Source organism: Gottfriedia sp. OAE603 (genome assembly GCF_040543965.1).
Classification (GTDB): domain Bacteria; phylum Bacillota; class Bacilli; order Bacillales; family Bacillaceae_G; genus Gottfriedia; species Gottfriedia solisilvae.
Map to the genome: position 1 here is coordinate 757,095 of NZ_JBEUNN010000001.1, position 230,686 is coordinate 987,780.

The following is a 230,686-nucleotide window of genomic DNA, read 5'->3' on the forward strand; positions in this document are numbered from 1 at the left end:
TAATTCAAGAATGATATAATAATTGTTAATTAAGAAATTTGAAATATATATTTAATAGAATTATTTAATAGAATCAGTCGATCTATTAGTTAATCAATTTATATGTTAATCATGTATATATAAAAGGGGTAATTATGAAAATTAAAGCGTTATTATTTTACTCGGCACCATTTCTTTTAAGTGTATTACTTATACTATATAACGGAATACCCACAATACTATCATTCGTTGTAGGTTGGTTATTCATTTCTATTTTTTGGTTTGGTGTTCCAATGTTAGTTTTTTGCTTACCTTACTGGTTTTATTTTAAATTCTTTGGAAAATACTATGCAAAAACACGTAAGCACTCTATTCTAGCTTTTTTTGGAACAATAATTTTGTTAGTGGTGTTTTTAATTGGTTCAGCTAAAATTTACAGACCAATCGAGAATAAAATTTATTTTACAAATGAGACAAAGAAGAGTTTAACTAAACGTTCACTAACTCTTTATGAAGAAAGAATGAATAGAAAAGGAATAGTAAAAGAAATTAACAAAACGAGTAAGATGGAAGGCTGGGATGATGTTGAAGTTAGTGGTCTCGTAGAAGGTAGAAAACTTCAAATCGTTATTATGCCAAAAAATAAAGAAGTACAATGGACGACTTATTTTAATTATCTATACAAAGATGGCAAATGGTCACTAGTAAGTACAAATGTATCTTCAAACTAAAAACCATTTATTTTAAATATAAATATACGAGTCACTAGGAAATTTAGCATGTAACTATGAATAGTTGTATAGATGCAGCTTTTTTTATTTTCTTATTGAACTAACTGGCGCATTAGTTTTAAAAGTAATACTTAAATTACGGTATATTCTTACTAGTCATTAATGTAAGATGATTTATTTTACAGAGGTCCTATCCCGTAAATAGAAACTATATTATAATTTAGTCTTCTTACAAGACGTCTTTTTTTTATTTGGAGGTACATATTATGTCAGAAACATTAGAACTTAAAATAGAAAGTATTATAAATAGCTTTGAACATAGAGTTACTACACTTCATGAGGAATATAAAAAGGAGCTACAGTTTGAAATAGAAACGAACTTAAATTTGGTGGACTTAACTGTATTTAGTTGGCAGGGAATTTATGCCTTAGAGATAACTGCATTTTATGAAGTAAAAGAATTTAACATAAACGAAATTGAAGTGATAGAACATAAAATTGTCGAAAATACAATGTTCAATAAATCTTCTAATTTAAAAAGGATAAGAAATTTGGCTAAACAAGTTGCAATCATAATAAAAGAGAATCACGGTTTCGAATGTGATATTGATGAATTTATTAATTAATTGATCCTATAACAGTAAAGTGTCTTCTTCTAGGATCAATTAAACTAACTGGCGCGTTAGTTCAACAAAAAGAGTACTATAGTGGCTCATTTTTTTTGGGAAAAACTTTCAGGTTAGTGCAGAAAGAAGGTGCTGAAACCATTCCTGCCGAATAAAGGTCATATACACAAAAAATAAGATTTAATGTGGTAGAAAAATAGGTTTTTCAATTGAAATTCTTTTATAATACCGAGTTAAATGAATTGGTGTAAATAGATTTCAATGAGGGATTTTATTCAATACTTTTATGATAAAGAGGGTTATGTTTTATGAATGTAATGGAGCACATTGCTTTTTATTCTCCACTTTCTTTAGAGGAATTTGGTAATAAGCTTCAGAATTTATTACCTTTAGATTTTATTAAAAATGATTTTGAGAATGAAACAGAATGGTTGATTTATCATTATAATAATAGTTATGAAGTAAATATTACCCGCCCATATGAAGAAGGTACTCTTCAAGAGTGGGATGATACTGTTCCACCAAAATGTAATTTCGGGTTTACCATAATTGGTATAAACGAAAATAGTATTTGTAATTGTGAATTTGTTCTTGATATCATACTTCCAATGTTCATTAATGCTATAGAGAAAATTATTAATGGAAAAGCATATTATCATCGAGGTATTATCATGAATAAAAATATTAAAAGTTAACTAACTGGCGCGTTAGTTGTACTTCTAAAAGTAGCCAATGGCTACTTTTTTTGTTGATTTAATTGGTAGATTTGTTCAATTAGGCAAAAGATATTATGTTATAATTTTGATAATAAATACAGTGTACTGAGGTTAACATCATGAAAAAACTTTTGATAGTAATACTTTTAGGAATAATAGGAATAGGGTGTTTTTTCCTATTTTCGGGACATGAAGGGTTTAACATTAAAATTAAAAACCAGACGAACAAAAATATCTCAGGGTTAATACTTACTACCCCAAAAGGAGATATCAAAATACCCACAATATTACAAGGTGAAGAATATAAATTAAATGTAAAGCCAAATGGTAAAGGTTCTATAACTCTACATTATAAAATTGAAGGCGAAACAGGATCAATTGGTGTTATTGGCCAATTAAAAAAGGAATATTATGGTGAGGCAGAAGTGATTTTTAAGTTAATCGGCAAAAGTGGATTGATACAGGTAGAAAGTTCTCACGAAATAAACAATTATAAATTATTCAACTAACTGGCGCGTTAGTTGAAGATCACAAGCTGCTTAGAAGCAGCTTTTTTTGTATAATCATAAAAAAGAGGTGATTTCATTTTGGAGTGCGTTCCGAATGTACGAGAAATATTACTCGATGAAGAAATGGATGAACAGGAGTTTGTTAATATATTCAATAGGTTCTACAAGCAAGGATGTTATATTTACGCAATTATACCCGAGTGCGAACAAGAACTATTAAAGAAATTATCTAGTGACTTTAATGAACTAAATAAATTTCCTTTACCACGAGTTTTTCCAAGGGAAATAGGTCATTTAGGATATTTAAAAGACAGTCTGAATAAATTTATTTACGAATTTTATTTACGGTCTACCACAATAGACAATCTTGTTTTTTCCGAAACCGATGTAACAGAGCTATTAAAAAATATAAATAAGAAGAATGTTCACATTTGCAAATTGTTTGAATTAAATAAAATTCCACATATTACAATAGGTCCTGATGGTCAATGGCTTAATGTATTTGAGTATTAAGTTTAATCCTTAAGCAACTAACTGGCGCGTTAGTTGTACATCATGATCGACTTTTTAGTCGATTTTTTATTATGCAAAACTGCAAATTAGATTGAATAAGTAAGGTGTTATTTACTAAACGTATGGAAATAACTCATCACCATTTGGAAGAAAATTTTTATAAAACCTAGAATTAACATACTTAGAAGTGATCACCATGGGAGGTAAGTCAGTGATACATCATAAAAAAAGGATAGCCGTTATGTTATTGTTGTGTGTAGCTATTATCTGGTACATATTCTTTAAACCTACTTTTCTAATGAATGGAAACGATAAAAAAAATATCGTAGAAACTATTCAAGCTTTAAACGAGCAGCAACAATCAATTGAAATTATAAAAATTTTTGATTTGAAAAAAGATCGATATGTAGCGTATTTGCATGATAATATCCCTGCAAATATACACTTTGAAAAAAACAGTCTTGGAAATTATAAATTTATCGATGCTGATTATGGATACACCAACCTCGAAAATAAAACAGAAGAAAACCTTCAAGTTTTCCCTTTATTTAGGGGATTTAAAGATGGAAAGCCTTTGCCTTTGAACCTACTTGTAATAACAAATTACGAAAATACTGTCGCTAAATTGGGTGTTCGCGTTGTGAATGCTACTGGTAGCACAGAGAAAAATGAAATTAACGTGGGTAAACCAAGCGCTAGTATTCTTACAATGTATAAAGCATCTGAAGCATTTAGTTTGGAATATAAATATTTTGATAAAAATGGAAAACTAGTTAAGTAATTAACGCATGCGTTAATTGAATAGGTTGTGGACGAGGAATTCTTGCTGGATAAATGTGATTTTTATTTAAACGAGGTGTATTATGAAATTTATTTCAGGAGGATATTATATTGTTGCTCCTACTATGAGACAAGAATATATGTATAAAGAAATAATACCAGAGAAAGTAATCTCAGTAAGTGAGTGCATTTGTGATATCCATCCCGAAATCAATGTATTTTGGAGTGGTTCGAAGGAAAATAAACTAAAGTACATTAAAGAAGTTAATATTTCAGAAGACAAATATAAAGAGATGGAAAAATGGATTCAAGATCACTTTGACTTGAAGGAATTCGAATATCCACAAATATTCCCATCATTAAATTTAGCAAAAGAATTTTATTGTACATTTTTAAATCATATACAAGATTTACGAATCATAGGTTTTGGATTACCAAGCAATTATTTAGAAAGTTTTTTTGATGAGGAAGGCACATTAAACAAAACCACGGAAGATAGAACAGGTCTCGAGAATATATTGATGAAGAAAGATTTTATTGATGATGTAACTTCAATAAAAGGTTTTGAGATTTTAGGTTATGAAACTAATATCTTCCATTCGTATTTGTGCAACGGATTAGAGAAAGATTTTAAAAATCAATTTGATTTTTCATTAAATGAAAATGGATTTGTAAGTTCACTAGAGGAAGCAGAAAAATGTTGTGACATTGCAAATGATGAAGAACTAGGAACTGAAGATGTTTTTTGGCTTCCTTGGGCTATTTTTGAATATGAACCTTATTGAACTAACTGGCGCGTTAGTTAAACAAGATCACGAGTCGCTACGCGGCTTTTTTTATTGTAGTAACTGGCAGTTTAGTTGAAGAAGGTTGAGAAATAAACGGGATAATTTACCATAGAAATTTTAAGGGAATAATCGTTAAAATTGAGTAACACAACTAAACAAAGCCAGAACGGTGCAATTCTATAATATTTTTTACGGAGGAGTAAGGTGGGAACAACAAATAAAAAATCTATTTTAGGATTAACATTAGGTATATTATCAATAATCCTTCCTATAATTGGATTAATCCTTGGGATTATTGGGAATTCATTATCAAAGAAAAGCATTGTTGAAATTGATAATTCAAATGAAAAAGGAAAAGGTTTAGCTAAATCAGGTAGGATTTGTAGTATCATCGGAATATGGATCCAGAGTATTTTGATTTTATTAATGGCATTTATGGCGTATATATATTACATGTTAATAACAGGTGGTAAGTAGCATTAACTTCGATTAGCTCATATTTTATTCCCTGAATTTGATTGTAGTGAAAAAGATTGATAGAAACCAATATAAAAAAATTCGTATTGAACTAACTGGCGCGTTAGTTGTATATCATCGAGTTGCTACGGCAGCTCTTTTTTCTTATTCAAATAACGGCAAGTTTAGTTAAATTAGGAATGTTATAATAAAGTTAATTAATAATAGTGAGGTTTATCTTAATGAAAAACTATTTTATCAGATTGATTTTTGGACTGTTAACTTTTGCGTTCATTGTAGTTTTATCAAAAATTTTTAAAATTGAAATATTCAATTCGAATCACCCTAGTAATCATTTTATTACTTTGCTTCTAGTACTAGCTGGAGGTTGGGGTGGATGGTTTTTCTACAAATTAAAAAAAGAGCAAAAGTAAATTTCTTGTTCAACTAACTAGCGCGTTAGTTGTATTAGAACACAAGGATAAATGTGGCAATTAGATAAGTATGCAAAACCCTTCAGGAGATGAATTATTTTGTTTGAAACAGAGCGATGTTTTATTAATTCTTTTCAAAAATTGGATTATGATGATGTCAAAAAATTATACATAAATAAAAAAGTAAGAAATTTTCTCGGTGGAATACCTGAAGAAGATTCAATTAGAGTAGTCTTAGACGAAATGCTTAATTCAAATGAAGATTCTTATTATTGGATTGTAAGAGAAATACAAACAGATACTTTTATAGGGTTAGTTTCTCTTACGCCACATCACGATGGACTATTTCTCGAAATTTCATATCAATTTTTACCTAATTGGTGGGGATCAGGTTATGCAACTGAAGTTGTTCAAGTGATAATAAAATATGCTTTAAATGAATTGAAACTAACCAAAGTGGTTGCAGAAACGCAAATAGCTAATACTCCTTCTTGTAAACTTTTAGAGAAGTTAGGTATGGAACTTGAAAAGAAAATTATAAGATTCGGAGCCGAGCAAGCAATTTATTCCATTGAATCCTTAGTGCAGTAGTGTATTTGTTTTTAAAACTTGAACATCCTAACCCAACTAATGCACAGCATTAGTTGAAGAAAACGAGTTACTTATAGCTCGTTTTTTTATTGAAATAAATGGCAGTCTAGTTGCACAAGGGATTGTTCTAACCTTGAGAAAGAATGTTTTTAATGTTTTATGGGATCTAACTTTCTACAACAGATAGTGCAATTGGTTCTGTAAGTGGAGACATTATAAACTGCATTGCTCAAATGGCTGAACAAAGTTTAGGTGGATATTCTAAGTAAATAAAAGAGGACTTATTTCTGTTTTGTAAACATTTATCGATATAAACACTCATATTTAAATTGCGGTACAAAACAAACAATTCCAAAAGAAAATTAATAGCCTTAACCCTTTAAAATACAAGGCTAAGGCTGCTTAATAAATACTTTTTATTTTACTATCTACTTAACTAATCTTTCTTTATATGATTAACATAGTCTTTTAATTAGTCAAAATATGTTTTTTATATTATTAATCTCTTGCATCAATAACAGTACAACGCATTGCACCTCTTCTTATTGCACGTTCTGCTTCTTCTAATGAAATTCGTACAAAGACAGCTTGATCAATATCATTTTCTACATCAAAAAGAGCAAATGCCTGACGGTTAGTTATAAAGATACACTTGAATTCTGCCGTTACGCCATCTTCATTTCTAGGAGCAGTGTTTCTTATTTCACAAAAATCAAGTCCTGCATTTTTAAGTCTTTTTGCTGTTTCCATATTAATACGAATGATAACAAATACCTCTAAATCGATTCCAGGAACTTCTGATTCTATTTCAACAACTGCAAAAAAACGGTTCCCTACCCTTAGAAGACAATTGGCACCTATTTCAAAAATTTCTTCTTCATTCATATATCCACGACCTTTTTTAAAGTTTTAGCTAGTTCTTATAACTGATGAGAGGAGTAACTAGGTAACTAGTCTCTTTTCATCATATTCATAAGTGGATAGTAGGTTACGGATAGACAAACTGTGATATTACCCAATTTTATACAAGTAATAATAACCATTAGTGCGAATGGTTGAGGACGAGTGCTTCTTAACTCAAGATGATCATTGAGTACCTCAACATAGATATACTTTATTAATTGGAAATGAAATGAAGGGATCAGTTTCAAATATTATTTTTAACGGCTGATTTTTTGCTCACTACTTGTTTTTAATCACTAACATTTTTTATCTTAAAAGTATAGGGAAGTCATAATAAAACAAAGAGAGCACTCTTATAAAAGAGTGCTCTTATACGTTCTAATAGGAAATATTTATCGTGACATTACTTACAGTGTATTTACCATTTTTATAATAACCTTTTGTATTTGCATCTTTAATAAATTTTAGAGTAAATTGTGGTCCAGTTTCATAGGTGTCTCCATATAAGTAAGAAACGTTCGTATCAACTAATCTTGTAATTGTTATTGTAGTTTCATATTCTCCGAAAATATTAGATGAATCACGAATAGTAGTGTAATAAGGTGTTGTAATTAGAGTTTTTGTTGATGTTACAGTTTTTGTACTACTATTATAGATATCTCCTGAAGTTAAATAACTTACCTTTACATTATTAGCGGTATATGAAGATAATGTTCCATACACGGCATTTGTGGAATCTACAACAAAAACACCACGTTCTCCGTACACTTTCCCTGTCGTGCCATTAAGAGATAACGCTGTGTTTTCATCGATTCCATACCCGACCTTTAGATTTAAATCACGTTCTGCTAATAAAATACGACCAATTCGCCCTCGAGCATCAAAATGTGTATCAATTGCTGCATTTACAAAACCAAATCCTGTTGTGTAGGCACCGTTGTCGGGATGTGTAGAATCCGCTAAAGAAACATCACTAATCTTCTTAGATGCTAACCCGTTAAAATATAAGTATCCGTAACTTATTCCTTCACCATAAGTTTTAGGACTTTGTACTGCAGTACCTGCACTAGTACCAGATATTATTGCACCAGCTGATGCTCTTTGTTGAATTGCCGAAAATAACGGAGTTGGGGTTCCATCATCTTTTAAAAGGCTGCGAACATGACGTGACTGATCTCCACCATTAAAGAAGATTACGTCTGCCGAGTTAATCAAATCAATATTACTTTGTTTGTAAGCTTCAGTTATATAATTATCAACGGCTACAGGAATAAAAACAGGTGTGAATCCGTAACTAGTGAACAGATTTTTATATGATAGGTGACCTGGAATATCATTTGTGTAAGCGTCAAATGCTGTAGCATAGTCTGCTGCTGCACTACATACTACTGCAACGACAGGGTTTGTTTTTCCAGTCGCTGTTTTTAAAGCATTATAAATTTCTGAATTATTATCAGCGATAGCCCCACCCATTAAAAATACTTTTGGAGCTGTTGCTGCATTTGCATTTTTTTTAGTTGGTAAGAAAAATGAACCAAAAACAAGGGAGACTACTAAAACAAAGGATAATACGAAAGAATTATATATTTTCAGTTTCATATTTTACTCTTCCTCCATTTTTAATTGTTTATTCAAATGTTCCTTTTACAATTGGTATACTATTTTCAACCATGATTTTTCCGTGAGCAATTACTGTTTCAATATTTAATGTTTCTTGATTTATTAGGACAATATCTGCGTCATTGTCAACTTTGATATTGCCTTTGCTTTGCAATTTTAGTACTTGTGCTGGATTAGATGTGATAACTTGTAATGCAATTTCTAATGGAATATCTTCATCTATAACTGCATCTCTAACTTCTTGATAAAGGGATGAAATCTTTCCTATTTGGAGCCCCATATATTCACCGTTCTGATCAAAGTATGGAAGGCTTGCTTGACCGTCAGATGAGAAAGTTATGTTTTGAATATCTACACCTTCTTCAAGCATAACACGAAGTCCCTTGCTGCATTTCACTTCGCCTTGTTCTAGAAATAGTGGTATTGTGCTTGTTGTGAAGTCCACATAACCACCTCGAAGTGCATATTGTACACCTGCTTTAAATAATTCCTCGTTTCTGTTTATATGAGTTGGATGAAAATGCCGAATAGGAATATTTGTCATATCTACAAGTTCATGAAGTATCGAGAGTTTTTCTTCACCATCTCCAACATGAATTTCTAAAATACCGGCTTTACCTGATAAAATTCCACCGTTTCGAGCAGCAGAAGCAATCTTTGCTATTTCCTCTAAAGTAGGTTCAGATGAACGATGATCAGAAATAGCAATCTCACCAACACCAATTATTTTATCAATTAAAATAATGTCACTTTGTATAGTACCAGTTATTGTTTTTACAGGTATTTGATATGACCCAGTATGAATATAACAAGTCACACCTTCTTCTTCTAATCCGCGTGCTTTAGCAAGCAAACTTTCTATATTTCTTGTGGTTCCGTCTGTACCAAGTACACCAACCAAAGTAGTAACTCCAGCAGTAGTTATATCAGTTAATTTAAGTTCAGGAGTACGAGTCTTAAATCCGCCTTCACCACCTCCACCTATAATATGGACATGTGAATCAATAAATCCTGGTACCACAAACGAGTTTGATGCGTCAATAACGTTGCAGGAGAAGAGGGCGGGTGGGATTTCAATTTGATCGGAAATCATTTCAATTTTACCACCCGCTATTAGTATGTCTTTTTTGCCGATATAGTGTGGTGTGTATACTTGACCATTTTTTATTAAAGTTAACAACGTATTTCCCCCTAAATCTTTGGATGACTTTACTTTTTTAGAATGGACCGTAGTTAATTAAATGTGCTACCACTACGGCAACTAAACCGATTAAATATTGGATGAATACTAATGGGAAAATCCATTTTGCCCATTTAGTCCAAGGGACACCTGCAATTGCTAAACCTGCCATTAAAGTACCGGCCGTTGGGAAAATAATATTTCCAATTCCATCCGCAAAAGAGAAAGATAATACAGCAGTTTGGCGAGTTATATCTAAGAGGTCAGCCAATGGCGCCATAATTGGCATTGTTAACATTGCATGACCGCTACCTGAAGCTAAAATAAAGTGGATAGCTGCTTGGAAATTATACATTCCAATAACACTTAAATAAGAAGGGATATGTTTAATAGCCTCTGAAACACCATGAAGCATCGGATCAACAATATGTCCTTCATTTAACACTACTAAAATAGCACGCGAGACACCGATAATAAGAGCACCACTGATCAATGCGGCGGAACCTTGGGTAAATGATTTAACTACATCATCAATAGATAATCTGCCAATAATTCCAATTGCAATTGTTAAGATTACAAATAAAGAAGCAATTTCAGTAATATACCATTGATATTTAATTACGCCAAATGCTAAAACAATGTAATTTATTAGGAAAGCAACTAGAATCCATTTATGTCTAGTGGTTAGTCTAGCTTTAGATATTAATAGTTCATTCGTTTGTTCAATTGAATATTTTCCGTAAAAGCCCAGTTTAGGATTTTTCTTAACTTTCATAGCGTAACGGTAGATATACGCAACTGAAACAAGATAAACAATTACAAATAAAATTAATCGAAATCCCATTCCAGAAAAAGTCGGCAATTCGGCAATTCCTTGAGCGATACCAACTGTAAACGGGTTCATAATTGCTGTTGTGAAACCAGCAGATGCACCAACTAATACAATAGCAGTTCCAGTAATTGTGTCAAAACCTAATGCAAGTGCTAGAGGGACCAAAAGTGGTATGTAAGCTAAAGTTTCTTCAGCCATTCCCATTAATGAGCCACCAATTGCAAAGAATAACATCATAATAGGGATTAATAACTTTTCCCTAGTAGCAAGTTTTCTAGCCATTGTTGAAATTAACACTTCAATAGTGCCAGTAGCGCTTAAAACCCCAAAAAAACCACCAATAATAAGGACGAAGAAAATAATATTTGCTGCTTCTACCATACCTGTATGAATAGATTTAACCATTTCAAACAAACCAACTGGAGTTGATGCTATTGATTTATAAGAATTTGGATCTACTGTTGTATGTCCATCAATATCAACTCGAGCGTATTCTCCAGTAGGTAAAATATAAGTAAGAATGGTTGCAATTAATAATATAACGAGTAATAATGCAAAAACATTTATTTTACGTTCTTTCTTTTCCTTTAACTTAGTTGTAACTTCTTTAGTTTGAATTTGTGTCATTAACTACTCCCCCTTTTTATTCCTAGATTGTGTACGAATTTTGAAGTAAGAAAAATTTAAAGCGCTTCCATATTATTCCTCCCTACAAATTGAATTCTTTAAAAAAGGTTTCTAGTTTTATATAAGCAAATAGTGTGCCAATATTTAAATTCTTATTTTTAAGAAAATTTTACTAATAGCTAGTATTTATTGGTTCTTTTTGGTTTGTTAAATGATAAAATAAAATCAATTTAAACCAATTCAAACCGATAGGGTGATCCTTTACTATGAAAACAACAGCACTTACTTTAATTACCGGAAGTTCAAAAACAAAGGAAACATTATCAAATCAGCTTGCTCAATTGCTAGAAGATTACATAACAATTAAGTCAATTGCCATTGATGATAAAGCTATTGATGAAATTAGGGATGATATTATCCTTTTTTCATCGGAACAAGTGAAAAAAGAAACTGAAAAAATAGCAAAAGTGTTCGGCAAGCATGTACTTGTAGGGAAGAGAACACTTAATCATGAAAACGTTGATAAGTTATTGAAGATAAATGAGGGGAAGAATGTACTAGTTGTAAATGATGATTTTGAATCGACAGTTGAATTGATTCAGTCCTTATACCAAATGGGGATTGATCACTTGCGATTTACTCCATTTAAGATGGAACAATTATATTATCCAGATATTGAAGTTGCAATTTCACCAGGAGAAACTCATTTAAGCCCCGATTATATAAAAGAAGTTATTGATATAGGTGTTCGTCTGTTTGATATTGCAACTATTTTACAAATTGTAGAATACTGTAAGCTTAATAGAAATATAGCTTCTTTAATTTCTGAGAAATATATAAGAAATATTATTGAATTACAAAGAGAAATTTTCAATGCAGAGCAACAAGCAAGGCAAGTAAATAAACACATTCAAAATGTTGTAAATGCTGTTGATGATGGAATCTTAGCCATTGATAGTTATAAAAGGATTACCGTATTTAATGAACGATTAGCAAATTTGTTTAAACTACATAATGAGAATATTGTGGGAAGACATTTTGAGGAGCTGATTTCACAACAAAATATTAAAGACTTTATTTTAAATGGAAATGAGGAATCAAAATTCTTTTCAATAAATAACACTGATATTGTAATCTATCGAACTTTTATTAAAGAGGATGAAAGAATTGTAGCGACTTTTAAAAGCGTTAACCGAGCTTTTGAAATAGAAAAGACAGCACAAAAGGAATTTAGAAAACAAGGATTTTACGCTAGATATGATTTTTCAGATATAATTGGCAACCATTATGCAATTTTAGAATGTAAACGAGTTGCGACGAAACTAGCAAAAGCTGAACATCCAATTTTAATTCAAGGTGAAACTGGGACAGGAAAAGAACTCTTTGCACATGCCATTCACAAACAATCAACCCGAAAAAATGGACCATTCTTAGCTATAAACTGTAGTGCATTTACGGAAAGTTTGTTAGAAAGTGAGTTATTTGGTTATGATGATGGAACCTTTACAGGTGCAAAAAAGGGCGGTAAAAAAGGGCTTTTTGAAATTGCAGACGGAGGTACAATTTTCTTAGATGAGATAGGTGACATTAGTTTAAACGTTCAGTCGCATTTATTACGTGTTCTCCAAGAACAAGAGATTCGTAGAATAGGCGGTAGAAAAATCATTCCTATTAATGTACGTATAATAGCTGCTACAAATAAAGATATTTACCAGAAGATTTCAGAAGGTTTTTTCCGTTCAGACTTGTATTATCGATTAAATGTATTAAATCTTTTAATTCCCCCACTACGATTAAGAAGAACGGACATTCCGTTATTAGTTAAAAGTTTTATTTCGAAAAGAGAGGGGATTTCTATAGAAGATGAAGTGCTAAATAAATTAGAGAAATTAGATTGGCCAGGCAATGTGCGAGAATTAAAAGGTGTTATAGATTACATGCTTACTGTTTGCGAAGGGGATGTAATTTCACTAAAAGATTTTCCTCAAAATAGTCTGTTACAGGATAATATAGACCAAAATAAATATATCGACGAATATCCATTTAATGCTTCTGCAAGTGTACTTGAAATTGAAGAATCAATTTTAATTCTTGAATCAATTAAGGATTTTAATGATCTAGGTAAAGTAGCAAGTAGAGATAATATTTCAAGTGCTAGTAAACAAAAGGGTAGATTCTTATCTCCTCAACAAATCAGACTCCGTTTAAAAAGTTTGGAAACAAACGGTCTAATAACGAAGGGGAAAGGGAGGGCTGGTACCAAGATTACTCCTAAGGGTATTAAATATTTAAATTTTCTGAAGTCTAATTTAACATATTAGTTTTTTTGTTCTTTATAATCCTTAATTGGTTGTATTTGGGTGAATATATATAACCAGTTATTAACAAAAATATTTAATTAGTCAGACTAAATTAAGTATTTTAATGAAATCAGATTGGTATAAAACTTGCTTGTACTTTTAAGTGAAACTTACTAATTTGAAAGGGGTTATGGAATTGAGAAAAAAACTAATTTCTATTTTAACTAGCTCCATGCTAATGTCATCACTTTTTGGCTTAACTATAGGAAACGCTCAAACTGAAAACGATGATATTAAAGGTAATCTTTTAATCGTAGGAGGTGGTTTAGGTACCTCAAATAAAGATGTCTACGAAAAATTTATCGAATTAGCTGGTGGCAAGAACGTAAGAATTGGGATTATTCCATCAGCAAGCAGTAAGTTAAAGTCTTCTAATGATTTTAAGAAAGATTTGGCATCTTATGGAGTAAAATCTGAATTTGTAGAAATATTACCTATATCAGACCATGATTTTTCAGATACGGAAGAGAATGAAATGAATTGGAAAGACAATGTGAATAATTCCAAAATAGTAAACCAAATAAAGAAACTTTCTGCTATTTGGTTCGTAGGCGGAGATCAACTACGCATTGTAAATACGCTTCGTACGAACGGAAAAGATTCAAAAGCGTTACAAGCTATTTGGGATATTTATCGTAATGGTGCAGTAATTGGAGGAACAAGCGCAGGAGCTGCTATTATGAGTAATACCATGATTACTGGAGGAGATAGTCTAGGTGCTTTAAAGGGATTTTATCAAAAGAATATAGATGTAAGAAACGGAAGTGAATATGAGCCTTTGACTGTTCAAAGTGGATTAGGTTTCTTCCGAAATGGTATTATAGATCAACATATGAACGAAAGAGCGCGTTACGCTAGACTTGCAATTAGTGCAATTAATTATGAAAAAGAAGGTAATTTTGCCTACGGAGTAGATGAAGATACTGCTATGGTTGTTAGGAATAAAGAAAAGATAATTGAAGTTATAGGTCGTAATGGAGTAGCTGTTATAAATGCTAACGGAACGAAAAGAATTGGTGAATCAGAAAAAAGTGACAAGCCCATTTTAAAAAATATAAAGATCAGCTACCTAACAGCTGGGGATAAAATTCACTATAATACTCACACTTTTGAATTTGCGGAAGGTAAATATGAAACAAGGGGATACGAGTATTATAAGTTTTACGCAAGACCCAATACAGGAATCTTAACTCCGTACGGTAGGTTAAAGAATTACTTAGCCTATTCTCTTATAGATAACGAATCGATGCAAACTGTAAAATCCTATATTTATGATAAAGAAGGTAAAGGATTTGAGATTGTCTTTAATAAAGAAAGCGATACGAATGGTTATTGGAAATATGTTGATGGACAAAAGGATGATTATTCCCTTGAAAATGTTTCGATGAATATCATTCCTAAAACTTTTACATTTAGTTCAGATCAAGAGGAAACTAGCGATTATCAAAAATCAGCCTTTAAAGCTACTAAAAATAATGTTAATGAAAAAATAGATGGAAGTTTAGTCATCACTGGCGGAGCACTAGGAAGTAGTAATAGTGAGGTTTATAAAAAACTAATAGAGCTTGCTGGTGGAAAAGAGAAGGCAAAAGTAGGTATCATTCCTGCTGCTAGTTCTAAACTAACTTCTTCAATTGACTTTAGAAATGATTTAATTAAACAAGGTGTAAATAAGGATTCTATTGAAATATTACCTGTTTCAAACCATGATTTTAAAGGAACACAAGAAGATGAGTCCGAGTGGAATGGAAATAAGAATAGTACAGAACTGGTTAGTAAAATAAATAATTTAAATTGTATTTGGTTTGTAGGTGGAGACCAGACGCTAATCACTGAATCACTGTTAAATGAAAATGGTTCAAAATCTAAGGTGTTAGAAGCAATCTGGAAAGTTTATAAAAATGGTGCAGTAATAGGTGGAACTAGTGCCGGTGCAGCTATTATGAGCAATACAATGATAGCTGGTGGAGATAGTTATGGAGCTTTGAGATATGGGTTTACAGAGTCATACGTTAATATGGAACAACAAGAAGGTGGACCTGTTTATTTGGAACAGGGTTTAAATTTCTTTCAATATGGGATAATTGATCAACATTTCGATAATAAAGCCAGATTAGGGCGACTGATTGCCACTGCTTATGAAAAAGGAGAAAAAAATCAATTAGCATATGGAGTAGACGAAGACACAGCAATGGTTGTAAATAACAAAGACCAAAGGGTTGATGTAGTTGGTCGAGGTGGCCTTACTCTAATTGACTTATCAAAAGTTCACACAGATAAAAATAAATCAAGTAACTATAAAAATATAATTGTTTCTGTCATTTCACCAGGCGATAGTGTAAATTTATTAACGAATGAAATTCTTATTAGTAATACAAAATCACCAACTAGAGGTAACGAATACTATGATAATAAAGTGCCCCCATATTCAGGTGCATTCTCTCCGCATGGACTATTAAAAAATTTATTAGCTTATGGTTTAATTGACAATATCAAGGCTAATGAAGTAAAAAGCTATAGTTTTATGGAAGGAAAGGGATTTGAATTAACGTTTAGAAAAACGGCTGAAACAAACGGCTATTGGGCTAATGCGGATGGCCAAAAAGATGACTATAGTATACTTAAAGTTTCTTTAGATATTAAGCCAATTAACGTAGAAATCAAATAGTTTAATTCAAATACCATCTCTGTTTTCGTCATGCCATATAATGGCATGACTTTATTAGTTTTAGATCCAAAATAAAAATAAAAATAAACTGTGAAATAGGACATATTTATGACTTTCAATAATAAATAAAATAAAAAAACATATGCTTTAATTAAAGTGGACAATCGATTGGAGGAGTTAATTATACTAAATCTATTATGTGTATTTATTTTGACATATTTACTTTTTCTTATATCAGCATTTTTATTCCCAATAGATGTAGCATGGTATTCCAAGTTGAAAAAACCAAATTGGACACCCCCAAGTAAACTCTTTGGTATAGTCTGGGGGTTCCTATACTTTTTAATCGCTTTGTCCATTACAATTGTCGAAAGCAAAGTGGGGATAATAAATACATCTAGTTATTTTTTATTAACCTGGATCATAAATTATTTGGCTAACCAAGCTTTTAGCTTTTTCCAATTTAAAATGAAAAGGCTTGATTTAGCTACGATTGATTGCTTAGTAGTAGCATTAACAGGAATACTGTTATGTTTTTTAACTATTCCTTATTCATTATTAGCTACCTTGCTTATAGTACCTTATGTAATTTGGGTTATTTTTGCCACGTATCTTTCTTATAAAATATATCGAATGAACATAAAAAGAGCTTTCTAACTTTAAAAAGATGTATGTAATCTCCAGATATTAAAGAGTTTTCGAGTATTTAACTTAATGTTGGCTAGAGTGCTAAATGAAAGAATTTATACCTAAAAATATTCTAATTAAATTAACTCACTTTTTTATCATAATTACTAGATTAATGTCGATTGGTAAAATCAAATTGAAGTGGTTTGATTCCAAATGGGTAGCAAGTAAAATATTTAAGTAATACTATATTGAACTACCATGGAAGAACGATAAATACTTCCATTCACTGAGGTGAATCTTAGGATTCATGGTTGTCGAACGCATGCCTTAGTTCCGTAAGACTAAGAGTTGCCAGAGTTACCTATGGCGACTCTTTTTTTGCGCTGAATGGCAATTAGTTCAATAAGAAGTATGTGATAATTAATATAAATCTATAAAAAAAGATACTCAATTAAAATAATTTATTGTACAAAAATGATCTTTTAATAAAGATCTTTTTTTATAGAAAATTCCTAATTATTATTGTTAATCACCAACGTACCAACCAAAGAAGCAACAACAATTAATTCGATTTGAATCTGAAAGTCTACTAAACTCATTATGTATAAAATGTTTAGGAGAAATATAACTTCTAAAAGGGTTTAGTAGTGCGGCATTCTCTTTAAACATATTTTTTTCAAATCCAGCCGGAACCCGTTGAATGGCTATTCCATGTATTCATTTTTTACTATTTTTCGACTCATTTTTCGCATTTATATGAACCAACTTGTCCAATTTACGTAAGATAAAATGTATGTATATTTTAAAAGAGAGGTGCAAAAAATGACACCGAGAATAATAGGACAAATGGGACCAACTGGTCCAACTGGTCCAACTGGTCCAACTGGTCCAAGGGGACCAAGAGGAAAAGATGGTGAAGAAGGAGAAAGAGGTAAAAGAGGAAAAAAAGGAGCTACAGGAGCTACTGGAGTTACAGGAGTTACAGGAGCTACTGGGGTAACAGGAGTTACAGGTGCCACTGGAGTAATTGAAGGTTGTTTATGTGATTGCTGTGTTTTTCCTATGCAGAACGTTTTACAACAACTTATCGGGGAAACTGTGATTCTTGGCACGATTGCAGACACACCAAACGTACCTCCTCTTTTCTTTTTATTCACTATCACTGCAGTGAATGATTTTTTAGTTACTGTTACTGATGGCGTGACAACCTTTGTGGTCAATATTTCTGATGTAACAGGGGTAGGATTTTTACCACCAGGGCCTACTATCAACTTGTTACCACCTGTTGATTCTGGGTGCGAATGTGAATGTCGTGAAAGACCAATTAGAGAATTGCTAGATTCACTGATCGGTTCTACAGTGAATCTTTTAGCTGGTAATGGTTCTATTGCAGCAGATTTTAATGTGGAACAAACAGGCCTTGGCATAGTGTTAGGTACTTTACCAATAAGTCCATCTACAACCGTTAGATTTGCAATTTCAACTTGCAAAATTGTAGCTGTAAATATAAACCCACCTCCTACTGCGATGTAAGTTCGTTTTTCTCTGAACATGCTGTTAAATTGACTTGACGAAAGGCGATTCTTCAATTAAGAAGATCGCTTTTTTATTAAACTAAATAGTAGAGGTGAAATGTTAGAGATACAATTAATCATATTGAACGAATAAAAGTAGGCTTTTAAAAAACGATTGAGTTTAATTACCCCAAGATTACACCCAAACCAAATAACCTAAATCAACATACTATAAAGGCGAATAATTTTGATGTAATCCATTCTAATATAGCAATCGGTAAATCAGAACAACAACACTCCATTACAAAGTTGAATAGACGAATAATTTACATAGTAAAAGAACTATTACGAGGATAGTTGAAATTATTAATCGTATTGAACTAACAATAGTACGTTTTTAAGAAAAAACTAAATTAAGCAGATAATAATTCCCCCAAGTTTAATTTTCCGAGATGAGTGTAATTTTTTATTTTTTTCACATAATCTATAGAATCCTGTAATACCTAGCGGATCTCGTATAACAGGAAACATCCCTCTTCACCTCTCCGGGTTTGTTCAAAGAGGGATGTTTAATATTATATGCAAACCTAGGTTACATACGTGTCTTTAAAGTAATAAAAAAAATACTACTTTTGATAAAGGCTTATTTACCGAGGAAAAGGGGGTTATTCGATAATGAAGGCCTTTTTTTTTCATTTACTAGAAAATTAGCTCTGATATTCTGTCATAACAGAAGAAGTAATTCATATTTTCGTTTTTTTTCTTGTTGAACTAACTTATACGTGTTTAAGATCATGAGTCACTTTTGTGGCTTATTTTTTATTGAAGTAAATGTCAGAATAGTTGAACAAGAATAAGAGGTGTAATTGGAACTTAATATTTGCCTATTGCTCATAAAGATAAAATATATATCCTTATGGTTTTAAAGTTTTAATTTAAGAATGAATAGTAGATTAATTTAACTTTATAGTTATATTGCTTATTTTTATAATCTATAAGAACCACTTTGTCCTATATTAATAAAATAATGAGAACAAACATTATATAGTAGGAGAGGTGTAAAAATTGTCACAACCCCCTAAAATTCCCAGTCTAATACCACAACAGCCGATATGTAAACGATGTTATTGTAATCCATGTAAATGTAAATGTGATAGATGTCATTGTAATCCATGTGAATGTAAATGTGATAGATGTCATTGTAATCCATGTAAATGTAAATGTGATAGATGTCATTGTAATCCATGTAAATGTAAATGTGATAGATGTCATTGTGATCCATGTAAATGTAAATGTAAATGTGATAGATGTCATTGTGATCCATGTAAATGTAAATGTGATAGATGTCATTGTGATCCATGTAAATGTAAATGTAAATGTGATAGATGTCATTGTAATCCATGTAAATGTCATTGTTGTTGTCCACCAGGAGTTACTGGAGCAACAGGCCCACAAGGTAAGAGAGGTAAAAGAGGTAAAGAAGGCGAACAAGGAGAAAGAGGAAGAAGAGGCCCAGCAGGAGCAAATGGTGCAGTAGGTCCAGCAGGTCCAACGGGTGCACAAGGATTAGCAGGTCCAGCAGGTCCAACGGGTGCACAAGGATTAGCAGGTCCAGCAGGTCCAACGGGTTCTACAGGAATTGGAATTACTGGTCCTACAGGACCATCGGGAGGACCAGTAGGACCAACGGGTCCAACAGGTCCACAAGGTCCGGTAGGTCCAACAGGATCAGCAGGTCCTGCAGGAATACCCGGTCCAACAGGATCAGCAGGTCCACAAGGAACACCAGGACCACAAGGAGCAACGGGTTCAGCAGGCACACCCGGTCCGGCGGGTCCAACAGGGTCAGCAGGTCCAGCAGGAATACCAGGAGCACCCGGTCCAACAGGTCCAGCGGGTCCCCAAGGAATACCAGGAACACCAGGACCCCAAGGAGCAACAGGCCCAGCAGGCGCACCCGGTCCAGCGGGTCCAACAGGGTCAGCAGGCCCAGCGGGAATACCAGGCGCACCAGGTCCAACAGGTCCAGCGGGTCCCCAAGGAATACCAGGAACACCAGGTCCTCAAGGAGCAACGGGCCCAGCAGGTTCACCTGGTCCAGTAGGTCCAACAGGGTCAGCAGGCCCAGCAGGAATACCCGGTCCAACAGGCCCAGCAGGCCCACAAGGAACACCAGGACCCCAAGGAGCAACGGGCCCAGCAGGAATACCAGGTCCAGCAGGTCCAACGGGCCCAACAGGCATACCTGGAGCAACTGGATCAACAGGGGCAACAGGCGGCGGCTTATCAGAATTCGCATACATCTTCAATCTAACTCCTCAGACGGTTGCAGTAGAGGCAGATGTTATTTTTGATTCAAATGGAATAATGACAAGTGGAATTACGCATACGCCTAATACATCTCCAATTGCAGTTATAACTCCGGGGATTTACGAAGTTACTTTCTCTGTTTCGGGTACAGAACCAAACCAATTTGCACTATTTGTAAATGGCTTACCGGTTGCAGGTACGATCTATGGTTCAGGTGCTGGTACTCAGCAAAACAACGGGCAAGCTATAATAGCTTTTGCAGCTGCCGATGTGCTTACTCTTAGAAATCATTCTTCTGCTGCAGCTATTGGGCTTGCAACTGTAATTGGAGGAACACAAGCGAACGTAAATGCTTCTATTGTCATTAAAAAATTAGATTAGTTTCAAAGGGATAAGTTTTTCAAATAGCACTAAATAAAAAATCTCCTGCATAAGGAGATTTTTTTATTCAAGTTTCAATAAAAATTTTATTCAACAAATAAAAAATTGAAACAAGATCATATATTTCTTATCCAATTAACGCATGCGATAGCTGAAGATCCAAAGCAGCTCATTGATTGCTTTTTTTATGTATTTATCAGTCTTGTACAATTTGAAAAAGAATAAATAAGAAATTTGAAAAGGTTAATATTTAAATGATAGCGAATAAAATGAAATATATATCAATAAAGTAGTTTATTAAAGTGATAGATTAGGATTTTTTTTTTCGCATTTTTTTATAAATTGGAGGGACTAAAATATGGATGCAAGGACATTTTTGTTACAACAATGGGCAAGCTGCTTAGATAAAGAAGATTGGTTTCCACCACTAGAAAAGGTACTTGAGAATATTGCTTTTGAACAGGTAATTTGGAAACCAGCTGATGGGACAATGAATTCCATTTGGGAATTAATGTGTCATTTACTTTTCTATGAAAAGAGATTTCTGTTGCGATTTCTTGGTGAAACAGAAAATGAACCACAGGCAGAAAATAACAACGATACATTTCGATTACCTACAGAAACGTTAGAAAATTGGAAGGAAACAAAACAAGAATACTTTCATGTTCATCGTGAACTTGAAAAATTATTGGCAACATCAGAACATGAAGATTTGTATAGACAGGTGCCAGGAGAAGATCATTCATTATTGCTTGAACTGAAGAGTTTAGCAATGCATGACGCATATCATATTGGACAAATTGTATTACTTAGTAAAATGCAAGGAGCTTGGGCAGGTAAACGTAGCTTTTAATAAATCATCATTAGCTTTACAGCTATTTTATTATTGTAAGCTTTTATGAATAAGGGATTCCTTAGCCATACATTTGAGCTGCTTCGGCAGTTTTTTTTGTTGAAATCTGCAAATAGAGTTGAATAAGAAAGGTGGAATCTGCATTAACATAGAAACTTATTAAGTGAGGTGATATCAATTTTGAAAGAGAAAAAGACATTTCCATTATTAATAGATACTGTGATATTTATTGCTGTTTTCTTTGTATTGAATTGGATTTTAAATAAAAAAGAGGCTTTTTCATTGCAGTTTTTAATAATCTTGTTCGGCATTGGTATTACTTATTATGTATTAAGGAAACTTTTCTTCAAAAATAAAACAGATTAGATTACTTGAACTGACACATGCGATAGTTGAACAACGTGGGGTAGAATAGGCATAAATTAAAACTAATCTTACCGGCAACTATATGAGTAAACAGGTACTATACAATTCTTTATTGAAATATCTAAAAATAAATGTGAACTTTAATAATCGAAGGTGAGGGTTTTTAGGTGCCAAAATTGCAAATTAATGATTTAGAAATAAACTTTGAAAGTATTGGAGAAGGAAAACCTGTAGTAATGATTCATGGATTTACTCCAGATTCAAGATTAATGAAGGGGTGTATGGAACCTATCTTCACTAAAAGAGAAAAGTATAAAAGAATCTATTTAGACTTACCAGGAATGGGTGAAACAGCAGGGAGTAAAACCATTAACAGTACCGATGATATGTTGGATATAGTTATTAAATTTATCGATACGCTGATACCCGGTCAATCATTCTTGTTGGTTGGTGAATCATATGGAGGTTACTTATCAAGAGGAATTATAGCTAAAAGAAAAGAAAAAGTAGAAGGGGTGGCCTTCATCTGCCCAATGATAATTCCAGAAATGGAAAAAAGGTCATTACCAGAGCATGTTGTTATAATTGAAGATGAAGAGTTTGTAAATAAGTTAAGTGAAGATGAGAGGAACGATTTTCGTTCGAATAATGTTGTATTAGATAAGAATACTTGGTTTCGCTATAAAAATGAGGTAGTAAGTGGCTGTTCGATTGCCGATCAGCAATTCTTATCTAAAATAAAGGAAAGATACGGTTTCAAATTTGATGTCGATTCAGTATCGTTTGAATCTCCAAGTATTTTTCTTTTAGGATTACAAGATTCAGTCGTTGGATATAAAGATGCATTTAATCTATTGAACAATTTTCCACGTGCAACTTTTGCAATATTAGACAAAGCAGGGCACAATCTGCAAATTGAGCAAGATGTATTATTTAACAACCTTATTAATGAATGGTTAGACAGACTGTTAGAGATAAAAGGATAAACAGCCCTTTTGATATGCATGGGTCAGTTCAATAAGAATCAAAAAGGATCTTCAATGTAAGATCCTTTTATCATTTTTCAATTAAGTATTTATGAGTATTTTGTTAATCTTCTAAAAAACTAGTTTTTTATTAAGGTCAATATATCAAAATTGTCGTGTTTATTAGTGAAAGTGAATACTATTTTGCGGTTGAAGTAGTTGCTTCCTTTTTGCAAGTTTCACAAGTTGAATAGATTTTCATAATTTTTTTATACTCCGCGTATTCAATGGTTTCTTCGCATTCTTTACAGATTAAAATTTGCATGAGAAACACCTCCTACGCCAACTATACCACGTCCGATTCACCATTTCTCCAGGGACTTTCCCCACCCTAGGGACCTAAATTGACCAAGTTGAAAAAACGTTGAAATAGCAAGGTTTTCAATTGGAAATAGACTCGAAAAAAATTTTTTATGGCATGATAAAAAACGAAAGTAGAGATGAGTAATAATGTGTTTGAAATCTATTTTGCCTGTAGATAAATATAAGACTTATTTCACTAACACATATAAATCCAGACCAATTCGTATTAGCGGACTGGTCTTTTTTATTATGGCATTTTATTCGATCAAATTATGAATTGATAATAGTAGAAATCGTCTAGTTCGTTATTAATCTTTTTAATTTTTAATCTAGGTTAGATAAATATACATCAAAAATTCTGTACAAATTTATTCAAAAGTCAAAATAATGCTAGTTTTAAAGTTGGATTTGAAAACGCTTTCTGTTCTAGTTAAATAAGTACAGGTAATAGACAAATGAGTGAAGGAAATAGTAAAGCGTTTCCAAACAAGTACATGATACCTTAATTATGTAAACGTAAACAGAAAAATTAAGGGGGAAATGTTTTGAGAAAGTTAAAAAATATTTTTGTAATACTTTCAGCATTTTTAGTATTTGCTGTATTTGCAACAGGCTGCGGCTCTTCTTCTACTTCGAATGAAAGCTCTAATGTTGGTAAGAAAAATAAAGATGGCAAAGTTGATATTGGTATCGTTTTACCAACTAAAGATGAGCCACGTTGGACACAAGACGAAACACGTTTTAAAGACGCATTAAAAGATACTGATTATTCAGTTCAAATTTTATTCTCTCAAGGTGATTCTGCAAAAGAAAAAGCAAACGTTGATTCTTTAATTGCAAAAGGCATCAAAGTATTAATTATCTGTCCACAAGATGGAGCGGCTGCTGCAGCTTCAGCAGAAGCAGCAAAAGCGGCTGGTGTTAAAGTAATTTCTTACGATCGTTTAATTACAGATACTGATGCAGTTGATTACTACGTATCATTCGATAGCATTGCAGTAGGTGCTGCACAAGCTCAATATCTTGTAGATCATGCTTCTGGTAAAAAAGGTCAACCTTTAAACCTTTATGCTGGTGCTGCAAGTGATAACAATGCATTCTTATTCTTCCAAGGCGCTTGGAGTGTTCTTCAACCTAAAATTGCTGATGGTACTTTCAAAGTTGTAAATTCATCTGAAGCAGTTAAATTAAAAGATAAAGCTGAATTAACTCGTGATGAGCAAGCTAAAATCATCGGTCAAGTAACAACTAACTGGGATTTCAACGTTGCAAAAACATTAGCATCATCTAACTTAACAAAAGCTACGAAAGCTGATAAAGGTGATGTATTAGTACTTGCTCCAAATGATGGAACAGCTCGTTCAATCGCTGATACATTTAAAGCAGATAAAGATGTTACTTCTTTCGTAATTTCTGGTCAAGATGCTGAAAAAGCTTCTGTACAATACATCATTGATGGATTACAGTCTATGACTGTTTTCAAAGATGTTCGTACTTTAGTTACTGATGCAATTGCTACTGCAACTGCAATCTTAGAAGATCAAACTCCTGATGCTGCAGGTGTAACAAACAACGGTAAGGCTGATATCAAAACTAAACAAACTGACATTATTGTTGTTGATCAAGATAGTGTTAATAGTGCATTAATTGATTCTGGTTACTATCAAGCTTCTGATTTCACAGGACTAAAGTAATTAGATGAAATATATTAAACTGGCAAAATAGTGATGGTGCCTCCCGTCACTATTTTGTTAGTTATTCTATTATTTTTTTACTGAAATCTATTTGCAATCTCAGGAGACGGATTATATGAGCGAATTTATATTAGAGATGAGAAACATCTCAAAGGAATTTCCAGGTGTCAAAGCTTTAAGTAATGTAAATTTTAAAGTCAAAAAAGGTGAAATTCATTGCTTAGTAGGTGAAAATGGCGCAGGTAAATCGACCTTAATGAAAGTTTTAAGTGGTATTTATCCGTTTGGAACATATGCAGGAGATATTGTTTTCGGAGATGAAATACAAAAGTTTTCAAAAATAAGTGATAGTGAAAAAGAAGGTATTGGGATCATCTATCAGGAGCTATCTCTATTTCCTGAGCTTTCTGTATTTGAAAACATCTTCATTGGACATGAAATTAAAAAGGGTATAACTGTTGATTTCAATGAAACAATTGTGAAAGCAATGGAAATGTTAAAGAAAGTTAAATTAGATGTTAATCCAGAAGTTCAAATTAAAGAATTAGGTGTTGGTAAACAGCAACTTGTTGAAATTGCCAAAGCACTTAGTAAAGACGTTAAATTATTAATTCTGGATGAGCCAACTGCTGCGTTAAATGAAGATGATAGTGAAAATCTCCTATTCTTAATGGAAGAATTAAAGAATCAAGGGATTTCATGTATTATGATTTCACACAAGCTGAAAGAAGTTATTGCAGTTGCGGACACTGTAACAGTACTTCGAGATGGGCAAACAATTTGTTCGTTAGATAAGAAAAAAGGTGAAATTAGTGAAAATACAATCATTAAACATATGGTTGGTCGAGAAATCGATGATATTTATCCAAAACGCCCAGATCAAAAGTTTGGGGAGACAGCACTAGAATTAAAAGATTGGAATGTTTACAATCCAAAACTTGGACGTAAGATTCTTCATAATATCAACCTTAATGTTCGAAAAGGTGAAATTATTGGAATTGCTGGATTGATGGGTTCTGGTCGAACAGAATTAGCAAAGAGTATTTTTGGTAATCCAACAAAATTCAAACTTGATGGTTCGGTTTTAGTTCAAGGTGAAATGAAGCGATTTACTCATCCAAAGGATGCAATAAATGCAGGCATAGCTTATGTAACTGAGGATCGAAAAGGCGATGGATTGATTCTCGAACAAGATATAAAAAATAACATTTCAATTACGGATTTATTTAAGATTTCTAAAAAAAGTGTAATCAATCAACATGAAGAAATAGTAGTTGCAAATGAGTATTTAAATAAGTTAAATATTAAAGCACCTTCCATTGCCTCAATTGTAGGGAAATTGAGCGGTGGTAATCAACAAAAAGTATCGTTGAGTAAATGGTTGTTTACAAATCCAAACGTACTGATTCTGGATGAACCAACACGTGGAATTGATGTAGGTGCAAAATTTGAAATCTATACATTTATGAATCTATTGGTTGAACAAGGTATGAGTATTATCATGATTTCTTCTGAACTTCCAGAAGTCCTTGGTATGAGTGATCGAATTTATGTAATGGCAGAAGGTAAAATAACTGGGGAATTGTCAAGAGAAGAAGCAACGCAAGAGAGTGTTATGGCCCTTGCTACGATTTAGGAGAGGTTGAATAATATGAATTTTTTTCAAGAAGCAGGTATGTTATTAAAGAAAAACATTCGTGAATACGGAATGTATATTGCTCTAGCAGTAATTATGCTAGTATTTACAATTAATACAGATGGATTATTTATGTCATCTCGTAACTTAAGTGATTTAATTAATATGACGGGTTATGTTGCTGTTCTTGCTGTAGGGATGACGCTGGTCATTGTTATTAGACACATTGATCTTTCAGTAGGATTTGTAGCAGGTTTTCTTGGAGCAGTAGTTGCTCTGTTTTTAACAAAGTTTGGTTTACCTGTATGGTTAGCAATCGTTGCAGTACTAGTAATTGGTGCAATTATTGGCTTAATTAATGCCTTTTTTGTTGCAAATTTAGGAATCCCTTCATTCGTTGTTTCATTAGCAGGAATGCTAATTTTTAAGGGATTTTTACTTATGTCACTTGTTGAAACAGGGACAATTATCATCTCTGATGAAAACTTTAAAGCGATTGGAAATGGCTATATTCCGAGTCTAGGTAATTGGAATGGTTTACACGTATCAACTTTAATAGTTGGCGCTCTTTCTATTATTCTTCTAATTTGGAGTGATTTTTCAAAGAGAAAAGTAAACATAACTTATGGCTTTGAAGTACTTTCTGTTCCAATGCAAGTATTAAAATTAGTATTTATCTCAGGTATTATTGGCTATATTAGCTATATCCTTGCAGGGTACCAAGGAATTTCTTGGACTGCTGTAATTATGCTAATTGTAGTTATAATTTATCATTTCATTTCGACTAGAACACCTTTAGGACGTCACATTTACGCAGTTGGTGGAAACCCAGAGGCTGCAGAACTAAGTGGGATTAGTGTTAAAAAAGTCACTTATATTGTATTTGGATCTATGAGTATGCTTGCAGCACTTTCAGGTGTATTATTTACAGCAAGACTTGCTTCTGCATCTCCACAAGCAGGTACAATGTTTGAATTAGATGCGATTGCAGCTGCTTATGTTGGTGGTGTTTCAGCAGCAGGTGGTGTTGGTAAAATTACAGGTACAATCATCGGTGCATTCGTAATGGCTTCACTAACAAGTGGTATGAATTTAATGGGTATTGATATATCTTACCAATACATCATTCGTGGTGCTGTTCTTGTTCTTGCGGTAGTGTTTGATGTAATAACTCGTAATAAAGGAAAATAAGAAGATACATTTAAAGAACAGAAACAGTCGTTTGTTATGACATGTTTCTGTTTTTTTATTTGCCCATTGTTACGGTTTAGTAATCTAGAAAAATGATCTTACTATTTTCATGTAATTCACACATGTTCTTTTATTCAGACTAATAAGCTAAAAGAATGAGACGTAAAGAGTACATATCTCACATTTATTGTTTATTCCTTACAAGATCATTTCAACGAGAAAAATAACTAAAGTGAGGTTTCAAATAATGAATGAACAATTTTCATATTTTAGTAGAAGAAGTATAAAGAAACATTTAGCTGAAATAGAATTTGATGTACTAATCATTGGAGGAGGAATAACCGGATGCGGAATTGCACTTGACGCAGTGACGCGTGGGATGAGTACTGCCCTTGTCGAAATGCAGGATTTTTCTTCAGGAACTTCAAGTCGATCCACCAAGCTTGTGCATGGTGGTTTACGTTATTTAAAGCAGTTTGAATTTAGTATCGTAGCAGAAGTTGGAAAAGAACGAGAGATTGTGTATGAAAATGGGCCTCATGTAACGACACCAGAATGGATGCTTTTACCGATTTATAGAGGTGGAACATTTGGGAGATTTAGTACATCAATTGGTTTAAGATTATATGATTATTTAGCGGGAGTGCATAAAAAAGAACGTCGAAAAATGTTAAATAGAAATCTAGCTATCGCTAAAGAACCACTCATTAAAAAAGATGGGTTAAAGGGTGGGGGTTACTACGTAGAATATCGTACAGATGATGCTCGATTAACAATTGAAGTCATTAAAAAAGCAGTTGAGCATGGTGCAAAGGCAATCAATTATGTCCAAGTGACAGATTTTACTTATGAAAATGGTCTGGTTAATGGTGTTAAGGTAATCGATTGTATAACAAGAGTTCCTTTTACAATCAATGCTAAAAAAGTAGTAAATGCAACTGGGCCATGGGTAGATCAATTACGCGAAAAAGATAAAATCGAAAACGACAAAAATTTACGTTTAACAAAAGGGGTTCATTTAGTCATTGACCATAAAAAATTCCCACTGAATCAGTCTGTTTATTTTGATACAGAGGATGGGCGAATGGTATTTGCCATTCCAAGAGACAAAAAGACATATGTAGGTACAACGGATACAATTTTTGATAAAGAACCAGTAAATCCAAAAGTAAGTCTACATGATCGACGATATATTCTGAATTGCATCAGATTTATGTTTCCAACAATTCAACTTCATGAAGAAGATATTGAATCAAGTTGGGCAGGAGTCAGACCACTTATTTATGAGAAAGGCAAGGACCCATCAGAAATATCTAGAAGAGATGAAATTTGGCTATCAAGTTCAGGATTAATCACGATAGCTGGAGGAAAGTTGACTGGATACCGCAAAATGGCTGAAACTGTTGTAGATCATGTATCGAAGGATTTTTTTATGACTAAAAATAAAGTCTACAAGGATTGCCAAACGAAGGAATTACCCATCTCGGGTGGAGAAGTTGGGGGATCAAAAGGATTTCAAAATTATAAAAAAAGATTTGAATCAGCAGGCATTGCAATTGGTTTAAATGAGATTGAATATGAGCAATTGAGTAATAGGTACGGTTCAAATATTGACCAAATATTAGATATTGGTCTACGAAACATTAAGGATAACTATGATTTACCTTTAACATTATTTTTACCACTAGAGTATGGAATTCAATATGAAATGATTGTAAAGCCAGTAGATTTTTTTATAAGACGCACAGGGACATTATACTTTCAAATCGATGTTGTAAATAAATACAAAAATAGAGTAATAAATTACATGAGAAAAAGACTTGGCTGGAGTGATTATCAAACAAAGGAATATCGATTAGAACTAGAAGAACAAATAATTAGTGCTACCACTGGTTTTAGAGAATGTTGAAATGAAAGGAAGTTTCAATTTATTACACTTTCTTTATATGGGGTAAAACTATTAAATAGCATCAAGGCAAGTAGTTTGCTTTTAAACTAGTTACCTTGGTGCTTTGTTTATTAAAGGTCTTGTTCCAAATTTAAGGATTCAAATTTTCAGTCATAATATTGCAAATGCTGCTTGAGGTTACTTTGTAATTTACTTTCTTGAAATAAATGGATTATCTGTAATCCAAAATCTCCAAGGGTAATCTCTTGCTTCTCCAGTATTCTCAATGCCAATACGGGGACCCGAACTAATAGCGTGCGGCTTGCTTCCTTCCGCAATAAATACTGGTGGTTCCCAGCTTTTTTGTCCATATGAAGACATTGTAATATTCATAGCCTTTGTTAATTTACCTGGGCCATTTGTTAAATTTGAAATAGGCTGGTTATTCCTCATTTTTATCATATAATCGATTCCGTCAATCGGTTCAATAGCCCTGATCAGAACAGCCTCAGGACAATCTATATTTCCACTTACAATATTTATTAAAGTATGTGTATGCATTTGGTAAGTATAAATTAGCCCAGCCTCATGATACATAATTTCAGTCCGTTTAGTACGGCGATTTTGAAAGCTGTGTGCAGCACGATCAACTGGCCCCATGTAAGCTTCCGTTTCCACAATTATCCCAGAAATTACAAAATTATCCATTAAATGTACTAAACGACAACCAAGTAAATCTTTCGACAGTTGAAGTGTAGGTTTATTAAAAAAACTTTGATTAATAGGAGTAATCATCAGATTTTCACCATTTTCTTAGTATTTTTTTGAGTTTCTATTTGTCGAAATAATATGACAATTTACCTCTACCTTTTTTAAAAATTATTAGATTTTAGTGAGAATTGATTATTGACTAAATTAAAAATAGTTAATAAAGACTCATTGTCGAGAGAGAAAGTAGCTTGTACTATTTATTTACTGTTATGAAAATTCAGAATAGAGGTGCAAATTATGAGAAAACCATCGTATTGGAAAGTTTTATCAAGTATTTCGCTTGTTACAGCATTAAGTTTTTCTGTTCTTTCAACAGGACTAACGACAAAAGCTGCAGTCCCTACTGAAGAAAAGAGTCAGCAAGTAATAGCTTCTCCGTATTTAGATTTAAATATTGTAGATGAAGAACGTTTAGAAAAAGCCTTAAAAGACAGAGGTATCATTAAGGCATCTGACAGTGCTGAAACTGCTAAAGCCAAGGTTAAAGCATACATAAAGAAAAAACAAGGTGAAAAGAGTAAAGAAACGAATGATCATAGTTCAGAAATTGCTGAAAAACAAAAAAATACGTTAGAAAAACGTAAAAGCCAATTGTTAAAGCAATTAGCTAAAGGTCATGGAAATTACAAAAAAGGTAAGCAAAATGGTATCGTCAAAGTAGATTCAGCTAAACAAGCAAACTACGATGGCGGTGTTCGTGAAGATAAAGTATTAGTTGTATTAGCAGAATTTGCAGATTTTAAACATAATAGTATAGAGCAAGAAGAAGGATATATGTATTCTTCAGACTTCAATAAAGCACACTATGAAAATATGCTTTTTGGAGATAAGGACTTTACATTATTTGACGGTTCTAAAGTAAAAACGTTTAAACAATTTTATGAAGAACAATCTGGTGGAAGCTACACTGTAAAAGGTACAGTAACTGACTGGTTAACAGTTCCAGGTAATGCAGCTGATTATGGTGATGATAGTGCAACTGGACATGATAATTTAAATCCAAAAGGCCCACGTGATTTCATTAAAGATGCATTAAAAGCAGCGATTAAATCTGGAGTGAATTTAGCTGATTATGATGACCTAGATATTTACGATATCGATGGTGATGGTAATACAAATGAGCCAGATGGTTTAGTTGATCACTTAATGGTAATTCATGCTGGAGTTGGACAAGAAGCAGGTGGCGGAGCATTAGGTGATAATGCGATTTGGTCACACCGTTGGGTATTAAATGGCGTTACTCCTTTTGCAGGAACACAAGCTTCTGTTCCATATTGGGGCGGATATATGGCTGCATATGATTACACAGTTGAACCAGAAGATGGTGCTGTAGGTGTATTTGCTCATGAATATGGTCATGATTTAGGATTACCAGATGAATATGATACACAATATACTGGTGATGGTGAACCAATTGCTTCTTGGTCTATTATGAGTGGCGGTAGTTGGAATGGTGCAATTGCTGGAACAACACCTACAAGCTTTTCTCCACAAAATAAAGAGTTCTTCCAAAAAACAATTGGTGGGAACTGGGCTAACATGACAGAAGTAGATTATAAAGATATCGATAAAGAAGGTATTGCTGCATTTATCGATCAAAGTGTAACAAAATCAAATAATCCTGGAATTGTTAAAGTAAATTTACCAGATAAAGAGGTTAAGAGTGAAATTCAACCTCAATTTGGTGCAAAATATTACTACAGTTCAAAAGGTGATGACTTACACACTACGATGACTTCACCAGTGTTTAATTTAACTGGCGCAACAAGTGCTAATTTCTCAGTAAAAGCTAACTATCAAGTAGAATTTGATTTTGACTATCTATATGTTAACGTATTAGACGAGAATGGTAATAAACTTGCGACAATTGATACAATTGGTGATGAAAATACAGCAGGTGGATATGAAACATCAAAAGGCCTATGGGTTGATAAATCATATGATTTATCTGCATTTAAAGGGAAAAATGTAAAAGTTCAATTTGAGTATGTAACTGATGGCGGATTAGCTCCAAATGGTTTTGCGTTTGATGAAGCAAAGTTAACAGTAAATGATCAAGTAGTATTTACTGATGGTGCAGAAGGTACACCAGCATTTACATTAGATGGTGCAAGTGTATCAAATGGAACTGATTTCAAGAAACATTACTACTACTTAGAGTGGAGAAATTACGCTGGAAGTGATAAAGCATTAGAATTTGCTCGCGGCGTTAAGTATAATACTGGTTTAGTAGTTTGGTATGGTGATGATAGCTACACTGATAACTGGGTAGGTGTACATCCAGGAGAAGGATTCTTAGGTGTAGTTGACGCTCATCCATCAGCAATTGTTGGTAACCTAAATGGACAACAATCTGTTGAGCAGAGTACTAGATACCAAGTTTCAGATGCTGCATTCAGTTATGATAAATCTCCAGAATGGTATATTAACTCACCATCTCGTGGAATTTTCGATTATGACGGATTAGCAGGAGTTACAAAATTCGATGATTCAAACGAATACATGAATGAGTTAATTCCTGATGCAGGAAGAAACCTTCCAAACTTTGGCTTAAAATTCCAAGTAATTGGAGAAGCAAAAGATAATTCTGCTGGAGCTGTTTGGATTCATAAATAAATCGATCAAGGAAAAATACGAGCTGATTAAATTCAGTCTCGTATTTTTTTATGTCTAAAAAAGCAGGGAAAGAAGATGTTCTACAGCACTAGTATTAGACACTTCCCATTTAATGTGTACTTTGTATAGATATAAATCACTGTGGTTTTTATGAACAAAATGGTTTTAATGATACTTACATCTTTAACGTTCAAAATAATATTTTTCTGAATTATTAAACTATAATACTTCTATAAGTAAGCGTTTACATTATAAGGGGGATTAATAATGAATCGTAAGAAAGCTAGTTTATTATTATTGTCATCTGTTTTAACTGTAAGTCTAGCAGCATGTAATAGTGGGAAAGAAACTTCAGGAAGTAAATCTTCGTATCCGGAAAGAGCAATTTCGGTTGTTGCGCCATCTGGGGCAGGTGGAGGATGGGACCTAACATCTAGATCATTTGTAAAAATTTTAAGTGAAACAAATCTTGTAGAAGAACCGATGACAGTGGAGAATAAGCCTGGTGGTGGCGGAGCAGTATTTATGGCTGAGTATGCTACGAAGGATAAAGCTAATAATGAAAAACTATTTGTAAACTCACCTCCAATTATTATTAATAACTTAAAAAAAGAGGGAAACAGTCCATATGGCTATAAAAATACAACTCCTTTAGCACAGTTAACAATTGATTACGGTGCAATTGTTGTTAGGGCTGATTCAAAATATACAGATTTAAAATCGCTTTTAGAAGATATGAAAAAGGATCCTAGTAAAGTGACATTAGCAGGTGGTTCTGCTCCTGGATCAATGGATCATTTAATTGGAATCTTACCAGCCTACAAATATGGTATTGATCCTACTAAAATTAAATACGTTTCATATGATGGCGGTTCTGAAGCAATAACAGCACTTTTAGGAAAAAATGCAGATGTTATTTCTACCGATATTTCAAGTACGCTTGAATTCGTAAAAGCTGGTAAAGTGAAAATTCTTGCAGTTACAGCACCTGAACGCATTGAGGGAGAGGTTTTATCAGAAGTTCCAACAGCTAAAGAACAAGGAGTTGATGCAGAGTTTGTCATTTGGCGTGGCGTTTTCGGTCCAGAAAAAATGTCTAAGGATGCATATACTTTCTGGGAAAATACAATTGCTAAATTAGTAGAAACAGATGAGTGGAAAACAGAAGTAGAGACTCAAGGCTGGCAGCCAGAATATAGAAACGGTGAAGACTTTAAAACGTTCTTAGCGGAACAAGAAACACAAGTTAATGATTTATTAGAAGTATTGGGAATGAAAAAATAAATGATGTGAGGAAGGAGAGTTTTCTCCTTCTACTATTTAAATAGAGAGGTGAATGAATTGAATAAAAAGTTTGATAGAATTGCAGCGATCATATTTTTAATAATCGGTCTAACATTTATGATAGAAAGCCGGGGGATTGCTACAACAGCATATGGAAGTGTCGTAGGACCAAATGTCTTTCCTTTTATACTTGGTTGTATTCTGACTTTATTGAGTTGTCGTCTATTTTACGAAACATTTTTTTATAAACAAGAAAACACAGATACAACCCAATTTAATTACCAACGATTTTTAATTGTCCTAGTTTCAGCCATTATGTATGCACTTTTACTTGAAAAAATTGGTTTTATTATCAGTTCATTTTTGTTTTTATTGATTTGTTTCCAAGCATTAGAAAGAGGGAAATGGTTGAAGTCAATTACTATTTCTCTAGGATATTCAATCATTATTTACTTTGTATTTGTTAATGTTATGAAAGGTACATTACCTGGATGGCCAATTTGGTTTTAAACGACTAGAAGGGAGACAAACAATTGGGTACAATTCAATATTTAGCTCAAGGTTTTGAAACTGCATTTATTTGGTATAACTTATTATTCGCCTTTGTCGGAGTGTTAATTGGCACAGCAGTAGGGGTTTTGCCTGGTATTGGACCCATGAGTGGAGTAGCACTACTTATACCTGTAACAGCTTCTGCAACGAGTTTTTTAGCACCAGAACAAGCAGCGACTAGTTCGATTATATTACTTGCGGGTGTATATTATGGTGCAATGTATGGTGGATCAACGACATCTATTCTTTTAAACACACCTGGGGAATCGTCATCTGTTGTTACGACATTAGATGGTTACCAGATGGCTAAAAAAGGAAGAGCTGGTAGTGCTTTATCTATCGCAGCTATTGGTTCATTTGTTGCAGGCGTCGTTACGCTTGTAGCATTAATACTACTTGCTAAACCTTTGTCGGCTGTCGCTATAAAATTTGGACCAGCAGAGTATTTTTCATTAATGCTTTTAGGATTATGTGCAGTTAGTGGCCTGGCAGGTAAATCAATAACTAAGGCATTGATTATGACAATTGTTGGGTTACTTCTTGCGACGATTGGTATCGATTCAGTTTCTGGGGTTTCACGATTTACTTATGATATTCCTTGGTTATATCAAGGGTTAGAATTTTTAACAATTGCTGTTGGGTTATTTGCCCTTGGAGAAGTATTTAAAACGATACTGGAAAATGAAGTAGATGATGGAGAAATCGCAAAAATTAATAATTTAGTACCTTCAAAAGAGGAATTAAAGGAAAGTGCTGCACCTATTGCTAGGGGTTCATTGTTAGGGTTTTTTATCGGTATTTTACCCGGAGCAGGGGCAACATTGGCTTCATTTTTTGCTTATATTGTTGAGAAAAAGTTAAGTAAAACTCCTGAAAAATTTGGAACTGGAACAATTGCAGGAGTTGCCTCACCTGAATCAGCTAATAATGCTGCATCTGGAGGAGCAATGATTCCACTATTAACTTTAGGAATTCCTGGCTCTGGAACGACTGCAATATTAATGGGTGCATTTATGATGTATAACATTCAACCAGGACCACTTTTATTTGAAGAACACCCAGATGTTGCATGGGGATTAATTGCAAGTATGTTTATCGGTAATATTATGTTATTAGTACTAAACATGCCTTTGGTAAGATTATTTGCAAAGATTATTCAAACACCAAAAAAATACTTACTACCGATCATTATCGCAATATCAATATTTGGGGTTTATGCGGTACAAGTTTCTGTAAATGACTTACTACTATTAATTGCTTGTGGCATTTTTGGTTATTTTCTTTCTAAAAATGATTTTCCAATTGCACCTTTAGTATTAGGTATAGTGTTAGGACCAATGATTGAAAATAACTTAAGAAGAGCTTTAACAGTTTCCAATGGTGACTATAGCATATTTATTACACATCCAATTTCAGCTTCATTTCTAGTCGTTGCGGCTTTGTGGATTATAGTTCCAATCGTTATTAAATTAAAAGGTAAAAGTGTTGTAGTGAATATAGAAGCATAAAATAACTAGCATTAAATATCTAGAAAAACTCCTTTAATAAAAGGAGTTTTTTGATTATTATAAAAATATGAGGAGAATTTTATGCGCTTACACTATAAACTAATCATCTTTATATCAGTTCTAATCTTATGTATTAGCAGTGTTTTTGAGTTAGTATCACAAGAAATGCTTCAAAAAAATGCAAAGCACGAGAAAGGATTAAAAGCATTAGCAATCTCTCAAGCAGTTGCAAATATGCCAGAAATACGCACTGCATTTTTGAAAGAAAATCCATCTGTAACGATTCAACCGATTGTAGAAAAAATAAGAAAAAAAGTTGGAGCAGAATTTATCGTTGTCGGTAACAGGAATGAAATTCGTTATTCACATCCCAATTCAATGTTAATTGGTAAAAGGATGGTTGGTGGTGACAATGAGAAAGTATTTAAAGGTAAGGAAATCATATCAGAATCTACCGGTACACTCGGACCTTCGTTAAGAGGAAAATCACCAATTATAAACAATCAAGGAGATGTAATAGGTGTAGTTTCCGTCGGTTATTTGATTAAGGATATTGAAGAAGAAGCTAGTAAGTTTCATAAAAAGTTGTTATTTAATAGCTTAATTATATTAGTAATTGGTATTTCGGCAGCGTTTCTAATTTCATTTAATATTAAAAAATCTATTTTCGGATTAGAACCAAAAGAAATTGGAAGAATGTATCAAGAAAAACATGCCATCTTAGAATCTATTCATGAAGGTATTATTGCCATAGATGAAAATTGTGAAATTACAGTCGTTAATGAAAATGCCCATAAAGTACTATCTATTCCAAATAATATAAAACTTAGAGGATTAAAAATAGAAGACATTTTACATAATTCTCATTTGAAAAAAGTAGTAGAAACAGGAGAAGCAATATATGATTTAGAATTTCTAATTAACGAAAAAATGGTGATTATCAACTGTGTTCCAATCTCTGGAGTAGACGGTAATATTGTTGGTGCAGTAACTTCCTTTAGAGAAAAATCGGAATTGAATAAAGTGCTGAATGAATTGTCACAAATAAAGGCTTATTCAGAAGGATTAAGAGCTCAATCTCATGAATACTCAAATAAACTGCATACAATTTTAGGTTTGATGCAACTTGAATCATACCAAGAAGCAATTGAATTAATATCAAAAGAGTCCAATATAACTCAAAATATCATTCAATTCATTATGGAAGAAATTTCTGATCCAGTTATCGCAGGGCTTTTGATAGGGAAAATAAGTTTAGCGAATGAGTTAAAAGTAGATTTCATGTTAGATCATAATAGTAGTTTTGCGAATGTGCCAAAAGAGGTTAATCGCGAAGATTTAATAACAATAATAGGAAACCTACTTAACAATGCATTTGATGCTGTGCTTGAATCAAACAAACCAGAAAAGAAAGTATCATTATTTCTTACAGACATTGGCCAGGATTTAATCATTGAAATAGATGATAATGGAAATGGAATCCCAGAAGAATTAGTGGAAGATATATTTTTATATGGTGTCACGACAAAAAAGAAGAACAAAAATTCAGGTATTGGACTACATCTAGTTCAAAGATTACTCCTTAAATTAAATGGCCAAATTACATTTCATTCTAATGAAAATGGAGGAACAACCTTTATTGTTGCAATTCCTAAACAACAAAAGGAGAATAGCATATTCTATGAAAAAGAATTTAATAGAAGTATTAATAGTTGAGGATGATAGTAGAATTGCGGAAATTCATCAGAGATTCATTGATAAAATTGATGGTTTCAGCGTAATAGGTATTGCGACTAATTATCAAGAAGCGGTTGAGCTATTTGAAATCGTAAAACCACAATTAGTAATTCTAGATGTTTATTTTCCAGATATGAACGGACTAGATTTTTTAAAATGGATAAAAGACAACTCAACAACTTCGAATGTAATTATGATTACCGCTTCTAAGGAAATACAGTCAGTTAATCAAGCTATTCATTACGGAGTATTTGACTTCATTATTAAACCAGTTATTTTTGAACGCTTAAAAAATTCATTAATTAGATATGCGAATTATTCAAAGAAAGTTAGTAATTTACAGTCCAAAAGTGCTTATATTACTCAGGACGAGATAGATAGTTTAATTGGGAAGAATATCAGCAACATCGAGGATCAAAGTCAATTTCCAAAAGGAATAGATAAACTTACCTTAGAAAAAGTTTTAATAGCGATTCATGAGGAAAGTAAAGGTATGACTGCAGAACATGTTAGTCATGAAATTGGAGTAAGTCGCACAACTGCAAGAAGATATTTAGAGTACTTAGTATCAGAAGGGAAGGTACTTGCTGATTTAGCCTATGGAACGATTGGAAGACCTGAAAGAGTCTATCTAATTAATAAACTTAGTTAAGGGTCTGAAAGCAGTGTTTATTGACTAGGAGTCTCACATATTTTATCTCAAAATTCTTTTTTAGTTATCTCTTAAGCATACTGTTGTTACAGAAGTAGTTGGAACGGAAGGTGAGAACTCCGATGGGGAGTAGCGGGACAGGAGAGACCTCACAGGAGCGAATGCGACTAGGAGGCTCAGCGCACGCCCCACGGAAAGCGAGCACCCTGGAGTCGATTAACATATTTCATTTTTGGTTAAATAGCAGGAAGTCAGAAAAACAGCCAATTGTAAGTAAATATCAACAATAATCATTTCTTACTAATGTAAAGTTAAGTATGACAAAGCTAACAATTCTGTAACAGCTATCCCTTAAATTGGACAGGTTGAATCTGTTTAAATATTGATATACAGGCGTTTTTCTGCATTTTTTACAAATATATGACAGTCGAAGCATACCTCATAAAGCGTTGAAAACCTACTTTGAGTTCGTTAAAATTTAAATGTGGATACAACACGGAGGAGATAGAAATGAAAATACGCTTATTAACAAAGGAAGATGCAGAAATCTATCTTAATATTCGTCTAGAAGGTTTAGAAAAAAATCCAGAAGTATTTAGTACAACGATGGATGACATACTTGAACAAGATGACCCAATAGAATATAAAGCTGAAATATTAGATAAAGACATCAATTATACATTTGGAGCATTTACAAATAATGGGGAATTAATTGGAATCGCTACTTTGAAAACATTCGAAAAAACGAAATCAGAACATAAAGGAAAAATTGAGTCAGTTTATGTATCAACTAGAGCACGTAGGTTGGGTGCTGGACATAAACTGATCGAGGAAGTCATTCATTTAGCTAAAAGCTTAGAGTTAGAACAAATTATGTTAAATGTTGTTGAAGGTAATACATCTGCTAAAAAACTATATAAAACATTTGGCTTCGAAACATTTGCTGTAACACCGGACAGCTTAAAACTGAAAGATGAATATTGGGATCAAGAACACATGATGCTCAATTTAAGAGAACAAAAAGTAAGATTAACGAGTTAATGAACTGAAACAATTAAAAGCTTAAATGAAAATAAGAATGAAAAATACTTCCTTTTAAAAAGGCAGATAGATAACTATCTGTCTTTTTTCTTTCAAAGTTCACTTAATAATACTGAAATTATTGAATTTTCTTTCATTTAATAATCTAGCAATTTATAATATAAATAGATAATAGAAAGCTTTATTGGGGGAAACACTGTGGTGAAAATATTACTTTGTGATGATGAACAGCGTATCCGAAGAGTACTTGTAGACTTTTTAAAGCGAGAGTCGTTTGAAGTTATAGAAGCAGCAAATGGTGAAGAGGCAATTAACTTATTCAAAACAAATCAAAATGAGCTGAAACTAATTCTATTAGATGTGATGATGCCTAAAATAGATGGATGGGAAGTATGTAAAGAAATTCGAAAGCACTCTAGCATACCGATTATTATGATCACTGCCAAAAGTGAGGAATATGACGAATTGTATGGCTTCCAGGTTGGAGCGGATGAATATATTACAAAGCCGGTAAAACCATTAATCCTAATTGCTAGAATGAAGGCTCTATTAAAAAGAGTAGTAGCGGAATCTAGTAAATATGAACATAGTATATTCCGAGCGAAAGATATAGAAATCGACTTTAGTGCAAGGAAATTATTCATACAAGATCAACAAGTTATCCTGACGCAGAAGGAATTTGATTTGCTCTATTATTTTATTAAAAATCAAAAATTAGCATTAGAGCGAGAACAAATTTTATCTGCTGTTTGGGGATATGAATACTATGGTGAGGATCGAACATTAGACACACATATTAATAGACTTCGTATAAAACTAGGAGCTTGTTCATCCTACATTCACACTGTTCGAGGAATCGGTTATCGTTTTGAGGTTTCATAAATGAAATCAATTCGTTCAAAACTATTACTTACATTTATTTTATTGATAATTAGTTTAGTCGGAATTGGCCTACTAATTAATCTGTTTTTTTTAGAAACATTTTATATTCATCAAAAGACAATCAAAATTAAAAATAGTAGCGAGGAATTAAAAGTATTATACGGACAAAAAAATAAAGATCAACTCATTTCATTTGTTGATACTTTAGAGAAATCTCACGGTTTTTCAATTGAAGTTCTTTCTTTAAGTGGTAGCACTTTATATAGTACTTTAAAAGGAGATAGTAAGGAAAAGCTCCGTACAATAGATGAATTTGAAGATTTACAAAATAAACCGAACGTATCTGAAAATGGTATGAATCGCTTAAAAAATGAATTAAAGAAAAATACTTTTTATGTCACAAAAACGAACTTAAAAAGTATAGACTTAGAGTTTCTTTTAGTAGGTAGTAAGCTCGATCGAAATAAAATCTTAATTATACGTACACCAATTACAGCTATTAATGAAAGCGTAGAGATATACAATTATTTTTTAATTTATATTGGTCTAGCACTTTTATGTGTTGGTACAGTCATCGGATTGATCATGGCTAAATCATTTACAAAACCAATTTTAGAAATTAGTAGTATGGCAAAAGAAATGACTAGTTTGTCCTTTTCAAGAAAATGGAGTCGCAATAGAAAGGATGAATTGGGGCAACTTGGATATTCGATGAATGAATTAAGTAACATCATTTCAGATTTCATTGAAAAGTTGAATATCAAAAATAAAACATTAATGAATGAACTAGAAGAAAAAGTAAAATTTGAAAAAAAGCGGCGTACCTTTATATCAAATGTTTCCCATGAATTGAAAACGCCTATTACAATCATTCAAAGTTACACTGAAGGATTACAAGTTGGTGTAAATCAAACCGAGGAAGAACAACGAGAATACCTTGATATTATCATGGATGAAGCAAACAAAATGGAGAAAATGGTTTACGATTTATTAAATCTTTCAACATTACAAAATAGTAAGATGGAAGTTCATTATGAGGAAGTGGATTTAAATCAGCTAGTAAATGAGATGATGAAATTATATTCTCCACAATTTAATGAAAATCATATTGTATTCCAACACGAACAAACCGATATAAAACCAATTATGACAGATCGTATAAAATTAGTACAAATCATGAGTAATTACATAAATAATGGATTAACTCATGTGAATGAAAAGAAACAAATCACAATTTCAGTAAAAGAAAGAGAAAATACATATCGTATATCGGTTTTTAATAGTGGTGAAATGATACCTGAAAGTGAAATAGAAAGCATTTGGGAAAGTTTTTATCGAGCGGATTTAGCAAGAAACCGAACAAATGGAAATGTAGGCTTAGGTCTAAGTATTGTAAAAGAGCTAGCAATCATGATCCAAGCAAATGTTGGGGTTGAAAATGAGGAGGATGGTGTGTCATTTTGGATTGAATTACCTAAAATGACAAACTTTAACGAATGATTTCTAGAAAAGGCCGTAAAAATTTGGGTAAGGAATTACGGAGGATAAAATGAAAAAGTATATTATTCCGTTGATATTGCTCTTTATATTAATTGGTTGTTCATTTATTGATAACAATTATAATGAGAAAAATAATTCTAAACCTTCAAAACGAACACTCACTGAAGAAAAAAATACTACAGAAGAAAAAGCTTCAGAAGAAACGACCTTTGAAGAACAACTGGGTGAGATGCTTGAAGAAATTGATAATTTAGAATTTGAACAAGAAGATGATGGATTTCCAAACGATTTAAAATAATACTAGAGGTGAATTATGCGGAAATTGCAGTATTTTTTACTTGTTATGATCTCAATTGGGAGTATAATGTTTTTTTCTACTCCAAGTGAAGCAGCTACAGGCAATAAGGAATTAAGTGATGGTAAAGAGATTAGTAGAAACATCTCTAACAAACTTAAAAATTTACAGCAAGAAGTAAAAAAGCTAAATGAAGAAAAAAATCTATTAAATGAACAGATTAAAGAGTTATACCCAAAGAAAAAACAGTTATTAGTTAATCAATTAAAAGAATTAGAGAAGAGCAATTACTCAAAAAGTAATCAAGATAAATTAAATAAAATTAAAAGTAAAATTGGTATTTATAAAGAAGCAATTTCTATCAATAAACAGTTGAAAAGCGAACGAAAAAAGTTATGGGATAATTATAAGAAACAGATGGAAAATGAAAATATTAAAGGTGCATATCAAACATTAAAGCTAATACGCCAAAACTTAGAAAATACCATTTTAAATAATAAAGAATTTCTTAAAAGTTTAACAGCTAACAATTTGTAATGTATTGAATGTTTCGTTGTCATATCTTAAGAATAAAACCTCTAATGCAAATTGCTTTAGGGGTTTTGTGTATGTAGTAATTTATCAAGTTATTAATTTAGTTGGACAATGATCAGTTAATTTAGTTATTTTTGAACAAATGGGATCATTGAAAAATGTTGAGCTTGTGAATGAGATTGTACTTGAATGTAAATAAGGAAAATATAGAAAAAAGTAATATATAAACAATCTGCATCTATTCAAAACATAGACAATGCCCATATTACGATGAATCTTAATTGTGAGGATGAAAAAGTTGAATGAAGTGATAAATATTTTAATAATTGAAGATGATGAAGATATTAATCAATTACTTTGTAATATTATTAGTAGAAACGGTTATCATCCTAAATCAGCATACTCTGGGACTGAGGCGCTGATTTATTTAGAAAATCAAAAGTGGGATCTGATACTACTAGATTTAATGCTTCCTGGTTTGTCAGGTAAGGAAAGAAAGTGAAATCCCTGTTATCATCATTTCTGCAAAGATTGAGACACAAACTAAAATAGATGCGCTAAGGGCTGGCGCAGATGACTATGTTACGAAACCCTTTGATATAGAAGAGGTTTCTGCAAGAATTGATGCCTGCTTAAGAAGATGTATAGAAGGTTATCTTTTACCCAAACCATAACTCATTTGTCACATATCTTAATATAAAACCAAAACATAAGGATGTGCACGAAATGAATCGTTCTTATAATCGTAATTCACAACAATTAAAATATGAAATTGAATACAGAACGCAATTTACTTTTACTGCAAGCGATCAAAACCTTTCGAATATCTTGAATGGTATTGCAAAACATTCTGTTAACCTTTTGGCACTAACGACAACAAAAAATCGCGATAAAAAAAACTTTGTCAGAATCGTAGCAGGCACTACTGAAACTGAGACAAATAGAGACCTCAATGTAGTAAGAAAAACACTCGATTCACATAATGTATCATTTAAAGATGAAACAATCATTGCTCTATTAAATATTCCACCGGGAGTTCCAGGCGTATTTAACCAACTATACGGCAGCCTATGGTGTAAAGTACAAGTTAAATCAATGTACCTAGGAGAAAACGATATTGTATTTTTCAATGTATCCAATATAAAAAAAGCAACAGAGATATTGTCCCAAGAATCTTTAAAGAGATGTCAAAATGATTTTTAGCCTATGAAAAGAAGCCAAGTTTTTAAAAGTTTTTAAAGTGTTGAATCAAGAAAGTAATATAAGAAGTTGATTGAAGCGGAAGAATGCTCGACTCCTATGGGACATGCGGGAAAGTTGAGACCCCACAGGCGAAAGCCGAGGAGGCTCAACTCACGCCCCATGGAAAGCGAGCATCATGGAGCGAAAATCAACACACTTCTTTTTACCAGACTAAAGGCCCTTCATTTAGAAGAGTCTTTTTTTATCATTATTGGAATTGTTAACAAGAACTTCAGATTGTTGTTACTTAGTTGTGACAATCGTACAGTATATTACTTTTAGAATAAGAAATTAGTAGCATACATCAAAAGAATAAAGTACACATAAAACAACAAGACAAACTTTAAAATCGCTATTTTTTCTTATTTATCTTTCAAATGAGGGATTCTTATCCATCAAGTTATCCTATATCATTACTTCAAGAATTGCCAATTGATTCATCAACAAGAAAGCAAAAACAAAAAAAGCTTGGATAAAACATGCACCATAGAATGAGTCTCTCGCATTTGAAAGAATAATAGTAAAAACAATTTGGAGGTTTAATATGAAGAAAAGAGTCATCGTTCCATTTATGTTTGCAATGTCATTAGGAGTGTCAGCAGTTCATGCTGATGAAGTGAAACCATCTACAAATGTATCAGTAGAAGCAAAACAAAAACAAACAAAAGTACCAAAGCCTCAACAATTGAAAGACCTACAAGCAGAAATTAAGGCTTTAAGAGAACAAAAAGCACAATTAAATACTCAAATAAAATCTGCCTATCACTTAAAAATAGAATCTCTTAAAAAAGAAGCAAAATTAATTCAATCTGCAAAAGATAAAACAAAAGCAGAAAAGAAGGTTGCGTTAAATGATATTAAATCTAAATTAACTACCCTTAAAAATGAACATAAAGCGTATTCTACTGAAGTAAAAAAACTTTGGGAAGATCGAAAAAGCAATTGGGAAACATTTAAGGGGAAGTTAAAAGAAAGAGATTATGATATATCTCTTAATACGCTTCAAACAATTAAGACGAATTTACTGAAAGCAATCGAATTAAAGAAAGAGTTTTTAGCAAAGATTACAAATTAATATCGCCCCCATTTTTTATTATATAAGAAAGGGTTAGCCATTTAGGCTAACCCTTTTAAACTATTAAAAAACTTAATTTATGGTATTTTGTTTAAATGCATAATAAATGAGTTTATTTTGAAAAAGTTTTCTCGATATCATCTAACATTAAGTAAGCAGCTTTGATACCACCAGCCGTGTTCCAAATTACATCACTAACTTTGTATACATGACCATTTTTAGATGCATTTAATTTTTTGAATAAAGGATCTTCTGTAAATTCTTTTTCGAATTTAGCACCAGATTCAGTATCAGTTTCATAAGTAAAGTAGAAAATATAATCTCCATCCATTGCTGGAATTCTTTCTTTTGTTACACCTTTTTCAGCAAAGTCATTAACATTTTGTGACTCCGGACGTTTAAAGCCTAACTGATTCAGAACAACACCAGAGAAAGTATCTAAGTGATAAATACGTACATCTGCACCCATGAAACGAACCATAGAAATTTCATTGTTTACTTTATCGCCTAAATTAGTTTTAACTTCTTCAACGCGTTTAGCATAATCATCTAAGATTTTTTTGCCTTCCGCTTCTTTATTTAATACTTTTGCATAGAATTTAAAGTTTTCTTGCCAATCTCCACGAAGAGTTTCAGCCATTACAGTTGGAGCAATAGCATTTAATTGCTCATAAACTTTTTCTTGACGCATTTTGTTACCAATAATTAAGTCTGGCTCTAAGCCTGCGATTGTTTCAAGGCTTACTTCGCTCTCTAAACCAACTACTTCTACGCCATCCATATCTTTAGAAATATGATCATACCAAGGTTTACCTGTCCAAGATTGAACAGCACCTACAGGTTTAACCCCTAATGCTAATAAAGCTTCAGTTCCTTCGTTTGTTAAAATAACTACTTTTTTAGGATCTGCTGGAATTTTTGTAGTTCCCATTGCATGTTTAATCGTTACTGTTTTTGCTTTGCTTTCATTTGAAGATGTTTTCACATCTTTCTTTGAACCACATGCACCTAATACCATTACAGCTGCAATTAACAGTGCGATCATTGAAGAAAATTTAAATTTTTTCACGTTTATACTCTCCTTCTAGTTGATAACCATTTTCATTTATTGATAAATCGTATTATAGATTACTATTTTAGTGGAGTCAATAATAAATTGAAAACGATTCTCATTGACTTGATAATTTATATCATTTAGACTAAGAACAGAGAATAGATATAGTAGGAGATAGCGTATGCTTATTCATTTTAGATCAAGAATGATTGCTTTAATTGCTTGTATTTTATTATTCGTCGTTTGCTTTTTTTCTAGTATATTACTAGGTTATACAGATACTAGTTTTACAAACTTAATTCATACGTTTACCAATTTTAATGGTTCGAATGAACACTTGATTATACAAAATGTTAGAATACCGAGAGCAATCATTGCATCAGTTGTTGGTGCGAGTCTTGCGATTGCCGGTTTATTCATGCAGGTCTTAACAAAAAATCCATTAGCATCTCCAAGTGTTCTCGGGATTAATGCTGGTGCATCTATGTTAATCGTGTTAAGTATTACTTTTTTTAATTTGCAATCAGTATCAGCTACAATCTGGTTGTCTTTTATTGGTGCAGCATTATCTTCATTATTTGTATTTGGATTAAGCTCGCTTGGAAAAGATGGCGCAACGCCTTTAAAAATTACATTAGCAGGTGTATCAATTGCTGCCATGTTTAGTTCAATTACTCAAGGGTTACTTGTAACAAATGAGGTAGCTTTAGATCAAGTATTATTTTGGTTAGCTGGTTCGGTACAAGGGCGTTCACTAGATTCATTAGTATTGGTTCTACCATATATTGTAGTAGCTTGGGTTATATCACTTGCACTTGGTAGTAAAATAAATACGTTTATGCTAGGTGAGGACTTATCTAAAGCATTAGGTCAGAATACAGGGATGTTGAAAATTACTTTAGTAGTTTTAGTAATCGTCCTTGCTGGTGGAGCTGTAAGTGTCGCTGGTCCAATTGGTCTAGTAGGTATTATTGTTCCTCAAATTGTTAGAATGTTTGTCAAAAATGATTATCGATGGATGATTCCTTTTACAGGTGTGGTTGGGGCAATCTTATTATTATTAGCCGATATTGCTTCTCGTTATTTATTAATGCCAGAAGAAACGCCAGTTGGTATTACAACTGCTGTTATCGGAGCTCCATTCTTTATCTATTTAGCAAGAAAAGGCGGTACGATTAAATGAACATGATCAAAGTACGTAATAGATTTTTTTCATATCTACTTAATAAACGTTCATTAATCGTTTTGTTAATTACTTTTATTCTATTATTGAGTACATTTTTAATAAGTTTGACGCTTGGTGATCGATATATTTCCATTCCTAAAGTAGTTTCCGTTCTCCTTGGAGAAGGGAAAAAAATAGATGAATTATTTATTCAAGCTTTTCGTATGCCTAGAATTGTCATTGCAATGTTAGCCGGTCTTTCATTAGCAATTGCTGGGGCGATTCTTCAAGGATTAGTAAGAAATCCATTAGCTTCACCAGATATTTTAGGAATTACAGGTGGAGCAGGCGCAGCTGTTGTATTGTTTTTAGCAATTTTTAGTGATGATCGTACAAATCAATTAACTGTTAGTATTAAATGGTTACCACTTGCAGCTTTTATTGGTGCTATTGTTAGTTTGATTTTTGTTTATGGATTAGCCTATAAAAATGGAGAATTAAGACCATTACGTTTAGTATTGGTAGGTGTAGGGTTTTCAGCGCTTGCACAGGCTATTACTTCATTCTTTATGATTATTGGCCCAGTTTTTAGAGCATCTGAAGCAAATATGTGGTTAACGGGTAGCGTTTACGGTGCAAATTGGGAACAAGTAAAGATTTTACTTCTCTGGACAATTGCATTTATTCTACTAGCATTATTATTTATTAGAAATTTAAATACACAACAATTAGGTGATGAGGTTTCTACAAGTTTAGGGGTACAAGTCGAGAAAAATAGACTAATTCTATTATTTATTAGTACAGCTTTAGTAGCAGGAGCTGTTTCATTTGCAGGAGCAATTGGTTTTGTCGGACTCATTGCACCTCATATTGCTCGTAAAATTGTAGGTGCATCTTATGGCGTCTTAATTCCTTTATCTGGCATGATCGGCGCAGTAATGGTATTAGTTGCAGATACAATTGGAAGAACCGTATTTCTACCAATCCAGATTCCTGCGGGAGTATTTACAGCGGTAATTGGTGCGCCATATTTTATATATTTATTATTTAAAACAGGAAAAAGGTGATAGCATGACCAATGCGATTGTAACTGATAAATTAACCTTATCGTATGATGATAAAACGATTATAAATGAATTAAACTTCGAAGTACCAAAAGGGAAGATAACAGTACTAATAGGTGCAAACGGATGTGGGAAATCTACATTACTTCGATCTCTTGCTAGATTACTTCAACCAAAAAGTGGAACAATTTTATTGGATGGAAAAGAAATCAGTAAACGTCCTACTAAAGAAGTTGCACGTAATTTGTCTATATTACCTCAAAGTCCTGTAGCACCTGAAGGATTAACTGTCTTCCAATTAGTAAAACAAGGAAGATACCCATACCAAACTTGGTTAAAGCAATGGTCTAAAGAAGATGAAGAAAAAGTAATCCATGCTTTAAAAATGACGAATATGTTTGATTTAAAAGATCAATTTGTAGATTCACTTTCTGGTGGACAACGTCAACGTGCTTGGATAGCTATGACTTTAGCACAAGATACAGACACGATTTTACTAGATGAGCCTACTACTTATCTTGATCTAACGCATCAGATTGAAATACTAGATTTATTATATGAATTAAATGAAAAAGAAAAACGTACAATTGTTATGGTTCTACATGATATTAATTTAGCATGCAGATATGCTCATAACGTAGTTGCAATCTCAAATGGTGAAGTATATGCCGAGGGTGATCCTGAAAAGATCATAAATCAGGAATTAATTTGTGATGTTTTTTGTATGAACTGTGATATCGTTAAAGATCCATTGTTTGGAACACCACTTTGTATTCCACATGGCCGAGGTAGAAAAATACTTTAAAAAGTGAATCAAAAGGTGTCCTTCATTGAATAGGGCACCTTTTGTTTAATGTAAGGGGGATTTAAGTGGTTTATGATATTAAAAACATAAGTGTTGATATTCATGGAAATCAAATATTAAAAAATATTTCCTTTCAAATAAATGAAGGAGAAATATTTTGTGTGATTGGCACTTCGGGTTCAGGAAAATCAACGCTGCTCCGCACTTTAAATCGACTACAAAAAATCAAAGAAGGTGAGATTTTATTAAATGGACTGTCGATCTACTCGGTCTCACCACAAAAATTACGAAAAAATGCAATGATGATCTTACAAGCTCCTTCATTATTTGAAGGAACTGTTCAGGATAATATTTTATTAGGTTTACAATTTAGTGGTGAAATTTATAAAAAAGATGGCTTCGTTCTAGCATCTAATCTGTTAGATAAAGTAGGTCTTGAGTCAAATCTGTTGGAACGAAATGCTTTATCACTATCAATTGGTCAGCAACAAAGGGTTTCAATTGCTAGAACGTTAGCGATGAAATCAAACATATTATTATGCGATGAAATTACATCGGCATTAGATCCAAAATCAACAATACATATTCAGCAAGTTTTATTAGATTTAAAAAGAGAAGAGAAAAAAACGGTAATTTTAGTTACACATAATATGGATTTAGTTCAACAAATTGCAGATAGAGTAGGGTTGTTAATTGAAGGAAGATTAGTTGAAGTAAGTACTACAAAAGAATTCTTTGATAATCCAAGTACTGAATTTGGCAAAAACTTTCTCTCAACTATCGCTTAAAAAAAGGAGTAGGTTATGGAAGGCAATTTGCAAATTACAGGTGTATCACTGACCTTTTTATTAATAGTCATTGCCATAGGACTATCATATTATCAAAAGCTAGGTGTCGAAAAAGAGTTGGGCATTTCATCGGTACGGACTGTTATTCAGTTAATGATTATGGGGTATGTTCTTGAGTATGTACTGAGTGTAGAACATTTTTTAGTCGTTATGTTGATTTTATTTTGCATGACGCTATTTGGAGCTTATACATCTAGTAAAAGGTCCTTTCAAATAGAAGGAGTATTTTTCATTTCGTTTATCAGTATATTATTAGGGGTCACTATTTCCTTAGGAGTCGTTTTAGTGGCAAATAGTATTGCATTAAAGGCCCAATACGTTATTCCAATATCAAGTATGATTATTAGTACTTCGATGAATGCTAATAGCTTAGCATTAACGAGGCTTAGAGCTGAAATAATATCAAATAGACATCAAATTGAAGCTGCACTATGCTTAGGAGCAACTACAAAACAAGCTTCAAACTCCGTTATTAAAAGTTCAATTAAAGCTGCGCTCATTCCTTCAATTGATCGAGCTAAGACGGTTGGAATTGTCACATTACCAGGTTCAATGACAGGTATGATTTTTGCAGGGATTAGCCCACTATACGCCATTAAATATCAATTATTAATTGAATGTATCTTAATTGGTTCAATTGCAATCAGTGTTTTTTGTTCAACACTTTTATCATACAGGAAATTCTACACGACTGATGATGCATTGGACATACAACTATAAAAGAAAAGAGCAGGTGGAAACTGGGAAAGGCCTAGTTTAACCTGCTCTTTTTGCCTTTTACCTATTTTAACCGATTACTCTTAGTTGTACTTCCATATTTCCTTTAGTTGCTTTTGAATATGGGCAAACGCCATGTGCTGCTTTGACTAATTCAACTGCAACTTCAGTTGGTACACCTGTCACTTTTACGTCAAGTTGTGTTGCTAATTTGAAACCACCATCTACTGGATCTTTACCAATTGTTACATTTGCAGTTACAGATGTAGATTCTAATTTTATTTTTTGTTGACGTGCCACTAGGTTTAAAGCACTGTCAAAGCAAGCTGAATAGCCAGCAGCGAAAAGCTGTTCAGGATTTGTTGCGCCACCAGGTCCACCTAATTCAACTGGTGGCTTAAGTGCTAAGTTAACAAATTCGTCAGATGATATAACTCGACCATCTCTTCCTCCTGTAGCTGTAGCTGTTGCCGTATATAAATGTTCCATCATGATCTCTCCCTTATTCTTCTATTTATTTTTTATGTTCATTTACAGAATGGATTTTCTGTAATAGTGATTTCGTTTGATTTAGCAGTGATAAAAATTCTTCTTGAGTGGCATTGCTTTCTTTAAAAAATTGTTCGGGAATGCAATATGCTTCTTCTTTTAATTTTTTTCCATCATCAGTTAATAAGATAAAAACTTTTCTTTCATCGATTGAATCACGTTGTCTCATGATCAATCCTGCTTGTTCCATTCGTTTTAACATTGGCGTTAGTGTACCGGAATCTAAAAATAGGGAATCACCTAAATCTTTAACAGTTTGCTTGTCATTTTCCCATAATGACAACATAACTAAGTATTGCGGATAAGTAATCCCAATTTCATCAAGCATTGGACGATAAAGCTTTGTAATTTCTCGTGAACAAGCATAAATAGAAAAACAAAGCTGATTTTCAAGTAATAACATTTCTTCTTTTTTCATTTTCCCAACATCCTTTATATTAATTGTGCACAATTTAATATGACACAATCATAATTCATATTATTTTATTTTGCAAGTAGTAAGTTTTATTATTTTTTTGTGTATTTGTTGTCTGAGAAAGAAGCGTGTTGATTTCCACTCCAGGATGCTCGCTTTCCGTGTGGCGTAAGTTGAGCCTCCTCGGCACAATGCGCCTGTAGGGTCTCAACTTTCCCGCTACTCCCACAGGAGTCGAGCAACTTCCGTTCCAATTAACTTCTAAAAAAAGCGTATAATTTTAATTCTGACTTAAACAACATTCTTTAATACAAAGGATTTTTAGAAAAAACGACAAAAAGCTTTATAAATAACAAATGTGGAACATTTTCCTTTTGATTCAATTTCTTAATAAATAAAAAAACAAGCTAGCTAATGTAGTATTCATTAACTAGCTTGTTTCTTTAATTTTTTCTTGATCTAGATATAAGTGATGTAATTTGTAACATTGTAATTGGTAAAGAAGTTTTTTTATGATATGCAAGAAACTTAGGTGTCCATTTATGTACGTATTTTTCTTTAAAACTTCTTAAACCTTGAAAATGATATAAAAACTGTCCGTATTGATAAATTTGTGATGCTATTTTCTCACTCGTAAATGAATATTTGGATAATCCCACATTTGCTAGTGGAGTCATACCGACATTAAAATAAGTAAAATCTTTATTTTTAGACCACTCAATTAAGTTCACAAACATATAATCCATAATGCCTTTTGGAGCATCTTTCGTATGTCGCATTAAGTCAATCGAAATGGTTTGATCTGTATAACTTGGCATTATTGAAGCAAAAGCTACTAGTTTATTTTCACTGTTCTTAATCAATGCAACTGGTGCTAATTGAATATAATCTTCATAAAAATAGCCAAGAGAGAATCCTTTTTCCTTACGTCCATTAAGCCATTCTGTAGATAGTTGCCTTAATTGCATTAGTAATTCATCAGAAAAAGGTGGTTCTACTAGCTCGAAACGATATTGTTCACGCTCAAATTTATTATAGAGTGCTCGTAGACCTTTGTTACGTTTACCAGAAAGATTGAATGTAGTTGTTTCTGTAAAACCTTCTTCGCCTAGTTTGAAGAAATCAAATCCATTTTCATGTAAATAAGGTAATGAGTTTGAATTGACTTGGTAGAAAACAAGGGTATATCCAAAACGGTCAGCACAATTTAGTAATTCTTCAATAGCTGGATATACGCGAGACGATTCTCCAATCGGATCCCCTAAAATAACTAGCTTATCTGCATATGGTTGGAAAACAAATAATACAGTATCTTCTTGAGCCCAATATACATACTTATCGTGTAAAAATACTAAATGAGATAATTCATTTCCACCGTACTTATTCAGATGTTCTCTAATTTTACCTTCTTCATTTTTTGTACTGATAAATTGAAACTGCTTAATTTTTCCTTTAAAGAATGCTATATAAAATAAAAATAGAGCAGCTGTGAATCCAAGCACAGCACTGACAACAATATCTTGAGAATTTACAAGTACATTAGGTAGATATTTAGCTGGAATTTTTACACTCGATTGAGGAAGATTAAGATATGCTATTAGCAAATAACTTCCTAAAAAGAAAAATAAAATGAAATTATCAACGATCAGTTTACCCCAGGTTAATACAAAGCTTTCTCGATAAAATTGCTTTCTGGAAATAAACAAGATGAAAGCTACGGCTAGAACAAATAATGCTTCTTCATAATCGAGTCCTTTTGAATAAGTTGTAACAGCACCAATCACGAGCATAAATAATGTAATATACCACGCTCGTTTCACCTTATAATCAATGCCACGAGATAGCCCAAGTAGCGTAAAGCCTACGGTGACAGAAAGTAAATGTGAGATATTAATGATCGTTGAAGATAGAATGATCTGTAAAATACTAATCCGTAACAACATACTAGGTACTGCGGCTGACATTAAAAGGATCACACCAGATAGAAAGACTAGAATTGTAATAGCCTTGTGTCCCAAATATGTAGAAATTTGATTTGGTAATTCATTAAATGAATCATTTAAACGATTCCATAATAATTTTAAAACAATAACCAATCCACAAGCAAAAGGAAAGAAGAAATAACTGAAACGATAGATTAGTAATACAAGTAAAGTTGTTTCTTTATCGATTCCAAAGTAAGTAAATCCTAGCAGGAAAAGAAAGTCAAAAGATCCAAGTCCACCTGGAATCATACTAATTAAAGCCGCAACAGATGCGACTAAAAATACAGGAAGTACTTCTATTAAAGAGATATCTACATGTAAGAATAAACAAATAAAATAAATAAATAGAAGAATAAATGTCCATTCTGCAAGTGAAATAATCACTAGGCTAAACATAAATTTCGCTGAAAAATCTTCAGAGAAAAAATTTCGTTTCAAATAAACAACGACGAACATGATTGGGAAGTACACGATTGCAATAATAATGGCAATATACATTGATTTATATTCATTTAAAAAAGATAAGTCAAACATGCCTGTGAATAATAAAAGACTTAATATTGATAAGCCTGAAAGTAAGAAAATCGTGACACTACTTACTGCTTTAATAATTTCAGGTGCTGAACGATCTTTTCGATAAAACATTGTTCGAATTGTCGTCCCAGCAATCCCCCCAAGCCCAATTAAATTTGAAGTTGTATTTGCTAACCAAGCAACAACCATTATTTTACGGAAACTAAAATCTAAATTTAGAAGTCTTACAAGCACAAAATCATATAAAAACATTGGAGAAACAGCTATGATTCCTAATGCAAAGATCATAATGTATTCAAATAATGTAAGTGAATCCATGTAATTAAAAAACATCCTAAAATCAAAGTTTAAAAGTACATTTTTTCCAACAAAAATAAATGCAACTAGTAATATAGAAATAAATAATAGCTTAAATAAACCTACTTTACTTAACTGAATCTTATTCATAAGACACTCCTGAAGTTGTAATCAAAACTAGTTAATAAATTCATCTAATAATAGTATTCCATATTCTTCCACACTATAACAAGGAGAATCTAAATCTTAAACGTTTTTTAAGGATAATTTAATTTTCAAACGTAGGTTTTGTTACATAATATTGGTTAATTTTTTTAACAATTTATTGGATTGTCCGATTTATTATCAGAATGGTATGAAGCCATTCTTTTTTTAGTGTTCAATGAATTTATCCTGGATACGTCCTAAGACTGATTTCTTTATTCATATTAAGTTCATAATGTACTTATATAATATATTCATCAAATGTATACAATGGAATTAAGTAGGTGAGAAACATGAATACAGTTAATGTATTAGTTGTTGATGATGATGATCATATTAGAGAGTTAATTTCTATTTTTTTGAGTGGAGAAGGTTACTCAGTGATAGAAGCAGAAAACGGTGAAAAAGCTTTGACATTGCTTGAGTCTAATCAAATTCAAATCGCGGTGGTAGATGTGATGATGCCAGAGGTAGATGGTTATGAATTCACAAAAGAACTAAAGCGATTTTATGATATTCCAGTGCTAATGGTGACAGCGAAGGGAGAATCTCAAGATAAATTAAAAGGATTCGATCTAGGCGTTGACGATTATGTAGTAAAGCCTTTTGATCCATTAGAATTGGTTGCTAGAGTAAAAGTGCTACTTAGAAGATATCAATTATTAGTCGATAAAAATCTTCATGTTGGCAATCTAACCATCAATCAAATCAAATATGAAATAACTGTAGATGAACATTCTATTATGCTTCCGTTAAAGGAGTTTGAACTTTTATTCAAACTGGCTAGTCAAGGTGGAAGAATTTTTACACGAAATGATTTAATTGAACAAATATGGGGACTTGATTATGAAGGTGATGAGCGAACAGTGGATGTTCATATTAAACGAGTACGCGAACGATTAAGAGAAATCAACGCCACAGTGGAGATTGTAACTGTAAGAGGACTTGGATATAAATTAGAGGAAATGCGTTCATGAAAAGTATTTATACCAAATTAGTTGTCGTTTTTATTTCAGTCATTATCTTAAGCTTAGTCTTAACATTTTTTATCGCTTCGAAATATTTTTTAAAAAATATTATTGCAGAAGTGCAAGGTGATTTGAACGAAGTCGGCGAAAATTTTATTTCAATTTATCAAAATGAAGGTAAAGACGAAATTCAAACTACGTTAAATATTCTTAGCAAAAATTATAGTATTACAATTTATGATCATTCAAATAAAGTGATTGTAAAAAATAATGCACCTAAAAATATTAAAGTGAAGGAAGAAAGCATAAGAAGCGTACTAAATGGTCAATATTTCCCTAAAATTATTAGTGATCCATCAGATAAACATCCTTATGTAGTTGGTATTCCTTTTGAACGAAATAGCGAAAACTATGCATTATTTATTCAACCAAATTTTGAACGTGGTTTCTTTAAAATGCATCGAATTCTCTTTTTCAGTCTTCTTACTACATTAATTATTGGCTCAATTACATTCTTATTTGTTGCAAAATTATTAGCTAAACCAATAAAGGCGTTAACAGTAGCAACAAATGAAGTAGCTAAGGGAAATTATGATGTTAGGGTTGCTGTAAATCGGAAAGATGAAATAGGATTTTTAGCATCACATTTTAATGTTATGACAGAGAAATTAGGTAAGTTAGAAGAAATGAGAAGTGAGTTTGTTTCAAACGTATCACATGAAATTCAATCACCTTTAACTTCGATTAAGGGCTTTGCTAAAGTACTGAAGAATAAGGAATTAGTAGATGAAAAAAGAGAGTATTATATATCTATTATTGAAGAGGAAACTGAACGCTTATCTATATTGAGTGAAAGATTATTAAAATTGGCATCCCTCGATTCTGACCAACATCCATTTGAACCTACAACGTACCATCTAGATGAACAAATCAGAAAAGTAATTGTTGCGTTAGAACCTCATTGGGAAAGAAAAAAGCTTCAGTTAATATTGAATTTACCACAAACAAAAATAGTTGCAGACCGGTTATTACTAGAGCAAGTTTGGATTAATCTTTTACAAAATGCATTTAAATATTCAAATATTGGTGGAATTATTTCAGTAGATATTATTGATCAACCACATGAATGTAGCGTCATTATTAAAGACAACGGAATTGGTATCAGCAAAGAAAACATTGAACGAATATTTGAGCGGTTTTTCCAAGCTGATCAGTCTAGACATAAGCATGGAACAGGATTGGGGTTATCAATTGTACAAAAAATTATTGAAATGCATGAAGCAAAAATAATGGTAAATAGCACGATTGGTGAAGGGACAAGCTTTACAGTGATCCTACCAAAAAGTTAAGAATGTATTAGAAAAGATTAGAATGTTCATATTCTGTTCATAAATGTTTGATAAACTATTCACATGATCAAGTAATAGTTATTGAAAGGGGAAAAATAGATGTTTTCGAGTTTAACGAAATTGAGTTTAAAGAACACAATCGCTGTTATTATATTAAGTGTTCTAGTATTAATAGGTGGAATTTTTTCTGCTCAAAAAATCCAAATTGAAACATTCCCGGATGTTTCATTTCCAGCAGTAGCAGTTCAAGTTGTCTACCCAGGTGCTTCATCTGAAGATATAGAAGAAAAAATTACGAAGCCAATTGAAGAAGGGCTAATGAAGTTAGAAAATTATGATCAGTTAACAAGTTCTTCAAGCGAAAATATGGCATCGATCTTCTTAATTTATCCATTTGGCACTGATATGGATAAGATTGAAAAAGATGTTGATAGTGTAATAAATAAAACAGATTTACCAGAAAAAGCAGAAGCAACGGTTCAACGAATTGCAATTGATTCAACACCAATTTACCAAGTTGCGATTGTAAATAATGGTGATGTGAAGGACTTACAACAATCAATTGAAAAAGATTTACTTCCACAAATTAAAAAAGTAAATGGAGTTAGTGAAGTAAGTTTACAAGGTACAAAAGAAGAAGAAATCCAAATTGTTGTAGATAATAAAAAAGCAGCACAATATGGAATTTCATTAGATACAATTAAAAATGCAATTCAAGGTCAAGATTATGCAATTCCATTAGGTTCAGTAGAGAATGATGGGAAAACTGTTTCCGTTCGAATGAAGGGAAATCTACAATCAGTAAAACAAATTGAAAAAACTGTACTATCAAATGGTGCATCAGCTCAAATGGGTGCACAGGCAAATGGACAAGGCCAGCAGGCTCAACAAGTACAAGCACCGACTCCGAAAAATGTAACGGTTGCCGATATCGCTGATGTAAAAGTAGTTTCAATTCAAGATCAAATTTCACGTTTTAACGGAAAAGAGAGCTATATTTTATCAGTATCTCAAACACAAGATTCAAATACTGCTGAAGTAGCTACAGAAGTTAAAAAAGAAGTAAAAGAATTTAAAAAAGATCATAAGGTAGAAACACATATAATTCTTGATAACGGAAAAGAGATTGAGAAATCTGTTAGTTCTTTAATTAAGGAAGGACTTCTAGGTGCGTTGTTTACAGTTGTCGTAATTCTATTGTTCTTACGTAATATTAGAGCGACATTAATCTCAATTTTATCACTACCAATTTCAATATTTGCTACGATTGCTGTATTAAATTCAATGGGTTATACATTAAACATCATGACATTAGGTGGTCTTGTTGTTGCGATTGGCCGTATTGTTGATGATAGTATCGTTGTTATTGAAAATATTTACAGATGGAGACAAGAAAAAAATAACCAATTTAAGAAAAAAGAATTAGCTTTATTTGCAACAAAAGAAGTTATTGGTGCAGTGGCATCTTCAACATTTGCTACGATCGTTGTATTTTTACCATTAGCATTTGTAAGTGGCATTATCGGAGAATTCTTTAGACCATTTGCAATTTCAGTGGTTGTATCAATTTTAACATCATTACTAGTTGCGATTATTTTAATACCTACATTAGGAGCAAAATTCCTAACAAAGCCATTAAAAGAGCACAAAACAGATACTCGTTTTATGAGAAACTATGAAAAATTATTACGTACTGCATTAAAACGTAAATGGATCGTATTATCATTATCAATCGTATTACTTCTTGGTTCGTTATCAATGATTCCATTTCTTGGCTTTTCATTCTTACCAGGTAGTGTAAATAAAACACTTCAAGTAACGGCTACACTTCCATCTAATAGTACGGTTGAACAATCTGATGAAGTAGCGAAAGAATTAGAGAATTATTTTGCAGATTCAGATTTAATTGATACTGTTCAGGCAACTGTCGGTGGTAAACGTGACTTTATTATGAACATGGATGGTGGCAAAAATAAGGCCGTATTCCAAGTCAACCTGAAAAATGGTAATGATATGGATAAAGTCATCACGAAAATTAATAAAGAAGTTCCAGCAATTGTTGATTCAAAAGTTGATGGTACAACAATTAACGCAAAAGAATTCACGCAAGATGGTCCACCAACTGGAAATAATATTGATGTAAGTTTATATTCTTCAAATTTTGATGAATTAAAAGAAGCTGCTTCAAAAATTGAGAAAGAATTAAACGATGATGATCGTTTGAAAAATGTTTCAAATAATTTAAAAGATGTACAACCTAAATGGGAAATTACATTAAGTGATAAAGCTTTAGATGAAAACATCTCAATGCTTCAAATAATGGGAGCAATTAATGAAAATATTAATGATGTTGAAATCGGTGAATATGACTTAAACGGAGAAACGAATAAACTGTCTGTTGGTTATGAAGAGAAAGCTAGTTCAAAGGCAGATTTAGAAAACATTAAAATTATGACTGCTACAGGTCCTAAAGAAATTAAGGACTATGTGAAGATTTCTCAAAAAGATGCACCTGTTTCAATCAACCATGAAGATGGAAAAATGTATGCATCTATCAGTGCCACTGTGAAAGGAAAAGACACAGCAGCTGTCACAAAAGACGTAACAGATCAATTAAATAAAATAGATATACCAAATAGTGTTGAAATGAAAATTGGTGGCGGGTTAGATATGATTACTGATGGGTTCAGTGATTTAGGTCTAGCAATGATTGTTGCAGTTGGATTAGTATTCTTAATCATGAGTATGACATTTGGTGGATTAAGAACACCATTAGTTATTTTATCATCATTAATATTTGTACCAATGGGTGCCTTCCTAGCATTATTCATCGCTAATCAAACATTATCTATGAGTGCAATGATTGGATTACTGATGTTAATTGGTATAGTTGTAACAAATGCAGTAGTATTACTAGATCGAGTAGAACATAATCGTCGTGAGGGGTTAGAAGTTATTGATGCGTTAATCGAAGCATCAAAAACGAGACTACGTCCGATCCTAATGACAGCATTAGCTACAATTCTTGCTTTAGTACCTATGGCTGTATCTAACTCAACTTCTGGATTAATTTCAAAAGGTCTAGCCATAACTGTAATTGGTGGTTTAACAACATCAACATTCCTAACACTAATCATCATCCCAGTTATTTATCAATTAGTGACTAGAAAAAAGAAAAAAATAGAAGAATAAAAAAGAGGCCCCACTAATTAAGTGGGGCCTTCAGACTACCCGCCAAACGCTCGCTTTCTTCGTTGCTTCGCCTTTCTTCGTTGCTTCGCCTTTCTGCGGTGCTCATTACCGTCAAAGGTAACTCCGCTCCTCATCCGGCTTTACGCCTCGAAAGACAAGCGTTTTCAATCAGTCTGAATCTCTTAGTTTTTATACTTTGTCTATAAAAAAGTAACTTGGTTTTCCACCCGTGTTCTCTATTTTATAGGTTCATATGTAAAATGTAATTCATTGCGATCATTTACAATTACGTTTAGATCATAATCCTTAAAATACCAAAGATCTGTTTCATTAATGAAATAGACTACATCATTAATCGTTACTGATTCACCGATATCTACAGGCTTTTCTTTCGTAACACCTAATGAGTATCCAGTATGAATTGTACTATTTCCTCCATATCGTGCAAAAAAACGAATTGTATTGCCTGCGACTACTTCCATCTCATTTTGGAACCATTGGACCGCATCTTTGCTAATTGTTATTTTCATATTATGTAATCCGACCTTTCTAAGCTTTATAAAAGTATTATAGTATGAATGTGAAAAACTATACAGAAATGTGATTAGGAAGAAAAAGTTATGACATGTATAAGAGAATATCTTTTTCATTCAATATGGTACTATTGAAGAAATATGAAAACAAAGGATTGATTTAAAAGCTAATGAACACTTTTACAAGTAATGTAATCGAGGTAATACGTAGAATTCCAAAAGGCAAAGTCATGACATATGGTCAGATTGCAAAACATGCTGGTAGTCCAAGAGGTGCAAGGCAAGTGGTAAGAATCTTACACTCAATGAGTCAGAAATACAATCTTCCATGGCATCGAGTCGTTAATTCTAAAGGGGAAATAGGAATTAAAGACGAAGAGGGATTTTTACAACAAAAAAATGCATTAGAAGAAGAAGGCATAACATTTATTAGGGACCGTAAAATTGATCTTAACATGTTTCAATATGAACCGATTCCAGTCTTAGAAAAAGCTGATGTCGATTTAATTTAAACTCAAAATACCTTATGGGATTTTGAGTTTTTTCGTTCATTATACATATTTTGAAACATTGTTACGTAAGATGAATTGTTCATCCTTCATTAATATATAGATAGTCAATAGTATAACTTTACAAATAGAACATTGTTTTGTTATACTCGTCGTAGGAGGAGTGTCATATGAGTGAAGAATTAATTTCAAAGAAAGATTTACTACAACTTACAGGCATATCGTACGGACAACTTTATCGTTGGAAAAGAAAAAATATTATTCCTGAAGATTGGTTTATGAAAAAATCAAGTTTTACAGGGCAAGAAACCTTTTTTCCAAAAGGAAAGATACTAGAGCGGATTGAAAGAATTATGGAATTAAAAGATGATCAATCATTGGATGATATTGCTAGAGCCTTCTCTATTAATAAAGAAAAAATAGGGGATTTTCAAAATGTTGCACTATCTTTAGATAAAATTCCTAAACAAGTATTACAAATTTATCAATCATTATTCCCTAATTCAAAATTAGAGCAATTAAATACAGTTCAATTATGTTCATTATTATTTGTGAATGACTGGTTATTAAAAGGGAGTATCACAATTGAAGAAGTAAGACAATTTTTACTTCTAGTTGAGACTCATAAAGCACAAATAAAATTGGAAGATACGGTTATTATATATATTCGAAAATTTGGTGTAGGGACATGGGTCATCGGAAAACAAAATGAAACTTTTGTCGATCAAAAAGATGCGATATTAATTCATGTTGAGCTTGTTCATTATCTAAATAATTTTAAATAACAACGATGATAGGAGGAGAACGAATGGTTAACGTACAACCAAGACAAGATGCGTATGTAAGTGGTTCGGGTACAATTTCGGCTGGTAAATATGACGATGTGAGGGTCAGTGGTAGTGGACGCATCTTAGGTGACATCCAATGTGTTAAAGTAAAAGTTAGCGGTTCTGCTAAATTTAATGGGAAAATAGAGAGCGAATTTTTGAATTGTAGTGGTAGCGCAAAATGTTTAAGTGATGTTGAAGTGCAAAAATTAAATGTGAGCGGATCATTATCGATAGATGGAAAAGTTACTGGTGGGGACGTACATGTAAGTGGTAGCTTTAAGACAAAAAATGATTTAAATGTAGATAGTGTTAATATCTCTGGTTCTATGAGAACAATCGGAATGGTAAAAGCTGAAGTTATTTCAGTTAAAGGATCTCTTTCGGCAGAAAAAGGGGCAGAATGTGAAGCATTTACAGCAAAAGGACATATCTCTATGAACGGATTACTGAATGCAGAAAATGTGAAAATCACTCATAGTGGATTTAGTTATGGATATAGTTATGTTCCAGAAATCGGTGGCGAAACGATTGAGATTAGTCGCTTTGATGATAGCAACATCTTTACGCGTGTATTTACGAGAGTATTTAATGCGCGTACTAATTTTCGTTCAGATGTAATTGAAGGTAGCGCAATCAAAATTGATTATACTACTTCAAGTGTGGTAAGAGGAGATGCAGTAACAATCGGCCCAAAATGTAAAATTGATCTTGTTGAATATACTGAAGATGTGCAAATTCATCCTTCTGCAAAAGTGAAGGAAGTTAAAAAAATTGAACAGTAATACGAATGATCAGGAAACAAAGCAACTTGTTGGAAGGTAGGTAGCCTTTTTATAAGTTGCTCTTTTTTTAGATTTCCCATGTTATCTGATGCAAATTCGTAAAAAGTATAAATATTTCAAGCAAACGAAAGCATAGTTCTTTGCACAAAATCATTTTATAAGTTTAGTAGTGGATATACTTGATATCAATTATATAAGAAAAAGATGCTTTTTAAATTAAGTATGTTGAAGAATCTTATCTAGAGTGTTAAGATTAAGGAATAATGCAAACGATTGCAAGGATTAATGCGGAATTTTCCATTCAACATTTGAAATAGACCAAAAATGTAAACGCTTTTAAAATGGGAGGAGAAATAAATATGACGAAACAGAATTGGTGGAAGGAAGCTGTAGCATATCAAATCTATCCACGTAGCTTCATGGACTCAAATGGTGACGGAATTGGTGATCTAAGAGGTGTCATTTCCAAGTTAGATTATATAAAAGAGCTAGGGATTGATGTTATTTGGATTTGTCCATTTTACAAATCACCTAATGATGATAATGGTTATGATATTTCTGATTATCAAGATATCATGGAAGAGTTTGGTACAATGGCAGATTTCGATGATCTTTTGTCAGCTGTACATGAAAGAGGAATGAAGTTAATTTTAGACTTAGTCGTTAATCACACAAGTGACGAACATCCTTGGTTCCTAGAATCGAAAAAGTCGAAGGATAATCCTTACCGCGATTTCTATATTTGGAGAGAGGGAACAGAAGAAGGAGAAGAACCAAATAATTGGGAGAGTATTTTTGGTGGTTCAGCATGGGAGTATGATGAAGCAACGAAGGAATACTTTTTACATCTTTTTTCAAAGAGACAGCCTGACTTAAATTGGGAAAACAAAGAAGTTCGTCAAAAAGTGTACGATATGATTAATTGGTGGTTAGATAAAGGGATCGATGGTTTCCGTGTTGATGCGATTAGTCATATTAAAAAAAGAGCTGGGTTCCCAAATATGCCAAATCCAGAAAATGAAAAGTATGTAACTTGCTTTGATATGCATATGAATCAAGAAGGAATTCATGAGTATTTAGAAGAGTTAAAACAGGAGACATTTGCTAAATATGACATCATGACTGTTGGCGAAGCAAATGGCGTAAAAATTGAAGAAGCTGATTTATGGGTTGGAGAGGAAAATGGAAAATTCAATATGATTTTCCAATTCGAAAGTATGGACCTATGGAGAAAAACAGATGATTCGGCTACATCTATTCCCGATTTAAAGGAAGTATTAACAAAATGGCAAAATGGATTAGAAGGACACGGTTGGAATGCTTTATTTATTGAAAATCATGATATTCCAAGAGCTGTAAGTACTTTAGGAAATGATGAAGAAGCACATTGGGAAAAATCTGCAAAAGCAATCGGGACAATGTATTTCTTTATGAAGGGTACGCCATTTATTTATCAGGGACAAGAAATCGGAATGACAAATGTCCACTTCCAATCAATAGATGAATATAATGATGTGAATGCGAAAAATATGTATCAGTTAATGAAAGAAAATGGTTCGACTGATCAAGAAATTTTAAACATTCTATGGAAAAATGGTAGAGACAATGCTCGAACACCAATGCATTGGAATGCGGAAGAACATGCAGGATTTACAAATGGGAAACCATGGATTAAAACAAATGAAAACTACAAAACACTTAATGTAGCTGCACAAGAAAATGATGAAAACTCAATCCTATCATATTACAAAAAGATGATTAACTTACGTAAACAACATAAAGCTTTAGTATATGCACCTTATGAATTGTTAGATGTTGCAAGTGAGCCGGTATATGCATACACGCGTAAGAATGAAAATGAAACGTTCTTAATCATTAGTAACCTTTCAACTGAGAAGCAAGCTTTTGAAATCCCTGCTGAATTGTTGAAAATGAATGCTGAATTATGTTTATCAAATGGTCATTTAATGGAAGATACTTTAAGTGAGAAGATGGAATTTAGTCCATTTGAAGCAAGAGTATACCGATTATCATAAAGTTTGAGAAAACCTGTCCTTTATGGGCAGGCTTTCTTTTTTTTTGAGATAATTTGGCAAAATCTTACAGATTACATTATTTTTACAAGATTTTCGACAATTTGTAACATTCTTGTAATGGTTTTCTAAAAAGTATTTTGATAGACTTACATTATTAAAGGGAAGGGGAGACACCAATGAATAGGCAACTTGTAATCGCTTTAGTATGTATAATTAGCATGATCTTCTTTACAAAGGAATCTCAGGCAGCAACTACGAATGAGTTAAAAAAAGGGATGACTGGAAAAGCAGTTATGCAATTACAAATCAAACTAAAGGAACAACGCTATTACACTGGTAACCCTACGGAATACTTCGGAAGTGATGTTGAAACAGCACTTAAAAAATATCAAACTACTAAGAAGTTAAAAGTTACGGGCGTGTTTAATGACCAAACTTCAATGATGTTATTTGGTAAGAGTGTTGCAGCATTCATCAAACAATACCCAAACAGTAAAACTACAACAGCAGCATATGACCCATATTCTAAGAAAGAACAAGTAACGACGATCGCAAAACAATACACGGGTGTACCGTATAAATTTGGTGGAACAACTACTAAAGGTTTTGACTGCTCTGGATATGTTGGTTATGTTTATAATAAAGTAGGAACAACATTACCTCGTACAGCGGCTTCTATGTATACTGCTAGTTCGATTGTAAAAAAACCAGTTCCTGGAGATTTAGTATTCTTTAAAAATACATATAAAAAAGGTATTAGCCACGTTGGAATATTTATGGGAGATAATAACTTTATCTCAGCAACTTCAAGTAAGGGTGTTGCAGTAGTTAGTCTTTCGAATTCATATTGGAAAGACAAATTTGCAGGATCTGGCAGCGTAATTAATTAATAAAATCATAAAAAAGTAATCTATCTTTCTAACAGAAAGATAGATTTTTTTTTGATTTTAAATTAAACTACTAATATGTTTCTGTTTAAAAAGTATTGTGAGAAACAAAAATCTCCTAAAAATTCACATTCAAGATACTAGTACATCCATCTAGTACAATACATACTAGGTATTTATAAATCCCCATTTACATTCTTTAATTCTATAAAGATACTTAGATTGACGTAGAAGGGTTTGGTAACGATGAACCTCATTTACTTCTGTTTTTTCATTTTAGGTCTTGTGTTCGGTTCATTTTTTAATGTAGTTGGGTTACGAGTACCTTTAAAGAAATCAATTTTTTGGCCTCGTTCAGCTTGTTCTAATTGCGGACATACTTTACATTCAATAGAGTTAATTCCTATTTTTTCTTATGTTTTACAAAAAGGCAAATGTCGTAATTGCGGAGCGCATATTTCAATTTTATATCCTTTAATTGAATTGTTGACGGGATGTTTATTTGTATTTGCTCTGTACCAAATTGGATTTGAAATGGAGTTACTGATAGCACTGACGTTTATATCTTTGCTTGTAATTATTATTGTTTCGGATCTAGCATATATGTTAATTCCTGACCGAATCTTATTGTTATTTCTATCAATATTTATTATTGAACGTTTTTTTATTCCATTAGAATCATGGTGGAACAGTATGATAGGAGCAGTAGGGGCATTTACAGTGCTATTTTTAATTGCGCTCGTTAGCAATGGTGGAATGGGTGGGGGAGATATTAAACTATTTGGAGTACTTGGTTTCGCATTAGGATGGAAATTGATTTTGATTACTTTTATGATTGCCTGTTTTACGGGTACTATCTTTGGTTTGATTTTAATGAAAGCCGGTAGAGTACAAAAACGTAATCCGATCCCCTTTGGTCCATTTATTGGATTGGGTGGATTGGTAAGTTACTTTTATGGAAATGAACTTTTACGCGTATATTTATCAATTTTAAGTTAAGAAGAGCCTTCCTAGTTTTCAATTCGATAAACAAATCAAAAGTGAACCACTCCATTGGAGATTCAAGATTGTGGGGAATAATAAAAAGGGGTACCCAACGGGTAGCCCTTTACTTATGTTATGATAATAATTTTTGTTCAACACTTTCAATAACTGAACTCCATAGCGCTTTGTTTTCTACGAAGGTTTCACGGATTGTTTTTAAAACTGCCGTTTGTTTTTCTTGGAAATTAGGATCATCTTTAGCTGGGAAATCTTTTTTCATTTCAGAAACAAGCCCTTCAACTTGCTCAGATCGAGGTCCCCATACTTTTACTTCATTTCCTTCTGAATCCATAAAAATGAAAATTGGAATAGAACGTGATTTACCGTTTGTTAAGTATTGATCCATTAGCTCTAGGTTTTCATCACGAATTAAGAAGCGAGTATCTATGTTTGCAATTTCCGCCATTTTTTGAATGACTGGTACATTTAAAAGTGCATCTCCACACCAATCTGCTGTGAGTGCAACCACTTTCCAATTTTTATCTTTAAGAGAAGAAAGTTTTTGTACTGTATCTTCCGGAATAGAAACTTCATTATAAATATATTGAAGCTGTTCCTTATTTACACTCATTGAATCAACATATTCTCCAAACGTCATACCTTTATCAAACCATGAATTTAATGACATATATGCATTCTCCTTTTCCATTGATATATAGTATTATAACTCATTCGTTCAAAGAAGGAATGTTTTAAGACTTGCAGAATTATTATAATGTATATCAAATAAATACAGTTTAATAGGAGGTTCATGATGAGCACGTCGATTGAAGTGAATCAAAAACGAAAGCGCTTTCCGAAATGGCTGAAAATTACCTCAACAATCATCATCGTATTGATTTTACTAATAACCGGATCCGGTTTTTATTTAACTAAAAAGGCTTTGCCTGAAATTAAAGGGAATTTAGAAGTTGGTTTGTTAGAACATAACGTGTCTGTCACTCGCGACACAAAAGGCGTACCCCATATTCAAGCTAAAACTCTACATGATTTATATGTTGCTCAAGGTTTTGTAACTGCTCAAGACCGCTTGTTTCAAATGGATTTAAGCAGACGACAAGCCTCGGGTCAATTAAGTGAAGTAATAGGAGATGCGACAGTTGATCGTGATTCATATTTCCGAACTTTAGGCTTACGCAGAGCGGCTGAAGCTTCATATAGTAAATATTCGAATGAAGCCCAAAACGTACTTAATTGGTATGCAGAAGGTGTTAATGAATATATTAAATACGCAACAAAAGAAGGGAAATTACCTGTTGAGTTTAAAATTTTGCAGTATAAACCGACTGAATGGTCAGCCATTGATTCACTAGCAATTGGGAAGTATATGGCTTTTGATTTAGGAGGTCACTGGAATGAACAAGCATTTCGTTACTATGCAATGAATAAATTTCCAAAAGAGAAAGCATTAGAGCTGTTTCCAGCAGATAATGACTTAGATCCATATATTATTCCAAGTGGCACTTCTAAAATTGATGTAGAGGAAAGCTTTGCTAGTGCGATAATTCCACCTACTTGGAATGGAAGTAATGACTGGGTTGTCAGTGGTTCGAAAACAAAATCTGGTAAACCACTTTTAGCAGATGATCCCCATTTAGGATTAGCGACACCAGCAATTTGGTATGAAACGCATTTACAATCAATGGATATGAATGTCAAAGGAGTAATATTTGCCGGTGTGCCTGGTATTATTGTAGGCCACAATGATCATGTTGCCTGGGGTGTGACGAATGTAGGTCCTGATGTACAGGATTTGTATATTGAGAAACGAAATCCAAATAAACCTGACGAATTTTTATATGATGGTAAGTGGGAAAAAGCAACTGTTGTGAATGAGACGATTAAAATTAAAGATAAAAAAAGTAAAGTATTACCGGTTATGATTACAAGACATGGTCCAGTTATTTCAGAGTTTGCTAGTGAAGCAGGAAAGGATACGGTATTCTCTTTACAATGGACAGCCTTACAACCTACTAGAGAATTAGAAGGTGTACTTAAATTTAATGTCGCGAAGGATTGGGATACTTTTAAAGAAGGTTTAGCCTTATTTGAGGCACCTGCTCAAAATTTTGTATTTGCTTCTGATGATGGAACAATTGCCTATCGAGCAAATGGAAATATTCCAATTCGTAAAAAAGGTGATGGTTTAATGCCGGTACCAGGTTGGACAAGTGACTATGGCTGGAAAGGCTTTATACCTTATGAGGAATTACCGACTTTAATTAATCCAGAAGAAGGGTTTATTTCAACAGCAAATAATAAAGTTGTCGATGATTCATATCCATATCACATTTCTCATTCTTGGGCACAGCCATACCGCCAATTAAGAATAAGAGAAGTATTAAGTCAAAGTGATAAATTAACGATAAAGGATATGCAAAACCTTCAAATGGATGAAATGAATTTACAGGCAAAAGAACATATGCCGAAATTTATCCAATCTATTACCAAGCAAAACAAAGAATTAACATCAATTGAAAAATCAGCTTTAGACGAACTTGAGAAATGGAATTTTGTAGATGACAAAAATCAGGCATCACCACTTATATTCCAAAGATGGATGGCAGAAATTAATAAAGCACTATTTGATAAACAAATTTCTAAAGATATGATGGATTTATTCGGTGACCGTAAAGTGATTATAGATCAATTATTACGTAATAGTCTAAGTGGAAAGAAAGTTATTTGGATTGATGAAAAAGGTGGAATTGATCAATTATTACTAGATACGTATCAGAAAACGATTAAAAATATTAGCAAGTCTGATGGCGATGATGTAGCAAAATGGAGTTGGGGAGACCACCACAAGGTAGCATTTACTCATCCTTTATCTAGTATTAAAGTACTGAGCTATTTTTTTAATGCAAAAGATCCAATTCCGGTAGGTGGTAGTTCAACAACAGTCAAAGCTGCTGGATATGACGAAGATGGAATTGTCGATCATGGCGCATCTTGGAGAACTGTTGTAGATTTCTCAGATTTAAGTAAATCAGTTAATATTGTTGGTCCAGGTCAATCAGGCAATATTGGTAGCAAATGGTACAGCGACCAAATGGAAGACTGGGCGAATGGGAACTATCACACGACTGTTAGTAAAAATGTAAAAGGGATTAAAGAAATATTGAAGGCAGGAAAATAGAAAGAAGAAAAAAGGATAAAGGTAAGAGGAGATACTCTTTTGCTTTATTCTTTTTTCTTTGTGGTACTAATTAAGAATTCATTAGATGATTACAACTCCGAAAGGATCAACCTATATTAGGTTGAGTTGAAGTCTATGTGGATATGAAGACTAATATAAAAGGTGGATATGGGTATAAAGATTGAAATACTGTAATGTGAATGGAATAATTTAACATTTCATTGACAATATTCTTAATATTCCATTAACATTAGTGTGTTATTTTAAATAAGCACACACTAAAAGGGAGTGAAATGAATGATTCGCAAAAAATTATCTGTTTTAGCATTACTGATTATGATTTTATCTCCAGTTTATTATTATGTTACGCCACTTGTTTCTGCTGAAAATTCAAGTGATCCTGCTCCACAGCTACAGCCTATTGGAACTGCAAATGGTAAAAAGATTTTATTCGATAATACTCATGGCCAAACAGCTGGCGCAGCAGATTGGGTTTTAGATGGTGGTTTCTCTGATTTTGCAAACGCTTTAGCAAATAAAGGCTACTATGCAAAAGAGTTAAGAAAAAATAGTCCAATTACATATGAAGATTTACAAGGCTACAATGTGTTTATCATAGGAGAAGCAAATATACCTTACAAAACTTCTGAGCAAGCTGCCATGATTCAATATGTTCAAAATGGTGGTAGTATCTTTTTTATTGGCGATCATTACAATGCAGATCGTAATAAAAACCGTTGGGACGCTTCTGAGGTATTTAATGGTTACCGTAGGGGAGCATACTCAAATCCAACTAAAGGAATGGGAACAGAGGAAGCAATTTCTGCAGCGATGCAAGGAGTTACAGGTTCGGATTGGTTATCTGATAACTTTGGGATTAGATTCCGTTATAATGCGATTGGAGATGTAACAGCTAATGATATAGTAGCACCAAGCCAAGCTTTTGGTATTACGACTGGTGTATCTACAGTTGCAATGCATGCTGGTTCAACATTAGCAATTACAAATCCAAACAAGGCAAAAGGGATCGTGTATCTTCCAACAACATCTGCAGCTTGGGGAAATGCAGTTGACCAAGGTGTTTATAATGGTGGAGGCAGAGCTGAAGGTCCTTATGCGGCGGTTTCAAAGCTTGGTTTAGGAAAGGCAGCATTTATTGGTGACTCTTCACCAGTAGAAGATGCAACTCCTAAATATTTACGAGAAGAAACTGGAACAAGTAAAACAACATATGATGGGTTTAAAGAGCAAAATGATGGTACTTTGCTTGTAAACATCATTGATTGGTTATCAAAGCAAGAAAGCTATACTGCATTATCTCAGGTTAGCGGATTACAACTTGATCAGGCTACTTCTTTATTAGCGATCGAAACTCCGCAAACATCAACTGAACCAGAAGCAGAGCCATGGGCTGCACCTGCTGCAGGTTATAAATGGTATGATTCAACAACATTTAAGTCTGGTTCATACGGATACGGCGCAGGCGGACCAGTTCAACCTGCAACATTAAATGAGAGTTTTGAGTCAGGTACAAAAACAGCCTATACTTCTGGTAATGTAACACTTTCAAGCGGTTCATGGTACTTTGATAATGCCTTAATCGGAGATCTATCTGGGGATAAGAAAAATGGTACAAAGTCTGCACGTGTTCGTTCAGCAGGTGCTTTAACTATGAACTTCAATGTAAATGGGGCAACTAGCGTGAAAGTTACACACGCAAATTTCAGTACTGACAGCGGAGCAAATTGGCAACTTCAAATGTCTACAAATAGTGGTTCTACATGGACAAATGTTGGAAGTGTAAATACTAGTACGGCTACTTTAGCAACTAAAACATTTACTCTTACTCAAACAGCTCCTGTTAGATTCAGAATTGTCGTTTCAGGTACGTCTGGTCAGAGAATTAATTTCGATGATATTGTCATCAGTAATTAATTACTGAGCTCTATAAAACCACAAGTTAATGACTTCGGAATATAACCGAAGTCATTTTTTTCATTACAAATGAAGAAATGTTGAATTAGAATAAACGTGACCAATATTATACTTTTTGACCATATATTTTGGCGAGGTGAAGGGATGAAATTAAGAGCCGCAAAGCTAACAGATGCACCAGGGATTGCAAAAGTACATGTTGATAGTTGGAGAACAACTTATAAAAACATCATCTCAAATGAATTTTTGCAGAAGTTGTCTTATGAACAAAGAGCGAATTCTTGGTTTCAGAACTTATCTAATCCAAATAACTATGTTTTTGTTGTAGAGAATAATGAAGGTGATATTGTTGGTTTTGCAGATTGTGGAAAAAGAACAAGTAATCAAATAGACGAATCAGGTGATATAACATCTATTTATATATTAGAAGAATATCAAGGGCAGGGTATTGGAAAGCAATTAATGCACCAATTGTTTATTCAATGTCATAAACTCGGTTTTAATCGAGTTTTTGTAGCGGTTTTAGAAGACAATAATACTCGTTATTTTTATGAATATTACGGTGCAAAATTACGAAAGACAGAAAAGATAAAAATTGGTGGTACTGATTTGAACTTGTTAGGATATGAATGGGATTGTATTACCAAAGCATTAAACATGTTTTAAAGTATAGTTTTTGGGGCTTATGGAGTACCCTGCTTTTTAAATGAAGTTACTTTTACCTTACGCCCTACCCCAAGCTCTTATACTAGTAATTATTATGAGGTTGTACTAAAATATGAAAATAGGTTTGCTAAATTTCAAAGAAAAGGGGGCTGTGAAATGGATGGAATTGGATTAGTTCTAGAAGGTGGCGGTATGAGAGGCATATACACTGCTGGAGTACTTGATTATTTTTTAGAACAAAATATAGAAATTCCTTATGTAATAGGTGTTTCAGCGGGTGCATGCATGGGTTCTTCATATATTTCAAAACAACACGGTCGAAATAAACGTGTAAATACAGAATTTTTACAGCATCCAGATTATATTTCGATAAAAAATTTAATTCGTAATAAGCAATTATTTGGTATGGACTTATTATTTGATATTATTCCAAATGAATTGGATCCTTTTGATTTTGACTCATTTTATGGTGCCAATCAAAAATTTGTTGTTGGTACAACTAATTGTATAACTGGTGAACCTACATATTTTGAAAAAGATGAAATTGTAGATTCAAAAGATATGCTTAATATTATACGAGCTTCGAGCTCACTTCCATTGATGGCTCCGATTGTTGAGTATCAAAACCATATATTATTGGATGGTGGAATTGCAGATCCAATACCATTGCTCAAATCTGAGGAAGATGGAAACAAAAAAAATATCGTTGTATTAACTCGAAATGCGGGATATCGAAAAAAACCATCTCGTGGTAATTGGTATTTGCAAAGAAAATATAGAGATTATCCGGGATTAATTCAAGCGGTGTTAAAGCGTTATGAAATTTATAATAAACAACTAGAATATATAGAAGAACAAGAAAAAGCAGGTAATGTTTTAGTCATTCGTCCATTACAAAAGCTAAAGGTTGGGCGTGTTGAACGAAATAAAGATCGATTATTAGAGCTTTACAAAGAAGGCTATGAAGATGCAAAACGCCTTGGCGAGCAAGTGCTTGAGTTCATATCATTTGAAACAACGACCTGTTGATAAACAGGTCGTTTTCATACTGCCCGCCAAACGCTCGCTTTCTTTGTTGCTTCGCCATCTTGCGGTGCTCATTACCGTTAAAGGTAACTCCGCTCCTCATCCGGCTTCGCGCCTCGAAAGACAAGCGTTTTCAATCAGTCTGAATCTCTAAGTTTTTGTACTTTGTTACAGACTGAAACGACCTGTCAATAAACAGGTCGTTTTTTTGGGGGAGGGATATTTTATTAATCTTTATTATTATCTTTATCGTTATCCTTGTCTTTATCATCTCTTGAATCTAAAAATGACCAATCGAAATCTAAATATGGTTTCATACAGCCACAAATAGGTTTCTTATTACAGCAACGAACACATCTACAATGGCAATCATGATGACAGCAACTATTACAATTACAGCTACGGTGACAGTCACATTGACAGTTATTTCGTCTGCAACGATCGTGGTCATCACAACAGCAATGACGATTCCAGTTATTACAATTAGAATTCGAGTTGCGATTACTTTGGTTGTTCCACACAGTAGAACACCTCCTTGACATATCTACATAAACAAATTATGCAAAACTGTCCTAATTCGTTAAGGCTAGTACCTATTTATTAATAAAAAAGCACATGAATCAATTTAGATTCATGTGCTTTCATCGTTGCCTTCATCAATGTGGGAAAAAAATTAATTGGATTAAAAATAATACTGCGAATAAATAAATGACAGGTTTTATTTCTTTCGCTTTTCCTTTAACGACTTTTAATAGTGGATATGTGATAAACCCTAGTGCAATTCCTGTAGCAATGCTTGAAGTCAGTGGCATTGTAATCACTACAAGAAATGCAGGGAAGGCTTCTTCAAAATTATCCCATTCAATATGACGTACATTTCCCATCATTAAACAACCTACTACGATTAGAGATGGAGATGTAATTGCTGCAACTTCTGAAATTGAGTTAACAAGCGGACTGAAAAATGCTGCAAAAACGAAAAGTATAGCTACGACTAAAGCAGTTAGACCAGTTCTACCTCCAGCTGCAACGCCGGCAGTTGATTCAATGTAAGCTGTTGTTGGTGATGTACCAAACATCGCACCAATTGTTGTACCAAATGAATCTGATAGCATTGCACGACCAGTACGTTTCTCATCTTTATTTTTTAATAAACCAGCTTGAGATGCTACGCCAAGGAATGTACCAGTTGTATCAAAAATGGTAACTAATAAGAATGAGAATACAACTGAATATAATCCATAGTGAACTACATCTGAAGCTGCAGTGATCGGATTTGCGATAATAATACCATCAGGTAATTTTGGTAAAGAAAAAATACTTCCTTTTAAGTGAAGCTGACCCATAAACGCTGCAACAATGGCAGTTGACACCATTCCAAAAAATAATGCGCCATTTACATTTAAGGCAAATAAAATAACTGTAATAGCTAGTCCAATTAAAGTTAGAACAACTTCACGAGAGTGAAGATCACCTAAGCCAACAAGATTACTTGGGTTAGCTACAATAATGTGAGAAAGACGTAAACCGATAAAAGCGATAAATAATCCAATACCAACACTAATTGCATGCTTTAGTGTATTTGGTATTGCATCTATTAAATGAGTTCTAAATTTTGTTAATGATAAAATGACAAACAGTAATCCAGTAATAAATACTGCAGAGAATGCTAATTGGTACGAAATACCATGAGCTTTAGAAACAACTGAATATGCGAAATATGCGTTCATCCCCATACCAGGTGCAATAGCTATTGGATAATTTCCGAACAAAGCCATGAATAATGTCCCGACTAATGTTGCGATGATTGTCGCTGTGAACGCTTGTTGAAATGGTACACCAGCATCAGAAAGGATAATTGGATTTACGATGATAATGTATGCCATTGTTAAAAACGTTGTAAAACCAGCTACAACTTCAGTTTTAACAGATGTATTTGCTTCATTTAATTTAAACATAAGTGTTCTCCTTATAAAAACGAATGATTTACTCAACAGTTATTAATAATATTCGTTTTTTCGCCATTGTGCAATACTTTTTCATGAAAATATTTAAATGGCTTAAGAAGAGTATTCCCAAAAGTAGGATTTGGGTATGCTAATCACGAATTATTTATAAGGAGGAAGGGAAAATGAATCAGAAACAGTATCCAACGAAATTTTCGCCACAACACCAAAATAAGCAACCTGGCATAGAGAAGGAAATGACGCCAATCCCTATTTCAGACGATCCAGATTATCAACCAAGTGGAAAATTAAAAGATAAGGTTGCCATTATTACAGGTGGAGATAGTGGAATTGGAAAGGCCGTTGCAATATTATTCGCAAAGGAAGGGGCATCTGTTTTTATTCCTTATTATGATGAAGATACTGATGCGAATGAAACGAAGCAAAAAATCGAAAGCCTAGGCGGCAAATGTGAAATATTTAAATGCGATATTCGAACAGAAGCTGTATGTAAACAAATTGTACAAAAAACGATTGAATCTTTTGGACAGATCAATATTTTAGTGAATAATGCAGCTGTACAATTTCCTCAAAAGAACTTAGAAGACATTACTGAGGAACAATTAAAAAGAACATTTGAAACAAACATATATCCGTTATTCTTCTTAACGAAAGCATGTTTACCACATATGAAGCAAGGTGACTCAGTGATCAATACTGCTTCAGTTACTGCGTATGCAGGTCACGATCAGTTACTCGATTATTCTTCAACAAAAGGAGCTATTGTTACATTTACTCGATCACTTTCAACAAATCTTGCTCAAAAAGGAATTAGGGTAAACGGGGTTGCACCTGGCCCTATTTGGACTCCATTAATTCCTGCAAGTTTTGATGAACAAAAGGTTGGGAAATTTGGAGTAGATACACCTTTAAAGCGTGCTGGTCAACCAGTAGAAGTTGCACCTGCATATTTGTATTTAGCGAGTAATGAATCTTCTTATGTTACGGGGCAAATCATTCATGTTAATGGTGGGGTTATTGTAAACGGATAATCTAAAAGAGCCATGTACATTCATCTTGTACATGGCTCTTAATTGTTAATACTTAGGCAGGAATGTGTGACAACAAGTTTCACCACTATGAGCAGCAGAGCTTGTTAGATCACCATCTAATACTGCGTTTTCAATTTTTTGATCATAGTCATTTGAATATTCATAAGCTTCAGTTTGTACAATGATAGAGCTTGCTTGACAAAAGTTTCCTTGTCCCCAATGCGAACAGTTTGCAACACTACATCTAATTTCAGGCATAATAACTCCCTCCTTTAAAGTTATTTTCTTCATACTTTACAATCTCATTCAAGCTAAAATTTAGTACTTTTAAGGAGGTTTTAAATTTAGTTCATATAAAATTTCTGAATAGTAAATAAAACATATTGTAAACTTTTGTAAGGTTTTGTAATGTAGAAGGAGAAATACTATTTATAACGAATAACTCTGATTAAGTATAGGAGGAGAAGCAGAATGAATTGGGAAACAACATATGAAAAATGGATTCAAACACCATCACTTGATAAAGAGTTAAAAGAGCAATTAAATGAACTAAAGAGTAATCACCTTATACTTAAGGAAAGTTTTTACCGAAACTTAGAATTCGGAACTGGTGGTATGCGTGGAGAGATTGGTCCTGGAACGAATCGTATGAACATTTATACAATCCGCAAAGCTTCTGCTGGTTTCGCTAAATACATTGCAAGCTTTGGAGAAGATGCAAAAAATCGTGGAGTTGCGATTGCATTTGATTCACGCTATAAAAGTCCTGAATTTGCAATGGAAGCTGCAAAAACATTAGCTACTTTTGGAATTCAAGCATATGTATTTAAAGAATTACGTCCGACTCCGGAATTATCATTTGCAGTTCGTGAATTAAACTGTTTCGGTGGGATTGTTATTACGGCAAGTCATAATCCACCTGAATATAATGGTTTTAAAGTTTATGGGGATGATGGTGGGCAATTACCTCCTGCTGCCGCAGATCAAGTAATCGACCTTGTTAATTCATTTGAAAATGAACTTGAAATCGAAGTGAAAGATGAAAAAGAATTAATTGAAAATGGTTTGATACATACATTAGATGAAAAAATGGATAAATTATATGTAGAACAATTAAAAACAGTTATTGTTAATAAAGAGCTTGTTCGAAAAGAAGGTAAAGATTTAAAAATCGTCTTTACGCCATTACACGGGACAGCTTTAATACCAGCAACAATGTCATTAAAAGCAGTTGGCTTTGAAAATGTCACGATTGTTGAAGAACAAGCAAAAGCAGACCCTAATTTCACAACAGTTAAATCTCCTAATCCTGAAGAACATGCTGCATTTGAATATGCAATTCGATATGGTAAAGAAATTGATGCAGACGTATTAATTGCAACTGATCCTGATGCTGATCGACTAGGCATTGCAACGAAAGACGAAAATGGAGAATATGTAATTTTGACTGGAAATCAAACAGGAGCTTTGATGCTTCATTACTTACTAAGTCAAAGTGAAAATATTCCTTCAAATGCTCTTTTACTTAAAACAATCGTTACATCTGAATTTGGCCAAGTCATTGCTTCATCATTTGGTACAAAAACAATTGATACTTTGACAGGGTTTAAATTTATTGGTGAGAAGATTAAAGAATACGAACAAACAAACGAGTACTCTTTCTTATTTGGTTATGAGGAAAGTTATGGCTACTTAATCAAACCCTTTGTTCGTGACAAAGATGCTATTCAAGCGACTATTCTTGCAGCTGAAATTGCAACTTATTATAAATCAAAAGGTATGACATTGTTTGAAGGATTACATAGCTTATACGAAAAATATGGCTTTTACTTAGAAGGGCTAAAATCATTAACATTAAAAGGCATAGAGGGTACGGAGAAAATCCAAGAAATTTTAACAAATTGTCGTCAAAATCCACCTAAGCAAATTAATGGTTTACAAGTAGTATCAGTTGAAGATTATAAACTTCAAGAAAGAACGATACTTAAGACAGGTCAAAAAGAAGAAATACTTTTACCAAAGTCTAATGTATTAAAGTATCATCTTGAAGACGGTTCATGGGTATGTCTACGACCATCTGGAACAGAACCAAAAATTAAATTTTACTTTGGTATTGTAGGAGAAAATCATCAAGATAGTATCCAAAAATTAAACAGTTTAGAAAAATCTTTTATGGAGAAAATTCAAATATTAGTTTAAAAAAAGAGCGACTAATTTAGTCGCTCTTAGTATTTAGAAAATGAAATGATACTCGAGACCATAAAGTCTGAAGGTTATGTGTTAATGCTCTAAAGATGAAACAAAAGATTCTTCTTCATAATGGTCATCTTTAGTTGCATGTTCAATATGTTGAAACATACCTTTTAATTTTTCGTCAATGACTGCAAGGTCTCGCTCGTACTTAAAGGCGTGTAAGAAATGTTCAATTCGTTTTGAGAATAGCTCATCTTTAGTATTCACCATTAGGACGATCAGTTTGTCCCATTGACAGCAATATGTGTAATACAATGCTAAATCATAATCGGATTGTGCTTGCATTGTGTACCTCCTTCTTAGAGGGTACAAATAGTTTATGAAGAAATGTCTCAAATAGCCTTGAGAGAATTTAACAATGTGATAAACTCTCATTTAAATGGCGTTTATAAATATTGTTAGGAATATAAGTTTAGGTAGAAGGAAAGGAAGAATGACTGAAAAAGCTAAAAGAAATGGAGAAAAGCGGTAAAGGGTAAAGTTAAGAATGAAAAAAAATGTATTAGGAATAATAAATGTAACTACGAACAGTCAATATTTTACCATTACCTAGCCGTTTTAGCTTTTTTCTTGTTATTAATAGGTGCAAAAAATGAAATTTTATATCGCTTCTAGTTTAAGTAATAAAGAACAGGTTAGGTATTTAGCGTCTCGTTTAAAAGATCAAGGATTTTTACATACATATGATTGGACGAAAAACGAAAATGTCAATACGATTGAAAAATTGGCAGCAATATGTATACTCGGCGTCAAATGATCCATTTAATCCAGAAAAAACAACAACATTCTATCATATAGATGGAATCAGTAAATATGTTGGGGATTTTGACCAATTTGTCGGACACATCACTAAGTTGGAACTTGCATATAACGCATGAAGTGAGATCTTCATGTGTTTTTTGTTTTCGAAAAAAGACGAATTTTATTAGTGAAACGCATATGTATTAAGTAGTGAACTAACTATTCGTTTCATGAAATGACATTTCTGTTCATAGAATGATGATAGAAGAGACAGGAGGAGAGTGTGATGAAAGCAAGCGAATATAAAGCCTTGGAATATGCGATTGATGAAATTACGGAGATTGCGAAAGGATTTGGGCTCGATTACTATCCAATGAGATATGAAATTTGCCCTGCAGATATCATCTATACTTTTGGCGCATATGGCATGCCAACACGATTCTCTCACTGGAGCTTTGGAAAGCAATTTTATAAAATGAAGCTTCACTATGACCTTGGACTAAGTAAAATTTATGAATTGGTCATTAACTCAGACCCATGCTATGCATTCCTTTTAGATACAAATTCCCTGGTTCAAAATAAGCTTATAGTTGCACATGTATTAGCCCACTGTGATTTCTTTAAAAACAATGTTCGATTCTCTAATACGAAAAGAGACATGGTTGAAAGTATGGCAGCAACAGCTGAGCGGATCAAACAATATGAACATTTATATGGAAAACAAGAAGTTGAAACGTTCTTAGATGCGGTACTATCTATACAAGAACATATTGACCCATCACTAATACGACCTAAATTAGCTTATGATTTAGAAACTGACTTTCCGTTAAAAGAGAAAAAGCGAGTTACCCCTTATGATGATTTATGGAATATGGATGCAAGTAAAGAAAAGAGAAACGATTCAAATCTTATTCCAATTAAACGCAAACAATTTCCACCTCAACCCGAAAAAGATATCCTCTTATTTATAGAAGAATATTCAAGAGAATTAGAAGAATGGCAAAGAGATATTTTGACAATGCTGCGTGAAGAAATGCTTTATTTCTGGCCACAGCTGGAAACGAAAATTATGAATGAAGGCTGGGCAAGTTTCTGGCACATTCGAATCATGCGAGAGTTGAATCTTGATTCAAATGAAGCTATTGAATATGCAAAACTTAACGCAGGTGTAGTCCAACCATCAAAAACAAGCATCAATCCATACTACTTAGGTCTTCGAATGTTTGAAGACATAGAAGAACGTTATAACAACCCAACAAGAGAAATGAGAGAACTAGGGATAAAACCAGGAAGTGGTCGAGAAAAAATGTTTGAAGTAAGAGAATTAGAATCCGATAGCTCTTTCCTACGAAACTACTTAACGAAAGAACTTGTGATGAGAGAAGACATGTACTTATTCCAACGCCAAGGAAAAGAATATAAAGTCATCGACAAAGCGTGGGAAGCAGTTCGAGATCAGTTAGTCGTCAGCAGAGTAAACGGTGGGTTCCCTTATATAGTGGTTCAAGATGGAGATTATTTAAAAAATGGTGAGCTTTACTTGAAACATTCTTATGAAACCATGGAACTCGACATTAAATATGTAGAAAAAGTTATGCCATATATTCATCAACTTTGGGGTAGAGGTGTACACTTAGAGACAAATATCGAAGGGAAGTCAGTGTTATTTAGTTACGATGGAAAGAATATTCATCGAAAATATATTTAAACCACCTTCAATCTGTCTGAATTTCTTAGTTTTGGTACTTTGTAAACAAACAGAAACCACCTTAGAGTAGGTGGTTTTTCTCTAGCTTTATCTATTTGGGTCTTTTGATATAGACGGTTAATAAACTCTTGCAAAAATCTTCCTTTCAAAACAACTAAGAAGAACATTAGATTCGTGTGAACTAATACTTAAGTTAATTTATTTAAAAAGTATGAACACGAACGAATAGTAAGGAGGGTGACATGATCTTAAATGTTGCTGAGATGGGATTTTATGATCTTTTCTCTATTTCCCATATCGTTACGCTAATTGTATTTTTTACTTTATGTTTTGCTGGAATCATTTACAGAAATAAAATTGAGCCTTATAAAAAACCAATCAAGTGGATCCTTTTTATTACTTTACTTTCATGCTTGATTGGGTTTCAAGTATACCTTGTTTTAATTGATGGTTGGAAACCGAAATATCTTCCATTACAACTGTGTTCATTCAGTGCGTACTTTGCATTGTATTTATTCTTGAAAAAAGATAAAAATGTATTTAATATCTTATTTTTTATCGGCATACTTCCTCCGATTCTAAGTATGCTAACACCTGATTTGGTATATAAGTTTCCGCATTTTCGGTTTATTAGATATTATCTTCAACATTCGGCAATTCCTTTATCGGTCTTATACTTTATCCTCTTTGAAGGGTATAGGGTTTCAAAAAAAGCCATTTGGTCTACCTTTATCTTTTTGAATATACTTGCTGTGCCAATTTATATGTTGAACATGGTCCTTGATACTAACTTTTTTTTCTTGATGAGTCCGGCACTAGAAAGCAAAACCTTATTAAACTATTTCGGAAATGGAATTATGTATTACATTAATATTGAAATCGTTGCGGTAATCTCGCTTTATGTAACTTATATACCAATGGGAATTTTAAAGAAAAAAGAAAGAGAGAGTCTGATGAAAGTTGAGGTAGAAGGATAAATTCGTTAATAAAACCACCTTTTAAGAGGTGGTTTCATTGTGTAGTTAAAGTCTAATATACTCATTATTCATAATGTTATAGTTCTCTAACATCATTCTATTTATTAGGAGCCAGCTTCTAGTCGTTTCATATTTGTAGTAATCAAGAAATGTTTGTTTTTCTTTTTTTTCATTATTCGTTGCCTTCTTAAATCACTACAATATTCTCTACATACTATATTCCTTTAAAGTAATATGAAAGATTTTACGTTCAACCCTACCTTTATGCCCGATAATCCTGTACCAGTTTTGTCCAATATAAAAAGGCGTTGAAATCATTTTTTCTATATAATCGGAAATCATTTCAATTGGTTCATGAATTTCATTTTTACAAGACAAAGCAATGACAAAATAAGAGTTATCATTCTCTAACTCAAGTAACCTAAGATGATAATGACCAATCTGTTTTTCATTAAACTCTTTTAATACTTTCAAAATGCTTTTCTGTATATCTATTTCATAATCTTTTGCTTCTTTCCAGTTTGATATAAGGGAGTCATTAAGAGAAAGGGTCAGAATATAATAAGAGGCATAATCCTTAGGGTTAAACTCTTCATTTTCAACTTTTTGTCGATCTTGAGGTGGAACAACAAATTCTTTATAGTTTGCAAAAAAGTTTTCACTCATGTTTATACCTACTTTCTTATGAAATACCCCAAAAAGAAGAAGCTTAAAATGTATGTTCACTAACATCAAATTTAGTAGTTTTTCTCGAATAAGGAAGCAACTATCTTAATGAAAATAAATCTATTTTAACTACTTCTTCACCAAACTCCCACTATCGTATTCGGAGCTGATCATTTTTTGAATATGGAGCCTATTTAATAGTTTTACCTTTTCACGTCAAAATTACACATAGTTAATCATGTCCAAAATCTCTAAAAAAATTCTCATGTAAGTTTTTTGCTGAGAATTTATTTCACTAAAGGTATTCAACTCCTACTTTAATAATATTTATTTATTAAATGCAGAATAATAGTATGTGAAAAAAGGCAACTAAGATGGTGTTTCCATTGTAGCTTCATGATTGGTTTGATTCGTCATCGTAAGTTCGTCAGGAGGTCAGAAATTGAAGTATAGAATTGAGAAAGATTCAATTGGTGAGATTAACGTTCCAGCAGATAAATTATGGGGAGCACAGACACAGCGAAGCTTTCAAAACTTTAAAATAGGTACTGAGAGAATGCCAGTTCAATTAATACATGCATTAGCAATCATAAAAAAGTGTGCAGCATTGGTAAATAAAGAGCTAGGTAAATTGGATAATGAAAAAGCAGATGCAATAATTGAAGCTGTAAATGAAATTCTAAGTGGAAAACTAGATGAACATTTTCCTCTTGTAGTTTGGCAAACTGGTAGCGGTACGCAAACAAATATGAATGTAAATGAAGTAATCGCACATAGAGGAAATCAAATACTTGAAGCACTTGGAAGTAAAAAGAGCATTCATCCAAATGATGATGTGAATAAGTCACAAAGCTCGAATGATACATTTCCAACTGCAATGCATATAGCAGCTATCATTGAATTAAATAAACAATTACTTCCTGCTTTAAATGAACTGAAAAATACTTTTTTGCAAAAGGCAGATCAATATCAGCATATTATTAAAATAGGTCGAACGCATTTACAAGATGCAACGCCTTTAACTTTAGGGCAAGAAATTAGTGGATGGCATCGTATGCTTGAGAAAAATGAGCAAATGATATTGGGCAGTATGAAATTTATGAACGAACTTGCTATTGGTGGAACTGCGGTAGGAACTGGCCTAAATGCACATCCCATGTTTGGTGAGCTGGTTGCAAAAGAAATTAGTTTGTTTACTGGATATGAATTTACATCAGCAAAGAATAAATTTCATGCATTAACAAGCCATGATGAAATGGTCTATACTCATGGTGCGCTCAAAGCACTGGCTACTGATCTAATGAAAATTGCGAATGATGTAAGGTGGATGGCGAGTGGACCAAGAAGTGGAATTGGTGAAATAATGATCCCTTCAAATGAGCCAGGAAGTTCAATCATGCCAGGTAAAGTAAATCCAACACAATCTGAAGCAATGACTATGGTCGTAACTCAAATCGTAGGAAATGATATGACGATCGCATTTGCTGCGAGTCAAGGAAACTTCGAATTGAATGTGTTTAAACCAGTTATTATTTATAATTTTCTTCAGTCGATTAGACTGCTAGCAGATGTGATGAACTCATTTAACGAGCATTGTGCGAACGGGTTAGAAGCAAATATAGAAGTCATAAAAAGTCATTTAAATAATTCACTTATGCTAGTAACTGCACTAAATCCTCACATCGGCTATGAAAAAGCAGCTAGTATTGCCAAATTAGCTTATGAAGAAGGTACGACCCTAAAAGAAGCAGCCTTAAAAACAGGATTTCTTACAGAAGAGGATTTTGACCGGATTGTTAAACCAGAAAAAATGACTAAACCAAAAGAATAAGTTACTTAGACTTTATGGAAATGAAAAGACTTGTAGTAGATAATAAATCTTTAAAATACAGCGTTATAAATAACTGAAAAATCTAACATTTATAAAATGGGTTGACTCAATTTTTTAAATCGGTTAATCTTGGTTCAATCAGTCGGAAATTATATAAATACATAAAAATAATCTTATCCAGAGAGGTGGAGGGAATTGGCCCTATGATACCTCAGCAACAGGTTCTTTTGAACACTGTGCTAATTCCATCAGGTAATACCTGAAAGATAAGAAGAGATGATATTTAATCTAGTCCTCTTCTATCTTAGAAGAGGATTTTTTTTATTAAGTGTTTTAGAGATGTAATGCTTGCATAATAAAATAAATAATATTTTATCCAAAAGAGGTGCAGGGACTGGCCCAAGGATACCTCGGCAACGGGTTCTTTATCATACCTTGCCAATTCCAGGGGATATCCCTTATTGAGAGGGTTTTTAATATGTTGTTTAAAGGAGGCAGATGGATTTTTATAATAATAATACCAAGTATTCTTATAAGAAAAGTAAAGTTTTGTAAAGAGAATAGATAAAAATATTTGTGTTGTAAGGAGGATTTAAATTGGAAAATATGTTAAGAAAATTGGTTGAAACTCGAAAGAATGATCTAATCAACAAGTTGATCAAAGTTGGAGTTTATAAAATAGAATCATCTCATTTATTTGAAATTACGCTATCAGAGTTAGAAGAAGAATATACTCGAGTAATGAATGAAAAAAAGCACAATAGAGTTCATTAATTATATGGCTCTGTTCATACAGTTGAAATAAGATTTCTAGAGAACGCCCCATCAAGCCGGCGTGTCTTCTAGCAGAGTTTTTAGGATCGTCTAAAAAAATGTAAGTTTTTATTTGAATAGGAATTAGTGCGACATTAACCAAAAAAATATGAATAAAATAACGGTATTAAATGTTATATCAATGATATGAAAATATGTTTGGGATGTGATGAAAATGAATATCGAAAATATTGAAGCGTTTATTTACGTGATTCACTATGGGAGTTTTAATAAAGCAGCAGATTCTTTATTTTTATCACAGCCAACTGTTACTGCTAGAATTCAATCATTAGAAAGAGAATTAAACTGCAAGCTTTTTCATCGAACTGGAAAACAAGTGATGATCACAGAAGAGGGAAAACGTTTTTTACCTTATGCACAACAAGTCGTGCAAATTTATGAAAAGGGTAAGATGCATATAAATCAAAAAAAATCGCAAACAAATGAATTAAAGATAGGGTGTACAGTTTCTGTTTCAAACTATGTCATTTCCGAGATTATTCCTAAACTCTCAGTCATGAATGATGAGGTACATTATAAAATGATTACGGGTAGTACAGATGAATTGGTGAAGAAGACATTAAATAATGAAATTGATATTGCATTTGTAAGGAAGATTAGTCATCCTAGTTTACAATCTATTAAATTATTTGAGGATCCTATTACTTTATATGTTTATGAGGACCATCCTTTTATTTCTAAACAATCTATCAGCATCCAAGACATTGCTAAGGAGAATCTTATTTTCTTTGAGTGTGGTTCTTTAGATTGGCTTAGAATTCATCGTTTGTTTGAAAATCTAGAATCCCCACCTAATATAAAAATACATACAGATAGTTCAGAAATGGCCAAAAAGCTAATACTAGAGAAATTTGGAATTGCCTTCTTGCCTAGTATTAGTGTTAAGAAGGAAGTGAAAGACGGGTTATTATACCCTATCCATATTGAAGAAACGAAGGGGATTTATTTACAGACTAATATCTTTTGTAATCGAGGAGAGTATTCCGAATTAGTAAATGAAATAGTTAAATTAAGTAAAGAGTTGGTAAAATAGCCAACTCTTTTTTTGATTATTCTCATATAGATCAAGCAAATTTTTTTAAAGATAGTAAAAAATTACATAGGCTAATTCAAATATTCAATAATTGTATAGAAAAGTTCTATTAGAAATTAGATTGACGAAATTTTCAGTCAATGATAAAGTTGGTAACAATTAATTCCTAGTTAACCAATAAGAAATATAGGTATTAACTGATTTTCATAGAGGAGGTAGATACTTTGAAGGATATTGTTATTATTTCATCAAGTTCATCAACAAAATCCAGATTAAACGGCATCGTTCAATATGTACAGAGGAAATGGGAATATGAGGGATTGAATGTATGCCAAGTTAACATAAGGGAGTTACCAGCAGAGTCTTTAATAAATAGTGACTTTCTAGATGCAGAAATAAAAGAAGCACTAAATAAAATCGAAAATTCCATTGGAATCGTGATTGCTGGTCCCGTTTATAAAGCATCATATTCCGGTGTATTAAAAACATTTTTAGATTTGATACCTCAAAATGGATTAAAAAACAAAGTCATTTTACCTGTATTTATTGGTGGTACGATCGCTCATTTATTGAGCCTAGAGTATGCACTAAAGCCAGTTCTCTCAGTTCTTGGAGGAAAACATTTTGTAACAGGTGTTTATGCGATTGATGATTGGATAAAAAGAGAAGACAATAATGAGTTTATTTTATCAGATGAATTAACAGAAAGGTTGAACATAGCCATGGAAGAATTTTCAGAAGAGTTAATTTGGCAAGCGCTAAGACCACAAGGAACAAAACTTTAAAAAAATGAGAAATGAGGAAATGAAGATGAAGAAATTTGCGATTACATTTGCAATACTAATTGTTTTAGTCCTAATTATTGCTGGGGTGCTAAGAAATAATAAAGACAAAGAAAGTGCAGAGGCCTCAGGTACAAAAGCTAAAGTACAAAATATTGTTGTTGGTACGGGTACACAATTTCCAAATGTATGCTTTATCGACAAAGATGGAAATTTAACTGGTTTTGACGTTGAACTAGTTAAGGAAATAGATAAAAGATTACCAGAATACAAGTTTGATTTAAAAACATACGAATTCGCAAGCTTATTATTAAGTTTAGAAACAAAGAAAATTGATTTTGTTGCTCATGAAATTGAAAAAAACCCAGAGAGAGAAAAGAAGTACTTATTTAACAAAGTAAGCTATGCACACTGGAGAAATAAAATTGTTGTAGCAAAAGATAATGATTCGATTCAATCAATAGATGATTTAAAAGGTAAAAAAGTATTAACAACTGCTACAAGTGCAGAAGCACAAATTCTAGAAAACTATAATAAAGAACATAATAACGCGATTAAGATTGTTTATCAAAATGGTGGAGCAAATGATACTGTTCAACAAATTACCTCTGGACGTGTGGATGCAACAGTTGCAGCCGATTTTGTTCTATCACTAACAGATCCAACAGGTGAATTAAAAACTGTAGGACCGGCTTTAACAGAGGCAGATGTATTATTTGCATTTAGAAAGAATGACGCAAAAGATCAAAAATTGGCAAATTCTATAGATGAAGCATTAGTTGAAATTAAAGCTGATGGAACACTAGCAAACTTAAGTAAAAAGTGGTTGGGAGCAGATTTCACTTCAGATAACTAAAGATAAATCTAAAGGGTGAGAAGAAATGGGTGCTGAGTTTAAAGTTGGTTTAATCTTCGAATACTTTTTGAAATTATTACCATTTATAAAGATATCTTTGATTATTGTAGGGAGTTCAATTTTAGTAGGTTTAGGCGTTGGATTGCTCGTCGCTCTACCTAGAATGTATAAGGTACCTATATTTCAAAGATTATCACAGTTGTATGTTTCATTTTTTAGAGGGACCCCAATCTTAATTCAATTATTTTTGATTTACTATGGAGTACCTGAAATATTAAAGCTATTAAATGTAGATGTTAGTCGATTCGATGTTTTATATTTTGTCATTTTAACATATGGGTTACACAGTGCAGCTTTTATATCTGAAGGTATTCGAGCTTCAGTTAGTGCGGTCGATCGTGGTCAAATTGAAGCAGCATATTCAGTTGGAATGAATGGTTACGAGGCATTTAAGCGCATTATTGCGCCGCAGGCATTCGCTATATGGATTCCGATTTTAGGGAACTTAATAATAGGAACATTAAAAGACACGTCGCTCGCATTTACTTTAGGTGTGATGGAATTAACTGGTCAATCACAAACATTAGGATTATTAAATCGTCATTTTATCGAATCCTATCTTGCTTTAGCATTGGTTTACTTTATATTAAGTGTTTTTCTTGAAAAAGGATTTATCTTATTAGAAAGACGATTTATAAAATATGAAAAAACAAGAGTGGAAAAGTCAGGAAACGCCTTTAAAATTCGTAATTTATTCGGAAAATTGAATCGCGATGTCATCGTAGTGAAAGAAGGTACTAGACTATGAAACTGGATCTCTCTTTTATTTGGACAGCATTTCTACAAATTTTACCCGCGATACCAAATACTCTTTTCATAACGGTCGTTTCCGTTTTTATAGGATTTTTAATTGGAACCTTTACTGCAATTGTTCGCATTTATAAAGTGCCATTTTTAAGTCAAATTGCATCTGGCTACGTAACAGTTGTTAGAGGTACACCAATGATTACTCATTTGCTAATTATCTATTACTCTTTATCAATGTTGTTAGATTCATTAGCTAAAAATTATCACCTTCCATTTAATTCAGCTTCTATTCCAATGATGGTTTTTGCAATTATTTCATTTTCTATTACAGCGGGAGCTTATCTATCAGAAGTTGTTAGAGCAGGTATTACAAGTATTGATCGTGGACAAATTGAAGCGGCTTATTCAGTAGGAATGACAACTACACAAGCTTTAAAACGAATCATTTTTCCACAAGCTTTTGCAATTAGTCTACCAAATTTGTCAAATACATTTATTGGTATGCTACACGGTTCAACACTAGCATTTATTGTTTCAGTAGTTGATATTAACGCAAAAGCACAAATTGTAGCGTCTACAAATTGGAAATTTTTTGAAGCGTATATTGCAGCAGCTTTAATCTTTTGGGGAATCACGATTGTCATAGAAAAGATGACAAGTTTACTAGAGAAGAGATTCAGTGTATATAGTAGAGGCGGTGTGAAATGATTACGCTAGAAAATGTATCGAAATCATTTGGCAAAAACCAGGTTTTAAAAGGAATTGATTTAACAGTAAATAAAGGAGAAGTTGTTGCGATCCTTGGTCCTAGTGGGTCAGGAAAGACCACCTTACTTCGTTGCATTAATCATTTGGAAAAGCCGAATAAAGGAAAAATTAAAATAGATAATTTTCAGGTTGATTTTAGTCGAGCTTCTAAAGCAGAAATTCTCTCTCTGCGCCAGAAAACAGCAATGGTGTTTCAACAATTTAATTTATTTAAAAATAAAACGGTTGTTGAAAATGTCATGGAAGGTTTGATTGTTGCAAAGAAACTGCCAAAGGAAGAGGCGTTCAAGAAAAGCGTAGAACTACTTGAAAAAGTAGGTTTAGGAAATAAGCTAAATTCCTATCCGGTTCAGTTATCTGGTGGGCAACAACAAAGAGTTGGGATTGCTCGTGCCCTTGCTTTAAATCCTGACGTCATTCTATTTGATGAACCTACTTCTGCATTAGATCCTGAATTAGTTGGTGAAGTATTATCGATTATTAGAAAAATAGCAAAAGAAGGAATTACAATGATCATCGTTACGCACGAAATGGCATTTGCTAGAGATGTTGCCAATCATGTGGTGTTTATGGATGAGGGGGTAATTGTTGAAGAGGGAAACCCTAAGGAGATTTTTCAATACCCAAAAGAAGAAAGAACGATACAGTTTTTAAAGCGATTTTCTGAAGAGGAAATGTACTATATTTAATCAAAAATGGAGGAAAGTAATATGGGAGTTAATTACGGTTTTTTAGATCAAAGTATTATTTTTCCAGGTCAAACAGCAAATGAAGTACTAATCAATACTGTTAATTTGGCAAAAGAAGCAGAAAGACTAGGATTCAATCGGTTTTGGGTTTCAGAACACCATAACTCACAAGGTATTGCGGGCTCATCCCCTGAAGTATTAGTTTCTCATATTCTAGCAAAAACAGAAAGAATTGTAGTTGGATCAGGCGGTGTCATGCTACAGCATTATAGTCCTTATAAAGTAGCCGAGAATTTTAATGTATTAGCAAATCTAGCTCCAGGAAGAGTCGAGCTTGGTATTGGAAGAGCGCCAGGTGGATTTCCAAAATCTAGTCAGGAATTACAAAAAAGTATAAAAGAACCCCAATCATTAGAAGAGAAAATAGATGAATTAGAAACATTTATATATCAAGAAGCTTCTGAGGTAAGCTCATTTGATTCACTGCAAGCATCACCACTACCTCAGATTAGAGTACCGCTATTCTTATTAGGAACGAGTGTATCAAGTGCAAAGTTTGCAGCTCAAAAAGGTTACCCTTATGCTTTTGCATTATTTATTAATAATGATCCAGCTGCAGCGAAGGAAGCCATTCAAGTTTATAATAGCTCGTTTAATCATGAAAGTGGACGGAAGCCAAAATTTATTTTAGCACTGTCTACAATTGTGACAGATACGGAAGAAGAAGCTTTAAAATTATCGATTCAATTACAAACTGTTCGCGTGACATTAGGAAACGGTCAAATTGTAAATGTAGGAACGCTCGAGCAAGCTGAAGTTTATGCAAAACAAGCCGGTCAAACTTACACTACAGAAATTCGTGATGCAGATGTGTTGAAAGGAACAAAAGATGCATTTCAAAAACGTGTATATGAATATCAAAATGAATTTGGTATTGATGAATTCATTTTTACTTCATTGATTCCAGATTATGAAAGAAGAGTGCGATCTCTTCAATTGATCAAAGAAGCATTTAGTGAAATTACAGTTTAATGAAATGATAGGAGTGGATACTCATGCAACAAGAGATACCAACAAATTTAATTGAAAAACTAATTGATATAAGAAGAAGCTTGCATGAAAATCCAGAGATAGCCTTTGAATGAATTTGAAACAACAGCAACAATTATACGTGTCCTAAAAGAAAATCACATTCGAATCATCCCTTTAGGATTACAGACTGGGGTTGTCGCAGAAATAGGTGATGCTAGTAAAGGTCCTACTATTGCGATTAGAGCAGACATCGATGCTCTTCCAATCCAAGAAGAAACTGAGCTTCCATATACTTCAAGGAACCCAGGTAAAATGCATGCGTGTGGTCATGATTTTCATACAGCTTCAATATTGGGTACGGCGATATTACTAAAGGAAATAGAAGATGAACTTCCTGGTAGAATTCTTCTAGTCTTCCAACCTGCCGAAGAAATTGGTAAAGGTGCATTGGAAATCATCAAAACAAATGTCTTAAGTGATGTTCAAGCTATTATTGGAATGCATAATAAACCAGATTTACCAGTTGGAACAGTTGGGATTAAGTCTGGACCACTGATGGCATCTGCAGATGGATTTACAGTAGAAGTAAAAGGGAAATCAAGTCATGCTGCAGTCCCAGAATCAGGATTTGATTCAATTGTAGCTGCTTCACATATGATTACATCAATTCAATCAATTGTAAGCCGGAATATTAGTCCACTCGAAAGTGCAGTTGTAAGTGTGACAAAATTTCATAGTGGAACAGCTTGGAATGTCATATCAGATAAAGCTGTTTTTAGCGGAACAGTTCGTACATTCAATCCAGAGGTAAGAAAAATAATTCAAAATAGACTGTTTGAAATGAATCAAAGTGTAGGTAATGCTTTTCAAACTGAGATTAATACAGTTTGGAAGGCCGGACCACCACCTGTTATTAATGACGAAAAATTAGCTCAAATAGCACGAGAAGTTGCAGTAGGAAATGGTCTGCATGTCGTAGAACCAAAGGTTTCAGCAGCAAGTGAGGACTTTTCCTATTATCTTGAAGATCAAGCTGGATTGTTCATCTTTTTTGGAACTTCTGGAGAATATGAATGGCATCATCCTAAATTCAATCTAGATGAGAAAGCAATCCCCTTAAGTGTGAGATTCTTCAAGGATTTTTCAATGGCTATTTTAAATAAACTCTCTAAAGATGTAATTAGTATATAGGAGGACAAAATGTATAAATTGTCAGTTGACTTAAATGAATATTTACAATTATATGAACAGATCAATCAAGTAGTTTCTGACATTCCAAAGAATCAGCTTCAATGGAAGAAAAATGAAACAGTATGGAGCATTACAGAAGTGTTAACACATTTATTAGATCATGCCTTTGTAGTGAACTTCAGATTGAGAGAAGTTTTATCAGGATCTAGTGTTCAATTACCAGCATTTAATCAAGATGAGTGGATCAAAGGTCAATATGCGAATGAAGGCAATATTACTGAATTACTAGAAACGTATCGCTCTGTATTACAGTACAATGGTCAATTACTGAGACGGTTAAAAAATGACGATTGGCAAAAAAGTGCTATTAATCCTAAAAATCAAGAAGTAACGGTAGAAGAAATTATACAAAGCTTCATCTCACATGTTTATCATCATTTAAAACAAATCAAACGCATAGCTGATGATTTCAATATTTCAGTTCAAATTGAAAGGGGAAATCACGTATGACGATCAATGGTTTGGTCATTAGGGAAAGTAAACAAGAGGAAGTAGATCAGGTGAAAAAGGTTTTAGTTGATTCATATGAGCAATATGCAACTATTTTATCTGTTGAGCAATGGGAAAACTATAAAAATAGTATTATTGACTCGACTGAAAACAGTCAAACGAAGACTAAGCTTGTCGCATTGGTTGACAATGTTATGTTGGGGGCTTGTTTTCTATTTGATTCAGCTGAAAAGGCATATGGTTTACCAGACTTAGAGATTAAATATCCGATTGTTCGATTATTAGGTGTTTCACCAAAGGCTAGAGGGTTAGGAATTGCAACTGAATTAATTCGAGCGAGCTGTAATCTAGCACAAGAATGGGGTTCAGATCGAATTGTACTTCATACATCGGATATGATGCAATCAGCTATAAAACTATATGAAAAGTTAGGGTTTAAAAGGGCAAAACAATATGAATTTATGAATGGAAAAATTCTAGTAAAAAGCTACGAATTAACTATAAATGAAACGACATTATTAACGAATTAATGGAGGGAAAGAAATGACTACACGAAAACAATTAAAGCTTGGAGCATTAGTGCATGGTGTTGGTGGAAGTATGTCTGGTTGGCGTCATCCAGAGGTGCAAACTGATGCTAGTGTCAATTTTGATTATTATCAAGAACAAGTGAAAATTGCAGAAGATGGAAAATTCGATTTAGTTTTTATTGCAGACGGATTGTATATTACTGAAAAATCGATTCCACACTTCTTAAATCGTTTTGAGCCAATTACAATCCTTTCTGCACTAGCAGCGGTGACAAAAAATATTGGGTTAGTTGGAACTTTATCCTCTACTTACAGCGAACCATTTACAGTAGCGAGACAGTTTGCTTCTATTGATCATATTAGTAATGGTCGAGCTGGATGGAATTTAGTCACTTCTCCTTTAGAAGGTTCTGCTAAAAATTATAGTAAAAACGATCACCCATCCCATGATGATCGATATAAGATTGCAGAGGAACATTTAGAAGTGACAAGAGGACTTTGGGATTCATGGGAGGATGATGCATTTATTAGAGATAAGGAATCTGGCGTATTTTTTGACCCGCAAAAACTTCACAGATTAAATCATAAAGGTAAATATTATCAAGTCGAAGGGCCACTCAATATAGGGCGTTCGAAACAAGGGCAGCCAGTTGTTTTTCAAGCAGGCTCTTCAGAAAGTGGGAAAGAGTTAGCTGGAAAGGCTGCTGATGCAGTATTTACTGGGCATGATAATATTGAAGATGCTAAACAATTTTATAAAGAAGTTAAAGAGCGAGCAGTATCATACGGAAGATCTAAAGATGATATTGCTATTTTTCCAGGAATTGCACCAATTGTAGGTCGAACACAAGAAGAAGCAGAACAAAAATATTTAGATCTGGTTAACTTAACAAGTATAGAAAATGCACTCGATTACTTAGGCAGATTCTTTGAACATCATGATTTTTCCCAATATCCTCTTGATGAACCATTCCCAGATGTAGGTGATTTAGGGAAAAATAGTTTTAGAAGTGGTACTGATAAAATTAAGAAAGAAGCGAAAGAAAAAGGTCTAACGCTTAGACAAGTGGCATTACAGGCAGCGACACCAAGAAGTGCATTTATTGGGACACCAGAAAAAATAGCGAACTTAATTCAAAAATGGTATGAACAAGAAGCAGCAGATGGATTGATGATTTATTCAGCAATACCAAGTGCTTTAAAAGATTTTACAGAGCAAGTTATTCCCTTACTGCAAGAAAGAGGAATTTTTAGAACAGAATATGAGGCATCAACATTAAGAGGGAATTTAGGTCTGAAAATACCAGAAAATCGTTACTCATCAAGCTTAGTTAGGAATTAATTCTAAATGAAACTAAATAACCCCCTTATAAAAGGTGGTATCAGTTTGAAGACAAAGTACAAAAACTAAGAGATTCAGACTGATTGAAAATGTTTGTCTTTCGAGGCGCAAAACTGGATGAGCAGCGGAGTTACCTTTAACGGTAATGAGCACCGCAAGCAGGCGAAGCAACGAAGAAAGCGAGCGTTGGCGGGCAGTCTGAAACCACCTATAAAAGGTGGTTTTTTTAAGGTTATTGTAGTCCTCTATTTATTGCTCCCCAAAAATCTGGACCTTCCATCCCAAGTGCAAAAATTGAAATACCCCCTAAATTATATTTAGTTGTATATTGAGCTTTCTTTGAAATACTTGTAGCATCATCATACCAAACCTCGTGGGTATGCCCGTTTTGGTCTTTATATCTAAAATGTAAAGAAGCTGAAGCTTTGTCTCGAATCGGAGTTGCTCCTGTGCGCTTAAGTAATTGTGGGATTTCACTTAAAGGTACTCTTCTATTTTCTTTTATTTTACGACTCGTGATATTCCAATCATTTCCGTATGCCCCTATGCCCATTAAAACTTTTTTCGAGCTCATAACTGATACAGCATAATTTAGAGAAGCGTTGATCCATGGAAGACTTGCTACTGATCCAGGAAGATTCCACCAATAACCTGTTTCATCATATGTCATTATTTGAACAAAATTCGCGCATTTTCCTAATGTTTTAAAGTCATATGCTCCTGACCAAGAGTCTGATGGATTATCCTTAATTTTTGCTGGAACAGATATCATTGTTAAAAATCCGTTTGTGGATAGTTTCTTTGATACTGCTTGAATGAATTTACTAAATAAAACTCGATCCCTTGGTGATAAAGCTTCAAAATCGATATTGACACCTTTATATTGATTCGTACGAAGTAATGACAATAAATTAGAGATGAAATTTTTTCGAATGTCTGTGTTTGATAAAATTTTATGCGCAAGGGCAGTATCCCAATCAGTTTTCCCGTAGTTTGAGACAACTGCAAATGGTTGGACTTGTTTAGAATTCGCAAGATCTACAATCTCCTTGGGTGCTGTCCCTATAACTTTACCGGTAGCATCAAACTTATATGTATCAGTTGCGATTTGATTCATAAATTTATAATTTGTTTGAAAAGAATTAGTTGAACTAGGTTTGTTTGTATAATAACCCAGAACTAGTTTTTTCGTCACAGCTGAGGGATGTTTTGGCAGAGTTGATAATGAGAAAAATATTACAGCGACAATTACCGCAAATTTACGCATCAAAGTGTCATCTCCTTAATAAGTGAGTGATAACAAAATCGAATATATGGTTTAAGAATGAATCTGCTATTATCTATCATTATTAGTTTTATCGACACCTAATATTCTGTATTAAACTGAATATTATAAATAAATCCCAATTTTGTTGATTTTATCAAATTTCTACAAACTTTTAACATCTAGTAATAGGGGATAAAGAGTAGTCGTAATTAAAAAGAAAGCTGTCAATACCAAAAATGTAAGTGCAAGTCAGGTAATTGTAATAGAAATTACATAATGATTTTCCAACCACTTAAGCGTTTTCAAATTAGGCAAAAAAAATGAATTGTCCATGAATAACCATTTTTAGATCATGTCATATAGTGTTATGTAACTTAAAGGAGGGTTTTAATTTGTTTTATAACAATGATGAATATGAATATTACCGTAGTTTATATGATTATTATTATAGAGTAGGCACAGCACCAACTTTAGTTCCACAAGCTACAATTGAAGATCAAATTAAGTTAGGAAGACTAGGTCATTGCTTTAAATTTTTTTGGGGCGGAAGAGAACATACATTTAACTTATTAGGAATAAATGCAGCTACAGGCATGGTTAATATTATGGAAAACGGTATGGCTAATATGGTTCACAAAAATGATATGGTCGGTCTACAATATTTAGGCGTACAATGTCCTCAAATGGGTCAAGGCGGAGGTATGGGTCAAGGCGGAGGTATGGGTCAAGGCGGAGGCATGGGTCAAGGCGGAGGCATGGGCCAAGGCGGAGGCATGGGTCAAGGTGGAGGTATGGGTCAAGGCGGAGGTATGGGCCAAGGTGGCGGCATGGGTCAACAATGCGGTTGGATGATGACGAACCAAGGCTGGAAATGGATCTGTAGATAATTGTTTTAGAATTAATAGATTAGTTATTTAATAAAAGGAACTATTTATTTTTGTAAATATAAAAAACATAGGATAGTTAGTACAACCATGTCTAACTATCTTTTATCATGTCAATTTTTGTTAGGACAAGTCTTTGGGATTATGATAAAGACCTAATTTTTTTAAAAAAAATAATGAAACTGCAAGAGGTTTATTCGAAACGAAGATAAAAATAAACAGCTGAAACAAAAATTGAAATGTTCGAATGTATACAAGTCATATTTAATAAAGTTTACTAAACTCCTTTATTTTCATATTTGAGAAAACAATTGAACTTGTTTTTTGAAGGGGGCTGGTAAACTTGAGAAGGAAAAAAAATGGCGCTCTGATCCTCATCTTATTTCTGTTCTTAATCATTTTTATTATCGGTAATGCTATTCGACATATTAAAATTTATATGGTATATAGTTCTGGATTAATGCCGTTTATTATTGTAGGTATTACATGTCTCATAATTATTCTGTTATTTTTTGGTGGTTCGAGACAAAGAAGATAATCCTCTGTTAAAAATTCATTTTATGTAATGTGGGAGCCTGTAAATAGGTTCTTTTTTATTTGATCATTATAAAATAAATTTATTTAAAAAATAAATTGACAATGATAATCATTATCATATAACATAATAAATGAAAATGATTATCACTTTCAACTAATTGATTTCATTTAGAAAGTGATTTTTTAAGATATAAATATGAATTTTTATATGAACCAATAGAGTTATGAAAAATGTATTAATTAGCAAAGGAGTACAACTATGGATAAAACTTTTATGATACTTGAAACATTTCAACAGGAAGTCACTTGCTGCTGTCCTGGTCAAAAGCATCAACATAAAATCGAGTTTCATGAAGGTGATATTTGGGTAATTACAAATGAACGTAAATACGTTGATTGCTTAGGATGGCATTATTTAGTAGAGAACAATAATGAATTTGAGTTTTATATTCATGTAGAAGATTTAGATATACTACATTCAAATGGAAATATTTGTTCAGCCTGGGATATAGACTTAAAGCTAAATCATTTACATTTTAAAGTTAACGAAGCGCTTGATCAAAATGATAGAGAAGGATTTATTTCCAATGCAAATAAACTCCGTTTGTTAAAAGAAATGAAATCTAAAATGATGGAAGCATATGCACAGACTATTTAAATAAAAAAGTAGATTGTAAGGAGAGAATTCACATGTCAAAAATTTTAATCGCTTTTGCTAGTATGTCTGGAAATACAGAGGAAATTGCAGAACTAATCAAAACAAGTATAGAACCTTTAGGTCATGAAATAGAAATGAAGGAAATTGAAAACATTAATACTCAAAAACTTTTAGAATACGATGGTTTTATTCTAGGTGCTTATACTTGGGGAGATGGTGAGCTTCCTTATGAGGTAGAGGACTTCTATGATGACATTGAGTCATTGGATTTAACGGGTAAAAAGGTTGCAGTATTCGGCTCAGGTGACCATGCTTATCCAAAGTTTTGTGCAGCAGTTGACATATTAGAGGAAAGATTAGTGGCATGTGGAGCGGAAATTGTGGAGCAAGGTTTAAAAGTAGAACTTGCACCAGAAACAGAAGAAGATATTGAACGTTGCGTTACATTTGCATTTAACTTTGCTGGGCGACTAGAGGGCGCAGCACTATGAATAACTTACTCAGTTCTACAGCAGTTACAAGAACTGAAGAAGGTAGTATCGTTTTAGCTACTAGTGAGAATATATTCATAGAAGAAAATGGAAAGTGGATTTGTACATTATCTTTATCAAACTACCAAATTAGAGACTTGACATGTTCAGGCGGAATCATTTATGGTGCTGGCGATAACGGTATATATATTAGAAGTACAAATGGTGGAATTGATTGGTTAGTAGAGCATTTTCCAACTAAAGCAAACGTATGGAGCATTGTTAGTAATGGAAAAGGGCTAGTAGTTGCTCATGGAGATAAAGTAATTTACATATCAACTAATTATGGAGGAACATGGAGTGTTTTATCACCTTTTGACGTTCAAAATCCCCCTTCAATTCGCTCACTTTGTTTATATGAAAAGTACTTGTTTATTGGCACCAAGATTCATCCAGAAAACGGTGGCGTATGGATGATGGATTTAACTTCTCATGAAGTAACAAAATTGCATGCAAAAACGAATCAGATGATTTCAGCTATGCTTGTTACGAATCACCAATTAGTAACGGTAAGCGGATCTTGTCGTGGGAAAGACGGTATCATTGAATTTATTTCGCTAAATGATATGAAAAGCATAACAGAAAATCAATGGAATAAATGTTATAGCAATGATGTTCAAGGTAGTTATTTAGATATAAGTGCACATAATGGTTTCTTATTTACTACTTCAAGTCAAAATGAAGCAGGATATAGTACGGTTTCTAGAGTATATTTAGAAAGTCAAAAAATCGTTCCCTGCGACTATGTAAGAGGACACGGCTGGAGAATTTGCAACGATAACGAGAATTATATAGTTGCAGCTCAAAATGAAACTAGATTTTTTGAGAAGAACTCGCAAAGAGTTTGTTAACATGAAAAAGGAAATTCACAATGATGAATTTCCTTTTTTTATTGTAGTTTATAAAAAAACAGGCTGAGTTTTATACAGTCAATATGTCTGCAATTGCATAAGTAGATTTTCGTCTCTCTTTTCGCAAACGTGCGCGTTCATGTCCTCCGAAATATAACGCATACTCCTCATCTGTAGAAGGGCGAATTTGTGGAATTGGACGGGGTTTTCCATTTTCATCTAAAGCAACGAATGTGAGAAAAGCAGTAGCAGCAAGTTGCTGTTGACCAGTTCGTAAATTCTCTGTCGTGATTTTGACGAATACCTCCATATAACGTTCATCTGTCCAACTGATAAAACTTTCTAAACAAACAGCATCAGTCGGTAATATTGGACGTAAAAATTCAACGGAATCTGTTGATACGGTCGCACATTCACATAAACAAAGCTTTGCAGCTGAAACGCTAGCAACTACATCGATTTCATACATTAAAACGCCGCCAAATAATGTATTGAAGTGATTAATTTCATTAGGAAATACTCTTTTGGTTCGAATCACTTTTGTCTCATGGCAATATTTATCCAAGGTCATTCCCCTCCATATCTCAAACTGTGAATTGTATGTCATAATTTTCTAAAAAGTCATACTCTTATTTTAGCTCGTGAGTAAACATGCGTAAACTATTAGTTTTTATAATAGACGTTTTCGCATTTAAGATGATGTCACAAAAAACAGGTGTTGGTACAATCGCACCAACACCTGTTTTTAATATCGATCGGATTCATGACCCATCGATTTCGATTTATCTACTGCATTGTCTGCTGCATGATTACTTGTATGTTTAGATCGACCACTATTCGCTTTCTCTAAGCCATCGCGAACTCTTTTTCCATAATCTGCATCAGCTTCCGTAAAATAGCCAACCATTGTTTCTTGAATATGAGGCTTACATACTTTTAAAGCGTCGACAAGGTTTGAGATTAACTCACTTTTTTCTGTTTCATCGAAAGCTCGGTAAGTATCACCTGCTTGGGCAAAATCATTTGGTCGATCAATTTTTTGACGTACTAATTTTGCGTTATAACTAGGTTCATGATCTTTGCCTTTTTTTGGTGCTTCTTTTAATCCGCCAAGAGATGAAGGCTCATAGTTCACATGTGGGTTTTGTCCGGGTGCCATGTCAACCTTATATTCCATTTGGCCGTCACGTTGGTTTGTAGCAACATGTTTCTTTGGTGAATTAACTGGTAGTTGTAAATAATTTGTTCCTACACGATAACGTTGTGTATCAGAATAAGAAAATGTACGTCCTTGCAATAGTTTATCGTCTGAAAAATCAAGTCCATCAACAAGTACACCAGTACCGAAAGCAATCTGTTCTACTTCAGCAAAATAATTCTCTGGATTTTTGTTTAGTACCATTTTTCCAACTTTTAAAAATGGAAACTTCTCTGGATCCCAAAGTTTAGTAGGATCAAGTGGGTCAAAATCAAGTTCAGGATGTTCATCATCACTCATAATTTGTACACATAATTCCCACTCTGGGAAATTTCCTTGTTCAATTGCTTCATACAAGTCTTGTGTTGCATGATTATAATTTGTTGATTGTATTTCATTTGCTTCATTTTGAAGTAGGTTTTTAATACCTTGGTTGAGCGGTTCCCAATGATACTTAATCAGGACTGCTTCTCCGTCTTTATTTACCCACTTGTATGTATTGACACCGGAGCCTTGCATTTGACGATAATTTGCAGGAATGCCCCACGGTGAAAATAAAAATGTAACCATATGAGTAGACTCAGGAGTTTGATGTAGAAAATCAAACATTCTTTCAGGATCTGGTAAGTTTGTGACTGGATCTGGTTTAAATGAATGAACCATATCTGGAAATTTTAATGGATCACGGATAAAAAATATTTTCAAATTGTTTCCGACTAAATCCCAGTTCCCATCTTCAGTATAAAATTTAACTGCAAATCCCCGAGGATCACGCAAAGTTTCTGGGGAATGTCCACCACCAACAACTGTAGAAAAGCGAACATATACAGGAGTCTGCTTGCCAGCTTCTTGAAATAATTTTGCTCTAGTATATTTAGAGATTGTTTCCTCACCGACTTTACCATAAGCCTCAAAGTAACCACTTGCACCCGCACCTCGTGCATGTACAACTCTTTCGGGAATACGCTCTCGGTCAAAATGAGAGATCTTTTCCAAAAAATCATAGTTTTCTAATGTTGTGGGACCTCTATTCCCAACAGTTCTAACATTTTGATTATCAGTAATTGGATGTCCTTGACGATTAGTTAATATGTCTTCTTCTTTGTGCTGATTGTCCATTTGTATGCCTCCAATAAACAAATTCAGTTTAGATTGTCCATATATTGGAAGGTGTATACAAATATTCCCTGTTAGTTTCAGTGTATTTTTACCAATTGAGCTCCCTTTATTTTCATACGAATAGCTTAAGAATGTTTACATTTTCGAAACATCTGATGACTTAATTTGAAACAACATTGCCATATGATATAGCTATCAAAGGAAAGGAGAATACACACATCCTAGAGAAAATCAGAGAATTTCCTTATTTAATTGCAACAATGATAACGAAAATATTAAGTATTAATGGAGGAATATTATATGAAACATAAATTATTAAAAGCATTTGTTTCTACAGTCGCTTTAACTAGTGCGATTACATTTTCAGGTAGTGGGGTAATAACTTCTCAAAAGGTAAGTGCAGCCGTAATAGATGCACCAATTAGTGTGTATGAGGTTACTGCTAGTAAGTTGAATGTTCGTTCTGCACCAAGTACAAACTCAAAAATTGTTGATTCACTAAGAAAAAATGATCAAATAGAAATTGTTAAATATACAAACTCAAACTGGGCTCAGATCAAAACAACTACAACTAAAAGTGGCGTGGCATATGTTAGTACAAAGTATTTAGCAAAAGTACAATCAATTATTAAAACGAAAGCGAATCTAAATTTACGTACAGGTCCAAGTACAAAATACAAAGTATTAACTGTTATACCTAAAGGTGCAAATGTAAGTTTCTTAGGATATGCCAAAAGTAAAACGACCGTAAATACTGGGTGGGCAATCGTAACATACAAAGGCTATAAAGGATATGCAAGCACAGCTTATTTAGATATGAAGTAAAGAAGAAAGTAATGCTTAAACAAGGTTAAAAACTGAATAAATAAACGGCAACTAATTTAAGATTAGTTGCCATTTTTTATTTACACCGGAAGTGTTTCGTAAGCTAGTTTTCTTATAATCTCTTCATGCTCGGAATATTGTTCTAATAATTCATTTTGAGTAAATAACTCAAAGTCTTCAAATGCAAATCCAGGGGATACCATACATCCAACTAGAGAGAATGTATTTTGTTCCATTACAGAAGAACCGAAGATGGAATTTTTTGGAACTAAATATTGAGGAACTTCTCCGTTTTCTAGATTTAAACCTAATTTAATTTCTTCATACTGTCCGTTTTCATGGATTACATGGATCGTGAGAGCACTTCCAGCATGAAAATACCATAACTCATCAGATTTTAAACGGTGAAAATGAGAAACATCCTCCGATTTTAATAAGAAATAAATGCTAGTGTATAGTAAGCGATTACCATTGTATTGTACAGATAACTCGCGATCAGTAATTTGTTCGGTTGATTGATATGTAGATTTGTAATAGCCTCCTTCAGGATGTGAGGCCAAATCCAATTTTGAAATCCAGTACTCAGGTTGATGATTCATCTTGAAATCAAGTCCTTTCATATATAAAGTATTCACTTATTTATCATAATACCTGAGCAATTGATTGTTAAGCAATGTAACCATAATACAATTGAATGTAGCCCATAAATAGTACGTACTTACCTTGTATATATAAAATAGTCGACTTTGATGATATAGACTAATAAATTTGTTTTGCCCTTAATAAAATGAACTAATGATTCATAATTAGGGGGGAGACGATGGACAATTTCATCCAAACTGCTACATACGAGCATGCCTTTTGGTTACAAGTATTAAGAGACCACTCACAATTTATTTTAGATGGATTGGCTGAAAAGGAAAAAGAGGAGATACAGCAAGCAAAAGCGTTTAAAAATGCATTTAACGAGTTACTCAACCGTTTGAACACGGGAAGTAATATTGATGAAATTACCAACGTTGCAGAAGAAACTACTTTAGCATTGAGAAATTTTAAATTGTCTTTATTACAGAAGCAATTAACGTCGGAAATTACAATCCATTTAAGTCAGACATTTATCAATCATATGGTAAATGAACTAGAAGAATATATATTAATTCTTTCATATTTAAAACAAAATCAAACTCCACCTGTCTTCCATGAATTACATCATCATTTATTGTGGGTATTAGATGCTGCTGGTCATGCAAGCATTATTTCTGATACACTTGATGCTGTTGAAAAAAAATTAAAGAAAAAAAGTGATAAGTTTGCAACTCATTTTGAACACTTCTATCTAAAAGCAGTTGAACTGACAGGTTATTTACGAACAAATTTAATGAGTTTCCCTGCACTAAGAAAAATGAATGATGATATAAAATTAGAAATAGAACTTTTCCAAGTATTTTTAAATGAATTAGAGGAACTAGAAATATCTCATGAAGTACTCGGGACATTCTCGGCTTTAATGGCTGATCACATGATGAGAGAAGAAATGTACTATTTAAAAAAGTTAGCCCAGTCAACAAATGCCGGTACTAATATGGAATAAAAGAAAAAAACACCTAAAAAAATTAGGTGTTTTTTCATTAGTATTATCATTTTATAGGACATAACTACTTGTTTTGTAGTTCTTTTTTACTAAGAAAAGGAGAGCGGTGAGCATACTATTAAAAATACTTCTCATAATTTTCCCAATATACAATTGATTAAGGATAGCTTACATTATAGTTAACAAAAGAATTATGGAGAGTAAGAAATATGTTTAAAAAAGGAATTTTATTGATTGTTGCAATTTCAACTTTATTTTTAATTATTCATGAGACAATTTTGACAAAAGAAGAAAAACCACAGGTGAAATTTGTACTAGCTGATAAAGCGATTCCTTATAAAATAACAAACTATTCTTGGGGAAAAGTTCTAAATAAAGATAAACTAATCATGAAAGATACATATAGCAGTGTGAAAGGGACAGAAGGAACCTCTGCATTTATGGGAGAATATGTTCATATTCATTTTTCAGATCGCCCTGAAAATGTTGAAATTTTGGAATATAAAAAACATAAAAAAAGTTATATTTATGATAAAAATACAAATGATTATCAAGGTTATGCTTTTCAGATCGATTCACAGAAGGGTGAGCGGGTTTTTGAGGTAAGAGGGATTTGGAAAGGAAATAATTATGTTACTTATATCATAAAGTTAAAAGTGAGCTAATTATTTTTTTACGATAATCCTTGGTTGATGTAAACTTCATTTTTGGAAGTAGGGATGATATGAGGAATGAAACATTGTATTTTAATGAGAACTTCTTTTCTACAGGAATTACAGATATATATAATGAAGCAAAAGAAAAAGTAGGGAAACTTGATTTGAAAAGTATGTTTTCATCTGGAGTGGATGTACTTGACTTACAAGGAAATATTATTGCGAGTGGTAAATTCCCATTTTTAAGCTCAAAGTGGAAGATTAGTAATCAATCGAGTCAGGAGATTGGCTCTTTAAGAGGAAGGTTTTCTTTATTTTCTAAGAAATATGAGTATGATGCTTATGGTAAAAAAACTTTTTATATTAAAGCAGGTGGATTTTCCAAGCTGTACGAAGTGTTTAAAGATGAAACGACATTAGTATGTAAATTCGAGAAAATTAGTGGCTTTTTTTCCTCACCTGTATTTCGATTAGAAAGCTTCACAAGTGAGCTTTCACCAGAAGAACTAATCCTAATTGTCATGGGTGTTCATGCTATTCAAAGACGAAATAACAGCGGTACTAACAGTGCATCGGCAACAATGTGATTTAAAATCCTTGTAATATAAAAAGGATATTGTTTATGAGTTAACGACATGTTTGAGATATAGTTACCTTCTAAAATAGTTTTCTTTTTTCATTTTTTATAATAGAATGAGAATATACGTTCTATTATTGGGAGTTTACTATGGAGGATTTTTAAAGATGTTAGATGGAGTAGAATTACAGCATTATAAAACTGAATTTTTTGAATCGTTAAGCGAGTTTAGTTTACCGGATGAGCAAAAACAATTTACTTCATTACCGGTAACCATGTTAGATTCTTCAGATGGACGGCATCCAATCGTTATCTTAAGTGAGTCTCGTCCAGTTGGGTTCTTTATATTACATTCTAGTTCGAGGGTTCAAGATTATACTGATAATACTAGTGCAATGTTACTGACATCATTTTCGATTGACCATAAGCAACAAGGAAATGGGTATGCAAAAAAAGGATTACTTCAAATCGAACATTTTGTTAGTGAATTTTTTCAACACTGCAATGAGATTGTTTTAGCAGTGAATCATAAAAATATTGCTGCTCAAAAAGTATATGAAAAGGTTGGTTATCATGATACGGGTAGAAGAAAAATTGGTGCAATTGGTGAACAATTTATTTATAGCTATACCTTACATAGAAATAAGTCATGATTGAATAGATAACATCTAAAAAGCTCTTGTTGGAGCTTTTTTTTCATTCGTATAAAAAAATAAAAGCTAAAGTATCACATTATACGTCTAATATATGTGGGATGTGGAGGTGCAAAAAATGATTCAGTTAGTAAAGGAAGCACAACAAGGAAATGACCATGCATTTTTAAAACTGTTCCAAGAATATGAGAACGATATTTATCGAACAGCATTTGTTTATGTGAAAAACCAAGAAGACGCTTTAGATGTAGTCCAAGAAACTGCGTATCGTGCATTTAAATCAATCAAAAACTTAAAGGAACCAAAATATTTAAAAACTTGGATTATAAAAATTGCCATCAGTTGTTCAATTGACGTATTACGAAAACAAAAAAAAGTAGTTGAATTAAAACAAGAAGTTGAAAAAGTACTTTCGAGTAAGGATGAAAAGGATATATCTCTTTCAATGACCTTAGATGATCTAATCCAATTATTAAATGAAACTGAAAAGAAAGTAATTATATTAAGGTATTATTTTGATTTTACAATTAAAGAAGTTTCGGAGACTTTAAACATTCCACTTGGTACGGCAAAGACAATTTTATACAGAGGATTAAATAAACTTCGAAAAGAATTGAATGGAGATGAAATGTATGAGCGATAAAATCAAACAAGAAATGAATCGAATACCAATTCCGAATGAACTTCATGAAAGAGCTATTGTTGGTGTAAAGAAAGCGAAAAGTGATATAAAAAAACGTAAAAATTATTTATATAAAGTTGTTCCATTAGCTGTTAGTATTGCTTTTCTATCGATTGGTGGATATAGCGTTTGGAATGCTAATCATCAATCATATGAAAGTCAGAAAATAGTATTTAGTTTGAAAGAATTTGATAAAAGCGGAGTTACTATACCTGCCATTGAATTACCTAAAAGTGGAGAAACGGCAAAAATGATGCCTTTATTTGTATATAAAGGAAGAATATATACACAATCATCTACAAAAATTGATCCACAACACGTAACAAATTTGTTAGGTGAAAAGCTTGGGAAAACGAAAGTTGGTCTTGATGAATGGAGTAATCAAGATGAATATGCAGTAGAATTCGCTTCATCAATTGGAGAAGTAGATGTTTATTCAGTAAAAGGATATCAACAAGAGTTTAGATTAATGACCTATGATGTAAGCAGTGGATATGCTGAAGTTTATGAAAGTTTAAATGGTGTGACAATTAGTAGCGGAAGTGAAATCGTAGAGAAATTACATTTGAAGAATATTGAAAAGGCAAAATCGAGAACATACGATGACTGGAATAATAGTACTGAAAAATATACAGAGATAAATGATAAAGCATTATTACATTCTTTTGTAAATGCATTAAATGATTCAATACCTTATTTAAGAGAAGATGTTGAAGCTAAGTTAGGAAACTTTCAAAATAATGAACAATATAAGGAGTTAACAATTTCTCTAACTGATGGAACGAATGTAACATTATGGGCTGTAAAAGATGGTTATATTAGTTACGGCAATGCGCTATATTTCAAAATAGATCAAAAAATATTAATGAACCTGTGGAATCAAATGAATTAGTAAAGAATAAGGACTAAAAATATAATTGATAATCTATCACTTTAAAAAACATCCTGACAATCTGTCGGATGTTTTTTGTTTTACATTTGATAGAATGGATTATAATGATATAGATTCATTCGTTTATATTCGTGAAAAATTTTAAAAATAAGGTATAATATAAGGTGGATTATTTGTTAATGTATTAATAGATTGAGGTAACTCTATTGAAATAAAGCATTAGCAAATTACTTAATAAATTTGATTTATGTTGAAAGAGAGTGGAACAAGATGGGGCGTAAATGGAATAATATTAAAGAAAAAAAAGCTTCAAAAGATGCTAATACAAGCCGTATTTATGCAAAATTTGGTCGTGAAATATATGTAGCTGCAAAACAAGGTGAACCAGACCCAGAATCAAACCAAGCGTTAAAAGTTGTACTTGAACGTGCAAAAACGTATAGCGTACCAAAAACAATTATCGATCGTGCTATTGAAAAAGCAAAGGGTGGTTCAGAAGAGAATTTCGATGAATTACGTTATGAAGGTTTTGGACCAAATGGTTCAATGGTAATTGTTGATGCATTAACAAATAATGTGAATCGTACAGCTGCTGAAGTGCGTGCGGCATTCAGTAAAAAATGGTGGTAATTTAGGTGTAACTGGTTCAGTTTCTTATATGTTCGATGCAACAGCAGTAATTGGTCTTGAAGGGAAAACAGCTGACGAAGTACTTGAAATTTTAATGGAAGCTGATGTAGACGTTCGTGATATTTTAGAAGAAGATGATGCAGTAATTGTGTATGCAGACCAAGATCAATTCTATGCAATTCAAGAAGCATTCAAGAATGTAGGTATTACAGAATTTACAGTAGCAGAATTAACAATGCTTGCTCAAAATGATGTAACATTACCAGAAGACGGTCAAATAAAGTTTGAAAAAATGCTAGATGTACTTGAAGATATTGAAGATGTTCAACGTGTTTACCATAATGTAGACTTAGGAGAATAATTGAAAAGTAGACCTTTTTAAGGGTCTACTTTTTTTACGAATTCAGGTCTGTATACATGTAATCGTTTTTGAAAGTGTAAAACATGATAATATTTAGACTTTTGCTTTATACATTGTAATGTTACACCCTTTATTTAAGATGGGATTTAATTCATTTGAAATTTACTGGAGTGAATAATATGGGATTTAATTCATTTGAAACATTAAAGTTAATACCTTATGAAGAAAAATACAGAAATGCAATTGCAAATTATGATTTACCTAAAGAACAGGCAATCTATACTTCATATCCAATTGAAGCATTAGAGCAAATTGAATGTGAACAAGAACTACCAGTGTTGATCTTACTGGAAAATGATGTTATAGGTTTTTTTATTTTAGACGGACGAACTAAAGGTAATCTCTATACCAATAATAAGAATGCTATTGTTTTTAAGTCTTTTTCGATTGATCAAAGATTTCAAGGAAGAAAACTTGGAGAGCAATCAATAAATATATTATCTAGTTTTACGAAAAAAATGATGGCTAATAAAAATGAAATTATATTAACAGTACATCATACGAATATACCTGCAATCCATTTATATAGAAAATGTGGTTTTATTGACAAAGGAATTAGGTATTCTGGTGAACATGGTGACGAATTAGTTTTTCATTATGAAATATAATTTGCGTTAAAAATTCAGAAAATTGGATAAAATAAATTTAGAAAAGCCATTGAACATTAATAAATTTTAATGTAATATAGGAAAGTACGTTCTATTAAGGAACGTTAGTTCTTGTTTTTAGCATAAACTGTAAATATTTACATATGTTATTTTGATTAGAAAAATAAAATGATTATGGAGAGGTAAAAAATGACTACTAGTACTTCTAATCCTTCGATGGCATCATTATTAAAAAATCGTTTTGTCCAGACGATTCTGTCAGCAGGTTTGTTCATTCAAATAGGGATATGGATTCGTAATTTTGCCATATTATTATTTGTTATGGAAAAAACGGATGGTGATGCAACAGCAATATCTCTTATTTCAGTTGCTGAATTTGCACCGATTTTTATTTTTTCTTTTATCGGTGGAACTTTTGCAGATCGATGGCGACCAAAGCGTACGATGATTTGGTGTGACCTTTTAAGTGCAGCATCAATTTTTGTTATATTACTTGCACTACTAAATGGTACTTGGAAATTCGTATTTTTTGCTACTTTGGTGTCGGCAATTTTGTCGCAGTTTTCACAGCCTTCAAGCATGAAATTATTTAAAGTACATGTTCCTGGAGAACAAATGCAAGCTGGTATGTCTATATTTCAAACGATGATGGCAATTTTTATGATTTTAGGTCCAGTATTGGGTACTTTTGTTTATCAACAATCAGGTATTTATATTTCAATGGGAATCGTAGGAATTGCATTTTTATTATCAGCACTTGTTTTAACGAAACTACCAAAAGATGAAGTTCAAGAAAAAGCTGAGGAAACAACTTCATTATGGGAAGAAATGAAGTTAGGCTTTCAGTATGTGTGGTCACGTAAGGTTTTGGTAATTTTAGGCGGCGTATTTACAGCTGCAGGATTAGGTTTAGGTTTTATTCATCCTTTAGCTATATTCTTAGTTACTGAAAGATTAGGTTTAGATAAGGACTATTTACAATGGTTATTTGCTGCAAATGGGGCTGCCATGATTATTGGTGGGGGAGTCATAATGGTTATTTCAAATAAACTTGCTCCACATGTTTTATTATTGCTTGGTATGTCTGTTACAGCCATCGGTATTTTTGTAATGGGTTGGTCAGAATTTTTCTGGATCACTTTAGTCGCTGAATTCTTTATGGGATTATTTATGCCAGCATTACATATTGGTATTAATACAATCATCCTAAAAAACACAGATGAGAAGTTTGTTGGTAGAGTAAACGGAATTTTAACCCCATTATTTATGGGCTCTATGGTTATTACAATGAGTTTATCCGGTGTTCTAAAAGAACAGTTCTCATTATTCTCTATCTATCAATTCTCAGCTTTACTATTTGTGTTGGGTATACTGATTATGATACCGATGTTTAAAATAATGAAACATGTTACTACTGTTGAAGTAAAATCATAAAGCAAAGAAAAACCGATTACCAATAGGTAGTCGGTTTCTTTAATATTGATTTTGCATTTTTACATATACTTATTATCTAAATCTTCTTATAATTAATTATGAACTTATATAAAAGTAGTTTACATAAAAGGAGGTCCACAAGTGGAGGAAATCATTCAGAAACCAAGTTTTACGCATAGGGAAATAGCAGTCACATGCTTTAATAAGGTATGGGATTTACTTGTATTGGAAAACAGGACCGAGAAAGAATCAGAAGAAATGGTTCATTTATGTCATAGTTCGTTTTGGCATTGGACAAAGGTACAGGAGCATACACCTACCAATCTATCAATTGGATATTGGCAGTTATCGAGAGTATATGCTGTAACGGGAAAAGGGGAAACTGCTTTACACTACGCTGAGAAATGCATAGAGATTAGTACAAATGCTGAATTGAATCCGTTTTATATAGCGTATGCCTATGAGGCTGCGGCTCGGGCATATAAAGTACTAAGGGAAGCTGCAAAATGCCAAGAGAGCTTGGAAACTGCCTTTCATTTTACAAGTCAAGTGGTAGATGATGAAAGTAAAGGATGGCTTACTAAGGATTTAGAAGATATTCAAAGTTGAATAGTAAAAAAGGATTACTTCAAATAGAAGTAATCCTTTTTTACTTAAACAATTTGAACATTATGTACTTTTTTGATTGCCCATCTTTTATCAATCTTTATTAAATCTATTAAAACATTACATTTGTTTCTTCCTTCATTATAGATTCCTTCAGGATTATAGTCTTCCTTAAAGGTTATTTCGTATTTTACTTTTATTGAAACTCTACGATCATTTTTCAGTAAATGAATAGCAGACAGATTATCACCGACATACTTTGAGTCAGTTACATTTGTCATTATTTTAGTAAAATATAACGAAGAAGTATTAATTTTCAAATCATCTACCATTACTGAATTGTATTTTTCTATATCCTGTCTTTTTAATGAAGCTATATAGAACCTTACAGTGTCTTGGACATTTTGTTCTTCTGTTAACTCAGTTGATAGTTCTTCATCTTTTACTGCTTGTTTTTCTTTTTCAATATATAAATTCAATGATAAAAGAAGTATAATAGATATACCAAATATTACCAAAAATAATAAATCTTGTTTTTTAACCATCTGAGTCCCCTTCAAGTTATATTCAAATCAAGGATAGAAATTACTAATTATTAGAATGATTTTAGTCCTGGGCATACTTGAAAATATAGTAAAAAAACAAAAAAATCGCAAGATGTAGCAAATACATCTTGCTTTAAAGTGTTATTAAATGGGGGTGCATTTAAATAATACTAATAAAGAGACAAAAGTTAGTATCGTTTAATTGCTTATACTCAAATGATAGCATTCTAGAGAAGGATTTTGTATTGGGAAAATTTTTAACATGGGAATCAAGAGTTTTACGAAAAAATGACTGTTTACTACTGATGAAAAAAATGTTGAGAAAAATATATATTTGAAATATAAAGATATTAATATAATAAAAATAACACTATTTTTTAAATGGATCGATTAATTAGAACAGGAGATTAGATATGCAATACGGCAAAATGATCTATCATCATAGAAAGAAATTAGGGTGGACTCAGGAAAAATTATGTGAAGGCATTTGTTCTGTATCACACTTAAGTAAAATAGAAAATGGGAATAAAGAGGCCGCTAGAGAAACGATTGAACTACTTCTAAAAAGGATGAAAGTTGAAAAAGAAGAAGATACGATTAATCTAGATGAAATAATGATCCAGTTAAAAAGATTATGGAATCTTATTGAAAGAGCAGACTATCAACTAAGTAAGCAGATATTTGATGAGCTTATTTTAAATGAAGAGTTGATTCGTTATACTAGTATATCAAATGAGTTTTCAATTGTTATTTGGAGATATTATATTTTTATCGAAGATATGCAAAATGCTAGGAAAAAGTGGAAGCAACTTGAGAAAAAAAGGAAAAAATTTTCCCAACATGAATTCGTTAAATTTTTGTTTACACTTTCGATATTTTATATTAAGGAAAAAAGATATGATGATTCACTTTTAATTATGGATGAAGTGCAAGACCTTGTCCCAAATATAGAGGTTGAGTTTCAAGAGTTTTGCTTTTATAGAGCATTAATCTATCAAATAATGAATCAACCATCAGTATCGATGTACTTTTGTAATAAAGCGATCCCAATTTTTGTACAAAACAATAATATAAAAAGAATACTAGATTCTAAAATGCTACTTTCGCTCCAATTAATTAAGAGTAAGCTACTGGATAAAGCAGAATTAATATTAGAAGAAGTACTAGATAATTCAACAATATTAAATGATAAAACAATTTATTATAACGCGTTGCATAATTTAGGGTATCTATATTTTCATTCCAATCAAAATAAAAAAGCAATCACATATTATCAAAGATATTTAGAAAGTGTCCAGGACGGCAGCGAAGAATATTACACGGTAATCTCTAATATCGCCAATAACATGATTATATTAAAAGAATATCAATCCGCAACCGAACTTCTAGAAGATAAATTAACTAAAATAGAGGATAAAAATAGTTCGTTATACATTAAAATACAAGTGTTGTACTTTGAAGCTAAACAAGAAAAATGTAATTTAGTTAAATATTTACGTGAAGTGGCGCTACCTTATTGGATCAAAAATAGCGAAAGTGATAAATTAATTAAATATTATAAAATTCTTAATGACTTTTACAAAGAAAATTGTAAAATAGAAGAACAAAACATATTACTACAAGAGTACAATTCGATATTGCTTTCAATATTAAATAAGAAAGGAATTTAATGATGAAAAAACTCATTGTATTGTTAAGTTTCATTACAATTTTATTGATCAAAAGTGTGCACTTAGATTCTACTAAACATGTAGGCGTAAATGATTCAATTCATACAAAAGAAACGAAAACCATAGCGCTAGATGATCCAATCAATCCGAAAGGTTATAAAAAGAATTGGTACAAATGGTTATAAGGAATATGAGTACGATAAGCTTAGTTAGATAAGTAATTAGAAGACCAAATCGCATATGATTTGGTCTCCTTTTTTGAAAACTGAGAAATAAGGGACTATCCACAAAAGAAAAAATAGATTTGCACAGCACGTCTCACTGTAAGAGAGAATGCTAGAGTGGAAATCAATGCATTCTTAATGAAAAGAGGAATTGGCATCACTTTAACAGATAGACTTATGAGATAGCCCATATATCAATTTTGTTATTTTTAAATGGACAATATTGCTAAGTTATATAATTGTACTTACTTCAAATCCCAACTCATTGTTATATAAACAATGGGTTATTTCTTTGCAATTTTTCCTATTAAAGAAGGAATTTTTATTGCATATACGAAATTAACAATTTAGTGAATAGTAAAAAAGTATGAATATATTCTGTTTAAAGTTCAGGAGGATTAGATGATGGGAATGAGTGCTAGTTTTTATAGAGTTTCTAATAATATGCTTCAAACAATTATGTCGAACATAGATGATATTGACGAAATGCTGTATGAATCACAAGAGATTCAAGATACTGAGTTAGACATTGATAAATCTTGGCATGGGATCTATTTTCTACTTACTGGTGATGCAAGCTTTGAAACGGCAAATCAATCATTAGCTGGACAGGCTATCTTAGGTGGAGAAGAAATAGGGGAAGATCAGGGATATGGTCCATTACGATTTTTACCAGCAAGTAAAGTAATCGAAATTCACCGCGAATTATCAAGTATTTCAGTAAGTGAATTATCTTCTAGATTTCAATTAGAAAAAATAAACAAAGAAGAAATTTATCCATCGGACGGTAATTGGACTAAAGAGGATCGAGATTATTTAATAGGGCATTATGCAGAATTAGTTAAATTTTATCAAATAGCAGCTAGTAATGAAGAGGCGATTCTATTATTAATTCATTAACAAATAATATTTAAATTGGAGAGTAAGATGGTAAAAGGTAAGCAATAAATTAAAGAGAAGGGATCAACATTTATGATTCTTTTTTGGTTCTTATTTTTGTCAATGTTAACATTTATTGTATTTTATTTCCTGACGAACAATATCGATGAGCATTATGGACAAATAATATTAATTTCCTTATTACTAGGAATCATTTTAAAAATAGATAAATTATAGTTACTGGTGCTTTTATTTCTATACTTCATCACGATTTTATTTAGAAGAAAATAAAAAAATGAACTTAATTAGCTAATCAAAATGAAATACATTACTTGATTCTTGAATAATTATCTGTTTTTTACGATTTCATACTAAGGTCTGATTTTATTTAATGCGTAAGGTCATTATCTAATAATGTATATATCCATAAAATAAGTGTATGAGAAATCTTATTTATGGAGGCTATAAAATGAAAAAATCATTTTTTATTGCTGTTTTAGTGGGTGCGACACTAGTTGTTACAACAGGTTGTAGTATATTTACAAATGGAAAAGTAAAAGAAGAGTTAATCTCTATTGAAAAAGATAACGCAAAATCATTGGACGTTAAGGTGGACTTAGGTGCAGGGAAGTTGAATGTTAAGAAAGGCGGAAATGAGTGGGTAGAAGGAATTGCCGAATATAGTCATAAACCGCTTAAGCCTGAAGTATCTTACAAATTGAACGGATCCAAAGGTAAAGTGAAGATCGAACAAGGAAAACATAAATTGCCAAATATGAAGATTGGTAAATTTAAAAATGAATGGAACTTAACGCTCACGGATAAAATTCCTTTAGATTTAGACGTTAATGCAGGGGCTTCAAAAACAATTCTTGATTTGAAAGGATTGGAACTTAACTCTTTAGATATTGAAAATGGAGTGGGAGAACTTACAGTTGACTTAGGTGGAGACTGGAAGCATGGTTTTAATACAAAAATCGAAACGGGTGTTGGAAAAACAACAATTATTTTACCCTCAGATATCGGTGTGAAAATACACTCAGATAAAGGAATTGGAAAAGCAAACGTTGTCGATTTTATTTCCAAAGGCAATGGTGTTTATGTAAATGAAGCTTATGAAAATGGTAAAGAAACGTTAAATGTTGATATGGATATGGGTGTAGGTGAAGTTTCATTTAAACTAGATTAATAAAAAAATGTAAAGTGGGCTGTTTATGTGAAAACAGTCCATTATTTATATTTGATGAAAAGGGGGGCCTATGTTGCAAGCCAAAATCGATTCTGTTGTAAAATGTATGACATCAAATAATGACATGTCCTACATACAAAGTATCCAAACCGAACATCGGTTCAAACTAGTAGAATTTTGGAATATTAAAGAAGGAAGTAAGGTGTTAGAAATAGGTTGTGGACAGGGTGATACAACGGCTGTATTAGCATATACTGTTGGCGAAAATGGTATTGTACATGGAATTGATAGCGGGTCAAGGGATTATGGAAGTCCATCAACATTAGGGGAAGCAGCGGATCATTTACTGAATTCATCAATCGGAAAGCAGATTAAAATGGACTTTGAAGTTGACCTATTATCACCTCAATTTGATTTACCAACGAAAGCATTTGATTATATCGTCTTGTCTCATTGTTCATGGTACTTAAGTTCAACTGATGAATTAAATGAGATTTTAATAAAAATAAAAAAATGGGGAAAAATTTTATGTTTTGCAGAATGGGACACTAGAATTAGCGAAATTGAACAATATCCACATTTATTATCAATATTAATTCAAGCACAATATGAGTCTTTCAAGCAAAATAGTGAATCAAATATACGAACACTGTTTACTCCAAATGATTTGAAAGCGATTACTGAATCAGCAGGGTGGTCGGTCATTGATGAAATAACAATTAATTCACCTGATTTACAGGACGGTAAGTGGGAAGTGTATAAAACAATAGAAGACATCGACGTGGAACTAAGTAAAATTAATGACATGCCAACAAAATTTAAAGGGCTTATTCAATCCGAAATGAAAATGTTAGAAGAAAGTATAAAAACGAACGGGATTAAGCCGCTATCTATTTTCGCATTTGTAGCAGAGTAGGGAAAAAGCATCTAATTTTAGATGCTTTTTCATTTATTACCAATATGGATAATTTCTTTGATATGCATAAGGGTTGTATGAATAATTTCTTTGATCTAGATAAGGAATGTAATGATAATTCCTTGGATATATATATGGGAATGATGGAAAGTGATAAGGGAATAAGTGTACTTCTGTTACTTTTGACAAAGGAATCAAGACCTTATAATAACGTCGATATCTTGGGCCAAAAGTTTCGCCCCCATGACGTGGAACTTCGTAGTCTGAATCTGGAGGTGCAGGTAGATCTTCTGGTGTAAGTAAGGTCGCACTCTCGTTATCAGATTCTAATAATATGCCCTCTAATAACCCTCGTTCTTCCGTTTGAAATACTACATAACAGTCTTTATATGACTTACATTTACCACTCAAATACCTTAAGTTTTCGCTCATGAAATCCCTCCCATGATGTTATTCATTACTTAATGTATGAAAATAAAGAAGGGGCTAGAATATTGTCCAAAATAATTGATTCATACGAACATGCTTCATAAAAATCGAATGAGATGTTTCGAAATTGTAAATTTTTATATTTTATAACAAATAATTTAGTAAATGACGTGTAAGTTATCTATAATTTTAACTTAAGGATAAAATAATTTAAAAATGAATGAGTGAAAGAAATTTGTAAGAACACTAAATATAAAAATGGATTTAGGTGAGCGTATGCAAGAAAAAATTTTAATTGTGGATGATGAAAAAAGTATATTAGATCCATTATCATATGCCTTTAAAAGAGAAGGGTTTATCGTCGAGACTGCAGTTAATGGGATCGATGCATTATCAAAAGTTTCTATATTCAAACCAGACATTATGATATCAGATATCATGATGCCAGAAATGAATGGATTAGATTTATGTAAACAAATTGAAAATAAAGATGGAATGGGGATTATTTTACTGACTGCAAAAGATGATATTATTGATCGAGTTTTAGGGTTAGAATTTGGTGCTGACGATTATATAACAAAACCGTTTGATATCAGGGAATTACTTGCAAGAACAAGGTCATTATTAAGGAGACTGAAAAAATCATCCCATATAGAAGAACAGAAAATTAAAGTAATCACAATTCAAGAGCTTGTGATCAATCTTGAACAAAGAAAAGTGAGTATCAGTGGAACTTCAATTGAATTAACTCCGAAAGAATTTGATTTATTAGCATTACTAGCTACAAATATAGAGCGTATTTTTCGGCGTGATGATTTACTAGATTTAGTATGGGGAATTGAATACATTGGTGGTACACGAACTGTTGATATTCATATTCAACGATTACGTAAGAAGCTTGGTAAGGAGCACCAACATTTCATTCAAACTGTATTTGGTATTGGTTATAAAATGTCAGGGGAAATAAAATGAGGTCTAGTATTAAAGTTAAATCAAGTTTATTTTTAGCTATTCTACTAATTGGTACTGTATTTGGACTAAGCTTACTTATACTAAAAGGAATCCATGAAAATCAAAAAAAGCAAACAGAAGATATGCTAGCTCAGCAAAGTAAACTTGCAAATGTATATGTCAAACAAGTGTATCTTAGTCAAACTTCTGAAAATCCAGATGATTTTTTTAAACGCTACGGTTTTGAAATTGCTCGACAAATCGGGATTATCAGTAGTTTACATATTACGATTTATAATATGTCCGGAAACATTGTTGGGGACTCTCTACCACTAGAGACTACAACAAATAAAGACATTAAAGATACGCTTCAATATGGCTTAAAAGGCAAAACTGTATATCAGGAAGCTAATGAAATACTCAATTATTTCGCACCTATTTATAATACGAATAAACAGATTGGTGTTGTTCAATTTGACTATTCATTAACTAAGAATAATGAGTTTTATAATGAGATTATTAAGCTGTTTATTAAAATAGGCTTGATCATTATTTTCCTAAGTTTTATCATTGGATATTTTTTCTTCAATTCACTTGTTAATAATATATTAAAGCTTAGAAAAGTAACTGAGGAAATAAAATCTGGACAATACCCTAATCATTCAATTTTAAATCGAAATGATGAGTTAGGTTATTTAAGCCAAGCAATTTATTTTATGAGTAATGAAATTCAAAAAAATATTAAGGGAATGCAACAAGAAAAAGATAATCTACAATTGGCAGTTGATAAATTGGAGATTTTAGAACAACAGCAAAAACATTTTATTGGTTCAATTACTCATGAGTTTAAAACGCCACTAACTGTCATTAGAGCTTACATTGATTTATTGGATATGTATGCTGATGACCCTAAATTAATTGAAGAAGCAATAGAAAATATTGGGAAGGAATCCCATCGCCTTTATGAAATGGTAGAGAAGATTTTAAAATTAGCTGAATTAGAAAAATATGATTTTGAATTAAATAAAGAAAGAATTGATGTAAAAGAGCTTTTAGAAGATTATTGTCAACGAATGAAAGGCAAAATCACAAAATTTGGATTAACAATCCAAACTAATTTTCTACCCGCTATTATTTATATTGATAAAGAAAGTTTCACATTAATTTTTATGAATCTGTTAGATAACGCAATTAAATATAACAAAACGAATGGTAATATCATCGTTTCAAATGAAATTAAAAATAATATTGTATTAATTAGTATTAGAGACACGGGGATTGGGATACCTACTAGTGTGATTGATAAAATTTTTGAACCGTTTTATACAGTTAATAAAGACCGCTCACGCCTTTCAGGTGGTTCAGGATTAGGACTAGCGTTAACGAAAGATTTGATTGAAAAACAAAATGGGACGATTACCGTTGAATCACATGAGGGAGTTGGCTCGAACTTTATCATTTCATTTCCTAAAATAGATTAAGTAAATTTACAATTTGGAAACAACTAATGACCTAAATTGAAACATCAAATGCATATCATACAAATGGTAAGAGATAAGGAGAGTGGTAAGGTGGATATAAAAAAGTGGTATAGATTGATTTTGATCGCTGCATCTTGTTCATTTATCTTAACTAGTTGTGGATTGCAAAATGAGAATGATAGTGTAGTCATTGAAAAGAAAAATAAAAAAATTACTGTACTTACCAAAAATGAAGAAGTTGTTACAAATGAACTTGCGTTAGAAAAAATAGACAGATATGAAGGAATTAGAGGGACGGATTGGCTAAACGAAGATTCAATCTTAATAGAACAAAAAAATACTCAAATGCCAAAAACCGCAATGACTGATGATGGACAGTACGTTTATCATGTAAATTTATTTAGTTACGATTTAATGAGTAAAACAGCTAATGTAATATCTGGTGAAGAAAGTGGACAAATAGGTGCAATTATTTCACCAGATAAAAAGCATATTTTTTATAAACAATCGATCGATGGAACCACTGGGACAGGATATATTATAAATCTCGATAGTAAGAAAAAAGTAAAAGTAACTGATGTAGATAAAATCTTTGCATTTTCAACTGAGGGTAGATGGATCAACAATGAAACAATCATCTTTCCAACCATTGACCAACAAATGTATAGTGCAGATGTTAATGGTAAAGTAAGGAAAATAGATTCGAATAAAGATGTAATAAATGTCTTAAAAAAGAAATTTGGTGGATTAAGAGTTGAATGGGTTATACCGTCACCGAATCATAAGAAATTTGTTGTAGTAAGGAAAATATCTCAAACAAAAAGAGAACTACTCATTACAGACGTAAGCGGTAAAAAAACAATTTCATTAGCTAAAGGGACCCAAATATTTGGATCAAGCTGGTCTCCGAATTCAAAAACAATCGCATTTTCCGTTATTTCTGAAGATAAAGGGGAACGGGGATTATTTGTTATAGATGTGAATACGAAGAAAATTACTCAACTCTCTACTGACTTAGACGAAATTTCAGGGCCAATAACTTGGAGTCCATCAGGTAAGAAATTACTCGTCTCAAAAGTAATCACGAAAAATAATAAAAATGAATTTGTTGCGTATATTTTAACATTGAAAAGTTAGAAATGAATAAAATTAGTTTCTAATTAAGTGAGTGACAAATAAGCTCACTTTCTTTTTTTTACAAAATTTTTAAAAGATGTTTTAATATAGTTAACACATTATTTAATTATTTAAAATATTTTTAAAATATCCTACGGTGAAATTCTTAATACTAGTATAAGGAGATTTATGATATGAGGAGCAAAAATAGCAATCCGAGGAGAAGCAAGAGTAAAAATATTGTAGTTTGGATGATGATTTTAGCTCTATTTGGATTTATTACGATTATTAGTCATTATGTTTATTCAACCATAGTAAATCACCACGAGAGTCTTACAGAAAATAAAGAAGATATAAAATCAATTGAAGATAAAAGTCCTGTAAAAAAAACAGATAATAAATCAGATGACAAACCAATCGTCAAACCGTCAGTAAAGAAACCAGAAGTAAATCCAGTGACAGAAACAACAATTAAAGTAAGTACAGCCGGTGATTTTACAATCGGAACAGATGAAAATTTTTATTTTACTGGTTCATTTGTGGACGAGGCTAATAAGCATGGGTTAGATCATTTTGTTAAAAGATTGGATAATATTTTTAAACAAGATGATTTTACGACAGTCAATTTAGAAACAGCTCTTACAGAAGCAACAAAGAAAGCAGTGAAAAAGTTCCGTTTTAAAGGGGACCCTTCTTACGCGAAAATATTGACTTTTGGAGGAATTGAAGCTGTCAATCTAGCAAATAACCATAGTCACGATTATTTGCAAAAAGGTTATGATGATACAATTATTTCTTTAAAAAAGCAGAACATTGGTTATTTTGGGTACAATGATTCATATATTACAACTGTAAAAGGAATAAAAATTGGAGCACTCGGTTATGAAGGATGGAATGATTCTCCTGAATTGCGAGTTAAAATAAACAATGACATACAACGATTGCGGAAAGCTGGAGTAAAGATTGTACTGATTAACTTCCATTGGGGAATTGAAAGAGTATATGTTCCAAATCAAACTCAGAAAAATTTAGCCCATTATGCAATTGATCATGGTGCAGATCTAATTGTTGGTCATCATCCTCATGTAGTTCAAGGAATTGAAGAGTATAAAGGAAAATTCATAGCCTATAGTTTAGGAAATTTTATGTTTGGTGGGAATAAAAATCCAAGTGATAAAGATACATTCGTTTTCCAACAAACATTCCATTTCAAAAATAACACTTTAACAAATCAAAAACAGATTAAAGTAGTACCATTTTCAGTTTCATCTGTTTCTTACCGAAATAATTATCAACCAATGTTATTAAAAGGGTCAGAAGCAAAAAGAGTTAAAAATAAGATCATTCAAGTGTCAAATAAAATTAATGGGTCTACTTGGACTAAATATGAAAAATAAAAAAAAGCATTTCTTCTTCGGAGGAATGCTTTTCTTTATTTTTCACTGTAAACCTTGAGTGGAAATCGATGAGTTTTCCACACATTGAGATTGGAATATTAAAAACTGTTTTATAGAGCCTGTTATTAAAGACTATGAGTGTATATCAATAGATGATCATGTGACGAAAGATATAGTTTTAACTGTTTCTTAAATGGGTTAATTTGTATTTACAAAATAAAGTTTTGAAGTAAAAGTAGGTATTCTTTCTTAAAAATGTATTGCATCCTATTTTAAGAAGGATTTTGGTAAATTTATAGAGAATCAAAGTTATTACTAGAAAAGGTTAGAGGATTACCAAATAAAATATAGGAGGAATAAGAATGGATTTACAATTTATTGCTTTCCTTAGTTTTATTTTCGTATCACTTATTTTATCAGTTTGGTTAGAGGTCAAAATGCAAAAGAATACAAATAATATTTTGGCAACTATGTCGATTGCATTTAATATCAATTTACTTGTACTAGGTAGTGGGAGTATATGGTTATTATTAAATGCAGATTATGGCTTTAATATTTTTTCAGGTATATATACATTAATCGTTTCTTTCATTGGTATTTTCTTTATTAATATTTTGGTTATGTTTTTCTTAAGACAACGGACTGTTGAATAAACTCTACTTTTATAGAAATTGGATGAGCATTACTTCTTTTAAAGGAGTAATGCTTTTTACTTGGCTGTTTTCGTATCCAATCTATTAGAATAGAGACTTTTAATTTAGTTAAAGAGGAATTCGGATATAGTACATAGAAATTACTTAAATGTTAAAACGGAGGGATTTTTATGTTTATCGTAAATGTTGAAGCCGCAATCAACCATGAAGACAAATGGTTAGTTATAGAAAGAAGTCAGAAAGAAGAACATGCAGGTGGAATGCTTTCATTAGTTGGAGGAACAGTTGAACTAGGGCAACAACCAGTAGAAATTTTAGAGAGCAATCTTAAGCGTGAAGTGCTTGAAGAAGTAGATGTTGAAATAAAAAATGTAAATTATCTATATAGTTCTGCGTTTGTAACAGACAAAAATGAACATGTTTTGAATATTGTATTTTTATGTGAATATAAGTCAGGCATTGCTTACCCAAAAAGTCCTGATGAGGTAGAAGATGTAAAATGGATGTCATCAGGTGAAATAGAACGACATAGTAAAGCGCCTGTTTACTTAAAAGAAAGTATTAAACAAGCCGAATTAAAAATAAGTTTGACTAGGTAGAATCAAGTTGTAGGAGAGAGTCTGTATGAAGAAAATATATATTGTTCGACATTGTGAAGCAACTGGACAACCACCTGAATCAAGCCTTACTCAAAAGGGGTTTGAACAGTCTTTAAAGCTAAAACATTTTTTTTCGAATATTCTAGTTGATCGCATTATTTCCAGTCCTTTTTTAAGAGCGGTTCAATCAATTCAACCAACGGTGAACCATAAACAATTACAGTTAGAAGTTGATCATCGGTTGGCTGAACGAGTTTTAACTTCGAAGGTATATCCAGATTGGCTTACAAAATTAGAAGAAACCTATTCTGATTTAGAACTTAAGTTTAAAGGTGGAGAATCAAGTAAAGAAGCGATTGAAAGAGTTCTTTTGTTAGTTAAAGAAATCATCAATCATGAAAGTGAGCATACTATTATTGTTACTCATGGTAACTTAATGTCATTATTGCTGATGCATTTTGATTCAGAGTTCGGCTTTGAACAATGGAAAATGCTTAGCAATCCAGATGTATATGAACTGAGTATTGATCCTCAACATACTGAGTTTAAACGGATTTGGAATGGATGAATGATAAAATGTTAAACAAAAAATTGTGAATAAGCGGAGGATGAGAGACCGATTGGCTGCACTGTAAAACAAACGTCCAAGAGCTCGAATTAACAATAGGAAGAGCCTATCATATTGATAGGCTCTTTTTTAGTCATTTATTCCTATTTCAGAATTGAGTTTATTTCAAGTAAATCATTAATGATAAAATCTGCATGTGCAAGTTCTGCTTCTTGTGCAAAATCAAATCGACAACCGATAGCTGTTAAGGAATTTTTTTTAGCAGATTGAATGTCTGATAGTCGATCACCTACAACAAAACCTTCTGTCAGGTGATACTTTTTAAGAATCATTTCAGCTAAAAGTGATTTATCTAGTGACTCGATTTGCTGAATGCTAAAAACCTCTTTGACATATTGATTTAATTTGTAATAGTTTACGATGGATTGTAAATACTCAGTTTGGCCATTACTCGCAATGAAAATTAAATAATCTTGATCTAATAACAGTTCAAAAGTTTCAATTACGTTTGAATATAATGCGCCTTTGCCCAATTGGATGTTCTCGATTAAGCGCTGATGGAAAAATGCATTCGCGTGCTCTCTAATTTCATGTGAATGTTGCGGTAATAAGGTTTCCCAAACAACAGGTAAAGGTACGCCCATAATTTCGTTATATTGATCTATAGGTGTAATGCTGTCCCACAATTTTTGTTGCCGTAAGTACTCAAAGACATCTTCGAGAGAAGTAGCTAAAATTTTTTGTGTTTGGAATAAAGTGCCATCCATATCAAATATTGCTGCTCGTTTCATAAACAATATCCCCCAATTTTCAATCTTATTTAATGGTAGCATATTTGATTTAATAGTTGGTAAACACATTTTAACGCTGAGTCTTAAAAGAATTGAGTACAAAAACGGTTTGTAGTCAGTTGGATTGTTTGATGTTTTTATTGATAGAAATAAGATAGTTGGCAAAAATAGTTGTGAAAATATTGTTGACATGAAACCAAAAGGTTTTATATAATTCGATATGTAACCAAAAGGTTTTATATTAATTGAAAGAGGGATTGAATAATGAGCGTTCAAGATCAAGTAGAAGATATTAAACAAACAGTCGTATACAATGCACCAATTCAAAAAGTATGGAATTTTGTTTCAACTGCAGAAGGTATTTCATCATGGTTTATGCCGAATGATTTTCAAGCGGTTGTTGGACATGAGTTTCACTTACAGTCACAATTCGGACCATCTCCTTGTAAAGTATTAGAAGTAGATGAACCAAACAAAATTACTTTTACATGGGATCTTGATGGTTGGTTTGTTTCATTTCTATTAAAAGAAGTTGGAGACAAAACTGAATTCACATTAATTCACGGTGGTTGGAAACCAGCGGATGAAATCTTACCAAAACCACAACAAAAAAGTGGAGAAATTCGCGAGCGCATGAATGGCGGATGGGTTGGCTTAGTTGCAAGACTTAAAGAAGTTGTTGAGAAATAGTGTCTACTTCCCTACAAAAATATGATGTGTTCCAAGCAATAGCTGATCCGACTAGAAGAGAAGTTCTAAGATTACTTGCGAACAAAGAGTTACCGATTTCTGAGATATCAAGTAATTTTACGATGAGCCGAACAGCAATTGCTAAACATCTGCATATTCTTTCTGAAGCTGAGCTTGTAACTGATCGGAAGGTTGGAAGAGAAAGAAGATATACTTTACAACCTGAAGCTTTTCGTGAATTGAAACAATGGTTAGCATATTATGATCAGTTTTGGTCTAATAAATTATCCATTCTCCAACATCTTGTCGAAAACAATGAAGAGAATAGTATTAGAGTTGTACCGACTAAAGATGATAAAGATTTGTAAATAGTTTGGTGTATAAAGGACGAGCCTAATAATGGGTTCGTTTTTTTATATTTAGGATCTGTTAATGTTAATTATTGATAGGAGCCTATATATAATTAGAATTGAGAAGTTTATTATTGATAACATTTAACAAGTCTCTTTTTTTAAATAGACTTTTGTATCGATAACGTTATAATAATATAATGTGGCAAAAATCAAAGGAATAGAAAGCTCATATTTGAGGGGTATTGAAATGCATAAAGGTATTTATATTTTAGCAATCGCTACGTTTGTAGCTGGAACAGTAGAATTTATTATTACAGGTTTATTGGCAATGATTGCAGGTGATTTACATGTATCGGTAGGAATCGTTGGCCAATTAGTTTCGATCTTTTCTTTAGTTTTTGCTATTGGAGCACCAGTATTTATTGCGATTACATCAAAAGTGGAGCGACGAAAATTATTACTAATTGCAATGACCGTATTTTTCATTGGAAATGTTTTATCAATCGTCAGTCCTAACTTTACTTTTTTATTAATAGCACGAATCATTCTTGCAGCAAGCTGTTCAGTTGTCATTGTCGTTTCAATTACTACTGCAGCGAATATCGTGTCTAATGAAATTAGAGGGAGAGCAATTGGCGTAATTTTTATGGGAATTAGTTCTTCTTTAGTGTTTGGAGTTCCTTTAGGCACATTAATTGGAGAGCATTATGGGTGGAGAATGACTTTTGCTTTAGTTGGCGTTTTAAGTTTATTATCAATGGTAGGGATTATTAAGTTTCTTCCAAAGGTGAATCCACAGCCTTCAATTCCATTAATTAAACAAATCGCTACATTAAAAAATAAACGCATTTTATCAATTCAGTTAATCTCATTTTTACAATTAACTGGTCATTTTACAATATACACTTACTTAACTCCATTTTTGCAAAGTACGATGGGATTATCTACAAAAATGATTAGTATCTCATTACTAATTTTTGGAGTAGCTGGTATTTTAGGTGGCTGGATTGGCGGATGGTCTACAGATCGGTTTGGAGGACCTAAAACGATTTTAATCTTATTAGGATTGTTAGCAATTTCAATCTTATTACTTCCGATTGCAACTAATTCTATTATCAGTTTAATGATTATCCTTTGTTTGTGGGGGTGTTTTTCTTGGTCTCTTAGCCCAAGCATTCAGGATAGTCTTGCGAAAGCAGCGAAGGATACAGCAGATATTCAGGTAGGACTAAATAATTCCTTTTCACATATCGGAATCGCATTAGGATCTAGTTTAGGTGGGATTTTGATAAATGAATATACTGCTAGGACGAATGCAGTAGTGGGAGGCATAATTGTCATTTTAGCATTGGTCTCAGCTGTCTATTCATTTTCTCTAAATAGTAGAACAGTGGCAAAAATGAATTAGGCGTAATTGCATAAAGAAGGAAAAAAGCGATGCATAAATGTATCGCTTTTTTTATTTTATTTGTCGTTTTATATTTTTAAATACCTATTAATCAACTAAATTCTTTAGTGAAAATGGCCGATAAAATGGATGTCAAATATTAAAAAATTGTTATCTCTGGGGGGAGCATCCATTGAAATGGACGATAGGTAAAAAATTATTTACTACATCAATGTTAATCATGTTAATCATGGTTACACTAAGTGCTTTTTCATTAAGAAATACTTATACACTGAACAATAATACACAGCAATTAAGTAAAACCGTGCTACCAAAAGTATCACTTATAGGAGATATTAATTATTATACTGAACATGTTATGACATTAACTCAAAATCATTTGTTAAGTGAAGATCAAGCTACAAAAGATGGATACGAAAATAAAATATCTGAAACGACAGCCGCATTAAATGATTCGTTTCAAAAATATGGAAAGTTAATCGAAAGTAGCGATGAGAAAAACTACTATAATCAATTAAAGGACAGATGGACGATTTTTCTTAATAAGAAGGATAAAGTGATCAGTGAAAGCAACGGAAATAATAAGGAAGAGGCTAATCAAACGTTTAAAGATGGCGTCCTTCTTTTTGAAAAGATGCAAGGCGATTTAGATGCATTAACAAAGCTGAATAGCCAAAATTCAGAAAAGTTAACGAACGAAAGTGATGAGCAATCTAAGAATGCTTTAAATATCAACATTTACATCGTTATTGGTTCGATAATTTTTACAATCGCTATAACATATTTATTAGTTCGAAGTATCAGAAGACCATTAATCTTATTATCTAGTCAGGTAAAAGAAGTAGCTGATGGTAATCTAGGAATAGAACCAATTCACATTAAAAATAAAGATGAAATTGGAGAGCTTGCAAATCATGTCAATGCAATGACAGAGAATTTAAAAGGCTTAATTGAAAATGTTATGTACAACTCTCAGCTAGTTGCTGCGACATCTGAAGAACTTTCAGCAAGTGCTGAAGAGACAAGTCGAGCATCTGAACAGATTACAAGCTCTATTATTTACATTGCTGAAGGTGCAGAAAAACAAGAAAAAAGTACACATGAAGCGTATTCAGTTGTTAAAGAAATTTCAGCTGGAATGGAACAAGCTGCTTTCTCTATTCAAACAGTAGCCGAAAATTCACAATCAACTTCAGAAAAAGCTATATATGGAAATAAGGTTTTAGATAGAACAGTAAATCAAATGAACATGATTCACCGAACGGTTAATCATACGTCTGAAATTGTAAACTCATTAGGTGAAAAGTCAGATGAAATTGGTAAAATCGTAACGATCATTACTGAGATTTCCGAACAAACGAATTTACTGGCTTTAAATGCAGCAATTGAAGCTGCAAGAGCTGGTGAGCAAGGAAAAGGGTTCGCTGTAGTTGCGGATGAAGTTAAAAAATTGGCAACACAATCAAGAAATGCAGCAGGACAAATATCTCAACTAGTGGATATTATTCAATTTGAAGTTAACAAAGTTATTGTTTCAATGGAAGAAGGTTCTTCTGAAATTAAAGATGGTATAAATCTTGTAACCGAGTCAGGTGAAAACTTTAAACAAATCGTGAAAATGATCGAAGAAGTTTCTTCGCAAACAGAGGAAGTATCTGCAATTTTTGAAGAAATCAACGCAAGCTCTCAAAGTATTATTCAAATTGTAGAAATGACTTCTACGATTTCTGCTGAAGCCTCGGGCCAATCTCAAAGTGTTGCAGCAGCAGCTGAGCAACAAAATGCATCTATGGAAGAAATGGCTGCTTCTGCAGATATTTTAAGTAAAATGGCAGAGGAATTACAGGATACTGTTAAAGGATTTAAGATCTAGGTCTGTCATAAATATAAATTTTTAATAAGCCATCATTCTTGATGGCTTATTTTTTGAATTTTGCATGTCTATTCACTGGTAAACATATATGATTATGATAAATAAATTTCTTTAAAGGAGGTTATTAGTGATTATGAGTTCATTTGCAAAAACACCAAATCCACCTTATTATGCAGTCATTTTTGTTTCTAAAAGAACAAAAGGTGATAATGGTTATGGAAAGATGTCTGAAAAAATGGTTGAACTGGCTAGTAAACAAAATGGATTTTTAGGTGTTGAAAGTGCACGAGACGAGGAACTAGGGATAACAGTGTCTTATTGGGATTCGCTTGAGTCCATTAAACATTGGAAGGAACATATGACGCATAAAATTGTCCAGGAACGTGGCAAAAAAGAATGGTATGAGTCTTATTCATTAAGAGTATGTAAGGTCGAGCGGGATTCGTTTTTTGAAATGTAGACTATGTTAAAGTAGAAATCAGTTCAGAGTTTTATGATAAAGAATGTGTATTAACCTTTAATATATCTTAATTAAACCGATAAATTAAATAAGAGCATTTTAAAGGGGAGAAAGAATTTGATCCTACAAGAATTAATTACAAATATAAATAAAAGTGTTGAAAGTTTGGAACTATCTATTGCAAGAAAGTATATTGAAGAAAACATTGAAATACTTAGAGAAAATAAAACGCTTTTGAATAGTAATGCTCGTGAATTATTAACTTTTATAGCAAACAGAAGAAATGATGGTTTTGAGCAATTAACAAGAAGAGAATTGTTGGTTATTCAAGCGATCAATACAAGTGCAAACAAATTTGATTTGCGTGAATTAAAAAAAATTATTTCTAATAATTCAATGTTATTAGTAAGAAAAGATGCATTAGACTTTTTAAACGCAGATGCAAAAGTGATTTTAGAAGGTATGAAAGCAATTAATCAATCTTAATTGTTTCCCGAGCCATTATAAAATGGCTTTTTTTGTTTTTCATTTTTCGAATAGGTAATAAAAATCTGAAACAATCTTGATCTTTATTGGAATAACTTTAAATCAACAATCATTATGTATTCAGTCACAAAAGGGAAAGTAAATGTAAAAAAATAAAATAAATGGAAAGTATTTGAATGAAAATGATAGTTATTATCAATACTATATAATAAAGAAAGGGTAACCATCTAGTCGGTTACCCAAGTCTACATTAAACTTCTGGAGCAAATGTTTTACAATCTGTTTCCTCAGTATTTGATGCTTGTTTCCCTTTATGACTTACAACATAAATAGCATCTGCACTACATTTGTTACCAGAAGCCCAGAATTTACAATTGTTAACTTCGCAAAGTACATCTTGTGCCATTATTTAGACACCTCCTTTATTGTTATGATTAACATTATATAGACGATTGATACTTACTTTTTGTAGATGTACTAAATAAAAAACCTTATCGATATATATTCGATAAGGTTTTTTTATACTATTTATTCAGACGTTTTAAATGCTGCAATTTCTTCTTGAAGTTCGATTGCCAGTCTCGCTAATTCTCCAACAGCAACACTTGTTTCTTCTGTCATTTTCAGTTGTTCTTTCGTATCAGTTACAGTTGATCTTGTTGAATTAAATGAACTAGTTGCGATATTAGAAATTTCATTAAATGATGCAGAGATTTCTTCAGTCGAAGCAGAAATTTGTTCAGATGTAGCAGAAACTTCTTGTATTTGCTTATTTACTTCAGTAATTGAATGTAAAATTTTATTAAAGCTTTCACCTGTTTGAGTAATTGCTTCAAGACCTTTAAGGGTTTGTTTTTCTTCTAATTCCATAGCGCTCATTAAAGTTGAAGTCTCGCCTTGAATAGAAGACAGGATCTCTGAAATTTCACTTGTTGAGCGTTTTGAAGCTTCAGCTAACTTACGTATTTCCTGGGCTACTACAGAGAAACCTTTACCATATTCTCCAGCTCTTGCTGCTTCTATCGATGCATTTAAAGCAAGCAAGTTGGTTTGTTCAGAAATTCCTTTAATCACATCAATAATAACGTTAATTTCAGAAGACTTTTTACCTAATTGTTGTACCAATTTTGAATTATCTTTAACTGTATCATGAATATTTTTCATTTCAGTTATACCTTGCTGGATGAACACGTTTCCTTCGTCTACATTTTGTGTTGCTTCTGTAGAAGATTCACTAGCTTCAGAAAGTTTTTCTGCAACATATTGAACACCTGAAGCAATTTCCTCTGTAGCGATTGAAGATTCGTTCGTACTAGTCATTTGAACTTCTGCACCAGCAGCCATTTGTTCCATTGAACTATTTACATTTGATGTAATTTCACTAACTTGCGTAATCGTAATCGCTAAATGCTCTGATGACTCTGCAAGTTTGTTTGAAGTTAAATTTAATTTTGAAATTAATTGAATTAATGATTCGATCATTTGATTAAATGCTTTACCAAGTACGCCGAACTCATCTTTAGATCTTACCTGTACTTTAGCAGTTAAATCACCATTACTTACTTTTTCTGTTACATGTAATAATTCATTAATCGGTTTCATGATAATACGAATGATGTAGAAACTAATTAATGCCCCAATTACTAAGAAAACTAATACAATGATACCAGTAGTAAAAAGAATTGGCATTGCTTCATCCAAAAATTCTTTTTGTTCCATCGTACCTAATACTTTCCATCCAGTTAGAGAATTTGTATTGTAAACTAAGTATTTTTTTGAACCCTTATAAGTATAATCAAATTGTCCTTTCGAGTTCTTTTCGATTCCAGCTGTAACATTTTTAGGTAATGAATCACCGGCTTTAATAGTTGGGTGAATAACAACTTTATTATTTGTATCAAGCATTGATGGATATCCAGTTTTACCGATGTTTACGTTTAATACTAATTCTTTTAATTTATCTAACGTGATATCAAATGCGATAACACCACTGCCATCTGGTAAAGCTCTTGCAATTGTCACAATGATTGATTTTGAAGCTGCATCCTCATATGGACTTGTAATGATAACTTCTCCATTACTTCCTTTAGCCTCTTTGTACCAATCCCTTGTTCTTGGATCGTATCCTGCTGGAAGATCAACCTTTGGAGAAATAAAAATGTTCCCATCTTCAGTTCCAACATAAGAAGCACTTACTTCCTCATGTGTGTCAATTACATTTTGAAATTCACTTAATAAAGAAGGTAAATTGGCTTCTTGGTAGCTGTCTTTATTAATTGATTTAGATAATAAGCCAATTAATCTATACTCACTGGAAATAGTACTTGAAATGTTATCATTGATTAACGAAACATTTTCTGATGCACTTCGTACTAAATTTTCCTTTACTTTGTTTTTAGCGCTAACAAAAGAAGAAATTCCGATTACTGCACTTGGTACGACAATGAGAATAGCTAAAAATAATAATAACTTTGTGCGAATTTTAATATTTAACATGTTTTATCGTTCCTTTTCTCCGAAGTAAAATAAATAGCTGTTACCTTTATTTCGGATATTAAATTTAGAATTTTTACTACTTTGCAACGTTTCCAAAAAATAACATTAAAAAAAGACAAAAAAATATAGTATGTGCATTTTCTAAAGCAGTTTCATTTGTGGGATTGTTGTTGTTTCTGATGAGAACATTAGTTTTATTTATAAGGATATATAGTAGGAGAAAATCTAATTGATTAGAGTTGTAGGGTCTAGGAGTATTTCTTAGAAACATTGTTTTGAAACTTATGTAATGTGATTTGGTAAATTAGCTCTAGCTTTTTTATTAAGCTATAGAAATCTTGATCCAATGTCTCTTTATGAGAAAGTATTTTGATAATGCTTTCTTTTTCTTTTTCAAGAGAAGAATAGTTCATACTTTTAAGCAAATTTTCATAACTTTTACTTACGGTCATATTTTTTATCGATCCTCCAAATATAGTTAATAACACAATTTCATATAATACACACTAATTAATAAAAAATCTTGGAAAAAATAAAAGTTCTATAATTAAGATTTTTCTAAATATTTAGCACAAAAAATGTAGAATAATGATTCTGGAACGCCTTAAAAAACTGTATTTTCTGGCAAATGATTAAAAGAATGATCATGCTAATTTTTAAAATAATGCTTAGACCTACTCAAGAAAAGTAGGAATTCGTTCTAAATACAATGTTGTATCCGTTTCCAATTAATTGGGATATGATTTAGAATTGATAGACTTTTGTTTATTAATATAAAGCTTGGAGACAAGACATAATTAATAGAATATTCTTATTAAAAATTTAGAAATAATCGTAAGATAGCAAATGGGAAGAATAATAAATAGAAAAAATTTATAAAGGGTAAGCAAAATTTCTATTAAAATTTTGCTTACCCTTTAATTGGAATGTTTCTTCATACTTTTTAATATGGCTGGTAGTTTACAGTATTATTGAAATCTACTTTCAACTTGTTGACAAACTTCCTCGGCTGTTAGTCCGCTAGCTTCAATAACAGATCCTTGTGTTGATACATTTTGCATGCCCATTACGTTTGAATCAAGACCAGTAACAACGCAGCAATCACAACCATTTGCATCAGATTCCTGTTTTAATTCAATAACCTCATGACCTTTTTCACGCAATACTTGTTGTACATTTGTTAAAGATTGCTCTACTCCAATTTTTGCCATTCGTAAACACCTCCTCAGAAATATAAGATTTACTATTTTTAGGAAAAATATTCTTAGAATAAAGATGTTTCATTATAGAAAAAGTAAAAATGGAGGTGTGTGAAATGGGAAAAACGAAAAAAGATCCTTCTAGAATTGGACTAGGGTCATCTCATGTTCAAGGTCAAGGTACAACTACTAGTGAAACTGGTGTAGAAAAGTCATCTTCTAGAAAAAAACAAAAAAGAGACTAATACGAATCTAAGTTTATATACTTTGTCTACACAAAAAACCATCTGTGATAAGATGGTTTTTTGTATGAAAAGGTTTTTATTCACTTGTACAAGGAATAAGGGCTTGTAATGGAGAAATAGAATTTAGTCATTTTAAAACGACATATAATTAAACGAGGTAATGAAAATTCTTAAAGAGGGTGGAGTAATTTGATTCATATTGTGAATGGGGATGTAGTTGGAAACAAAATAATGAATCTAGAAAAAGTAATTGTTTGGCGAGAGATGTATGATGTTGGTCCTTTTAACTTTATGTGGTCAAACGAGGAGCTATATCAAAATAGAGCAAGTTTCTTCGAACAAAAATGTAAGATTCCATCATCATTTTTTGTGAAAAATTGTAGGGATCAATATAGTCTTCTAAAAGAATTGTCACTTAAGGAAGAAGTTGTACTTTGGTTTGAGCATGATCGGTATGATCAAAGTATGATGATTTATCTTTTGTCAGAGCTATCTTCATTAGGTTTTCAAGATATTTCCTTAGTAAGTATAGATCGGTATCCGGGTATTAATCCTTTTCATGGACTAGGTCAATTAACAACAAATCAATTGATTGATCTTTTACCACAAAGGAAAACAGTAACAACCAAACAGATTGAAGAAGCAATAACAGTATGGAAAGCTTATCAATCGAATGACCCAGAAGAATTGAAAAAGTGGATTCAAAATCAAAAGCATGAACTTCCATTTCTTAAACAAGCGATGATATCACATGTAAGCTATTTTCCCAGTACTGAGACAGGCTTAAATGAAGTAGAACACTTAGCTTTATCACTTATTAGTGAAGGAAAGCTTCAGTTTAATCAACTATTTCACAAGGTATCTAGTGCGAGATTAAATGATGGACTTAGTGATTTTTATTTTGCTTCATTATTAAACGAACTAATGCTTGGAAAATACCCATTAATAACATCAGATTCAAATTTGCCTAATTTTGAACATCCAGTTTCTACTGCGACATTAGAAATTACACAAAATGGATTAGATGTATTACAAGGGAAAAGCAGTCGATTCGATTTAATCGGAATGGATTGGTGGATTGGTGGAGTACATATACATAGATGAAGATGTTACAATGAATACAATTTAAAAATCTGAAGTCACTGATAGAATGAGGTGAGGTTATGAGACCAGTTGTACTTGGGATATTATCGGCATTTTTTTTCTCAATTACGTTTATTTTAAATCGTTCGATGGAATTATCAGGCGGAAGTTGGATCTGGAGCGCTTCATTACGTTACTTTTTTATGGTGCCATTTTTATTGATAATTGTTTTCCTACGAAAAAATAGTAAAGATTTGTTTGTACATATGAAAAAACATTTTGGTAGTTGGATTTTATGGTCTTCTATTGGATTTGGATTATTTTATGCACCAATTTGCTTTGCAGCGGTATACTCACCTGGATGGTTAATTGCAAGTTCATGGCAAATTACAATCATATCTGGTTCACTTCTTGCACCATTATTCTTTATGACAATTAATACGCCTAATGGAATAAAGAAGATTAGAATGAAAATACCATTTAAAGGCTTAGGCATGTCTTTACTTATATTATTAGGTATCGTAATGATGCAAGTAGAATTAGCTACTAAACTTTCAATCAAAACAGTTTTATTAGGAATCGTACCAGTTATCATAGCTTCTTTTGCATACCCACTAGGGAATCGTAAAATGATGGAACTATGTAATGGAAAACTAGATGTTTATCAGAGAGTATTAGGTATGACAATCGCTAGTCTACCAATATGGATCGTTTTATCTGTGTATGGAATAGGTACAGAGGGACTTCCAAGTAGAGACCAAACGATTCAATCTCTAATAGTTGCTGTTTCCTCTGGTGTAATTGCCACTACGCTATTTTTCCAGGCAACAGAACTTGTTAAGGGAGATATGCAAAAATTAGGAGCAGTTGAAGCAACTCAATCAATGGAAGTATTATTTGCTGTTGCGGGTGAAATTCTCGTACTTTCTGCACCAATTCCTTCTATTATATCCTGGGTGGGTATGGTGATTATTATGGTAGGAATGATCCTACATAGTTATTTATCACAAAAAAAACATGTAACGCATAGAAGTAAAAAGACAGTAAATCTGTAATGAAAAGTGTAGAACACAAAAAAAGAAGATTACTTATAAGAGACATTACTATGAAGCAGTAGTGTCTCTTTATGATTTTGTCTTTAATACAAAAGAAGGACAGAAGGTGAATGTCATGAATACGGAAAACAAGAGAACCAAAAACAATATTTTGTTTGATGAACGAGAAAATATTGTCATCATTAAGCCACCTGAAGATTTTAGTTTTAAAGAGTATTTAATCTTTTTAGGCAGATCAAATAATGAGGTTTTACATAGTGTAATAGATCATTCCTTCATTAAGTTAATGAAAATAAATAACGAAATGGTTTTAATTAGGGTTTACGAAGAAAATGGAAATCTTCATATCGAATTTCAAAATCAACCTTCTAATGAAGAAATAAAATTACAAGCATCCAACTATATCTGGGATTTATTTGACTTTGATCAGGACTTAACTCGTTTTTATGAGCTTGCAAAACAGAATGATCTATTGGATTCATTGATTGAAAAATATTATGGTCTTCGTTTAATCGGCATACCAGACTTGTTTGAGGCATTATGTTGGGCTATTATGGGTCAACAAATTAATTTAACGTTCGCTTATACATTGAAAAGAAGATTTACAGAAAAATATGGAGAACAATTTAAATGGAACGATCAAGTATACTTTCTTTTTCCAAAACCGGATGTGATTGCAAAATTAGAAATCTCTGATTTAACAGTTCTTCAATTTACTCAAAGGAAGGCAGAATATGTGATTGGGATTGCCAAATTAATGTCAGAAGGCAAACTATCTAAAGAAATTTTAATGGACTGTGGAGATTATGAACAGAAATGTAAACAATTAATCAGTATACGTGGAATTGGAAATTGGACTGCTGACTATGTGTTAATGAAGTGTTTGAAGGAACGATCAGCTTTTCCAATAGCTGATGTGGGAATACATAATGCACTAAAAATTCAGCTTGGGTTAAACAAGAAACCTACAATCGAAGAAATCAAAGAACTCGCTAAAAATTGGGTCGGTTGGGAGGCTTATGTAACTTTTTATTTATGGAGGTCTTTATATAGTTAAAACCAATTACTTTTTCTATTGAACCTAATAAATAAAGAAAAATCATTGGAAAATAGAAAATTTACCCTCATAACACTTACATTCTTACTTTTTATTGTTAAAATAAGTGGACTATGTATTAAATGGGGGAACATCATGAAGAACATATTTATCATCATATTTATTGCAATACTTGGTATTTCCGGTTGTAGTCAGGAGAACAAGACGGTTCAAGCTACGGCAGGGGAACAAGTTTCTGTTGAGCTAACAAAATGCATAGACGGAGATACAGCAACGTTTACAAAAGTAGGAACAACTAGGTTTCTTTATATTGATACGCCAGAAAGTACGAGAACTATTGAACCTTATGGTAAAGAAGCTGCAGCATATACTTGTAATCTTTTAAAAAATGCTAACGAGATTCAATTACAATATGATGGTCCGAAGAAGGATAAATACGATCGAACGCTTGCTTGGATTTGGATCGATGGTAAGTTATTACAAAGAGAAATCATTAAAAAAGGATATGTTGAAAAGTTTTATGACTATGGCACATATTCTTATGAAGCTGAATTAAGAGATTTACAGGCAAATGCACAAAGACAAAAAGTTGGTTTATGGAGCAACAACTCAGGAACAACACCAAAATCTACTAACAACCAAATACAAAAATTTGCAAACTGTACTGATTTAAGAAAAGTGTATCCTAACGGGGTTCCTCAAAATCATACAGCTTATGAATCAAAGATGGACCGTGACCAAGACGGTTTCGCTTGTGAAAGATAATGATTGATAAAATTGGGGGTAGATATGTTATTGATCTACTCTTTTTATTGTATATACGATAGGAGCATTTATGAAGAAAACTACAATATACATATTAATAACCTTATTGTTTAGCGTCCTTTTGATTAAATCTTTCATTAGTTTGATTACTGAGCGGAATTACATGGAAGATATTGAATCAACAAATCTCTCTGATGAAAAAATTGACAATGTAAGAATACATGATGATATCAATGGTGAATCGTTTGTGAAAAAATTTGGAAAACCATTAGAACGAGATGATAATGATGAATTCGATTATTATCATTGGAGCAATGGATTCGTTACGGCTTCTATTATTAAGGGAGACAATAAAGGAAAAATAGTTAGATTAATCATTGGGAGTATCAACGAACAGCAAAATACCCCACAACTACAGACTTCAAGAGGAATAAAATTAGGTGACTCAATGAAGGATATCATTTCTGTTTATGGGGAGCACTACTATAATAGAGTTGAACAAGGCTGCAACATAATAGGTTATGTAGATAAAAATAACAGATTGATACTTGAATTTTGGATGGGAGATCAGGTTCAAGAAATTAGATTGGATGAACGAAGTATTTATTAATAGATTGGATTGAAAAGAAGTTAAACGTACAAAGCAGATTCATAATATTGAATCTGCATTTTTTTAAACTTTTTTATGTAAAATAAGTGATTACTAAAAAAGCTTAATACTTTCTTTGGAAAATAAGTATCTTACAATAAGGACACATTTTGATATGATTAAGCTAGGTGGAAAATTTATACATTTTACTAAATTGGAGGATTGCGAAATGAGAATAAAAGGTTTCGGTGGAATATTTTGGAGAACACAAGACGCACAAGCTTTGAAGAATTGGTATAACGAGGTTTTAGGTATTTCAATGGGAGATTGGAATGGTACGATTGTAAAACCAGATGCGGACAATGAAACAATATTTTCGTTATTTAAGCAAGAAAGCGAGTATTTTCCGAAAGAACAGTCAGTGATGTTAAACTTTCAAGTAGAAAATATGAACGAGTGGATCGAACATTTCAATAAACTTGGTGTGACACTCCTTAAAGAGCCGGAAGTAAGTGAATATGGCACCTTCGTATGGATTGCTGATCCTGAAGGAAGATGGATTGAAATTTGGGAGAAATAAAAGAGAAAATGTTTTTTGTAAAAAAATAGTGTTTAGTTCGATAGCTTGCAAGGAATAAACGAAAACCGTACCGAATGTAAGTATTGTAATAGAATTTTAAAAGTTTCAGGTAGGGGCAATGAATGAAAATCAGTAAAATAAATGCAGAACACTATATTTGGGGCGAAAATTGTAATGGATGGCATCTCGTTAAAAATAATGATATAAGCGTTATTCATGAGAGAATGCCGCCTAATACACAAGAAGTAAGACATTATCATCATAAATCTAGGCAATTTTTCTTTGTATTAAAAGGATTAGCAACAATTGAAGTAAATGGAGAAATATTTTATTTATCACAAAATGAAGGTATTGAAGTAGCTCCACAAATTCCGCATCAAATGTTTAATCATTCTGATGAGGAAATTGAGTTTTAGTTATTTCACAACCTAATAGTAGAGATGATCGAGAAACAATAAGTTAGTATTTTAGAGCGATTTAGAAGAAGTAAGAACTTTGAATTGTAATACATGTAAATAAAAGGGGATTTCATTTGGACAATATCGATAAAAGAAATCGGTTAGATGAGGAAATTTTTACATATCGAGTTACAAAAAACAATACTGTATTTATTGATTGGTGTGGAAAATCCGTAACGACTTTAAAGGGGAAAGAGGCTGAGCGGATCATAGCTAAATTAAATTCTGCAGCTAATGAAAAAGAGGTACAATTAATTTTAGCAAAAGTTACGGGGAATTTTAAACGAGGTAATGAACGTAATTCAAATAATAAAAATTGATGAATGGAAGAAAGGATAGTATAGATGATTCAGTATTTAAGGCAGTTATTTAGTAAAGAACCTTCTGATAAACCGTCTCTGCCAATAAGAGATACAAGGACATTATCGAAAAAAGAAATTGAATATGTGGTTAATGAACTTTTAACTAAACAATCCAATTATATGAATGAGATTAAGAGTGGAAACTTACTAGCAGATGAAGCTGATGTACAATTTCAACAATTAATTACGAATAGGTTAACAACTAATCTTACATACAGAATTCCAAGTTTAGATATTGAATTAGCATACTTAAATGCGATCCTAAAAGGGAAGAAAAATATACAAGTTCAATATCATTTATTTCATCAATTAAAAGAAAATGATACAGCGGAATTAACGAATATGATTATGAATCAAGGATATTCTTTTGTACCGACAGTAGGATATCTGAAAATAGGATGAGCTATCAATAAAAAACAAGCCTGTATTTTAATAGAACAGGCTTGTTTTATTTATTTTGCTTCATTTTCTGTTTCGTGGCTATCCGATAACTTAGGTAAATCATTTACTTCATATGCTACTCTAATGCCTGACTCAATCGCTCCTTGTATCCAGCCCGGTGTTGTTGATGTATGATCTCCTGCAAAGTGTACGCTTCCTTGAGGTATTTGAATGTAAGGGGCAATTTCTGTCTGTTGATCTGGCTTGAATATCGCAAATGCACCACCAGAAAAAGGGTTTTCAGCCCAGCTAAAACTTGTTCCAGTAAGATATTCATCATATATTTCTGGACCATATATATAGGCGAGATTTTCGAGTGAGTCAGCAATTTTCTCCTGTTCAGTCAAGCTATCCCAAAGTGTTGCATTGTCTTCCCAAGTATAGCTTGCTAATAGCACACCAGGGCTTTCTGTACCAACTGATTGACTAGGAAAGTAAGCATAACGTACCGGTAAGTCAGAAATCATTTTTCCGCCAACGAATCCTTCTTTTTCCCAGAATCTTGTTCTAAATTGTAATGCTATTTTTGTAGATGCTACATAGTGTAACTGTCTAATTGCTTTGTATTTGTTATATGAAAATAAATCATGTGGGGTAACTTCTACAAAGTTTAATAATGAAAATGGAATTGTAATAATGGCGAGGTCTGATGTTGTTGTATAACGTTGTGATGTATTTGTATCTATAGTATGAATAGTTACTTGAGAGTCAGTTTGTTCAATTCTTCGCATCTTTTGATTGAAGTAAAGATTTTCGCTTAATTGTGGAAGAAAGGAAGCTGGAAGGTAATCGTTACCTCCCTTAATTTCAAAAAACTTAAGTCCTTCAGTAAATAAAATCATGACTTCTCGAAGAAGTGCAGTAAATGAAAGCTCTGGAAATCCCTCTAGTCCAAGCATAACCTTGATCATATCAATCGCGCCAACGGATAATCTTCTACCAAATGGATTATATTTTAAATAATACTCCATAGAGTAACGATCAAATTCTTTAATAATGATATCCCAATTTTGTTTTGGATTTTTTTCGATAAAACTAGTTACTGGTTCCATAGCATACTTGGCTAAGGCATCAGCAGTTTTTCCTTTTTCATTTTGGGTAGTTGGAAACTCTAATAAATCTGGATCTTCTTCGTATATTGATTGAATTGTTCGAACACCATTGACGTAAATAATATCATTTGGAGTACTATTTATGAATTCTTCAATTGGTAAGTTGAACTTTTTAATATATTCAAGTACGAGTAAATGAATTGAAGGAATTCTCATTGCACCAAACTCAACATATTGTCCGCTATAAAAAGATCGATTTGTAAATATTCGTCCACCAACACGATTATTTGCTTCTAATATAGTGACGTTATGTCCGGCTTCTTTTAACAAAGACGCCGTTACTAATCCAGAAATCCCAGCTCCGACAACTGTTATATTTTTAGGTACCAATGTTTTAGGTAATCCAGTTCGAATCGTTTGAAGCATTTGCTCCATTGTTAAAGGACTTTCCTGACTAACATCTGGCATAATTATTCCCCTTTAGAATTTAATCATATTCATAGCAGTTTATTCATTGCCATTGATAGTTAGAAGAGAATATTTGCTTCAGTAATATAAAAGATCACAAAAAAAGAGCTTGTAATTAACAAGCTCAAGTACCAGAAATGTATTTATGTTTTTCGTTTAAATAGGCGAACCAGGAATACGATAATTGCGATAATTAACACAAGATGTATTAACCAACCAGTAATATGGAAAACAAAAAATCCTAGTAGCCATAATACTAAAAGTATAATAAATAAAGCCCACATAGCATCATTTCATTCCTTTCTAATGTAACTGTATTAATACCATCTCCAATTTTAAATATCATATCCAAAATTACGAAAGAAATTTTGTATTTTGATGATATTAGTTGTCTATCTATTAAGAAAACTTTGATACAATAAGTATTAAGAAATGATATAGAATTCAGGAGAAAGATGAATGAAAAGATATCCAGTGGAAGATGCATTTAACTTTGAAGATGTTGCAAATGATATTTTGCAAATGGCAAATGATTTAATCGGAAAACATGAGTTTTTTGTTAGCTTTATTGACGAGAAAATCTTAAAGGTTTTAAAAGTAAAAAATAAAATTTGGCTAGATGAAGGAATTATTATGCCCATTGAGGAGACGTATTGTCAGTACACTCTTCAAGGAAAAGAACCTGTTCTTATTGTAAACAGCTTAGTAGACGAACGAGTAAAATTTCTCAATGCTACAATTTCCAATAAAATGTGTTCGTATGCTGGAGTACCTATTATCTTAAAAAATGGCATTGTATTTGGGACTGTTTGTGCCCAAAACAAAGAACCATTTCTTTTTGATCAAAAGACAATTAGTATACTGACAAGACTAGCAAAATTCCTTTCTTATGTTGTTGATCTTGAAACTTTTATCATAAAAGATTCTTTAACAGGTTTATATAATCGTTATTTTTGGAATAAAATGATCGCTCAACTAAATAGTAATCATACTGTCCATACTTTTTTAATGTTTGATATTGATAAATTTAAAAAAATAAATGATCAATTTGGACATGAAAAAGGGGACGAAGTATTAACTCAAATAGGTGAGATTCTCCAAAACATAATACAAAATAATGCGTATGCATTTCGATTTGGTGGAGATGAATTTGGTGTATTATTTACCGAAAGTAGCGTAGAAGAAACTGCCGATGCTGTTAATGAGTTAATTGTTAAATGTGAAGAAATCAGACTTGATCAGAACACAATAGTTAATATATCTTGTGGAATCGTGGACACAAATAATGTAGACATATCAAAATTAATGGCTGTAGCAGATCAATGTTTATATTTATCCAAAAAAGAATCTAAAAGCTTTGTAACACGAGCTTAAATCAAACCAAAAAAGCTGCCAAATTATATGGCAGCTTTTTTGGGGGTTATTTCAAAATTGATCAAATACAGTGTAAGGCATTTGTCTTTTATGTCTTGATTTATTAAACCACGCTTCAATTTTAGATTGGGAATCAGCATTTATTTCTTTACCCTCTAAGTAATCATCAATATCATCATAGGTAACACCTAATGCTACTTCATCTGCCAATTGTGGTCGATCTTCTTCTAAATCAGCAGTTGGTATCTTTTCATATAATTTTGGAGGGCAATTTAATTCTTTTAAAAGCATTTTACCTTGTCTTTTATTAAGACGGAATATTGGTGTAAGGTCCGCGCCTCCATCACCATATTTAGTATAAAATCCAGTAATGGCTTCAGCTGAATGATCAGTTCCTAAAACAACACAGCCTTTCATCGCAGCGATACTATATTGAACCTTCATACGCTCACGAGCTTTTTCATTCCCTTTTGCAAAGTCAGTTAATTCAATACCAACCGATTTTAATGTTGCTACACTAGCATCAACAGCTGCTTTCACATTCACTGTATACGTTTCTGTCGGTTGAATAAATTGAAGAGCGAGTTGACAATCGTCTTCATCCATCTGAACTCCGTATGGAAGTCTAACAGCAACAAATATATATTTCTTTTCTGATTGTTCTTCATTTAATTCATTTATTGCAAGTTGTGCAAGTTTACCAGTTAATGTAGAGTCTTGACCACCTGAAATTCCCAAAACAAATCCATTTAAAAAGGGATGTTTCTTTAAATAGTTTTTGAGAAAATCGATGCTAATTCTAATCTCTTCTTTCGGATCAATTGCAGGCTTTACTTTCATTTCTTCGACAATTTCTTTTTGCAATGTATTCAAACTTCATTCTCCTTTTGTTGATATAAATTGTGCTTCTTAATATATGCATAACATTCTTCAGGCAATAAATATCTAGGTTCTCCGCCTTTTGCGAATTCTTCACGAATATAGGTGGAGCTAATCTCCATTGCTAAACCTTTATCTATCAGATGAAATCTTGTGCCATTATCATTATTTCTTAAAAGAGGGGAACGTGAAATTGTTTTAAGCATATCAATTCCATCACGGGCCATTACAATAAATTTATTTTCAGATACTAACTGGTCACCGTATTTCCATTTGCCGTCTGCAATATCTTCTAAAAGATCAGCACCCATGATGAAATAAACTTCATCATCTTGGAATGTAGATTTAAAATGGTTCATTGTATAATAAGTAAAAACTTCCCAAGCTTCCTTATTCATTTCGTAATTATCAGCTATGAATTTTGGGTTGTTTTTTATAGCTAAACTCAACATATTCCACCTGTGTTCATCTGTATTATGTAATTGCTTATCCCGACGTTTTGATGAGCATGGTAAGAAAATGACTTTATCTAACTTACAACGATGGGCAATTGTACTTGCAGTCCATAAATGAACATTTGTGATAGGGTCAAATGAGCTACCATATATTCCGATCTTAGCCATTCTTTAATTCCTCAGTCTTTCTCCTAGCTTCCGCTATTTTCTCCATTTTGTTATTCCAACATTTCTCACTTAAATCTACCGGATATTCTTCTGGATTCAAAGCACGTTTATATTCTTCCCAAAGTAATGATAGGTTTTCTTCAGCAAATGCTTGAACATCCTTGATATCTGGAATTGAATAAACCAATTCACCATTCTTAAAGATTTCATGATGAAGCTCTCTCGCTTCAAAATGTGTCACAAACTTACTGATATATGTATGGATTGGGTGAAATAATTTAATTTTTTCTTCAGTTTCTGGATTTTCATCATCCAATGCAATATAATCTGCTTCAGCATGGTGATTAATTGTGTTAATAATCCGATACAGTTTTTTAAATCCAGGTGTCGTTACTTTTTCTGGATTTTGAGAGATTTTAATTGTATCTACCATTTGTCCATTTTCATCTTCAATACTGACTAATTTATAAACAGCTCCTAAAGCAGGTTGATCATATGCTGTAATTAGTTTTGTTCCAATACCCCAAGAGTCAATTTTTGCTCCTTGAGATTTTAAATTTAAAATCGTATATTCATCTAAATCATTTGAAGCAATAATTTTAGTGTTTGTAAAGCCAGCTTCATCAAGCATTTTTCGTGCTTCTTTAGATAAATACGCTAAGTCACCACTATCTAATCTAATTGCTGCAAAGTTAATTTTATCACCTAGTTCCTTAGCAACTTTTATGGCATTAGGAACTCCACTTTTAAGTGTATCGTACGTATCAACTAAAAAAGTACATTGATAATGCCGATCTGCGTATTTCTTAAATGCAATATACTCATCGCGGTATGCTTGAACTAGTGCGTGAGCATGTGTACCTGAAACAGGAATATTAAATAATTTACCTGCTCTTACATTACTAGTCGCATGAAAGCCGCCAATAAACGCAGCTCTAGCTCCCCAAATGGCTGCATCAAACTCTTGTGCACGTCTAGTACCAAATTCCATTAGTGTATCTTCACCAACAATATGTTTAATACGTGAAGCTTTTGTTGCGATTAAAGTTTGATAATTTACGATATTTAATAAGGCTGTTTCAATTAATTGAGCTTCAAGAAGTGGTGCTTCAATTCGTAAAATAGGTTCATTTGAAAAAACCAATTCTCCTTCAAGAAGAGCCTTAATCGTACCAGTAAATTTCACTGTAGATAAATACTCAAGAAATTCAGCTTCATAACCTAGTTCATTTTTAAGATATTCTAAATCTGATTGACTGAATGTAAAGTTCTGAAGATAGTTAATGATTTTTTCTAAACCTGCAAAAATAGCATAGCCATTTCCAAATGGAAGTTTTCGAAAGTATAATTCAAAGACTGCTTTTCTATTGTGAATATTGTCTCCCCAATAAGTTTCGGCCATATTAATTTGGTATAAATCTGTATGTAATGTAAGGCTATCATCATGAAAATTTGTATTCATCGTATTTCCGCCCCTAAAGTGTTTTTAAAGTGACTTAAAGCCCACTCATGACCTGCTGCATTAAAACTAGCTACAGCATTACTATGAATGACCAATTTATAACCCTTATTATAAGCATCAACTGCTGTATGTAATACACATATATCTGTACATACTCCGATTAAATGAAGTTCACTAATATTACGCTCTCTTAGCTTAATATCTAGATCAGTACCTGCAAAAGAAGAATACCTCGTTTTATCCATCCAATGTACGTTAGCATGGCCTTTGGAAACTTCAAATACATCCTGTAATCCTCCAAATAAATTCCTTCCATTTGTGTGGCGAATATTATGCGGAGGAAATAATTTTGTTTCAGGGTGTAAATGGTCATCCAATTCATGAACATCAACAGCAAAAATAACATAATCATCTTGTTTCAGAAAGTTATTCGTTATTTGAATGATATTTTGTTCAATTTCTTGGGCAGGTTTCCCACATGTTAATGAACCAGCATCTGCTACAAAATCATTTGTATAATCAATAATGATTAAAGCTTTATTACTCATTTACAGATCCCCTAACTAATGAATATGTTTGTTTGTAGAAAACTTCACAAAATAATGATAAGAAATACATAATAATGGAATGAATACCATTATTTTTCAATTTAATCTTATTATAAGTTAAATCATATGAAAACTAATAAAAGTAAAATTAATAAATAAAATATATCCATTATTGTTTCCAGTGTGCAAATAATTAATATAGCCTGGTCAAGATCAGTAAGCTTTGAAAAGGATTCTTCTGTCATTTATCGAATTATTCATTTGTAGTATTTCTGTAAGTTAAGTATAAAAATGATTGATATATAGGAAAAATGATTAGATTTAGGGGTGAAGGAAATGAGAGTTTTTCAAGCAAAAACATCAGAGGTTAAAGAAGTTGCAAAATTATTTGATCAATATCGTGTTTTTTACAAACAAGAAAGTAATATTGAAGCAGCAGAAGCATTTATATTAGAAAGAATGGAAAATAATGAATCAGTTATTTTTGTCGTTGAAGAAGAAGGCGAATTTTTAGGGTTTACCCAACTGTATCCTTCGTTTTCATCCGTTTCAATGAAAAGATTATGGATTTTAAATGACTTATTCGTTGCAAAAACTGCGAGAAACAAAGGGGTAGCACAATACCTTTTAGATGCTGCTAAACAATTTGCGATTGAGACAAGCGCAAAATCATTAGATCTTCAAACAGCAAACGACAATTATTCGGCACAAGCACTTTATGAAAAAAATGGCTATGAACTTGAAAAAGATTTTCGTTCCTACTCTTTGTTGATTGGAAATTAATTGTAATCACTTAAGTAAAGTCACCATTTTTTGAATTTATTTAATGAAATGATTTGTAACGAAAGGAAAATATATGGGGAAAAAATTAATTGTTCCATTCGTATGTATCATTGTGGTAATTGCTAACGCCTACTATTTTACAAACTATTATGAAACAAAAAAAGAAGCAGTAACAGCTGCTATAAAGGTTAATACAACCGATCTAAAAAAAGAAAATTATCAGCTAGTCAATATACCAAATAGCTCTTATTTTATATGTATCACAGATATTCCTCATAGTATGTACGTTTATAAAACCTCACTGATGTTACATAAATATAAAGCTACTTTATATAATGTGGAACATTTATATGCTGGGGATGGTGCAGGAATACATTATGTGAATGGTAAGCTTGCTTATGGTTTTACGAAGGAAAAACCGAAAGATAAAGATATCTATATTAATCAAACAAAAATGAATGTATTTGAATTAGGCAAGTATTTTAAAAATAGTAAATATGAAATAACCTATAGAAATTTAGTACTCTATTATCCAGACCAACCAATGGTTACAAAAAATAGTTCAAGTTCAAAAATGGGTTTTGACGAAGTTACCTATCGATGAAGAAAATTAGAGGTGAAACTATGTTTGATCAATCTCCTTTTGAATGCCGTGTAGAATGGGGAAAACGTGGTGCAAGAGAGGCTGCCGAGCGATGCGATATTACAATTGTAGTAGATGTACTAAGTTTTTCTTCGACAGTTGTTTCAGCTGTAAATAAAGGAGCAATCATTTATCCTTATCCGCCAAATTTAGATGGACATTTATATGCAAAAAATCTAGGAGCGGATTACATACTTGGAAGAAAAGAAGCAGTAATCCTTGGTAGACCAACTCTATCTCCAGTCTCATTCAATGAACAACATGCAAATCAAAAATACGTTTTAAGCTCGCTAAATGGTGCATTTTGCTCCTGGATTGCGACAAAAGTACCTGCTTTATTAATTGGATCTTTACTAAACTATTCAGCAGTTGCAAGGATTGCAAAACGATTAAAACATGAAACAAAAGCTAATATCACTGTCATTCCATGTGGTGAACTTTGGAATGAAATAAGAGAGAACGAGGATAGTCTACGCCCATCAATTGAAGATTATTTAGGTGCAGGTGCAATATTATCTGAATTAAGTGGAACGAAATCACCGGAAGCAGAAGTTTGTATCGGCGCATATGAACATTCTAAAGATCGAATAAGTGAGTTAGTGTGGGATTGTGGAAGTGGTCGAGAACTTCGTGAAAAAGGATATGAAGCAGACGTGATACATTGCAGTCAAATGAATAAATATCAGACTGTACCAATTTTACGAAATGGGTCTTTTGTAGATGCCTCAAATTTAGGGTACGCAACTAAAAAAGGATGAATATTTTCATCCTTTTTGTTTTAACCGTATAGCAGATCATATTGATTTACACTCTATATCGAGGGACTAAAAATTCTATTTATTAAAAATAGAATACAATCCAACTTTTTTGATTAGTATTTTAGGATTTTTACCATTCAAATCAGCCATCCATAAATCGCCTTCAATTTCTAAATCGCTCTTTCTTACCCAGGTAATTTTATTTAAAGAAGTGGAATAGACTGGGCTATAGTCTCCTAAGTTTTTAGTCGGAATTGTAATTTTCAGTTGGTTTGGTTCATGAATATTTACAAGAAATAAAGCAGGTTTTGGTCTCTTTTTCGGATCATTGGACCACTCACTTTCAACGACACGTGACACAATTAATGTAGAATCATTACACCATGTAAATCCTAATTCTGCAAAATTAGGTGGCGTTAAATTTGTAGAAGTAAACGCTGGCATTTCTGTAACTTTTAAATCTTTATTTTTAAAACCAGCTACTAATCTTCCGCCACCGGCAATATAACCTAATATATTCTTCTGATTTGCCCATTTTGGTTCATCAACTTGAAAAATGACTTCATCTTGTATTTCAAAGATTTTTCCATCGGTTGAAATGATACATAGAAAATTACTATCCATGGACCACGAAGCTGTTGGGCTAACTATAAAGGATATCCATTTTTGATTTGGTGAAAATTCGAAACTACTGGCATTAATTGAAGGGATACTTACATTTCCTTTTTTTAAATCCTTTGGAATGACAAAAAACTGATATACATTTTCGGTTAACATTTTATGATTTTTTAAATCATTTGGTAAAGGTATTTTATATAGAATAGGGTTTGTCCAACCATCAGGGTGGAGAGAGGCACTTGATGATGCTATAAAGCTTTTACCATCAGGGAACCAATTAAAATCATCTACACCAAGTGCTATATTGTAGAATTGTTTAAAGTCAGAAACATTTAATACTCCACCATCTAAGAAGGCAACAACATTTTGAGTAGGAGACCATTTTGGATTTGATCCATCATTAAAAATCAAAGTATGTTTTTTTGTTTTTAAATTATAAACCCAAATTTCAGATTGAGTCGGATATGATTCCGTTGAGCTCTGAGTAATTTCTTTTTGATATAAAATAAATTGTCCGTCAAATGACCACTGGGGAGGGGAATGATAAACTGCTGGTTTATTGGTAATTTTTTGATCTTTGTTATTTATTTTTGTCCATAAATACCCATCTTTTACATAAACAATCTTTAAAGAAGTGTTTTCAGTTTCTGCATGGGTTAGATTAGGAAAAAGTAAATAAACAAATGTCATCATGATGATGAATATTTTCTTCTGCATTTGTTCACCTCTTTATTCAAATTTTGTATATTTTTCCCTACTCTATATGGAAATATCAATTTTGTTTTTACTGAATAAAAGCATCCATAAATACTTAATGAAAAGGAATGTTTTGGTAATCATTGTAGCTATTTAAGAATGCGTTATTTGATGGCAACTCCAGGTTTAATTCAATCCAAAACAACAATATTCAGAAAATAGTTGAATAAAAAATTTTTTATATTGAAGGTTTATTAAAGAATTTAAAAGAAAAAGGAGGTATATCAAATGTGGATTATTATGTGTGTGGTGTTAGTCATTTTATTTCTCCCGATGTTTTATAAACTGAATAAGAGAATCAGTTTATTAGAAGATGAAATTCGTGAATTAAAAGGTATTAAGAAAATCTATTAGACTAAACCATCTGAAATGATGGTTTTTTAAATCTTAAATTTTGCTAAAATTTAAGAGATTTTTGTAGGTAATTATTTCTTCTAACTAGAAATAGTTAAATGGTTGAGTTAAAGATAATGATTCGTAAAAATGAACAAAAATAATGGAGGTGTTCATAAAATGTACATTTATCATAATGGTTTTATTATAATACGTTAGACTGACTTTTTGAAAAATCAAATAAAGAAGTGAGTGTTTTTATGAATAAATGGATCGGCGCAGCTGGTATTTGTATAAATGAATCAAATCAAGTTTTAATGGTACTTCAAGGAGCATCAGACGAGAAGAAATTATGGTCTGTTCCTTCAGGAGGATTAGAAATAGGAGAAACACTTGAAGAGTGTTGTATTAGAGAATTAAGAGAAGAAACAGGATATGATATTCGTATTATCAAACCATTATTCATTAAAGAAGGATCGTCTTTTGGAGTAACAGTTGAAGTACACTTTTTTAAAATTGAAGTGATTGGGGGAGAAGCAAAGATTCAAGATCCTGATCAGCTTATACATGATATTGCTTGGAAGTCAGCTGAAGAAGTGAAAAAATTAGAACTGTCATTCCCAGAGGATTTAAAACTTATTTTAGATTTATTAGATGAGAATCTGTAATTTAACAATTACTTGTAAATAAAAAAGAGCCGTTCGAATGATAACAATCGGCCCTAATCCTTAATTTAAAAATTTCCTAGTACTCTTCTACTGTTGCTATATATGGGAGGTTTCTATATTTTTGTGCATAGTCAATTCCATAGCCAACGATGAATTCATCAGGAATGACGAATCCGACGTAATCAACAGGCAAGTCAATTTTTCTTCGTTCAGGCTTGTCCAATAAAGTACAAATCTTAATGTTTCGTGGTTTATGTAATTGAAGATGATCCTTTAAGAAATGCAAGGTTAACCCGCTATCAATGATGTCCTCAATCACAACTACATTTTTGTTTGTAATATTTGAGTCAAGGTCCTTTAATAGTTTCACTTTACCAGTAGATTCTGTTTGGTCACTATAGCTTGAGACGGAAATAAAATCTACATTAATATCACTATCCATTTCTCTAATTAAGTCAGCTGCAAAAACAAAAGAACCTTTTAGTACAACAATCATTACAATAGATTCATTGTTAAAATCCCTTTCTATTTCTTCGGCAATTTGTTTTACTCTTTGTTTCAAATCAGATTCAGAAATTAGCGTATCTTTTATTCTATATGGCATTTGTATTCCTCCTTACAAAATTAATGGTTTATTAAACTTTTAAATTTTCATAAAGACAGTTTCATTATAACCAATTAATAGTGTTTATTACTAAGTTATATGTTTATTAATGAAGTGACTTCAGTTTGGTAATAATAGCCATATACTAATTATGGAGGTTATTACATGAATGAAAAAATTGACTACAATGGCTTACCGAAACATTCTAAGCCTATGTGGAGAAGTGGTTTAAATGTCCCTTCCTTTCAACCATATACAGAAGATGAAGAGTTTGATGTTGTTATTGTTGGTGCAGGAATTACCGGAATTTCAACTGCCTACTTTTTAACACAAGCAGGGATGAAGGTTGCAATTCTAGACGCTAATAAAATTTTGAATGGCACGACTGGTCATACGACTGCAAAAGTAACGGCGCAACATGATTTAATCTATGATGAGTTAATTCAAAATTTTGGACTAGAGAAGGCAAGAATCTATTATGAATCCTCAAAAGATGCCATGGATTTTATAAAAAAATACAGTACTGATAATCAAATAGACTGTAATTTAGAGATTCGAGATGCGATTATTTATACAAATTCAGATCAATATGTAAATAATTTACATAAAGAATTAAAAGCTTATGATTTACTAGGAATCGACTCGGCTAGTTCTGAAAGTACAGCTTTACCTTTACAATCAAAGTTTTCAATATCAATGAAAAATCAAGCACAGTTCCATCCATTAAAATATTTAATTCACATGCTAAAGGAATCTATTGAAAAAGGATTACGTGTATATGAGGAAACTGTTGCAATTGATGTAGAGCCTGGTAAAATAGCACAAGTCATTACGCAAAGTGGAAAGAGAATTAAATGTAAGCATGTTGTGAGTGCATCTCATTTTCCTTTCTATGATGGTATGAAATTGTTTTTTGCAAAAATGCATGCAGACCGTTCATACGTATTAGCAGCTAAACTTAAAACACCGTTCCCTAAAGGAATGTATTTAAGTGCAGAAGATCCAAAAAGATCACTAAGAACAATACAATATAATAATGAAGAATTAGTGTTGATTGGAGGAGAAGGTCATAAAACAGGCGTAGAAACTCGTACAATGAGTTTTTATGAGAATTTGAAACAATTTGGTGATGAAGTCTTTGGTATTGAAGATGTGAAATATAGATGGTCAACACAAGACTTAGTGACTTTAGATAATGTTCCTTACATTGGTCGATATTCAGAAAATCATCATAATATTTATGTTGCCACTGGATTCCGTAAGTGGGGAATGACAAATGGTACAGTTTCTGCCAAATTAATTAGTAATTTAATTTTAGAAAAGGACGCTCCAAATGCAGAATTATTCTCTCCTTCTAGATTTCAAGCTAACCCTAGCATTAAGCATTTCTTGATGCAAAATATTGATGTGGCTAAACACTTAATCGAAGGGAAACTAGAGCCAGTTTCTAGAAAAATAGAAGAATTATATAATGATGAAGGATCTGTTGTATCGCTTGATGGGAAACGAGTAGGAGCGTATAAAGATGTAAATGGAAAGGTACATTGTGTTGATACAACCTGTACCCATTTAGGCTGTGAAGTTGAATGGAATAATGGAGAAAAATCATGGGATTGTCCTTGCCATGGATCTAGATTTTCAATTTATGGTGAGGTACTTGAAGGTCCTGCCGATCAGCCATTAAAGCAAGTCTTTACCCAATAAATATAGAAGAAATTTTGAGGAGAAACGAATGAATCAAAATAAAATAGCAATTATTACTGGTGCCAGTAGATTAAACGGGATTGGTGCTGCCATTTGCCGTCAATTAGCTGATGAAGGATATGATATATTTTTTACCTATTGGACATCATACGATCAAGAAATGCCTTGGGGAATCGAGCATGATGAACCTCAAATACTAAAAGATGAATGCAGCGCAAAAGGTGTAAGAGTTGCATCACTTGAAATTGATTTATCAAAAGAAGATGCGCCGAATCAACTATTTCAGCAAGTAATAAATGAACTTGGTTATCCAAGTATTTTAATAAATAATGCCGCTTATTCTACAAGTAATGATTTTTCTAATTTGACTGCACAAGACTTAAACAATCATTATGATATAAATATTCGTGCTACTACATTATTAAGTATCTTATTTGCTAGACATTTTAAATATAAAAATGGCGGTAGAATTATCAATCTAACATCTGGCCAATTTAAAGGACCGATGCCGGGAGAACTTGCATATGCAACAACAAAGGGTGCAATTGATGCATTAACAATCACCCTATCAGCTGAAGTTGCAACTTTAGGGATTACAGTAAATGCTGTAAATCCAGGTCCAACAAATACAGGTTGGATGACTGATGAAATCAAAAATCATATTCTTCCATCATTTCCATTAGGACGAATAGGGGAGCCCACAGACGTGGCAAGATTGATAAAGTTTTTAGTCAGTGATGATGGTGAATGGATCACAGGTCAAATCCTACACTCAGAAGGTGGATTTAGAAGATAAATAAAAAAGGTCATATTCTAGTAAAAACTAAGGATATGACCTTTTTCGTTTTTATATCAACCATTAAAAGTAAGTCTTATTGATAAAAGAAGGTAGGGGTAAAAAAGCTCTTAGATGCCTCACATTAAAACATAATGATTGAAACGGAAGGTGCTCGACCCTATGGGAGGCTCAAGCTCACGCCCCATGGAAAGCGAGTATCCTGGAGTGGAAATCAACGCATTCTCTATTTATTTCTACAATATTCCATCACATAACAGTCTTTAAATTCCCCTTCATGAAATTCATGTTTTGGAAGAATTTTTACTTTTTTAAAGCCACACTTCATATAACAAGCAATTGCCCGTTCATTCCATGTTTGAGGATCCATAACGATTTTGTCTGCATTTAGTTTCTTTGTTAAATAATCAATCATTGCTGTGACAAGTTGGCTACCAATTCCTTTATTCCAATAATCTACCTCTCCGATAAATTGATCCATTCCATAAAGTTTTTCAGATGTATTCTCATACCCATACTCTACTTTACCTTCATCATCTAATTCATAATATTGAATATATCCTATTTCTTTCTTCTCATATTCAACAATACACATGGTGACCGACTCTTCTTTGTTTATAAAAACAGAACGTACTTTTTCCTCATCAAATGGGTTATCTCTGCCTTCATAATATTGAAGTACATTTTGATCTGATAGCCATTTAACCAAATATGGTATGTCATTTTCATTGATTAGTCTTACCTTTAATTGACTATTTTGAAAAATCATCTTTATTCCTCCTATATCCTAACAAGATGTAATTCGTTTTTCGTAAAATGAAATCCTCTATAACCGATATGAAAAAGAGGACTGTTTTCCATAATGAAGAAATAAATAAAGAGTTAACTTCCACAAATAAAAGTAACCAAAAATTATTATCAAACACCATATCTTGCAATGAAAGAAGGATATTCGATGGAAAAGTATCAACTAACACATGAAGATTATGAATTAATAGAGGCTGCAAAAGAAAAAATCATTTCGTTATATGAAGATGATAGGCATCATGTAGGAGCTGCAATTCGTACAAAATTTGGAAAGGTCATTTCTGCAGTACATATAGAGGCATATATCGGTAGGGTATCAGTTTGTGCTGAAGCCATTACGATTGGAAAAGCAATCTCTGATGGGGACAAAGGATTTGATACGATCGTAGCGGTAAGACATCCATATTCAGATGAAGTAAATAGAGAGATAAAAGTAGTAAGTCCGTGCGGAATGTGCAGAGAACTAATTTCTGATTACTCACCAAATTGCTTTGTGATTATTGAAGATAAAGGTGAAATTGTCAAAGTGAAAATTCATGAACTGATTCCATTAAAGTATAAAAGAGAGAGTTAAATGGGGGGAAGATGATGCCAATTACAAAAGAACAACTATTAAAACACAATCGTCATGTGAGCTTATGGGTTCATTCATTAAATGAACTGTCAGAAGAAAAATGGCGAAAACCAGTTGCAGAAAATAAATGGACTGTTGCTGAAATAATCTCTCATTTAAGTGCGTGGGATTTATACATTATTGAACATCGATTAGCCATTGAGAATGAAGATTTTCCAATTAGCCCTGATGTAGAAAAGTTCAATAATACTGCTGCTGAATATGCTAAAATTCATTCAAAAGAAACGATTTTAAATGAATTTGCAGTGAATCGTCAAAAATTGATTGAGTATGTTGAGAATTATGATGTTCAAAAAATTCAAACACCATTTTATCGTAATTTAACAATTCTACAGTATTTGGGTGGTTTTATTGAACACGATTTACACCATCAAAAACAAATCCTGGATGTTATCTAAATTGCTACTTGGACTTCAACCTTTTTGACAATATATAGCTAGATCAAAACAACATACGTTTTACAATGAAGTAAATGAGAGAAGGCGTAAAAAGTGTTTATTCATCTATTATTAGAAGTCATGGTACCATTATTTTTTTATGTCATATTAGGGTATACATTTAACAAAATATTCAAATTGAACTTAAGCACATTAACGACTCTATTAGTCTATTTATTTTTACCTGTTGCTGTATTTATGAAAATGTATAGTAGTCCTTTATCTGGTGAAGTAGCAGGTAGCATTCTGCTATTTTTGATAATACAGTTCGCCTTAATGTCTTTTATTTCATTAATAGCTTGTAGAATAAGAGGCATTGAGCCAAGTATGAGAGGGGCGTTTGCCAATAGTATTGCATTAAATAATTCCGGCAATCTAGGCCTGCCAGTTAATGCTTTAGTATTTAAAAATGATCCATTTGCAATGAGTATTGGAGTCTTAATCGTCCTGTTTCAAAATATCATGACATTTACTGTTGGAATTTATAATGCAGAAGCAACTGTAAAAATGAAGCAAGCAATCATAAAAATGTTAAAACTTCCAATCTTATATAGTGTGGTATTAGGGTTTATCCTCCAGTTATCTCACGTGGAATTGTCTGATGGGATTGTTTCAGTTTTTGATCCGATTACAGCTGCTTTTGCACCATTTGCATTAATATCTTTAGGTGCTCAATTAGCGGAATCTGGTAATGATATTGATTGGGCTAATTTAGGACTTAGCAATTTTCTAAGATTAATTGGTGCTCCATTATTAGCATATGGAATCATATTAATCTTTGGATTTGAGGGCGTTATTGCAAAAGCGTTATTTATTGGAAGTGCTTTTCCAAGCTCGAGAAATAGTGCATTATTATCCTTTAAAGGACCACACGCTAGTTTTGCGGCACAAACAGTGATATCTTCTACAATCATTAGTAGTGTCACTATACCAATTATTATTCAACTTTCCGATATTCTATTTTAAGTTCAAAGTGTTGTGCTCTTTAAGACAAATCACTTTGAACTTTATGTGTTTTCTATCAATCATCAAGAGAATGAAGTTTGATGTGTTCAAAAGGAGTTTAGAATGGATTGTAAAACCGAGGAAGATATTATGAAGTTAATCAAAGAAGATGTGTGGATGATGGACATTTTAAAAACTGCAAAAATGTTACACCTACCTGATTGGTGGATTTGTGCTGGTTTTGTACGTTCTAAAATTTGGGACAATTTACATGGATTTGAAGAAAGAACAAGACTTGAAGATATTGATGTTATTTATTTTGATCCAACAAATTTAGATGAATCAGTTGAAAAGAAATACGAAGAAATATTAAAGGACTTAAGAATGGATATGCCATGGTCGGTTAAAAATGAAGCAAGAATGCATTTGAAAAATAATATCCAACCTTATCAATCATGTGTTGATGCTATATCAAAGTTTCCAGAAACTGCAACAGCACTTGGCGTAAAGTTAAATGAGATGGATGAGATCATTTTAACAGCGCCATGTGGAATAGATGATGCCATTAATGGCATCATAAAACCTTCACCACAATTCTTAAATAGTAGAGGGGCAATTGAAATATTTGAAGCACGATTACTTCAGAAAAATTGGAAACAAAAATGGCATATGTTACAAATCGAAGAAATCTATCAAAAATAAAGAATAAGTCATAGAACAATTTTAATTAGTTTTTAATAAGATAATTAGGGGGGCTATGCAATGAAAAAACATTTGTTGATTAGTTTGGCAATTGTAAGCATTCTTTGTATGTCAGGTTGTCAAACAAATGACAATGGTAAAAAGGATGGGAAGGTAACGGTGGAAGATAAGGATAAGAAACCAGCAGTTGAGAATAAAATCTTAGCTGAAAATGAAGTTTTTAAAGTTACTTCAATCGTTAGAGAAGAAACAGTAAATAATGTTTTTGAAGTAGTTGGAACAGCGAGCGTATTTGAAGCGATGTTTAAGTATCGTTTGGAAGATGGGCATAACGTATTAGCTGAAGGAAGTGTTATGGCTGATAAAGGTGCTCCTGATTGGGGAAGCTTTAAAATAAGGATTAGTCATAACCAACCATCAAGCCCAAATGGCGTATTAACGATTTATGTTGCAAGTGCTAAAGATGGTACTGCAGAAAATGAACTAAATATCCCAGTTGAATTTACAAATTTTGAAAGATAGTAAAAAGACTTTAGCTATATGCTAAAGTCTTTTTTGTTTATTTTAAAGAAATCTTCATATATGGAATCAAATTTCATTACGAAATAATGATAAAATGAGTAGAATGTAAATTTTTACATAAACTAGATTGTTCGCTTATATTAAAAATTTCTAATGAAACTCTAATGGAATTTTAAAAAAGGTATAAGTTCGTTTTCATTTTTTACAGATATGCTTATTAAAGACAAAGAATAATTTTATAAGTGTTATTATAAAAAAAATGAGGGATAAAATAAATGAAAAAAATATTAATTATAGAAGATGAAAAAGAATTAGCGAATTTTATTAGATTAGAATTGGAGTATGAGGGAAATGAAGTTCATATTTCAAATGATGGAAGAGAAGGATTAAACCAAGCAATAGAGAATGAGTATGATTTAATTTTACTTGATTTGATGCTTCCAAATTTAAGTGGAATAGAAGTATGTAGAAGAATACGAGCTCACAAAGATACACCAATCATAATGATTACTGCACGAGATAGTGTATTTGATCGTATTTCTGGTCTTGATAGTGGAGCTGACGATTATATTTCAAAACCATTTGTTATTGAAGAACTACTTGCTCATATGCGTGCAATTTTTAGAAGAATTGATCGTTCAACAAAAATACATTGTTTAAAATTTAAAGATTTATCTTTAGATTCTGCTGCAAGAGTTGTAAAAAAAGAAGAGGCAATTATTGATTTAACGAAAAAAGAGTTCGATTTATTATATCTATTAATGAGTAATGTAAACAGAGTTTTAACTAGAGAAATTTTACTAGAAACAGTATGGGGTTATGGCTCAACAATTGAAACAAATGTTGTAGATGTTTATATTAGTTATTTAAGAACAAAACTAGATGATAAGAACAATACGTATATCCACACTGTAAGAGGTACAGGGTATGTAATGAGAATGTAGAGGTGAAATTCGGTTTGTTCAATAAGCTTTCTATTAGATGGAAAATAACGATTACAATCGTTTTGCTTATGGTTTTCATTTTTACATTATGTAATATTATTCAACTATTCCTAATACAGGTTTCAATTATCAATCAGCAACATCACAGAATTGAAAAACGATTAACTGAAACTGTAGCTTATATGGACGAAGAATATAATAAAAAACAATCAAATGAAACCTTCATTATGGACACTAGACATTATTTCGAAAAAATCATTCAAAATAATGAAATGATCCGATTATTAGATACTAACGGAAAAGTGATTTATACCGTATCACAAAAAATGCCAAAAATAGATATTGATAAAAATAGTGTTGGTCAGTTTAGACAATATAGATTGCACAATCAAGAGATATTGATTGCAAGTAAAGCACTGCATTATGGAAAGTTTCATGGAATATTAGAAGTAGCAATAAACGTTGAAATCTTCTCAAAGTTTGTGAAGGAATCCTTCTTTATTCTAATTTTTGGTACAATCTTCTCACTGATTTTAAGTATAATAAGCGGTTGGTTTTTATCTAAAAAATTATTAAAGCCAATTAAAAATTTAAATCATACAATGTTGAAAATTAAAAATAACCAACTGAAAGAGCGAGTCTTTGTTGGTGAAATTAATGATGAATTGTCAGAATTAGGTTTAATCTTTAATAAAATGATGGACGAGTTAGAAGCATCCATTACAAGACAAAAACGATTTGTAGAAGATGCTTCGCATGAGCTGAGAACGCCTTTGGCAATTATTCACGGTCACTTATCTCTTGTTAATCGTTGGGGTAAAAAGGATGAAAAAGTTCTAGAAGATTCCTTGAATACCTGTATTAATGAAACAAATCGAATGATTATCTTAACGAATGAACTTTTACAGTTATCTAAACTTGAAAAAGGTAATGAAGAGATTATTAAATTTGAACCATGTAATGTCTTAGAGGTTGTTCAGGAGATAATAAATAATTATCGATTGTTACATGAGGATATGAAGATTGATTATGTTCAAGAAAATGAAAATATTGATCAAGCAAATATTACTCGAGAACATTTAATGCAAGTCTTAATTATTTTATTTGATAATGCTGTGAAATATAGTAAGGATGAAACGAAAATCAATATCCTAGTAAATCAAAGCGATCAACATGTTCAGATTCGTGTTACAGATAATGGGATTGGTATTTCTGAAGAAGATCTAAAACATATTTTCGATCGATTTTATAGAGCCGATAAGGCAAGAAGCAGAGCAAACGGTGGGAATGGATTAGGACTTTCAATTGCTAAAAACCTGATTGATGACTATGGTGGAGGTCTGGAAATTACAAGTGAATATGGCGAAGGGACAACTGCTATCATTACACTTGCTGTATATCGTTTCGAATAAGACTTGTTTACGAACAAGTCTTTTTTTATGTGTAAATATAGTAATACATATACATAGTTTCTACATACTGTTTATGGTACAGTTGAATAAAATGAAAATTCTTTAAATTTGAGAGGAGAAGATTATATGAGCCAAATAAAAATCGCAATTAATTATGCAATTATGATCGAAAGACTTCGTAGTGAAGGTGTGGAAGATAGCCTATTAATAAGCAAACTAAAGGAAGAAAATTATGATTTTCTTAACCAATTTGGTAAAGGTATGCCAGATTGGGAGTCGTTAGTAAATCTATTTAATGAAAGTGAAGATGATTTCCAAAGAATTCTTAATGAAGGCTACCACATCAAGTTTTTAACAAAAGGCTCATTAATGACCTTATTAAGACTTAAATATGGAATCGAAGTAGAAAAGGATTATGATGACAAAGGAACTGCAATTGAAGGTATCATTCTTTCAAAAGAAGCTGTTGAAACTGTTAAAAACACTTTAGCTCCAAACTGGAAACTTACTACATATGTTGATGAAAAAGATAGCTTATCAAAAGTGCGAATTGAATTACTGAAAAGCTCGGAATTGACTTCTATTTAATTAAAAGAACTCTCTATCAATATTATGATTGATAGAGAGTTTTTTTAATGAATACTATTAGACAGTTACTGAGTAGTTATTTATGAGAAAAATGTAGGTGTGCTTCTTTTAGTTATGCCTTCTTATTTTAGATTAAACATCTTTACACCATACTCAATTAAAGAATCATACGGATCACCATCTAAGCTTAAGATTTTACAAAAAGCAGGCTCTGTTTTATATCCTTGTTCTTTAAGATGAATTACTTCGCTTCTTATATTTGGAAACTGCTCCATAATCAAATGCTCAATGACCATATGAATATATGCATTTTGTTTTTGAACTGGTGTTGCTTGACCAAATATTTCAATTTCAAATTCTTCAAAATTGAAGTTTACTGTTATGACTGGAATATCTCTGATTATTGAATGTGATATTTTAATGTTATATTTTAGACCATATAAATTTCTAATCATGTTTTCGTAATACCGAAAATCTCGTACTTCTATAATAATATCTAAATCTGAATTCTTTATATCAATTCCAATCGGTATTGTTCCACAAAGTATGGGATTAAATTCTCTTAAATCTTCCATAATATTAAGTCGTGATAATGTATGATAAGCCTTTTGTTGCCTAGGGTTTCCATTTATTAAATAATCAATTGAAAGAAACATATTTTCTCCTTCATAAGTAAGTTCTTGACTAAGTATATCTTGTGTTTATTAGTTTGATAAAGGAAATATGATAGGTTACATGGAATAGTCAAACAAAGAAGATCTTTTAAATAAAGTGATAAAGGAGAATTCAAATGACTGTAAAAAAACTATTTTGGGAAGATCCCTATTTATCATATACTACTGCAATTGTTACAAGCGTTGTAGGACAAACGATTACGTTAGACCAAACAATCATTTATGCATTTTCTGGAGGTCAGCAATCAGATTCTGGTAAAATTGGAGGCTTTGAACTAATTGACGCAAAAAAAGAAGGGCTAGAGATTTTATATACACTACCCGAGAATCATAATTTATATGAAGGGCAAGAAGTAATCGTAGAAATTGATTGGGAAAAAAGATATAAGATTATGAAGCTTCATTTTGCAGCTGAAATTATACTTGAATTAATGTATCAAAACTATGATCAGCCCGAAAAAATTGGAGCTAATATTACAAGTGACAAAGCAAGAATTGATTTTTATTGGAATGGAAATATTACCGACACTTTTTCATTATTAGAAACAAAAGCGCATAGTTTAATGGATGCAAATAAACCAATTAAGAGTGACTTTAGTGACAAAGAAAAACAACGAAGATACTGGGAAATAGAAGGGTTTGGAAAGGTTGCATGTGGCGGAACCCATATAAAATCAACAGGTGAAATAGGGAGAATCAGGCTGAAAAGAAATAACATCGGGGGAGGCAAGGAACGGATAGAGATTTATTTAGCATAAATATTACAAAAGACTTTATGATGAAAGAAATCCTGAAAATAAATAAAAGACAATTTAAATGCTACAAAAATGAAAAAAGCACTGCTTAATGCAGTGCTTTTTTAAATTTATATAGTGCCAACAACTTTTAATTTAAAAATCAAAGTTATCTGGGTCTGGTCCTACACGCTTACTTGCGTTAAGTGATGCAATAGAATTCATATCATCAGATGACAGTTCAAAGTTAAAAACGTCAAAGTTTTCTTGAATACGAGAAGGCGTGATTGATTTAGGTATTGCAATAACGTCACGTTGTAAATGCCAACGAAGAACCACTTGAGCAGGTGTTTTACCGTGTTTTTCGGCTAGCTCACTAATAATTGGATTCGTTAGTGCTTCGCCTCCTTGCATTAATGGACTCCAAGCTTCAATAGCAATCCCGTTTTTAAAACAATAGTCACGTAGTTCATTTTGTTGAAGCATAGGGTGAAGTTCAACTTGGTCTACCATTGGCTTAATATTACGATGTGCTGCTATATCTTCTAAATGATGAATATGGAAATTTGAAACACCAATCGCTGGTACTAATTTCTCATCATATAGTTTTTCAAGTGCTTTATACGTTTCTAAATATTTATCCTTAACCGGCCAATGAACTAAATATAAATCTACATAGTCTAGTCCTAGCTTTTTTAAGCTATCTTCATATGCTTTTAATGTTGTATCAAAACCTTGATCGGCATTCCAAACTTTCGTTGTAATAAATAGTTCTTCTCTAGCAATACCTGATTGACGAATTGCCTCTCCTACTTGCTCTTCATTTTTGTAGACTGCAGCTGTATCGATATGTCGATAGCCAACTTCAATTGCTGTTCGAACTGCATCTACACCATCTTCAGGAGAAACTCTCCAAACACCAAAACCTAATTGAGGCATTTTTACGCCATTATGTAATGTGATAAATTGTGAAGTTTTCATTCATATTCCCTCCTAATTAAGACTAAATATAGTGTACATTATATTTTTAAAAATTCAAAAAATAAGGTTTTGGATTAAAGAAAATTAATTATTGAATGCTTTAAATGTATAAATTTTATTTGTATAATAGGATAATACTATTGAAGCAAAGCGGATTAGTTGTTTCTTTTTCACTTTTCCTTCAAAATAGTAATATAAATAAATTCTCTTAAGTTAATTTGGAGGGAAACAAATGTTAAATAAAATACTAGAATTTAACAAAAGATTTGTAGAAAATAAGGAGTATGAACCATATTTATCTGGTAAGTTTCCAGATAAAGAAGTTGTTGTTGTAACTTGCATGGATACTCGCTTAGTTGAATTATTACCAAAGGCCCTTGATCTTAGAAATGGCGATGTAAAAATGATTAAGACGGCGGGTGCTGTAATCAGTCATCCATTTGGATCTGTTATGAGAAGTATTTTAGTATCAATTTATGAGCTGGGTGCAAAAGAAGTATTAGTCATTGGTCATCATGAGTGCGGTATGGGTAATACGGATCCAACTAGAATAAAGAAAAGAATGATTGAATCAGGTATTAAAGAGGAAAATTTAGATATTTTAAATTCATCTGGAATAGATTTAGATAAATGGTTATCTGGTTTTACAGATGTATATGAGAGTGTAGGACATAGCGTTTCTATCATCAAAAACCATCCATTAATTCCAGACAATATTGAAGTTCATGGTTTAGTTATTGATCCTCATACTGGTAAATTAGAAGTCATTCATAGAGATGAAAAAGCAGAATGGTAAAATAAAAAGAGTTAACCTATATAGGTTAACTCTTTTTATTTTACCATGATTCAAACAATGTACGGTTATTTAAGGGCTGGACAGGTCGGTTAGTTGGGTAAAAATATTTTCGATAAAATGAAATTTGTTGATTTGAAAATTGAATTGGTTTTTCAAATACAATCCATTTTAATCCTTCTGTACATGGTGGCGTAGTTAAAGAGCCGTTATAAGATATTTTTTTACTATTAACTGGAATGAATGATTGAATATTTAATGTTATTGTTCTATTTTCTTTTAAACTTTTATCCGCTTTTAGAGTGTTCACTATTTTTTGAAACACTTTATTTTGTGTACCTTTGTCTACAAAAATGCCCATTACTGCGAAAGAATGACTTCGATCTTCATGAACAAAATGAATTTCCATATCAGATTGATGCCCATTTATTAAATGTTCTGATGGTGTATGGAAATGAAGTTGCTTAAGTTCGTAATTTGTTCCTTGAATATTTATCGTATTTGAATTATCTTCTGGAGTTAATTTAATTGTCGTTTTTTTAATTTCTATTTTAAATTTTCCAGTATGATAGTTTATTCCTAGGGGGAGTGATTTTTGCGTTTTTGATACGATATTAATTGGTGATTGCTCTTTGCCTTTTGAGCACATGGCGTATTCTTCTTTCAGATTTCCCCAGTTATTAGGACCAGTTGAACCTGTATAAGTCCATTCTTGGTTATTACCGATTTCAGTTCTCTTGGAGATCGTTTCCATAGAATGAATAGAGCATGAGGATAAAATGAAAAGAAAAATAAGCATAGTCGCAGCGATATATTTCATTACGTACTTCCTTTCAAAGAGATGTATGATACGATACATTTTAGACAACGATGATACGGGACAAACATATAATGATTAAATAGGCAGGAGGGTACTGCATGAAATTAGATGAGATAATGAATTCATTAAAAGAGATGGGTACAGAGCAAACAAAAAATACGTTTGTTAGGCATGGTGCAAGAGAACCATTCTATGGTGTGAAAATTGGTGATTTAAAAAAATTAGTAAAATACGTGAAAAAAGATCAAGAACTTGCACTATCTCTATATGATACTGGTAATTCTGATGCAATGTATTTAGCAGGATTATCAATTAATCCAAAACTAATGACAAAAGATCAACTACAAAAATGGGCAGAAGGTGCTTATTGGTATATGATTGCTGAAAGTACTGTTGGGGCCGTGGCTGCAGAAAGCTCGTATGCTTTAGAACTTGCACGAAAATGGATGAAATCAGAAGAAGAATTAATTGAAGATTGTGGTTGGAGTACATATTCTCATTATTTATCAATCGCGCCTGATGAGAATATTGACAAAGGTGAAGTAAGAGAACTGTTAAAATATATTGAAAAAAATATCCATCATTCAAAAAATCGAGTTCGCTATACAATGAATGCCTTTGTTATAGCAGTAGGTAGCTTCGTTCCTAGTTTAAATGTAGAAGCTATGTTAGTTGGAAAGAAAATTGGGAAGGTTCATGTTGATGTTGGAAATACTGCTTGTAAAGTACCATTAGCAACAGACTATATTGAAAAGGTTGAATTAAAGGGGAAATTAGGCGTTAAAAAGAAAACTTGTATATGTTAAAAGTATATAATAAATGATAGTTAGATCAATCGAAGAGGGCGTTTTTTATGATTTTACAATCAGAACGACTAAGTATACGCAAGCTTAAGTTGGAGGATTTAGAACAATTACATAAGCTACAATCAAATCCAAATGTAATGAAATATATAACAAATCGTCCGAAATCTTTGGAAGAAACTGAAAAAGAATTAAATAAAATAGTAACTTCATACGATGAAAATCAAAGTGATTTCTTAGTATTAGCTGTTTGTCTTACTAAGAGTAAAGAGTTTATTGGTACATGTGCCGTGATTAAAAATGAAGAAAAAAAGATTGAAATTGGTTATAGATTGCAAGAAGAACACTGGGGATGTGGTTATGGTTCGGAGTTAACAAAACGACTATTAATCTACTGTTTTGAAGAAAGAAATATTGATACAGTGATCGCAAATGTAGAAACTAGAAATCACTTTTCAGTAAAAATAATAGAGAATAACGGTTTTGAATTAATCGATGAAGAGTTTGACGAGGAAATAGGTGATTTCGTCAGAACATATCAGAAAGATAAAAGTAATCGATAAACTATGGTCAAATGAATAGGAGAAAACTATGAACGTACAATATCAATATGATTTTTTCCAACATGTTCCTTCAATCGTGGTCAGTCTATTAAACTATTTAATATTTGGACTTATTATCTATTCGCTATATAAACGAAAAAAAGAAAAAATAACATTATGGAAAGTGATTTTGATTGCTTTTATAGGTGGTATTCTTTTTTCGATTAATTTAAATATCTTTCATTCATTTATTCAAATTCCAATCTTACCAATCGGTGTATGGTTATTATATTGGATTTGTAAAAAAAGATTTGGAAAGATTGGCTGGGAAAAGTACCGGAGTTTTGCTTGGGCAGGTTTTTATATAAAGTTTATTTTTATTTTTACTAGTTTCTTAATTTATCCAATAGATCTTCTCATTTACCCGAAAGATGAACTCAAAACTTTTATATCTGATATAAGACAACCTCAGATTATACGAACAATTCCTAAAGTTAGTGCAGTGGAATTGGAAAACCCAAAATTAGTTCATTCAGTAGATACTTTTAAAATTAATGAATTATTCAAGGATGAAAAATGGTTTGCAAGAACGTTTCAATCAGAAACAAAAATGAAACCTATCGAAAGGTTTCCATATATTTTGGTTGGTACAAAACCAAAGTTCGGCAGTAATTTAAAAACCATTATTTATATTGAGAAGGATGGAAAAGGTATATTCATCACAACAAAATATAAACATTATTACTTTAGAAGTGATACAAACATTATTTCACCTGTTAAAGGAGGAAATAATCATGTTAAAAAATAAAAAAACAATTATTGCTTTATCAATACTTTTAATTGCATTCATAGTTATCTATTGGTTTTATCTTTCGAAGCCAACTGCATTTTATTCTGAAGTAAGGTTAAAGAAAATCATAAGTAATACATATGAAGGTGAGCATGCTAAAGAGATTCAAGATATTATATTTATTGATCAAAAACATGTATTTGTGCCTTATATTTCAAAAGAAAATGGTTATGGGGTTAGTTTTTGGAAATGGCAACATCATAAATGGAAGATTGTGAATATCATAGATAAAGCTGGAACACCACGTTTATGGAAAATAAAGCCTAACGATCCGTCTTCATATGTCATGTTTTGGAATTATAATCCTGTTGATCAAGTGAATAAAATGAAGTTTCGACTTATCAGAGAAAGAAATTATTTGATGTCTAATGAAAATGTATATTACGTACCCGAGATATTTCTGGAGAAGAGAATCAGTCTTCATAAAAAAACTTACGGATTTTTAAAATATCCTAGTAAATGGAGCAAAATCCAAAAACTTGAAGCTGAAGCAGGAACGAAACAAAATTTATTCTTTTTACAAGAACATGGTTATCCTTCCACCTTATCTATTTCGATGACAACATATGATAAGGATGGAAAAGAAGTATTTCCAAAAGAGTCTGTAGATGGTAATGACTACATAGTTGAGGATGATCTATTTGAATATATTATGTATGCAGACGATAAGGATTTCATTGATTGAGACCGTAATTACTAATTATGTAAAATTTTAATCAAGCATTTGTCTTTCTTTCCAATAAACAATACAATCAACTTAGATCATTATTATTGGAGGAAAGAAATGAATCGAAAAGTAATTGTAAATGTTTTTTCAGCTTTATCTATTTCGCTTCTTTTAGCAGGTTGCAGTAGCCATAAAACAGAAGTTAATAATGAAACAAGTCATAATGGTCATGAGAATCATGAAGAGCATAGTCAAATGAGTGATGTTCGTGAGCAAACAAAGAATAAGGAAACATTGCCTAGTTTTTTAGCAGTTAAAGAGCAGCAGATGCAACAAATCTATTTGCTTGCCGCACAAAACACTGATTTATTAAAAAATATTCCATGCTACTGTGGATGTGGAGATAGTGTTGGACATAAAAGTAATTTAGATTGTTTTATTAATGAGGTAAAAGCTGATGGTTCGGTTGTATGGGATAGTCATGCGACAACTTGTGTTAACTGTTTGGAAATTGCATTAGAATCAGCAACATTAAAACAAAAAGGTAAAACGAATTTAGAAATTCGAAAGTATATAGATGATAAATATAAAGACGGTTATGCGAAGCCAACTGATACGCCGATGCCTTCTTAAAAAAGAAACAGTGACTTTTATGTGAAAACATAAGGTCGCTTTTTTGTTTTCTGGGAATAGAAGTGTTCGTGTGTTTGCGATCCAGGATGCTCGCTTTCCATGGGGCGAGAGCTGAGTCTCCTCGGCAAGCCTGCGGGGTCTCACCCTTCCCGCTACTCCCATAGGAGTCTCGCACCTTCCACTCCAACTACTTTGAAGTAAAAGCAGCAGATGCAAAAGAAAATAATTTCAATATAAATTAAATTATCTCAGTTTATTCTTCATGATAATCGCTTTCGTGTGACAAGCACTAACCTCCTCGAAAATGTAGGCTGACTCCTGCAAGGTCTCAGCAAGCCCATAATTCTAGCAGGAGTCTAGCACATTTCGTTCAAACTAGTTTGTAATAAAGCCAATTCGCTTCCATAGAGAAGGAGCTGAGCCTCCAAATTATTTTTTCTAAAATTTTCTAAAAAATTTTTTGACATATATGAACGGATGCTCATATAATAAATGTATAGAAAACATATGAATGATTGCTCATGTATTCATAGGAGGAATAGAAATGATCGAGGAAAAGAAAAAGAAGGATGAGGTTTGTGATGAAAGTTGTCCGCAAACTGTTATGCATGAGGATACGATTCTGACTGTAAAAGAGAAGATGTTAAATATAGAAGTACTAACTGGTGTGGCTGATTTATTTAAAGTTTTAGGTGATAAAACTAGAACAAGAATTTTACATGCACTTAGTCAGTCTGAAATGTGTGTTTGTGATTTAGCTTATTTACTAGACATGACGCAATCTTCTATTTCACATCAATTACGAGTACTAAAACAAGCACATTTAGTAAAAAATCGTAAAGAAGGAAAAGTAGTTTATTATTCTTTAGCAGATAGCCATGTAACGGAGATTTTCAATCAAGCACTTGAACATATTTTAGAGGATTAATTAAAAGTGTTTGCTTTGGAGAGGGGTTGAAGGTAGTGAGTAAGGGGCAAAAACAAATAAATAGTGAATTAAAATTAGAAGGTTTAGATTGTGCAAATTGCGCAATGAAAATAGAGAAAGGCGTTTCCACTATCGATGGTGTAGATGCTGTATCAGTCAATTTTGCAACATTAACGATGACAATTACTTCAAGTGTGGAACACCAGGAAGAAGTGGTAAATGAAGCAAAAAATAAAATTCGAAATTTAGAACCGCATATAAATCCATTAACAAAAGAAGAAGTGGAATCAACAGCTACTAAGAATGAAAAATCAACGATGAATCCTGAAACGAAAAAATTAATCATGAAGCTTTGTGTTGGTGGGGTACTTCTACTTCTTGCTCAAATACTAAACCTACCTGACCTATTCACAATCGTACTTTTTGTAGCTGCTTATTTAATTGCTGGTGTAGATGTTGTCATTAAAGCCATTCGAAATATTTTTAAGGGGCAGGTTTTTGATGAGAATTTCTTAATGGGTGTTGCGACTATTGGTGCTTTTATTATTGGGGAATATCCAGAAGCAGTTGCCGTTATGTTGTTCTATCAATTAGGTGAGCTTTTCCAAAGTATAGCTGTTAATCGATCACGTAAATCAATTTCAAAGTTAATGGATATTCGACCAGATTATGCAAATGTAAAGATTGGTCACCACACAAGAAAAGTAACGCCAGAAGAAGTAAAAATCGGAGATACGATTGTAGTAAAACCAGGGGAAAGAATTCCATTAGATGGTCTTGTTCGTTCAGGCTCTACGAATGTCGATACTTCAGCATTAACGGGTGAGTCACTACCAAGAGAAGTAGCTGAAGGTGATGAAGTATTAAGTGGATTTATTAATTTGCAAGGTGTTTTAGAAATTGAAGTGACAAAAGAATTTAAGGAATCTACTGTTTCAAAAATTTTAGAGCTAGTTCAAAATGCGACAAACAAAAAAGCACCAACTGAAAACTTTATCACAAAATTTGCAAAGGTTTATACACCAATTGTCGTTATTACAGCTGCAATGATCGCAGTTATTCCACCATTTATCTTCTCGGGTGAATCTTTATATGATTGGGTATATAAAGCTTTAATCTTTTTAGTTATTTCATGTCCATGTGCGTTAGTTGTTTCAATACCGTTAGGGTTCTTCGGAGGAATCGGAGCAGCTTCAAAAGCAGGTGTATTAGTAAAAGGAAGCAATTATTTAGAAGCATTAAATGATGTGAAATATATTGTATTTGATAAAACTGGAACTTTAACAAAAGGGCAATTTCAAGTTAGTTCAATCTTACCAGCGAACGGAAAATCTAAGGAAGAATTACTTGAAATAGCAGCCTATGCAGAGTTCTTTTCTAATCATCCTATAGCACTGTCCATTCGAAATGCATATGGAAAAGAAATTGTAGCTGAAAAACTATCAAATTATCAAGAAATAGCGGGTCATGGTATATCGGTTACTTATCATACTGAAGAAATACTTGCTGGGAATGTAAAGTTGATGGAACGTAATCATATTTTATATATTCCAAATAAAGAGGCAGGAACAACAATTTACCTTGCAAAAAACAATCAGTTTATCGGTTCAATCATTATTTCGGATCAACTGAAGGTAGATGCGAAGAAAGCAATATCAGGACTTAAACAAATAGGTGTACAAAAAACAGTTATGCTTACTGGAGATTCTAAGTCGGTTGCAAATAAAGTAGGCAATTTGGTTGGTATTGATGAAATGTATGCTGAATTACTTCCGCATCAAAAAGTAGAACAACTAGAAAAGCTAGAAAGTAAGAAAGCAAAAAATGAAAAAATTGCATTTGTTGGTGATGGTATTAATGATGCACCAGTATTAGCAAGAGCCGATGTTGGAATTGCAATGGGTGGATTAGGCTCAGATGCAGCAATAGAGGCTGCAGATGTTGTGTTAATGTCAGATGAACCCTCTAAAATTGTGGACGCAATAAAAATTGCAAAGCGAACTAGAGCAATCGTTTGGCAAAATATTATGTTTGCACTTGCAGTAAAAGGCTTTTTCTTATTATTAGGTGTCATAGGAATCGCAACAATGTGGGAAGCTGTTATTTCTGATGTAGGTGTAACAGTATTAGCAGTTTTAAATTCAATGAGAATATTAAGAATGAAATAAAAAAAAGAACAAATCTAACATCTATTGTTAGATTTGTTCTTTTTATTTGTTACGCAGAACGTCTTCTTTTCTTAATAAAGATAAATATCAATATACCCAATCCTACTGCTAAGAGTGCATAGATGATATTTGAATACACATCCATATAAGATACGATTTTTTCCCATGATGAGCCAACTGAGGCTCCAACATTTACTAAAATTGTGTTCCATATTAGTGAACCAAGCGTAGTAAACAGTAAAAAGATCCAAAAATTCATACGTGACATGCCCGCTGGAATTGAGATTAAACTACGAATGAGCGGAATCAGTCTACAGAAAAATACAGTCCATACGCCATATTTTGTAAACCATTCATTAGCTTTATGAATATCTTTTTTTGTTAATCGGAGAATATGTCCCCACTTTTCTACAATTTTTTCGAGTTTTTGTACATCAAGTAATGTGCCAATACCAAAAAGTAATATTGCACCAAATACAGAGCCTAATGTTGAAAAGAAAATAACCCCTGTTTTCGTTAGAGTTGAAGTTGTTGTCATAAAACCACCAAAGGTTAGAATGACCTCAGAAGGTATTGGAGGAAATAAATTTTCAAGTGCTATTAAAAGAAAAATCCCCAAATATCCAAAAGATTCCATTGTTTCAATAATCCAATTTTGCATCATGTATACTCCTAGAAATAATTTACATTGTTAAATAGAGCAAATAAAGTCATCATAACATTGTGCAAAATATACTATGTAACTAGCATCCTTTGCAAGTTTTTTGAGGTTATCTTTTGGTAAAATAGATTGAGAGAACAATTTTAAAAGTATTGTAGGAATTAAACGGTATGAATGAAGAAAAGAGAAATGAAATTGAACCTTTATCTTTCTTCCTTACTTTGCGCTGAGTACACTAAGTTACATAAGCAAAAATATTGATGCGAAATATGTTTAAAAACACCAGAGGAATTATGCAAGGTAATCGAGAATTAAGTAAAATCAGTATAGAGAATAGGTGGTTAAAATGTCAGTTAATTATGAAGTAATGAATGAAGTTCCAAGTGCAGAGGAATATGTAGCTTTGAGAGTATTAGCTGGGTTAAGTCCAAAGGATATAAAAGCTTCCGAGATTGGCTTAAGAAATTCAATTTATGCTGTGACGATTAGAAATCAATCTACATTAATCGGCATGGGAAGAATCATTGGAGATGGCGGCTGTTTTTATCAAATCGTAGATATAGCTGTAGATCCCGTCTACCAAGGTCAAGGACTTGGTAAAAGAATCATGACTGAGCTAACTAATTTTCTAGAAAACCAGGTCCCAAAAGGTGCTTATGTTAGCTTAATAGCTGATGTACCAGCTGATAAATTATATGAGAAATTTGGGTTCAATTATACTTCACCAAAATCAGTAGGAATGTATAGGACTTTTTAAAGTTTTATTTATAGAATCTGGGGGGAACGCGAATGTTTAAGATTCAAATTGATGCAAATCTTTCTATCAACTTATTAACACCAAAATATGCAGAAACGCTTGTAGAGTCTCTTATAAAAAATCAATCTGTATTAAAAGAATGGTTGATATGGGCAGAAACAATCCCATCGATAGAAGAATATCAAAAAACAATTATACCAATGTGGTTGCAGAAGTTTGCTGACAATAACGGTTTTGAAACAGGTATCTTTTTTCAAAACGAATTAATTGGGATGGTTGGATTACATTATATTGATCAAACAAATAAAGCGACAGAAATAGGGTATTGGTTAAGCAATACGATGCAAGGTAAAGGGATTATGACTCGTGTTGTGGAGTATTTAGTTTCATATTGTTTTGATGAGTTAAATCTAAATCGCGTTGTCATTAGAGCAGCAGTTGAAAATCAAAAGAGTCGAGCAATCCCACAACGCCTTGGTTTTAAAAAGGAAGGAATTCTTCGTGAGGCTCAACAAATAAGAGGATGCTCTTATGATTTAGCGATATACAGTATGTTAAAAGATGAATGGAAACCTAATAAATAAATGTTATGCGTTAGCTCTAATTGCTAGCGTTTCTTTTTGGACTTTTTTAAGCTAGAGGAGGAATAAGATATGAAAAACTATGAATATATACTTTTTGATTTAGATGGAACACTAACAGACCCAAAAGAAGGAATCATAAATTCAATAGAGTATGCATTACGAAAAATGGGGAAACAGGAAATACAAGAATTAGAGCTTTTAACATTTATCGGGCCACCTATACAACATTCATTTTCTGAAGTATGTGGGATGAATGAAGATGAAGTAGATAGAGCAGTGCATTTTTATCGCGAGTATTTTACGGAAAATGGTATGATTGAAAATAAAGTTTATAGTGGAATCCCCAAGTTGCTACATGAATTAAAAGAAGCTGGAAAAAAGCTATTTGTAGCGACTTCTAAGCCAACTGTATTTGCGAACGAAATTTTAAAGTTTTTTCAATTAGATTATTATTTTATAGATATTGTTGGAAGCAATCTTGATGGTTCTAGAATCGATAAAAAAGAAATCATTGAATGGATTTATCAAGAGTATTTGCAATTTTTAGATGGGGAAGTTGTAATGGTGGGCGATCGCTCTCATGACATTATTGGAGCAAATTTAAATGGGATAGAATCAATCGGTGTAACGTATGGCTAAGGATCAAAGGAAGAATTAGAAGAGGTTAAAGCTAGTTACGTTGTTGGTACAGTCGAAGAGTTAAGAACGATTTTGCGACTAGAAAGTACTGCTAGGGTTTAGTAAGAAGAGGAGGAATGATTTTGAATACAAAAAAAGTTCATTACGCGTGGATCATTCTAATTGTTACTTTTTTATCTGTAATTGTAGCGGCAGTAACGAATACCATGTCAGGTGTGATGATGATTCCTTTCGAGGAAGAATTCGGTTGGAGTAGGGCATCAATATCTGGTGCATTCGCTATCTGTATTACCCTTGTAGGATTTTCAGGTCCATTTGTTGCAGGACTATTTCAAAAATTTACTGTTCGAAAAGTATTGTTAATTGGAATGGGAACATTATTATTAGCTTTATTGTTAACAACTTTCATGACCCAAATTTGGCATTTATATATCATATGGGGTGTAATCATTGGCTTGAGTGCTGGTGCATTTTTAACTGTACTTAATACATATGTTGCAACAACTTGGTTTGAAGAAAAACGTGGTTTAGCTCTAGGACTTTTAACATCAAGTTCAGCAGCTGGGCAACTTGTATTTTTACCATTGTTAGCATATGTGGTAGGAAACTTTTCATGGAGAAGTGCTATATTAACAATTTTTGTATTTGGTTTAATCATCTATTTATGTATTTGGATCTTTATGAAGAATGATCCTGCAGATGTAGGTGTATTACCGTTTGGTGCAAAAGAAAGTAACAAATTAAACGTAAATCGTGTTAACCCAATTAAAGCAGCATTTGATGGTTTAAAACTTGGCGTAAAATCTAAAGTATTTTGGTTACTAGCTGGTAGCTTTTTTATCTGTGGATTTTCAACGAGTGGACTAATTGGAACACATTTTATCTCACTTTGTATCGGCTATGGTTATAAAGAAGTTACGGCGGCAAGTTTATTAGCATTTATGGGGATTTTTAATATTATTGGTACAACACTTTCAGGTTACTTCTCAGATCGACTCGACAATCGATGGTTACTATTTTGGTACTATGGTTTAAGAGGATTGTCCTTACTTGTCTTACCGTTTGCTTTATCTACAAATTCTGTCTTCTATTTAGCAGCTTTTGCAATATTTTATGGTCTTGACTGGATTCCTACAGTACCACCTACCATTAAATTAGCGACAGATCATTTTGGGAAGGATAAAGTTGGTGTCATCTATGGTTGGATTTATTCGGCACATCAATTAGGTGCTGGTGCGGCAGCATATGGTGGTGGCCTTGTTTATTCATGGTTTAATGCATATCAATCAATCTTTTTTGCTGCGGGTATTTTCTGTATCATTGCGACATTATTTGTTTTAAACATCAAAAGAAAGACTGTTATAGACCAAAATTTATCTGCTTAATGTTTATTAAAAGGGGAAGCAAATGACTTATTTAAATAAAATTACAAAAGAGAAATATCGTATCATGAAGGATAAGAATTGTTATTGGGAAGGTAAAATAAAAAAAATAGTAAGTAATGAAAAATTGGAATATAACAATCTAACACGATTTACATATGGTGGAAATATTGTTTTTAGTGTCGACGGAAAGCTTGTCATTAAACTATTCCCTGCATATGTGAATGATGAATTTATAAAAGAAAAGGCAGTACTAGAACATTTAAACCAGCAACAACTTTCTGTAGAAATTCCAAAAATACATTCAACCGGAGAATTTGAGGGTTGGAATTACATCATCATGACCGAACTCAAAGGTACTTTATTAATTGATATTTTTGATATCTTATCTATTGAGGAAAAAGCACAAATCGCTAAAGATTTAGGGGAACTGATCAAAGAGGTTCATTCCGCAACTATTACTAGTGATCATAATGAACAAACAGCCTGGAATCATTTTATGAATGCGCAGTATGAAAATTTAGCCAAACATCATAAACAGAATGAATTAAATGAACATTTTCAAAATCAACTGTCTGAATATGTCAAATTAGAAACGTTAAAGAGCTCAAATCAGCTTTTCTTACTAACAGGTGAGTATACGCCGTTTAACTTAATCATGAATAAAGAAAATGGTATGTGGAAATTTACTGGTTTAATTGATTTTGCTGATTGTTTTGTAGGTAATTCAAAATATGATTTACTCGGTCCAATCGCTTTTATGTTTTATCCGAACAAAGGCTTAAATCGAATGTTTTTAGAAAGCTACGGTTATAAACCTGAAGAGTTAAACGATGGATTTCAAAAGGAATTACTGACATATTTATTACTTCATCGCTTTAGCAATATTTCCTACTATCAACAAAAATCTGAATCTGCAAAGAATGCACAATGCTTTGAAGAGCTTGAAAAGATTATCTTTAATTTTGAAGTTTAACGAGAAAATGAATCAGTTGTTCAAATAAATAAACGCACATGAAAGAGCCTTCAAGTAGATGAGGGCTCTTTTTTTTCTTTATGATAATGCGATCATAAAAGGATATAATTCTGCTGTCATTACTTTTAATTTAATTGCAGGGTCGTTATTCATGATTTCTTCAGCTTGTTCTCTGTTTTCTGTATGTAAAATGACAATGCCAAATTCTGCTTGTGCTGTTCTACCGGCTAATAAAACTGTTTTTTCATTGTTTAAATTTTGGAGATATAAAAAATGCTCTGAAACAATACCTCTTTCTGCTTCGGTTGAATCGTGTAAAAAGGTTGAACGGGTTGGCTTTAACACATAAATATAGTTTTCCAAGTGAACTCACATCCAATCGTGTTATATTACTAATAATATAGCATGTATTATTTGAGTTTTGTGAATATTAGGAGGAGACCAGCTGATGAAGAAATTAATATTAGAAAAACTGAAACAAATAGAAGTTGAACATAATGTGAAGGTTTTATTTGCTGTTGAATCAGGTAGTAGGGCATGGGGATTTCTTTCGAAAGATAGTGATTTTGATGTTAGGTTTGTATATGTACATGAAAAGGATTGGTATGTAAGTATTGATCAAAAGCGTGATGTTATTGAGTATCCGATAAATGAGATGCTTGATATTAGTGGTTGGGACGTTCGGAAAGCATTACAATTATTTGCAAAGTCAAATCCTGCATTACTAGAGTGGCTTAGATCGCCAATTGTTTATTATGATCAACTCACACTTTCAGAGGATTTACGTAGTATTGGAAATGAGATTCTTTCTAAGAAAGCTTGTATTTACCATTATCTTCATATGGCGAGAGGAAATTACCGAGATTATTTGCAGCATGAAGAAGTGAAAATTAAGAAATACTTTTATGTATTACGTCCTTTACTAGCATGTATGTGGATTGAAACATTTCAAGAAATTCCACCGATTTTATTTGATGATTTATTAAAAATCGATGGGTTGGATGAATTATTTTTAAAGGAAGTAATGGCGTTATTAGAGCGTAAGAAACAAGGTGAAGAGCTAGATTTAGAACCTAGAAAAAAAGTATTAAATGATTTTATTGAAGACAAGCTTACATATTTCGAGGATTATGTAAAGGGAATTAATGAATCAAATACAATGGATATAGAACATTTAAATAAGCTATTCCGAAAAACACTTGATCAGTCTTGGGCCAAATAGGAATATTCTATTGCCATATTGGGGAAAATTTCTTTGTATTTTAACAAATATTTGAAAATCAAAATGCATTGGAGTGTGAATGGATTGGCAAATCTAGAAGGACTATTAAATCAACAACTTGCAAACTGGAATGTACTTTACGTGAAACTACATAATTATCATTGGTACGTTAAAGGCCCAAACTTTTTTACTTTACATGAAAAATTTGAATTGTATTATGACGAAGCAAAGGTCATGGTAGACGAATTGGGTGAACGAATATTAACGATTGGTGCAAAGCCTATAGCTACGATTCGTGAATATTTAGAAACAGCGACAATCAAAGAAGGTAATCATACATTTTCAGCAGAAGAAATGGTTGCAGATTTAATTAAAGATTATGAAAAAATAGTACAAGAATCTAGAGATGTTATTTCTGTAGCTGAAGAAAGTAATGATGAAGAGACAGCAGACTTATTCTTAGGTAAAATCGCTGAAATTGAAAAAATGCTGTGGATGCTCAAGTCTTTTCTTAATAAATGAATAAATATTAATTTAGATGGATTGGAACACAAAAAGTGTTTACCAACCCATCTTTTTTTATTTGTAAAATATGCTTTTAAATCGTGTGATTATAGTGTTAATTCGTTATTATAAAAGGTTTTTTTAATTTATTCGAAAGAATCATTTTGAAAAAATGAAAAAATAGGTAAAAAATAAATTGTATAATTATTTATAGTTAAGTATAATTATACATTATATAAAACTGGTTAGATTCCAATAAGGGGAGATGTTTAGATGAATAAGGCTTTAGCAGAAACTCATGTTAAAAAGAATAGCTTTAAACAAAAGTCTTCGTGGAGTATATCAAAAAATAATTATAGTCCAGTAGATTGGTCTAATTTTAAGGACAAAGATTTTCTTACGATCAGTCAATTTTCTTCTAGTGAATTATTATTCCTGATTGAGAAAGCATTAGAATTTAAAAATATGCAAAAGTCTGGAAAATTAATGCCTTATTTAAAAAATAAAGTGTTAGGGATGATTTTTGAAAAAAGTTCGACTAGAACACGATTGTCATTTGAAATTGCAATGAAGCAATTAGGCGGAGATGCAATATTTATGAGCAGTAAAGATTTACAGATTGGTAGAGGAGAAAGTGTGCATGATACTGCTAAAGTTATGTCGCGCTATGTTGATGGTGTAATGATTAGAGCATATTCTCATGAGATGGTCGCAGAATTTGCTGAGCATGCTTCTATTCCGGTAATCAATGGGTTAACAGATTTACATCATCCGGCACAAATTATGGCTGATTTATTAACAATTTTAGAACATAAAGGTAGATTAAAAGGCTTGAAGATTAGTTATATCGGAGATGGAAATAACAATGTATGTCATTCATTAATTGAAGGCTCTGCCAAATTAGGAATTCATTTGACGATTTCATGTCCGCCTGGATATGAGCCGAATAAAGTGGTTTTGCAGTCTATGAAGCATGTGGCAAAAACGACTGGAAGTTTAATAGAGATAGTGAATAATCCAGTGGATGGCGTAAAAGATGCAGATGTTGTTGTCACAGATGTTTGGACCAGTATGGGTCAAGAAGAAGAAACAGAAAAGCGACTGAAGATTTTTAGTTCATATCAAGTTAATGATCAACTTTTGGAAAATGCAAAAAATGATTATTTATTTATGCATTGCCTTCCTGCCCATAGAGGTGAAGAAGTAACTGCTTCAGTAATTGATGGAAAGCATTCTGTCGTATTTGATGAAGCTGAAAATCGTTTACATGCTCAAAAGGCAATATTGGTTGCTTTAATGGGTTCTGACTTGTAATTACATTTTGAGGGGGAAAAGAAAATGGAAAAAGAAAAAATAGTTTTAGCATATTCAGGTGGATTAGATACATCAGTTTGTATTAAATGGTTACAGGATAAATATCAGTACGATGTAATTGCCCTATGTTTAGATTTAGGAGAAGGAAAAGATGTAGAATTCGTACGACACAAAGCATTAGATTTAGGTGCTATTAAATCCTATATGATTGATGCAAAAGAGCTGTTTGCGTCAGATTATCTGTTACCAGCATTAAAAGCCAATGCATTATATGAAGGAAAGTACCCTTTATCGTCTGCCTTATCTAGACCATTAATCGCCAAGTTATTAGTGGATGTTGCAAAACAAGAGGGGGCAGTAGCAGTAGCACATGGATGTACTGGTAAAGGTAATGATCAAGTGCGATTTGAAGTTTCTGTAATGGCTTTAGACCCAACATTAAAGGTCGTTGCACCAGTAAGAGAATGGGGAATGACTCGAGACGAAGAAATTGAATATGCAAATGAAAATGGCGTGCCAATTCCAGTAGATTTAGACAATCCTTTTTCAATTGATGCAAATATTTGGGGAAGAGCATGTGAGGCAGGTGTACTTGAAAATCCATGGAATGAAGCACCAGAGGAAGCTTTTGCATGGACGAATAGTATAGAGCAATCACCAGATTCACCCGAATATGTAGAGATTGAATTTGAAAAAGGAAAGCCAGTTGCGTTAAACGGTCATTCATTAGATTTAGTAAGTTTAATTGAAGAGTTAAATCATATAGGTGGAAAGCACGGGGTTGGAAGAATCGATCATATCGAAAATAGATTAGTAGGAATAAAATCTCGTGAAGTATATGAAAATCCAGCTGCTCTTATTTTAATTAATGCCCATAAAGAGTTAGAGTTTCTTACACTACCTCGTGAAGTAACAAATTTTAAAGTTAATATTGAACAACAGTTTTCAAAATCACTTTACGATGGTTTATGGTATTCACCTTTAATGCAGGCATTAGATGCATTTATTAATACAACTCAAGAAACTGTTAGTGGTACTGTACGCGTTAAATTGTATAAAGGAAATCATAACGTAGTTGGTAGAAAGTCAGATTACAGTTTATATAATGAAGAACTTGCAACATATTCAAAAGGAGATCTTTTTGATCATCAAGCAGCAATCGGTTTTATTAAGCTTTGGGGCTTACCGACAAAAGTATTTAGTGAAGTAACAAATCAAAAAGCAGTTTTCGTAAAATAATCGTATTAGGGAGGCCATCATGTCTAAGCTTTGGAGTGGGCGTTTTACAAAGGATACAAATAAGTTAGTTGAAGAATTTACAGCTTCAATTCAATTTGATCAAGTCATGGCAAGTGAAGATATCGCAGGAAGTATTGCACACGCTACGATGCTTGGTGAATGTGGAATTATTGATGAGAGCGATGCTGAGTTAATTATTAAAGGATTAAATAAATTATTAGTTAAAATTGAAAATAACGACGTACAATTTAGTGTTGAGAATGAAGATATACACATGAATATTGAGAGTATGTTAATTGATGAAATCGGACCTGTTGGAGGGAAATTGCATACTGGTCGTAGTCGAAATGATCAAGTTGCGACAGATATGCATTTATACTTACGAAATAAAACTGAGTTGATTATCGGATTAATCGAAAACGTGCAATCTTTCATTGTAAAAAAGGCTAAACAGCATGTGCATACAATTATGCCTGGATATACTCATCTTCAACGTGCTCAACCAGTATCATTTGCACATCATCTTCTAGCATATTTTTGGATGCTTGAACGAGATAAGGGGCGTTATAAAGATAGTTTAAAACGCATCAATATATCACCTTTAGGAGCGGGAGCTTTAGCCGGTACAACATTTCCAATTAATCGTAAGCGAACTGCTGATTTACTAGGGTTCTCTGATATTTATTTAAACAGTTTAGATGCTGTTAGTGATCGTGATTTCATTGTAGAGTTCCTTTCGCATTCAGCTCTATTAATGTCACATATTTCTAGGTTATCAGAGGAACTAGTTATTTGGTCTAGTCAAGAATTCCAATTTGTTGAGCTTGACGATGCATTTTGTACCGGTTCTAGTATCATGCCTCAAAAGAAAAATCCTGATGTTCCCGAATTATTACGTGGAAAGACAGGGCGAGTATATGGAAGCTTGATGGGCTTATTAACAGTCTTAAAAGCGTTACCGTTAGCCTATAACAAAGATATGCAGGAAGATAAAGAAGGTATGTTTGATACAGTTTATACAGTTGAAGGATCTTTACAACTACTATCGGGCATTATTGAATCAATGAAAGTAAATGAAAGCAAGATGTATGAGGCTGTACAAAAGGATTACTCTAATGCAACTGATCTTGCAGATTACTTAGTACGAAAAAATATTCCATTTCGACAAGCTCATGAAATTGTAGGAAAAACAGTGCTTTATGCAATAGAAGAACAGAAATTTCTTGGGGAATTAACAATCCAAGAATACAAACAAATTAACAATGTATTTGAGTCAGATATTTATGATGCTTTACATCCAAAAACAGTTATGGAAGCAAGAATTAGCGAAGGTGGTACTTCTTCTAAAGAGGTATTAAACCAACTATTTATAGCTGAAGAAAGTTTAAAAATGTCTTAATGTTTGTTATAATTAAAAATTCTTGGAACGTCCAATTTTTGGGCGTTTTTTATATGGATTCATCGAAAATTATGATTTCTTTTTCCTTCATTCATAATTTTCGATAAAATATGCAAATACTATAAATAGTTTCTAATAAAAGGTAGGTATATTATGAGTGGACAAGTGAGAAATAGCATTTTTAAGGCTTCCGAAGGTATTGCCCATGCAGTCTTTGTGATGATTGGGATTGGTTCATTAATTGAAAGTATTGGTAAAATTTTTCATATTGAATCGTTTGCTATTATCGGTTTATCAACAAAGCTTTTAATGGCTCCAGCAATTGGGGCAGGTATTGCAGTTCTATTAGGGGCAAATACTTTAATCATCTTTTCAGCTATGGCTGCAGCGTTAATAGGATCAGGCGCATTAACAATGGTTGATACAGCAATGACCATTAAAATGGGTGAACCAATAGGTGCTTTACTTGCTGCATTAGTTGCAATTTATCTTGGGAAGTTAATACAAGGAAGAACGAAATTAGATTTGATGATAGTTCCATTATTTTCAATTCTTATAGCAGGTTTAATTGGTTTATCCTTATCCAAATGGATTTCTCCAATATTAGTCACTGCAGGGAATTTTATTAAAGAATCAACTGAAGGATCTCCAATTGTTTCATCAATCGTACTAGCAGTTGTTTGGGGGATTTTAATCGTATCTCCTGCTTCTTCAGCTGCATTAGCCATTGCGCTAAATTTAGATGGCATTGCAGGAGGAGCAGCCTTAGCAGGAACGGCAGCACAGTTTGTAGGGTTAGCTGTGATCTCAGCAAGGGAAAATGAACCTGGAAGTATTCTCGGTTTATTGATCATAACGCCTAAGCTACAACTGCCTAATGTAACACGAAATCTTAAAATACTCATACCAACAATGGTAGCAAGTGCTGTTGCGGGACCAGTATCTGCATTTCTATTTCATATTGAAGCGCCAAAAGAAATTGCAGGTCTAGGATTATGCGCATTAGTAGCACCAATGAATTTACTATCAACCCACGGGACGGCAAGTATCATACCAATGATTGTTACATACATTTTAGTTCCAGGTATCGTATCTTATATCGTATATATCCTGTTAAAACAAATGAATATGATAAAAGATGGAGAATTGAAAATTAATTAGCAAAAAAGAGTATCTAAGGATACTCTTTTTTTGTCGGAGCTGAACAGTCGCCTCCACATTTCAGTATGTCTAGTTCCGGCTCCTAGCTCCTCGAGGTCATAAGCCAAGGCCCAATAAAGGTTAAAGAGCAACCTTTACCGGTCCTCGTCTTATGCTTGTCGGAGCTGAACAGTCGCCTCCACATTTCAGTATGTCTAGTTCCGGCTCCTAGCTCCTCGAGGTCATAAGCCGAAGCCCAACGAAGGTTAAAAAGCAACCTTCATCGTTCTTCGTCTTATGCTTGTCGGAGCTGAACAGTCGCCTCCACATTTCAGTATGTCTAGTTCCGGCTCCTAGCTCCTCGAGGTCATAAGCCAAGGCCCAATAAAGGTTAAAGAGCAACCTTTACCGGTCCTCGTCTTATGCTTGTCGGAGCTGAACAGTCGCCTCCACATTTCTGGCTATTTATCCATAAAAAACAGTTTTAGTCCTATTCCTGTGAAGATGGCTCCTTGGGATAGGTTGATGATGCGGGATGATTTTTCGTTTTGTAGTAGTTTTTCGCCTAGGCTTCCTGCGAATATTGCAATGATTGAGAAGACGATTAGTGTCAGGATCATAAATGTTAATCCTAGGACGATCATTTGTAGTGGGACTGATATCCCATTTTTTTCAATGAATTGTGGTAAGAATGCTAGGAAGAATAATGAAACTTTTGGGTTTAATACATTCATTAAAAATCCACGACGGTAAAGTGCTGGTAAAGTTTGTTTTTTAGGTTTTGCAAATTCACCAACTTCATTACTTGATCGAAATGCTTGGTATGCTAAGTATAGTAAATAAAATGCACCTAAGTATTTTAAGATGGAAAAGGCGATATTGGATTGATATAAAATAGCAGAAAGTCCAATTGAAGCGGCCAATGTATGAATTGTTACGCCAGAACAGAGTCCGAATGCTGTGGCTATACCTTCTTTTTTTCCATATGAAATACTTTGTGCCATTACGAATATATTGTCAGGTCCTGGTGCAATGATGAGTAATAAAGATACGCCAATAAAAGATAGATAAATAGTTAAATCCAATATGAAACCTCCTTAAGAAATAGATTGATAGATTTTTTTATTCTACTTCATTCTTTAACTTCCTTCAATGATCATAATTATACAAGCAAGCAACTTGAGTAGATTATTAGAGAAATCTTTTATTATCTTATGTTATCTGTTGTGAATTAGAAATAAGAAGTAGTAAACTTTGGTAGAAGATAGTATATATATTGTTTAATGAAGGGAGATACTGTAATGACTGAAAAAGAAAAAATGATAAATGGTGAATTGTATCTTGCTGGTGATGCAGAGCTAGTAAAAGAGCGTGAAATCGCAAGGCGTTTAACACGTGAGTTTAATACAACTACTGAGACTGAAAGCAGTAAGAGAGAGTCAATTTTAAAACAATTATTCGGATCAACAGGTGAAAGTTTATATATTGAACCTACTTTCCGTTGTGATTATGGATACAATATTCATGTTGGCCAAAATTTTTACGCTAACTTCGATTGCGTTATTTTAGATGTTTGTCCAGTTAATATAGGTGAAAATTGTTTTATGGCACCTGGTGTACATATTTATACTGCAACTCATCCTCTAGATCCTATTGAACGTGCAAGTGGAGTAGAGTTTGGTAAACCTGTAACTATTGGTAATAATGTTTGGCTAGGTGGTCGAGCAATTATTAATCCAGGTGTTGCGATTGGAGATAATGTTGTAGTTGCTTCAGGTGCGGTTGTAACGAAAGATGTACCTAACAATGTAGTAGTTGGCGGCAATCCTGCAAGAGTACTAAAAGAGATAAAATAAAAAAAGAAGAGAATTTAATTCTCTTCTTTTTTATTTACTCCTTATTCGAAACTTTTTATGAACTATGAAAAAAGGTATTTTGTAGTTTTATGGAGAAATATAATACGTGTCATTTTCTTTTTATAGAAGAAGTTACTTATTGATCCAACCTTTCGGATTAGGCATTTCCCTGAATATTTGATTCAAATTTCACAAAATGTTCAAAAAGTTAGGTTGAACACTATTCCGAAGTTCTGGAATTTCCGAGAATTCGGAACGTAATCGATGAAGTTTTCCGGTTTTTCGGAAACTCTTTTAAACTAAAATGTTTGAATATTAGAAATTTACTTGATATAGCTAGTAATATAGATTTCTATCATTCCAAATATAACTTGGCACACTACTTGCTAATATAATGTTAGATAGTATTTTTCTAGGAAAGGAGAAATAGATCTAACAAAACCTATATACCAGGTTAATTATTAGTAAATGTAAGCGTTAACAAAAATGCCGATATGTTTGTATTAAAGGGAGGGTATTATGGAAATTTTAATTATTTTATTATCTTTAGGACTTTTAATGTTTGTGGCGTATCGTGGTTTTTCTGTTATTTTATTCGCGCCAATTTGTGCTTTATTCGCTGTATTATTAACAGAGCCGAGTTATGTTCTGCCATTCTTTAGTAATATCTTTATGGAAAAAATGGTTGGCTTTATTAAACTGTACTTCCCTGTATTCTTACTTGGAGCTATTTTCGGTAAGATTGTTGAAATGTCTGGGATTGCAGAATCTATTGCGAAAACAATTATCAATGTAGTTGGAGCAAAGAGAGCGATTTTAGCAATCGTATTAATGGGTGCAATTTTAACATATAGTGGTGTTAGTTTATTCGTAGCAGTATTTGCAATTTATCCTTTCGCTGCTAATTTATTCCGTGAGGCAAATATTCCTAAACGTTTAATTCCTGGAACAATTGCACTTGGTGCTTTTACTTTTACAATGGATGCTTTACCTGGTACACCTCAAATTCAAAACGTCATTCCTACTACATTTTTTAAGACAGATATTTATGCGGCTCCAATTTTAGGGATTCTTGGAGGGATTTTTGTTATCACAATAGGCATGTGGTATTTAGAATCTCGACGTAAAAAAGCTGAAAAAGCTGGTGAAGGGTACTTAGGTTTTAATGGGGAGCTTGCTGCTGCAAACGAACCACAGGTAAACAATGAAGAAGCGACATCTTTAACGACAAATACATCTACAATATTAAGTCAAGTGTTAGCATTTGTACCATTATTATTAGTTGGTATTTCAAATAAGTTTTTTGTTACGTCATTTCCAAAATGGTATCCAAATGGGTTTGATTTCAAATCAATCGGATTAGAAGCATTTGGAGTAGTTCAAATTCCAGCAGTTGTTGGTATTTGGTCAGTTGAATGTGCATTAATTATCGGTATTTTTTCAGCAATGATTTATGGTTTCAAACGAATCCGTAAAAATCTTCAAACAGGTATTAATGCAAGTATCGGTGGCGCATTATTAGCGGCAATGAACACTGGAGCGGAATATGGTTTTGGTGGAGTAATTGCAGCATTACCAGGCTTTGGGGTAGTAAGTAAAGGAATCTCAACAACATTTACTGATCCACTAGTAAATGGAGCTGTAACAACGACTACGCTAGCTGGTATTACAGGTTCAGCATCTGGAGGTATGGGAATTGCTTTAAGTGCAATGTCAGAAAAGTACGTTGAAGCAATTAATAAATTTAATATTCCACCTGAAGTAATGCATCGTGTTATCTCAATGTCATCTGGTGGTATGGATACATTACCTCATAATGGTGCTGTTATTACATTACTAGCTGTAACTGGATTAACTCATCGCCAGTCATATAAAGATATTTTTGCTATTACAATAATAAAAACAGTTGCAGTATTCTTTGTCATCGCAGTATTTAAACTAACAGGGCTTTATTAAAATCTATTCTATTAATCTTACTTTTGAAGGGAGCAGTATTATGAGCAAGAATAAGGTTATTACATCAATTGAAGAGGTAGCAGCAAATATTCAAGATGGAGCTACGATTATTGTTGGTGGTTTTGGGTTATGTGGTATTCCAGAGAAAATGATTTTAGCGTTAAGAGACAAGGGAACAAAAGACTTAACGATCGTTAGTAATAATTGTGGTGTAGATGATTGGGGTCTAGGACTTTTACTTGCAAATAAACAGATTAAAAAAATGATTTCTTCATATGTTGGTGAGAATAAAATTTTTGAAAAGCAGTTTTTAAGTGGAGAGCTTGAAGTAGAACTGGTACCACAAGGAACGCTTGCAGAACGTATACGAGCTGGTGGTGCAGGTATTCCTGGTTTTTACACAGCTACTGGAGTAGGCACACCAATTGCTGAAGGAAAAGAACATAAAGTATTTAATGGAAAAACATATATTTTAGAAGAAGGTATTACGGGAGACTATGCATTTGTAAAAGCATGGAAAGGTGATAAACAAGGAAATCTAGTTTTTAGAAAAACTGCTCGTAATTTTAATCCTCTTGCAGCGATGGCTGGAAAAATTACAATTGCTGAGGTTGAAGAATTAGTTGAAACAGGGGATTTAAATCCTGATGAAATTCATACACCTAGTATTTATGTACAACATGTGTTTCATGGTCAGACATATGAAAAAAGAATTGAACGCAGAATGACAACTGGAGTATAGGAGGGGCTAAACATGAAAGATATTCGTCAATTAATCATTCAAACTGCTGTAAAAGAAATTCAAGATGGCATGTACGTTAATCTAGGAATTGGTCTACCAACATTATTAGCTAACTATCTCCCAGAAGGCATTGAAGTAATGCTTCAATCTGAAAACGGTTTATTAGGAATTGGACCTTATCCAACTGAAGCTGAAATTGATGCCGATTTAATTAATGCAGGAAAAGAAACAGTAACTGCTACTAGAGGTGCTTCATATTTTGATAGTGCTGAATCATTTGCAATGATCAGAGGTGGTCATATTGACTTGGCTATTTTAGGAGGCATGGAAGTCTCTGAAACTGGTGATCTAGCAAACTGGATGATTCCTGGGAAAATGGTAAAAGGTATGGGTGGTGCCATGGACTTAGTAAATGGTGCAAAGAAAATTGTTGTAGTCATGGAGCATGTTAATAAGTACGGTGAGAGCAAAGTGAAGAAAGCTTGTACATTACCTTTAACAGGTAAGAGTGTTGTTCATAGATTAATTACTGAATTAGCAGTATTCGATTTTACTGACAAAGGTATGGTTTTAGTAGAGTGCGTTGGTGAAGCAACAATTCAGGAAATCCGTGAAAAAACTGAAGCAGCATTTATCGTTAGCCCTCAGTTATTAAACAATGTGAACTAAGGGTGAAAGGAGAATGAAAAATGCAACACATGCTTTCACAAAAGGTCGCATTAATTACTGGAGCCGGTAGTGGAATTGGTTTTGAAATTGCCAAAACATTTGCCGAGCAAGGTGCAACAGTAATATTAACAGATTTGAATGAAAAGAATGTTCAAAATGCATCAAACGAATTAAAGGAATTAGGTTTTGATGCCACTGCTTACGCATGTGATGTGACAAATGAAGAGCAAGTAAAAGAGGTATTCGATAAAGTAATAAAGCAATATGGAGAACTTCATATTTTAATCAATAATGCTGGATTACAATACGTTTCCTCGATTGAGGATTTTCCAACTGAGAAATTTGAATTGCTATTAAAAGTCATGTTAACAGCACCATTTATTGGCATTAAGCATGCTTTTCCGATTATGAAAAAACAAAATTATGGTCGAATTATTAATATGTCATCTATTAATGGACTGATCGGCTTTGCAGGAAAAGCAGCATATAACTCTGCAAAACATGGTGTGATTGGATTAACGAAGGTTGCAGCTTTAGAAGGAGCAGAGCATGGAATTACAGTGAATGCAATCTGCCCGGGATATGTTGATACGCCATTAGTTCAAAATCAATTAGCTGATTTAGCAAAAACTAGAAATGTTCCATTAGAAAGTGTCATTGAAGAAGTCATTTATCCATTAGTTCCACAAAAGCGTTTATTGTCAGTACAAGAAATTGCAAATTATACAGTATTTCTTGCAAGTCAATATACGAGTGGTATAACGGGTCAAGCGAGTGTAATCGATGGAGGATATACAGTACAGTAAAGATTGAAAAGTAGGGAAGTAAGGAAAAGAGTAAGGAAAACGTAAAGTTAGGGGAAATAGTTGTATCAGTCTAAGACTATTATTTCCTTTCCTACTCTATATCCTGTTTTTCCCTCTTTATTTTTTCTGATTATTTTCAATATTTAAGTTATAATGGAGGTAGCATGAAATTTTACTTGATTTAAAAAGTGGGGGAAACACGAATGAATAAAATGCTCCAATGCCTACCATTTAATTGGATTCAAGAAATAGTTAATTTAGCTGCCGAATGGATTGTAGTCGTTGATCGTGACGGAAAAGTACTCTATATGAACGAATCATATTGTAAATTTGTTGATAGAGATCCTGATGAAGTAATTGGTATGGATGTTCAAGATGTAATTGAGAATTCACGAATGCATTTTGTAGCGAAAAACAGGGCAGGCTGAAGTAGCAGAAATTCATCCGATAAAAAATACAGAAATGGTAGCGAATCGATATCCATTATTTATAGATAATGAATTAGTCGGTGCAGTTGGAACTGTCATGTTTAGAAATGCACAAGATTGGCTAGAGTATTCTAAAAAGGTAGAACCTCTTATCGAAGAATTAAATTATTATAAAAAAAGATTCGAGAAAGAATTAGTAAGTAAATATAGTTTTAGCCAATTAATAGGGTCAACTCCATCTTTTCATGCGGCAAAACAATTAGCTGAAAAAGTTTCGGCGAGTTCATCTGCCATTCTATTATTTGGAGAATCTGGTACAGGAAAAGAATTATTTGCTCATGCAATTCACGATGCTAGTCCAAGAAGACTATTTCCTTTTGTAAGAGTTAATTGTGCTTCAATACCGGAACATTTATTAGAATCAGAGCTTTTTGGTTATGAAGAAGGTGCATTTACAGGTGCAAAACGTGGTGGGAAAAAAGGGAAATTTGAAGTAGCAAATAGAGGGACAATTTTTCTTGATGAAATAGGAGATATGTCCTTACATATGCAAAGTAAGTTACTTCGAGTTCTTCAAGAAAAAGAAATTGAACGTGTGGGTGGAAATTCACCGATTTCCATTGATGTTCGCGTCATTGCAGCTACTCATCGAAACCTAGAAGATATGGTTGTATTAAAAGAATTTCGCCAAGATTTATATTACAGATTAAATGTGATTAAAGTAGATATTCCACCATTACGTGAACGAATTCAAGATATTCCTTTAATTGCCAATGCCTTATTAAAAAAGCTAGAAAGAAAGTTTCATAGACATGGAATACAAATTTCTAATGAGTTTTTTCAAATTTTAAAGTCTCATCATTGGCCGGGAAATGTTAGAGAGCTAGAAAATGTGATGGAAAGATGTGTAAATGTTTTAACTGGTAATGTCATTACACCTGAGCAATTACCTCTTTACCTATACGAAAATCCATCAAGTAAAACCTTATTAAGTCATGATCCATCACAATACATAAAAAGTGATATGAAATTAACAAAGTCATTAAAAGAATTAATTGAGGAAACAGAACGAAATGCAGTAATACAAGCATTAGTTGAAGCAAATGGTAATAAAATAGAGGCTGCTAAACTATTAGATATTAGCAAATCAACCTTTTATGAAAAAATTAAGTACTATAACATTCATAGAAATGAAATTGATGAATACATTAAAAACTAATTAAATTAGGGGGATTAAAAGATGGAAGAAAAAGTTGTAATTGTAAGCGCTGTCAGAACGGCGATTGGAAATTTTAATGGATCTTTAAAAGATATATCTGCTGTCGAATTAGGAGCTAAGGTAATTGCAGAAGCACTTAATCGAGCAGGTATTCAAGGACATCAAGTTGATGAAGTAATTATGGGGAATGTATTACAATCTGGCTTAGGTCAAAATCCAGCAAGGCAAGCCGCAATTAAAGCAGGATTACCTCAATCTGTCTCAGCTATGACAATCAATAAAGTATGTGGGTCTGGATTAAAAACTATTCACCTAGCAACACAAGCAATCTTAGCTGGAGATGCTGACATTATCGTTGCAGGTGGAATGGAAAATATGAGTCAGGCACCTTACTTGCTTCAAGGAGCAAGAGAAGGTTATAAAATGGGACATCAAAAAGTAGTAGACAGTATGATTTCAGATGGGTTATGGTGTGCATTTAATGATTATCATATGGGAATTACTGCTGAGAATTTAGCAAACCAATATGAGATTTCTAGAGAAGCGCAAGACCAATTTGCAATTCATAGCCAGCAAAAAGCTGAACAAGCAATTAAAAACGGTAACTTTGTTGAAGAAATTGTTGCAGTTGAAATTCCACAAAGAAAGAAAGATCCTATTATCTTCAAAGAAGATGAGTATCCAAAATTTGGATCATCATTTGAGAAAATATCAACATTAAGACCGGCATTTGATAAAAATGGTACAGTTACTGCAGCAAATGCTTCCGGAATAAACGACGGTGCTTCTGCTGTTGTGGTCATGAGTGAGAAAAAAGCAAAAGAGCTAGGAATCGTGCCACTTGTAAAAATAAGTGCTAATAGTAGTGCGGGTGTCGATCCAAGCATTATGGGAATTGGTGCAGCATTTGCGGCTAAAAAAGTAATTGAAAAATCAAATATCGAATTAAGTGAAATTGGTTTAATTGAAGCGAATGAAGCGTTTGCTGCACAATCACTTTCAGTAATGAAAGAATGTGGCTTTGATGAGAATATTGTGAATGTAAATGGTGGTGCAATTGCATTAGGTCATCCAATCGGGGCAAGTGGAACAAGAATATTGGTTTCTTTAATTCATGAAATGAAGAGAAGAGAAACTAGATATGGTCTTGCAACACTTTGTATTGGCGGTGGCCAAGGGGTAGCTACAATCATTGAAAATTGCTTTGAATAAAATTTGATCATCTAATTAACTGTAAAAGAGCCATTTGGCTCTTTTTTCATTACTTTCCAAGTTTTAGTTCATACTATAAAAAAGGACGGTAAAGGTTGTGCAAAAGTGTATTCAAATGCAATAATTATTTTTATTTATTCTGTATTTGGGTTTCTAATATTTCTTTACTTATATAAAAATTTAATAAAATATTTTGAAAAAAGTAAGAAATATATCGGTCATGGCTTTAAAATACTTATTTTATACTTACTATTATTAATATGTACTTGGATTAGTTCATTGAAAGCAGCAAAAGAGATTTTCCCCTTATTAGATGAAGAGGGAATTGAGTATAAGCTAATAGTAGGGATGGTTATTTTTCTAATTATCGTTTTGAATACGATTTGGATTATTATAAATCTCTATGTCATTAATAAGCTTCCGCAATATACAGGATATATAAAATCAATTATATTTGGCTTATTTTTTATTTCATTGATCGTAGTGACTTCTGTTTTAATTTATGGAAATATATATCAGGATTATAATATTTACTATAAGGACATAGATCCATTACATCATCATGGGATATTTAAAGGCAATGAAAGAGTATTTGGGATAACGAATCTTTTGTACTTTAGTAGCATTGTCATATTTACAATCGGAATTGATGATGTGGCTATTATAGGTGCAGGTTTAAAGTGGATTGTTATGAGTGAAATGTTTCTTTCTTACTTACTGATGAGTATTTTCGTACCATGTTTTTTAGTGCTATTAGATCCTAAGGATATAAAAAAGAAAAAACAAAAAAAGAAAAAATCTTAAGAGAAACTGTCAAATTTTGACAGTTTTTTTATTTTGTAGTGGTATGATGAAAATAGTAGTAACATCATGTTAGAGAGGGGATTATAAGATGAGACAAGCCTTTAAATTTAGTTTGACTACTATTTGCAGTACGTTACTATTATCTTCTCTATTTATGACAGATATTGGTAGAGTAGGTTTTAAGATTGATAGAACGGCATTTGCAGCTGGAAATACTACAACAAAAAAAGCTCAAAAACCGATCACGATCACTTTAGCAGGGGATATCATGTTTGAGGGGAAAATTAAATCACAGATCAATAAATATGGAGTTGACTATCCTTTCAAATATGTTAGTCCATATTTTAAACAGTCTGACCTTACATATGTAAACTTAGAAACAAGTATCTCAAAAAGAGGAAAGGCAGAAAATAAACAATTTACATTTCGTGCAGATCCTTCAATTGTCAAAGGAATTAAAAATTCAGGTATTGATATTGTTTCACTAGCAAACAATCATTCTCTTGATTTTGGAAAAACAGCTTTGATGGACACAATTGATTATGCTAAGAAAGCTAATATTAGTACAGTTGGAGCTGGTAAAAATACGAAGGAAGCTTTTTCTGCCCAATATCGAACGATTAATGGAAAGAAAGTAGCTATTCTCGGGTTTAGTAGAGTATTACCTGAAGCTTCTTGGTTTGCATCAACTAATAATGCTGGTATTGCTTCTGCATATACAACAAATCCTATGATGCAATATGTAAAAACTGCTGTAAAATATTCGGATTATACAATCATTATGATTCACTGGAATAAGGAAAGAAAAGATTATCCAGAGGATTATGCTAGACAACTAGGAAAACAATTTATTGATGCCGGAGTAGATGCAGTTATTGGAGGTCATAGTCATACACTCATGGGAACAGAGATGTATAAAGGGGCACCTATTTATTACAGCCTAGGTAACTTTATATTTGATGGCGCAAATGATCAAAAGGGCCAAGAAAGTATGATCGTTAAACTGACGCTAGAAAATAATAAAGTAAAAAGTTCTATTATTCCTTTAAAAATAACGAATGGTATTCCGCGACCAGTAAACAATTCATATAATCAAACGATTATTAATAAATTAAATAAGATTTCCTATAATACGAAATTTACATCAAATGGTACTTTGACAAATAAGTAATAGATAGTAGTTGTAATTAGTCTGTTCATCTAATTTAATATTGATAAAGATGCTAATTAAATAAACGACTTCCCTTTGCAGGGAGAAAACAATAAAATATCACGAGTTATGATAACTAATTAGGACGGTAATTAGTTGTCATTTTTTATTAAAAGTAGACTTTAATTAGATAAGATTATCACTTTTTAAGGGTTGTTGTTTAAAACAGTTTCTTTGAGTGTACTGATGACAAAGAAAGTGATTGGAACGGAAGGCTGCTCGACTCCTGTGGGAATAGCGGGAAGGTTGAGACCCCAGAGGCCAAGCAAGGTAGGCATGCTAAAACCACGACGTCCTGTCGTAACGCATGCATGATCCACATCGTGTGGACCCGAGGCTCAAGCTTGGCCCCACGGAAAGCGCGCAGTCTGAAGTGGAAATCAAACGCAATCATTTATAAAAGAGGCGCCTCATGTCAAATTGACTAATGAGACAGCCTCTTTTTTTCAATTAATCTATCAAATTACTCTCACACTAATGACGCCTTCAATTTGCTTAATATATTGTTCAACTTGCTCGTTAATTATGTCATCAAGGTCAATCATTGTATAGGCATATGCACCTTTACTACGGTTAAGCATATCCGCTATATTTACATGATATTTTGCTAGTAGTCCAGTAATTTGTCCAACCATATTTGGAATGTTTTTATGTGAAATCGTAATCCGTTTTTTTCCTGTGTATGGAAGTTCTACATTAGGGAAGTTGACTGAGTTTTTTATATTGCCTGTTTCTAAGTAATTCTTTAATTGTTTTGCAGCCATTCGGGCACAATTCTCTTCTGATTCTTTCGTAGAAGCACCTAAGTGAGGAATTGGGATTACATTTTGCATTCCAATGACCTTCTCATTTGGAAAATCAGTAACATACACACCAACAGTTCCATCATTTAATGCATTTTCAAGAGCAGTATCATCAACTAATTCGGCGCGAGAGAAATTTAACAGTCGACTTCCTTTTTTCATAAGTGATAATAATTTTTCATTCACAAATCGATTTGTTTCATTTGTTAAAGGTACGTGAATCGTAATATAATCGCAAGTTGAGAAAATTTCTTCAAGATTATCAATGCGTTGCACATTTCTTGATAATCGCCAAGCTGTATCAACGGAAATATAAGGGTCATAACCATATACTTCCATATCTAGTGCTAGAGCATCGTTGGCAACGAGAGCTCCAATTGCTCCTAATCCGATAATGCCTAATTTCTTTCCAGCGATTTCTACACCTGCATATTCTTTTTTTCCAGCTTCAACTATTTTTGTAATATTACTCTCACCAAATAAAGAACGCGTCCATTCAACACCTTCAAGAATACGACGAGATGATAGTAGTAGACTCGTTAATACAAGCTCTTTCACTGCATTTGCATTTGCACCAGGAGTATTAAATACAACGATTCCTCTTGCTGTACAATCGTCGATTGGAATATTGTTTACACCAGCACCTGCTCTTGCGATTGCTTTTACACTTTCAGGTATATTCATTTCATGCATACTATAACTTCTTAATAGAATGCCATCTGGCTCATTCAAATCGTTTTCAATTGTATAATTTTGTATTGGAAATTCATTTATACCGTTTTTAGAAATATTATTTAAAGTTTGAATTTTCATCATGATTCAATCACCTCTACTATTTTCTTTTCAAATTGACTCATAAACTGAACTAATTTTTCAATTCCTTCAACCGGCATAGCATTGTATATGCTTGCTCTCATTCCACCAACAGAGCGATGGCCTTCAAGATTCACAAATCCATTAGCTGAAGCTTCAACTAAAAATTGTTTGTTTATTTCTTCTGAAGAGGTTGAAAATGGAATGTTCATTAATGATCTACTTTCGATTTCAACTGGTGATGAAAACAAAGGTGATTGATCGATAAAGTCATATAATAATGTTGCTTTTAATAGATTATTTTCATGAATTTGTTTAAGTCCACCTTGTTCCTTAATCCACTCTAGTACGAGCATAGAAACATAGATACTAAATGTAGGCGGTGTGTTATAAAGTGAGGATGCGTCAACGTGAGTTTTATAATCTAACATAGTTGGACAAAGAGTGTTTGCATGGCCAATTAAATCATCACGAATGATGACAATCGTTAATCCAGCAGGACCAATATTTTTTTGAGCTCCAGCATAAATTAACCCAAATTTAGAAACATCAATTGGTTCAGAGAGAATATTTGATGAAAAGTCAGCAACTAAAGGTGCTTTTGTAATTGGAAAAGAAGAAAATTTTGTTCCTTCAATTGTATTGTTTGATGTGATATGTAAGTAATCAATAGAAGGATCAATATATAAATCTTCTAATTTAGGAATATAGGAGTAATTTTTGTCTTCTGAAGATGCAATAATCTTAACATCTCCATATTTTTTTGCTTCAGAAATAGCTTTTTTAGACCAAGATCCTGTATTAATAAATGCAGCACTTCGGAAATTTTTTAATAAATTTAATGGTACCATTGAGAATTGAGTCGAAGCTCCACCTTGTAAAAATAATACTTTGTAGTTCGTTGGAATTTCTAAAATTTCCCTTAATAAAGCTTCACATTTCTGAATGATTTCCTCAAATTCCTTAGAACGATGACTCATTTCCATTACCGACATTCCTGCATTACCAAATGAAACTAGATCTTTCTGTACTTTTTCTAACACTGAAACTGGTAAGACAGAGGGCCCAGCAGAGAAATTATAAACACGCTCCATAATATCATCCTCACCTGATTTTTTATAATATTCTAACTTTAAACCAAGGCAAACTGAAGGTCAATAAAAGGTTTGTTTTTGTCAAAATAAATTCTATTTTTACGAAATATTTTCAAATAAAAGCAGGAAACATTCGTGATATGGAGAAATATGCTTAAGTTAAGAATAAATAAATGTTTCACAGGAGGAAAAATTGAAAAAGATTATTGGGTTAGTACTTAGTTTTGTATTATTCTTTCATGTATTACCGACAGTTCAAGCTAGTGAACTAGAGGACATAAATGGGCAATACAAAGAATTGTATGCATCAGATTTGTCATATGTAAACGGTGTATATAAGAGTGAAGGAAAAAAGGTAAAAGATATTGTAGGAGTTAGCGCAGATATAAAAGATGCCATAGGTGAATGGACAGTAGTTTCTGTATCAAAAAACGGTGGCTCAGTTAATGTAGGTTTTGAGGCGATCGTTTTACAGAATCCAGATAAAGCAAAAAATGAATATATTATCGCATACAAAGGTTCTGCGGGTTCTTTATCAGATAAAGATTGGAAGGATAACACTGAAGCAATTTCTAAAATTTCAACAGATTTAACACAAAAAACAGGTGTTGTCTATCATCCACAAGATGCTGATGCAGTATTATTTACACAATCAATTTTAAGTAAATATAAAGGCGCGACATTTACCTTAACAGGTCATTCATTAGGTGGTCATTTAGCGCAAAGAACTAAAATAGACTTAAAGCTTGAAGGAACAAAGGTTGTTACATTCAATTCATTGGGTGTTGTGACAGAAGCGAAATTGTCTGATTATGCTAATTATTTACAAGGAAATATGAACTTCATTATAGATGGAGAATTTGTTGATAAATACAATAAATTATATTTAATCACAAGCTTAGGTAACAAATATACATTGTTATTACCGAATATTACTTCAGATCAAGAGAAACATAAATTAGTTAATTTTTACACATACACAAAAAAGACGTATGCAGTCTATCAAAATACTAAGCTATTAAAAACATTTTATAGTGTAAATAATGCAAAACAATTAGCGAGTATGAATTTAAAAACAACGATAAAAACTTTAGATGGTAAAGTAATATGGAAAAACGACAATCGTTATGCAGTTTATTTACATGAAAAACTTTTATATACTTTTCCAGATCGAAAAACAGCTGACAAATTTGCAAATGTGCAGGCTGGAAGAAGAGTATTAGATTTAAAGTCAAATAAAAATGTATATTTTAAATCAAATGCTAATTTTAGATATAGTGTTTATCTAGGAAAAGATAAACTTGATATATTTACTTCAAGCAATGATGCGATAAAATTTGCAAAGTTAAACAGTAAACGAGTTGTAAAAGATGAAAAAACAAAGGAAATAATTTATCCGAATAAGTAAAACGAAAGTAGCTTGTCTTGTGACAAGCTACTTTTTCGTTATATTTAATTGAACAGTCTAAAGTCTGATCTGAGTAGTAAATCTAATTAAAGATGATTACTTTTATTTACATACCATGAAGGAATTATATTTTTAAAGTTGTCATGTTCCTCTAGGATTCTATATACTCGTTTCCACATCGTCTCAATTAAATGTGGTGTTGTTTTATAGCTCCAAATAATATCTGAAGGAATGATCATTGCAGCATAAAGTGTGTAATATTGCCAAAATTCATCCGGGATGTTGTCAGAGAAATAACCCTCAATTTGACCAATCGCAAAAGGCTTACTGACCTCACTTGTAAATAAGGCAACTTTGTGAAAATCATGATATGGATCACCCCATTCAAAGCGATCAAAGTCAATAATAGCTGCAAGTTCACCCTCGTTAATCATGATATTTGATGGGTGGAAATCATCATGAAGAAACCGAACTGGTCGATCTTTTAATAAATGAATGTGCTGATCAATAAAATGTAAAATATCGTTTAGTTCAGGGAATAAAATTGTTGACTCACTAAATAATTGTAAGTATCTATTGTGCTTATTCAGTTTATAATCTTCCCATGTCTGAAATGATGAAGGATCTGTTAGAGAATGTAGTTTTTTCAATTCCTTACCTGCAAGATAACCTAACTTATATTGCGTATCACTTGAATAGTTATGTAAAGATTCCTCACCATCAACTCCGTTTATACTTGATACGATTTGGATACAAATTGAATCCTCGGGTAGTTCAATAAATTGTATTGGCTTAGGTACGAGTGAGCCGATTTGCTCAAAATGTTCTAGATATTCGTAAACTGATTTTGCCGTATCTAAACGCGTTAAATCATAAATTTTTAAAAAAATTGCATCTCCATTTTGTGTAATGACTTGCCATTTTTTCCTCGTGAGAGAATCCCTTTGTAATTTGAGTAAACGATTTAGCTGAGTATAACAACGGCACTTTTTGAATAATATAATCAGTTAATCTCAAATGATACACCTCCATTCGGTTATATAGAAATCTACTAAATCATACTATAAATAGTAAGTAAAAAGTTTATCATTTCTTGATTATTCTCAATATATTGAAGAATATTGCATGTATCAAAAATAAAAATATATGACAAATGACTATTTCTTTTTTAAACTGGAACGTTTGACTGTATAGTTTCTAAACTATATAATAATATTAATCTATAATGGGGGGAGGTTTGTCACTTGGGATCGAGTATCGAATTGGTGAGTTAGCTGAAGTAGCGCAAGTTTCAAAAAGAACAATTGATTATTATACTAAGCTGGGGTTATTGGAAGCAAAACGATCTGAATCAAATTATCGATATTATTCCAATGAGGCAATCGAAACCCTACGGTTTATTGAACATTGTAAACAAATGAGGATATCATTAGACGAGATAAAATCTTTAATACAAAATAACTATAATCAAAAAAATTGTGTTTTTGAACAAATTCAAATGATTTCAAACCAGATTATTGAACTTGAGTCTAAATTACAACAATTAGTACCTGTTATTTCAGATATGGATGAAAGTGAAAAAAATGCTTTAGTTAGTACATTATCACATCATACATCTCCGCTATTGCAAACACTAAAGTTTTTTGTAAAATAGAATCTTTTCTCAATGATTGTATAGTAAGGCCATGTGTCAGAGTTGAAAAATGGATATTCTGACAGAATATGGTAATGTATTAGTAGTTTCATAAATTAATAAGATTGAAATTCTCAGGAGGTGAATACTCGAGTAAATTACTCGGGTTCGTCATTGGACATAGTTAACTTGTTTTTGATTGCAGTTTTAATCGCACTTACAGCATTTTTCGTTGCAGCGGAGTTTGCAATTGTAAAGGTTCGATCGAGTCGAATCGATCAACTTGTAGCTGAGAAAAAAAGAGGTGCATTAGCTGCGAAAAGGGTTACGGCGAGTTTAGATGAATATTTATCAGCTTGTCAATTAGGTATTACTGTTACGGCTTTAGGTTTAGGTTATTTAGGGGAACCAACTTTTGATGATATTTTACATCCAGTTGTAGAATATTTAGGATTAAATGGAACAGTTGCTTCTTCGATTTCATTTACTCTGGCATTCGCATTAGTAACATTTATTCATGTTGTTATTGGTGAGTTAGCCCCAAAAACGGTAGCAATTCAAAAAGCTGAAACAATAACATTGCTTCTTTCTGCACCTTTAATTCTTTTTTATAAAATAGCTTACCCATTTATTTGGGCTTTAAATGGTTCTGCAAGATTTTTTACAGGATTATTTGGAATTAAACCGGCATCGGAATCAGATGAAGTTCATACTGAGGAAGAATTGCGTATTATTTTATCTGAAAGCTTTGAAAGTGGAGAAATTAATCAAGCTGAATATAAATATTTAAATAATATTTTCGAGTTTGACAACCGACTTGCTAAAGAAATTATGGTCCCTCGTACTGAAATTATTGGATTATATGCAGAAGATCCAATTGAGGAACAAATTGAAACGATAAAGAATGAAAAATATACGAGATACCCAGTTTTTGGTGAAGATAAAGATGAAATTATCGGTATGGTTAATGTTAAAGACTTTTTTATTCGTTATTTAGATGGAAAAGTTGATAGCTCATACGAATTAACAAATTATACTCGACCTGTTATTCAAGTAATTGAAACAATTGCAATTCATGATTTATTACTTGAGATGCAAAAGAAGCGTATCCCACTTGCGATTTTATATGATGAATATGGGGGAACAGCAGGTTTACTAACAATGGAGGATATACTAGAAGAAATTGTGGGTGAGATTAGAGATGAGTATGATGATGATGAAAAACCAGCAGTACAACATATTACAGAGTCCCATAAAATTGTTGAAGGTAAAGTTTTAATTTCTGAAATTAATGATCTTTTTGGACTTTATGTTGAAGAAGACGATGTAGACACAATTGGTGGATGGATTTTAACTCAAAACCATGATATACAACAAGGTGAATCCATCGTTTTTGAAGATTATGAATTTAAAGTAGTTGAATTAGATTCAAATCAGGTGAAATTAGTTGAGATAAAAAAAATTAATGAGTTTGTACAGTCAGTAAGCTCATAACTTTTAAGAAAGGATTAAAGGCAAAAGTCTTTAATCCTTTCTTTATTTGATTGGAACTGTAAAGATTTCTATAATAAGTTTCATAACATAGCAAATTTTTTTTAAAAGATAAATCAAAGAAACCGATTAGTGACTAAATAAAAAAGAGGTACATATATGAAAAGAAAAGCGATGGTTATTGGTGCGACAGGTTTAATTGGTAAAAATGTAGTAAATCAATTGATTCTAAATGAGGGGTATGAAAAAATTACAATTCTAGTTAGGAAAAGCAGTGGATTAACACATGAGAAGTTAGAGGAAATCATTGTAAACTTTAATCATCTAGAAGAATACGAGCAATATTTTCAAGTGGATGATGTATTTAGCTGTCTTGGAACAACGATCAAAGTAGCGAAAACAAAAGAAAATTTTAGGAAAGTAGATTATGATTATTCATTAAAAGTCGCCGAATTAGCTAGTAAGGCAAATGTGCAAAACTTTCTTCTGATTAGCTCAATGGGAGCAAATAGTCATTCTAATATTTTTTATAGCAAAGTAAAAGGTGAAGTTGAAAGAGATATAAGAGCATTGCACTTTTCAGGACTGTTTATATTTAGACCGTCGTTATTATTAGGTGAAAGAAAAGAAGTACGATTAGGGGAAAAAGTGGCCGAAAAAATTTCAACAATCATGCCATTTATATTTTCTGGACCATTTAAGAAATATAGACCAATTAAAGGAGAAACAGTTGCAAAAGCTATGATTAATAGTGCAATAAGTGGTAGAAAAGGTGAACAGATTATTGAATCAAATAGTATTGAGAGTATTTCAAGAACCTAAGGATTGGGAAGAATTACGACTTGTGATTTTATTCACAAAAAGGTAACATTTTACTTCAAAATTATCGTACATTTTATTATAAAATATAAACATAAGCTTGATTATTTGATCGCTTCAGAATGTAAGCGAAATGAATCATAATCATCTTATTATTAAATTGTTTCGTACTAAACCTCATTTTTTTCCTCTTGCTACTTAGAAAGTAAGAGGAAATTTTTTGCATAATTTTTCCTGTCATGAATACATATTAATTAAATATTTGTAAAGGATTGTCGACATTTTTAAGTTTCAAAAATTCATATTAAGGGCGTGAAGTGTTTGGCAGATGCTCCCTCGGGAAAAGGATTACTGGCTTTTTTTCGCCTCTTTAAAAAAGATAATTTGAATGAAGATGATAGTAATATATTGGAAACTCGACAACAATCAATTCAGGAATATATCACTCAAAAGAATGAAATAAATATGTATGAAGATGAATTATTATTAAGATCTATAACGTTTAAGGAAAAAATAATTAATGACATACTCACACCCCGCACAAAAGTGGTTGCAATTGATGTGAATGAAACTGTCGATAAGGTCCGAGATATTTTTCTTAATGAGCGTTATTCGAGGATTCCAGTGTACGATCAGGATATTGATCATATTATTGGGATATTGTCTGAAAGAGAATTTTTAACGAGTTTACTTCAGGAACAAGAAGTTGATATTAGAAAGTTAATCAGGATACCAATTTTTATTATGGAGACAATGAAAATATCAACTGTTTTAACAATGCTTCAAAAGGAGAACGGCCATCTAGCAATTGTTATTGATGAATTTGGGGGAACATCAGGAATTGTCACCTTAGAGGATATTTTAGAGGAATTGGTTGGAGAAATTCGAGATGAGTTTGATGAACTCGAAAATAATGAATTTATTCAGGTTAACGAATATGAATATCAATTCCAGGCTTCTATGTCTTTATCTAATTTTTTTCCATATTGTAAAAATGAACATGCCAAAGAGCCGGTATTTAACGCTTGGTGGATGGATCTTTGAATGTTTCAAACATGTTCCAAGTATAGGAGAAACACTACAATATAAAAACTTAACTTTCATAATAAATGAAATTCATAATAGAAGAATTCAGAGTGTTATTGTTAAAATTAGTAAGCAAAATTTGCAAAGTAAACTCGGTTCTTAAGAACCGAGTTTTTCATTTAAAAAAGTTAGAATTAAAAAGCAGAAAATAAAAATAATAATTTTATAGTAGTTTTTTGTTGTAATTTCGCTATACATGAAATATATTTAAAACAAATAATTCCGATAAGGTTAAGGAGATTTAAAAATGAAAATTAAGAAAATTGGTTTAGCATTAGGTTCAATAGTTTTAGCGGCAGGCTTTATGGCAGGTTGCAATTCAAATAAAGAAGACAATTCTGCAAAAGGAAAAGATTTATTAACACAAGTTAAAGATAGTGGAGAATTAAAAATTGGAACTGAAGGTACATATGCACCTTTCACATTCCACGATAAAGATGGAAAATTAACTGGTTTTGACGTTGATTTAGCAAATGAAGTTGCTAAACGTTTAGGTGTAAAAGCGAAATACTCTGAAACACAATGGGATGCAATGTTTGCAGGTTTAGATGCAAAACGTTTTGATATGATCGCAAATGAAGTAGGTATCAAACCAGAACGTGAAAAAGATTATTATTTCTCACAGCCATATATTACGTCATCTGCAGCTTTAGTTGTAAAAAGTGATAGTGACATAAAAGCATTAGAAGAGATTCAAGGGAAAACAGCAGCACAATCTTTAACAAGTAACTATGGTGATATTGCTAAAAAATATGGTGCTAAATTAATCGGTGTAGAAGGCTTTAGCCAAGCAATCCAATTAATTGAAACTGGCCGTGCTGATGTGACAGTTAATGATAAATTATCAATTCAAAATTACTTAAATGAAACTGGCGACACTAAAGTGAAAATTGCTGCATTAGAAGCTGATGCGTCTGATAGTGGATTTATGTTCCGTAAAGATGATGATTCTTTAGTAAAAGCAGTTGATAAAGCGTTAGATGAAATGAAAGAAGACGGAACGTATGATGAGATCGTAACTAAATGGTTTGGTAAAGATGGTACTAAGTAGTATATTACAACAAGACTGGAGCAACTCAATAACCATTGTGAAGGAATCTTTCCTTCCAATGGTTAAAACTGCTTTAACAGGAACTATTCCATTAACGATTATTACTTTTATCGTAGGATTAGTTTTGGCCTTTATTACTGCGCTTTTCCGTCTATCAGGTAATAAATTCTTAAATGCTATTGCAAGAGTGTATGTTTCAATCATTAGAGGAACGCCATTACTAGTTCAACTATTTATAATTTTTTATGGTCTGCCATCAATTGGATTAACAATATCACCTTATATTTCAGCGATTATTGGTTTTTCATTAAGCGTTGGCGCGTATGCATCTGAAATAATACGTGGTTCTATCCAATCTATTGATAAAGGGCAGTGGGAAGCTGCTTATTCAATTGGTATGACATATAATCAAACCCTAAAACGAATTATCATTCCTCAAGCTGCTAGAGTTTCATTACCACCGTTATCTAATACTTTTATTAGTTTAGTGAAAGACACTTCATTAGCCTCATTAATTTTAGTTACTGAAATGTTTCGTACTGCTCAAGAAATCGCAGCAGTTAACTATAAATTTTTATTAGTATATGCTGAAGCTGGATTTATATATTGGATTATTTGCTTCTTCCTATCAATCATCCAAGGACGATTAGAAGCACGTGTTGAACGATATGTTGCAAAATAATGGGGGAAGAGAGTTATGATTAAGTTAGAAAATATTCAAAAACGTTTTGGTGAATTAGAAGTATTAAAAGATGTTAGTTTAAATGTTAAGAAAGGGACTGTAACCGCAATTATTGGCCCTTCTGGTTCAGGAAAAACGACATTTTTAAGATGTATAAATGTGCTAGAGCAACCTAATAACGGTAAAATAACAATTGATGATCAAACAATTGATTTTTCAAATAACGTGTCTAAAAAAGAAATTATATCTTTAAGAAGTAAAACAGGTATGGTTTTTCAGCAACATCATTTGTTCCCTCATTTAACTGCACTTGAAAATGTGATGGAAGGTTTAGTTACAGTACAAAAAGTTAACAAAGAAGTTGCGAAGAAAAAAGCGACCGACTTACTGATTAAAGTAGGATTAGAAGATAAAATCAACTTATTGCCACATCAGTTATCAGGTGGTCAGCAACAACGAGTAGGTATTGCAAGAGCATTAGCACTTGAACCGACTGTCATTTTATTTGATGAACCAACCTCTGCATTAGATCCTGAACTTGTACAAGAAGTTTTAAAGGTGATGAAGGAATTAGCAGAAGAAGGAATGACAATGATTGTTGTAACGCATGAAATGAGATTTGCTAGAGATGTTGCAGATGAAGTCATATTTATGGATGGCGGCTATATTATTGAACAAGGTCATCCAAGTGAAGTATTAGAAAAACCAAAACAAGATCGAACAAAGCAATTTTTACGATTGATTCAATAATTAGAAAGTACTAGAGCCAAATCTAGTGCTTTTTTTTTGCCATTTTTTCTTTACATTCATTTTCCAAAATTTACATCGTCTTTAAATACATATGAAATCGGTTTGGAGTCATACTATCATTACACTTACTTAAGGAGGTGAGACACAGATGGCTAACAACAACAGTAGCAACCAATTAGTAGTAGCTGGAGCTCAACAAGCTTTAGACTCAATGAAGTATGAAATCGCTTCTGAATTTGGTGTAAACTTAGGACCAGATGCAACTGCACGTGCTAACGGTTCTGTAGGTGGAGAGATCACTAAACGCTTAGTTCAAATGGCTGAACAAAGCTTAGGTGGATATTCAAAATAATAATTATGGATATAGGGATGGAGATTCTTCTCCATCCTTTCTTAATGAAAAGAGTTATACATAGTGGAGGTATGATGATGGAAGGAATATGCCCGCTTTGTAATGGAATTGAACAATTAAAAGTAATTTGCCCAATTTGTGAAAATTCGTGTGATGATCAAGGAAGAGCAATTGATTATGAAGATAAATACAGTCCTTATATGGATTACGATATTTCTGCTAAATCAGATGGGTTAACAACAGAAAATTCAAATCAATATTGTACTCACATGTTTAATTGTCCAGATTGTAATGAAGGCTTCTTAAAAATAATCAATAAAATAAAATAACGCAGTACCAATATAAATGGTACTGCGTTATTTGTTTTACTAATTATTATCGAATACGAGATTCAGTCTCTTTATCGAAGAAATGTACTTTATTCATATCTACTGCTAACTTGATGATTTGACCATGTGTAAAGCTAGAACGTGCATCTAGTCTTGCTACTAATTGATGACCTTCAAAGTTAGTGTAGAGCATTGATTCCGCACCTAAAAGCTCTGCAACTTCAATTTCTAAATCAAGAATTGTACCTTGAGAAGCTTCTAAGAAAACTGGCTCGTCATGTAAGTCCTCTGGACGAACACCAAGGATAATGTCTTTTCCGATATAACCTTGATCTCTTAAAGTTTTCATTTTACCTTCAGGAACTGCAATTCTCTTGCTAGCTAAGTTAAAGTATCCATCTTCTAATTTGCCGTTTACAAAATTCATTGCAGGAGATCCAATGAATCCACCAACGAAAACGTTTTCTGGTTTGTCATATACTTCTTTAGGTGTACCAACTTGTTGAATGATACCATCTTTCATAACAACTAATCTTGTTGCCATTGTCATTGCTTCTGTTTGGTCATGTGTTACATAGATTGTTGTTGTTTGAAGACGTTGATGTAATTTAGAAATCTCTGAACGCATTGCTACACGTAATTTAGCATCTAAGTTAGATAATGGCTCATCCATTAAGAATACTTTTGCATCACGTACAATAGCACGACCGAGAGCAACACGTTGGCGTTGTCCACCAGATAGAGCTTTTGGTTTACGATCTAAGTATTGTTCTAGACCTAAAATACGAGCTGCATCTTTCACGCGGCGATCGATTTCAGCTTTATCAAATTTACGTAATTTTAAACCAAATGCCATATTATCAAAAACTGTCATATGTGGGTAAAGTGCATAGTTTTGGAATACCATCGCGATGTCACGATCTTTTGGTTGAACATCGTTAACACGCTTACCATCGATATAAAAATCACCTTTAGAAATATCTTCTAGACCAGCGATCATACGAAGTGTAGTAGACTTACCGCAACCTGATGGTCCTACAAAAACAATAAATTCTTTATCTTGAATGTGAAGATTAAAGTCTTCAACTGCTGTTACGTTATTATCATAAATTTTGAAAATATGATCTAATTTTAATTCTGCCATGATTCGTTTCCTCCTAATTGTGAAATCGGTTTCATTAATTAGATTGTACAGATTAAAATGTTTTCTAACAATAGTAAACGTTTACAAAAAATACAAGCCTCATTTGTACATATTGCACAAATGAGGCTTATATTAAGACATTTCGCGTAATTCAAGTAATTGAATCGCCAAAAAAATAACTAGTCCATCTTCGAAATGCTTTAAATCAATTCCAGTTTGTTCAGAAAATTTATCTAGTCTATATTGAACTGTATTTCGATGAAGAAATGCTTTTTTTGCTGTTGCTGTTACATTCATATTATGTTGAAGATAAATTTTGACAGTTGAAAGTGTTTGATCATTTAATGTCATATCATTTAACAAAATATTAGGAAGTACGTTTCTTAAATTTTCTGGAATAAAAGACAAAAAATAATGGAGCATTTCTTTTGAAAACCAAAGTACACTTTTCTGTTTATTAAACTTTAATGCCTTCTTAAAACATTGTTGTTCAATCTCAAATGCCTGTTGCAATTCGGTAAGAGGAGCATAACATTTCCCTACAAAAAAAGTAACATCGTGATATAAGTCAGCGGCAATTGTTTCTTGCATATGTTCAAGATAGGATTGCATGATTGGCTGATCGTTTATTTTTTCTATAATGACACCTTCTCTAGCAGAAGACCAAATGATGATGATCTCTTTATGGAAAAATGCCAAAATAGCTTCTTCAAATTCTGCTTTATTAGAGAAAAATTGTTTGCTATTAAAATGGATAAAACGTACGGAGCTTGGCAATTTCGCTTCATTTTCATCAGTAAATGGATTCTTTTCACTATCATTAAATAAGTAGTCAAACCATCCATTATTGATTTTAGGAATGAAGAGGGCTTCTGTATCTAATGCCGTGAATATTCCAGATAATAGCTTTTTTTGTTCATCCTGAATTCTTACGTTTTTAATGCCAAATAATTCTTGGTGATCTGTGAGAAACCAAGCGTAATCTAAGTATGTGTTTTCATCAGGTATAACAGATACAGAATTCGTTCCAAATAAATTTATTATTTTTTCAATCATATTTATGTACCTTTCCACATTCTTTCATTTCATTTTATCATTGTTGTTGAGAATAAAAAAGAAACCATAGCACGTAACTATGGTTCCAGACTGTTGACAAACGCTCGCTTTCTTCGTTGCTTCGCCTGCTTGCGGTGCTCATTACCGTCTAAGGTAACTCCGCTCCTCATCCGTCTTTGCTTCTCGAAAGACAAGCGTTTTCAATCAGTCTGAATCTCTTAGTGTAGGTATTTCTCTACAAACTGAAACTTTATAAGTTAATATGGTTTGAAGTTTGAAAGTTCATAAAATAGATGTATTAAATTTTCCATGCCTTTTTCTTTAATTTCAACTTCATCAAACACCATTGGTTTCGAATTGATTTCAAAAATATAATAATGACCATTATGAAGTCCAATATCCATAGAGAATTCATAGAAATGACCTTGTTGCTGGTTTAGCGCTTCTCCAGTGAGTTGAGCAATCTTTTGAAGTAATTGTTCATTTAATTGAATAGGAAGCTCTTCAAGGGGGATGATGCTTCCACCTCTAGGGACATGGGTAGTAATTCCACCAGGTGTGCCAACTCTTACCCCAATACCAGAAATGATAAATTGTTTGTCTTTTTTATGAACTAGGATTCTTAAATCAAATTTCCTACCATCAGGCAATTTGCTATTAATCCCTTGCTGACATATATAGGGCTCCCTTATAGAGGTTAGAAATTTCCAACAATCTTTTAGCTCTTTGATCAGTTCAACGTGAAATGCATTTCTGATACTCACTGTATTATCTTTTAATAATGAAATTTTAAATACGCCCAATCCTTTTGCGGAATGGTGCTTTTTAATGTAGATGCAATTCCATTTATTTAAGTATATGCGAAGGTCTTCTTCCGTTTTTAAATCAATCGTTTCAGGTATATATTTTGATAAAAACTTATCAGATGAGAGGAGTGACATTGTTCCGATTTTAGATAAATAGGATTCATTGAAAAAAGGAATATTAAGCTCTGATAATTTGTTCCGAAATTGTTTGTATTGTTCATTGGATTCATATAGAACGGATGGTATGCGATTATAAATGACATCTGGCAAAGGTGAAAATAATTCAAGCCATTTTTTTGTTTGAAAACAAAATGTATAACATTTAAGGGAGGTCCCAGAAAATGCAGATGGTGTAAAGATAACTGGGATGCCACCTTCGTTCATAATTTTTTTGCAAATTCTTTTAAAGGTTTTAATATTGCCACTAAATGGGAAACGATCTTCATTTGTTAAAATACCAATAATTGGGCCAAAGTGTTGCTGATTTTTTTTAACTTGAAATGTTATGGTGCTTTTGCCTTGATCTTGAATTGAAATGTGGTTAATTAATAAGCGATTATGACCGAGCGTAACCTTAGGGCGATCAATTTCATTATGGGACCATGTATTTGATTCAAGATTATAAAAAACTGAAGTCATTTTATCGTAACCTTGGACTTAGTGCTTTGTTTAGACAAATGCGTTGCATATTCCAAAAATAACTTTTTAATCGTTTTGTCATGTTCTCGGAAATGTGGATTCGTAAAGATTGAACGCCCAGGTTTAGAGTTCGCTTCAAATAACCACACTGTTTCGTTTTTATCAACACCTAAATCAAACCCAATTTCTCCTATATGGCCTTCTAATTGTTTGTCTAACACTTCGCTAATTCTGAGTGCAGCTAAAGATAATTTATCATGTATTCTTTTTGCTTTATCGCTTTCAAATATTTCATCAAGTGTTTTAACACGTCCGCCATTATTTAAATGCGTCGTTGTACTTCCTTTACCAGCTACCTTTGCAGCTATGACAGTTACGTGCCATTTGCCTTGAGCATCTTTATTTGTATGAACTCGGAAATCAACTGGTTGATGTTCATAACGAATTAAAGAAATACCTTGTTGGACGATAAAATCATGTAGTTTGGTTTTTCTAAATACACGATTAATCAATACATTAAGCGATGAGAATTTTTGAAGTTTATTTACTCCGTCTTCTCTATAGCGGCAATAATAAATATCTTCCTCGCGGTGGTAACGGATGACAATAACCTTTGATCCTAAACTACCATTTTCAGGCTTTATATAGACGAATTGATGCTGAGAGAGTAATTGCTCAATTGTATCTAAATTATTAAACTTTTCCGTTACTGGGAGATAATGTTTCACTGATATTTCGTTTTTCAACTTAACATACAAATCCCACTTGTTGAAAAAACCGGGATTAAACCAAGGAATTTTATACTCAGTTTCAAGTCGATTGCGAACTTTCTTAATTAATTTATGTTCCTCAATTTTTCGATTTGGTAGACGATTGTAAATTACAGTTGGAAATGGGACAACTTCTTTAACCCATCTTTTTTCTGTGAAAAAGTAGCCTTGAATTGTTTCAGTTTCCCAATCAATTCCATGCATTCCAAATATAAAAATAAAGCTGTTTTGCGAATTATTTTCTGCCATTAAGTTTGCGAACATAAAACTGCGATCACCAATCGGTCGAAGTAGTGATTCAGTAAAGCCAGCTGTAAAAATCCCAATTAAAGGGCCTAATTGAAGTGTATCTCCAATAATAATTGGTTCGATATTTCCTTCAAATGGAATACATAACATTTCTTTTAACTGTTCAGAGATTGAAATGACATCATGAAGTGTATTCATCGTGACGAGTTGACAAGGGTACTTTTTTTGACCAAATGCTATATATTCAATATTTCTAGTTGAAGTTAATGCTTCGGGTACACAGACTAAGTCTTTACTCTGTCGATGTGTAACGATTTTTACAACATCATTCATTATTTGATTTCACTTCTTTCATTTTTAGATTTAGATTGTAGATGGAGACAATATTGAATTGGTGCTGAATAAAGTTTATGTTGAATTGAAGGATCGGATTGAAGTAATACTTTTCTGCCTGGTTTGGAATTTATATCTAAAATCCATACAGCTTGATTAGAATCAATTCCTAAATCTAAGCCGATTTCAAATAGAGGAAGAAAGTTTTTCTCTAGTACAAGCGGTAATTGATTGCAGATTGTTTCAATATCCTCCTGCAATATTAATGCAGTTCTTTGGTTGAATTGCTTAATCCACTCATCAAATGGTTGAACATTACTTCCTCCACTCAAATTGGAAATAATTGAATTAGGCTGACCTACTCTAATACCTTTTCCTACTGTATCCCAATTCCCTTTTTCGTTCTTTTGTAAAAGTATTCGTAAGTCAAAAGCTTCATGTGATTTCGTTTTTAAATCCAAATAACTTTGATAAACATAACCTTTAGATTCAACGATTGGTTGTAACCATTCAAAAAATTCATCTCGAGTTTCATATACCGTCTCAATCACTTCTTTTTGCTTTTGAGTTGATACACTAATCGAATAGGCATTTAAAGTCACAAAATATATATTAATTCCTCTAGAACCATGAATTGGTTTAATCACTAATCTTCGAGATTTTCTTAACTCTTCAAAAAATACAGCTAGGTGTAACAATTTCTTCGTTTTAGGAATGTAAGGACTTAAGCTTTCATCAGTAGAAATGGCTTGATAAGTTTCCCACTTTCCAGGAAGACCGTAGCCTAAAAAAGTAATATCTTTACGTTTCTTTAGCCAATCTACTATTGGTTTTGCTTGCTTACTTTTTACATTAGGAGAATAAAAACAACGATCATATATAAAATTAGGAATTTCAAAAGATGTTTTCTCCCATTGTTCTGTTTCAGGGATATACTTCCAACCCACAATATCTTCAGTAGAAGGTTGGATGCTAAATGGTGTAAATTGTACAAATTCATATCCAAGTTTACTTGCTTCCTTTGCCATATACTGAACGTATTCACCTTCTTGCCTTTCTTTCAGAGATAAATATCCAATTCTCATCTTCTTCACTCCTTGTACTTATAAATATGATTGAACAAGCGAAAAAATAGCTTTTGTTGAAGGTCTTATTTTATGAAGTGGATCTACTAATTGTAAGTCCTTTGAAGGCTTAGAATTTAGTTCAATTACCCATGGGTTAAATTGTTCATCTATAGCAAGATCCACCCCAAACTCAGCAAATAATCCATCAAAGGATATATCTATGCATTTACAACATTCTATTGCTAATTCAGTAAGTAATTTTTTAAAGTGAATTCTCTCTTTTTTTGGCAAGTATTGACTTAGAAATTCATCTATTTTTTCAAGATCACCACCACGAGCTATATTGCTAACGAACTGTGTTGGATGGCCAATTCTTGCAACAGTAGAGGTTACTTCCCATTTGTTAAATTTATTTTTATGGCAAAGAAAGCGAAAATCAACGAGTCGATGATCTTTCAGAATTAAAGGCAAGCCTTCTTGAATGATATAAGTTCTTCTTTTTAATTGCGGTTTAATTGTTTGAAATAGTTGATGTATCGTATCAAATTGTTTTTCCTCATCTGCATTTTGACTATTTTGCAATAGATAATGTTCTTTTTCTTTTGTTACTTTAAAAATATTTCGCCCTTGGCTACCATGGATTGGCTTTATAAAAATGTTCTGATATTTTTGTGAAAATGTGTTTAATTGATCTTCAGAAATACATTCTTCTGTATATGGCACATAAGGTTTTAAATACGGTGATTCGATAAAGGACTTAAAAACTTCAAGTTTATTTAAAAATCGAGCATTAAAGAATGGTATATTTTGATTTGATAAAGCAGAACTCAATTGCTTAAACTCTTTAGAGCGTTCTAATTTTCTCGAATGGATTCTGTTGTGAATAATAGAAGGGGAATTTACTTCTGTTAAAAACCAGCCATTTTCATTCCGCTTATATCCAACTAATTCATTGCTAATAAGCCTTTGAAACGTAGTAACATAGAAATTCATTTCATGCTCTTCGCATAAATCAGTAAACTCTTCACAAAGGCTCGTGATGGTGCCAAGAGGTTGTATGGATTTTTCATTTACAGTATCTGTTACGATCACAAACGATTGTGGATTTGAATGTTTAGGAAAAGATTGCAATGATTCTCCTCCTTTCCAAAATTATTATCGTTGTATCATATGTGATATCCGCCTAGTTGGTGAATGTTTTTCTTTCAAGAATGAATTGAATTCTTTATGTAAAACAAGTCCATAAAATGAATATGTAGTAGAATCTTCTATTTTAGAGAGTCAATAAAAATGTAGTTACTAAGAAAAGAATAAATAGTTTTATACCTGAAAAACTGACATATAATAGAATGTTTGCTATAGTGTTAGATACAAAGTATAGGAGGTTAGAAATATGACAGTAAACATTCATGATATTGCATATTCACTACAAAATGCTCTAAATGAGCACCCAGATTTAAAAAACCTACAATCTTTATATGCACAAATATTAGCTGATCCAAATGCTAAGCCTTTATTTTCGGAGTTTCAAAACTTTCAAATGACAATGCAGCAAAAAATGATGCAAGGAGCACAAATTTCTCCAGAAGAAAGTGCACAAGCTCAAGCGCTTATGGCAAAGGTTTCACAAAATCCTTTAATATCAAATTTAATGCAAGCTGAACAAAGAATGAACTTAGTCATTCAAGATTTAAATAAAATTATCATGAAACCATTAGAAGATTTATATAGTAGTTTAAATCGATAATGTAGTAATAGACTCCATGACATTGGGGTCTTTTTTTTATGATAATTGGAAATAATAACAAACTACTATGTGTTCTAATTAATGTAAGCATGTCATATCTTTGAATATCGGTATTCTTGGTGAAATGGGGGAGAACTTAATGATTTATAAGTTACTTGCAATTAATATAGATGGGACATTATTACAATCAAATGGAAAGCTCACTAAAGAAACTAAGGAAGCAGTCGAATATGTTCAAGACAAAGGTATATATGTAACATTATTTACAAGCAGAAATTTCCAAGCAACAAAAAAAATAGCTAAAGCTTTGAAAATTCCTTCCTTATTAGTCTCTCACTCTGGTGCATTTATTTCTTCTAAACTTGACGAACCATTCTTTGAAAAGAGAATTGAAGAAGAAGAAGCTTATGATATCGTTAAGAAATTAGAAAAATATGATTGTAATATACGTTTGTCTCACGAACATTTTTCGATCGGAAATAGAAAAAAATTGCAGTCTAATTTAGTGGCAAAAGCAGTTTTAAATAACGCAGACCCTGTTTTTTATCCAATTCAATTCGTTGAATCTCTCTCAGATAGTATTCTAGAGAATTCAATTTCTCCATTAAAAATAGAATGTCATTTTTCAGATGAAGTAGAAAAAAATAAAGTTAAAAAAGAAATTAATCAAAAATATCCACATTTGGATTGTTTAAGTGATGAAGAGAAGAAAATTGAAATCGTTCGAAAAGGCATTTCAAAGTATTCTGGTTTAAAACGTTTAGGTGAACATCTAGGAGTATCCTATCATGAAATGGTTGTTATTGGTGACAATTACAGTGACTTACCACTAATTGAGCATGCTGGGTTAGGTGTTGCGATGTCTAATGCACCAGTAGAAATTAAAAAAGTGGCTGATTGGATTACACGTTCAAATGATCAAAATGGTGTACCATATATGATCAAAGAGCATTTTAGAAAACAATTCCCACTTCCATTCCTAAAATCACATTTGAAAATTGAAAAATAACATGTAGCCTGGTTTTCATTGAGATGTATTCATTGGAAACCAGGTTTTTTAATGACAAATTTTATTAATTGACCTGCATTGTCTTTAATTTTATACTTAAGTGATAAATTTACAAAGGTGATAAAACATGAAAATATATATTAGAGGACTAGACGATCATCGTTTCCAAAGACCCTTAGAATTACTATCTCAATTATTCTTTGAAGACTGTAATGTATCGTTAGATGAAATAGAAGATGCAGATTTAGAAATACAATTCTATTTAGATGAACAAAAAATGGCAGTATCAGGTGAATTAGGGAAAGATATTCAATCTAATACCACCTATGTAGAAGGAAAAGATGAAAAGGAATCTTTTAAATTTAAAAAGAAAGCCGTTAATTTCGTCTTTTTAACATTGCTGCAGGATCATACTAAAATAGAGCAAAAATGGGGAATTCTTACTGGAATTAGACCGACAAAACTTCTTCATACAAAATTAAAAAACGGCATGACAAAAGAAATGGCTCATAATGAATTACGAAATGATTATTTAATTCATGAAGAGAAAATTCAATTGATGCAGTCAATTGTCGACCGCCAACTTAAAGTTATACCTGATCTTTATAACCTAGAAAATGAGGTTAGTATATACATTGGGATTCCATATTGTCCTACGAAATGTGCTTACTGTACTTTTCCAGCTTATGCAATTCAAGGTAAACAAGGAGCGGTTGATTCATTCTTATATGGATTACATTATGAGATGGAAAAAGTCGGTGAATTCCTAAAAGAACGTGGTATTAATATTACGACGATCTATTATGGTGGAGGTACGCCAACGAGTATTACAGCGGAAGAAATGGATTTACTTTATGCTAAAATGCATGAATCTTTCCCAAATATGAAAAATGTACGTGAAATAACGGTTGAAGCTGGAAGACCTGATACGATTACACCTGAAAAACTTGATGTATTAAATAAATGGAATATTGACCGTATTAGTATTAATCCACAGTCTTATATTCAAGAAACATTAAAAGCAATTGGTCGACACCATACTGTTGATGAAACAATCACGAAATTCCATTTAGCAAGAGAAATGGGTATGAACAATATCAATATGGATTTAATCATCGGCTTACCAGGAGAAGGATTAAAAGAATTCCAATACACATTAGATGAGACTAAAGAATTGATGCCTGAGTCTTTAACTGTTCATACATTATCATTTAAGAGAGCATCAGAAATGACGCAAAACAAGCAAAAATACAAAGTTGCTGAACGTGAAGAAGTACAACAAATGATGAATGAAGCTACCGTTTGGACTGAAAAACATAACTATCATCCCTATTATTTATACCGTCAGAAAAATATATTAGGTAATCTAGAGAACATTGGTTATGCTGTAGATGGTCAGGAAAGCTTATACAATATATTAATTATGGAAGAAGAACAAACGATCATCGGATTAGGCTGTGGCGCATCAAGTAAGTTTGTTCATCCAGGTACACGTCAAATTACGCGATTTGCAAACGCGAAGGATCCAAAATCGTATAATGATGGTTATGAACATTATACAAATGCAAAAATTAAAATTTTAGACGAGTTATTTTCAAAAAAGTGATATAACAATTTAATAAAATAAAGGAGAATCCCCTTTCAATGTTTAATGTTAAAAATAAACATAAATATAAAGGGGATTTTTTTATGACAATTTCTAACACAACAGATCACATTTTATTAAAAAAAGAGGGTCGTGTAGCTACAATTGTTTTTAATCGACCTGAAGTATTAAATGCAATGAACGAAGAAACATTTAGACAGTTTAGAGACGCATTAGATGACATTAACAATTCAGAAGTAGACGTAGTTGTACTTTGTGGAAATGGCAAAGGCTTTTCATCAGGTGGAGATTTAAAATCGATGTTAAGTAATACTGATGAAAGTGCATTCTCACCTATTATGGATTTAATTTCAGAACTTGTTATTAAATTGTATACGTTACCAAAAATTGTGATTAGTGCAATACACGGACCAGCAGCTGGAATTGGATTAAGCTTAGCGTTAGCAAGTGACTATGTATTAGCACATGAATCTGGTGTATTAGCAATGAATTTTATTGGAATTGGACTAATCCCTGATGGTGGCGCACATTATTTCCTTGAAAAAAGAATAGGTGAATCAAAAGCAAAACAACTGATATGGGATGGCCAAAAACTAAATGCAACAAACGCTCTAGAATTAGGGTTAATTGATGAAGTCATTTCAGGAGACTTTGAACAAGAAATCAAAAATCGCGTAAATGGTATCTTACAAAAACCAGTAAGCGCCATGATCCAAACAAAGAAAATATATAACGAAAATAACCTAGACAAACTAACAAAAGTATTAGCAGCAGAAAAAAACGGGCAAGGCCTAATGAGAAAAACTACAGATCACAAAGAAGGCGTACAAGCCTTCCTACAAAAAAGAAAACCGGAATTTATTGGGAAGTAAGAAAAGCGGAGGCGACTGGTTAGCTCCAACAAGCAAGCTCCTTCACAACATAAGCAAATAGAAAAAAGCTGCGAAAAAATCATTCGCAGCTTTTTTTATGGGTGAAATAAAAGTAGTTTTCCAGTAGGGCTGATGCATCGGTGAGTTTTATCAAGTGCACCAAGGATAGCTAGTTTTTCTTCTCCAAATTTTTTCGCTTCTAGGTCAGTGTTAGCTTCAAATTGTTCGTCTACAATAGATTCTCCACTTTGCTCAAATGCAGTAATACGATAGAGTGCCATGATTTTTCCTCCTTGAAATTCTCTATAATTCTTATTTTGGCATAAAATGAAAAGAAGTGTAAAGTAATAATTTGAATAATTAGAAAGTTGTAAATTCAATTTAAGTAGATATCCTAACTATTTGTTACATTATGTCTTATTTTTTGTAGCAACATTGTTGGGATAAGTGAGTATTTTAACGTATAATAGTGTACGTGACATAACAAATACATAATACGAAATGGTTTTATTTGTTTTGAAAACTGAATTATTTTTCTTCATTTTATGTTTACAAATTTATTGATGTTGTAGAGGCTTTCTGAACTAGAAGAAAAATAGACTTGTTGGAGGTACATGATGGATAAAAAAGTATATGAATATGAAGTAGGAGAACGCTTCGTGGCGTTTTTGTTTTTAAAAGCTGTTACAAAAGGTGTAGCAAGTAATCAAAAATCATTTTTATCTTTGACATTACAGGATCAAAGTGGGGATATTGAAGCAAAACTTTGGGATATTTCTTCTGAACAAGAAGAAGCGTATGTAGAAGGTGCAGTTGTAAAAGTAGAAGGGGAGCTTCATGATTATAGAGGAAAGCTTCAATTAAAATTACGTCAAATTCGTCCTGCAAAGGATTCTGATGAAGTAAATCCTGAAGATTTTTTTGCAAGAGCTCCGGTCGCGAAAAATGAGCTATACGAAAAAATTACTTCTTATATTAATAATATGGAAAATGAAAAACTTAAAAAAATTACCGAATACTTAGTATTAAAGAATGAAGATGATTTTCTTGAGTTTCCAGCAGCAACAAAAAATCATCATGAATTTGTATCTGGTTTGGCTTATCACGTATATTGTATGTTGAAACTAGGCGAATCAATTGCAACTTTATATCCTTCAATTAATAAGGATTTATTATATGCCGGCATTATTTTACATGACTTAGGTAAAGTTCGTGAGTTATCTGGTCCTGTTTCAACAAAATACACAGTAGAAGGAAACTTACTTGGACATATTTCATTAATGGCAATTGAAATTGGAAATGCATCTATAGAACTTGGAATAGAAGGGGAAGAAATAACTGTTCTTCAACATCTTGTATTAAGTCATCATGGTAAATATGAGTATGGGAGCCCGAAACTACCACTAATTAAAGAGGCAGAAATCTTACATTATATTGATAATATTGATGCGAAAATGAATATGCTAGATCGTGCACTTGAGCGTGTAGAGCCAGGTGAATATACAGAACGCATTTTCCCACTTGAAAATCGTAGTTTCTACAAACCTAAGTTTTAAGTATTAGTGAGAGCCTTATAAAAAGGTTAAGCGTTTCACACTCTCAAAAAATCGCAGTTCTTATGTCTAAGAACTGTGATTTTTTTTTGAATTATCACTTAGTGGTGCACCTAGATTCCAAAAGAGAGTGAATTCCTAGAGATGAACTGATCAAATGGATAAACCGATTTCTACAAATAAAATACTAAAATATTCATACTTTTTCTGAAGTGACCATATAATGAAGCAAATGCTTGTCTACTAAGGAGGAAAAAATATGTTACTATTACCATTTTGGATGTATATCGTTATTTTAGGGATATTTGTGAGTGGGTTTATGGTGTTGTATACCTCTAAGCAAGACAGAGATGCAGATGAAGCCTTCATTGAAAAAGAGGGAGAAATTTATTTGCAAAGAATTAAAGAAGAAAGAGAAAGAAGAGAGCAATTATTAATTAGCTCTGAAGTTTCTTCAAATTAATAAAAAAACTGCCTAACTTAATTAGGCAGTTTTTTTTATGGATTATTTCTTATCTTGTTTTTCTAGGTCTTTATCTTCTAATTTGAAATCAGCATCTTTAAGTAGAGAATCTGAAAACGCTGAGAAGTTTTCTTGAGTTAATTTAGAAGCAGCAATCTTTTCGCGAGCTTCTTTTTCATTTACTTCTTTTTTATCAACTACTTTAATAATGTGGTAGCCAAATTGTGATTTTACTGGTTCACTAATTTCGCCAACTTTTAAGTTATATGCTGCTTCTTCAAATTCAGGTACCATCGCACCTTCGCCAAAGTAGCCTAAGTCTCCACCTTTATCTTTTGAACCAGTGTCAGTAGAATATTTTTTTGCAAGTGCAGCGAAATCTCCACCAGCATCTAATTCTTTTTTCACTTTTTTAGCAGTAGCTTCATCTTTTACTAAGATATGGCTTGCTTTAATTTCTGGTTTGTAATTTTCAATTTCCTTTTTAGTAACACTTTTTTGAGCAGCTTTTTCAGTTAATAAATCAATCTTTACTCGCTCTTTAAAAGCTTTTTCATCTTTAAAGCCATATTGAGTTAAGAATGCTTCAAACTGATCGCCATTTTGTGTTTTATACTCATTGAACTTTTTATCTACTTCTTTATCGCTTACTTTAAAGTTTTTACGTAGATAATTTTCAATAGCCATTTGTTTTAGCATTGCCAAGCCAGCTGTATCTTTCATTTTATTATATAAATCTTCTGTTGTAATGTTTCCTGAATTTGTTTTAGCAACTACGTCATCACCAATACTAGATGATCCACATGCTGCTAGTCCAAATACTGATGTTGCTAAAACTGCAGATACGATTAACTTTTTCATTTAAACATCTCCTAATAAATATTTAGCTTTATTTCTTCGTAAAAGAAAAATACCTAGCAAAGTATGTATACTACATTTCCAATACATATCTAACTTTCTAATAACTGGAAATAACTTCACTTAATATATCATATTTTCCTTCAATGTGACAAAGTTTATCCCAAAAAAAGAAGAAATTGGAACGTATTTATAAAAAAATTTTGTTAAAAAGAAGCTTGTTTATGCATGACCTCAAAAATAAAATAGGCTTTTGTTTAAAAAACAGCTTGCCAATCGTGACATTCGCACAGTCATTTGTAACTTTCGTTTATATATTATAAAGAGTTACTTTTAGGAGGTTGGAAAAATGGGAGCTAGTTCATCACATGAGTTTGTATTAATCGTAGTTTTATTTATCTTATTAATTATCATTGGGTGTTCTTGTCTATAAGTGGATCTCTATCTTTGAAATTAGAGGAATACTAGGACTGTTGCCCAGACCATTTTATGATGCACGCATAAGATAAGATATGTAGCTAAAGGAGGTGTATATGATGAGCACAGGATTCTATGGTGGGTTTGCTTTAATCGTCGTATTGTTCATCTTATTAATAATTGTTGGAGCAGCTTGCATATAATGTGTAAATAAGCAAAATATTCAACCGAAAGCTAAATGCTTTCGGTTGAGTTTATAATGAGATAAAGAAAAGATATACATAGAACAAAGAATTGGATGTCTAAATAATGGATGGTAATATGATGATTTTTAGAGGGGAATTTTTGTGAATCGTTGAACAAAGTGGGCTAAAAACAAAAAGCGGTAGGATATAGTATCTTTGACCCGCTTCTTTTTGGTTGAGCAATCGTCAAATCCTTAACTGGTTAGGTTTGTTATCGCTCGAATATAGAAAGGATACGCTTTCATGAAAAGATTCGTGATTTAAGGTTTCTTAATCAGACGATTATCTTCTTCAATAAACTCTTTATCAATATTATCTAAAGTTGTTTCGAATATATCGATGAAATCTTTACCATAGATATTTCTTAAAATAGCCATGATTTCCATATTCTCAGGGAATTTACCATAAAACTCTTTTAATGGCAAAGTACCTTGAAAAACAGAGTTTGTTTCTGGATCGAATTCTTCTAATATATCTAATAACATGTTTTTGCCTTTTTCAGTTAACTCAATATAAGTATTTCGCTTATCTTCAACTTTTTTAGAAAATACTAATAAACCACGTTCTTCTAGCTTTTTAGAGAAATTAAAAGCAGTTGATACGTGCATTACACCAAATTTAGCAATTTCAGAAATTGAGGCACCCTTTAAATGGAAGGCGATCATTAAAATATGATGTTCATTGATATTTAAATCATAGGGTTTAATCCATTGTTGCCAGTCTTTTTCAACTGACTTCCATAATGCTTTCGAAATTTGGGCAATTCTTTGACTAAAAATCAAAGCTTCTTTCATTGTGTACATCTTTTGTTCAGTTTTCATCAATTCACCTTCTTTTCTATTTAACTATCTATTTATTATTATGCCAATAATATCTGAATAAATAAAGAACTTTTAGTTAGAATTTTTAAAAATTTTCACAAAGTAGTTGATAAAATTCTACAATTTTATATTATAATGGAATGTTATAGGTGGAAAAAGATATGCTTAAATAATGTTGAGCGAATCTTAAATAGGAAATAATAATAAATTTACTAAATTGATATATAGTAAATATAAACTATATAACTCAAAAAAAATAGTGTAAATGAAACGAAATTTGGAATATCCATGAAATGGAAAATAAAAAACAGGAGATCTGAGATCTCCTGTTTTTTTATTTAATAATCGTCGTAATTTATTATTGTTTAATAATATTATTTTCGATAGATTTTGCAATTTCTTGAAGTAGTTCGTTTGTGTATTTTTCCGAATTGGTCTGCCATTTTACATCGAATCCATCATTTTTTCCATATCGTGGTAAAATATGCATATGATAATGAAATACAGTTTGACCTGAAACTTCACCACTATTATTTAATATATTTACACCATCGACATCAAATGCATTTTTTATTGCGTTTGCAATAAGAGGCACTTTACTAAAATATGTAGCTGCAGTTTCTTCACTCATTGAAAATATATTATCTACGTGTTCCTTTGGAATAACTAAAGTGTGTCCTTTTGTAACCTGGCTTAAGTCTAGAAAAGCCATAATATTGTCATCTTCATAAACTTTTGAAGATGGAATTGAACCTTCTGCAATTTTACAAAATATACAATTAGAATCATGTGCCATTGTAAACATACATCCTTTACATTTTTTTCCTATTCTAACATAAAATCCATTTTTACTGATAACAGAAAATAAAACAAGAAGCAACTAAAAGTTGCTTCTTGCTGAAGGAGAAAGATATTATTTGTTAAATTGTTAAGTTAAATTGTCTTTAACTGACACCTCATTTGCTATAATGTTCAATTAATTTGTACACCTTATATTAAAAATATATGCTCTGCTCGAGACACCTCATTTACGAGTTGGTATACTAATGACCTTTGTGTTTAATTATATTGTTCAAGCGCACCATCCCCTTAGATGTTTTCACTGCTGTTTATACAACGATGTTTTTATCTTTCGGAGATACCTCATTTCACTTTAAACAGTTATCTTACAATGGTTTGAACGCAAACTTGATTTGACTCTTTAACAAACACCTCATCTCAAAGTGGTTAAAAACCGGAAAAGAGAGTGTTTCTTTCCCTTCAAGAATTATAATACCCTTTAGCAGAAATAGTATTCAAAAAAAGAAGGATTTTTTTTTGGAGGAAGATAAATATGATATTAAGGAAGTTAAAGTTAATATTTGTTACAATAAATCTGAAAGTACTTTCGAAAGGATTTGTAGATAATGACTTTATTACATGTACAAGATGTATCAGGTGGATATACAAGACAGCCTGTTATTAAAGATGTTTCATTTACGATAGAAAAACACGAGCTCGTTGGGTTAATTGGTTTAAATGGAGCTGGTAAAAGTACAACAATTAAACACATTTTAGGACTATTAAAGCCATTAAAAGGAGAAATCCTAATTAACGGAAGAAATTTTGATGCTGATCCGACTGTTTACCGTTCGAGCTTATCTTATGTACCAGAATCACCCATGATTTATGATGAGCTTACTTTACAAGAACATCTAGAAATGACAGCACTTGCATATAACATTCCAGAAAAAGATTTTAAACAACGAAGTGAAGAATTATTGAAAACATTTCGTCTTTATGAAAAAAGAAATTATTTTCCATCTACTTTTTCAAAAGGTATGAAGCAAAAAGTTATGATTATTTGTTCACTAATCGTACAACCAGAGCTATACATAATTGACGAGCCTTTTCTTGGGTTAGATCCAATCGCTATAAACGATCTTTTAGAAATACTTAAGGTGGAAAAAGAAAAAGGTGCCGGCATATTAATGTCGACGCATATATTATCAACTGCGCAAATCTATTGTGATTCCTTCATAATATTACACGAAGGCGTAATCATTGCTAAAGGTACATTAAACGAGCTTCAGGAACAATATAACATGCCAAATGCGGCATTGGATGAAATTTATATCTTTGCTACTAAGGAAAAAAGAATATGAGAACGGTCAAGCAATTATGGTCCAATAGATATAAAAGCTATTTAAAAGAAATTAGTAAGTATGGACGTTATATCTTTAATGATCATATTAAATTTGTTCTTGTTTTTGGATTCGGTGGGGGAGCATATTACTATCAACAACTATTGAAAACAATCTCATCAGATTTTCCAGCTGTATTATTTATTTCAATTGTTTTTGCTTTACTAGTATCTTCTGGGCAAATCACTACATATTTTAAAGGACCAGACTTATACTATTTGTTGCCTTTAGAAAAAAGAATGAAAGGATATTTTATTAGATCCTATTTCATAACTTTTTTAGTGCAAGCTTATTTGCTTTTAATGTTTTTGGGTGTTATTTATCCAATTTATAAGAAGTTTATGTTAGGGGAAACAACAAGTTTTATTGTTTTCGTTATCATTATTTTCTTACTGAAGGCATACCATTTATTTGTGTCATTTCTACATACATCTAATAAAGGAATTTTAAATCGAGGTCTTGACTATTGTGTAAGAGCAATCGGTTCATTTTTCTTTATCTATGCTTTATTAAGCAAATGGAATATTTTCCTATTATTCATTCCGATTATTTGTTTAGCGGTTTATGCAATATTAATTCAAACTATTAGTCAGAATAAAAGGGTACAGTGGGAAAGAAATGTTAAACTTGATACTTCTCGTTTAGCGAGTTTTTATCGTTTTGCGAATTTGTTTACAGACGTGCCTTCTATTCAGCAACAAGTAAAACGTCGTAGATGGGCTGATCCAATAATAAATAAAATAAAAACAAAGAATGCAGCTGATTATTTATTAGTAAGAACTTTTATAAGAAATGGAAATTATTTAAGCATGTTTATTAGACAATTATTTGTCGGTGCTTTTGTTATCTATCTCGTTCCTACAGTTATTGGGAAATTAATAATCGGCGTTTTATTTTTATATATGATTGGGATTCAAAATATGGCGATTTTAAAACAATATAATTATCATATGTTATGGAAAATATATCCTTATACAAATGAAGAAAATAAAAAATCCATTTCAACTCTTTTGTATATACTACTGGTAATATGTAGTGTAGTTTTTAGTGTAATTGCATTGGTTAAGGGAATGATAGCATTAAATTTTCTTTTGATGATCTTCATTTATATGGTGTTTTCAGTTTGGTTTATAAAATTTTATGTGTCAAAAAGGTTGAGCCAATCACAAAAATTGTAAAGGGTGAACCAAATGGATTCTTATGAACTGCGAATTCAATACGAGTTATCAAGATGGAAGCAAAAAATTTTAACTGATTCAAACGTATTTAAAACGTCTGCTAAGAAAATACAATTAAAGATCCAATCGTTACTTCCAGAGCAAATTCAAGATTTACTAACTCAATCAATTAAAAACATGATGACATTATTTATCGGTGGATCGTCTGTTTTTAGTGGTGGTAGTGAAGAGTATGATGCTTTATCACTAAGGGAACGTGATGAAATTTTAGATAAAAAATTGAATGAGTATAAGAAAATTTCTGCAGTAGAAGGTGCAGGAACTGGTGCAGGAGGTATCTTATTAGGACTTGCTGATTTTCCTTTATTAATGGGAATTAAAATTCGCTTTTTAGTTGAAGCAGCAAAAATTTATGGTTATGCACCAAAAGATGAAGTTGAACGTCAATTTATGTTGTACATATTTCAATTAGCATTTTCAAGTGACGAACATCGAAAAAAGACTTTACAAGTGATTGAAAATTGGGAGGATCAACTAGATCAAAATCCACAAATTAATTGGGAACATTTACAACAGGAATATAGAGATCACATAGATTTAGCAAAGTTACTACAATTAGTACCTGTTATAGGTGCACCTGTAGGAGCGTATGTAAATTACCAACTTCTTGAACAATTAGGAGAAACAGCAAAAAACGCATATAGACTTAGACACTTAAAGAAAAAAGGAGAACTTTTAAATTAAAGTTCTCCTTTTTCTTATTTCTGTTCAACTAATTTATGAGAACTCATTAATGACTTTAAAGATACTGATCCAAGCGTTTTTGCAGCAATTAACATTGCTCTTTCGTCAAAATCGAATTTTGGGTGATGATGCGGGTAAGTTTCCAATGTGTTTGGAGATTTCGCTCCAGTGAAAAAGAATGTTCCTGGAACCTTTTGAAGATAATATGCAAAATCTTCTCCGCCCATTTTTGGATCCATTTCTTTAACATGTGTAACCTCATCGATAGAAGCAGCGACTTGCACCAATAATTCTGTTTCTTTTTCATGGTTTACGACAGGAGGATAGCCATCATCGTATTTAAATTCATAAGTTACGTCATTTGCAAAACAGATTCCTTTAATGATTCGATCCATTTGCTCCTTAACTTTTACTTGCGTTTCTTTCTTAAACGTTCTCACTGTTCCAATTAAAGTTGCTCGATCTGCAATTACATTAAATGCATTCTTAGCTTCGAAGCTTCCAATAGATAGTACAGCTGTATCAATTGGATTTGTTTCACGGCTTACGATTTGCTGAAGAGCCATAACTAACTGACTCGCAATTACAATACTATCTTTCGTACGGTGAGGTTCAGCTCCATGACCACCTTGACCTTGGATCGTAATTGAAAAACGATCTGCCGCCGCCATTATTGGACCACTTCGGTATCCAATCGTACCTAAATCTTCAATTGCCCATAAGTGAGTTCCATATATTTCATCTACTCCATTTAGACAACCATCGGCAATCATTGAGACTGCTCCTCCTGGTGCATATTCTTCTGCATGTTGATGAATCAACACAATTTTTCCATTCCAATGTTCTTTTAGTTCATTCAAAGCCTTTGCTAAATACAATAATGTTGCAGTATGACCGTCATGACCACATGCGTGCATAACTCCAGGAACTTTAGACGCATATGGTACATTTTTTTCATCTTGTATTGGTAATGCATCAAAGTCAGCTCTTAGTGCAATTGTTTTACCAGGATTGCGCCCATGAATTGTAGCAACAACGCCATTTCCACCAACATTAGATTGATATGTAATACCTAATTGCTTATAAAAGTTTTGAATGAATTTGGCAGTTTCGTATTCTTTAAATGAAAGCTCGGGATGCTCATGTAGGTATCTCCGTGTGGAAACCATTTCTGGAAAATATGATTCTAATAATGTAAATAAATCAGACATTCTTTCATTCCTCCTACTATGTATCTATCTTTACCTATTCAAGAAATATATCGGTAATCCTCTAAAAAAATGCTAACGAATATATTGACGAAAAATGTATTTCCAAGGAAATAAGTAGCGAAAAAAAGAAATTAGTGACTAATCAATGGGAAAAAATGGATATACTATGATGGAAATGGTATGAGAAATGTAGGTGAATGATTTGAAAAAATGGGGATATTTAGCAATAGGACTGTTAAGTGTCCTATTAATCAGTTTTATTGGATTTTTACTCATCGTTTTTTTAGGAAACTATGTAATAGATGAAGAGAAGCTTGTCATCCACTCTTCTTCTGAAATGGTTGATCTTGAAGGGAACTTTGTTTCGAAATTATATAATGAAAACCATCAAATTGTTTCGATAGATGATATTCCAAAATATACACAACAGGCGATTGTATCAATAGAAGATGAACGTTTTTACAAGCATCACGGGATCGACGTCCAATCAATATTTCGGGCTATCATTCATGATTTAAAGGCATTTAGTAAAGTTCAAGGTGCAAGTACACTTACACAACAACTTGCTAAGAACGTGTTTTTAACAAATGATAAAACATTTATGAGGAAGACAAAAGAGGTTATTATCGCCATTAACCTCGAAAGAAAATATACTAAGGATCAAATTTTAGAAATGTATTTGAACCAGGTGTATTTTGGACATGGAGTATATGGTATTGGTGGTGCATCTAAGTATTATTTTGGGAAGGATATAGAAAATCTCTCATTAGAAGAAAGCGCCTCTTTGGCAGCATTATTAAAAGCTCCTTCACATTATGATCCAGTTTCACAGCCAGAAAGAGGTTTAGAACGTAGAAATTTAGTCTTGTATAAAATGCTAGATAATCATTACATTACAGAAGCGGAATATCGTAATACAAAGGCCAAGCCTACGGAGTTGAATATTACTGAGCAGAAGTTTGAAAACGGCTATGCAACTTATATTGACATGGTTATTAAAGAGGCTAAAGAAAAATTCGATATTTCATATGATGAGTTGTTAAATGGTGGTTATAAAGTAGTTGTACCAATACATAAGAAAACACAGTTAACAGCATATAAGTATTTTAAAAATGGAAACTACTTTCCTGGTACTGATGAGAATGCGGAAGGTGCATTTGTTTTAGTTAATTCAAAAACAGGTGGAGTTGAAGCAGCCATTGGAGGAAGAAATTATTACTTCCAAGGATTAAATCGAATTAATGTAAAAAGACAACCAGGATCAACAATTAAGCCATTACTAGTTTATTCGCCAGCACTGGAGACAGGTAATTATAATCCATATTCATTAATACCTAATGAACAGAGTGCTTTAGGTGATTATAAGCCTAAAAACTATAATAATGAGTATTCAAAGAATATGACAATGTATAAAGCAATACTTGAATCAGCAAATGTGCCAGCAGTTTGGTTACTAAACGATATTGGTATAGAGGTTGCTAAAAATTACTTAGAGAAAATGAATATAAATATTCCAGATAGAGGACTAAGT

The 230,686-nt window shown here is 32.4% G+C and carries 233 protein-coding genes, 6 pseudogenes and 2 riboswitches (1 of these 241 running past the window's edge); of the genes and pseudogenes, 184 read left to right on the forward strand and 55 right to left on the reverse strand.

Annotated features, from left to right (window positions below; translation table 11 throughout):
* Positions 1–134: 134 nt before the first annotated feature.
* The 9 genes from ABID96_RS03775 to ABID96_RS03815 all read left to right on the forward strand — a co-directional run bounded on the left by ABID96_RS03775 (position 135) and on the right by ABID96_RS03815 (position 6,123).
* Entirely contained in the window at positions 135–710 is a 576-nt protein-coding gene (locus ABID96_RS03775) for a hypothetical protein (RefSeq protein WP_192600882.1), read from the forward strand.
* A gap of 266 nt (positions 711–976) precedes the next feature.
* A complete protein-coding gene (locus ABID96_RS03780; RefSeq protein WP_192600883.1) occupies positions 977–1,336 on the forward strand; it encodes a hypothetical protein in 360 nt (119 codons plus the stop codon).
* A 308-nt stretch (positions 1,337–1,644) separates the two neighbouring features.
* Positions 1,645–2,031, forward strand: a complete 387-nt coding sequence (locus ABID96_RS03785) for a hypothetical protein (protein ID WP_192600884.1) — start codon at positions 1,645–1,647, stop codon at positions 2,029–2,031.
* 140 nt (positions 2,032–2,171) lie between these two features.
* Positions 2,172–2,561 (forward strand): hypothetical protein, encoded by a 390-nt coding sequence (locus ABID96_RS03790; RefSeq protein ID WP_192600885.1) that lies wholly within the window; start codon positions 2,172–2,174, stop codon positions 2,559–2,561.
* Positions 2,562–3,285: 724 nt separating this feature from the next.
* Positions 3,286–3,855 carry a hypothetical protein gene (locus tag ABID96_RS03795; protein ID WP_192600887.1) on the forward strand — a complete coding sequence of 190 codons (570 nt, stop codon included), beginning with the start codon at positions 3,286–3,288 and terminating at the stop codon, positions 3,853–3,855.
* Positions 3,856–3,937: 82 nt separating this feature from the next.
* Positions 3,938–4,639, forward strand: a complete 702-nt coding sequence (locus ABID96_RS03800; protein WP_192600888.1) for a hypothetical protein — start codon at positions 3,938–3,940, stop codon at positions 4,637–4,639.
* A gap of 207 nt (positions 4,640–4,846) precedes the next feature.
* Entirely contained in the window at positions 4,847–5,119 is a 273-nt protein-coding gene (locus ABID96_RS03805; RefSeq protein ID WP_192600889.1) for a DUF4190 domain-containing protein, read from the forward strand.
* A 221-nt stretch (positions 5,120–5,340) separates the two neighbouring features.
* Entirely contained in the window at positions 5,341–5,532 is a 192-nt protein-coding gene (locus ABID96_RS03810) for a hypothetical protein (protein ID WP_192600890.1), read from the forward strand.
* 99 nt (positions 5,533–5,631) lie between these two features.
* Positions 5,632–6,123, forward strand: coding sequence for a GNAT family N-acetyltransferase (locus ABID96_RS03815; RefSeq protein ID WP_192600891.1), 492 nt, complete (start codon positions 5,632–5,634; stop codon positions 6,121–6,123).
* 498 nt (positions 6,124–6,621) lie between these two features.
* On the opposite strand, the gene ABID96_RS03820 is transcribed toward ABID96_RS03815, so the two are convergent.
* The 4 genes from ABID96_RS03820 to ABID96_RS03835 form a co-directional block, all read right to left on the reverse strand.
* Positions 6,622–7,008, reverse strand: coding sequence for a hypothetical protein (locus tag ABID96_RS03820; RefSeq protein WP_129688238.1), 387 nt, complete (start codon positions 7,006–7,008; stop codon positions 6,622–6,624).
* Positions 7,009–7,404: 396 nt separating this feature from the next.
* Positions 7,405–8,625, reverse strand: coding sequence for a cyanophycinase (locus ABID96_RS03825; RefSeq protein WP_192600892.1), 1,221 nt, complete (start codon positions 8,623–8,625; stop codon positions 7,405–7,407).
* 28 nt (positions 8,626–8,653) lie between these two features.
* Positions 8,654–9,826 (reverse strand): beta-aspartyl-peptidase, encoded by a 1,173-nt coding sequence (iadA, locus tag ABID96_RS03830; protein ID WP_192600893.1) that lies wholly within the window; start codon positions 9,824–9,826, stop codon positions 8,654–8,656.
* Positions 9,827–9,863: 37 nt separating this feature from the next.
* Complete coding sequence (locus tag ABID96_RS03835; RefSeq protein ID WP_192600894.1) at positions 9,864–11,285, reverse strand: YfcC family protein; 1,422 nt, start codon at positions 11,283–11,285, stop codon at positions 9,864–9,866.
* 266 nt (positions 11,286–11,551) lie between these two features.
* Here ABID96_RS03835 and ABID96_RS03840 point away from each other — a divergent pair, with 266 nt between their 5' ends.
* The 7 genes from ABID96_RS03840 to ABID96_RS03870 all read left to right on the forward strand — a co-directional run bounded on the left by ABID96_RS03840 (position 11,552) and on the right by ABID96_RS03870 (position 23,353).
* Positions 11,552–13,606, forward strand: a complete 2,055-nt coding sequence (locus tag ABID96_RS03840) for a sigma-54 interaction domain-containing protein (protein WP_192600895.1) — start codon at positions 11,552–11,554, stop codon at positions 13,604–13,606.
* A 169-nt stretch (positions 13,607–13,775) separates the two neighbouring features.
* On the forward strand, positions 13,776–16,313 hold the full coding sequence (locus tag ABID96_RS03845; RefSeq protein ID WP_377896647.1) for a cyanophycinase: 2,538 nt from the start codon (positions 13,776–13,778) through the stop codon (positions 16,311–16,313).
* A gap of 156 nt (positions 16,314–16,469) precedes the next feature.
* Positions 16,470–16,970 (forward strand): TspO/MBR family protein, encoded by a 501-nt coding sequence (locus ABID96_RS03850; protein WP_377896648.1) that lies wholly within the window; start codon positions 16,470–16,472, stop codon positions 16,968–16,970.
* Positions 16,971–17,765: 795 nt separating this feature from the next.
* The gene (locus ABID96_RS03855) at positions 17,766–18,476 is read left to right on the forward strand and encodes a hypothetical protein (protein WP_483300516.1); all 711 of its coding nucleotides are present in this window, start codon (positions 17,766–17,768) and stop codon (positions 18,474–18,476) included.
* 1,046 nt (positions 18,477–19,522) lie between these two features.
* Positions 19,523–21,148 carry a BclA C-terminal domain-containing protein gene (locus tag ABID96_RS03860; RefSeq protein WP_377896649.1) on the forward strand — a complete coding sequence of 542 codons (1,626 nt, stop codon included), beginning with the start codon at positions 19,523–19,525 and terminating at the stop codon, positions 21,146–21,148.
* A 358-nt stretch (positions 21,149–21,506) separates the two neighbouring features.
* The gene (locus tag ABID96_RS03865; RefSeq protein WP_192600898.1) at positions 21,507–22,001 is read left to right on the forward strand and encodes a DinB family protein; all 495 of its coding nucleotides are present in this window, start codon (positions 21,507–21,509) and stop codon (positions 21,999–22,001) included.
* 533 nt (positions 22,002–22,534) lie between these two features.
* Entirely contained in the window at positions 22,535–23,353 is an 819-nt protein-coding gene (locus ABID96_RS03870) for an alpha/beta fold hydrolase (protein WP_377896651.1), read from the forward strand.
* Positions 23,354–23,531: 178 nt separating this feature from the next.
* Here the strand turns inward: ABID96_RS03870 and ABID96_RS03875 are convergent, their stop codons facing one another.
* Positions 23,532–23,657 carry a GapA-binding peptide SR1P gene (locus tag ABID96_RS03875; protein ID WP_192600899.1) on the reverse strand — a complete coding sequence of 42 codons (126 nt, stop codon included), beginning with the start codon at positions 23,655–23,657 and terminating at the stop codon, positions 23,532–23,534.
* 583 nt (positions 23,658–24,240) lie between these two features.
* Between ABID96_RS03875 and ABID96_RS03880 the strand changes: the two genes are divergently transcribed.
* From ABID96_RS03880 to ABID96_RS03895, 4 genes are all read left to right on the forward strand, one after another.
* Positions 24,241–25,389 carry a sugar ABC transporter substrate-binding protein gene (locus ABID96_RS03880; RefSeq protein ID WP_087999708.1) on the forward strand — a complete coding sequence of 383 codons (1,149 nt, stop codon included), beginning with the start codon at positions 24,241–24,243 and terminating at the stop codon, positions 25,387–25,389.
* 115 nt (positions 25,390–25,504) lie between these two features.
* Positions 25,505–27,025 (forward strand): ATP-binding cassette domain-containing protein, encoded by a 1,521-nt coding sequence (locus tag ABID96_RS03885; protein ID WP_192600900.1) that lies wholly within the window; start codon positions 25,505–25,507, stop codon positions 27,023–27,025.
* A gap of 15 nt (positions 27,026–27,040) precedes the next feature.
* Positions 27,041–28,216 carry a sugar ABC transporter permease gene (locus tag ABID96_RS03890; protein WP_192600901.1) on the forward strand — a complete coding sequence of 392 codons (1,176 nt, stop codon included), beginning with the start codon at positions 27,041–27,043 and terminating at the stop codon, positions 28,214–28,216.
* Between the two features lie 247 nt (positions 28,217–28,463).
* Positions 28,464–30,125 (forward strand): glycerol-3-phosphate dehydrogenase/oxidase, encoded by a 1,662-nt coding sequence (locus ABID96_RS03895; RefSeq protein ID WP_192600902.1) that lies wholly within the window; start codon positions 28,464–28,466, stop codon positions 30,123–30,125.
* Between the two features lie 189 nt (positions 30,126–30,314).
* On the opposite strand, the gene ABID96_RS03900 is transcribed toward ABID96_RS03895, so the two are convergent.
* Positions 30,315–30,899, reverse strand: coding sequence for a DNA-3-methyladenine glycosylase (locus ABID96_RS03900; RefSeq protein ID WP_192600903.1), 585 nt, complete (start codon positions 30,897–30,899; stop codon positions 30,315–30,317).
* Between the two features lie 210 nt (positions 30,900–31,109).
* On the opposite strand from ABID96_RS03900, the gene ABID96_RS03905 reads away from it, so the two are divergent.
* From ABID96_RS03905 to ABID96_RS03970, 14 genes and pseudogenes are all read left to right on the forward strand, one after another.
* Positions 31,110–33,491, forward strand: a complete 2,382-nt coding sequence (locus ABID96_RS03905; RefSeq protein ID WP_377897025.1) for an immune inhibitor A domain-containing protein — start codon at positions 31,110–31,112, stop codon at positions 33,489–33,491.
* A gap of 267 nt (positions 33,492–33,758) precedes the next feature.
* Positions 33,759–34,775 carry a Bug family tripartite tricarboxylate transporter substrate binding protein gene (locus ABID96_RS03910; protein WP_192600905.1) on the forward strand — a complete coding sequence of 339 codons (1,017 nt, stop codon included), beginning with the start codon at positions 33,759–33,761 and terminating at the stop codon, positions 34,773–34,775.
* 57 nt (positions 34,776–34,832) lie between these two features.
* Positions 34,833–35,285, forward strand: a complete 453-nt coding sequence (locus ABID96_RS03915; RefSeq protein ID WP_192600906.1) for a tripartite tricarboxylate transporter TctB family protein — start codon at positions 34,833–34,835, stop codon at positions 35,283–35,285.
* A gap of 23 nt (positions 35,286–35,308) precedes the next feature.
* On the forward strand, positions 35,309–36,835 hold the full coding sequence (locus tag ABID96_RS03920; RefSeq protein ID WP_192600907.1) for a tripartite tricarboxylate transporter permease: 1,527 nt from the start codon (positions 35,309–35,311) through the stop codon (positions 36,833–36,835).
* Between the two features lie 81 nt (positions 36,836–36,916).
* Positions 36,917–38,551 carry an ATP-binding protein gene (locus ABID96_RS03925; RefSeq protein ID WP_192600908.1) on the forward strand — a complete coding sequence of 545 codons (1,635 nt, stop codon included), beginning with the start codon at positions 36,917–36,919 and terminating at the stop codon, positions 38,549–38,551.
* Positions 38,517–39,224: a response regulator gene (locus tag ABID96_RS03930; protein ID WP_192600909.1), complete on the forward strand. Its 708-nt coding sequence runs from the start codon at positions 38,517–38,519 to the stop codon at positions 39,222–39,224. Before ABID96_RS03925 ends, ABID96_RS03930 begins: the two co-directional genes overlap by 35 nt.
* A gap of 510 nt (positions 39,225–39,734) precedes the next feature.
* A complete protein-coding gene (locus ABID96_RS03935; protein WP_192600910.1) occupies positions 39,735–40,265 on the forward strand; it encodes a GNAT family N-acetyltransferase in 531 nt (176 codons plus the stop codon).
* 198 nt (positions 40,266–40,463) lie between these two features.
* On the forward strand, positions 40,464–41,147 hold the full coding sequence (locus ABID96_RS03940) for a response regulator transcription factor (protein ID WP_192600911.1): 684 nt from the start codon (positions 40,464–40,466) through the stop codon (positions 41,145–41,147).
* Complete coding sequence (locus tag ABID96_RS03945; RefSeq protein ID WP_192600912.1) at positions 41,148–42,647, forward strand: HAMP domain-containing sensor histidine kinase; 1,500 nt, start codon at positions 41,148–41,150, stop codon at positions 42,645–42,647.
* 49 nt (positions 42,648–42,696) lie between these two features.
* Positions 42,697–42,945: a hypothetical protein gene (locus ABID96_RS03950; protein ID WP_192600913.1), complete on the forward strand. Its 249-nt coding sequence runs from the start codon at positions 42,697–42,699 to the stop codon at positions 42,943–42,945.
* Positions 42,946–42,960: 15 nt separating this feature from the next.
* Positions 42,961–43,479, forward strand: a complete 519-nt coding sequence (locus tag ABID96_RS03955) for a hypothetical protein (protein WP_192600914.1) — start codon at positions 42,961–42,963, stop codon at positions 43,477–43,479.
* A gap of 295 nt (positions 43,480–43,774) precedes the next feature.
* Positions 43,775–44,117, forward strand: a pseudogene (locus tag ABID96_RS03960) (response regulator transcription factor); the annotation flags it as partial.
* An 85-nt stretch (positions 44,118–44,202) separates the two neighbouring features.
* Positions 44,203–44,679, forward strand: a complete 477-nt coding sequence (locus ABID96_RS03965) for a hypothetical protein (RefSeq protein WP_192600915.1) — start codon at positions 44,203–44,205, stop codon at positions 44,677–44,679.
* Positions 44,680–45,262: 583 nt separating this feature from the next.
* A complete protein-coding gene (locus ABID96_RS03970) occupies positions 45,263–45,793 on the forward strand; it encodes a hypothetical protein (RefSeq protein WP_192600916.1) in 531 nt (176 codons plus the stop codon).
* A 112-nt stretch (positions 45,794–45,905) separates the two neighbouring features.
* On the opposite strand, the gene ABID96_RS03975 is transcribed toward ABID96_RS03970, so the two are convergent.
* On the reverse strand, positions 45,906–46,838 hold the full coding sequence (locus ABID96_RS03975; RefSeq protein ID WP_483301322.1) for an ABC transporter substrate-binding protein: 933 nt from the start codon (positions 46,836–46,838) through the stop codon (positions 45,906–45,908).
* Between the two features lie 190 nt (positions 46,839–47,028).
* Between ABID96_RS03975 and ABID96_RS03980 the strand changes: the two genes are divergently transcribed.
* From ABID96_RS03980 to ABID96_RS04000, 5 genes are all read left to right on the forward strand, one after another.
* Positions 47,029–48,030, forward strand: coding sequence for a FecCD family ABC transporter permease (locus ABID96_RS03980; protein ID WP_192600918.1), 1,002 nt, complete (start codon positions 47,029–47,031; stop codon positions 48,028–48,030).
* Complete coding sequence (locus tag ABID96_RS03985) at positions 48,027–49,079, forward strand: FecCD family ABC transporter permease (protein WP_192600919.1); 1,053 nt, start codon at positions 48,027–48,029, stop codon at positions 49,077–49,079. Before ABID96_RS03980 ends, ABID96_RS03985 begins: the two co-directional genes overlap by 4 nt.
* A gap of 4 nt (positions 49,080–49,083) precedes the next feature.
* A complete protein-coding gene (locus ABID96_RS03990) occupies positions 49,084–49,881 on the forward strand; it encodes an ABC transporter ATP-binding protein (protein WP_192600920.1) in 798 nt (265 codons plus the stop codon).
* A gap of 65 nt (positions 49,882–49,946) precedes the next feature.
* Positions 49,947–50,669, forward strand: a complete 723-nt coding sequence (locus ABID96_RS03995; protein WP_192600921.1) for a phosphate ABC transporter ATP-binding protein — start codon at positions 49,947–49,949, stop codon at positions 50,667–50,669.
* 15 nt (positions 50,670–50,684) lie between these two features.
* Positions 50,685–51,449 (forward strand): ABC transporter permease, encoded by a 765-nt coding sequence (locus tag ABID96_RS04000; protein ID WP_192600922.1) that lies wholly within the window; start codon positions 50,685–50,687, stop codon positions 51,447–51,449.
* A 66-nt stretch (positions 51,450–51,515) separates the two neighbouring features.
* Here ABID96_RS04000 and ABID96_RS04005 read toward each other — a convergent pair whose 3' ends face one another.
* The 3 genes from ABID96_RS04005 to mprF form a co-directional block, all read right to left on the reverse strand.
* The gene (locus tag ABID96_RS04005) at positions 51,516–51,935 is read right to left on the reverse strand and encodes an organic hydroperoxide resistance protein (protein ID WP_192600923.1); all 420 of its coding nucleotides are present in this window, start codon (positions 51,933–51,935) and stop codon (positions 51,516–51,518) included.
* A gap of 25 nt (positions 51,936–51,960) precedes the next feature.
* Positions 51,961–52,413, reverse strand: coding sequence for a MarR family winged helix-turn-helix transcriptional regulator (locus ABID96_RS04010; RefSeq protein ID WP_192600924.1), 453 nt, complete (start codon positions 52,411–52,413; stop codon positions 51,961–51,963).
* A gap of 440 nt (positions 52,414–52,853) precedes the next feature.
* Positions 52,854–55,376: a bifunctional lysylphosphatidylglycerol flippase/synthetase MprF gene (gene mprF / locus ABID96_RS04015; protein ID WP_192600925.1), complete on the reverse strand. Its 2,523-nt coding sequence runs from the start codon at positions 55,374–55,376 to the stop codon at positions 52,854–52,856.
* A 347-nt stretch (positions 55,377–55,723) separates the two neighbouring features.
* On the opposite strand from mprF, the gene ABID96_RS04020 reads away from it, so the two are divergent.
* From ABID96_RS04020 to ABID96_RS04030, 3 genes are all read left to right on the forward strand, one after another.
* Positions 55,724–56,407, forward strand: coding sequence for a response regulator transcription factor (locus tag ABID96_RS04020; protein ID WP_192600926.1), 684 nt, complete (start codon positions 55,724–55,726; stop codon positions 56,405–56,407).
* A complete protein-coding gene (locus tag ABID96_RS04025) occupies positions 56,404–57,747 on the forward strand; it encodes a sensor histidine kinase (protein ID WP_192600927.1) in 1,344 nt (447 codons plus the stop codon). The genes ABID96_RS04020 and ABID96_RS04025 overlap by 4 nt, the downstream gene beginning before the upstream one ends.
* Positions 57,748–57,846: 99 nt before the next feature.
* The gene (locus tag ABID96_RS04030) at positions 57,847–60,939 is read left to right on the forward strand and encodes an efflux RND transporter permease subunit (protein WP_192600928.1); all 3,093 of its coding nucleotides are present in this window, start codon (positions 57,847–57,849) and stop codon (positions 60,937–60,939) included.
* A gap of 236 nt (positions 60,940–61,175) precedes the next feature.
* Here ABID96_RS04030 and ABID96_RS04035 read toward each other — a convergent pair whose 3' ends face one another.
* Positions 61,176–61,469 carry a HesB/YadR/YfhF family protein gene (locus tag ABID96_RS04035; RefSeq protein ID WP_192600929.1) on the reverse strand — a complete coding sequence of 98 codons (294 nt, stop codon included), beginning with the start codon at positions 61,467–61,469 and terminating at the stop codon, positions 61,176–61,178.
* 173 nt (positions 61,470–61,642) lie between these two features.
* On the opposite strand from ABID96_RS04035, the gene ABID96_RS04040 reads away from it, so the two are divergent.
* The 6 genes from ABID96_RS04040 to ABID96_RS04065 all read left to right on the forward strand — a co-directional run bounded on the left by ABID96_RS04040 (position 61,643) and on the right by ABID96_RS04065 (position 67,515).
* Positions 61,643–61,984, forward strand: a complete 342-nt coding sequence (locus ABID96_RS04040; RefSeq protein ID WP_192600930.1) for an MGMT family protein — start codon at positions 61,643–61,645, stop codon at positions 61,982–61,984.
* 167 nt (positions 61,985–62,151) lie between these two features.
* On the forward strand, positions 62,152–62,766 hold the full coding sequence (locus ABID96_RS04045; protein WP_192600931.1) for a DUF4004 family protein: 615 nt from the start codon (positions 62,152–62,154) through the stop codon (positions 62,764–62,766).
* A 23-nt stretch (positions 62,767–62,789) separates the two neighbouring features.
* Complete coding sequence (locus ABID96_RS04050; RefSeq protein ID WP_192600932.1) at positions 62,790–63,593, forward strand: polymer-forming cytoskeletal protein; 804 nt, start codon at positions 62,790–62,792, stop codon at positions 63,591–63,593.
* 359 nt (positions 63,594–63,952) lie between these two features.
* Positions 63,953–65,629 (forward strand): glycoside hydrolase family 13 protein, encoded by a 1,677-nt coding sequence (locus tag ABID96_RS04055; protein WP_192600933.1) that lies wholly within the window; start codon positions 63,953–63,955, stop codon positions 65,627–65,629.
* Positions 65,630–65,805: 176 nt separating this feature from the next.
* The gene (locus ABID96_RS04060) at positions 65,806–66,519 is read left to right on the forward strand and encodes a C40 family peptidase (RefSeq protein WP_192600934.1); all 714 of its coding nucleotides are present in this window, start codon (positions 65,806–65,808) and stop codon (positions 66,517–66,519) included.
* Between the two features lie 243 nt (positions 66,520–66,762).
* Complete coding sequence (locus ABID96_RS04065) at positions 66,763–67,515, forward strand: prepilin peptidase (protein WP_192600935.1); 753 nt, start codon at positions 66,763–66,765, stop codon at positions 67,513–67,515.
* A gap of 118 nt (positions 67,516–67,633) precedes the next feature.
* On the opposite strand, the gene ABID96_RS04070 is transcribed toward ABID96_RS04065, so the two are convergent.
* Positions 67,634–68,188, reverse strand: coding sequence for a thioredoxin family protein (locus tag ABID96_RS04070; protein ID WP_192600936.1), 555 nt, complete (start codon positions 68,186–68,188; stop codon positions 67,634–67,636).
* 126 nt (positions 68,189–68,314) lie between these two features.
* Between ABID96_RS04070 and ABID96_RS04075 the strand changes: the two genes are divergently transcribed.
* From ABID96_RS04075 to ABID96_RS04095, 5 genes are all read left to right on the forward strand, one after another.
* Positions 68,315–70,699, forward strand: coding sequence for a penicillin acylase family protein (locus ABID96_RS04075; RefSeq protein ID WP_192600937.1), 2,385 nt, complete (start codon positions 68,315–68,317; stop codon positions 70,697–70,699).
* A 297-nt stretch (positions 70,700–70,996) separates the two neighbouring features.
* Positions 70,997–72,634, forward strand: a complete 1,638-nt coding sequence (locus tag ABID96_RS04080; RefSeq protein WP_192600938.1) for an Ig domain protein group 2 domain protein — start codon at positions 70,997–70,999, stop codon at positions 72,632–72,634.
* 144 nt (positions 72,635–72,778) lie between these two features.
* On the forward strand, positions 72,779–73,300 hold the full coding sequence (locus ABID96_RS04085) for a GNAT family N-acetyltransferase (RefSeq protein ID WP_192600939.1): 522 nt from the start codon (positions 72,779–72,781) through the stop codon (positions 73,298–73,300).
* Between the two features lie 156 nt (positions 73,301–73,456).
* Complete coding sequence (locus ABID96_RS04090) at positions 73,457–74,329, forward strand: patatin-like phospholipase family protein (RefSeq protein ID WP_192600940.1); 873 nt, start codon at positions 73,457–73,459, stop codon at positions 74,327–74,329.
* Positions 74,330–74,688: 359 nt separating this feature from the next.
* The gene (locus ABID96_RS04095; protein WP_377896657.1) at positions 74,689–74,865 is read left to right on the forward strand and encodes a hypothetical protein; all 177 of its coding nucleotides are present in this window, start codon (positions 74,689–74,691) and stop codon (positions 74,863–74,865) included.
* A 117-nt stretch (positions 74,866–74,982) separates the two neighbouring features.
* On the opposite strand, the gene ABID96_RS04100 is transcribed toward ABID96_RS04095, so the two are convergent.
* Positions 74,983–76,284: an NCS2 family permease gene (locus tag ABID96_RS04100; RefSeq protein ID WP_192600942.1), complete on the reverse strand. Its 1,302-nt coding sequence runs from the start codon at positions 76,282–76,284 to the stop codon at positions 74,983–74,985.
* Positions 76,285–76,457: 173 nt separating this feature from the next.
* On the opposite strand from ABID96_RS04100, the gene ABID96_RS04105 reads away from it, so the two are divergent.
* Complete coding sequence (locus ABID96_RS04105) at positions 76,458–77,324, forward strand: SDR family oxidoreductase (RefSeq protein WP_192600943.1); 867 nt, start codon at positions 76,458–76,460, stop codon at positions 77,322–77,324.
* A gap of 45 nt (positions 77,325–77,369) precedes the next feature.
* On the opposite strand, the gene ABID96_RS04110 is transcribed toward ABID96_RS04105, so the two are convergent.
* Positions 77,370–77,582 carry a DUF1540 domain-containing protein gene (locus ABID96_RS04110; RefSeq protein WP_192600944.1) on the reverse strand — a complete coding sequence of 71 codons (213 nt, stop codon included), beginning with the start codon at positions 77,580–77,582 and terminating at the stop codon, positions 77,370–77,372.
* A gap of 213 nt (positions 77,583–77,795) precedes the next feature.
* Between ABID96_RS04110 and ABID96_RS04115 the strand changes: the two genes are divergently transcribed.
* On the forward strand, positions 77,796–79,523 hold the full coding sequence (locus ABID96_RS04115) for a phospho-sugar mutase (protein ID WP_192600945.1): 1,728 nt from the start codon (positions 77,796–77,798) through the stop codon (positions 79,521–79,523).
* 81 nt (positions 79,524–79,604) lie between these two features.
* Here ABID96_RS04115 and ABID96_RS04120 read toward each other — a convergent pair whose 3' ends face one another.
* The gene (locus tag ABID96_RS04120) at positions 79,605–79,862 is read right to left on the reverse strand and encodes a YhdB family protein (protein WP_192600946.1); all 258 of its coding nucleotides are present in this window, start codon (positions 79,860–79,862) and stop codon (positions 79,605–79,607) included.
* 398 nt (positions 79,863–80,260) lie between these two features.
* Here ABID96_RS04120 and ABID96_RS04125 point away from each other — a divergent pair, with 398 nt between their 5' ends.
* From ABID96_RS04125 to ABID96_RS04135, 3 genes are all read left to right on the forward strand, one after another.
* Positions 80,261–80,455, forward strand: coding sequence for a hypothetical protein (locus ABID96_RS04125; protein WP_377896660.1), 195 nt, complete (start codon positions 80,261–80,263; stop codon positions 80,453–80,455).
* Positions 80,456–80,604: 149 nt separating this feature from the next.
* A complete protein-coding gene (locus ABID96_RS04130) occupies positions 80,605–82,026 on the forward strand; it encodes a SpoVR family protein (protein ID WP_087999759.1) in 1,422 nt (473 codons plus the stop codon).
* A 242-nt stretch (positions 82,027–82,268) separates the two neighbouring features.
* Complete coding sequence (locus ABID96_RS04135) at positions 82,269–83,003, forward strand: YwaF family protein (RefSeq protein WP_377896662.1); 735 nt, start codon at positions 82,269–82,271, stop codon at positions 83,001–83,003.
* Between the two features lie 207 nt (positions 83,004–83,210).
* On the opposite strand, the gene ABID96_RS04140 is transcribed toward ABID96_RS04135, so the two are convergent.
* Positions 83,211–83,669: a hypothetical protein gene (locus tag ABID96_RS04140; RefSeq protein WP_192600948.1), complete on the reverse strand. Its 459-nt coding sequence runs from the start codon at positions 83,667–83,669 to the stop codon at positions 83,211–83,213.
* A gap of 442 nt (positions 83,670–84,111) precedes the next feature.
* Here ABID96_RS04140 and fumC point away from each other — a divergent pair, with 442 nt between their 5' ends.
* From fumC to ABID96_RS04205, 13 genes and pseudogenes are all read left to right on the forward strand, one after another.
* Positions 84,112–85,500, forward strand: coding sequence for a class II fumarate hydratase (fumC, locus tag ABID96_RS04145; protein ID WP_192600949.1), 1,389 nt, complete (start codon positions 84,112–84,114; stop codon positions 85,498–85,500).
* A 170-nt stretch (positions 85,501–85,670) separates the two neighbouring features.
* A riboswitch (SAM riboswitch) is annotated at positions 85,671–85,773 on the forward strand.
* A 96-nt stretch (positions 85,774–85,869) separates the two neighbouring features.
* Positions 85,870–85,971, forward strand: a riboswitch (SAM riboswitch).
* A 135-nt stretch (positions 85,972–86,106) separates the two neighbouring features.
* A complete protein-coding gene (locus ABID96_RS04150) occupies positions 86,107–86,274 on the forward strand; it encodes a Fur-regulated basic protein FbpA (RefSeq protein ID WP_235821453.1) in 168 nt (55 codons plus the stop codon).
* Between the two features lie 214 nt (positions 86,275–86,488).
* Complete coding sequence (locus ABID96_RS04155; RefSeq protein WP_192600950.1) at positions 86,489–87,367, forward strand: LysR family transcriptional regulator; 879 nt, start codon at positions 86,489–86,491, stop codon at positions 87,365–87,367.
* Positions 87,368–87,591: 224 nt separating this feature from the next.
* Positions 87,592–88,152, forward strand: coding sequence for an NADPH-dependent FMN reductase (gene ssuE, locus ABID96_RS04160; RefSeq protein WP_192600951.1), 561 nt, complete (start codon positions 87,592–87,594; stop codon positions 88,150–88,152).
* Positions 88,153–88,177: 25 nt separating this feature from the next.
* The gene (locus ABID96_RS04165; RefSeq protein WP_377896663.1) at positions 88,178–89,005 is read left to right on the forward strand and encodes a transporter substrate-binding domain-containing protein; all 828 of its coding nucleotides are present in this window, start codon (positions 88,178–88,180) and stop codon (positions 89,003–89,005) included.
* A gap of 25 nt (positions 89,006–89,030) precedes the next feature.
* A complete protein-coding gene (locus ABID96_RS04170) occupies positions 89,031–89,813 on the forward strand; it encodes an amino acid ABC transporter permease (RefSeq protein ID WP_192600953.1) in 783 nt (260 codons plus the stop codon).
* Positions 89,810–90,520 carry an amino acid ABC transporter permease gene (locus ABID96_RS04175; protein ID WP_192600954.1) on the forward strand — a complete coding sequence of 237 codons (711 nt, stop codon included), beginning with the start codon at positions 89,810–89,812 and terminating at the stop codon, positions 90,518–90,520. The genes ABID96_RS04170 and ABID96_RS04175 overlap by 4 nt, the downstream gene beginning before the upstream one ends.
* Complete coding sequence (locus tag ABID96_RS04180) at positions 90,517–91,269, forward strand: amino acid ABC transporter ATP-binding protein (RefSeq protein WP_192600955.1); 753 nt, start codon at positions 90,517–90,519, stop codon at positions 91,267–91,269. The genes ABID96_RS04175 and ABID96_RS04180 overlap by 4 nt, the downstream gene beginning before the upstream one ends.
* Before the next feature lie 21 nt (positions 91,270–91,290).
* Positions 91,291–92,301, forward strand: a complete 1,011-nt coding sequence (locus ABID96_RS04185) for an LLM class flavin-dependent oxidoreductase (RefSeq protein ID WP_192600956.1) — start codon at positions 91,291–91,293, stop codon at positions 92,299–92,301.
* Positions 92,302–92,324: 23 nt separating this feature from the next.
* Positions 92,325–93,492, forward strand: a pseudogene (locus ABID96_RS04190) (amidohydrolase).
* A 9-nt stretch (positions 93,493–93,501) separates the two neighbouring features.
* Positions 93,502–94,002 (forward strand): DinB family protein, encoded by a 501-nt coding sequence (locus tag ABID96_RS04195; RefSeq protein WP_192600958.1) that lies wholly within the window; start codon positions 93,502–93,504, stop codon positions 94,000–94,002.
* A complete protein-coding gene (locus tag ABID96_RS04200) occupies positions 93,999–94,532 on the forward strand; it encodes a GNAT family N-acetyltransferase (RefSeq protein ID WP_192600959.1) in 534 nt (177 codons plus the stop codon). The genes ABID96_RS04195 and ABID96_RS04200 overlap by 4 nt, the downstream gene beginning before the upstream one ends.
* Positions 94,533–94,545: 13 nt before the next feature.
* Positions 94,546–95,874, forward strand: coding sequence for an LLM class flavin-dependent oxidoreductase (locus ABID96_RS04205; RefSeq protein ID WP_192600960.1), 1,329 nt, complete (start codon positions 94,546–94,548; stop codon positions 95,872–95,874).
* Positions 95,875–96,106: 232 nt separating this feature from the next.
* Here ABID96_RS04205 and ABID96_RS04210 read toward each other — a convergent pair whose 3' ends face one another.
* Positions 96,107–97,141 carry a glycosyl hydrolase family 18 protein gene (locus ABID96_RS04210; RefSeq protein ID WP_377897027.1) on the reverse strand — a complete coding sequence of 345 codons (1,035 nt, stop codon included), beginning with the start codon at positions 97,139–97,141 and terminating at the stop codon, positions 96,107–96,109.
* A 392-nt stretch (positions 97,142–97,533) separates the two neighbouring features.
* Between ABID96_RS04210 and ABID96_RS04215 the strand changes: the two genes are divergently transcribed.
* The 5 genes from ABID96_RS04215 (at position 97,534) to ABID96_RS04235 (ending at position 100,601) form a co-directional block, all read left to right on the forward strand.
* The gene (locus ABID96_RS04215; protein WP_192600962.1) at positions 97,534–98,028 is read left to right on the forward strand and encodes a hypothetical protein; all 495 of its coding nucleotides are present in this window, start codon (positions 97,534–97,536) and stop codon (positions 98,026–98,028) included.
* A gap of 340 nt (positions 98,029–98,368) precedes the next feature.
* A complete protein-coding gene (locus tag ABID96_RS04220; RefSeq protein ID WP_192600963.1) occupies positions 98,369–98,563 on the forward strand; it encodes a hypothetical protein in 195 nt (64 codons plus the stop codon).
* Between the two features lie 258 nt (positions 98,564–98,821).
* The gene (locus tag ABID96_RS04225; RefSeq protein ID WP_192600964.1) at positions 98,822–99,220 is read left to right on the forward strand and encodes a hypothetical protein; all 399 of its coding nucleotides are present in this window, start codon (positions 98,822–98,824) and stop codon (positions 99,218–99,220) included.
* A gap of 32 nt (positions 99,221–99,252) precedes the next feature.
* Positions 99,253–99,711, forward strand: coding sequence for a flavodoxin (locus tag ABID96_RS04230; protein WP_192600965.1), 459 nt, complete (start codon positions 99,253–99,255; stop codon positions 99,709–99,711).
* Complete coding sequence (locus tag ABID96_RS04235) at positions 99,708–100,601, forward strand: WD40/YVTN/BNR-like repeat-containing protein (RefSeq protein WP_192600966.1); 894 nt, start codon at positions 99,708–99,710, stop codon at positions 100,599–100,601. The genes ABID96_RS04230 and ABID96_RS04235 overlap by 4 nt, the downstream gene beginning before the upstream one ends.
* A 70-nt stretch (positions 100,602–100,671) precedes the next feature.
* On the opposite strand, the gene ABID96_RS04240 is transcribed toward ABID96_RS04235, so the two are convergent.
* On the reverse strand, positions 100,672–101,166 hold the full coding sequence (locus ABID96_RS04240; RefSeq protein ID WP_371870384.1) for an acyl-CoA thioesterase: 495 nt from the start codon (positions 101,164–101,166) through the stop codon (positions 100,672–100,674).
* Positions 101,167–101,346: 180 nt separating this feature from the next.
* A pseudogene (locus ABID96_RS04245) lies at positions 101,347–102,909 on the reverse strand (catalase); the annotation flags it as partial.
* A gap of 309 nt (positions 102,910–103,218) precedes the next feature.
* Here ABID96_RS04245 and ABID96_RS04250 point away from each other — a divergent pair.
* Positions 103,219–103,743 (forward strand): SH3 domain-containing protein, encoded by a 525-nt coding sequence (locus ABID96_RS04250; RefSeq protein ID WP_192600968.1) that lies wholly within the window; start codon positions 103,219–103,221, stop codon positions 103,741–103,743.
* A gap of 80 nt (positions 103,744–103,823) precedes the next feature.
* Here the strand turns inward: ABID96_RS04250 and ABID96_RS04255 are convergent, their stop codons facing one another.
* Positions 103,824–104,342, reverse strand: a complete 519-nt coding sequence (locus ABID96_RS04255; protein ID WP_088000394.1) for a cupin domain-containing protein — start codon at positions 104,340–104,342, stop codon at positions 103,824–103,826.
* A 221-nt stretch (positions 104,343–104,563) separates the two neighbouring features.
* Here ABID96_RS04255 and ABID96_RS04260 point away from each other — a divergent pair, with 221 nt between their 5' ends.
* From ABID96_RS04260 to ABID96_RS04305, 10 genes and pseudogenes are all read left to right on the forward strand, one after another.
* Positions 104,564–105,334 (forward strand): DUF2935 domain-containing protein, encoded by a 771-nt coding sequence (locus tag ABID96_RS04260; protein WP_192600969.1) that lies wholly within the window; start codon positions 104,564–104,566, stop codon positions 105,332–105,334.
* A gap of 209 nt (positions 105,335–105,543) precedes the next feature.
* Positions 105,544–105,999, forward strand: a complete 456-nt coding sequence (locus tag ABID96_RS04265) for a hypothetical protein (RefSeq protein WP_192600970.1) — start codon at positions 105,544–105,546, stop codon at positions 105,997–105,999.
* Between the two features lie 59 nt (positions 106,000–106,058).
* A complete protein-coding gene (locus ABID96_RS04270; protein ID WP_192600971.1) occupies positions 106,059–106,577 on the forward strand; it encodes an LURP-one-related family protein in 519 nt (172 codons plus the stop codon).
* Between the two features lie 157 nt (positions 106,578–106,734).
* Entirely contained in the window at positions 106,735–107,220 is a 486-nt protein-coding gene (locus tag ABID96_RS04275; RefSeq protein ID WP_192600972.1) for a GNAT family N-acetyltransferase, read from the forward strand.
* A gap of 118 nt (positions 107,221–107,338) precedes the next feature.
* On the forward strand, positions 107,339–107,863 hold the full coding sequence (locus tag ABID96_RS04280) for a sigma-70 family RNA polymerase sigma factor (RefSeq protein WP_192600973.1): 525 nt from the start codon (positions 107,339–107,341) through the stop codon (positions 107,861–107,863).
* Positions 107,853–108,794 carry a hypothetical protein gene (locus ABID96_RS04285; RefSeq protein ID WP_192600974.1) on the forward strand — a complete coding sequence of 314 codons (942 nt, stop codon included), beginning with the start codon at positions 107,853–107,855 and terminating at the stop codon, positions 108,792–108,794. Before ABID96_RS04280 ends, ABID96_RS04285 begins: the two co-directional genes overlap by 11 nt.
* Before the next feature lie 270 nt (positions 108,795–109,064).
* Positions 109,065–109,785 (forward strand): annotated as a pseudogene (locus tag ABID96_RS04290) (YebC/PmpR family DNA-binding transcriptional regulator).
* Between the two features lie 179 nt (positions 109,786–109,964).
* A complete protein-coding gene (locus tag ABID96_RS04295; protein ID WP_192600976.1) occupies positions 109,965–110,453 on the forward strand; it encodes a GNAT family N-acetyltransferase in 489 nt (162 codons plus the stop codon).
* Between the two features lie 189 nt (positions 110,454–110,642).
* Positions 110,643–111,887 carry an MFS transporter gene (locus ABID96_RS04300; protein WP_192600977.1) on the forward strand — a complete coding sequence of 415 codons (1,245 nt, stop codon included), beginning with the start codon at positions 110,643–110,645 and terminating at the stop codon, positions 111,885–111,887.
* Positions 111,888–112,028: 141 nt separating this feature from the next.
* Positions 112,029–112,496, forward strand: coding sequence for a hypothetical protein (locus ABID96_RS04305; RefSeq protein WP_377896669.1), 468 nt, complete (start codon positions 112,029–112,031; stop codon positions 112,494–112,496).
* A gap of 44 nt (positions 112,497–112,540) precedes the next feature.
* Here the strand turns inward: ABID96_RS04305 and ABID96_RS04310 are convergent, their stop codons facing one another.
* Positions 112,541–113,038, reverse strand: a complete 498-nt coding sequence (locus ABID96_RS04310) for a hypothetical protein (RefSeq protein WP_192600978.1) — start codon at positions 113,036–113,038, stop codon at positions 112,541–112,543.
* A 413-nt stretch (positions 113,039–113,451) separates the two neighbouring features.
* Here ABID96_RS04310 and ABID96_RS04315 point away from each other — a divergent pair, with 413 nt between their 5' ends.
* The 5 genes from ABID96_RS04315 to ABID96_RS04335 all read left to right on the forward strand — a co-directional run bounded on the left by ABID96_RS04315 (position 113,452) and on the right by ABID96_RS04335 (position 117,916).
* Positions 113,452–114,708, forward strand: a complete 1,257-nt coding sequence (locus ABID96_RS04315; protein WP_192600979.1) for a helix-turn-helix domain-containing protein — start codon at positions 113,452–113,454, stop codon at positions 114,706–114,708.
* 2 nt (positions 114,709–114,710) lie between these two features.
* A complete protein-coding gene (locus ABID96_RS04320) occupies positions 114,711–114,893 on the forward strand; it encodes a hypothetical protein (protein WP_192600980.1) in 183 nt (60 codons plus the stop codon).
* 441 nt (positions 114,894–115,334) lie between these two features.
* Positions 115,335–115,832, forward strand: a complete 498-nt coding sequence (locus ABID96_RS04325) for a YfbM family protein (RefSeq protein ID WP_192600981.1) — start codon at positions 115,335–115,337, stop codon at positions 115,830–115,832.
* A gap of 448 nt (positions 115,833–116,280) precedes the next feature.
* On the forward strand, positions 116,281–117,000 hold the full coding sequence (locus ABID96_RS04330; RefSeq protein WP_192600982.1) for a toast rack family protein: 720 nt from the start codon (positions 116,281–116,283) through the stop codon (positions 116,998–117,000).
* Between the two features lie 70 nt (positions 117,001–117,070).
* Entirely contained in the window at positions 117,071–117,916 is an 846-nt protein-coding gene (locus tag ABID96_RS04335; protein ID WP_192600983.1) for a class I SAM-dependent methyltransferase, read from the forward strand.
* 36 nt (positions 117,917–117,952) lie between these two features.
* Here the strand turns inward: ABID96_RS04335 and ABID96_RS04340 are convergent, their stop codons facing one another.
* Positions 117,953–118,348, reverse strand: a complete 396-nt coding sequence (locus ABID96_RS04340; RefSeq protein ID WP_192600984.1) for a hypothetical protein — start codon at positions 118,346–118,348, stop codon at positions 117,953–117,955.
* A gap of 273 nt (positions 118,349–118,621) precedes the next feature.
* Between ABID96_RS04340 and ABID96_RS04345 the strand changes: the two genes are divergently transcribed.
* The 7 genes from ABID96_RS04345 (at position 118,622) to ABID96_RS04375 (ending at position 125,110) form a co-directional block, all read left to right on the forward strand.
* On the forward strand, positions 118,622–119,317 hold the full coding sequence (locus ABID96_RS04345) for a response regulator transcription factor (RefSeq protein ID WP_192600985.1): 696 nt from the start codon (positions 118,622–118,624) through the stop codon (positions 119,315–119,317).
* Complete coding sequence (locus ABID96_RS04350; RefSeq protein ID WP_192600986.1) at positions 119,314–120,777, forward strand: sensor histidine kinase; 1,464 nt, start codon at positions 119,314–119,316, stop codon at positions 120,775–120,777. The genes ABID96_RS04345 and ABID96_RS04350 overlap by 4 nt, the downstream gene beginning before the upstream one ends.
* 90 nt (positions 120,778–120,867) lie before the next feature.
* Positions 120,868–121,914 carry a hypothetical protein gene (locus ABID96_RS04355; RefSeq protein WP_192600987.1) on the forward strand — a complete coding sequence of 349 codons (1,047 nt, stop codon included), beginning with the start codon at positions 120,868–120,870 and terminating at the stop codon, positions 121,912–121,914.
* Between the two features lie 173 nt (positions 121,915–122,087).
* The gene (locus tag ABID96_RS04360; RefSeq protein WP_377896672.1) at positions 122,088–123,290 is read left to right on the forward strand and encodes a CapA family protein; all 1,203 of its coding nucleotides are present in this window, start codon (positions 122,088–122,090) and stop codon (positions 123,288–123,290) included.
* Between the two features lie 362 nt (positions 123,291–123,652).
* Positions 123,653–123,943 (forward strand): hypothetical protein, encoded by a 291-nt coding sequence (locus ABID96_RS04365; RefSeq protein WP_192600988.1) that lies wholly within the window; start codon positions 123,653–123,655, stop codon positions 123,941–123,943.
* Positions 123,944–124,113: 170 nt separating this feature from the next.
* Positions 124,114–124,542, forward strand: a complete 429-nt coding sequence (locus ABID96_RS04370; RefSeq protein ID WP_192600989.1) for an NUDIX hydrolase — start codon at positions 124,114–124,116, stop codon at positions 124,540–124,542.
* Positions 124,543–124,567: 25 nt separating this feature from the next.
* Positions 124,568–125,110 carry a histidine phosphatase family protein gene (locus tag ABID96_RS04375; RefSeq protein ID WP_192600990.1) on the forward strand — a complete coding sequence of 181 codons (543 nt, stop codon included), beginning with the start codon at positions 124,568–124,570 and terminating at the stop codon, positions 125,108–125,110.
* Positions 125,111–125,253: 143 nt separating this feature from the next.
* On the opposite strand, the gene ABID96_RS04380 is transcribed toward ABID96_RS04375, so the two are convergent.
* A complete protein-coding gene (locus ABID96_RS04380; RefSeq protein ID WP_192600991.1) occupies positions 125,254–125,901 on the reverse strand; it encodes an HAD hydrolase-like protein in 648 nt (215 codons plus the stop codon).
* Positions 125,902–126,165: 264 nt separating this feature from the next.
* Between ABID96_RS04380 and ABID96_RS04385 the strand changes: the two genes are divergently transcribed.
* From ABID96_RS04385 to ABID96_RS04410, 6 genes are all read left to right on the forward strand, one after another.
* Positions 126,166–126,591 (forward strand): SRPBCC family protein, encoded by a 426-nt coding sequence (locus tag ABID96_RS04385; protein WP_192600992.1) that lies wholly within the window; start codon positions 126,166–126,168, stop codon positions 126,589–126,591.
* On the forward strand, positions 126,591–126,959 hold the full coding sequence (locus ABID96_RS04390) for an ArsR/SmtB family transcription factor (RefSeq protein WP_192600993.1): 369 nt from the start codon (positions 126,591–126,593) through the stop codon (positions 126,957–126,959). Before ABID96_RS04385 ends, ABID96_RS04390 begins: the two co-directional genes overlap by 1 nt.
* 232 nt (positions 126,960–127,191) lie before the next feature.
* Positions 127,192–128,352, forward strand: a complete 1,161-nt coding sequence (locus tag ABID96_RS04395; RefSeq protein ID WP_192600994.1) for an MFS transporter — start codon at positions 127,192–127,194, stop codon at positions 128,350–128,352.
* Between the two features lie 172 nt (positions 128,353–128,524).
* The gene (locus ABID96_RS04400; RefSeq protein ID WP_192600995.1) at positions 128,525–130,225 is read left to right on the forward strand and encodes a methyl-accepting chemotaxis protein; all 1,701 of its coding nucleotides are present in this window, start codon (positions 128,525–128,527) and stop codon (positions 130,223–130,225) included.
* Positions 130,226–130,358: 133 nt separating this feature from the next.
* Entirely contained in the window at positions 130,359–130,685 is a 327-nt protein-coding gene (locus tag ABID96_RS04405) for an antibiotic biosynthesis monooxygenase family protein (protein WP_192600996.1), read from the forward strand.
* Positions 130,686–130,802: 117 nt separating this feature from the next.
* Positions 130,803–131,171 (forward strand): hypothetical protein, encoded by a 369-nt coding sequence (locus ABID96_RS04410; RefSeq protein WP_192600997.1) that lies wholly within the window; start codon positions 130,803–130,805, stop codon positions 131,169–131,171.
* Positions 131,172–131,421: 250 nt separating this feature from the next.
* On the opposite strand, the gene ABID96_RS04415 is transcribed toward ABID96_RS04410, so the two are convergent.
* The 3 genes from ABID96_RS04415 to ABID96_RS04425 form a co-directional block, all read right to left on the reverse strand.
* Positions 131,422–131,577 carry a DUF1540 domain-containing protein gene (locus ABID96_RS04415; protein WP_087999820.1) on the reverse strand — a complete coding sequence of 52 codons (156 nt, stop codon included), beginning with the start codon at positions 131,575–131,577 and terminating at the stop codon, positions 131,422–131,424.
* 122 nt (positions 131,578–131,699) lie between these two features.
* Entirely contained in the window at positions 131,700–133,667 is a 1,968-nt protein-coding gene (locus tag ABID96_RS04420; protein ID WP_192600998.1) for a methyl-accepting chemotaxis protein, read from the reverse strand.
* Positions 133,668–134,635: 968 nt separating this feature from the next.
* Entirely contained in the window at positions 134,636–134,878 is a 243-nt protein-coding gene (locus ABID96_RS04425) for a YkuS family protein (protein WP_087999823.1), read from the reverse strand.
* A 104-nt stretch (positions 134,879–134,982) separates the two neighbouring features.
* Between ABID96_RS04425 and ABID96_RS04430 the strand changes: the two genes are divergently transcribed.
* From ABID96_RS04430 to ABID96_RS04475, 10 genes and pseudogenes are all read left to right on the forward strand, one after another.
* The gene (locus ABID96_RS04430) at positions 134,983–135,111 is read left to right on the forward strand and encodes a YuzL family protein (protein ID WP_087999824.1); all 129 of its coding nucleotides are present in this window, start codon (positions 134,983–134,985) and stop codon (positions 135,109–135,111) included.
* Positions 135,112–135,300: 189 nt separating this feature from the next.
* On the forward strand, positions 135,301–136,215 hold the full coding sequence (locus tag ABID96_RS04435) for a DUF1835 domain-containing protein (protein WP_192600999.1): 915 nt from the start codon (positions 135,301–135,303) through the stop codon (positions 136,213–136,215).
* A gap of 59 nt (positions 136,216–136,274) precedes the next feature.
* Positions 136,275–137,249, forward strand: coding sequence for a DMT family transporter (locus ABID96_RS04440; protein WP_192601000.1), 975 nt, complete (start codon positions 136,275–136,277; stop codon positions 137,247–137,249).
* Positions 137,250–137,364: 115 nt separating this feature from the next.
* Complete coding sequence (locus ABID96_RS04445; protein ID WP_192601001.1) at positions 137,365–138,306, forward strand: DNA-3-methyladenine glycosylase family protein; 942 nt, start codon at positions 137,365–137,367, stop codon at positions 138,304–138,306.
* A 135-nt stretch (positions 138,307–138,441) separates the two neighbouring features.
* Entirely contained in the window at positions 138,442–139,071 is a 630-nt protein-coding gene (locus ABID96_RS04450; protein ID WP_192602011.1) for a thermonuclease family protein, read from the forward strand.
* 70 nt (positions 139,072–139,141) lie between these two features.
* Complete coding sequence (locus ABID96_RS04455; protein WP_377896678.1) at positions 139,142–139,681, forward strand: hypothetical protein; 540 nt, start codon at positions 139,142–139,144, stop codon at positions 139,679–139,681.
* A gap of 208 nt (positions 139,682–139,889) precedes the next feature.
* Positions 139,890–140,240: a VOC family protein gene (locus ABID96_RS04460; protein ID WP_192601003.1), complete on the forward strand. Its 351-nt coding sequence runs from the start codon at positions 139,890–139,892 to the stop codon at positions 140,238–140,240.
* A gap of 122 nt (positions 140,241–140,362) precedes the next feature.
* A pseudogene (locus ABID96_RS04465) lies at positions 140,363–140,703 on the forward strand (cupin domain-containing protein).
* Between the two features lie 69 nt (positions 140,704–140,772).
* Positions 140,773–141,018: a hypothetical protein gene (locus ABID96_RS04470; protein ID WP_192601004.1), complete on the forward strand. Its 246-nt coding sequence runs from the start codon at positions 140,773–140,775 to the stop codon at positions 141,016–141,018.
* Between the two features lie 24 nt (positions 141,019–141,042).
* Positions 141,043–141,462: a hypothetical protein gene (locus tag ABID96_RS04475; protein WP_192601005.1), complete on the forward strand. Its 420-nt coding sequence runs from the start codon at positions 141,043–141,045 to the stop codon at positions 141,460–141,462.
* A gap of 50 nt (positions 141,463–141,512) precedes the next feature.
* On the opposite strand, the gene ABID96_RS04480 is transcribed toward ABID96_RS04475, so the two are convergent.
* Both ABID96_RS04480 and ABID96_RS04485 read right to left on the reverse strand, forming a co-directional pair.
* Entirely contained in the window at positions 141,513–143,021 is a 1,509-nt protein-coding gene (locus ABID96_RS04480; protein ID WP_377896679.1) for a flavin monoamine oxidase family protein, read from the reverse strand.
* 143 nt (positions 143,022–143,164) lie between these two features.
* A complete protein-coding gene (locus ABID96_RS04485; RefSeq protein WP_142283084.1) occupies positions 143,165–143,305 on the reverse strand; it encodes a lmo0937 family membrane protein in 141 nt (46 codons plus the stop codon).
* Positions 143,306–143,480: 175 nt separating this feature from the next.
* Between ABID96_RS04485 and ABID96_RS04490 the strand changes: the two genes are divergently transcribed.
* Complete coding sequence (locus ABID96_RS04490; RefSeq protein ID WP_192601006.1) at positions 143,481–144,395, forward strand: sensor domain-containing diguanylate cyclase; 915 nt, start codon at positions 143,481–143,483, stop codon at positions 144,393–144,395.
* A 51-nt stretch (positions 144,396–144,446) separates the two neighbouring features.
* Here ABID96_RS04490 and nadE read toward each other — a convergent pair whose 3' ends face one another.
* The 4 genes from nadE to ABID96_RS04510 are packed head-to-tail and all read right to left on the reverse strand — an operon-like array spanning position 144,447 to position 147,907.
* Complete coding sequence (gene nadE / locus ABID96_RS04495) at positions 144,447–145,268, reverse strand: ammonia-dependent NAD(+) synthetase (RefSeq protein WP_192601007.1); 822 nt, start codon at positions 145,266–145,268, stop codon at positions 144,447–144,449.
* Positions 145,265–145,897 (reverse strand): nicotinate-nucleotide adenylyltransferase, encoded by a 633-nt coding sequence (gene nadD / locus ABID96_RS04500; protein WP_192601008.1) that lies wholly within the window; start codon positions 145,895–145,897, stop codon positions 145,265–145,267. Before nadD ends, nadE begins: the two co-directional genes overlap by 4 nt.
* Positions 145,890–147,359, reverse strand: a complete 1,470-nt coding sequence (locus ABID96_RS04505; protein ID WP_192601009.1) for a nicotinate phosphoribosyltransferase — start codon at positions 147,357–147,359, stop codon at positions 145,890–145,892. The genes nadD and ABID96_RS04505 overlap by 8 nt, the downstream gene beginning before the upstream one ends.
* The gene (locus ABID96_RS04510; protein WP_192601010.1) at positions 147,356–147,907 is read right to left on the reverse strand and encodes a cysteine hydrolase family protein; all 552 of its coding nucleotides are present in this window, start codon (positions 147,905–147,907) and stop codon (positions 147,356–147,358) included. Before ABID96_RS04510 ends, ABID96_RS04505 begins: the two co-directional genes overlap by 4 nt.
* A 336-nt stretch (positions 147,908–148,243) precedes the next feature.
* Between ABID96_RS04510 and ABID96_RS04515 the strand changes: the two genes are divergently transcribed.
* The 3 genes from ABID96_RS04515 to ABID96_RS04525 all read left to right on the forward strand — a co-directional run bounded on the left by ABID96_RS04515 (position 148,244) and on the right by ABID96_RS04525 (position 150,091).
* Positions 148,244–148,690 carry a GNAT family N-acetyltransferase gene (locus ABID96_RS04515; protein ID WP_192601011.1) on the forward strand — a complete coding sequence of 149 codons (447 nt, stop codon included), beginning with the start codon at positions 148,244–148,246 and terminating at the stop codon, positions 148,688–148,690.
* Positions 148,691–148,763: 73 nt separating this feature from the next.
* Positions 148,764–149,294 carry a hypothetical protein gene (locus ABID96_RS04520; protein ID WP_192601012.1) on the forward strand — a complete coding sequence of 177 codons (531 nt, stop codon included), beginning with the start codon at positions 148,764–148,766 and terminating at the stop codon, positions 149,292–149,294.
* 20 nt (positions 149,295–149,314) lie between these two features.
* Positions 149,315–150,091 (forward strand): 2-phosphosulfolactate phosphatase, encoded by a 777-nt coding sequence (locus tag ABID96_RS04525; RefSeq protein WP_192602013.1) that lies wholly within the window; start codon positions 149,315–149,317, stop codon positions 150,089–150,091.
* Positions 150,092–150,166: 75 nt separating this feature from the next.
* Here the strand turns inward: ABID96_RS04525 and ABID96_RS04530 are convergent, their stop codons facing one another.
* Positions 150,167–151,426, reverse strand: a complete 1,260-nt coding sequence (locus tag ABID96_RS04530) for a TolB family protein (protein WP_192601013.1) — start codon at positions 151,424–151,426, stop codon at positions 150,167–150,169.
* Positions 151,427–151,693: 267 nt separating this feature from the next.
* Between ABID96_RS04530 and ABID96_RS04535 the strand changes: the two genes are divergently transcribed.
* A complete protein-coding gene (locus tag ABID96_RS04535) occupies positions 151,694–151,819 on the forward strand; it encodes a hypothetical protein (RefSeq protein ID WP_377896680.1) in 126 nt (41 codons plus the stop codon).
* A 239-nt stretch (positions 151,820–152,058) separates the two neighbouring features.
* Complete coding sequence (locus ABID96_RS04540) at positions 152,059–152,466, forward strand: NUDIX hydrolase (RefSeq protein ID WP_192601014.1); 408 nt, start codon at positions 152,059–152,061, stop codon at positions 152,464–152,466.
* 76 nt (positions 152,467–152,542) lie between these two features.
* Here the strand turns inward: ABID96_RS04540 and hpt are convergent, their stop codons facing one another.
* Positions 152,543–153,070, reverse strand: a complete 528-nt coding sequence (gene hpt, locus ABID96_RS04545) for a hypoxanthine phosphoribosyltransferase (RefSeq protein ID WP_192601015.1) — start codon at positions 153,068–153,070, stop codon at positions 152,543–152,545.
* 165 nt (positions 153,071–153,235) lie between these two features.
* Here hpt and ABID96_RS04550 point away from each other — a divergent pair, with 165 nt between their 5' ends.
* Both ABID96_RS04550 and ABID96_RS04555 read left to right on the forward strand, forming a co-directional pair.
* Positions 153,236–154,774, forward strand: a complete 1,539-nt coding sequence (locus ABID96_RS04550) for an FAD-dependent oxidoreductase (protein WP_483300550.1) — start codon at positions 153,236–153,238, stop codon at positions 154,772–154,774.
* A 28-nt stretch (positions 154,775–154,802) separates the two neighbouring features.
* Positions 154,803–155,570: an SDR family oxidoreductase gene (locus tag ABID96_RS04555; protein WP_192601016.1), complete on the forward strand. Its 768-nt coding sequence runs from the start codon at positions 154,803–154,805 to the stop codon at positions 155,568–155,570.
* Positions 155,571–155,796: 226 nt separating this feature from the next.
* On the opposite strand, the gene ABID96_RS04560 is transcribed toward ABID96_RS04555, so the two are convergent.
* Positions 155,797–156,339: a GNAT family N-acetyltransferase gene (locus ABID96_RS04560; RefSeq protein WP_192601017.1), complete on the reverse strand. Its 543-nt coding sequence runs from the start codon at positions 156,337–156,339 to the stop codon at positions 155,797–155,799.
* Between the two features lie 186 nt (positions 156,340–156,525).
* Between ABID96_RS04560 and ABID96_RS04565 the strand changes: the two genes are divergently transcribed.
* The 8 genes from ABID96_RS04565 (at position 156,526) to ABID96_RS04600 (ending at position 162,561) form a co-directional block, all read left to right on the forward strand.
* The gene (locus ABID96_RS04565) at positions 156,526–156,951 is read left to right on the forward strand and encodes a cytidine deaminase (RefSeq protein WP_192601018.1); all 426 of its coding nucleotides are present in this window, start codon (positions 156,526–156,528) and stop codon (positions 156,949–156,951) included.
* Between the two features lie 14 nt (positions 156,952–156,965).
* Positions 156,966–157,409 (forward strand): DinB family protein, encoded by a 444-nt coding sequence (locus ABID96_RS04570; RefSeq protein ID WP_192601019.1) that lies wholly within the window; start codon positions 156,966–156,968, stop codon positions 157,407–157,409.
* Between the two features lie 93 nt (positions 157,410–157,502).
* Positions 157,503–158,414 carry an AEC family transporter gene (locus ABID96_RS04575; protein WP_192601020.1) on the forward strand — a complete coding sequence of 304 codons (912 nt, stop codon included), beginning with the start codon at positions 157,503–157,505 and terminating at the stop codon, positions 158,412–158,414.
* A 102-nt stretch (positions 158,415–158,516) separates the two neighbouring features.
* A complete protein-coding gene (locus tag ABID96_RS04580) occupies positions 158,517–159,095 on the forward strand; it encodes a nucleotidyltransferase family protein (RefSeq protein ID WP_192601021.1) in 579 nt (192 codons plus the stop codon).
* A gap of 60 nt (positions 159,096–159,155) precedes the next feature.
* Positions 159,156–159,617 carry a Gmad2 immunoglobulin-like domain-containing protein gene (locus ABID96_RS04585; protein ID WP_192601022.1) on the forward strand — a complete coding sequence of 154 codons (462 nt, stop codon included), beginning with the start codon at positions 159,156–159,158 and terminating at the stop codon, positions 159,615–159,617.
* 275 nt (positions 159,618–159,892) lie between these two features.
* Complete coding sequence (locus ABID96_RS04590) at positions 159,893–160,561, forward strand: response regulator transcription factor (RefSeq protein ID WP_192601023.1); 669 nt, start codon at positions 159,893–159,895, stop codon at positions 160,559–160,561.
* A 14-nt stretch (positions 160,562–160,575) separates the two neighbouring features.
* On the forward strand, positions 160,576–161,973 hold the full coding sequence (locus ABID96_RS04595) for a HAMP domain-containing sensor histidine kinase (protein ID WP_192601024.1): 1,398 nt from the start codon (positions 160,576–160,578) through the stop codon (positions 161,971–161,973).
* A gap of 126 nt (positions 161,974–162,099) precedes the next feature.
* On the forward strand, positions 162,100–162,561 hold the full coding sequence (locus ABID96_RS04600) for a hypothetical protein (protein WP_192601025.1): 462 nt from the start codon (positions 162,100–162,102) through the stop codon (positions 162,559–162,561).
* Between the two features lie 122 nt (positions 162,562–162,683).
* Here the strand turns inward: ABID96_RS04600 and ABID96_RS04605 are convergent, their stop codons facing one another.
* Complete coding sequence (locus tag ABID96_RS04605; RefSeq protein ID WP_192601026.1) at positions 162,684–163,217, reverse strand: DUF4269 domain-containing protein; 534 nt, start codon at positions 163,215–163,217, stop codon at positions 162,684–162,686.
* 134 nt (positions 163,218–163,351) lie between these two features.
* On the opposite strand from ABID96_RS04605, the gene ABID96_RS04610 reads away from it, so the two are divergent.
* Positions 163,352–163,993: an alanyl-tRNA editing protein gene (locus ABID96_RS04610; RefSeq protein ID WP_192601027.1), complete on the forward strand. Its 642-nt coding sequence runs from the start codon at positions 163,352–163,354 to the stop codon at positions 163,991–163,993.
* Positions 163,994–164,125: 132 nt separating this feature from the next.
* Here ABID96_RS04610 and ABID96_RS04615 read toward each other — a convergent pair whose 3' ends face one another.
* Positions 164,126–164,950, reverse strand: a complete 825-nt coding sequence (locus tag ABID96_RS04615) for an aldo/keto reductase (RefSeq protein WP_192601028.1) — start codon at positions 164,948–164,950, stop codon at positions 164,126–164,128.
* Positions 164,951–165,182: 232 nt separating this feature from the next.
* On the opposite strand from ABID96_RS04615, the gene ABID96_RS04620 reads away from it, so the two are divergent.
* Entirely contained in the window at positions 165,183–165,746 is a 564-nt protein-coding gene (locus tag ABID96_RS04620; RefSeq protein WP_087999856.1) for a beta-class carbonic anhydrase, read from the forward strand.
* Positions 165,747–165,786: 40 nt separating this feature from the next.
* On the opposite strand, the gene ABID96_RS04625 is transcribed toward ABID96_RS04620, so the two are convergent.
* On the reverse strand, positions 165,787–166,563 hold the full coding sequence (locus tag ABID96_RS04625; protein ID WP_192601029.1) for a carbonic anhydrase: 777 nt from the start codon (positions 166,561–166,563) through the stop codon (positions 165,787–165,789).
* A gap of 98 nt (positions 166,564–166,661) precedes the next feature.
* On the opposite strand from ABID96_RS04625, the gene ABID96_RS04630 reads away from it, so the two are divergent.
* The 7 genes from ABID96_RS04630 (at position 166,662) to ABID96_RS04660 (ending at position 173,154) form a co-directional block, all read left to right on the forward strand.
* Positions 166,662–167,369, forward strand: a complete 708-nt coding sequence (locus ABID96_RS04630) for a DNA alkylation repair protein (RefSeq protein WP_192601030.1) — start codon at positions 166,662–166,664, stop codon at positions 167,367–167,369.
* A gap of 47 nt (positions 167,370–167,416) precedes the next feature.
* Positions 167,417–167,929, forward strand: coding sequence for a GNAT family N-acetyltransferase (locus tag ABID96_RS04635; RefSeq protein WP_192601031.1), 513 nt, complete (start codon positions 167,417–167,419; stop codon positions 167,927–167,929).
* A 28-nt stretch (positions 167,930–167,957) separates the two neighbouring features.
* Positions 167,958–168,716: a hypothetical protein gene (locus tag ABID96_RS04640; RefSeq protein WP_192601032.1), complete on the forward strand. Its 759-nt coding sequence runs from the start codon at positions 167,958–167,960 to the stop codon at positions 168,714–168,716.
* A complete protein-coding gene (locus tag ABID96_RS04645; protein ID WP_192601033.1) occupies positions 168,703–169,443 on the forward strand; it encodes a hypothetical protein in 741 nt (246 codons plus the stop codon). The genes ABID96_RS04640 and ABID96_RS04645 overlap by 14 nt, the downstream gene beginning before the upstream one ends.
* 99 nt (positions 169,444–169,542) lie before the next feature.
* Complete coding sequence (locus tag ABID96_RS04650; RefSeq protein ID WP_192601034.1) at positions 169,543–170,058, forward strand: PCYCGC motif-containing (lipo)protein; 516 nt, start codon at positions 169,543–169,545, stop codon at positions 170,056–170,058.
* Between the two features lie 544 nt (positions 170,059–170,602).
* Entirely contained in the window at positions 170,603–170,986 is a 384-nt protein-coding gene (locus ABID96_RS04655) for an ArsR/SmtB family transcription factor (protein WP_192601035.1), read from the forward strand.
* Between the two features lie 26 nt (positions 170,987–171,012).
* Positions 171,013–173,154, forward strand: a complete 2,142-nt coding sequence (locus tag ABID96_RS04660; RefSeq protein ID WP_483300558.1) for a heavy metal translocating P-type ATPase — start codon at positions 171,013–171,015, stop codon at positions 173,152–173,154.
* 49 nt (positions 173,155–173,203) lie between these two features.
* Here ABID96_RS04660 and ABID96_RS04665 read toward each other — a convergent pair whose 3' ends face one another.
* Complete coding sequence (locus tag ABID96_RS04665; RefSeq protein WP_192601037.1) at positions 173,204–173,815, reverse strand: DedA family protein; 612 nt, start codon at positions 173,813–173,815, stop codon at positions 173,204–173,206.
* Positions 173,816–174,161: 346 nt separating this feature from the next.
* On the opposite strand from ABID96_RS04665, the gene ABID96_RS04670 reads away from it, so the two are divergent.
* From ABID96_RS04670 to ABID96_RS04690, 5 genes and pseudogenes are all read left to right on the forward strand, one after another.
* Complete coding sequence (locus ABID96_RS04670) at positions 174,162–174,572, forward strand: GNAT family N-acetyltransferase (RefSeq protein ID WP_192601038.1); 411 nt, start codon at positions 174,162–174,164, stop codon at positions 174,570–174,572.
* A 32-nt stretch (positions 174,573–174,604) separates the two neighbouring features.
* The gene (locus tag ABID96_RS04675) at positions 174,605–175,156 is read left to right on the forward strand and encodes a GNAT family N-acetyltransferase (RefSeq protein ID WP_192601039.1); all 552 of its coding nucleotides are present in this window, start codon (positions 174,605–174,607) and stop codon (positions 175,154–175,156) included.
* A 69-nt stretch (positions 175,157–175,225) separates the two neighbouring features.
* A pseudogene (locus ABID96_RS04680) lies at positions 175,226–175,897 on the forward strand (HAD hydrolase-like protein).
* A 14-nt stretch (positions 175,898–175,911) separates the two neighbouring features.
* Entirely contained in the window at positions 175,912–177,180 is a 1,269-nt protein-coding gene (locus ABID96_RS04685) for an MFS transporter (RefSeq protein WP_192601040.1), read from the forward strand.
* A gap of 22 nt (positions 177,181–177,202) precedes the next feature.
* A complete protein-coding gene (locus ABID96_RS04690) occupies positions 177,203–178,153 on the forward strand; it encodes an aminoglycoside phosphotransferase family protein (RefSeq protein ID WP_192601041.1) in 951 nt (316 codons plus the stop codon).
* A gap of 78 nt (positions 178,154–178,231) precedes the next feature.
* Here ABID96_RS04690 and ABID96_RS04695 read toward each other — a convergent pair whose 3' ends face one another.
* A complete protein-coding gene (locus tag ABID96_RS04695; RefSeq protein WP_192601042.1) occupies positions 178,232–178,516 on the reverse strand; it encodes a YciI family protein in 285 nt (94 codons plus the stop codon).
* Between the two features lie 85 nt (positions 178,517–178,601).
* Here ABID96_RS04695 and ABID96_RS04700 point away from each other — a divergent pair, with 85 nt between their 5' ends.
* The 6 genes from ABID96_RS04700 to ABID96_RS04725 all read left to right on the forward strand — a co-directional run bounded on the left by ABID96_RS04700 (position 178,602) and on the right by ABID96_RS04725 (position 184,992).
* Positions 178,602–179,375 (forward strand): nucleotidyltransferase domain-containing protein, encoded by a 774-nt coding sequence (locus ABID96_RS04700; protein WP_192601043.1) that lies wholly within the window; start codon positions 178,602–178,604, stop codon positions 179,373–179,375.
* Positions 179,376–179,450: 75 nt separating this feature from the next.
* The gene (locus tag ABID96_RS04705) at positions 179,451–179,897 is read left to right on the forward strand and encodes a Dps family protein (RefSeq protein WP_235821457.1); all 447 of its coding nucleotides are present in this window, start codon (positions 179,451–179,453) and stop codon (positions 179,895–179,897) included.
* A gap of 255 nt (positions 179,898–180,152) precedes the next feature.
* Positions 180,153–181,193 carry an ornithine carbamoyltransferase gene (gene argF / locus ABID96_RS04710; RefSeq protein WP_192601044.1) on the forward strand — a complete coding sequence of 347 codons (1,041 nt, stop codon included), beginning with the start codon at positions 180,153–180,155 and terminating at the stop codon, positions 181,191–181,193.
* Positions 181,194–181,217: 24 nt separating this feature from the next.
* The gene (locus ABID96_RS04715; protein ID WP_192601045.1) at positions 181,218–182,432 is read left to right on the forward strand and encodes an argininosuccinate synthase; all 1,215 of its coding nucleotides are present in this window, start codon (positions 181,218–181,220) and stop codon (positions 182,430–182,432) included.
* Positions 182,433–182,451: 19 nt separating this feature from the next.
* Positions 182,452–183,831 carry an argininosuccinate lyase gene (gene argH / locus ABID96_RS04720; RefSeq protein WP_192601046.1) on the forward strand — a complete coding sequence of 460 codons (1,380 nt, stop codon included), beginning with the start codon at positions 182,452–182,454 and terminating at the stop codon, positions 183,829–183,831.
* A gap of 153 nt (positions 183,832–183,984) precedes the next feature.
* Entirely contained in the window at positions 183,985–184,992 is a 1,008-nt protein-coding gene (locus ABID96_RS04725) for a PTS sugar transporter subunit IIC (protein ID WP_192601047.1), read from the forward strand.
* Between the two features lie 440 nt (positions 184,993–185,432).
* On the opposite strand, the gene ABID96_RS04730 is transcribed toward ABID96_RS04725, so the two are convergent.
* Positions 185,433–186,056: a LysE family translocator gene (locus ABID96_RS04730; RefSeq protein WP_192601048.1), complete on the reverse strand. Its 624-nt coding sequence runs from the start codon at positions 186,054–186,056 to the stop codon at positions 185,433–185,435.
* A gap of 216 nt (positions 186,057–186,272) precedes the next feature.
* On the opposite strand from ABID96_RS04730, the gene ABID96_RS04735 reads away from it, so the two are divergent.
* From ABID96_RS04735 to ABID96_RS04780, 10 genes are all read left to right on the forward strand, one after another.
* A complete protein-coding gene (locus ABID96_RS04735) occupies positions 186,273–186,827 on the forward strand; it encodes a maltose acetyltransferase domain-containing protein (RefSeq protein ID WP_377896688.1) in 555 nt (184 codons plus the stop codon).
* A 519-nt stretch (positions 186,828–187,346) separates the two neighbouring features.
* On the forward strand, positions 187,347–188,783 hold the full coding sequence (locus tag ABID96_RS04740) for a GntP family permease (protein WP_192601050.1): 1,437 nt from the start codon (positions 187,347–187,349) through the stop codon (positions 188,781–188,783).
* Positions 188,784–188,823: 40 nt separating this feature from the next.
* Positions 188,824–189,525: a CoA transferase subunit A gene (locus ABID96_RS04745; RefSeq protein WP_087999881.1), complete on the forward strand. Its 702-nt coding sequence runs from the start codon at positions 188,824–188,826 to the stop codon at positions 189,523–189,525.
* 12 nt (positions 189,526–189,537) lie between these two features.
* Positions 189,538–190,194, forward strand: a complete 657-nt coding sequence (locus ABID96_RS04750) for a 3-oxoacid CoA-transferase subunit B (RefSeq protein WP_192601051.1) — start codon at positions 189,538–189,540, stop codon at positions 190,192–190,194.
* A gap of 29 nt (positions 190,195–190,223) precedes the next feature.
* Positions 190,224–191,000: a 3-hydroxybutyrate dehydrogenase gene (locus ABID96_RS04755; protein WP_192602016.1), complete on the forward strand. Its 777-nt coding sequence runs from the start codon at positions 190,224–190,226 to the stop codon at positions 190,998–191,000.
* A 203-nt stretch (positions 191,001–191,203) separates the two neighbouring features.
* Positions 191,204–191,428 carry a PAS domain-containing protein gene (locus ABID96_RS04760; RefSeq protein ID WP_377896689.1) on the forward strand — a complete coding sequence of 75 codons (225 nt, stop codon included), beginning with the start codon at positions 191,204–191,206 and terminating at the stop codon, positions 191,426–191,428.
* A gap of 34 nt (positions 191,429–191,462) precedes the next feature.
* Positions 191,463–192,647 (forward strand): sigma-54 interaction domain-containing protein, encoded by a 1,185-nt coding sequence (locus ABID96_RS04765; RefSeq protein WP_377896690.1) that lies wholly within the window; start codon positions 191,463–191,465, stop codon positions 192,645–192,647.
* Between the two features lie 21 nt (positions 192,648–192,668).
* Positions 192,669–193,859: an acetyl-CoA C-acetyltransferase gene (locus ABID96_RS04770; protein ID WP_192601053.1), complete on the forward strand. Its 1,191-nt coding sequence runs from the start codon at positions 192,669–192,671 to the stop codon at positions 193,857–193,859.
* 105 nt (positions 193,860–193,964) lie between these two features.
* Positions 193,965–194,663, forward strand: a complete 699-nt coding sequence (locus ABID96_RS04775) for a hypothetical protein (RefSeq protein WP_377896691.1) — start codon at positions 193,965–193,967, stop codon at positions 194,661–194,663.
* Positions 194,664–194,751: 88 nt separating this feature from the next.
* A complete protein-coding gene (locus tag ABID96_RS04780) occupies positions 194,752–195,834 on the forward strand; it encodes a CapA family protein (RefSeq protein WP_192601055.1) in 1,083 nt (360 codons plus the stop codon).
* Between the two features lie 497 nt (positions 195,835–196,331).
* On the opposite strand, the gene ABID96_RS04785 is transcribed toward ABID96_RS04780, so the two are convergent.
* Positions 196,332–197,492, reverse strand: a complete 1,161-nt coding sequence (locus tag ABID96_RS04785; RefSeq protein WP_192601056.1) for a phosphoglycerate dehydrogenase — start codon at positions 197,490–197,492, stop codon at positions 196,332–196,334.
* A complete protein-coding gene (gene serC / locus ABID96_RS04790; protein ID WP_192601057.1) occupies positions 197,489–198,583 on the reverse strand; it encodes a 3-phosphoserine/phosphohydroxythreonine transaminase in 1,095 nt (364 codons plus the stop codon). The genes ABID96_RS04785 and serC overlap by 4 nt, the downstream gene beginning before the upstream one ends.
* 193 nt (positions 198,584–198,776) lie before the next feature.
* Here serC and ABID96_RS04795 point away from each other — a divergent pair, with 193 nt between their 5' ends.
* The gene (locus tag ABID96_RS04795) at positions 198,777–199,991 is read left to right on the forward strand and encodes a Tle-like phospholipase domain-containing protein (protein WP_192601058.1); all 1,215 of its coding nucleotides are present in this window, start codon (positions 198,777–198,779) and stop codon (positions 199,989–199,991) included.
* 86 nt (positions 199,992–200,077) lie between these two features.
* Here the strand turns inward: ABID96_RS04795 and ABID96_RS04800 are convergent, their stop codons facing one another.
* A complete protein-coding gene (locus tag ABID96_RS04800) occupies positions 200,078–200,998 on the reverse strand; it encodes an aminoglycoside phosphotransferase family protein (RefSeq protein WP_377897028.1) in 921 nt (306 codons plus the stop codon).
* A gap of 230 nt (positions 200,999–201,228) precedes the next feature.
* Here ABID96_RS04800 and ABID96_RS04805 point away from each other — a divergent pair, with 230 nt between their 5' ends.
* From ABID96_RS04805 to ABID96_RS04850, 10 genes are all read left to right on the forward strand, one after another.
* Entirely contained in the window at positions 201,229–201,645 is a 417-nt protein-coding gene (locus ABID96_RS04805; RefSeq protein ID WP_158093249.1) for a MerR family transcriptional regulator, read from the forward strand.
* 153 nt (positions 201,646–201,798) lie between these two features.
* A complete protein-coding gene (locus tag ABID96_RS04810) occupies positions 201,799–203,118 on the forward strand; it encodes a hemolysin family protein (RefSeq protein ID WP_192601060.1) in 1,320 nt (439 codons plus the stop codon).
* Between the two features lie 156 nt (positions 203,119–203,274).
* Complete coding sequence (locus ABID96_RS04815) at positions 203,275–203,937, forward strand: oxidoreductase (RefSeq protein WP_192601061.1); 663 nt, start codon at positions 203,275–203,277, stop codon at positions 203,935–203,937.
* A 318-nt stretch (positions 203,938–204,255) separates the two neighbouring features.
* Positions 204,256–204,978: a CBS domain-containing protein gene (locus ABID96_RS04820; RefSeq protein ID WP_377896692.1), complete on the forward strand. Its 723-nt coding sequence runs from the start codon at positions 204,256–204,258 to the stop codon at positions 204,976–204,978.
* Positions 204,935–205,123: an HlyC/CorC family transporter associated domain-containing protein gene (locus tag ABID96_RS04825; RefSeq protein WP_377896693.1), complete on the forward strand. Its 189-nt coding sequence runs from the start codon at positions 204,935–204,937 to the stop codon at positions 205,121–205,123. The genes ABID96_RS04820 and ABID96_RS04825 overlap by 44 nt, the downstream gene beginning before the upstream one ends.
* A gap of 150 nt (positions 205,124–205,273) precedes the next feature.
* A complete protein-coding gene (locus ABID96_RS04830; RefSeq protein WP_483301325.1) occupies positions 205,274–206,071 on the forward strand; it encodes an amino acid ABC transporter substrate-binding protein in 798 nt (265 codons plus the stop codon).
* Complete coding sequence (locus tag ABID96_RS04835; RefSeq protein ID WP_192601064.1) at positions 206,058–206,753, forward strand: amino acid ABC transporter permease; 696 nt, start codon at positions 206,058–206,060, stop codon at positions 206,751–206,753. Before ABID96_RS04830 ends, ABID96_RS04835 begins: the two co-directional genes overlap by 14 nt.
* A gap of 15 nt (positions 206,754–206,768) precedes the next feature.
* Entirely contained in the window at positions 206,769–207,503 is a 735-nt protein-coding gene (locus ABID96_RS04840; RefSeq protein ID WP_192601065.1) for an amino acid ABC transporter ATP-binding protein, read from the forward strand.
* Positions 207,504–207,651: 148 nt separating this feature from the next.
* Positions 207,652–207,855 (forward strand): alpha/beta-type small acid-soluble spore protein, encoded by a 204-nt coding sequence (locus ABID96_RS04845; RefSeq protein ID WP_192601066.1) that lies wholly within the window; start codon positions 207,652–207,654, stop codon positions 207,853–207,855.
* A gap of 77 nt (positions 207,856–207,932) precedes the next feature.
* Positions 207,933–208,184, forward strand: a complete 252-nt coding sequence (locus ABID96_RS04850) for a hypothetical protein (RefSeq protein WP_377896695.1) — start codon at positions 207,933–207,935, stop codon at positions 208,182–208,184.
* Between the two features lie 46 nt (positions 208,185–208,230).
* On the opposite strand, the gene ABID96_RS04855 is transcribed toward ABID96_RS04850, so the two are convergent.
* The 6 genes from ABID96_RS04855 to ABID96_RS04880 all read right to left on the reverse strand — a co-directional run bounded on the left by ABID96_RS04855 (position 208,231) and on the right by ABID96_RS04880 (position 215,379).
* Positions 208,231–209,328, reverse strand: coding sequence for an ABC transporter ATP-binding protein (locus ABID96_RS04855; RefSeq protein WP_192601068.1), 1,098 nt, complete (start codon positions 209,326–209,328; stop codon positions 208,231–208,233).
* A 132-nt stretch (positions 209,329–209,460) separates the two neighbouring features.
* The gene (locus tag ABID96_RS04860; protein ID WP_192601069.1) at positions 209,461–210,384 is read right to left on the reverse strand and encodes a PucR family transcriptional regulator; all 924 of its coding nucleotides are present in this window, start codon (positions 210,382–210,384) and stop codon (positions 209,461–209,463) included.
* 257 nt (positions 210,385–210,641) lie between these two features.
* Complete coding sequence (locus tag ABID96_RS04865; protein WP_192601070.1) at positions 210,642–211,829, reverse strand: YheC/YheD family endospore coat-associated protein; 1,188 nt, start codon at positions 211,827–211,829, stop codon at positions 210,642–210,644.
* A complete protein-coding gene (locus tag ABID96_RS04870) occupies positions 211,826–213,181 on the reverse strand; it encodes a YheC/YheD family endospore coat-associated protein (RefSeq protein ID WP_192601071.1) in 1,356 nt (451 codons plus the stop codon). The genes ABID96_RS04865 and ABID96_RS04870 overlap by 4 nt, the downstream gene beginning before the upstream one ends.
* Positions 213,181–214,266: a YheC/YheD family endospore coat-associated protein gene (locus ABID96_RS04875; protein ID WP_192601072.1), complete on the reverse strand. Its 1,086-nt coding sequence runs from the start codon at positions 214,264–214,266 to the stop codon at positions 213,181–213,183. Before ABID96_RS04875 ends, ABID96_RS04870 begins: the two co-directional genes overlap by 1 nt.
* A gap of 18 nt (positions 214,267–214,284) precedes the next feature.
* Complete coding sequence (locus ABID96_RS04880) at positions 214,285–215,379, reverse strand: YheC/YheD family endospore coat-associated protein (protein WP_192601073.1); 1,095 nt, start codon at positions 215,377–215,379, stop codon at positions 214,285–214,287.
* A 262-nt stretch (positions 215,380–215,641) separates the two neighbouring features.
* Between ABID96_RS04880 and ABID96_RS04885 the strand changes: the two genes are divergently transcribed.
* From ABID96_RS04885 to ABID96_RS04900, 4 genes are all read left to right on the forward strand, one after another.
* The gene (locus ABID96_RS04885; protein ID WP_192601074.1) at positions 215,642–215,995 is read left to right on the forward strand and encodes a YlbF/YmcA family competence regulator; all 354 of its coding nucleotides are present in this window, start codon (positions 215,642–215,644) and stop codon (positions 215,993–215,995) included.
* A gap of 139 nt (positions 215,996–216,134) precedes the next feature.
* Positions 216,135–217,004 carry a Cof-type HAD-IIB family hydrolase gene (locus ABID96_RS04890; RefSeq protein ID WP_192601075.1) on the forward strand — a complete coding sequence of 290 codons (870 nt, stop codon included), beginning with the start codon at positions 216,135–216,137 and terminating at the stop codon, positions 217,002–217,004.
* Between the two features lie 127 nt (positions 217,005–217,131).
* On the forward strand, positions 217,132–218,610 hold the full coding sequence (locus tag ABID96_RS04895; RefSeq protein WP_192601076.1) for a coproporphyrinogen III oxidase: 1,479 nt from the start codon (positions 217,132–217,134) through the stop codon (positions 218,608–218,610).
* Between the two features lie 83 nt (positions 218,611–218,693).
* Complete coding sequence (locus tag ABID96_RS04900; RefSeq protein ID WP_192601077.1) at positions 218,694–219,482, forward strand: enoyl-CoA hydratase; 789 nt, start codon at positions 218,694–218,696, stop codon at positions 219,480–219,482.
* 95 nt (positions 219,483–219,577) lie between these two features.
* On the opposite strand, the gene ABID96_RS04905 is transcribed toward ABID96_RS04900, so the two are convergent.
* Positions 219,578–219,763: a YhzD family protein gene (locus ABID96_RS04905; RefSeq protein ID WP_087999909.1), complete on the reverse strand. Its 186-nt coding sequence runs from the start codon at positions 219,761–219,763 to the stop codon at positions 219,578–219,580.
* A 336-nt stretch (positions 219,764–220,099) separates the two neighbouring features.
* On the opposite strand from ABID96_RS04905, the gene yhaM reads away from it, so the two are divergent.
* Both yhaM and ABID96_RS04915 read left to right on the forward strand, forming a co-directional pair.
* On the forward strand, positions 220,100–221,038 hold the full coding sequence (yhaM, locus tag ABID96_RS04910) for a 3'-5' exoribonuclease YhaM (RefSeq protein ID WP_192601078.1): 939 nt from the start codon (positions 220,100–220,102) through the stop codon (positions 221,036–221,038).
* Between the two features lie 256 nt (positions 221,039–221,294).
* Positions 221,295–221,498 carry a sporulation YhaL family protein gene (locus ABID96_RS04915; protein ID WP_087999911.1) on the forward strand — a complete coding sequence of 68 codons (204 nt, stop codon included), beginning with the start codon at positions 221,295–221,297 and terminating at the stop codon, positions 221,496–221,498.
* Positions 221,499–221,540: 42 nt separating this feature from the next.
* Here ABID96_RS04915 and ABID96_RS04920 read toward each other — a convergent pair whose 3' ends face one another.
* A complete protein-coding gene (locus ABID96_RS04920) occupies positions 221,541–222,359 on the reverse strand; it encodes a peptidylprolyl isomerase (RefSeq protein ID WP_192601079.1) in 819 nt (272 codons plus the stop codon).
* Between the two features lie 346 nt (positions 222,360–222,705).
* Here ABID96_RS04920 and ABID96_RS04925 point away from each other — a divergent pair, with 346 nt between their 5' ends.
* The gene (locus tag ABID96_RS04925) at positions 222,706–222,789 is read left to right on the forward strand and encodes a YjcZ family sporulation protein (protein WP_087999913.1); all 84 of its coding nucleotides are present in this window, start codon (positions 222,706–222,708) and stop codon (positions 222,787–222,789) included.
* Positions 222,790–222,892: 103 nt separating this feature from the next.
* Positions 222,893–222,976, forward strand: a complete 84-nt coding sequence (locus tag ABID96_RS04930) for a YjcZ family sporulation protein (protein ID WP_142283097.1) — start codon at positions 222,893–222,895, stop codon at positions 222,974–222,976.
* A gap of 302 nt (positions 222,977–223,278) precedes the next feature.
* Here the strand turns inward: ABID96_RS04930 and ABID96_RS04935 are convergent, their stop codons facing one another.
* Together ABID96_RS04935 and ABID96_RS04940 are read right to left on the reverse strand one after the other, a co-directional pair.
* Complete coding sequence (locus tag ABID96_RS04935) at positions 223,279–223,839, reverse strand: HTH-type transcriptional regulator Hpr (RefSeq protein ID WP_087999915.1); 561 nt, start codon at positions 223,837–223,839, stop codon at positions 223,279–223,281.
* Positions 223,840–224,197: 358 nt separating this feature from the next.
* Positions 224,198–224,635, reverse strand: coding sequence for an HIT family protein (locus ABID96_RS04940; RefSeq protein WP_192601080.1), 438 nt, complete (start codon positions 224,633–224,635; stop codon positions 224,198–224,200).
* Between the two features lie 607 nt (positions 224,636–225,242).
* Between ABID96_RS04940 and ABID96_RS04945 the strand changes: the two genes are divergently transcribed.
* From ABID96_RS04945 to ABID96_RS04955, 3 genes are read left to right on the forward strand one after another with little or no spacing between them, the layout of a single operon-like run.
* Positions 225,243–225,983, forward strand: coding sequence for an ABC transporter ATP-binding protein (locus ABID96_RS04945; protein WP_192602017.1), 741 nt, complete (start codon positions 225,243–225,245; stop codon positions 225,981–225,983).
* Positions 225,980–227,200 (forward strand): ABC transporter permease, encoded by a 1,221-nt coding sequence (locus ABID96_RS04950; protein ID WP_192601081.1) that lies wholly within the window; start codon positions 225,980–225,982, stop codon positions 227,198–227,200. The genes ABID96_RS04945 and ABID96_RS04950 overlap by 4 nt, the downstream gene beginning before the upstream one ends.
* Before the next feature lie 12 nt (positions 227,201–227,212).
* A complete protein-coding gene (locus ABID96_RS04955) occupies positions 227,213–227,944 on the forward strand; it encodes an EcsC family protein (RefSeq protein ID WP_192601082.1) in 732 nt (243 codons plus the stop codon).
* 14 nt (positions 227,945–227,958) lie between these two features.
* Here the strand turns inward: ABID96_RS04955 and ABID96_RS04960 are convergent, their stop codons facing one another.
* The gene (locus ABID96_RS04960; protein ID WP_192601083.1) at positions 227,959–229,155 is read right to left on the reverse strand and encodes a M20 family metallopeptidase; all 1,197 of its coding nucleotides are present in this window, start codon (positions 229,153–229,155) and stop codon (positions 227,959–227,961) included.
* Between the two features lie 202 nt (positions 229,156–229,357).
* On the opposite strand from ABID96_RS04960, the gene ABID96_RS04965 reads away from it, so the two are divergent.
* Positions 229,358–230,686, forward strand: partial view of a transglycosylase domain-containing protein gene (locus ABID96_RS04965; RefSeq protein ID WP_483301328.1) — the 5' portion only. The gene runs 807 nt beyond the window's last position; the window shows 1,329 of its 2,136 coding nt (coding positions 1–1,329); it begins with the start codon at positions 229,358–229,360; its stop codon lies beyond the right edge, outside the window.

Bases quoted from the DNA above. Each gene is read 5' to 3' on its own strand.
- ABID96_RS03775 (WP_192600882.1), top strand. From the start codon at position 135: ATGAAAATTAAAGCGTTATTATTTTACTCGGCACCATTTCTTTTAAGT.
- ABID96_RS03780 (WP_192600883.1), top strand. From the start codon at position 977: ATGTCAGAAACATTAGAACTTAAAATAGAAAGTATTATAAATAGCTTT.
- ABID96_RS03785 (WP_192600884.1), top strand. From the start codon at position 1,645: ATGAATGTAATGGAGCACATTGCTTTTTATTCTCCACTTTCTTTAGAG.
- ABID96_RS03790 (WP_192600885.1), top strand. From the start codon at position 2,172: ATGAAAAAACTTTTGATAGTAATACTTTTAGGAATAATAGGAATAGGG.
- ABID96_RS03800 (WP_192600888.1), top strand. From the start codon at position 3,938: ATGAAATTTATTTCAGGAGGATATTATATTGTTGCTCCTACTATGAGA.
- ABID96_RS03810 (WP_192600890.1), top strand. From the start codon at position 5,341: ATGAAAAACTATTTTATCAGATTGATTTTTGGACTGTTAACTTTTGCG.
- ABID96_RS03820 (WP_129688238.1), bottom strand. From the start codon at position 7,008: ATGAATGAAGAAGAAATTTTTGAAATAGGTGCCAATTGTCTTCTAAGG.
- ABID96_RS03825 (WP_192600892.1), bottom strand. From the start codon at position 8,625: ATGAAACTGAAAATATATAATTCTTTCGTATTATCCTTTGTTTTAGTA.
- ABID96_RS03835 (WP_192600894.1), bottom strand. From the start codon at position 11,285: ATGACACAAATTCAAACTAAAGAAGTTACAACTAAGTTAAAGGAAAAG.
- ABID96_RS03840 (WP_192600895.1), top strand. From the start codon at position 11,552: ATGAAAACAACAGCACTTACTTTAATTACCGGAAGTTCAAAAACAAAG.
- ABID96_RS03845 (WP_377896647.1), top strand. From the start codon at position 13,776: ATGGAATTGAGAAAAAAACTAATTTCTATTTTAACTAGCTCCATGCTA.
- ABID96_RS03855 (WP_483300516.1), top strand. From the start codon at position 17,766: ATGACACCGAGAATAATAGGACAAATGGGACCAACTGGTCCAACTGGT.
- ABID96_RS03865 (WP_192600898.1), top strand. From the start codon at position 21,507: ATGGATGCAAGGACATTTTTGTTACAACAATGGGCAAGCTGCTTAGAT.
- ABID96_RS03875 (WP_192600899.1), bottom strand. From the start codon at position 23,657: ATGCAAATTTTAATCTGTAAAGAATGCGAAGAAACCATTGAATACGCG.
- ABID96_RS03885 (WP_192600900.1), top strand. From the start codon at position 25,505: ATGAGCGAATTTATATTAGAGATGAGAAACATCTCAAAGGAATTTCCA.
- ABID96_RS03890 (WP_192600901.1), top strand. From the start codon at position 27,041: ATGAATTTTTTTCAAGAAGCAGGTATGTTATTAAAGAAAAACATTCGT.
- ABID96_RS03895 (WP_192600902.1), top strand. From the start codon at position 28,464: ATGAATGAACAATTTTCATATTTTAGTAGAAGAAGTATAAAGAAACAT.
- ABID96_RS03900 (WP_192600903.1), bottom strand. From the start codon at position 30,899: ATGATTACTCCTATTAATCAAAGTTTTTTTAATAAACCTACACTTCAA.
- ABID96_RS03910 (WP_192600905.1), top strand. From the start codon at position 33,759: ATGAATCGTAAGAAAGCTAGTTTATTATTATTGTCATCTGTTTTAACT.
- ABID96_RS03925 (WP_192600908.1), top strand. From the start codon at position 36,917: ATGCGCTTACACTATAAACTAATCATCTTTATATCAGTTCTAATCTTA.
- ABID96_RS03930 (WP_192600909.1), top strand. From the start codon at position 38,517: ATGAAAAAGAATTTAATAGAAGTATTAATAGTTGAGGATGATAGTAGA.
- ABID96_RS03935 (WP_192600910.1), top strand. From the start codon at position 39,735: ATGAAAATACGCTTATTAACAAAGGAAGATGCAGAAATCTATCTTAAT.
- ABID96_RS03945 (WP_192600912.1), top strand. From the start codon at position 41,148: ATGAAATCAATTCGTTCAAAACTATTACTTACATTTATTTTATTGATA.
- ABID96_RS03950 (WP_192600913.1), top strand. From the start codon at position 42,697: ATGAAAAAGTATATTATTCCGTTGATATTGCTCTTTATATTAATTGGT.
- ABID96_RS03955 (WP_192600914.1), top strand. From the start codon at position 42,961: ATGCGGAAATTGCAGTATTTTTTACTTGTTATGATCTCAATTGGGAGT.
- ABID96_RS03965 (WP_192600915.1), top strand. From the start codon at position 44,203: ATGAATCGTTCTTATAATCGTAATTCACAACAATTAAAATATGAAATT.
- ABID96_RS03970 (WP_192600916.1), top strand. From the start codon at position 45,263: ATGAAGAAAAGAGTCATCGTTCCATTTATGTTTGCAATGTCATTAGGA.
- ABID96_RS03975 (WP_483301322.1), bottom strand. From the start codon at position 46,838: ATGATCGCACTGTTAATTGCAGCTGTAATGGTATTAGGTGCATGTGGT.
- ABID96_RS03980 (WP_192600918.1), top strand. From the start codon at position 47,029: ATGCTTATTCATTTTAGATCAAGAATGATTGCTTTAATTGCTTGTATT.
- ABID96_RS03985 (WP_192600919.1), top strand. From the start codon at position 48,027: ATGAACATGATCAAAGTACGTAATAGATTTTTTTCATATCTACTTAAT.
- ABID96_RS03990 (WP_192600920.1), top strand. From the start codon at position 49,084: ATGACCAATGCGATTGTAACTGATAAATTAACCTTATCGTATGATGAT.
- ABID96_RS04000 (WP_192600922.1), top strand. From the start codon at position 50,685: ATGGAAGGCAATTTGCAAATTACAGGTGTATCACTGACCTTTTTATTA.
- ABID96_RS04005 (WP_192600923.1), bottom strand. From the start codon at position 51,935: ATGGAACATTTATATACGGCAACAGCTACAGCTACAGGAGGAAGAGAT.
- ABID96_RS04010 (WP_192600924.1), bottom strand. From the start codon at position 52,413: ATGAAAAAAGAAGAAATGTTATTACTTGAAAATCAGCTTTGTTTTTCT.
- mprF (WP_192600925.1), bottom strand. From the start codon at position 55,376: ATGAATAAGATTCAGTTAAGTAAAGTAGGTTTATTTAAGCTATTATTT.
- ABID96_RS04020 (WP_192600926.1), top strand. From the start codon at position 55,724: ATGAATACAGTTAATGTATTAGTTGTTGATGATGATGATCATATTAGA.
- ABID96_RS04025 (WP_192600927.1), top strand. From the start codon at position 56,404: ATGAAAAGTATTTATACCAAATTAGTTGTCGTTTTTATTTCAGTCATT.
- ABID96_RS04030 (WP_192600928.1), top strand. From the start codon at position 57,847: ATGTTTTCGAGTTTAACGAAATTGAGTTTAAAGAACACAATCGCTGTT.
- ABID96_RS04035 (WP_192600929.1), bottom strand. From the start codon at position 61,469: ATGAAAATAACAATTAGCAAAGATGCGGTCCAATGGTTCCAAAATGAG.
- ABID96_RS04040 (WP_192600930.1), top strand. From the start codon at position 61,643: ATGAACACTTTTACAAGTAATGTAATCGAGGTAATACGTAGAATTCCA.
- ABID96_RS04045 (WP_192600931.1), top strand. From the start codon at position 62,152: ATGAGTGAAGAATTAATTTCAAAGAAAGATTTACTACAACTTACAGGC.
- ABID96_RS04050 (WP_192600932.1), top strand. From the start codon at position 62,790: ATGGTTAACGTACAACCAAGACAAGATGCGTATGTAAGTGGTTCGGGT.
- ABID96_RS04055 (WP_192600933.1), top strand. From the start codon at position 63,953: ATGACGAAACAGAATTGGTGGAAGGAAGCTGTAGCATATCAAATCTAT.
- ABID96_RS04060 (WP_192600934.1), top strand. From the start codon at position 65,806: ATGAATAGGCAACTTGTAATCGCTTTAGTATGTATAATTAGCATGATC.
- ABID96_RS04065 (WP_192600935.1), top strand. From the start codon at position 66,763: ATGAACCTCATTTACTTCTGTTTTTTCATTTTAGGTCTTGTGTTCGGT.
- ABID96_RS04070 (WP_192600936.1), bottom strand. From the start codon at position 68,188: ATGTCATTAAATTCATGGTTTGATAAAGGTATGACGTTTGGAGAATAT.
- ABID96_RS04075 (WP_192600937.1), top strand. From the start codon at position 68,315: ATGAGCACGTCGATTGAAGTGAATCAAAAACGAAAGCGCTTTCCGAAA.
- ABID96_RS04080 (WP_192600938.1), top strand. From the start codon at position 70,997: ATGATTCGCAAAAAATTATCTGTTTTAGCATTACTGATTATGATTTTA.
- ABID96_RS04085 (WP_192600939.1), top strand. From the start codon at position 72,779: ATGAAATTAAGAGCCGCAAAGCTAACAGATGCACCAGGGATTGCAAAA.
- ABID96_RS04090 (WP_192600940.1), top strand. From the start codon at position 73,457: ATGGATGGAATTGGATTAGTTCTAGAAGGTGGCGGTATGAGAGGCATA.
- ABID96_RS04095 (WP_377896657.1), top strand. From the start codon at position 74,689: ATGGCAATCATGATGACAGCAACTATTACAATTACAGCTACGGTGACA.
- ABID96_RS04100 (WP_192600942.1), bottom strand. From the start codon at position 76,284: ATGTTTAAATTAAATGAAGCAAATACATCTGTTAAAACTGAAGTTGTA.
- ABID96_RS04105 (WP_192600943.1), top strand. From the start codon at position 76,458: ATGAATCAGAAACAGTATCCAACGAAATTTTCGCCACAACACCAAAAT.
- ABID96_RS04110 (WP_192600944.1), bottom strand. From the start codon at position 77,582: ATGCCTGAAATTAGATGTAGTGTTGCAAACTGTTCGCATTGGGGACAA.
- ABID96_RS04115 (WP_192600945.1), top strand. From the start codon at position 77,796: ATGAATTGGGAAACAACATATGAAAAATGGATTCAAACACCATCACTT.
- ABID96_RS04120 (WP_192600946.1), bottom strand. From the start codon at position 79,862: ATGCAAGCACAATCCGATTATGATTTAGCATTGTATTACACATATTGC.
- ABID96_RS04125 (WP_377896660.1), top strand. From the start codon at position 80,261: ATGATTGGACGAAAAACGAAAATGTCAATACGATTGAAAAATTGGCAG.
- ABID96_RS04130 (WP_087999759.1), top strand. From the start codon at position 80,605: ATGAAAGCAAGCGAATATAAAGCCTTGGAATATGCGATTGATGAAATT.
- ABID96_RS04135 (WP_377896662.1), top strand. From the start codon at position 82,269: ATGATCTTAAATGTTGCTGAGATGGGATTTTATGATCTTTTCTCTATT.
- ABID96_RS04140 (WP_192600948.1), bottom strand. From the start codon at position 83,669: ATGAGTGAAAACTTTTTTGCAAACTATAAAGAATTTGTTGTTCCACCT.
- ABID96_RS04150 (WP_235821453.1), top strand. From the start codon at position 86,107: ATGTTAAGAAAATTGGTTGAAACTCGAAAGAATGATCTAATCAACAAG.
- ABID96_RS04155 (WP_192600950.1), top strand. From the start codon at position 86,489: ATGAATATCGAAAATATTGAAGCGTTTATTTACGTGATTCACTATGGG.
- ABID96_RS04165 (WP_377896663.1), top strand. From the start codon at position 88,178: ATGAAGAAATTTGCGATTACATTTGCAATACTAATTGTTTTAGTCCTA.
- ABID96_RS04170 (WP_192600953.1), top strand. From the start codon at position 89,031: ATGGGTGCTGAGTTTAAAGTTGGTTTAATCTTCGAATACTTTTTGAAA.
- ABID96_RS04175 (WP_192600954.1), top strand. From the start codon at position 89,810: ATGAAACTGGATCTCTCTTTTATTTGGACAGCATTTCTACAAATTTTA.
- ABID96_RS04180 (WP_192600955.1), top strand. From the start codon at position 90,517: ATGATTACGCTAGAAAATGTATCGAAATCATTTGGCAAAAACCAGGTT.
- ABID96_RS04185 (WP_192600956.1), top strand. From the start codon at position 91,291: ATGGGAGTTAATTACGGTTTTTTAGATCAAAGTATTATTTTTCCAGGT.
- ABID96_RS04195 (WP_192600958.1), top strand. From the start codon at position 93,502: ATGTATAAATTGTCAGTTGACTTAAATGAATATTTACAATTATATGAA.
- ABID96_RS04200 (WP_192600959.1), top strand. From the start codon at position 93,999: ATGACGATCAATGGTTTGGTCATTAGGGAAAGTAAACAAGAGGAAGTA.
- ABID96_RS04205 (WP_192600960.1), top strand. From the start codon at position 94,546: ATGACTACACGAAAACAATTAAAGCTTGGAGCATTAGTGCATGGTGTT.
- ABID96_RS04210 (WP_377897027.1), bottom strand. From the start codon at position 97,141: ATGCGTAAATTTGCGGTAATTGTCGCTGTAATATTTTTCTCATTATCA.
- ABID96_RS04225 (WP_192600964.1), top strand. From the start codon at position 98,822: ATGGATAAAACTTTTATGATACTTGAAACATTTCAACAGGAAGTCACT.
- ABID96_RS04230 (WP_192600965.1), top strand. From the start codon at position 99,253: ATGTCAAAAATTTTAATCGCTTTTGCTAGTATGTCTGGAAATACAGAG.
- ABID96_RS04235 (WP_192600966.1), top strand. From the start codon at position 99,708: ATGAATAACTTACTCAGTTCTACAGCAGTTACAAGAACTGAAGAAGGT.
- ABID96_RS04250 (WP_192600968.1), top strand. From the start codon at position 103,219: ATGAAACATAAATTATTAAAAGCATTTGTTTCTACAGTCGCTTTAACT.
- ABID96_RS04255 (WP_088000394.1), bottom strand. From the start codon at position 104,342: ATGAATCATCAACCTGAGTACTGGATTTCAAAATTGGATTTGGCCTCA.
- ABID96_RS04260 (WP_192600969.1), top strand. From the start codon at position 104,564: ATGGACAATTTCATCCAAACTGCTACATACGAGCATGCCTTTTGGTTA.
- ABID96_RS04265 (WP_192600970.1), top strand. From the start codon at position 105,544: ATGTTTAAAAAAGGAATTTTATTGATTGTTGCAATTTCAACTTTATTT.
- ABID96_RS04270 (WP_192600971.1), top strand. From the start codon at position 106,059: ATGAGGAATGAAACATTGTATTTTAATGAGAACTTCTTTTCTACAGGA.
- ABID96_RS04275 (WP_192600972.1), top strand. From the start codon at position 106,735: ATGTTAGATGGAGTAGAATTACAGCATTATAAAACTGAATTTTTTGAA.
- ABID96_RS04280 (WP_192600973.1), top strand. From the start codon at position 107,339: ATGATTCAGTTAGTAAAGGAAGCACAACAAGGAAATGACCATGCATTT.
- ABID96_RS04285 (WP_192600974.1), top strand. From the start codon at position 107,853: ATGAGCGATAAAATCAAACAAGAAATGAATCGAATACCAATTCCGAAT.
- ABID96_RS04295 (WP_192600976.1), top strand. From the start codon at position 109,965: ATGGGATTTAATTCATTTGAAACATTAAAGTTAATACCTTATGAAGAA.
- ABID96_RS04300 (WP_192600977.1), top strand. From the start codon at position 110,643: ATGACTACTAGTACTTCTAATCCTTCGATGGCATCATTATTAAAAAAT.
- ABID96_RS04310 (WP_192600978.1), bottom strand. From the start codon at position 113,038: ATGGTTAAAAAACAAGATTTATTATTTTTGGTAATATTTGGTATATCT.
- ABID96_RS04315 (WP_192600979.1), top strand. From the start codon at position 113,452: ATGCAATACGGCAAAATGATCTATCATCATAGAAAGAAATTAGGGTGG.
- ABID96_RS04320 (WP_192600980.1), top strand. From the start codon at position 114,711: ATGAAAAAACTCATTGTATTGTTAAGTTTCATTACAATTTTATTGATC.
- ABID96_RS04325 (WP_192600981.1), top strand. From the start codon at position 115,335: ATGATGGGAATGAGTGCTAGTTTTTATAGAGTTTCTAATAATATGCTT.
- ABID96_RS04330 (WP_192600982.1), top strand. From the start codon at position 116,281: ATGAAAAAATCATTTTTTATTGCTGTTTTAGTGGGTGCGACACTAGTT.
- ABID96_RS04335 (WP_192600983.1), top strand. From the start codon at position 117,071: ATGTTGCAAGCCAAAATCGATTCTGTTGTAAAATGTATGACATCAAAT.
- ABID96_RS04340 (WP_192600984.1), bottom strand. From the start codon at position 118,348: ATGAGCGAAAACTTAAGGTATTTGAGTGGTAAATGTAAGTCATATAAA.
- ABID96_RS04345 (WP_192600985.1), top strand. From the start codon at position 118,622: ATGCAAGAAAAAATTTTAATTGTGGATGATGAAAAAAGTATATTAGAT.
- ABID96_RS04350 (WP_192600986.1), top strand. From the start codon at position 119,314: ATGAGGTCTAGTATTAAAGTTAAATCAAGTTTATTTTTAGCTATTCTA.
- ABID96_RS04360 (WP_377896672.1), top strand. From the start codon at position 122,088: ATGAGGAGCAAAAATAGCAATCCGAGGAGAAGCAAGAGTAAAAATATT.
- ABID96_RS04365 (WP_192600988.1), top strand. From the start codon at position 123,653: ATGGATTTACAATTTATTGCTTTCCTTAGTTTTATTTTCGTATCACTT.
- ABID96_RS04370 (WP_192600989.1), top strand. From the start codon at position 124,114: ATGTTTATCGTAAATGTTGAAGCCGCAATCAACCATGAAGACAAATGG.
- ABID96_RS04375 (WP_192600990.1), top strand. From the start codon at position 124,568: ATGAAGAAAATATATATTGTTCGACATTGTGAAGCAACTGGACAACCA.
- ABID96_RS04380 (WP_192600991.1), bottom strand. From the start codon at position 125,901: ATGAAACGAGCAGCAATATTTGATATGGATGGCACTTTATTCCAAACA.
- ABID96_RS04385 (WP_192600992.1), top strand. From the start codon at position 126,166: ATGAGCGTTCAAGATCAAGTAGAAGATATTAAACAAACAGTCGTATAC.
- ABID96_RS04395 (WP_192600994.1), top strand. From the start codon at position 127,192: ATGCATAAAGGTATTTATATTTTAGCAATCGCTACGTTTGTAGCTGGA.
- ABID96_RS04405 (WP_192600996.1), top strand. From the start codon at position 130,359: ATGAGTTCATTTGCAAAAACACCAAATCCACCTTATTATGCAGTCATT.
- ABID96_RS04415 (WP_087999820.1), bottom strand. From the start codon at position 131,577: ATGGCACAAGATGTACTTTGCGAAGTTAACAATTGTAAATTCTGGGCT.
- ABID96_RS04420 (WP_192600998.1), bottom strand. From the start codon at position 133,667: ATGTTAAATATTAAAATTCGCACAAAGTTATTATTATTTTTAGCTATT.
- ABID96_RS04425 (WP_087999823.1), bottom strand. From the start codon at position 134,878: ATGGCAAAAATTGGAGTAGAGCAATCTTTAACAAATGTACAACAAGTA.
- ABID96_RS04430 (WP_087999824.1), top strand. From the start codon at position 134,983: ATGGGAAAAACGAAAAAAGATCCTTCTAGAATTGGACTAGGGTCATCT.
- ABID96_RS04440 (WP_192601000.1), top strand. From the start codon at position 136,275: ATGAGACCAGTTGTACTTGGGATATTATCGGCATTTTTTTTCTCAATT.
- ABID96_RS04445 (WP_192601001.1), top strand. From the start codon at position 137,365: ATGAATACGGAAAACAAGAGAACCAAAAACAATATTTTGTTTGATGAA.
- ABID96_RS04450 (WP_192602011.1), top strand. From the start codon at position 138,442: ATGAAGAACATATTTATCATCATATTTATTGCAATACTTGGTATTTCC.
- ABID96_RS04455 (WP_377896678.1), top strand. From the start codon at position 139,142: ATGAAGAAAACTACAATATACATATTAATAACCTTATTGTTTAGCGTC.
- ABID96_RS04460 (WP_192601003.1), top strand. From the start codon at position 139,890: ATGAGAATAAAAGGTTTCGGTGGAATATTTTGGAGAACACAAGACGCA.
- ABID96_RS04475 (WP_192601005.1), top strand. From the start codon at position 141,043: ATGATTCAGTATTTAAGGCAGTTATTTAGTAAAGAACCTTCTGATAAA.
- ABID96_RS04480 (WP_377896679.1), bottom strand. From the start codon at position 143,021: ATGCCAGATGTTAGTCAGGAAAGTCCTTTAACAATGGAGCAAATGCTT.
- ABID96_RS04485 (WP_142283084.1), bottom strand. From the start codon at position 143,305: ATGTGGGCTTTATTTATTATACTTTTAGTATTATGGCTACTAGGATTT.
- ABID96_RS04490 (WP_192601006.1), top strand. From the start codon at position 143,481: ATGAAAAGATATCCAGTGGAAGATGCATTTAACTTTGAAGATGTTGCA.
- nadD (WP_192601008.1), bottom strand. From the start codon at position 145,897: ATGGCTAAGATCGGAATATATGGTAGCTCATTTGACCCTATCACAAAT.
- ABID96_RS04505 (WP_192601009.1), bottom strand. From the start codon at position 147,359: ATGAATACAAATTTTCATGATGATAGCCTTACATTACATACAGATTTA.
- ABID96_RS04510 (WP_192601010.1), bottom strand. From the start codon at position 147,907: ATGAGTAATAAAGCTTTAATCATTATTGATTATACAAATGATTTTGTA.
- ABID96_RS04515 (WP_192601011.1), top strand. From the start codon at position 148,244: ATGAGAGTTTTTCAAGCAAAAACATCAGAGGTTAAAGAAGTTGCAAAA.
- ABID96_RS04520 (WP_192601012.1), top strand. From the start codon at position 148,764: ATGGGGAAAAAATTAATTGTTCCATTCGTATGTATCATTGTGGTAATT.
- ABID96_RS04525 (WP_192602013.1), top strand. From the start codon at position 149,315: ATGTTTGATCAATCTCCTTTTGAATGCCGTGTAGAATGGGGAAAACGT.
- ABID96_RS04530 (WP_192601013.1), bottom strand. From the start codon at position 151,426: ATGCAGAAGAAAATATTCATCATCATGATGACATTTGTTTATTTACTT.
- ABID96_RS04535 (WP_377896680.1), top strand. From the start codon at position 151,694: ATGTGGATTATTATGTGTGTGGTGTTAGTCATTTTATTTCTCCCGATG.
- ABID96_RS04540 (WP_192601014.1), top strand. From the start codon at position 152,059: ATGAATAAATGGATCGGCGCAGCTGGTATTTGTATAAATGAATCAAAT.
- hpt (WP_192601015.1), bottom strand. From the start codon at position 153,070: ATGCCATATAGAATAAAAGATACGCTAATTTCTGAATCTGATTTGAAA.
- ABID96_RS04550 (WP_483300550.1), top strand. From the start codon at position 153,236: ATGAATGAAAAAATTGACTACAATGGCTTACCGAAACATTCTAAGCCT.
- ABID96_RS04555 (WP_192601016.1), top strand. From the start codon at position 154,803: ATGAATCAAAATAAAATAGCAATTATTACTGGTGCCAGTAGATTAAAC.
- ABID96_RS04560 (WP_192601017.1), bottom strand. From the start codon at position 156,339: ATGATTTTTCAAAATAGTCAATTAAAGGTAAGACTAATCAATGAAAAT.
- ABID96_RS04565 (WP_192601018.1), top strand. From the start codon at position 156,526: ATGGAAAAGTATCAACTAACACATGAAGATTATGAATTAATAGAGGCT.
- ABID96_RS04570 (WP_192601019.1), top strand. From the start codon at position 156,966: ATGCCAATTACAAAAGAACAACTATTAAAACACAATCGTCATGTGAGC.
- ABID96_RS04580 (WP_192601021.1), top strand. From the start codon at position 158,517: ATGGATTGTAAAACCGAGGAAGATATTATGAAGTTAATCAAAGAAGAT.
- ABID96_RS04585 (WP_192601022.1), top strand. From the start codon at position 159,156: ATGAAAAAACATTTGTTGATTAGTTTGGCAATTGTAAGCATTCTTTGT.
- ABID96_RS04590 (WP_192601023.1), top strand. From the start codon at position 159,893: ATGAAAAAAATATTAATTATAGAAGATGAAAAAGAATTAGCGAATTTT.
- ABID96_RS04600 (WP_192601025.1), top strand. From the start codon at position 162,100: ATGAGCCAAATAAAAATCGCAATTAATTATGCAATTATGATCGAAAGA.
- ABID96_RS04605 (WP_192601026.1), bottom strand. From the start codon at position 163,217: ATGTTTCTTTCAATTGATTATTTAATAAATGGAAACCCTAGGCAACAA.
- ABID96_RS04610 (WP_192601027.1), top strand. From the start codon at position 163,352: ATGACTGTAAAAAAACTATTTTGGGAAGATCCCTATTTATCATATACT.
- ABID96_RS04615 (WP_192601028.1), bottom strand. From the start codon at position 164,950: ATGAAAACTTCACAATTTATCACATTACATAATGGCGTAAAAATGCCT.
- ABID96_RS04620 (WP_087999856.1), top strand. From the start codon at position 165,183: ATGTTAAATAAAATACTAGAATTTAACAAAAGATTTGTAGAAAATAAG.
- ABID96_RS04625 (WP_192601029.1), bottom strand. From the start codon at position 166,563: ATGAAATATATCGCTGCGACTATGCTTATTTTTCTTTTCATTTTATCC.
- ABID96_RS04630 (WP_192601030.1), top strand. From the start codon at position 166,662: ATGAAATTAGATGAGATAATGAATTCATTAAAAGAGATGGGTACAGAG.
- ABID96_RS04635 (WP_192601031.1), top strand. From the start codon at position 167,417: ATGATTTTACAATCAGAACGACTAAGTATACGCAAGCTTAAGTTGGAG.
- ABID96_RS04640 (WP_192601032.1), top strand. From the start codon at position 167,958: ATGAACGTACAATATCAATATGATTTTTTCCAACATGTTCCTTCAATC.
- ABID96_RS04645 (WP_192601033.1), top strand. From the start codon at position 168,703: ATGTTAAAAAATAAAAAAACAATTATTGCTTTATCAATACTTTTAATT.
- ABID96_RS04650 (WP_192601034.1), top strand. From the start codon at position 169,543: ATGAATCGAAAAGTAATTGTAAATGTTTTTTCAGCTTTATCTATTTCG.
- ABID96_RS04655 (WP_192601035.1), top strand. From the start codon at position 170,603: ATGATCGAGGAAAAGAAAAAGAAGGATGAGGTTTGTGATGAAAGTTGT.
- ABID96_RS04665 (WP_192601037.1), bottom strand. From the start codon at position 173,815: ATGCAAAATTGGATTATTGAAACAATGGAATCTTTTGGATATTTGGGG.
- ABID96_RS04670 (WP_192601038.1), top strand. From the start codon at position 174,162: ATGTCAGTTAATTATGAAGTAATGAATGAAGTTCCAAGTGCAGAGGAA.
- ABID96_RS04675 (WP_192601039.1), top strand. From the start codon at position 174,605: ATGTTTAAGATTCAAATTGATGCAAATCTTTCTATCAACTTATTAACA.
- ABID96_RS04685 (WP_192601040.1), top strand. From the start codon at position 175,912: ATGATTTTGAATACAAAAAAAGTTCATTACGCGTGGATCATTCTAATT.
- ABID96_RS04690 (WP_192601041.1), top strand. From the start codon at position 177,203: ATGACTTATTTAAATAAAATTACAAAAGAGAAATATCGTATCATGAAG.
- ABID96_RS04700 (WP_192601043.1), top strand. From the start codon at position 178,602: ATGAAGAAATTAATATTAGAAAAACTGAAACAAATAGAAGTTGAACAT.
- argF (WP_192601044.1), top strand. From the start codon at position 180,153: ATGAATAAGGCTTTAGCAGAAACTCATGTTAAAAAGAATAGCTTTAAA.
- ABID96_RS04715 (WP_192601045.1), top strand. From the start codon at position 181,218: ATGGAAAAAGAAAAAATAGTTTTAGCATATTCAGGTGGATTAGATACA.
- argH (WP_192601046.1), top strand. From the start codon at position 182,452: ATGTCTAAGCTTTGGAGTGGGCGTTTTACAAAGGATACAAATAAGTTA.
- ABID96_RS04725 (WP_192601047.1), top strand. From the start codon at position 183,985: ATGAGTGGACAAGTGAGAAATAGCATTTTTAAGGCTTCCGAAGGTATT.
- ABID96_RS04735 (WP_377896688.1), top strand. From the start codon at position 186,273: ATGACTGAAAAAGAAAAAATGATAAATGGTGAATTGTATCTTGCTGGT.
- ABID96_RS04740 (WP_192601050.1), top strand. From the start codon at position 187,347: ATGGAAATTTTAATTATTTTATTATCTTTAGGACTTTTAATGTTTGTG.
- ABID96_RS04745 (WP_087999881.1), top strand. From the start codon at position 188,824: ATGAGCAAGAATAAGGTTATTACATCAATTGAAGAGGTAGCAGCAAAT.
- ABID96_RS04750 (WP_192601051.1), top strand. From the start codon at position 189,538: ATGAAAGATATTCGTCAATTAATCATTCAAACTGCTGTAAAAGAAATT.
- ABID96_RS04755 (WP_192602016.1), top strand. From the start codon at position 190,224: ATGCTTTCACAAAAGGTCGCATTAATTACTGGAGCCGGTAGTGGAATT.
- ABID96_RS04760 (WP_377896689.1), top strand. From the start codon at position 191,204: ATGAATAAAATGCTCCAATGCCTACCATTTAATTGGATTCAAGAAATA.
- ABID96_RS04765 (WP_377896690.1), top strand. From the start codon at position 191,463: ATGGTAGCGAATCGATATCCATTATTTATAGATAATGAATTAGTCGGT.
- ABID96_RS04770 (WP_192601053.1), top strand. From the start codon at position 192,669: ATGGAAGAAAAAGTTGTAATTGTAAGCGCTGTCAGAACGGCGATTGGA.
- ABID96_RS04780 (WP_192601055.1), top strand. From the start codon at position 194,752: ATGAGACAAGCCTTTAAATTTAGTTTGACTACTATTTGCAGTACGTTA.
- ABID96_RS04785 (WP_192601056.1), bottom strand. From the start codon at position 197,492: ATGATGAAAATTCAAACTTTAAATAATATTTCTAAAAACGGTATAAAT.
- serC (WP_192601057.1), bottom strand. From the start codon at position 198,583: ATGGAGCGTGTTTATAATTTCTCTGCTGGGCCCTCTGTCTTACCAGTT.
- ABID96_RS04815 (WP_192601061.1), top strand. From the start codon at position 203,275: ATGAAAAGAAAAGCGATGGTTATTGGTGCGACAGGTTTAATTGGTAAA.
- ABID96_RS04825 (WP_377896693.1), top strand. From the start codon at position 204,935: ATGCCAAAGAGCCGGTATTTAACGCTTGGTGGATGGATCTTTGAATGT.
- ABID96_RS04835 (WP_192601064.1), top strand. From the start codon at position 206,058: ATGGTACTAAGTAGTATATTACAACAAGACTGGAGCAACTCAATAACC.
- ABID96_RS04840 (WP_192601065.1), top strand. From the start codon at position 206,769: ATGATTAAGTTAGAAAATATTCAAAAACGTTTTGGTGAATTAGAAGTA.
- ABID96_RS04845 (WP_192601066.1), top strand. From the start codon at position 207,652: ATGGCTAACAACAACAGTAGCAACCAATTAGTAGTAGCTGGAGCTCAA.
- ABID96_RS04850 (WP_377896695.1), top strand. From the start codon at position 207,933: ATGGAAGGAATATGCCCGCTTTGTAATGGAATTGAACAATTAAAAGTA.
- ABID96_RS04855 (WP_192601068.1), bottom strand. From the start codon at position 209,328: ATGGCAGAATTAAAATTAGATCATATTTTCAAAATTTATGATAATAAC.
- ABID96_RS04860 (WP_192601069.1), bottom strand. From the start codon at position 210,384: ATGATTGAAAAAATAATAAATTTATTTGGAACGAATTCTGTATCTGTT.
- ABID96_RS04865 (WP_192601070.1), bottom strand. From the start codon at position 211,829: ATGACTTCAGTTTTTTATAATCTTGAATCAAATACATGGTCCCATAAT.
- ABID96_RS04870 (WP_192601071.1), bottom strand. From the start codon at position 213,181: ATGAATGATGTTGTAAAAATCGTTACACATCGACAGAGTAAAGACTTA.
- ABID96_RS04875 (WP_192601072.1), bottom strand. From the start codon at position 214,266: ATGAGAATTGGATATTTATCTCTGAAAGAAAGGCAAGAAGGTGAATAC.
- ABID96_RS04885 (WP_192601074.1), top strand. From the start codon at position 215,642: ATGACAGTAAACATTCATGATATTGCATATTCACTACAAAATGCTCTA.
- ABID96_RS04890 (WP_192601075.1), top strand. From the start codon at position 216,135: ATGATTTATAAGTTACTTGCAATTAATATAGATGGGACATTATTACAA.
- ABID96_RS04895 (WP_192601076.1), top strand. From the start codon at position 217,132: ATGAAAATATATATTAGAGGACTAGACGATCATCGTTTCCAAAGACCC.
- ABID96_RS04900 (WP_192601077.1), top strand. From the start codon at position 218,694: ATGACAATTTCTAACACAACAGATCACATTTTATTAAAAAAAGAGGGT.
- ABID96_RS04905 (WP_087999909.1), bottom strand. From the start codon at position 219,763: ATGGCACTCTATCGTATTACTGCATTTGAGCAAAGTGGAGAATCTATT.
- yhaM (WP_192601078.1), top strand. From the start codon at position 220,100: ATGGATAAAAAAGTATATGAATATGAAGTAGGAGAACGCTTCGTGGCG.
- ABID96_RS04915 (WP_087999911.1), top strand. From the start codon at position 221,295: ATGTTACTATTACCATTTTGGATGTATATCGTTATTTTAGGGATATTT.
- ABID96_RS04920 (WP_192601079.1), bottom strand. From the start codon at position 222,359: ATGAAAAAGTTAATCGTATCTGCAGTTTTAGCAACATCAGTATTTGGA.
- ABID96_RS04925 (WP_087999913.1), top strand. From the start codon at position 222,706: ATGGGAGCTAGTTCATCACATGAGTTTGTATTAATCGTAGTTTTATTT.
- ABID96_RS04930 (WP_142283097.1), top strand. From the start codon at position 222,893: ATGAGCACAGGATTCTATGGTGGGTTTGCTTTAATCGTCGTATTGTTC.
- ABID96_RS04935 (WP_087999915.1), bottom strand. From the start codon at position 223,839: ATGAAAACTGAACAAAAGATGTACACAATGAAAGAAGCTTTGATTTTT.
- ABID96_RS04940 (WP_192601080.1), bottom strand. From the start codon at position 224,635: ATGGCACATGATTCTAATTGTATATTTTGTAAAATTGCAGAAGGTTCA.
- ABID96_RS04950 (WP_192601081.1), top strand. From the start codon at position 225,980: ATGAGAACGGTCAAGCAATTATGGTCCAATAGATATAAAAGCTATTTA.
- ABID96_RS04955 (WP_192601082.1), top strand. From the start codon at position 227,213: ATGGATTCTTATGAACTGCGAATTCAATACGAGTTATCAAGATGGAAG.
- ABID96_RS04960 (WP_192601083.1), bottom strand. From the start codon at position 229,155: ATGTCTGATTTATTTACATTATTAGAATCATATTTTCCAGAAATGGTT.